This window comes from Vibrio sp. D54, from assembly GCF_021728075.1.
GTDB classification, from domain to species: Bacteria; Pseudomonadota; Gammaproteobacteria; order Enterobacterales; family Vibrionaceae; genus Vibrio; species Vibrio alginolyticus.
Genome location: NZ_JAKKCS010000003.1, coordinates 57,672 through 288,357, shown reverse-complemented (window position 1 = coordinate 288,357; position 230,686 = coordinate 57,672). Strand labels below are relative to the sequence as shown.

Genomic DNA, 230,686 nt, shown 5'->3' with positions numbered 1-230,686 from the left:
AGAGCTGATTGGAGGTGTTCTTTCCACCAGAGTATTCAATATGGAAAAGAATTTAATTTCATTTAAATCAATGTCTTGTGAAAAATATTTAGAAAATATTCAATTGAGTATTGAAAAATATAGAATCCTTAGTTAGTGTGGTTACCAACAAAGCAACTCAAAAAGAGCCTTAAATAAGTATGCGTAATTTTGTAATGAACATTCATCACCATCATCACCCAATCTAGTCTTTCGGGCGATGTACGCATACCCGGGAGGCAGGAAACTCCCGGAGGTAAAATCAAAGTAAAAGCAGATTTTAAACCCTCGGGAGACTTCAATCTCCCGAGGGTTTTTTAGTTTTATTAGTTTGAAAAATACTTAGATATCAAAATCTTGCATAGGGACAAAGCAATGCAAACACAACGTTTAAGAATCGCAATTCAGAAAAAAGGTCGTCTTAGCAAAGAGAGTCAAGCTCTACTAAAACAGTGCGGCGTAAAGTTCAACGTAATGGGCGAGCGTTTAGTTGTCCATTCTGAAAATATGCCAATTGATTTACTCTTGGTTCGTGACGACGACATCCCAGGTTTAATTATGGATGGCGTGGTTGACCTTGGCTTTATTGGCGAAAATGAACTAGAAGAAGTTCGCCTTGACCGCAAAGCATTAGGTGAACCCTGCGAGTTTGTTCAGCTTCGTCGACTTGATTTTGGTGGCTGTCGTTTATCTATCGCAATCGACAAGGACGAAGAGTACAACGGTCCACAAGACTTAGCTGGCAAGCGTATTGCTACAACGTATCCTCAACTTCTAAAAGCGTACATGGATGAAGCCGGCGTTCCATTCTCTACATGTATGCTGACAGGCTCTGTAGAAGTTGCGCCTCGCGCGGGTCTCGCTGATGCTATCGCTGATTTGGTTTCTACAGGTGCAACACTGGAAGCTAACGGCCTTAAAGAAGCTGAAATTATCTTCAAATCAAAAGCGACATTGATTCAACGCACAGGTGAGTTCGACGCAGACAAAGTGGCGCTAATCGAAAAGCTGTTAACTCGCATGCAAGGCGTGCAGCAAGCGAAAGAATCTAAGTACATTATGCTTCACGCCCCAGCAGAGAAGTTAGATCAAATTAAAGCACTACTGCCAGGTGCTGAAGACCCAACTGTTCTTCCTCTTTCTGCAGATAAGCAGAAAATGGCTGTTCACTTAGTGAGTTCTGAAAACCTATTCTGGGAAACAATGGAACAGCTGAAAGAGTTGGGCGCAAGTTCAATTCTTGTTCTACCAATTGAAAAAATGATGGAGTAAGCATCATGAGAACAGTCGTTTGGCAATCATTAAGTGAGAATCAGCAAGACTCTATTTTGGAGCGCCCTGCTATTGCAGAAGGTGCCAATATCACCACTGCTGTGGCCGAAGTTATTGCTAAAGTTCGAGAAGAAGGTGACTCTGCTCTTATTGAGCTGACCGAAAAGTTTGACCGTGTTAAGCCTGAATCCATTCGTGTTTCTTCTCAGGAAATTAAGGCAGCGTCAGAGCGTTTGTCAGAGTCAATGAAGAGCGCACTAGAGCAAGCTTACGCCAATATTTCTAAGTTCCACAAAGCGCAAAAGCCGCAACCGATCAAGGTGGAAACGCAGCCAGGTGTCCTTTGTGAACAAGTAACACGCCCAATTCAAAAAGTGGGTTTGTACATTCCTGGTGGCAGTGCGCCTTTGCCATCGACTGTTTTGATGCTCGGCGTTCCTGCAAAAATTGCAGGTTGTCGTAAAGTCGTTCTTTGTTCTCCACCGCCAATCGCTGATGAGATCCTTTATGTCGCGAAACTGTGTGGCATTGATGAAGTGTACAACGTCGGTGGTGGCCAAGCAGTTGCTGCAATGGCTTATGGCACCGAGACTGTATCGAAAGTAGATAAGATCTTTGGTCCGGGCAACGCTTACGTGACCGAAGCAAAACGACAGGTTAGCAATGATTTCCGCGGTGCTGCGATTGATATGCCAGCAGGGCCATCAGAAGTGCTAGTGATTGCAGATGAAACCGCAGATGCAGACTTTATCGCTGCGGATCTTTTGAGCCAAGCGGAACACGGTCCTGATTCTCAAGTGGTATTGGTGACTCCTTCTCCTGTGATTGCTGATCAAGTGACGGATGCGGTTCAACGTCAGCTTAAGGAGCTATCTCGTGCAGACATCGCAGAAAAGGCTCTGGCATCAAGCTTGATCATTATTTCCGAGTCGATGACGCAGTCAGTTTCTATTTCCAATTACTACGGTCCTGAGCACTTGATTGTTCAGACTAAGAACCCTCGTGAGCTTCTACCTCTGTTAGATAACGCAGGTTCTATCTTCCTTGGGGATTGGTCGCCTGAATCTGCGGGAGATTACGCATCGGGGACTAACCACGTCCTTCCTACTTACGGTTACACACGTACTTATTCAAGCTTAGGTTTGGCGGATTTCTCTAAACGAATGACGGTTCAGGAGCTTTCTGCTGATGGTTTAAAGAACCTTGCACCAACGGTAGTCACGATGGCTGAAGCAGAAGGTCTGGACGCTCACAAACGTGCTGTTACTATCCGCGTAGAAAAATTAGCAAGTAAGAAAGAATAAGAGAGTAATGAGATGGAAAAGCTAGCGCGTAAACAAGTCCAACAACTTACCCCTTATTTATCGGCTCGCCGAATTGGTGGTACCGGTGACGTATGGCTAAATGCCAACGAATCACCATTTAACAATGAATACAAAACAGACTTTGCTCGTCTTAATCGTTACAGCGAATGCCAACCGAAAGAACTGATTTCCGCTTACGCAGCGTATGCGGGTGTGAAACCAGAACAAACGCTGACTTCTCGCGGTGCAGATGAAGGCATTGAACTACTGATTCGTGCTTTCTGTGAGCCGGGTGAAGATGCGATTCTTTACTGTCCACCGACTTACGGTATGTACGCTATCAGTGCCGAAACCATCGGTGTTGAGCGCAAAACCGTACCACTGACGTCAGATTGGCAACTAGACCTTGCAGGCATCGAAGCCAATCTGGATAACGTGAAACTGGTTTTCGTATGTTCGCCAAACAACCCAACAGGTAACTTGGTTAAGCGTGAAGACATTGTGTCTCTGCTTGAGATGACAAAAGACCGAGCAATCGTTGTAATGGATGAAGCGTACATTGATTTTTGTCCAGAAGCGTCAACGGTAGATTTGCTGGCGCAATATCCGAACCTAGCAATTCTGCGTACTCTGTCGAAAGCTTTCGCGCTTGCTGGTCTGCGTTGTGGATTTACGCTTGCGAACGAAGAGTTGATTAATGTGCTTCTTAAAGTTATCGCACCATATCCAGTACCGGTTCCAGTGGCAGAAATTGCTACTCAAGCGCTGTCTGAAGCAGGTCTAGCGCGAGCGAAGTTTCAAGTTCTCGACCTGAATGCAAACCGAGCTTACTTACAAGTTGGTTTGTCAATGATTCCGGGATTGGAAGTCTTTGAAGGATGGGGGAATTACCTATTGGTGAAGTTCCCAGATGGCGATGATCTTTTCAAAGCCGCTTGGGATACGGGCATTATTTTACGTAACTCACCAATCGAGAACTGTGTACGTATCAGTGTGGGTAACCGCGACGAGTGCGAAAAAACACTCGGATTTATCAGAAACTACTACGCATAAATAGAGACAGAATTTATCGCTCTCGCTCAATAGCGGGAGCGCCAAAAGAATAGCAATAAGGAAGTTCGAGTGAGCAAACAACAAAAAATCCTTTTTATTGATCGTGATGGCACCTTAATTGTCGAGCCGCCGATTGATTTTCAAGTAGACCGTTTAGATAAACTAAAACTGGAACCATTTGTTATCCCAAGCCTGTTGTCGTTGCAGGATGCAGGATACCGCCTAGTGATGGTCACGAACCAAGATGGTTTGGGTACCGACAGCTACCCACAAGCTGATTTTGATGCACCGCACAACATGATGATGGAGATCTTTGAATCTCAAGGTGTGAAGTTCGATGACGTACTGATTTGTCCTCACTTTGATGAAGACAACTGCTCTTGCCGTAAGCCTAAATTGGGCTTGGTAAAAGAGTACCTTCAAGGTGGCAAAGTGGATTTCCAAAACTCTGTTGTGATTGGCGATCGTCAAACCGATCTTCAACTTGCAGAAAACATGGCAATTCGTGGTATTCAATACAACCCAGAAACCATGGGCTGGAAACAGATCTTAAAAGATCTGACGGTGAAGGCACGCGTTGCTGAAGTGGTTCGCACCACAAAAGAAACGGACATCAAAGTAATCGTTAATCTTGACGAACAAGGTGGCAATGACATTTCTACAGGTCTTGGTTTCTTCGACCACATGCTGGATCAAATCGCGACGCACGGCGGGTTCCAAATGGTGTGCAAGGTGGAAGGTGACCTACACATTGATGATCACCATACGGTAGAAGACACCGCTCTTGCGTTGGGTCAAGCGCTGAAAGAAGCACTAGGTGACAAGCGTGGTATTGGTCGCTTTGGCTTTAGCCTGCCAATGGATGAGTGTTTGGCACAATGTGCACTAGATCTGTCTGGTCGTCCTTACCTTAAGTTCGACGCGCAATTCAGCCGTGAGCAAGTGGGTGATCTTTCAACAGAGATGGTGGTTCACTTCTTCCGCTCTCTGACTGACACATTAGCATGTACGTTGCACCTTTCTTCTGCGGGCAACAATGATCACCACATCATTGAAAGCCTATTTAAAGCGTTTGGCCGTACTTTGCGCCAAGCAATCAAAGTAGAAGGCACTGAGCTACCAAGTAGTAAAGGCGTGCTTTAAGGCTAACGTTAGCAAGGAGAAAAACAGTGACAGAACAGAAAGTTGTCATTATCGATACTGGCTGTGCCAACGTTTCTTCGGTGAAGTTTGCCATTGAACGCCTAGGATATGACGTAACGATTTCAAAAGATCCGCAAGTCGTATTATCGGCTGACAAGCTATTCCTACCGGGTGTGGGAACCGCCAGCGAAGCGATGAAAAACCTAGAAGAGCGTGACCTGATCAGTTTAGTAAAACAGGTAGAGAAGCCGCTGTTGGGTATCTGTTTAGGCATGCAACTTTTGGGCAAAGTGTCTCAAGAGAAAGGGCAGAAAGCCGACGAGTTAGTTGAGTGTCTTGGACTTTGTGATGGCGAAGTGAAGTTGTTACAAACCGGCGATTTACCGCTGCCGCATATGGGCTGGAATACAGTGTCTGCAAAAGCAGGTAATCCACTTTTCAAAGGTATTGAAGAAGGTGAGTACTTCTACTTTGTACACAGCTTTGCGATGCCAGTTGGGGATTACACGATTGCGGAATGTGAGTACGGCAACCCGTTCACAGCAGCCGTGCAAAACGGTAACTACTACGGCGTGCAATTCCACCCTGAGCGTTCTTCAAAAGCGGGCGCGAAGCTTATTCAAAACTTCTTAGAATTATAAAAGGGATTTAGTGTGATTATTCCAGCTCTTGATTTAATTGAAGGACAGGTGGTTCGCCTTTATCAAGGTGATTACGGCCAAGTAACCGAGTACAAAGTTGACCCAGCAGAGCAGTTCAACTTGTACCACCAAGCGGGTGCTAACTGGTTGCACTTGGTGGATTTAACTGGTGCGAAAGACACGACAGCACGCCAACTTGATTTAATTGCAAAGCTACTAGCAAGCACGCCAGCGAACATCCAAATCGGTGGCGGAGTGCGTACCGAGCAAGACGTGATTGATCTGCTAGAAGCGGGTGCTCAACGCGTTGTGGTTGGCTCTACAGCAGTAAAACAACCAGAGCTTGTGAAAGGTTGGATGGAAAAATACGGCTCGGAGAAAATCGTTCTCGCGCTAGACATCAACATCGACCAAGACGGCACGCGTAAAGTGGCGATCTCTGGTTGGCAAGAAGATTCAGGCGTGACTATCGAAGCTCTGATCAACGATTACCTGACGGTAGGTTTGCAGCACGTGCTTTGTACGGACATTTCTCGTGACGGTACGCTAGAAGGCTCAAACGTAGAGCTTTATGTCGACCTATGTAAACAGTACCCACAAGTGCAGTTCCAATCTTCAGGCGGCATCGGCTCATTAGCGGATATCGAAGCACTAAAAGGCAGCGGTGTGGCTGGCGTGATTGTTGGTCGCGCGCTGTTAGATGGTAAGTTCACAGCAGAGGAGGCATTTGCATGCTGGCAAAGCGAATAATTCCATGTCTTGATGTCCGTGATGGACAAGTGGTAAAGGGCGTTCAGTTCCGCAATCACGAGATCATTGGCGACATCGTTCCTCTGGCACAGCGTTATGCAGAAGAAGGCGCTGACGAACTTGTGTTCTACGATATTACCGCTTCAAGTGATGGTCGTGTCGTCGATAAAAGTTGGGTCGCTCGCGTTGCAGAAGTGATTGATATTCCTTTCTGTGTGGCTGGTGGTATTAAATCAGCGGAAGATGCAGCGCGCATTCTTGAGTTTGGTGCAGACAAAGTGTCTATCAACTCACCTGCATTGGCGAACCCGCAACTGATTACTGACCTTGCTGATAAGTTTGGTGTGCAATGTATCGTGGTGGGCATTGATTCTTACTACGACAAAGAGACCGGCAAGTATCAGGTTTACCAGTTTACTGGTGATGAAGAACGCACCAAAGCAACTCAATGGGAAACGCGTGATTGGGTGCAAGAAGTACAAAAACGCGGCGCTGGTGAAATCGTACTGAACATGATGAACCAAGACGGCGTGCGTAACGGCTACGATATTGAACAACTTAATATGGTGCGTGAAGTGTGTAACGTGCCATTGATTGCATCGGGTGGTGCAGGAGCCATGGAGCACTTCGCAGAAGCCTACCAAAAAGCAAATGTGGATGGCGCGCTTGCCGCATCGGTATTCCACAAGCAAGTCATCAATATTGGTGAACTAAAGCAGTATTTGAAACAACAAGGCATTGAGGTACGACTATGAGTGTGAAAGCCGCCGAAGTAAGTTCGCTAGCTGAGCGAATCAACTGGGAAAAGGTGGATGGTCTGGTACCTGCCATCGTACAAGATTTTCAATCAAGCCAAGTGCTGATGATGGGTTACATGAACCAAGATGCGTTGGCAAAAACGGGCGAAACAGGTCAAGTGACGTTTTTCTCTCGTACCAAGCAACGTCTTTGGACGAAAGGTGAGACCTCTGGCAACGTATTGCAATTGGTGAACATGCAGCTCGATTGCGACAACGATACGCTACTGGTGAAAGTGAATCCCATTGGTCCTACGTGTCACTTGGGTAACACAACTTGCTGGGATGTGGACCCTCAAGAGGAGTCACAAATGGTGTGGCTTCATCAACTTGAGCAGCTATTGGCTGCCCGCAAGAGTGCCGACCCAGATTCCTCTTATACTGCCAGTCTTTATGCCCGTGGCACCAAGCGTATTTCGCAAAAAGTGGGCGAAGAAGGCGTTGAAGTCGCGCTTGCGGCGACGTCGGGCGATAAGGCGGAGTTAGTGTGTGAATCAGCAGACTTGATTTACCACTTAATGGTATTGCTTCAAGACCAAGGCTTATCGATGAATGACGTAGTGAACAAACTGAAAGAGCGTCATAAGTAAGCTTGCTATAGATAAGTGAAAGCCCCTATGCTCTCGAGCCTAGGGGCTTTTTTAATTTAGTGTTCTTGATTCGGGGTAAAAACCGGCAACAGTGCTAGTAGCGATTAGATTCTGAATCACACTCGTTCCTCGCCGTTCAGAATGACGGTATATTTTCTAATGGTGCTTGCAGTAGAGTTATTTACTTCAAACAGGTACATATATTCACGTTATTCCGACGAGCTTAGGTGAGGTCAGGAATCTCATTAAAGCGAACTCAATAAGCTAGGCGTGGATGCCTTTACCCACAACACTTCTTAAACTTCTTACCGCTTCCGCAGATACACGGATCGTTACGACCTAGCTTTAGGCTACTCACTGGCTGGCTCAATCGTGGATCCTGTTCTGGTTCTTCTTCAGGAAATGTGCCGTCAATGTAGTACCAAAGCCCATTTTCTTTTACGAAGCGAGAACGTTCTGTCATACAGTAGCGTTTGCCGTCTTCATCAAAATAAGCGCTAAACTCGACAAAGCCTTCATTGTCATTACTGCCAGCTTCTGTTTTTACAACTTCAAGTTTGCACCAATCGCTGTCGATAGATTGGGCAATGTCTTCACGTTGCTCTTCTGCATTACAGCTTGGGTGGTACGTGTTCACCACGTAATCGACTAGACCTAACACATGCGCACTGTAACGAGAGCGCATTAACTGCTCTGGAGTGGTGACGTCAGCGTGGTTATTGTGGGCAATTTCACAACACTGTTGGTAGGTGCGGTTAGATCCGCAAGGGCAAGAAGAAGCCATAAAATGAAATCTCGATTAATTAAGCGGTAAAAACAAACAACCTCACAATTGCGAGGCTGGAGGTGAGGCATTATAGCGATTTAGGGCGTTTGAGACAGCAGTTCTTGAGCCCATTCCGTCGATTGATTAAAAGCGTCTGCTAATTGAGGTTCGGTTAATTTAAGAACGGTGCAATATCGCTCGGCTAACTCCCAGTCCGCTTGTTCGTAGGCGATCGTCATCGAAAGTAAGTGACCAAGTACGCCTTTTCGACTGGTTAATGCGAGTTTTATATCTTCGTCAACGGGGATATCTTCAATGACATCCGAGAGCGGTTGATCGAGCAAAGATCCGAGTAAAGAAAACATGCCTGTCAAAAAAGCCTGCCCAGGGTCATACCTAGTGTTCATTTGACTAAGTAACAGTTCACACATTCGTGCACGCTGAATCGCTAAAGAGTAAAGAGAGTCAGGTTTATCTTCTTGAACGGACGCAATTGCAACTAAGGAAATAAAGCGTCGTAGTCGCTCTTCACCCAGATAAATAAGCGCCTGTCTGAACGATTTGATCTTAGTCGTTAATGTATATCCTGAATTTACGTAAGTAAGCAGCTTGTATGACAGCGTCACATCAATTGAAAACAGACGTTCAACCTCATTGAAGTCGATGGGCTTATCAGCAATCTCTTTACAAAGTTGGATGACGGTAAGAAACGCGGGGTTCAACCGTTTTTTCTGGATCATCTCAGGTTTGCTAAAAAAATACCCTTGAAAATAGTTAAAACCGGCTTCTAGAGCTTGCTCAAACTCTTCATAGGTCTCTACCTTTTCCGCAAGAAAGTCGATTTTAAATGGGCTCAACGCCTGAATAAAAATGGCAGCTTTCTTGATCGGCACAAGTCTAATATCAAACTTGATCATGGAAACGTATGGAAGAAAACGCTTCCAAGCTTTCGTCGGAACAAAATCATCCAGAGCAATTTTGTACCCGCACTCATGAAGGTGCTTGATGGCTTCTAACAGTTCTTCTGTCGGTTCGCAGTCTTCAAGGACTTCAATGACGAGAGATTCTTTAGGAAACAAAGTTGGGACCAAGTTCACCAAGCTTTGATGCGGAAAGTTAACAAAGCCAAGTTTGTTTCCTAATGTGTTGTAATGCGTCGACAAAAAATGATCGGATAGCAGTCGACTAGTAGCCAGCTCTGGTTCTACTTCAGGGAAGGTATTTTTAGGGCCGTCTCGAAAGAGGAGTTCGTAACCTATGGTTCGTTTTTCTCTATCCAGAATCGGTTGGCGAGCTACGTAAGAATACTTCAATTAGGTACTTCGTTCTGTTTAACTTAGTATTATGATAATAGCGATTTTTTACAAAATATCTACGACTTGAGCGTGAATCTTCTACACGCTCTACATGCTTAACGCAAATTCTGTATGAACGGTCTCGTTTGCAGGTCAAAACTATCAGAATTTACTTTTAAAACTGAGCCTTGCGTATACCAATCCCCTAAAACAATTCGGGTCTTTTTAATGCCATCGACGTCAAAAAAATGTGTGTTCGGGCGATGTGTGTGACCATGAATCATTATGTTGACGCAGTTCTGAGACATCACTTTCTCGACCTCATTTTGGTTAACGTCCATGATATCTAATGACTTGCTCATTTTATCATCACGAATATCGGATTGAACTTTTGAGACAATTTTCTTCTTAATGAACCAAGGAATACGGTTAAACAACCATTGTAGCCATGGCTTGTGAACGGTTTTTCTAAACTCTTGGTATTTCACATCGTCAATGCAGAGCGTATCGCCATGTAGGATTACGGCTTTTTGACCATAAAGATCAATCGTGCAGACATCGTCGAGTAATGTCATACCGGTTTCTTTGCAAAAGCGTTTGCCGAGTAAAAAATCTCGATTGCCTTGGATGAAAAAAGTTGGCACACCCGCATCCGTCAGTGCTTTAAATTCTGCACGGATTTGGTCTGCAAAAGGGGTGTTGTCATCGTCACCAATCCAGAACTCAAACAGATCGCCGAGTACATAAAGTGCATCAGCTTTTGTTGCTTCTGTTCGCATGAACGTCACAAAACATTCCGTGATATCAGGACGTGATGGGGTAAGGTGAAGATCGGAAATAAATAATGTCGTCATAGAAATAAGGGGAAGCTATGCCTCCCCATTAACTTATCTTTTAAAAATAATTCCTAAGAATTACTCTTCAATTGTTGTACCAGTGATTACTACGTCTTCTAGAGGTACGTCTTGGTGCATGCCGTAAGAACCAGTGCTAACGCCTTTGATCTTATTTACGATGTCCATGCCTTCGATTACTTCACCGAACACACAGTAACCCCAACCGTCTAGGCTTTCGCTACGGAAGTCTAGAAACGTGTTGTTGTTTACGTTGATGAAGAACTGAGAGCTTGCTGAATGCGGCTCCATAGTACGTGCCATAGCAAGTGTACCCACTTTGTTGCTTAGGCCGTTGTTTGCTTCGTTCTTGATAGGTGCACGAGTCGCTTTTTCACGTAGACCAGACTCCATACCACCACCTTGGATCATGAAGCCGTCAATAACACGGTGGAAAAGCGTGTTGTCGTAGAAACCGTCGCGGCAGTACTGAAGGAAGTTTGCGCTTGTCTCTGGCGCTTTCTCTTCGTTTAGTTGAATCTTGATGTCACCAAAATTAGTGTGAAGGGTGATCATGCTACTTTCCTTTACTGTGTTGTGTTGAGCCCGAGATTCTAGCCTAAGTTCTAGTGCTTTAAAAACTCAGGAAGAGGAAATTCTTCGTTTTGTGCTTGAAGTTTAGCCGATTATCGTTTTATCGGTTAATTGCTATTACCTAACTAGGTTGGAGTTGATATACTCATCTTCTTTTATTCATTCACAATCATAGATAGAGATCATGTTAAAGATATATAACACACTCACAAGACAGAAAGAGGAATTCAAACCAATTACAGCTGGCAAAGTCGGTATGTATGTCTGTGGAGTTACCATCTACGATCTCTGTCACATTGGTCACGGTCGTACTTTCGTCTCTTTTGACGTTGTATCACGTTACCTTCGCTACTTGGGCTATGATCTGACGTTTGTACGTAACATCACAGATATCGACGATAAGATCATCAAACGTGCCGCAGAAAATGGTGAGTCTTGCGATTCATTGACTGAGCGTTTGATTGGTGAAATGCACGCTGATTTTGATGCGCTGAACATGAAACGTCCGGACGTTGAACCTCGTGCGACACAGTTTATTGCTGAAATCATCGAATTGGTTGAGAAGCTAATCGAGCGCGGTTTTGCATACGTTGCAGATAACGGTGACGTAATGTTTGAAGTGGGTAAGTTCAACGAATACGGCAAGCTTTCTAAGCAAGACCTTGATCAGCTTCAAGCTGGCGCGCGCGTTGATATCGAAACAGCAAAACGCAGCCCTCTAGACTTTGTACTTTGGAAGATGTCTAAGCCGGGTGAACCAACGTGGGAGTCACCATGGGGTCCTGGTCGTCCAGGTTGGCACATTGAGTGTTCAGCAATGAACTCTTCAATCCTAGGTAACCACTTCGACATTCACGGCGGTGGTTCTGACCTTCAGTTCCCACACCATGAAAATGAAATCGCACAATCATGCTGTGCACACGATACACAATACGTGAACACATGGATGCACAGCGGCATGGTAATGGTAGACCGTGAGAAGATGTCTAAATCTCTAGGTAACTTCTTTACTATCCGTGACGTTCTTGGTCACTACGATGCTGAAACAGTGCGTTACTTCCTAATGTCTGGTCATTACCGTAGCCAGTTAAACTACAGCGAAGATAACCTAAACCAAGCACGTGCTTCGCTTGAGCGCCTGTACACATCTCTACGTGGTTTAGACCTAAACGCGGCGCCTGCTGGTGGTGAAGAGTACGTATCTCGCTTCACTGCAGCGATGAACGATGACTTCAACACACCAGAAGCGTACTCAGTTCTGTTCGACATGGCGCGAGAAGTTAACCGTCTGAAAACAGAAAACCTAGAGAAAGCGAGCGAACTCGGTGCGCTAATGCGTGAACTAGCTGACGTGATCGGTATTCTTCACCAAGATCCTGAAGCCTTCCTAAAAGGTGATGCGGGTAACGATGATGAAGTGGCTGAAATCGAAGCTCTGATCAAGCTGCGTAACGACTCTCGTGCTTCGAAAGATTGGGCGAATGCAGATATGGCTCGTGACAAGCTGACCGAAATGGGCATTGTTCTGGAAGATGGTCCAGAAGGCACAACGTGGCGTCGTAAGTAATTGAATTTTCATTTTTAAAGGGCTGATAATTCAGCCCTTTTATTTTCCATTTCCATAAATTAAAACTTTAACTTTAGGTAATGCTCTGTGGCTCAGATGTATTTCTATTACTCAGCAATGAATGCGGGTAAATCAACAACGCTTCTTCAATCCTCTTTCAACTATCAAGAACGCGGCATGACGCCAGTTATTTTTACGGCTGCGCTAGATGATCGTTTTGGTGTCGGTAAAGTGAGCTCTCGTATTGGTCTTCAATCTGACGCACATTTATTTCGTCAGGATACCAATTTGTATCAGGAGATCGCAGCTCTGAATGAGGTTGAAAAACGTCACTGTATTCTTGTTGATGAGTGTCAGTTCTTGTCGAAAGAACAAGTTTATCAACTTACTGAAGTCGTTGATAAGTTGCATATTCCAGTATTGTGTTACGGCCTTCGCACCGATTTTCTAGGCGAACTTTTTGAAGGCAGTAAGTATCTATTATCTTGGGCAGACAAGCTGGTTGAGCTCAAAACAATCTGCCATTGTGGCCGCAAAGCGAATATGGTTATTCGTACCGATGAACACGGCGTGGCAATTAAAGAAGGCGATCAAGTTGCGATCGGCGGTAACGATAAGTATGTCTCCGTATGCCGCCAACATTACAAAGAAGCGCTCGGTAAATAAGCCGTATTGATATAGAAAAGCCACCGTACTTGGTGGCTTTTTGTTTGTCGGTTAGAAAAAGCTAGACTAAGTCAAAACCAAATCGCTCGAGTAAAGCCTGGTAAGAAGATTCGACTTGCTGAGGGATGTTCTGCTCGGTTTGAAATCCTTTCTCTGGATAGCTTTTTACGCGAGAGAAATCTTCCATTAGTGCTTCTAGCACCATCATTAATGGCATGTCTTCATTAATGTACTCAAAAAATGGAAGAGCCGCAGAGCTTACTTGGAGCTGAGTGTAGGGTGACTGCCACTGTTTTTCAAATGTCGCGATTGCTCTACGCTCCATAAACGGTTTTTGTACCAGAATAAACGAGGAACACTGTTTTCCTTCCTCTTTTAATCGTTGCTCAGTAAAGCGAACATTTTCTCCACTGTTTGAGGATTCAGTCTCGAGCAAAATTGCTTCACTTGGAACGCCCGACAACTTTGCAATCTCGGCAAAGGTTTCTGCCTCGCTTTTTTCAAACAGTCCATCTGTGAAGCGACCTTCACCCCCTGAAAATACAATCAAAGGTGCCAACTTTTGGTGGTAGAGCTTGGCAGCGTGCTCCGCTACACGCACATCATTACTGCACATTACAAACAAACAGTCCGCAGGCTTCAGTTCATGTTTGAGTTGCATGTAATCCCAAAGCGTTTCTATATGTCTATAGAGTCTCATAGCGCATCCAAAGTTGAATTGAAGTGAAATCGATAACCAAGTGAGAGTAGTTTGTCAGCAAGAATACGCTTGTCAGCTTGCTCTGTGACGGGGGGAAGAGGTATCTCACTTCCGATTTTGTTTATGGCAGCTTGGTAGAACTCAGCCTTGCTGACAGTATGAGGTGTCGTAACGTTAATGACTTGGTTGCTTAAATTGCCTAAGGCAAATTTCGCAGCCGAGACAGCATCATCTTGATGAAGCATATTAGCTGGTGCTTTACGACTAACTTGTTGAAGCCTTGCTGCAAAGCGAGATGGGTGTCTATCTGGCCCGATTAATCCGCTACAACGTAGAATAACAAAGCTAATATTCGAGTCGATAACATGCTGCTCTGCTTGAAGCATAATACGTGCATTGTCAGAGAAATAAGGGCTTTCGGCTGCTAAAGAGAGTGACGCGTCAGCTTCTTCCATATCGGAAGCAAGGTTAGGGTAAACCGTTGTAGAGCTGATCATGAGAAGTTTTTCAACGTTGTTTTGCTTAGCTGCGTTGGCAAGTATTTGCCATTGCTGTGCATATTCTTGACCGCGTCCTTTACGAAATCCTGGAGGAAAAGCACCGATAACGTGCGTAATTTGATGCTGTTTGAGCAGCTCATCTAGCCGTGCTGTGGCGTTCAATTGATTGAAATCGAACAATGCGGAGTGAGTTAATGAGGTGGGTAACTCTTTTAATCGAGTTTGGCTACGACGAGTGACGACAACATAGTGTCCATCTTTCATCAATGTTTCTGCTAGCGGAGTTCCGAGCCAGCCTGCACCTACGATCAATGTATTTGCCATTTGGGTCTTCCTACTTACTTATGTCTGCCCGAATAGGTTGAGCAGTTCTGCTTTAGCTTGTTGATGGAGGGGATCTGAATGCCATTTCTGGTGCTGAATAAGGTCAACATTGACTTGCCAAGCCAGTTTTGTGAAATCATCCCCAACTTTTTTTAATGTATTAGGTGAATACGCGACTAAATGCTGTGGTAGAAAGCACCAACCAAACCCTTTATTCGCCAATTCCAACAAAATATAGTAGTTATCAGCGTACCAGATATCTGGGCTAAATGCTTGATTGAGGCCACATGGCTCTGCACTTTTGGATCGTATGACCAATTGACGATGTTGTTTTAGTTGATCAATGTGAGTGATTTGCTGCTTTGCTAAAGGATGTGTTGAAGAGACATAGACATCAAATGCAATATTGCCAAGATTGGTGAAATCGATGTGTCTTGGCATTTGTAAATCACTCAAAATAATCCCAGTCGTGGCGCGTTCCGACTTAACCAATTCAATGATATCAGGGCTTGATGCCGTTAAGCATTCAACTTGTAAGTGTGGAAAGCGTTGCTCTAACTTCTTTAGCACATCCGGCAAGCGAGTCAGAGGAATCCCTTCATCAATAGCTAAGACTAATTTGTTCGTTGGCGTGGAAAAGAGCTGTGATGCCCTATTGTTTAGGCGGTCGAGTTGGCTGATTGTTGCTTGTGCATAAGGTACGAGCGCGAGGCCATTCTCTGTTAATTTAGGGTACCTGCCTGATCGATCGAAAAGCTCAACACCACAGTCGATCTCCATATTCATGATGTGCTGGCTCACTACAGATTGAGCTCGCCCCAGTTTTCTAGCTGCTCCTGAAAATGATCCTGCTTCTGATGTAGCAATGAAAGCTTGCAGTTGTTCGATGGTAAACATATCGCTTAAACCGATGGTATCTAACTTTTGGTTATCTAAATAATAGATAAAGTTCTAAGCATTGAGTAGAACTATTTGGATAGAGAAATATGACTCGTAACGAACGAATTTTTCATGCAGTACTTTTTGAGTTAATCGCACTCGCGATTATTGTACCAGCGGCTTCATTGATCACTGGAAAGGGCTCTAGTGATCTCGCGTTAGTTGGGGTCGGGTTGAGTATGTATACCGTGATATGGAACTACATCTACAACTTGTACTTTGATAAGTGGTTTGGTGGCAATCGAGCTGAGCGAAGTTTAGCGATGCGGCTTGGACACACTATTGGTTTCGAGGGAGGATTGATCTTTATCTCTCTACCTGTGATTGCCTGGTTCTTAGAAATTACGCTTCTTCAAGCTCTAATGCTGGAAGCCGGCTTCCTCGTTTTCTTCCTATTTTATGCCACTGGTTTTAACTGGTTGTATGACAAGGTTCAACCATTTAGCAAAATGAAAAAGCGATTATTGCCACAGGCATCGACAGGAAAAATATAGGACTAAAAAACGCCACCGAGTTCGGTGGCGTTTTTTGTTCAAATTACACAGACAAAACTCTTAAAATCTTATCTGCATGTTCTGCAACTTCAATGCCTTCGTCTGTTAGATAACCACCGTCAGGCTGTGTACAAAGTTGCTTCTTATATAGACGAGCAACGGCTGCCTGCATTTCTTCTGACGCGTCTGTATGAACTTTAATACCAGTTGCAGCACTACTTAGGTCGAACTGAAGAAGTAGATTCAATTCGGCGATATGTTCAGCTGAATATTTCATAAATGATTCCTTTGCGCTTTTTTTACCAAGCTAGTCTGAAAAGTAGCGTTGGGCAACATTCAACGACAAGAAGTGTTAAGTATGGCGCTATCAGGCTGATATAACGCAGGATCTTTGTTCGAAAGGCCGAATACTTGTTAAGTATCAATGATACTTACGGTAGCGAATGATAGGCGCTATTTATTGCTTGATCTCCCAATAACAACGATTTTAGTAAACACGCCAAATAGCACTTGAAAAAATAGGGAAATAGAGCGATTATCCGCGCCTCTTTAAATGTTTCTAAATGTTACACCAGAATGAACTTTAATCAGTTTGACTCACTATTACCGCCACAAGCTGCGGAACGCGCGGCTGAAGTGGGGGTAGGCAAAGCAACTAAAGCTCCAATCAAATCTTTTCTGCTCGCCATTTCTGCGGGGCTTCATATTGGTATTGCTTTCATCTTCTATACCACAGTGACGACAGGCGCAGGCGAGCTGCCTTGGGGCATTACACGACTCATTGGTGGTCTGGCATTTAGCCTTGGTTTGATTTTGGTGGTGGTTACTGGCGGCGAGCTTTTCACTAGCTCTGTGCTGACACTAGTTGCGCGTGCGAGTGGAAAAATCTCTTGGCAAGCACTTATCAAAAACTGGTTGGTGGTTTACTTTGGCAATATGGTTGGGGCCATTTTGCTCGTGGCCTGTATGCTAGTTACCAAGCAATATATGTTTGATCATGGCCAAGTTGGTCTTAACGCGATGGCGATCTCCCAACACAAATTACATCATGGTTTCTTTGCCGCTGTTGCGCTTGGCATCATGTGTAACGTATTAGTTTGTATTGCAGTTTGGATGACGTTTAGTGGGCGAACATTGACAGATAAAATAGCGGTCATGATTTTGCCTGTGGCTATGTTCGTGTCGGCAGGTTTTGAGCACTGTATTGCGAACATGTTCCAAGTACCTATGGCGATTGGTATTAAGTACTTTGCGCCAGAAGCGTTTTGGCAAATGACAGGGGTAGATATTGCAAACTACGCGGACTTAAACATGATGGGGTTCATCGTAAACAACCTAATTCCTGTTACGATAGGAAACATTATTGGTGGTGGCGTATTTGTTGGCATGTGGTATTGGATGATTTATCTACGCGATGAAGATAACCATTTGCGATAAGTTTAGAAGATCACAAGAAAGGCGAACCAGATGGTTCGCCTTTCTTTTTATTTGTCTCTGCAAATGTCAAATAAGTCGAGTCATGCTAAATCAACTCTTCGTTGATACCAAAATCGGTTGGGAGCCAATGAGAAGTTACTTCCTTTGGTTCTTGAACGAGCCAATCCAGAGGTGCATCGGACAGGAGTTCATCGTAATTTTCTTTGATCATTAAGACATCCATGTACGTCTCTCCAAGTTTGTGGTCACTGCCTTTACTCTAAAATTAGAACATGTCAGTCACGTGATCAATGCATGACGATTCGATTGATCACTTATGTTGCTATGTTTCTGGTTGCGTATGGGTTTTGGGGGCTTATCCACATTTTCTGTGGATAACCTGTATCAAAGGTCGTGCGTATCTAAACTTGCAAAGAAAATTTCATAAAATTAGAGGGTTATATCAAAAATAATTCTGCCTGACTTTTCATCTGAAAGCGTCTTGATGAGTGCTCGAAGAATAGTTGAGTTATTCAGTTATAAGTACGTTCGACTTGGCAACATGAGTTGTTTAACGGGCTTTACCCACAAGCGCCAACTAACCGTGAGTTTTGGTCGATTCGGGTTGCTCGATTTTTATCTTGATTCGGCCTTCTTTGGTTTGTACCCAGCGCAATGTCATTTCTAACGTTATGGTTACGGAGGCACTCAACATGACGAAAATAGCCAGCATAATTACTAACTGGTATTTAATCGCAACCATCGGGCTCGCGCCACCTAGAATTTGACCGGTCATCATACCCGGTAAGGTAACCAGCCCTGTAGTGGCCATAGAAGCTAAAGTCGGGGCAAGGGACTTTCTAAGAGCCTCCTGAATGAAGGGGAAGGATGCGTAGCGAGGAGAGGCTCCAAGTGAGATTGCAGCCTCATATTCTGCTTGTCTCTGCTCAAAAGCCGTAAACAAATTCTGAAGAGCGATGATATTACTACTCAAGCTGTTACCCAATAACATACCAGCAAGTGGGATCATGTACTGCGCATTGTAAATAGGGGATGGTTGCACTAAGCCTGCTGTAATTGCTATCAGAAGTGGTATTAGACCACAGGTAAGGCCCGTTAGTAGCGGAAGCATAAGTGGCTTTTTAGGTAAGCGAGCTTTTCCCGCAATTGAGCTGGCACCAATCAGTAGCATGATGGCAAGCCAAAGTATATTGACAAGTAAGCTGTTTAATTGAAAAAGATATTCTAAATACACGCCAATCAATATGAGCTGAAGTGTCATTCGGATAACACTGATTATGGTGTCTTTTGCTATCCCTAATTTGTAGCGGGCATTGATAAAGAAGGGGACCAATAAAATCAAACCAAACAGTGCCAGTTTGACCCAGCTTATATCCACCACGTTATCCATAATCGCTCCTTGAAAATACGCGAATAATTGTATCTAAGCCTCCCCTTTATATGAACCACTATGTGCACTTTTTGCTGTTCTTAAAGTAAACCTTGAGTGCTATTTTAGACATTAATACGCAGCATTCTGTTTACAAGTGGTTATCTTTTTCGGAGTTTTTAAGTCGATTTATGGCATGGTAATTACGATTTAAATGTGAATGATGTTTCTTAAATGTTGGTTATTTAACAACTCCTTAAAAGACTTATTTTGTCACATCTGTTCATGTTTTTTAATAAATAACATCAATCCATCATATCTCTGGATGAGCTCAAAAAAGTGTTGAATTACAAGGTCTGAGGTCGCTTATTTGATTGAACCCTACTATTAGTATGGTCTAACATTTTCCATTAGAGATTGTAAAAAACTTAAGCTTGGTTACGCGGGCTTTTCAATAACACTAGATACAAAATAGGCAAATGTATGAGTGATGTTAATAAAATTGAGAGTGGTGAAAAACGCTCCCTGGAGTGGAAGTCGTTCCTCTTCATTGCAGTTGTTCTCTTCCCAATTCTGAGTGTGGCCTTTGTTGGCGGCTACGGGTTCATCGTTTGGATGTTGCAAGTCTTCTTCTTTGGACCTCCAGGCGCGCACGGCATGTAAGCCAGTGAGCTCATAACCACACTTTTGAAAAGATTTTAAGAGAGCAAATAATGAAATCATTAATCATTAAACTGTGGCGTACCATGACGCGCCCAGCTGTACATATCAGCCTAGGTGTGCTGACTATGGGCGGCTTTATTGCTGGTGTTATCTTTTGGGGTGGCTTTAACACCGCTCTAGAAGCAACCAACACAGAAGAATTCTGTATTAGTTGTCACACAATGCGTGACAACGTGTACGTTGAGCTACAAGAAACGGTGCACTGGAAAAACCACTCTGGTGTTCGTGCTACCTGCCCTGATTGTCACGTTCCACATAACTGGACAGATAAGATCGCTCGTAAGATGCAAGCTTCTAAAGAAGTATTTGCACAAGTATTTGGCAACTACGACGAACCGGGTGTGTTCGAAGAGCGTCGTATCGAACTTGCTAAACACGAATGGGATCGTTTCTCGGCAAACAAATCTCTGGAGTGTAAAAACTGTCACAACTACGAATCGATGGATTTCGAGCAAATGTCTCCTACGGCTCGTATCCAAATGAAGCAAGCCGCTGAGAAAGATCAAAGCTGTGTTGACTGTCACAAGGGTATTGCGCACAACCTACCAGCAGGCATGGACAGCATTGGCGGTATCGTGGGTGATCTAGAGGGTATGACTTCTAACACGGATTACGGCGTTGGTCAGCAACTCGTGAGCGTTCGTCACCTACCAATTTACTTTGATGCGCAAGGCAGTAAAGAAGCTGGTCTTCTTAATCCTGCATCGACCGTTAAAGTTCTTGAAGACAAAGGCGAGTTTGTTGAGATCGAAATTGACGGTTGGCGCAAAGCAAAAGGTTTTGGTCGTGTAATTCAAGAAGACTTCGGTAAGAACATTGCGACTGCGTCTCTGATGAAAGAAGCAGCAACAGACAGCAACATTGTGACGACTGGTGAGAAAAAAGTGGATGAGTTAACAGGCCTTCCTTGGGAAAAAGTAGCGGCGAAAGTATGGATTAAGAAAGAGTCTATGCTGAACGACATCAATCCTGTTTGGGAAAAATCTCGTGAAGCCTACAAGACCAATTGTTCTGTATGTCACACTCAACCTGCGGAAGCGCACTTCGACGCGAACACCTGGCCAGGTATGTTCGACGGTATGTTGGCGTTCGTTAACCTAGATACAGACAGTGAAGCACTGATCTTGAAGTATCTACAGAAACACTCTTCAGATTATGCTGAAGGTCACCACTAATAAGCGTCGGATTGGAGTAATTTTAAATGGCTATTACACGAAGAAGTTTTCTTAAAGGTGTAGCAACCACAAGTGCAGCGTCAGTAATTGGTCCTAGCTTATTGGCGTCCGCCTCTGCAAATGCCGTTGAGACGACAGGTACTTGGAAAGTAACCGGTTCTCACTGGGGCGCGTTCCGCGCCCACATCTACGCGGGTAAAGTTCAAGAGATCAAGCCGCTAGAGCTAGACAAAAACCCAACAGAAATGTTGAACGGCATTAAGGGTATTATCTACAGCCCTTCACGTGTTCGTTACCCAATGGTTCGTCTAGATTGGTTGAAGAAACATAAATACAGCGCGGATACTCGTGGTAACAACCGTTTCATCCGAGTAACTTGGGATGAAGCGCTAGATTTGTTTTATCGCGAACTAGAACGTATTCAAAAAGACTACGGCCCATGGGCGCTGCATGCAGGTCAAACAGGTTGGAACCAAACGGGTTCATTTAACAACTGTACTGCGCACATGCAACGTGCAGTAGGTATGCATGGCAACTTCATCACTAAAGTAGGTGACTACTCGACGGGTGCAGGTCAAACCATTATGCCGTACGTGCTAGGCTCAACCGAAGTTTATGCACAAGGTACGTCTTGGTCTGAGATCCTAGAAAACTCTGACAACATCGTTCTTTGGGCTAACGACCCAGTGAAAAACCTTCAAGTAGGTTGGAACTGTGAAACGCATGAGTCGTTTAAGTACCTTGCACAATTAAAAGAAAAAGTGGCGAAAGGTGAGATCAACGTTCTATCTGTAGACCCAGTGAAGAACAAAACTCAGCGCTACTTAGAGAACGATCACTTGTACATCAACCCGCTGACAGACGTAGCGTTCATGCTCGCTGTGGCACACGTGTTGTACAACGAAAACCTGTACGATAAGAAGTTCATTGATACTTACTGTCTAGGCTTTGAAGAGTTCATTCAATACGTTCAAGGTAAGACAAAAGACAAAGTAGAGAAGACGCCTGAATGGGCAGCAGCGATTTGTGGTGTGAAAGCGGACAAGATCCGTGAATTCGCACGCATGCTAGTCAGCGGTCGTACACAGATCCTGATGGGTTGGTGTATCCAGCGTCAAGAGCACGGTGAGCAGCCATACTGGGCAGCGGCTGTGGTTGCTGCAATGGTTGGTCAAATCGGTCTACCTGGCGGTGGTATCTCTTACGGTCACCATTACTCAAGTATCGGTGTGCCTTCTACTGGTTTCGCGGGCCCTGGTGGTTTCCCTCGTAACCTTGACCAAGGTATGAAACCGAAGTGGGACAACAACGACTTTAACGGCTACAGTCGTACTATCCCAGTTGCACGTTGGATCGACTGTCTGCTAGAACCTGGTAAAGAGATCAACTACAACGGCGGTAAAGTGAAACTGCCAGACTTCAAGATGATGGTTATCTCGGGTTGTAACCCATGGCACCACCATCAAGATCGTAACCGCATGAAGAAAGCGTTCCGCAAACTTCAAACGGTTGTAACGATCGAGTTTGCTTGGACTGCGACATGTCGTTTCTCAGATATCGTTCTACCGGCGTGTACGCAATGGGAACGTAACGACATCGACGTATACGGTTCATACTCGAACAAAGGTCTGATTGCGATGCATCGCCTCGTTGATCCATTGTTCCAATCTAAGCCTGACTTCCAAATCATGAGTGAACTAACTCAGCGTTTTGGTCGCCGCGAAGAATACACTCGTGGTATGAGCGAGATGGAATGGATCGAAAGCCTTTACAACGATTGTAAAAAAGCGAACGAAGGTAAGTTTGAAATGCCAGAATTCAACGAGTTCTGGGAGAAGAGCGTACTAGACTTCGGTGAAGGTAAACCTTGGGTTCGTCATGCGGACTTCCGTAAAGATCCTGAGCTTAATCCACTAGGTACGCCGTCTGGCTTCATCGAGATTACATCACGCAAGATCGGCCGTTACGGTTATGAACACTGTCAAGAGCACCCAATGTGGTTCGAAAAATCAGAGCGTTCACACGGTGGTCCTGGTTCAGATAAATACCCATTCTGGTTGCAGTCTTGCCACCCTGATAAGCGTCTTCACTCTCAAATGTGTGAGTCTGAAGAGTTCCGCGCGACTTACGCGGTACAAGGTCGTGAGCCGGTTTACATCAACCCAGCGGATGCCAAAGCAAAAGGCATCAAAGATGGTGATTTGGTACGTGTATTCAACGGTCGTGGTCAGCTGTTAGCTGGTGCTGTTTTGACTGACAGCTACCCACGTGGCGTTATTCGTATCGAAGAAGGTGCATGGTACGGTCCTCTAAACGAGAAAGAGGGCGCAATCTGTACCTACGGTGATCCTAACACGCTGACGCAAGACATCGGTTCTTCTGAGCTTGCACAGGCGACTTCTGCGAACACATGTATCGTAGACTTCGAGAAGTTCACAGGTAAAGTGCCACCAGTCACTTCATTTGGTGGTCCGATCGAAGTTGCTTAATTAGTGCAGTTTGCATAAATCGAAATACCAGCCTCAGGGCTGGTATTTTTTTATCAAAATTTCAGTGAGCGTTGTCTCAATAGTAACTTCATAACGTTAAACGAGACTGGTATTCGTGATGATGGTAACGAATTGGGTGAGACAAGCAGGAGATAATGCGCCAAGCTAAACAATAATAATTAAGTGAGTAGACCCATTATGGCTCAGAGCATTCAATTAGCAAATCACACTGAGATCACTGTGAATAACAATGACTTCCAAGTTGAAGTCGAGGGTAATCAATTACATTTTTCTTTTGCTGGTCTTCACAATAAAACCTTTACCGACCGTGAAGTGTTATTCGAAATGTCGTTTTTGTACGAGCACGAGGCCAACGTAATTGGGGATGGTTTTCAAATGTTGGCGCAAACGGCGGGAACGATCAATCACCCCGTTGATATTGGTCGCTGCCCAGACAATAATCCTTCTTATCGAATCTACCCTAAAGATGCCCCTAAGCGTTATTACAACTATTTAGTAGTGGAAGGTTCAGCGGGCTACACATTATTTGGCTTCACATCATGTCATCGCTTTGCAGGCTATTTTGATGTTGTGCTGCGTGATGGGCATTGGGTTTTATCAGCCGCAATTGATGGTGAGTTGACTCAAGTGGCGGATTGGGAAAGTAATCAACTTGAATCCGTGGCGGTACTCTGTGGTCAATCGCTGTCCGAGCTTTATCAAACCTATGGCGAGATGATTGCAGAGCATCATCCGGTTCGCCAAGGTGTGACACAAGATGCGCCTGTTGGTTGGTGTTCGTGGTACGCGTACTACGCAGACGTGACAGAGCAAAACATCATGCAGAACGTAGATTGTATGAAAGATAAGCTCGAAGACCTAGAGTGGGTACTTCTGGATGATGGCTATCAAGCCTTTATGGGCGATTGGTTAACCCCATCAGATAAGTTTTCTGGTGGCGTAAAAGAGCTCATTCATAACATCCGTGCAAAAGGAAAAAAGCCGGCAATTTGGATGGCGCCTTTCATTGCACAGCCTGAGTCGGAGATCTTCAAACAGCATCCAGATTGGTTTGTTCGCCACAAGGATGGTGGCTTACTTAAAGCAGAAGATGTCACATACGGTGGTTGGCGATGCACGCCTTGGTACATACTCGATACCTCAAACCCAGAAGTACAAGACCATTTGACGCATGTGGTTTCTGTCATGAGACAAGAGTGGGGCGTTGAGTTGTTCAAGCTAGACGCGAACTATTGGGGCACCTTAAAAGGTGTGCGTAAACAATCTGGTATTACAGGCGTTGAGGCGTATCGCTTAGGAATGGAAGCGATTACTAAAGGCGCTGGTGATGCGTGGCTTTTAGGTTGCAACGCGCCAATGTGGCCATCTCTAGGGCTTGTGGATGCAATGCGTGTTTCTGACGATGTAGAGCGTCATAGTCGTCGATTCGAGCAGATAGCCAGAGAAACCTTTTACCGTAGTTGGCAGCACCGAAAACTGTGGCAAATTGACCCGGATTGCGCGACATTCACTTCATTAGCTAATCAATCTGCATCCAGAGAAGAGTATGAATTTCATCGCACGGTGTTATTAGCGAGTGGTGGTTTGCTGCTGTCTGGCGACCCACTCCCTGAGATTACGCCGTTTGCTAAGAAGACACTGGCTAAGCTCATGTTACGTCAACAACGTAACCAGCAATCTGCAAAGTTTACCGCTTTGAGTTTAAATCACGCGTTTTTAAAACTAACGACGAAGAATGACCTCCATTGTTTGTTTAATTATGCGAGTTACGGAGCGATGGAATTTACGCTGACGTCTGATCAACCGGTGGACTGGTATGATTACTGGACAGGGGAAAAGCTAAACCAAGAACCTTGCCAGTTGTTAATGGTGAGCGTGGATAAAGGGCTCAATGCGAAAGCGATCGTTACAGCATAGCGTGAAGTAAATCGCCCAATACCGAGATCAAGAAAGGAGCCTATTGCGGCTCCTTTCTCGTTTTGATGCTCTGGGCGTTAGAACTCGAATAAAAAGTAATACCCGTATCCAACAATAAACGCAGGAATGGACGAATAAATTGTCGCGACCAAAGCAGCTTTCGGTGCCATTGCAATGGCGGGGAATAGGGCGTCACCATCGTTAGAAATCGCATTGGCCAGTTGCGCAGAAAGTGGCGCTGCACCAGAAATGTATAGGCTAGTGACTAAAATTTGCGGTCCACAACCAGGCAACATACCAATGGCTAGGCCAGCTAATGGCATCCAAATTCCCCAATGAGAAAAGGTTTCTACAAGGTCGAGTCCAGAAAAATAGGTTGTCAGCTCAAACGCCAGAAAAGCAACGATCACCCAAGCACTGACGAAATTCGTATCTTGTGCTGCTTTTTGAATCGGGTGTGAGTCCACGATTTTTTCATCTTCAGAGACCGTTGACTGATAATCGCCAAGTTCTTTTGTCATCGCCCATAATGACATTGTGATCACTGCAAAGATAGCGCCCAGCCATTCAATGGTGTTGGCTTTCAAAGATAGCAACTGATTAATATCTATTTGGAAAGACATTAACACAGCAACGACACTAGCAGGCACAATAAGCCATTTCCAAAATGCGCCTTGTAGATTGATTGCACGTTGTTCAAGAGGCGTGTGTCGGTCTGTCTGGTGTTGGCAACAAGCATGTGTCTGAGGTGCTTCTTTTGGTTCTGGTCGCAGAAAGTTATCAGCATGAAAAGCATTAACGACTAACCCTGAAAGAGTACCCACGATAATGCCTAATCCAACCACGCCTAATCCAACACTTGGTTTGGCGGCCAGAAGTAAAAAGGCAGCGTCACCCATTGTTGAAGTAAGTACCGCGACAATCGCACCAAATCCCACTCGGCCACTAATAAATTGCGTTGTCACAACAATAGCGCCACCACAGCCAGGCAAAGCACCCAACAAAGAAGCAAAGAAAACCTGATGATTACGCGAGCGATGATATAGCTCGGTAATTCGATTGGTTTTCGACATAAAGTTTGAAAGATAATGATAAATAGCCAATGTGGCAGCAACATAGCATGACACCGCCCAGAATGAGTCGGATAGCGTCTGTACGGCTACGTCACGTGTATTTTCATTGCCTAGCAAAATGAGCATGACGATAGGGATCAGCAATCGCTTATAAGCTAAACGAAACTGAGTAGGCTGAAACAACTGTTGTGCAGAGTGTAATAATTGGGTCGCGTTCATCGTTTACTCAAATGCAAATAGGAATAATTATCATTATATGTAAATGAGATTTATTCGCAATAGCATTGTGAACTTTTCTTCGTGTCAAACTCTCTGAAATCAGGTAAAGTATCGGCCTTTGTGAGCAAACACGCCCTAATTAACTGTATTAGGCGGCGTATAAAATTGACTTGAATAGGAAGAAACATGATTCTAGTTGTAGGTCATAAGAACCCAGACAGTGACAGTATTTGTAGTGCACTCGTTGCAACTGAACTTCTAAAAGCGCGTGGCGTTGAAGCTATGCCAATTCGCCAAGGCGAAATCAACCGTGAAACTCAGCACATCCTAGAAGTTGCTGGCGCTGAAGTTCCTGAGCTTCGCACATCAGTTGCGGGTGAGACCGTTTGGCTAGTAGATTACTCAGATCTAGCACAAGCACCAGACGATATCGCAGAAGCTGAAATTGCGGGTATTGTTGACCACCACCGTCTAGGTGACGTGATGACAGTAAACCCAATGGAAGCATGGATCTGGCCTGTTGGTTGTACCAACACTGTTCTGTTCAACATGTTCAAGATTGAAGGTCACGCGATTACTCCACAAATTGCTAAGCTAATGATGTCAGCAATTCTATCTGACACAGTAGGTTTTGCTTCTCCAACTTGTACACAAAAAGACAAAGATGCCGTTGCTGAATTAGCGGCAATCGCAGACGTACAAGATGTGGACGCGTTCACTAAAGATCTTCTAATTGCTAAAACAAACATCGAAGGTCTATCAGCGGCTGAGCTTGTTGAGAAAGACCTTAAAGGTTACCCATTCAACGGTCGTGACGTAGTGGTTGGTCAGGTTGAACTTGCAACTCTTGAGCAAGTTGACGGTATGATCGAAGCACTAGAAGCAGACCTAGAATCTCGTTGTGAGAAAGATAACCTAGCGTTCGCTGCTGTAATGCTAACAGACATCACGACTGCTCAAACTCGTCTTCTATACAAAGGTGAGTGGGCTGAGAAGCTTGTTAAGCACGAAAAAGACGGCATGTTAATGATGGAAAACACGCTAAGCCGTAAGAAGCAAGGTTGGCCTTGGCTTCAAACTGAGCTAGCTTAATTTTCTAGCATATACTTTAAATGCCCGCCTAGCTGCGGGCATTTTTCTATGGGAAATAGGAGACGAATATGTCTGAGCAACTGACCCAAGAGCAGATGGATACCATTAATCGCTACAACGAAGAGCAACGCTTAAAGTACTGCGTAAAAGAGATTGTGGCGAATCGTAAAGTTTGGATTCTGAAAGATGAACATGGCTGTGTCATGTTAAATACAGAAGATGATGATTGTGTACCAGTATGGCCAAACGAAGAGTTTGCTTTGCAATGGGCTAATGGTGATTGGGAAGATTGCGAGCCAGAAGCGATCTCTCTAAACAAGTGGCACAGTCGTTGGACATCTGGTCTGGAAGATGACGAATTATCTGTTGTTGTATTCCCAAATCAAAATGAAGAAGGGGTCGTATTGTTTCCTGACGAGTTTGATTTCGAACTGCGCAAACAAGCGAGCCGCCGCTAATTTTTCGATTCGTGTCCATTTAATAAAGAAGCCTGCTTTAACGCAGGCTTCTTTACATTTGTGCGATGACATCTTTGATAAGCTATTTTGTTTGATGGCTTGGCGCTTTATAAAAGTGGCTTTCGACTAGTCGTTGAGTAATAGGATGCTCGGGATGAGTCAGTACTTGGTTGGTCTCGCCAAACTCGACCACTTCACCTTCATGCATCACCATCACTTGATCAGTAATATGCTTAACAATGCCAATGTGCTGAGACACGTACACAAATGACAATCCCATCTCTTCTTGCAACTCGAGGAATAAGTTAATGATCTGCGAGCGCATTGCCATATCCAAACCGTTTAACGCCTCATCAGCGACAATGATGGAAGGTTGAAGAATAAGTGCACGAGCCAAACACACGCGCTGTTTTTGACCGGCAGCTAGCATTTGTGGATAAAAATAGGCGTGCTCAGGCAGCAATCCTACGCGGAGCAGGGTGTTCTTTACACGCTGCATGCGCGCATCTGGCGGCATGTTGGTATTTCGCTTTAGCGGACCTTCTAAAATACGACCAATCTGGATACGTGGGTTTAACGATGTGTTTGGATCTTGGAAAATCATGCGGATGAGCTTGCAGCGTGTCGCGTAATCTTTGTGCTCCAATCGTTCGCCATTCACACGGATCTCTCCGGAGCTTGGTTCAACAACGCCAGCAAGCATACGAGCTAGTGTGGATTTTCCTGACCCGTTTTGACCAATAAAACCAATAGTTTGTCCTGGCTCTAAAGTAAAGCTTACCGGTTTAACTGCCTCATTAACCTGACGTTTGAACAGACGGGAGCGCGTAACAAATTGCTTCGATAAATTATCGACTTCAAGTAACGCACTCATGACTTTTTCTCCGTGTTCAATGGAAAGTGGCAGTTAAATTTATGATTCTTAATTCGTCTGGTGTGTGGAATTTCTACACATTGTTTCTGCGCATACGGGCAACGTGGTCCGAGGCGACAACCGATAGGCAGATGTTGCAATGGCGGAATCGAGCCCGGTAGGGATTGGAGTTTTTGCTTGTGTGGTACCCAATCATTAAAGTCAGGCATCGCTTTAAGCAAGGCATCGGTGTACGGGTGCTTGGGTGCCGCAATGATTTTACTGGTATCGGCAGACTCCACCGACTGACCACAATACATTACCGTAATACGTCCTGCCCACTGTGTTATGGTCGCTAAGTCGTGGCCGATAAGCAAAATGGTTGTGTTATTAAGTTGGTTCATGCGGCTCAACAGACGCAAAATTTGCGATTGAGTAATCGGGTCTAAGTCGTTGGTTGGCTCATCTGCGATCAGCAACTTTGGTTTGGTCGCTATCGCCATGGCAATCATGACTTTTTGACACTCACCATCAGTCAGTTCATAAGGGTAGCTACCCATTAAACGCTTGTGATCTTTAATACCCACTTTATGCAAAAGCGCGATGGCCTGTTTTTTACGCCATTTAAATCGCTCCCACCATTTCCCTTCAAATGCGCGAGATGGAATGGATTCAATCAATTGACGCCCGACTTCCTCTGAAGGGTCAAGACAAGTTGAAGGTTCTTGGAAAATCATCGCAATATCACGAGCAATGACGCGCCGACGCTCTTTTGGCGTAAGCTGAAGCAAGTCAATATTGCCAAGGCGCATACGGTCAGCGGTGATGCGCCAGTTATCTTTACTCACACCGACAATCGCTTTTGCAACTAAGCTTTTTCCAGAGCCAGACTCACCTACAAGACCACGAATTTCGCCTTCGTTCAAAGTTAGGCTCATTCGGTCAACGGCTTTGACCAACCCTTGAGGTGTTTCGATCTCAATGGTCAAATGTCGAATATCTAACAACGGCATTATTCGATCCCCGCATTAAGCGCTTGACGTACACCTTCACCTACTAAGTTTAGGGTAATAACAGTAAACATGATGGTCAGGCCGGGTAGGGTCACTGTCCAAGGTGCAATATAAATAAGCTCGACAGAGTCACCTAATATTGCTCCCCACTCGGTGCTTGGGGCCTGTGCGCCTAGGCCAAGAAAACCCAGTGCCGTAATATCTAAAATCGCAGCAGAGAGCGCGAGTGTGATTTCAGCGGCAATGACCGTCAGAATGTTAGGAAGAATTGAACTCCACAGTAAGTAGAAATCATTAGCGCCATCAAGGCGTGCTGCCATTATGTAGTCTTTTTCAACTTCGGTGTGGACTGCGATATAAACAGAGCGAATAAAACGCGGAATCAAAGCTAAGCAGATTGCGAGTAAAATATTGAACCCACCAAAGCCGAGAAATGCCACAAAAATGATTGCTAATAAGAGCGACGGGATCGACATGACGGTATCGAGCAAGTGGTTGAGAGTACTCGACAGTAAGCCTTTCGTCATACCTGCCAATACGCCAATTAAACAGCCTACAACGGCAGCAATTGCGGTGATGGCGACAGCAGCGCCAAATGTTAGCTGAGAGCCCATAATCAGGCGCGAAAGAATATCTCTACCTAAGTCATCGGTCCCCAAAAAGTAATCAACCGTTCCTGCTGGGGCCCATGATGGCGGCACAAGCAACTCACCTGACTGTGCTTGGGCGTCAAATGGTGCAAGTAGGGGGGCAAAAATGGTAATAAGGACGATAAACACCAAGCACCACAAGCCAAACATGGCTAGTCCGTTGGCACGGTAGCTTCGCCAAAATCGCTCAAACTGAGTTGGAATGCGTTCTTCCTGATAAACGTTATTTGTTAGCATACCATTCCTTTCGAACTAAAGGGTTAATCATCGCGCCAATCAAATCCGAGAGAATGTTAGCGGTAAGAACCAAAGTCGCAAGTACCATCACGCCAGCTTGGATAGATGCATAGTCTTGGCTTGCTAGCGCATCTAAAAGCCAACGACCAATACCTGGCCAGTTAAAAATAGACTCCGTGATGATAGCTAAGGTAATCATACTCGAAAGTTGAACACCAACTTTGGGAATGATAGGCGGTATCGCATTCCGCAATACATGTTGAGTTACGATTTCGCGGTTAGAAAGACCTTTGATTCTCGCTGCACGGATGTAGTTTTGGCTCATCACTTCCGCTACCGAGGAACGCATTAGTCCGACAACCTGGGTGGTTGGAGCCAAAGCGAGCACCAAACATGGCAGCACCATATGTTCAATAACGCTTTGCAGTGCATGAGCGCGGTATTCGCCTTTCGCCATGAATGCGTCGATAATGGCAAACCCGGTTACATGATCAATTTCGTAAAGTAAATCATACCGTCCCGCAACGGGAAAGAGTTGGTACTCCAATGAAAAGACCATGATAAGTAACAGAGCTACCCAAAAGATTGGGGCGGAATAACCAGACATTGACATGAATGAAATGCTGGTATCGAGCCATTTACCTTGCTTCATCCCAGCAACGGTTCCAAGCGGAATACCGATCAAAAGGGACACCAAAAAGGCAAAAAAGCACAGTTCCAAAGTGGCCGGGAATACAACGGCGAGCTCGTCATAAATCGCGTTGCCGTTTTTACTTATGCCAAAATCAAGCTGAGAAAGGTTGATTAAGTAAGTTTGCCAACCAGACCAAAAATCAACGTTTGCCCAGTGCGAGAGAGGGTCAAGGCGCAGCAGAGAAAAGCCCACTAATGTGAGGATCATCAAAGTGATGAAAAATAGGTTAAAGCGTCGAACGGTATACCAAAACATCAGTGAATTCTCTCAACTCTATCAAACGGTTGGGCATTGAAAGGGCTTGATTTGAAGCCTGTCAGCGATTTGTCGTGCACACGGAACTGCACGCCATGCGCCAGAGGAATAACCGGGAACTCTTGATTCAAAATGTTCTGTGCTTGGCGATATAGGTTCAAACGGTAACGCGGTTCTTGAGTTTCTAACGCCAAATCGAGCAAGAAATCGAAGTCATCGTTACACCACATGGACACGTTAAGGCCAACGCGGTCAGACTCGCAAGATAATAAAGGGCGGAAAAAGTTGTCAGGATCCCCGGTATCACCAATCCAACCTGTTAAAAGTAAATCGATATCGTTGATGTTCTCCAAATCCACACGTTCAAACCTATCATCGGTAAGTAGCGTTAATTTAACCCCAATATCGGCAAAATTCGCTTGGATTAGCTCCGCGGTCTTGCGAGGACTTGGGTTAAAGGCGCGTGGTTCAAGTGGTACCCACATGGTCAGCTCTAGACCGTCTTCATAGCCAGCATCTCGAAGTAGTGCCAATGCATAATTCCGGTCATAACGAATTTTTACACTGTCTTTTTGATAAGCCCATGAATTAGGTGGTAGCAAGGTATAAGCTTGGGAGCCAGTTCCGTAGTAAACCGAATCTAAAATGTTCTGACGGTTAATCGCTAAGTTAAGTGCTTGGCGGACGCGAGCATCACTAAGTGCGGTGGTTTCTGTGTTTATCGCAATAAAGGAAACGTTGTTAGCTGGTGTAGCCGTCAGCTCAAGGTTGTCATTTTCTTGAATGACAGGTATTTGGCTCGAAATAGGTGAAGAGAGTACGTCACACTCGTTTCTTAAAAGTTTAGCTAATGTACCCGTGCCTCTGTGAGATATATCGAATACCACTTGTTCCATTTTTGCTGGTGACTTCCAGTAATTAGAATGACGCTCTAATCGAATCAAGTCGTTCACTTGGTATTCTTTTAATTGATAAGGGCCGGTACCGATAGGAAGTTGGTCGATTTCTTCTTTATGATCTTTTGCAGCCAATTGCTGTCCATACTCCGCAGACAAGATAACCGCATGGCTGGTGGCAATATTGGCCAAGAAAGAAAAGTTTGGCTGAGACAACGTAAACCTTACCGTATGCTCATCTATTGCAACCACGTCTTGGAGTAGGTTTTGAAAATCTAACCCTGCAAACCATGGATAAAAACCACCACCTACTTGGTGAAAAGGATGGTCTACATCGATGATTCGCTTGAAGCTAAATACCACATCTTTTGCATTCAATGGGCGAGTGGGTGCAAACCAAGGCGTGGTTTGGAATTGAACACCACGTTTAAGCTTAAACGTGTATTCCGTCCCTGATTCATTTACTGACCAACTCTCGGCGATGCTTGCCACGGGCTGATGTGATTTAGGATCGAGCGTGAGCAGCGTATCGTACAGCTGCGGGCTCAGAGCCTCTGCGGTAATACCGCTATCAATAAGCTGAGGGTTAAACGTGGTCGGCTTACCTTGTCCGCAAAACACAAAGCCAGCTTTGCGAATATCATTGTGGTCAATTTCATCGCCACAAGCGGTCAGTAGGCTAATCCCAATAAGGCTCAGCGATAATCTTATAAAAGCATTCATAATATGAAATGTTCATTGGATCTTGCTCGTTTCGTTTGATCTTACTCTTTCAAAGCTAACAAGCGAAAATGATCTCGCTAATTTATCACCTTTGTGAACTCGCTCCAAACATAAAATCCATACACTGTAAGGTGTTATGCCATAAATGCATGCGAATTAGAGCGCAGTCACGAGCTCGTGTATTGATTGAGTACTCTCGGTCAAGTTAGCTTTGTCCGACCAAACCATATTTTCTAACCATCCCTCGTAATTGGTGATAGCTCAAGCCAAGTAGCTCGGCTGCTTGTCGTTGATTAAACTTGGCTTCTTCCAATGCACGATTGAGTAAATGGATATCTTGTTCCTCTTGCCATTGTTTATAGTCTAGAGGGAATTGGATGGTGTTGCTTGATGCTTCCTCTTCTTGTTGTTCTGCTTGTTTTGCACTATGGCCAAGCGCGCTGTGCCAAACCGTTTCAAAAGGATTGAAAACCAGTTCATCAATTGGATGAGCATTCAGACCATGTTGGTAAATCGCACGTTCAATCACGTTTTTTAGTTCGCGGACGTTACCGGGCCATTCATATTCAATAAGCGACTGCTGCGCTTTTGGGGTAAAACCGACAAAGTATTCCAGTTGCAGTTCACGACACATTTTCATCGCGTAGTGCTCTGCTAAAGAGAGAATGTCTTCTTTGCGCTCGCGAAGAGGCGGTAACATAATGACATCGAAGGCTAGCCTGTCGAGCAGATCTGCACGAAAATCACCTTGCTCTGCCAATTTTGGTAGGTCGGCATTGGTTGCACAAACAAGTCGAACATCCGCATTGAGAGCGGTATGACCGCCAACTCGCTCATATTCACCATATTCAATGACACGTAATAGCTTTTCTTGAACTAAAAGTGGTGCGGTTGCCAGCTCGTCAAGAAACAAAGTACCGCCCTCGGCACGCTCGAAACGCCCTTTGTGCTTACCTTTAGAGCCCGTGAAGGAGCCGGATTCATGTCCAAACAATTCGGAATCTATTAGCCCTTCGCTTAATGTCGCACAGTTGAGTGATAGTAGTGGTTTATCCCAACGTCTTGATAAATAATGCAAACGCTGAGCGATGAGTTCTTTACCCGTACCTCGTTCACCAATGATGAGGACAGGGCGCTCAATGGGTGCAAGTTGTGATACTTTATCTAGTACAGCGAGAAAAGCAGGTGATTCACCAATCAGGTTTTGCTTCATAAAGTCCTTCTTATTTAACAGCCGAGCCATGATTTAGAGATAGAGTTGGTAAATTTCACCAACAGTTGGTGAAAAACATCATAGCACAATAGTGTGTAACGACAACAAAATGAATAACGCTCTGATTTAAAAGAAAATTATAAGTTGGCACGTTACTTGTTATATATTCAGGGAGACACAAGGTTAATCACCACCTTGTCGAGTTTTAATAGGAAAAAAGAGGAGTTCCGTTATGGGTATTTTTTCTCGATTTGCAGATATCGTTAACTCAAACATCAGTGCATTACTGGACAAGGCGGAAGATCCTGAAAAAATGATCCGTCTTATCATTCAAGAAATGGAAGACACACTTGTTGAAGTGCGTACTAACTCGGCTAAAGCGATTGCAGACAAGAAAGAGTTGGCTCGTAAGGTTGAAACGTTAGAAGAGCAAATTGGCGAATGGGGCCAAAAAGCGAGCTTAGCATTAGTTAAAGAGCGTGAAGATCTAGCTCGTGCAGCGTTAATTGAAAAGCAAAAGCTAGAGCAAGTGATTAAAGGCCTCCACACTGAGCAAACCTTAGTGGAAGAAACGATCGATAAGCTTACTGGCGAGATTGGTAAGTTGGAAAGCAAAATTGCTGAAACGCGCGCAAAACAGCAAGCACTAGCAATTCGTAACCAAACTGCATCTAACCGTCGTGATGTGCAAAAACACCTGCACACTAGCCGTACTAATGAAGCGATGGCGAAATTCGAGCAATACTCACGTAAAGTGGATGAAATGGAAGCGGAAGCAGACCTGTATGCTCAAACCGGTAATGCTAAATCGCTAGAACAAGAGTTTGCAGAGTTGCAGGCACAAGACGAAATTGAAAAAGAGTTGGCAAAACTGAAAGAACAGATGTCATCGAAAGATAAATAAGAAAGGAGCCATTTATGTCGGCATTTTTTATAGCAGGACCAGTGATTGTCTTTTTAATCTTTGTCGCTCCACTATGGCTCTTCTTACACTATCGCAGCAAACGCAAAACAGATAGTGCACTGTCGAGCCAGGATTTAGAGCGCCTTCAGGTACTATCTGAAAAAGCGGAAGCGATGCAGTCCCGAGTTGATACATTGGAGCGCATCTTGGATGCTGAGTCACCAACATGGAGACGAAAGTATGAATAATCGAGAACTGTATCGTGATCCAGTAAATGGCAAAATCTCCGGTGTTTGCGCCGGAATTGCCAACTACTTTGGTGCAGAAGTTTGGTTGATTCGTATTGTAGTGATTTCTGCAGCGCTGTTAGGTGGTACGTTTTTGGTATTGTTAGCGTACATCGCGATGGCGTTTATGTTAGAAAAGCAACCAGTAACGTATTCTGAAAATATCAGAGCGCAGCAAGAGCATACGCTCAAAAGTAAGCCTTGGCAGAAAGGGCAAAGCCCTGATCAACTGCTCAGTGTGTTGGAAAGGGATTTTGACCGTCTTGATGGCAAAATTCGTAACATGGAAGCGTATGTTACGTCTGATACATATAGGGTGAACAGAGAATTCAGTAAGCTCTAACTGTCCCACAACAGTCACTCTATCAATATCGCAAGCCAACTAAATCACGCCATACAAGGCATCACTCCAAATGACCTCTCACGTTGAGGTTGTTTGGTTATACAGACACAAATATCAACAGGACTATTACAGAAAACCATTTTTAACTTTCGTCATTTTTATTCTACTTTAAATTTCAAAAAATATTGCTAATGTAAATGTTTGGATGATTGGTTAATTAACTTTTTATATTAATAATCGTATTTTCTTTAATATAAAGAAAAGGAATTAATGTAATAACTAAAAGTAATCGTGATTTTTTAACTTTTTGATTTTTATGGTTTACTTGTTTTTATTGACGTTTTTCGTTGTTTTTTTTTATGTTTTTATTTGAAGAGAGTCATGTTTATTTTTAAAAGATGGAAGCTGCTACATTTAGAATGTTTTGATGTTTGACTATTTAAATATATTATTTAAACCGGGTCTGTTTTTATTAGACCTTGTTTTTAAAAGTATTTTATAAGTCGGAGTTCCACACAATGAAAGTAAGCAAGGTTCTCAAGCGTAGTGCAGTTTGCACTATTGTTGGCATGAGCTTATCGGTCCAAGCCTACGCAGCAGATAAACCTAATATTCTCGTAATTTTTGGTGATGATATTGGTCAATCAAATATCAGCGCGTACACCATGGGCCTAATGGGGTATAAAACGCCAAACATTGATCGTATTGCCAATGAAGGTATGATTTTTACTGATTATTATGCAGAGCAATCTTGCACTGCGGGACGCTCGACATTTATTACAGGACAATCGGTACTGCGTACAGGTTTGAGTAAGGTTGGTTTGCCTGGTGCTAATATAGGACTTCAAGCTGAAGACCCAACTATTGCTGATCTACTAAAACCAATGGGATATGCAACGGGACAGTTCGGCAAGAACCATTTGGGGGATAAAGATGAGTTCTTACCGACAAGCCACGGTTTTGACGAGTTCTTTGGCAATTTGTATCATTTGAATGCGGAAGAAGAACCAGAGAATGTTGACTACCCGAAAGACCCTGAATTCTTGAAGAAATATGGTCCTCGTGGTGTTATTCACTCTTACGCAGATGGTCGTATTGAAGATACTGGGCCGCTGACGAAAAAACGCATGGAAACTATTGATGAGGAGACTGTATCTGCCGCAATGGACTTTATGGAAAAACAAGTTAGAGCTGATAAACCATTCTTTGTGTGGTGGAATGCAACACGGATGCATCTGCGCACACATGTGAAGCCAGAACTTCAAGGCTCTTCGGATCTGAGCAATTATGCAGATGGGATGATAGAGCATGATAGTCATGTCGGTTTGTTATTGGACAAATTGGATGAGCTTAAAGTGACAGATAACACGATTGTTCTGTACTCAACCGACAATGGCCCGCATAAAAACTCCTGGCCAGATTCAGCTGCTAGCCCATTCCGAAGTGAGAAAAACACCAACTGGGAAGGGGCTTACCGTGTTCCTGCAATGGTGCGTTGGCCTGGACATATCAAACCAGACCAAGTGTCAAACAACATAGTGCATCACATGGACTGGTTACCAACACTTGTTGCCGCAGCTGGTGATGACGACGTTAAGAACGAGTTGTTAAAAGGCCATAAAGTGGGTAACAAAGAGTTCAAAGTGCACTTGGACGGGTATAATATCCTCCCTTACTTGACGGGTAAGACGGACAAAACAGAGCGTCGAGAAATCTTCTACTTTAACGATGACAACCAACTAACGGCATTGCGTTATGACGATTGGAAGATTGTTTTCATGGAACAACGAGCTGAAGGCACACTGAAAGTTTGGCAAGAACCTTTCACAACGCTTCGCTTACCGAAATTGTTTAACTTAAGAATGGATCCGTACGAAGAAGCGGATAGAACATCTAATACCTACCAAGATTGGCGAATTGATCACTTGTACATGTTGGTTCCAGCGCAAACATATGTTGGGAATTTCCTTAAGACATTTGAAGAGTTCCCTCAGCGACAAAAAGCGGCAAGCTTCAACCTTGATGAAGTAATGGAACAAATGTCTAAAGCGCATAGTAATTAAAATAGACGCATAACTATATACTAGAGATCTACGGAAATACTTAATAAAAATTCAATTCCTTTGGGAATGAGAATATTGATTGAGTAATTTAGTACAAGATAGCGAGTATGAAAGCCACTCTTATTATTAAATTGTAGGAGTGGCTTTTTGTGTATGATTACGTATATTGACAAAAAACGGACGTGTAAAGTTAGATGACAGAACAAAAAACGTGTGCGTGGGCGATGAATCACCCATTAGAGCGCGAATATCATGATTCCGAATGGGGCGTGCCAGTATATGACGACCAAGTCCTGTTTGAATTTATTACTTTGGAAGGTGCGCAAGCTGGGCTTAGCTGGATCACCATCCTTAAAAAGCGCGAAGGTTACAGAGAAGCGTTCGAGAATTACGATCTAGATGCGTTGGAACAAAGAAATGAAGAACGCGCTGAATACATCGTGGAAAACTTCGATGTTGTGAGACATCGCGGAAAGATTAACTCGGTATTCAGTAATGCCAAAGCGGCCAAAGCGTTAATTGCTGAGTACGGGAGTTTATCAGACGCGTTGTGGCAGTTCGTGGACGGTGAACCAATCGTCAATCAATGGCAACATATGAGTGACGTACCAGCTTCGACAGAGCAATCCAAAGCCATGAGTAAATTCCTAAAAAAGAAAGGCTTCAAGTTTGTCGGTGAAACCATCTGTTATGCTTTCATGCAAGCCGTCGGCATGGTGGATGACCATATCGTTGGATGTCCTAAAAAGCAGAATAAGTGACGTTTGGCTATTAAGCTAATGTTGTTAGTTCTGGCTATCATGAATACGTTCCAAAGCTTCGATTCGACGCCATTGAGTGGCATCGAAGCTTTGTTTTCTTAAAGCAATGATTTCTGCCTGTTTTTCGTCTTGCCCTAGAAAATCCCTATTCAGAATATTTTGACGCTGCTTTAAGTAAGTGGCGAGTTGAGTTTTAAATGATGCTCTTTGCTCATCAAGCTTTTGCAGCCTCTGCGCTCCGGCATCTCCTACCAGAGCAACACGGGCGATGTACTTGTCTTGTGAATCAAGCTGAGAAGCTTGCTCGAGCTGCTCTGCTAATGCGTTATTGCGTTCACTTTCGCGTATGTAATCCGGTTGTTCTGATAACGCTTGATTGAGAAGGTGTGCTTGACTCTCGATATCCGATGCCTGTGTTTTAATCGTCAGCTTTTCCAATGCAAGTTGGCGAAGTCGGTTTTCTTCGTCAAACAATTGGGTTATCTGCGCCTCGCTAAAGTATTGAAGCTGTAAGTTCAGTATTGCTTCATTCAGCATGGTTAACTGTTCAAGCGTTAGGTGGTTGTGCTCAAAAGGCTCTAATGCAGAGAGTGCTTGCTTGTAGGAAAGGTAGGTTTGAAAAAGTTTGGCATCAATATTCAGAGTTTGCTTTGCTAAAGTGTCATCATTGACTTCCGCTTTGATCGTATCGAGATCTTCTTCGCCCAGCCGGCTAAGAGAATATTCGAAGAAGTCTTTTGGGGAAGAGACATCGGCGGCTATATCTTGCTGAGATTGCGAATGGTTAGAGGTTATCTCTTGTTGTTTGTCGCTTTGCAACAGAGAAAGCGCTCCCACGCCAAATATCGAGAGCAGGATAAAAGTGGTGAGAGCGACTTTCTTCATTGTGATGACCTCTTATAAACCTTGAAGTTTGAGACGATTTGCATGTTGGCGATAAAGCGTGACTGGATCGGTTTCAAAAAGATGATGAATACCGAGTAGGCCGTTAATTTCATCCAAATGATTCATTTGATAATCATCACGTATGACTTTGCCCAAATGTGTGCTGCACGCACCAACTAAGCCATCATTTGGCCCATCAAAGGCTAAGCCAAGTACCATCATGGCAGCGTCGGTCGGATCGAAAACGTTTGTAAAAGTGGATGATCCGGTCCATGAGTAGTAATAAACGCCATTTGAAGCTAGCAAGTCACCATTACCACATTCACTGGTAGGGACTCCCTCCGGGTAGTGTTGGTTAAACGCTAATGATCCTTCCGTGGTTAATGCTGCTAGTGAGGCTAAAGGGTCTTGGTCGAGATCAGAACCACCTGATAGAAGATTAATAAGAGTGGTTAAGCCTTGCGCCAGTTTTACCGCTAGCTGCTCACTACCCGAACCCTCAGATACGGTGCCACGAACTAAATCGGCTACTTTAGACCCTTTATTAACGCCACCTATACTCGTAACTGATGCGACTAGATCAGGACGGACAGAGGCAACATAGCGCGTTGTTGGACCACCATGACTGTGACCAATGAGATTGACTTTCTCTGCGCCTGTTGCTGCAAGTAAGGTTTCTACTTGAGCAAGCAGTTGCTCCCCTCGAACTTCACTACTATTGGTCGCGGATACCTGTGCAACATAAACCGTAGCGCCATCTTTTGTTAAGGAATGTGGTATTCCGAAAAAGTAATCAACGCCTGCCAGGGTATCAAAACCAAACAAACCGTGAACCAGAACAATTGGATACTTGGTTTGGGTATAACCTGTTGCAGCGTATACGGAGGTTATTGGGACGGTAACTAAGGTAAAAAGCATTAGCACTATAAATTTGAGTTTCAAAACTATCTCCTTGTGGTATGACCTCTTATGAATGATAAAAAGTAGGAGAGAAACTCTAAATTTGGAAAGCCTATTTGTGGCACATTATTTCATTCTGTGACTGCTCAATTGAAAAACAACACAAATGATTAACATTAATTAGTGGTTCAGGTGAATGTTAGTAAATTCTAATTAAGTCAGAGAGTTATAAAAACGCCCCGCAATGCAGGGCGATTCAATCATTGTTATAGGGAGGCTTCTTTTTCAAGCATTAAGGCATTATAACGCGCAAAACCAGCCTCTAAATCAGCGATCAAGTCATTTACGTCTTCTAAGCCAATATGAATACGAACCAAAGTACCTTCAAAGTGTGGGTGAGCTATGGTTCTCAGGCTGTTAAAGCTCTTAGGTTCGTTAGCTAGAATGAGGCTTTCATAACCGCCCCAAGAGTAACCCATACTGAAGTGTTTCATGCCATCAAGCAGAGCCGTTGTCGCTTTTGGATAAGACGTTTTGAGAACAAATGAAAACAAGCCGTTTCCACCTGTGAAGTCTCGTTTGAAAAACTCATGGCCAGGGCTTGTTTCTAAAGCTGGATGGCGGACATGATCAACTTCTGGGCGAGAAGCGAGCCACTGAGCGACTTTTAAACTGCTTTCTGCGTGCTGTCTTAGGCGAACATCCAACGTGCGAATACCTCGAAGACCTAGGTATGCGTCGTCAGGAGAAACGCACTGACCCATCAGGTAGCTTTGTTCACGAAGCTGATCCCAATACTTTTCAGAAGCCACAGCAGTACCTAGCATGACATCTGAATGTCCAACGATATACTTAGTTGCCGCTTGAATGGAAATGTCTACGCCATGCTCGAAAGGAGAGAAGTTCACGCCAGCTCCCCATGTATTGTCTAGCATCACGATGATATCTTGCTCATGGGCAATGCGTGCTAATGTAGGTACATCTTGGACTTCCATGGTTATTGAACCAGGAGACTCCAAGAAAAGGACTTTGGTATTCGGCTGAATCAAGTCTCGGATACCTTCACCGATCATTGGGTCATAATAGGTGGTTTCGATGCCCATTTTCTTCATGATGGTGTTACAAAAGTCACGAGTTGGTTCGTAACAAGTGTCCACCATTAGAATGTGATCGCCAGTTTCAACGAAAGAGAGGATGGCATTTGAAATTGCTGCCGTTCCACAAGGGTAAAGCGCGCAACCAGCTCCACCTTCAATCTCAACCATTGCGTCTTGGAAAGCAAAGTGCGTGTTGGTGCCTCGGCGACCATAAAACAACGTTTTGTTTGCACGATTAATGGTGGCTTGGTTCTTTTCTGCAACGGTATTGAATACCACAGTTGAAGCGCGTTGAACGGGTGGGTTTACAACACCATTTGTCCACTTTTTATCGCGGCCAGCGGTAATGAGTTTGGTTTTTTTTCCCTCTGACATAAAAGTTCCCTGTCTTAAATATTGCGGTTTTGAATATTTAAAACATGGACGACGTAGGTTATGCAAGGGAAAAGTCGACTATCAGCCAATAACAGCCAAGATGAACAGGTAATGATGTCGAGAGGTATCGTGTAGATAGGGAGCTAAAAGAACAAACCTCCAGCAGGATGCATGTAGCGCTGGAGGTTTTTTAGTCGGTGTATTTGAGGTATTAGAGGAGTGGGTTGAAGAGATAGAACACTCGCTCTAAGAACCGAGAAAATAGGCTCCTTTTCTCCCACTCTTCCAATACAACAGTGTGAGATTGCTTAATATAGCTATCTTGTAACCAAGACATTTGCTTGGTGAACTCTTCGTCATCAACGGCGAGGGTCACTTCGAAGTTCAGCCACAAGCTGCGCATATCCATGTTTACGGTGCCAACTAAACAGAATTGGTCGTCAATTACGACAGATTTTGTATGCAGCAAACCACCATAAAACTCATAAATCTTGACCCCTGCACTCAAGAGCTCACTATAAAAAGCGCGTGACGCCCATTGCACCATCATAGAGTCATTTTTATGGGGAATAATGAGTTCAACGTCAATGCCTCGTTGTGCTGTCATCTTTAACGTTTCGAGTAAATCAGCATTGGGCACGAAATATGGTGTTGTGATTCGTACCGAGCGATTGGCTTGGTTTATTGCCAATGTTAATACTTGATAGATCAGATATTCCGGCATACCTGGGCCAGAAGGCACAACCTGAATAGGGTGTTGGAATTCACTCTCATCGATCTTGCATTCAGGTAGTCTTGGTAAATGACGTTCGCCAGTTTCGACTTCCCAATCCCAACAGTGGATGGCACTCAATACGTTTACCGTTGGTCCCGTAATGCGAACCATGATGTCCACCCAATGCCCAACGCCACTATTTTGCTTGAAGTAAGCCGGGTCAACCAAGTTCATTGAACCTGTATAAGCAATTTCATCATCAATTACGATGATCTTGCGATGTTGGCGAAGATCAAGACGACGTAAGAAAATACGCCACATCTTCACTTCTAACGCTTGAATAACTTCAATTCCAGCATCCTGCATCATTCGATACCAAGGACTTCTGAAAAAACGCGGGCTACCTGCTGAATCGAGCAATAGTTTGACATCTACGCCGCGTTTAGCCGCTTGGATAAGTGCAGAAGCGACAGAGTCAGCCAAACCACCCGGATGCCAAATGTAGAATACCATTCGAATACTGCTCTGCGCGTTTTCGATGTCTTCAATAATGGAATGCAAAATCTCATTAGGTGACTGTTGCAGCGACAATGTATTACCGCTCAATGCGGGAAGACCAAGGCGGTTGTTACAAAGTTCATCAATTCGGTAGATGTGCCTTCCCATCGTTTCTGGGTTGTGCGCGTTACAGTCGTTAAGCTGACTGAACCACTTCTCGAATGGTGTAAACATCTCTTTTGCGCGTTCGGCCCGTTTTCTGCCTAAGTTCAGTTCACCGAAGAGGAAATAACATGCGACACCCAGAACGGGAAGGATATAAATGATCATTAGCCAAGCTAAAGACACGCTCACTGCACGGCGCTTTAAAACGACACGAATGGTCACACCTGCGACCAATAACCAATATAGCCCGATGCCAGCTAAAGTAAGAAAGTGATAAAACTTGTCCATATACGCTCAGAGTAATATGCCCTTCTAGGATATTAAGCATAAAAGTGGGTTGGGGGAATAGATTTCCCATTTAGACATGGGATTGACCTTATATGAGGAACGAATTTCATAACAGCTGATTCTGTTATTTTAATGTGAAAAATAAGGTCATTCTTTAACTTTTGAACAAAAAAGCAGCATTTAACCTGCGTAACTCGACACTTGTGCGATAAATGTACTTTTTTGGGGTTCCAATTTTAAAGGGGAGCTGCTTTACTTTCTAGACATAGTGCGTCGAACGCTTATTTTATAAGTGTACAATAATTTTTACATAAACTTTTTAGACGCCTATCTCTATGCATACACAACAAACTAATTTTGGAGAAAAAGCGTGGCTACAACTAATACAGCAGCACCACGTGATACGTGGGGGTCTAAACTAGGCTTCGTAATGGCAGCAGCGGGTTCCGCTGTCGGTTTAGGCAATATATGGAAATTCCCTTACACAGCAGGTGAGAGTGGCGGCGGTGCATTCGTTGCTATCTATCTTATCTTTGTAATTTTTATCGGCTTTAGCGTGATGCTGACAGAGTTCGCTATTGGTCGTAAGACAGGTCTTTCTGCCGTAGGTGCATTCAAAACAACTGACCGACGCTGGACGTTCACTGGCGTTATGGGAGTCTTCAGTGGTCTTTTGATCATGGGCTTCTACCCTGTGGTTGGTGGTTGGGCATTGGCCTACATCTTTAAAGTGGGTGGTGGTCTACTCAGCGCGCCAGAAGCAATTGGCGACAGCTTTGGCGGTTTCATCTCAGATCCGATTCAACCTTTAATGTGGATGGGTGTTTACCTGTTCCTTAACGTCATGATCGTGATGAAAGGGATTTCGGGTGGTATTGAGAAAGCCGGTAAGGTTCTGATGCCGCTTCTGTTCTTAATCCTAATCGTTGTTTCTGTTAAAGGCTTGATGCTGCCAGGTGCAATGGCGGGCCTTGAGTTCTTATTCATGCCGGACTTTTCTAAAGTCGACAGCAACGTAGTTCTTGCTGCACTAGGGCAGGCGTTCTTCTCACTTAGCTTAGGTATGGGTTGTATGATGACGTACGGTTCTTACCTGAAGAAGAAAGAGAACCTAGTTCAAACAACCGGTATGGTTACAGCTATGGATACAGGTGTCGCGATTCTTGCTGGTGTTGCTATGTTCCCAGCAATGTTTGCCTTTGGCATGGAGCCTGCAGCAGGCCCTGGTCTTGTATTCGTTGTCGTTCCTCAGCTATTTGCTGAAATGGGCGGTGTGATTGGGTTGCTATTCGCGTTGCTATTTTTCATCGGTTTGACGGTGGCGGCATTAACTTCTTCAGTATCACTATTGGAAGTTGTCGTGTCTTACCTAATCGACGAGAAAGGCATGAAGCGCTCTAACGCTGTTCTGTCTGCAAGTGCAGTTATGGCGGCATTATGTATTTTTGCGTCACTATCGTTAGGTGGAATGGGACCAACGCTTTTCGGTACAGGTGCCTTTGATATTTTCGACTTGCTAACGGACAAAATCTTCCTAGCGGTTGGTGGTATGTTGGTTTGTATCTTTGCTGGATGGCGCCTAAGCCGTGCTGAGCTAGAAAAAGAGATCACTAATGACGGCGAAGTATCCTTCCCGCTATTTGGATTGTGGTACAACCTAGTTAAATACCTGATTCCTGTTGCGATTGCTATCGTTGCCTTCATGGGGATTAAGTCTGGCTTTGACAGTGGCAAAGGTGAAATCATGCTGCTGGGTATCGCAATCATTGGTCTTGCTGGCATTTTCTCGAAGAAGCTTTAGCAAATACCTTGGGGGCAAGCCTCGATAGCTTTGTCCGATAACTTATGTATACTGCTGGCTCCAAACGTGGAGCCAGTTTTTTATGTTCGATATTCTACATACCCATCCCGATTTTCTGATCATCAATAAGCATCCCAACGTCTCTGTTCATAAAGACGATGGCGACACAATGCTGCTGCAAGAAGTGGCTAAGCAGAGTGGTGATGAGCAGCTTTATCTTATCCATCGCTTGGATAAAATGACATCGGGTATTCTGCTCCTCGGACGCAACGCCAAAGCGGCCAGTGCGTTATCGCAAGCCTTCGCTGACCGCCAAGTAGAAAAGTTCTACCTAGCGATTGGCTCTAAAAAGCCGAAAAAGAAACAAGGTTTGGTCGTTGGTGATATGGAGCGTTCGCGCCGTTCATCATGGAAGCTGGTCAACAGCAAAAATAACCCAGCCGTTACCCAGTTTTTCTCTCTTGCGGCAGAGCCCGGAGAGCGCCTATTTTTATGTAAGCCACACACTGGTAAAACGCATCAAATCCGCGTGGCATTAAAATCGGTTGGCTCAGGTATTGTTGGCGACCAGATTTACAATGCAGGCAATGAGGCTGATCGCGGTTATCTGCATGCATTTTCACTTTGCTTCCAATACCGAGATGAGCAATATTGCTTTGTTTGCGATCCACGAGAATACCAAGTGCTTGGTAACAAATGGCACAGTGAAATCGTCTCTCAGGGTTTGGATACTTGGCTTTCCCCCTGGGAACTGAACTGGCCTACGATCAAATAACCGTCACAAAGAAAACTAATAAGAGAACTCGATGCAAGCATCACAACTTCCGCTGTTTTTTCAGCATCTAGAAACCGAGCTCGCGCAAGCTCCGAATGAAATTCGTCGACTGTTTCATGGTCGTGGCCGCCGTTTTGAGGGCTTAGAGCAAATTACCTGTGATTGGTTACAAGGTCAGTTGATCATCAACTTGTTTAAAGAAGTCGACGACGCGTTTCTCGCTGAGCTGAAAAGCGGCCTCAATGCGTTGGCACTATCACCACTGTGGGCAGACAAGCAAGGTCGCACTATGGTTCTTCAGCACCGTTATGCCGATGGTGCGCCTTCAGAAGTGCTTGTCGGTGAATTAGACGCTCGCCCTGTCGTTGAAGAAAGCGGTTTGAAATACCAATTGGATATTGGCCGCAACCAAAACTTCGGTCTGTTTTTGGACATGCGCTACGGTCGTGATTGGGTACGGGAAAATGCCAAGCATAAAAACGTGCTCAACTTGTTTGCTTACACGTGTGGCTTTTCTGTCGCTGCCATTGCGGGTGGCGCAGATAAAGTGGTTAACGTCGACATGGCGAAAGCGTCGCTGTCTAAAGGTCGTGAGAACCACAAGCTAAATGGTCATAACATCAACCAGGTAAGCTTTATGGGGCACGATATCTTTAAATCTTGGGGTAAGATTAAGAAATCTGGTCAGTATGACATGATCATCATCGATCCGCCTTCATTCCAGAAAGGCAGCTTTGCGCTGACTAAAGACTACAAAAAGATTCTACGTCGATTGCCGGATTTGTTGGCAGAAGGCGGTCAAGTGATGGCATGTGTGAACTCACCATCAGTGACCAGTGATTTCTTGATTGAAAGCATGAAAGAAGAAGCGCCAGAGTTGACATTCCGTGAGCGTCTGGATAACCCACCAGAGTTTATGGACGTAGACAGCGAAGCTGCATTGAAAGTGTTGTTATTTAGCTAAAAGACGTTTGTTGCAACAGAAGTAACATCAAAAAAAGCGCCGCGAAACAACTAGACAGACGTATCGCGGCGCTTTTTTGTATTTGGAAAACTAACCAATCTGCACTTCAAGATCCGCTTCGATGGTTGATGAGCAGGCGAGCACATAGCCTTGTTCAATTTCTTCTGGCGTTAATGTTTCTAGGCTGGTGGAAGAGACGTTGCCTTGACGAACCTTGCATTTGCACGAGCCACAAATGCCGCTACGACAAGCGACGATTAATGGTAAACCTGCGCCTTCAAGCACATCGGCCAGTATCTGACCTTTTTGCGCATCGATGGTTTGAGCAAAGTCAGGAACAGAAACACAAACAACTTCATCGGAGACCGATGTTTCTGCGCCAGTCGCAGGCGTAAAACTCTCTTGGTAGAAGTTCGTCATGTCAAAACCAAGGTCATTCAAATAGCCGTGAACATCTTGCATAAACTGGCTTGGACCACACAGGTAAACGGTGCGCTGTTTGAAATCAGGAACAAGCTCTTTAAGCCAGTCGGCATTCAAACGACCTTGTGGGTGTGACGTTCCTTCGCGGTTTTTCAGCAACAGCTTTAAATGGAAGTTGGGATACACAGCGTCGAACGTTTCTAGCTGATCGTAGTAAATCGTCTCTTCTGGGCTGCGTGCGATATGAAGAAATGCGATGTCCACATCGTTGTCGTTTTCATCTTGATTACTCAGCCAGTGTTTTGCCATCGAAAATACGGGCGTGACGCCGCAACCTGCACTGATAAGCAAGGCTTTTGTTTCGCCATCACGTAAAACGGGTGGATGGTCAATGCAGTTAAATTCGCCCGCTGGTGGTAATGCTTGAACGGTATCACCAAGCAGCAGCGAGTCAACGATGTAGTTCGATACTTTACCGCCAGATACTCGTTTGATGGTGAGTTGAAGGTGATCGTCTTCATTGATCGAGCTGATTGAATAGGCACGAAACTCCATTTTTCCATCAACTTCGACGCCCAAGTTAATAAACTGGCCAGGCTTAAACTGAAACAGAAGTGATTCGGTTAGTTCGGCCAATTTGATGCTGACTGTGTCGTGTGTTTCGAAGTATTTGTCGATGCAACGGAGCGTGACGGGTTGGTTACCTTGCCATTCAAAAAACATAACAATCTCTTTGGTTGTGGCTATTTTTAGTTCGAAATAGAGAGCGCCTCCACGTAAGGAGGCGCGAACAAGCAAGTTTATTAAGCTGCTAGGATGGCTTTTAGATCATCCTGAACATTGCCAATACTGCGCATATCGAACTTCTCTTGGATTATGGCGATTAGGTTTGGCGTTAGGAATGCCGGTGCAGTAGGGCCTGTGTAAATGCCTTTCACGCCCAATGCAAATAGTGTTAGCAAGATAACGATCGCTTTTTGCTCGAACCAAGAAAGCACAAGCGTGAGTGGTAGTTCATTGATGTCACAGTCAAACTCTTTCGCCAGTGCAAGTGCAAGCTGGATTGCAGAGTAAGCATCGTTACATTGGCCCACATCCAATAGGCGAGGGATGCCGTTGATATCACCAAACGTATTCTTGTTGAAGCGGAACTTACCACACGCCAACGTCAGGATGAGCGTATCTTCTGGCGCTTCAGCCGTAAAATCGGTGTAGTAGCTACGTTCCGCTTTATCGCCGTCACAGCCGCCGACTAGGAAGAAGTGTTTGATGTTGCCTTGCTTCACTTGGTCGATAACCGCAGGGGCGGCGTTCATCAGTGCATTGCGACCAAAACCAACCGTGATGTGGTGTTCGATTTCATCGTGTTGGAAACCGTCTTGCGCTAGAGCACATTCAATCACTTGGCTAAAATCATCGCCTTCGATGTGAGCCACTCCAGGCCAGCCAACAATACTACGGGTGAATAGACGGTCTGCGTATTGACCCACATTTGGATTCAACAAACAGTTTGACGTCATTACGATTGCGCCTGGGAAGTTGGCGAATTCTTTCTGCTGGTTTTGCCATGCGCTGCCGTAGTTACCGACAAGATGAGAGTATTTCTTCAGCTCAGGGTAGCCGTGTGCAGGCAGCATTTCACCATTGGTGTAAACGTTAATGCCTTTGCCTTCGGTCTGTTGCAGGATTTTTTCTAGGTCATGCAAATCATGGCCAGAGACAAGAATACATTTGCCTTTTACTGGCTTGACGTTCACCGTGGTTGGTTCTGGATGGCCGAAGGTCGTTGTTTCACCTTGGTCGAGCATTTCCATCACTTTGTAGTTCATCAGGCCAATGCGCATTGAGCAATCAAGTAGTTCGCCGAGATCTGCAGGATCGGTGCCCAACCACGCCATGATTTCATGATATTCGGCATAGATATCGTTGCTGGTTTGCTCAAGAACACGTGCGTGCTCCATGTACGCGGCTGCACCTTTAAGTCCGTATAGGCAAAGTAGGCGTAGGCCAATAACATCTTCATGTACTTGGTCCTTACCACGGTTAACCGCGACTTGAGGAGCAAAAGCTAAGATCGCTTCTGCGCTGTTTGGTAGCTCGAAGTTGGCAACGGCAGGAATGTCAGTAAGGTTGGTGTTTGACAAAGTCGCAGCAGACATCACTTGCTCTTTTAGCAATGCTTTGTACGTTGCAGCTTGAGAAGTTAACTCTAGGATGCGTTCAGGGTCGAAGTTGACGTTCGTCAATGTAGAGAAAAATGCCTTGGGTGCCCATTGGTTGATTTCATCGTTAATGATGTTGAATTCAAGTGCTTTTGATGCCCAAAAAGAAACCCCTTGCAGTGTGTAAACCAACACGTCTTGTAGGTCTGATACTTCAGAAGTTTTGCCACACATGCCTTGTGCAAAAGAACAACCTTTGACAGCAGGGGTTTGAATTGTCTGTTCACATTGAATACAGAACATATTGGGTTCTCCAGTGATTGTTTTAATAGTCGTGATGTTGACCACTAGAGAGCAGAATGCGTGCCAATTTTTATATTGTTGATTTTTAATGATTTTGTGTGTTTTTGATAGGGCGGGTGATGTAATTAAGACAACGCGAATGATGTCTTAATCACATCGGCTTCTTGCGGTTGTTTATTTATTGATCCCGAGCTTTTTACCCATTCGATATAAGTTCCCGCGATCCATTTGCAAAAACTCCGCTGCTTTTGCCCAAACGCCACCAGTTTGGCTTAAAGCATGTTCAATTAAATCACGTTGATAGCTTTCTATTAGCTCTCGCATTGGTTGGCTTTCTTTAGGTAGATAATGCGATGTGTTTTTTACATCATCGAGAGCCAATGAGGTGTCGAAATGGTTAAGCATGATCGTGCTTGCGCCTTGTTGAATGGCGTGCAAAGCCGCGCGAGTTAACGTATGTTCGAGCTCGCGCACGTTTCCGTACCAAGGTAAAGATTCCAATTGAGTCAACACTTTAGGATGAACGTGCAGATTGGGTGCATTAAATTGTTGGCGTACTTTTTCCAACAAATATCCTGCTAAAACGGGAATATCCCCGTCACGGGCACGCAGTGGGGGGACTTGGATTGGGAACACGTTCAAACGGTGGAAAAGGTCTGCTCGAAACGTGCCAGCTTCGACCTCTTTTTCTAATTGTCGATTGGTCGCGGCGATGATGCGCACATTGACCATCAAATGCTGATCGCTACCTACACGTTGCAGCTCGCCTTGCTGAATTACGCGCAGCAATTTTGCTTGCAAAATCAAAGGCAGTTCGCCTACTTCATCAAGGAAAATCGTTCCACCGTCTGCCAGTTCAAACTTACCGGCACGGTGGCTATTAGCACCTGTAAATGCGCCTTTGACATGGCCAAACAGTTCACTTTCAGCTAGACCTTCAGGCAGGGCCGCACAGTTGACGTAAATCATCGGCTTATCGCTACGATGAGATTGCGCGTGCACCGAGTGCGCGACCAGTTCTTTACCAGTACCGGTCTCTCCTGTGATAAGTACCGCGTAATCTGATTGAGCAACGGTCGCAATGTTGTTTTGTAACTGGTTGATCTGCGGACTCAAACCCACCATTTCGCCATGTTGAGAACGGGCTTGCTGGATAAGGGTTTGAGTGACGCTTTTTTGCTTCTGGTTTTGCGCTTTGAGTGCTTTTAATTGAGCAATGTTACGCAATGTCGCAGCGGTCAAAGCCGCAAAGGTTTCGATAGCGACAGGGTCAATGTCATCAAATGCGCCAATGGTTAGGGCGTCCATGGTTAACGCGCCAACAAGTTGTCCTTCCACATACAAGCTAAAGCCCATGCAATCGTGAACATCAATGCACTGGTCTTCGGTTAATAGTGTGCCGTCAAAAGGATCAGGCAATGAACAATCGGCATCGAAACGCACCGGCTCACGGCTATGAATAATGGCATCTAAGCGTGGATGTGCTTTGGGGAAATAGCGACGACCTAAGACCGAGCTAGATAAGCCTTTTACCGCGACAGGAGTCAGAAACCCATCCTCATCGAAGATAAACAGGCAGCTCGCATCACATGGGAATACTTGCGCGACCCCATCAATGAGGTTTTGATATTGCTGCTCATGAGAGCGATTAGAGCTGAGGTTTAGCGCGATATTAAGGAGTACGTGGTCAACAGTCGGAGTCATAACAAGCCCAAAGTTATCTGGAATGGGCTCATGCTAGCAACTTGATGTCATTTGAACATCGAAAGGTGTGGGAGATTGATGTTCCATTGACGACGATCAAGTTTGATACGAAAAGAAACGCGCAAGTTAACAAGCCAGTGATGTAAGCTTGCGCGGGTTAGGTGTTTGAATTAAAGCAGGCCAAAGGTTTGGTTCGTCCGAATTAACGAGGAACGACTCTGGCGTCATTACCAGAAACATTGATTTGGACCGCTTGGCCTGGTTGGAAAATCATGTTTGGATTTGCTTCTTGAACAATAGAGATAATCTTTCCGTCCTCTAAACGAATGGTAAGATTCACGCCATTTCTTTTCGCGGTTGCTTCAGCCGCTTTGCTGCCTGCATAGCCACCCAATAGACCACCACCAATGGCAGCGATATCCGAGCCAGAACCGCCCCCAACTTTTGAGCCTAAGATCCCGCCCACGGCAGCACCAGCGATGGTGCCAATGGCATTGGATTGGGTAGAGGCATCAATGGTTACGGGTTCTACTTTTTCTACTGTGCCGTAGTAAACCTGCTGAACTTTGCGAGTGTCGGATGAGCCGTATGCATCTCCGTACGGGTTAGGTGAGCTACAGCCGCCAAGCACGAGCGCACAAGTAATGGTGAGCAACATGCCTAAATTAATCTGTTTTTTCATATAGCCTCCGAATGGTTTCTTCATTCAAAGAGTATATACCCCAATTTAACCTGCGTTTTGGTGCTTTATAAAACAGTGGCTTAGCGGCTTGTCCCTTAAGGAAACGCGATTGTCTAAGCAGTATTAATGATCGTTAAGCGTATGAAATCCTGAATAAATACGTGTAAAAGTAGTAAACCAGCATGCCGCGCCAAAGATATACGCGATGACGGCAAAGTGTTGCGGTAGCAAACAAAATAAAACCAAGCAGCCAATGGTTTCTGTACCTTCGGTTAAGCCGCTCATGTAGTAAAGCGATTTGTTTTTATATACCGGATTATCGATGCCTTGTTTTCCTGCCATGATGGCAAAAGCCAAAAAGCTACTACCAGTGCCGATGAAGGAAAAAATCAAAAATGCGCCTGCAACGGCATTGTGCTCTGGGTTGGCAAGCACAAAGCCAAAAGGAATCAACGAATAGAACAAAAAATCTAAGCTGATATCAAGAAAACCACCCGCATCGGTAATGCCCTGAATCCTTGCCAGTGCCCCGTCTAACCCATCACAGATTCTGTTCAGCAAAATAAACAGCAACGCCAACAAGTACTGTTCGGCGATCAAAGCAGGCAGGGCAAAACAGCCAAGCACAAAACCAAATACTGTCGTCTGATTTGCAGTGATACCACATTTATCGATATATGTCGCACTGAGTGCCAGCGGTTTGCGGATGAGCTTTATACTCAGGCTATCAAGCATGATTTGTCTCCCACGGCCAGTTTATGCAGCGGCTGCCATCAGGAATATCATCTTCATCGTGCGTTACCATCAAAGTAGGGATGTTCGCTTGCTGCAATTGTTCGACCACCCAATTGCGAAATTGCACGCGCAGGTCTTTATCCAGCTTGCTATAGGGCTCATCAAGTAGCGCAACTTTCGGCTTTGCTAGCAGCATACGAGTCAATGAGATACGGGCACGTTGCCCTCCCGAAATTTGGTCAGGAAAGGACTCTGCTAGTTTGGTCAATGAAATGTTCTTCAGTGCTTGCATAGCGTGAGCTTTACGCTCTTCACCTTTGATTGAGTTTGGTAGCGCGAAGGCAAGGTTCTCCCACACCGTTAAATGAGGGAAGAGCAAATCGTCTTGGAATAGAATACCGACCTGACGCTTATGGGCAGGGAGGGCATCCAACTTTTCGTTATCAAGCGTAATGGATCCAGAGTAGTTGAACTCGGCGGATAGGTGCCCGGCAATGGCATCCAACAAAGTGGATTTACCACAACCGCTAGGCCCCATCAGGGTAACGATTTCACCTTTTTCTACGGTCATGTTGAACGCTGAAAAAAGCGCGTCGCCATTGGTTTTACGGATGGCGAGGTTTTCGAGACAAAGACTCATTCAGTAGTAAACCTTTTATAGACAAGCGGCGATACTTCCTGTGCAAGTGGCTAAGCAGTATCGCAAAAGAAAAGAACAAGAATGGCAGCAGAGCTTGCCAAATGGCGTAAATAGCGGTGACACGTCGGTCAAAACCACTGGATAGTGCAACGGCTTCGGTTGTGATGGTGCTAATGCGCCCAGCCCCTAGCACCAATGTCGGTAGGTATTGCGCCAGACTGACACTAATACCGACAGCCCACGCGAATGCAATCGCAGGCAGGAGGATTGGTAGTTTCACTTTTAACCAAGCTTGCATCGGTGATTTACCCAAGCTGAGTGCGACGCGAGTTAAGCCGTTGTCGAAGCTGCGCCACGGACCGTCTAGCGAGAGGTAAATAAATGGGAACGCAAAGAATACATGCGCCCAACATACCCAAAAGAAATACGCATTACTGTTTAAGTACAGCGTCACAACTTGCATACCGAATAGCACCGATAGCTGAGGAATCAGCATCGGGATGGCGATGATGTAACCGGGCACCTGCCAGCGATAACGGAGACGATACTCATGTGCTATTAAAGCAAGAACTAGCGCGACAGTCGCGCTGATTAGGGCGATTGACATACTTTGTTCTAGAGTCCCTAGAATACTGTGCCATTCGTATTCCCAAAAACGCAGGCTGTAACGGCTTGGGAGCAAATCTGGAAAGCGCCAACGTTGGGCAAAACTCCACACCACCATGAGTGGAATCATTAGAAGTGCAAGTAGAGCAATCAGTGAAAATAGGGTTTTACCGGGTAAACGAAACCCGTTTCGACCAGAGTACTGCCAGCGTTTGAAGCCTTTGGTAATACACCATTCCATTAAGCGTGCAAATCCAATCAAAAGGCTAGCGATCGCAAACAGTATTACTGCGCCAGCGGCAGCTCTTGGTAGGAGCGATAAATCTGGATCGTTAAACCATTGCCATACCAAAACCGCAAACGTCGGTGGGTTGGTAGGGCCAATAATCAGGGCGACATCGACAACGGACAAACTGTAAGCCAATACCGCCAGCATTGGGAAACGAAGTTTTGCTAACCATTGCGGAAATACGCATTTCCACCATGCTTGCGCGGAACTGTAGCCCATCGAGTGACTGACTTTTTCAATCTTGTCGACTTTCAATTGCTGAAGGATCGGAATGCTCATCAACAATAAAAACGGCACTTCTTTAATCGCAAGCATGATGACCAAACCGAGTGCATGTGGGTCTTTAATCAGCAATGCTAAGTCATTCACCGTTTGTGCATTCTGGTCGTAACCAAACAGTTGGTTGAGAACACGAACGCCCATACCAGTTGGGGCAAACAAGAACGCAAAGCCAATTGCAAACGCGACGTGCGGCATAGCGAGAAGTGGGGAAAGGCTAACTTCAATTTTTCGCCAAAACTTGCTGCCCCAAGAGGCTTGTAGAATTGCAAACGTGATGAAGCAAGCCAAGTAGCTACTGAAAATGGCGGAGTAGAAAGTAAACCCGATGGATGTCCAAACACCTTCCCAATCAAAGACGGCATTGAAGCCATCAAAAGAAAAGTGGTGTAGACCGATAGGAGGTACATAACCGAGCGCAGAGACCACCACTCCAAGTAGTCCCGGAATGGTAGGCAAAATACAAACTGCGATAATGACTAAATACAGCGCTCTTAACATGGATTCTTACTAATTCCCGTAGCGTTTCAACCATTCTTTTTCCAACGCCGCTTGCCAACTTGGATGTGGCTCAGCGATAGATTTGAATTGTTGAGTGTTTTTGGCCGAACCAGTTAGGTATTGGTTGCTTAGTACCGAAGGGTCGCCCCAGATGTTTAGGTTACCTTTGCGAGACTGTGCTTCAGGGCTCAATAAAAAGTTTATCGCAACTTGTGCACCAGCACTGGCATTTGCGTTCCAAGGAATCGCTAAAAAGTGGATATTTGAGAGTGCTCCTGCGTCCATTGCGTACGCTTTGGTGCTCTCTGCAAGATTACCGCTCGACTGCGCAGAGAAAACCGCGTTCGGGTTAAAGGTAATCGCCAGGTCAGTCTGACCATCATCTAGTAGCTGAAGGGTTTCTGCTGTACCGCCTGGAAACTGCTTACCACCGCGCCAAGCGACTTTATGGAACTCATCTAGATAAGACCACAGCGGTTGAGTGACTTGTTCAAACGTGTCATCGGTAACTGGTTGTTGCAGCTCAGGGGCGTTGTTAGACAGTTCAATGAGTAATGCTTTGATAAAGCTTGTGCCATGAAACTCTGGTGGTCGAGGGTAAGTCAGGCGATTCGGGAACGCTTTTGCATAGCTCAGCATTTCTGCGAATGATTTTGGAGGGTTATGGAGGGTTTGCTCGTCATGGATAAACACTAATTGTCCTACTCCCCAAGGTGCTTCTAGACCTTCTGTTGGCTCGGAGAAGTCCACATCAATTGGTAGAGATTTATCCACATATTGCCAGCTTGGCAAACCTTCGACAAAAGGACCAAATAGCAATTGGTTATCCTTCATTGATTTGAAGTTTTCGCCATTGATCCAAACCATATCAACACTGCCACCGCTGTTTTTGCCTGCCGCTTTTTCTGCGATAAGTCGAGTAGTGGTCTCAGAAATATCAGTTACTTTAACGTGGTTTAGCGTCACGTTATAACGTGATTTTAGCTCTCTACTCGCCCACTGTATGTAGCGATTAATTTCTTGGCTTCCGCCCCAAGCATGAAAGTAGACGGATTGCCCGTCGGCTTGTTGTTCGATTTTTTGCCATTCGCTATTCACTGATGAATCGGCAAAAGAAGGTGTCGCAAAAGTCGTGGCTAAAATGCCAATGCTGCTGAGTAGCTTTTTCATATCTATTCCGTGTTATGTCTTTTGGTGCTTGCTTTCGTTTCTATTGATGTTTTCGCAAGTCGTTCCGCTCTGTTACAAGGATAGTAATTCATCTCTCTCTATTATCAATGCCAATCCCAAACGGAATCACTCATTGATTCAAAGAATTACTCTCAATGTGAAGCAAAACGAAGAAAGGACAAATTTGGTGTCATTTTAGGAGCGGACCGTTTGTTTGAGGATATTCTTTCAAGTAATTGAAAATTATTGTCCCCAGAGATATGAATAGGTTGTTTTACAGAGCAAAATTGATGTCTAAAGCATGGAATTGAGGGCGAAAAGAGAAAGAAAGTTGGCCACTTAAATGATTTTGGCATACACGACTAATGACTCGTCGACATAAAAAAAGCAGCCGTCTGGCTGCTTTCAAAATACTATCTGGTTTACTTAGTTGGGATTAGTTTACCCAGTCACGTAGTGTAAACGTCAATTCGTGATCGGCACTTTTCAGAACAAGACCATCTTTAGTTAGCGTGATATCGCTCCAGTTAGATAGTGTTTGTGTCATTGCGTTTTCGATCTTCATTTGATCTTCCATACACATCTTCATGGTCATGCCCATTTTTTCGATGCGTAGTTGGTTGTTTTTCAGCTCGGCTTGACCGAAGAAGTTGTTACAACCTGCGTTGCCGTTTGCGGTTAGATTTTCACCGATTTCTAGGCGAGCCGCTTTTTGGTGTTCGTCTAGAACGATATTTTTGCCATCAACTTGAACAAGTTCCCAGTTGTGGTGCTGCAAATCTTGAGCCGTTATTTCTTTCACATCATCACCGTTGCTAGCACAAGCAGTCATAAGAACAGGGAGAGAGATTGCTGTAACTAACGTTTTTAGGCTAAGCTTCATTTTATAGACTCCGTTTTTATAAACGCGGTAAGTATAAGTAATAAAACACTGTTTTTGTCAGCATAAGGTTATGGTTTCGTATGTTTTTGACATAACGAAGTATATAACAAGTTTTGTTGCTGACTAATCTTCTCATTATTTAAACTAGGCCAATACGCCCTAATATGGAAAGAGCGGTTTTAGTATGGAGCAACTGGAGTTTTTTACTGTCCCAAGCCCTTGTGTTGGAGTATGTACCTCTGATGAAAAAGGGTATTGCAAGGGGTGTATGAGAAAGAGAGAGGAAAGGTTTAATTGGCTTAACTTAACCCCCGCTCAGCAGTTGCACGTTATTAAGTTGTGTCGTCAAAGGTACAGAAGAAAGATGTTGGCAGGGAAGACGAAGCCAGAACAGCTTCAAGATGAGTCATCGCCTCAACAAGACTTATTCTAGAATTCTTGTTCAGTCTGTGGGGTTACGCCTTCGCTTTCGGTTCTGATTAGGCTTTTACATATTCCCGGTCCGGCAAGGTGTCCTTTAAGAACCGGGAATCTCCTATCCATTTTCCCTATAGAGCGGTAATTGGCGTTATTTCATCGACCAACGGTCGCTAACCCAGCCTCCCGCTTGTTCGTCGAAGTGATTTCCTGAAAATCGATGATTGAATTCAACATCTAATTTACTTGTTGGGCGTTCATCCATCAGTTGATGAATATATCTCGCCATAGGATCCGTACAAGCTTCACGCTCTCTACGGGTAACTACTTCTTTGATCATTTGGAGTCTGTAGCTATTGCTGGCTCGTTTCATTTTTGACCTCCAGAACTCGATGGCAGCAGTTTGAACACATTGACGTCCAGATCGCTGCTCATTAGTGTGCGCGTGGAGGCACATCACCATCGTTTGAAGTCCAAAGACAAATTGTTTGAGAGCAGTGTTTGTAACGCCATTCACATCTTTCTCAGAATCATTGACTGTGCGATTGAAAATGTTTCGCGAAATTTAGCCGATGAACCTGCATATTTAAAAGACCTTATCAAACATAGAAGCCCAACACAGGGGCGTCAATAACACAAATGAACAATTTTTGAACATATTGTGAAGGTGGAGAGTTTTCAGTAATTTATCGAAAATAAAAAACCGAAGCACAAAGCTTCGGTTTTAAGGAAAGCCCTGACGAAATTGCTTGTAAAAGCTCTTAGCGCCAGGGGTAAGGTGTTGAGTATTAGCTACCAGTTGCAGGACAACCTTTTACTGGTTGGCCATTACTGAAGTACTTGACGTTCTCTAAGTTCTTGTTGTAGTTATCCGCAGAGATTTGTGGGTTGTTTACGAAGAACTCGCGCAAAACGTATGCATCGGTTAGCTGTGTAGATTGAACATCGATGATTGGATAGTTATCGCCACCAGCAGCACTGAAGCTGATTACAGAGAATGTGTACGTTTCGTTTAGATCGAAGCCTTTATTGTTAATATCGGTAATGGTTACTGAGCCAGCATCACAGTTTACATCTAAAGTGATGTTATCTAGTTGAGCGTAAGCACCAGACCCTGCAGATTTCGTCGCAACCACGTCTAGGTATTCTTTAACTTCTTTACCTGTCATAGTTGCTTTAGTCACGAAGTTACCAAATGGCTGAACCGTTAGTACGTCACGGTAAGTGATATCACCATCTTGGATTGAATCACGCACGCCGCCAGAGTTCATCACACCAAAGTCAGCATTTACCGTTTTGTAAGTACGGTATGCCTCGCCGAGTAGGTGACCTAGGTTAGTTTGTTGAGAGCGAACTACGTTACGATCACCTTCTAACTTACCCGTCGTATTAGAAATCTTCTCATCTAATAACTCTTGACCTTGTTGTTGGTATGGCAGTAGTAACGCTTTTACTGTTGCATCTTGTTGAATTCGTTCACCGATAACTTCATCGTTTTCGTCTAGAAGGTTTACAGGAATCAGTGCGTAGTTCGCTAAGTGAAGCTTGCCGTCGTAGTATTCGAAGTCTGCACGACCCACATATTTACCCCACTCATGCGCTTGCATAATCCAAGTGCCTTTTTGTTGGTCTGGGGCACAATCATCCCCAGGTTTGAAATCAGCATACTCATTGGTACCTGGTTCCATACATACAGGGTTTTGCGAGTGACCACCGATGATAGCGTTTAGCTGTCCTTCTTCAAGAGAGCGAGCGAGTTTAACGTCACCTGGTGCTTCACTACCGTTTTTGCCATCTTCGTAGTGACCCATGTGCGTCGTTGCAAATACTAGGTCTACCTTTTCGTTCTCTTCGATTTCCTTCAGTACCTTTTTGATTTCTACTTGAGGGTCTTCGAAATGGATGTTTGATACGTTGTCTGGATTGACTAGCTTCGCAGTGTCTTGCGTTGTTAGACCAATAACAGCGATCTTAAGGCCGTTGATAGTAAATACTTTGTAAGGGTCGAAGTAACGCTCGTTTGTATCTTTTTTATAGATATTCGCAGCCAGCATAGGGAAGTCAGCTAGCTCGGCCTGCATATCGAGAATATCTAGTGAGTTATCAAATTCGTGGTTACCGACAGCCATTGCATCGTAACCAAGTAGGTTCATCCCTACGAAGTCTGGAACCGCATCTTGCATGTCTGATTCTGGTACGCCGGTATTAATATCACCGCCAGATAGCAGAATGGTTTCACCGCCTTTTGCTTCGACTTCTGCGCGGATAGATTCGATTAAAGTGTGACGCGCAGCCATGCCGTATTCGCCGTCGCTGTTATGCCAAAAGCGACCATGGTTATCGTTAGTGTGGAGAACGGTGAACTTAGTACAAGAATCTGCAGTCTCGCAGGTTACTGGAGAATTGTCGCTGTCTGAGCCGCATCCTGCTAGCGCAGCGCCTACTGCCACTACCAAAAGAGATTTGGAAAACTTCATAAGGGATCCTTTCTTTGTGATTTTGTTATTGTTACGGCGTGAAATATACGGAATTAATGTGAAACTTTAGTGATCTATCTCTTATTTATACTTCTATCGGAGAAATGAATTAATAAGCCTGCAAACTACGTCTATAAATAAACAGAATTGGTATTTAGTATTTATTTTATATAGCTAGCTCTATTTTTTGTGAGGTAGTTAATTGAATGTGTGTTGTTTGTGTGAATCAATGCGCATTTTTGCGAAGTATTACGCTGATTTTGGTGATTATTTTGCCAAGTTTATGTTTTTCCTAATAGGCATGACACAAATCGTTATAAATTTTCGCTCTAATGATGAGGGGGGGCGGTTTGTATGCATAATGAACAGCACAGAACTTAAACTCATTTGATCATGGCTTTATTCTGCCTAACTCTATCAAAAATTGTATTTATCTCTTTACTATAATTGCGATCGTTTAGAAATCTTATGCTTTAAGCATCGTTTATTTATCCTCATCCGATACCTTATCGTGCTTATTCCGCATTGGACACTCGAGAGTTTAAACAAATAGATTCAACCTAATGAGTCAAAATGAAAAGTAAATAATGGATCGTTCTTCTTCGAATATTATGATGTGAACTATCATTTAATTAATGAAAATGAAATGGATTAATGTAAAGCGTTGCGACTGTAGCTGTTATCTTTGAGCTTTGGTTTAAAGGGTAGGGTTAAAAGAATTTGTAAGTGGTGAACGCTAAGAAAGGATGCTTATGAGATACACAGTAAGGGACGCACTCAAAAAGGAGGTAGCCCAAATCGCCAAGATACACGTTGATTCTTGGCAGGTGGCGTATAAAGGATTAATGCCAAAGAGCTACATAGAGCAGTTTACGATTGAGCGTCGAGAAAGGATGTGGGCGCGAGTGATGACGGAGCAACTGGCCCAATTGATCGTAGTTGAGAGGCAAGGAGAAATTGTTGGCTTTTTAAGTTACGAGTTACCTAACCACACCAGCGAAGATAAAACGGCATTAGTGACATGTTGCTACGTTACGCCGCTACATTATGGGCAAGGAGCAGGAAGTGCACTGTTAGATGAGTTAGAGACACGTTTGCTCTCTACGTCAGTTATGCAGATCAGTTTGAAAGCACTGGATACTAATCAACAGGGGCTTAACTTTTACAAGAAGTGTGGTTTTGTGTGTACTGGAGATGAAGAGTCGGAAGTGATTGAGAGTATGACGCTGACCGATATCACTTTAGTGAAGTATATTGCCCGTTCATAAATCAAATGTTATATGCCAAATATAGTAAAACCCCGGAGGTGGTAAGACTCCGGGGTTTTGAAATTTTTTAGATGTCTCGGTTGGTAAGTCCGATTATCTTTTATGCAAAAGGTTTGGATTTAATCCGATTAATTCCTTGGTAGGGAATTAGATACGGATGAAGTCCATGTGTTCAACTTTTGGCTTGAACGCGTGACGTTGAACGTCTTGTGGCTTAACTTTAACTTCTTTGCCATCGATAACTAGAACGATGCCTTCGTAGAATTCAGGCTTGTCCATTTGGTTTACGATGTCGTCGTGGTTAAGAACGATAGCTACTGCTGCTTCTTCACCGCCGTATACAACTGCAGGGAATTTGCCAGCGTGACGTAGGCGGCGGCTCGCACCTTTACCTAGTTCAGTACGTACTACTGCTTCGAATTTCATAGTATTTACTCTCAAATTAGTAAAAATCAAATGTTCACAATCAACAATGCGACCTTGTTGTTCGTGGTAAAGCTTGAAACAGGAACTGTTCAAGCGAGCGCGAATACTATCATTCCACTTATAAATGGGCAACCCAAATCGTATCCAAATCAACAAAAAGGTATGATTTAGCGGGGTGGAAGGCTATCCCTTTTAACGCTTTGCTTGGATTTTGTTCACATCGACTTCATTTTCATCGGTTTACTGATCATGGTCCGAAAAACAAAGTTTATGTGTTATATGCTTTATGTTCGGCTGAGATGTAAGACTAAAGATGCTTTTAATCCACCTAAAGCGCTTGTATCCAATGTTAATTGACCTCGGTAACTGTGTGCCATTTCACTGACTATGTTTAGACCAAGACCTGAGCCAGGGGTTGTTTCATCCAATCTAACTCCTCTCTTGATTACTTGACTCAGTTTCTCTTTAGGGATGCCTGGCCCATCATCTTCAATAATGATGTGTATATTTTCCTTATCCTGAGAGGAGTGCACACGAATCATGCTGTTGGCCCACTTATAGCCATTTTCTAGCAAGTTACCTAGCATTTCATCGAGATCGGTCTGCTCTACTGCTACATTCAGCTCTGAATCAAGTTCATTAATTAAGGTAATGCTTCGGCTCGCATACACTTTATCAAACGCCATTGAGATAGCATCCACACGATCTGCTGGGTTCGACTTCACTGATAATATGTTCATCGATCCGGCCATACGGGCACGACCCAAATGGTAATCGATATGGTCTTGTATTTGATTGATTGGAGCTCGGAGACGGGATTGTGCCTCAGGTTCTAACGTCTGAACTTCATTTTTTAGAACAGAAAGTGGCGTTTTAAGTGCATGAGATAGGTTACCTGCATGATTGCGAGCTCTCTCTAGTAATTCTTGGTAATGGAACAGCAGAGCGTTGAGGTCGAAGATTAGAGGAGAAATCTCTTTTGGGTAGGTTTCTTCTAGACTCTTTTTATTACCAGACTTCAGCTCGGCTAATTCTTTTTGTAGCTTTGTAAGCGGACTCAATGACCAAGCAATTTGCAGTAAAATGACGGTAAGTACGCCCGCGAATAATAAACCCAAAATAAGCCAAAGTTGGCCGATTAACGTTTGAAGGGTATTTTTAATGGGCTCTTCGTCAATACCAATAATAATGTGAATAGGACCATCGTAATCAGGAAGATACAGCGCTTTTTCTAGCGTAATTAGTTTTTCGCCTCTTGCTCCATACGCATCTTTATCCAAACCTTTGTATTCGATTTTTTTGTCCCACAACGAACGAGAACGTTCGAGGCTTGCCTCTGTAGAGGCACTCCAATACAAACCACTGTAAGGTCGGTTAAATCGAGGGTCTGATAGCTGAGCTGCGAGTGAAAGATGTCCGGTGTTATCGACTTCTAACTGTGCTGCGACTTCATCCATAAAAATGCTGAGCTGTGAGCGAGTGTCATCAACCATATAGTTGTAGACCTGCGTCGGTATCGTCACACCAGCGGCGAGGATCATTGCCGTTAACCAAACGATCGCCGCTAAAACGAGGCGACTTTTGATACTCAGTCGTTTTATTGCGTTCAACGGTAGCCTGTTTCTATTCGGCATTTAATTGGTATCCCAACCCTCGGACAGTTTTGATGATCTTTGGTGCGATTTTTTTGCGAATTCGGCCGATAAAAACTTCGATTGTGTTGGAGTCACGATCAAAGTCTTGTTTGTAAATGTGCTCGACGAGTTCGGTTCGAGAAATCACTTTTTCCGGGTTATGCATAAAGTAAGCGACCACTTTATACTCTAGCGCCGTCAAGCTTACCGCTTGCCCTTGCCACATGACTTTAGAAGTGCGTGTATCCAAGCTCAAGTCGCCAATTTGCATCACAGGAGAGGCATTACCAGAGGCTCTTCGCAGCTGTGCACGAATACGAGCGATAAGCTCAACCATTTCAAATGGTTTAGTTAGGTAATCGTCTGCACCTGCGTTTAAGCCTTCAACTCGCTGCGTTAGGGTGTCGCGAGCGCTTAGAATCACGACAGGAGTATTAATGTTTTCATCTCGGATGCCTTTTAGGACGGTAAGACCATCCAGTTTTGGCAAGCCGAGGTCAAGAACAATGGCGTCCCATTCTTCCGAAGTCGCGCGATACAGAGCGTCTATGCCATCTTGGGACAATTCTGGTACCCAGCCGGTACTTTCTAATGTTTCGATGATTTGCTCGCCTAAACGAGGATCATCTTCAACAACAAGTATTTTCATATTGATGATTCTTATTATGTTTGGATTTTTATCGAAGTAAGCTACGCATCGTGTCTGGATTACGCATTAGACAAGTTTAGTTGTTTTGCGGCTTTAACGCTTTGTTAAAGCTGCGACCTTTGATCTCAAGCATTTCCAGCGTGGCGGCGTCGTACTCAACTTTCAGGACGCTATTGTTGTACAGAATTTTCAATTCATACACCCAAGCATCATCATCTTCTTCAAGCTCGACCTTGATGATGCGGCCGTATAAGTCGTTTTCTACTGCGGCGTAAAGTTCCGAAAATGGTCGTATATATCCTTGTTGAACCGCGCGGTAGACCTCATCTTGATCTTCATCGAATTCGATGCGTGTTCCTGGCTTTTCGACATCTTGCACGATGGCGTGGCCATTTTGTGATGTGTACTCGTTGCCATGCTTGGCAAAACTTGGTGCACACATGAATGTCGTGATAAGGCCGAAAAGTAACGCAGAATGTAGAGAAGTCGTTGCTTTATACATAGTCAAACCTTTTCTGGAGCGTTAGCCGCAGTATATCGGAGATAGATGAACAGAGAGTGAATCAGCTAATTAAGTTTTGCCATGTGTTGTCGATGTTATTTCAACTCATCTTCAAAAATTTTATCTCGCAGCTTCCAAAAGCGACCAGATTTTCTAGCAATAACAAACTGAGGCAAACGGAAACGATGTTGATTAGCGACAACGCGTGTCGGTGAAGCCTCTTCAAAAGGGCGATGCTTGTCTGCTAAGTGGGGACGTACGAACTGATCTTTAAACGTTTGTTTTTGTTTTTTGGTACTCAATGACCAAAACTCATGAACTAACGCATTGCCTTCGCCTTGGTATGGTTCACCAGAATACGTCACTTTTAGCTGAGATTTACCATCACTGGACTTAAATACAGATAGGTCCATTTCTGTGCATTCAAAGATCAATGCATCTTTGAGATTAAGGGCTTCTTTTAGCTTTTTATCTGGGTCTACGAGCGTCGCGTCACACTCATGACAAATTCGTGCAGCGATATCGTTGTCCGCACCACATTCACCGCAGTATTTGGCACGAAAACGGTAGCCACAGTGTTCACGTTCGCCTGTGTCTTCATCTTCAAAGTAACCTTGGCAACGTCTGCCAAAATGTTCAACCAAGAAACCGTTACTATCCAACTTACCCCAGAAGTTGTTATTGAATCCGCAAGCCGGGCAAGGAATCGTGATAATTTCACTGTCAGAGTCTGGTTTGGGATCACCGACTTCAGGTTGGTATAAATCGTAGCTGTTGCCTGCGTAATCAAGCACTAAACATTCTGATTTTCCGTCTGATAAGCGTAATCCTCGTCCTACTATCTGTTGGTACAGACTGACTGATTCTGTTGGTCGCAAAATCGCGATTAAATCGACATGCGGCGCATCAAAACCGGTTGTCAGTACCGAAACATTGACCAAGTATTTTATTTGGCGATTCTTGAACGCTTGGATGATCGCATCGCGCTCCGGCGTAGGTGTATCACCAATGACGATTTCAGTTTCGCCTTCTGGCAATAAACTGTGTATCTCCTGTGCGTGTCGAACAGTTGCAGCGAAGATCATGACACCTTGACGCTCTTTCGCATATTGCATGATTTGCTCAACAATTTGTGGAGTCGCACGTTTGGCTTTATCGATCACCATGTCCATTTCTGCTTCTTTGTAGCGTCCGGTGTTAGCGGGCTTCAGCTGAGAGAAGTCGTAAGACAAAACGGGCGCATCCATCATGCGGGCTGGAGTGAGGAAGTTTTCGTCGAGCAAGTAACGGATCGGCAGTTCGAAAATACAATCGCGGAAGAATCGAGGCTCTTCGGTTCGCACTTGACCTCGGGTGTGATACTGATAAATCCAGCCCATTCCTAAACGATAGGGCGTTGCAGTTAGTCCCAGCACCTTAATGCCAGGGTTCAGTTCTCGTAAGTGAGTAATAACTTTTTGGTAGCTGCTGTTTTTGTCATCTGGCACACGATGGCACTCATCAATAACGAGCAGAGAAAACTGGTTTTTGAACGAATCTAAGTTACGTACGACCGATTGAACCGAAGCAAACACGACTTGCTGGTCAGTTTCTTTTCGTCCCAATCCTGCTGAGAAGATAGAACCTTTTAAACCATAACCTTCATACTTTGCGTGGTTTTGCTCGACCAGTTCTTTTACGTGGGCGAGGACTAACACTCGTCCTTTCGCAAGGCGAGCAAGTTCTGCGATCACCAAGCTTTTCCCGGCACCGGTTGGCAGCACGATCACTGCTGGTGTCGAGTGTTTACGAAAGTAATGAATAACGGCTTTAACCGAGTCGGCTTGATAAGGACGAAGTGTGTACATGAAAATATGTGAAATTGCTCAACTATTCGAACGAGGAACGCTATAATACCTGACTTTTATACCCAAGTGACCTTTAAACCAAGATTTAGAGATCACTTGGGTATAATTCAATGAGGTATTCATGCGTTTAGATAAATATTTGTGTGACGCTCTGGGTGCAACACGCAAACAGGCAACAAAGATCATCAAAAGTGGAGACATCACCGTAGACGGTGAGGTTCAAAAAAGTGGTGCATTTAAAGTACCTAAAGGTGCGGAAGTGATGTGGGAAGACCGTGTTATTGGTGCTCCTGGTCCTCGTTACATTATGTTGTATAAGCCTGCTGACTTTGTTTGTTCACATGAAGATGGCTACAACCAAACTGCATTCGCATTGCTTGATGAGCCTAAAATTGAAAACCTTCACTTTGCGGGCCGATTAGATGTCGACACAACTGGTTTAGTGTTGATTACGGATGATGGTAAGTGGTCTCACCGTATTACCTCACCTAAGCATAAGTGTGAGAAAACGTACCGTGTTTGGCTCGTCGATGCTATTCAGCCAGATTACGCGGAAAAGCTCGAACAAGGCATCATTTTGCGCAATGAATCAGAAGCAACATTGCCCGCTCGTTTGGAAATCGTGAACGAGGCCGAGAATGAAGTATTGTTAACTATCGTGGAAGGTAAGTATCACCAAGTGAAACGTATGTTCGCGGCGTTAGGAAATAAAGTTGAGTACTTACATCGTGAGCGTATTGGTTCTATCGAACTTGATGAGGCACTAGAACCAGGTGATTATCGCTACCTCACGCAAGAAGAAATTGATTCTATTTGGAATTAATTGTCGGCATGGGAAATTCTTTAGTTCCTAATAGGAACTAGTCTTTTGGTAGGAATTGGCTCAAAATAAATTTTCCTACCAAAATTAGTGCCTAGACAATTCCGGTGTGCTTACTCATCTCAGTGATATGCCTTTGCATTTAGCTGATGCATGCATACTCTTATTGCAAAGCCTTCGGCTACGGTGAATGGAATGATGGTGTCAACGCCATCATTTTTACTGCATTGTGTTTGTTTCCCATAAACACATTTCGCTTTCACATGCTTTTCTATGTCGAGTTCGTCAAGGTCACACCTTGGTACATATTTGCCCTTATGATTCTCGAACGTTGGATAGAACAGGTTTTTGGCTTCTACATTCAGCGATATGAGAACTTCCGTTATTTTCACTTTGTTCTGCAAGTATTGACGGTAGGGCTCCAACAAGAGGTAAAAGAATGACAGAAAAAGCTCAAAGTGCTCCGCAATCCCAAATCAGTTTTCTATTGTTTCTGGTACTAGGAGCGATTGGTGCTTTGACGCCTTTGGCGATCGATATGTATTTGCCTGCGATGCCGACAATTGCGAAAGATTTGGGGGTCGCGCCTGGCGCGGTTCAGATTACGTTGACGGCTTATACCGCGGGTTTTGCGATCGGCCAGTTAATTCACGGGCCGCTTGCCGATAGCTTTGGTCGCAGACCTGTGTTGATTTTAGGCGTACTTTTCTTCGGCTTGGCTGCTGTTGTGAGTGCGACAACAAATGGCATTGATGCGCTGACCTATGTACGTACGGCACAAGGTTTTGCTGGCGCGGCAGCGGCGGTCATTATCCAAGCCGTCGTGCGTGACATGTTTGACCGTGAAGACTTTGCACGCGCAATGTCCTTCGTTACTCTGGTCATTACTATTGCGCCGTTGGTGGCACCGATGATCGGTGGCCATCTCGCGATTTGGTTTGGTTGGCGTTCCATTTTTTGGGTATTAGCTATTTTCGCTGTAGTCGTGATTTTTCTCGTACTTTGGAAAATCCCTGAAACGTTACAGCTTGAAAATCGTCAGCCTCTTCGTTTCCGCACGACGCTGAGAAACTACGCCAGATTATGCTCCAATCCTGAAGCGATCGGTTTGATGCTCTCAGGTGCGTTTTCATTTTCCGGAATGTTTGCATTTTTGACGGCGGGTTCGTTTGTTTATATTGATTTATATGGTGTTCGACCAGACCACTTTGGTTACCTATTTGGTTTGAACATTGTGGCGATGATCATCATGACCAGTATTAATGGTCGCTTGGTGAAGAAAGTTGGTTCCCATGCCATGCTTCGTTTTGGGTTGTTCGTGCAACTTTTGGCGGGGATTGGTTTATTCGTAAGTTGGTTAATGGACTTCGGATTATGGGGCATTGTACCTTTTGTTGTGCTGTTTATCGGTACATTGTCGACGATAGGTAGTAACGCGATGGCGCTGCTTTTAAGTGGTTACCCATCAATGGCGGGTACGGCGTCGTCTCTAGCGGGGACATTAAGATTCGGTATCGGTTCATTGGTTGGTGCGCTGGTGGCATCACTGCCCGGGAATGTTGCTTGGCCGATGATCATCGTGATGTTTGCTTGTTCTGTGCTTTCAGCACTGTTTTATTGGACTTTAGGAAGAAAGGCGTAATGTCGAATTACACCAAAGAAATTCAAAACTTGGTTAACTCAGCACTTGAAGAGTTAGATCAAGAGCATCGCTCAGGTAAGTTAGCCAATGCCCCTGTTGCGAATAACCATTATTTAGTGCGTTGGGTAACAAAGGCGCTAAAATCACAACGTTTCGGACGTACGGTAGGCGATGACTTAACGCGTTGGCAAAAAGCAGGTCGCTCAAAGGGGAACGATGCTGGTTTGTTGTTTATCTTTAAACGTATTTCTGCTTTTTATGCGCAATTCTTCCCTGAAGGTGAAGACTCCAAAGTGTTCAAAGATTCAGATATTGAGTCTTTTCTTGATTTGATGGAGCAAGCAGGCTGGGAAGTCTCGACGTCTGAGCAACTGATTGGGTGCGGCAAAGTACAAATCTTCACTGAAGGTCAAAACTCTTTAGCGTTATGTGCAGACCAATGCGAAAGCTGTTTTGATGGCGAGTTGCTCGTAAAGCCAATGAGTTGGTTTGTGCGTGGCAATCATGCTGAGTTTGTTGAGAAAGCAGCGCAAGCGGGCTTTATGGTTCATAAGGTAACAGACTACAAATCGATGGTGAAATACCATGGCGAGTACCTTATTTTTCCAGCAAACGAAGGCAACCAGTTAGCCGAAATTCCACTCTCGTTCAAAGCTGACTAAAGTGACATTTTGAGTGTTTAGAAGCCCCTGTTATTGGGGCTTTTTGTTTTCTAAACGGTTTGCTTCTTTCGCGATGGCTTTGACCATGCCTTTAAATATGAAGAGATGGGCTGGCATCATTGCAAACCAATAAAGCAGCCCAAGAAACCCTTGCGGGTGCCACCAGGCGGTAATATCCAGCTCTCGTTCGTCACCGAGATCTTTGATGGTAATTTCTAAACGCCCAAGGCCTGGGCCTTTCATACCAAAAAACAGTGAAAGAAACTGATTGTTATCGCAGCGAATCACTTTCCAAGAGTCAATAAAATCACCGACTTTGAGCTCTGGTCCAGGAGGAGAAACGCGAATCGGTTTTCCGCCGCCAAAAAAGATATCGAGCCATTCACGTGTACGCCACAAGATGTTGGCAAAGTAATAGCCTTTTTCGCGACTCCCGATCTTTTGCGCCACTTTCCATAATGCCGCAGCGGAGGCATGGGTTTTAATGCTCGCTCCAGCTTGTTTTGGGTAATAGCCATATCCTGGTTGCCATCGACGAAGCGCTGCGGGTTCAAACCCCCAGACATTACTGCGTACAAATGTGCCTTCATCTTGAATGGTATCAGTTACCGCTTGCTCGTAGCTGATCAGCGTTTGAGGAAATCGTTCTTCAATCGCTTTGGAGTCTGCAATGTAGTCGTGCTCTAAGCCCGCAAGTAATGCTTTACCGATACTAGTTGGCACTGAGGTAACTAAACCTAGCCAGTACGATGCCATTTTCGGAGTAAGTAGCGGGGTCGACCACAGTCGATACGGCTTGTTCGTGATTCGGCAAATGACTTTGAACTGTTCGCGGTAGCTAAGTGTATCTGGCCCACCAACTTCATAAATTTGACTTTCTTCTGGAGAGGGGGCTTCTGCTAACTTCAACAAATAGTGGTTGAGATTGGGCAAGGCAATAGGGTTCGCTTTTGAGTCGACCCATTTAGGCGCAATCAAAATAGGTAAGTTGTAGACAAAGTCACGCATGATTTCGAAAGCGGCAGAGCCGGGACCGATGATAACGCCAGCACGCAATTCAGTTACTGGAACACCAGACTGTCGAATTATTTTTCCCGTGGCTTTACGAGCGGCTAAATGGCGAGAGTTTCCGGTTTGAGGTTGAATGGCACTCAAATATACAACATGCTCGACGGAGCTTTGTTCCAACGCATATTTGAAGTTCAAAGCAAGGTTTAGTTCGTACTCAACAAAGTCATCACCTTGAGCCATCCCGTGCACGAGAAAAAATACTAAATCAAAATCGTTCACTACAGCCTTCGTGGTCTCTGCGTCAGCCAAGTCGAGATACCTTAACGTTAAATTAGGGTGAGGCTGAGTTCTTGACTCTAAATAATCAATATGTCGCGCCGCTGCTGTGACGGCGTAACCTTTATCTAAAAGTAACGGAAGAAGTTGAGAGCCAATGTAACCCGAGGCGCCTAGTACCAACACCTTTTTCATTATCTGTCCTTTTATCGTTGGTGGAATAAACACCACAGAGTATAATCATGAGACACTTTCCCCATTCTATCAATAAGTTGTCGTTGGAGCGCTTGTGACTTTTCTTTCTCAACTCTCAATACACGCAGACAAAGCATTCTTACGTCGTTTATTTGCAATCGCGTTACCAATTACACTGCAAAGCATGATGTTTTCTAGCAGAAGCCTCGTCGATGTTCTTATGCTTGGTCAACTTGGTGAAGCTGAAATTGCCGCTGTTGGAGTTGCTGCGCGCGCGACTTTCGTCACCACCATCATGTTAGTTGGGGTGACAACGGGCGGTGCGTTGTTAACCGCTCAATATTGGGGGGCTGGCGATAAAGTTGGGGTGCGTCGCAGTACCGCTTTAACATGGATGATCGCAATGATGTTTGCTGCGATTGCTGTTGCTTTGTTTGTTGTTTTTCCACAGCCCATCATGAGTTTGACTACCGATTCACAAGAAGTGATTGAATTAGGGGCCAGCTATCTCATTATTTCGTCGGTTAGCATGTTTGCTGTTGCATGTGTGGCCAGTATGTCGGTGGGCCTAAGGGCGATGCACCAACCAGGCTTAAGCACTTTTTTTAGTGGTATAGGCATTTTATCTAATGTTTTTCTTAACTGGGTTTTAATTTTTGGTCAATTAGGCGCTCCTGCTTTGGGTATTACGGGAGCAGCGATCGCAACGGTAATCAGTGGCGCGATCGAAGTAGGTTGCTTGTTTGGTTATCTATGGTTGAAAAAACACATAATCGCATTTGGCTGGGATGATATACGCGCAGGATTGGTCTTAGATAAAATTACGCGTTTCTTGAGCCTCTCTTTGCCAACCACATTTAACTTCTTGGCGTGGGCTGGTGGGTTGTTTGCTTATCACGCCATCATGGGGCAAGCAGGCGTGCAAGGTTTGGCGGCGCTTTCCGTAATGACACCTGTTGAGTCGATCGCATTGGCGATGATGATTGGTTTATCTAATGCGGCTGCAGTTCTAGTAGGGAACCAGCTCGGCGCTCGTAATTTTGAACCCGTTTATTATCAAGCATGGGCTACGGTCATTTTGAATGTGCTTATCGCATTTGTGGTCGCCGTCTTGTTGATAGTGTCAAATCAATGGATCCTTAATGCGTTTAGTGCACTGACAACGGACACTCGCGAGCTAGCTGAACAGTTTATGGTGATTCTTGCGTTGGGTGTCGTGCTACGCTCGGTGCCGATGATGGCTATTGTTGGTGTATTACGTGCGGGCGGTGATGTTAAGTTTTGTTTGTATCAAGACATCTTGGCGCAGTGGGTGATCGGGATTCCACTCGCAGCATTTGCAGCGATTTATCTCAATTGGGACCCACAATGGGTTTACTTACTCTTTTTGACAGAAGAAGTTGTGAAGTGGGTGATTTGCTTGCCAAGAATGGTTAGCCGAAAATGGATGAAAAACCTGATTGGCCAGTAAGGAGGAACAGAGTTTATTTTGGCTGCAAAAATCTGCTCAAAACGTCAACAAAATTAGCAACAGAAAGTGAATCGAGTTGCATTTGTACTTCCATAGTGTGATCAAGCATTCAAAATACTTTCTACTAACAGGATTTTAGTGTAGATTCTGATCCCAATTTTTAAACACCATCCGAGCGGCATAATCAATGTTAAAACTGTCAGACCTATGTAAAGGCTATGTAGACGGGGGAGAGTTTCACCCTGTATTACAAGGGGCAGAATTAACATTGCAGCAAGGCGACCAAGTTGCTCTGATGGGAGAAAGTGGTTCGGGTAAAAGTACTCTGCTGAATTTAATCGCCGGATTAGATACTGCTGACTCTGGTGAAGTGCAGTTTCCAAATTTTGCTATGCATGAAGCACCGGAGCATTTAAGAACCCTTTATCGCCGCAACAATATTGGTAATATCTTCCAACAATTCAACCTGCTTCCTACACTTAATATTGCCGACAATATTCGTTTTTGTCGTCAGTTAAAAGGTCTGCCGGAAGATAAAGAGTTGTGGCGTCAAATTCTTTCTGCTTTGGACTTAATGCCATTGCTAGGACGTTATCCGGAAGAGGCGTCTGGTGGTCAGCAACAACGTGCGGCGATTGCTCGTGCACTCTATATGGAGCCAAAAATCCTGCTTGCTGATGAGCCAACTGGTAGCCTAGACGAGCGAAACGCAGAAGCAGTAATGCGCTTACTAACGAGTCTCGCTCGCCAACTGGAGTGTACTTTGCTGTTAGTGACGCACAGTGAAAAAGTGGCCGCCCATATGGAAGGAAAGATTCGACTTCAAGGAGGGCAGCTACATGTTATGGCCCGTAGTTAAGGCACTACTCGGTCATTACCGTCGTTACCCTCTACAAATTATTCTTGTCTGGCTGGGATTAACTTTAGGCGTGTCCCTCCTTGTTGGTGTTACTTCTATCAACCAGCATGCAAAACAAAGTTATGCCACTGGGGAAAAGCTTTTCTCTAATCCTTTGCCATACCGAATCCGAACGAAGCACTCTGCCAATAAAATTCCTCAAGGTTTCTATATTCAGTTACGTCGAGCTGGGTTTAACCAATGTGCACCGTTTGACGTGCTTCATCTAGATGCCAAGACCGATATGAGCCTGATGTTGGTGGGGATAGATCCTGTCGCGATGATCCCACTACAACAAGGAAAATCGCTAGGTGAGATGCCTGTTTTATCACTAATGAAGCCTCCTTATCCTATTCTTGTTAGTCAAGATTTGGCCGCTTACATGAGTTGGCAGGATGGGGACTTCATTGAGATGAATGACGGAAGCCGTCTTGGGCCTATTCAAGTAGATAAGGACAAGATGCTTTCGGGTACTCGGCTGGTTACTGATATATCGTTGTTGCGTATGCTCAAGCGGAGCTCAGGTTTGTCTGCGATTTCTTGTGGCGAAATGCCAGAGGAAAAGCTAATAGCACTGAAAAACATGCTGCCAAACGGAATGACGCTTGTTAGGAATACGCGTACTGAGCTTGAGTCGCTAACTAACGCATTCCATATGAATCTCACCGCGATGGGAATGCTGTCGTTTTTGGTCGGGTTGTTTATTTTTTATCAAGCGATGTCTCTGTCTTTCATCCAGCGACAACGTTTGGTAGGTATTTTGAGACAGACTGGTGTTAACGGAACACAGTTAGCGCAAGCCTTATTGCTAGAGTTGTCTTTGCTCGTCTTTATTGCGTGGGCGTGTGGTAACTTTTTTGGCTTGATCTTAGCAAATGAGCTTATCCCAGCAGTGTCTTCGAGCCTGAGTGATTTGTATGATGCCAACGTAGGCTTAACCATAGGATGGTCATGGCAATCTAGCTTATACAGTCTAATCATGGCAGCGATGGGTGCGTTGATATCGTGTCTGTGGCCATTAATCCGTTTGCTGAAGTCACAACCAATCCGCCTCTCTTCTCGACTGTCGCTAATGCGATTTGCTGGAAGAGAGTTCTCTTGGCAGGCACTTGCGGCGTGTGCGTTTTGTGTCGCTGCAATAGCGGTATATCAGGCCCCGAAAACACAAGAAACCGGCTTTGCTATTATTGCGCTGATGTTGGTTAGTGTGGCGTTGTTTATGCCATTTATTATGTGGCATATGTTCCAAAGTTTTTCTTATACCATGCGTTGGGTTCGTGTCCGTTGGTTTTTTGCTGATGCAGCAGCAAGCATGAGCTATCGCGGTGTGGCTACGATGGCGTTTATGTTAGCGCTGGCGGCAAACATTGGTGTAGAAACAATGGTCGGAAGCTTTCGAGATACAACCGATAAGTGGCTAAATCAGCGATTAGCCGCTGATGTGTACATCTATCCGACCAACAATTCAGCCGCTCGGATGAGCGCATGGCTCCAGAATCAGCCAGAGGTGAACTCGGTTTGGTGGCGTTGGGAAAAAGATATGCCGACCGAGCACGGTGCTCTGCAAGTTGTGAGTACGGGCTCTTCTGAAGGTGAGCTAGACTCACTTACCGTCAAGTTAGGTGTCCCAAATTACTGGTATCAACTGCACGCTACCAAGAGCTTAATGGTCAGCGAGTCGATGGCCTTGAAGTTGGATATCCGCCCTGGCGATTTCATTAACTTGCAGGAACCGCTTGGTGGTGATTGGCAAGTCGTAGGCGTTTACTACGATTATGGAAACCCATATAACCAGGTGATGATGTCGCACCGGAATTGGCTGTATGCATTTGCAGGTACGGGTAATGTTGGTCTTGGCGTAGTATTAAAAGATAACGTCAATGGAGAAGGGCTGAAAAATCGCTTAGAGAATGTATTCCGTCTTCCGCAAGATCGTGTGTTTGATAACGGTAATATTTATAGCCAAGCAATGAGAGTGTTTGATCATACCTTTGCTATAGCAGGAACCTTGGGCAATATCACGCTGATTATTGCCGTGTTTGGTTTATTCTTTGCGACGTTGGCAGGAGAACTTTCACGGCAGCGGCATTTTTCCTTATTAAGGTGCATGGGTGTGTCCGGAAAAGAACTTGTCGTATTAGGTGGTTTGCAGCTATTCGTCTTCGGAGCCATTTCTGCGATTATTGCAGTGCCGCTCGGCTTGGCGCTCGCACATTTGATCGTTGATATTATCATTAAGCAATCATTTGGCTGGTCTCTAGAGCTTCAAACGATTCCATGGGAGTATGCTCAAACCATTGCTTGGGCGATGCTTGCCATCATGGTTGCTGGCGCATTGCCAGTTATTAGAATGATCAAAAGTACACCGATGAAGTCATTAAGGGACGCGTTGTAATGAAAAAAATGGGCTCTAAAAAACGCTTGTTGGTTTCAACGCTCATTGTTGTTACGTTCGCTTTTCTGACTGGGGCTGCTTTTTACTCAACTTTTTGGTTAGAGGCGACAGCAACACGAGAAAGCGAACTTGATTCTATCTTAACGCGTGAAAATCAAACGATTTTCGAGCCTGTACTACCTAACGAGCATGTCTCTTTACCCTCAGACTTTCGCTTTCATCCCGAGTATCAGCATGAATGGTGGCACTACTTTGCGAAATTAAAAGATGAGCAAGGCAAGATCTACAATGTTCAATGGAGCTATTTCAGGGTTGCGACGGACGAGCGAGAAACCAGCGGTTGGCAGAACCCTCAATTGTACATTTCACATGTTGTCGTCAGTCATGGCTCGCATGTATGGAAAGAGCAACGGGTAGCTAGAGGTGGGATAGGCCAAGCTGGTATGATCAATCGTCCTTTCAGGTTATGGATTGATAATTGGACTTGGCGATCACTCGGTGCGACGCCTTTCCCGGGCAACTTGAATGTGAATACTGATACGTTTGGACTTGAGCTCAATACCATGACAAGCGGCCCCTTTGTGGTGAATGGAGACAAAGGCTTCCAAGTTAAACATGCGTTGCAATCTGTTGCTTCTTTCAGCTTCAGTGCTCCATTTTTAAAAGTAAAAGGCAGCTTAAGCTTAAATGGTAAGCGATTCTCAGTGACGGGTTCTGCTTGGGCGCAAAAAGAGTGGGGCAGCGGCTTAATTGGTGAGGGGCAACAAGGCTGGGATTGGTTTGTTTTCAATTTAGATGATGGTCGAGCATTAACTGTTAGCCGTTATCGTCACCATGGGCAAACACCGCACGTGTTTGGCACGTTGTCGACACGCTCAGGTAAAGTCATCAACCTCTCAGACGATGATATCAGTATTAAACCAATGCAAGTGACCAGTTTATCCAATGGAAGAAGGTTACCTTTGCAGTGGATTATCAATATTCCGAAGCATCAAATTAATTTGACTACCCGCATTATCAAGTCAGATATGTGGCTACCCTTTGTAATACCTTACTGGGAAGGGCCTACTTTAGCTTCCGGCTCCAATGAGGCTTGGGGCTTTATGCAGCTGACAGGCTATTGAGTTGTGAAGAAAACCACCCCCTACGGGTGGTTTTTTAGTGCGCGAAGCTTCCTAGCTTTTTCTCAAAAGTACGGGGTTATCATGATGGTACAAGCCGTGTTATGCTGATTTTCTCATCATCTTGATAAATATTTGGTGCGACAAAAACAAATACGATCTCCGATCAAAATTGAGTGTCATGTTGGAAAATACGATGTATAGTAAACTTAACATCGAAAAAACCGAAGTTTATACTCTGAAGAAGCGATTATTCTAAAGTTTTCGACAGCTATACACTCTTATCACTCTTTGTTAATCGTTTATTAAGATAATAAATATAAGGACGAAACCATGAACGATGTCATTCGTGACTTTTTCAAAATGGAATCAGCAGGTGGTATTCTTCTCGTAATTGCAGCGGCAATTGCGATGACCATTGCTAACTCACCGCTGGGCGAAACTTATCAATCTGTACTGCATACTTATGTATTCGGTATGTCAGTTTCTCACTGGATTAATGACGGCCTAATGGCTGTTTTCTTCTTACTTATTGGCCTTGAAGTGAAGCGAGAGCTACTTGAAGGAGCGCTAAAATCAAAAGAAACCGCAATTTTCCCTGCGATTGCAGCGGTTGGTGGTATGTTAGCCCCTGCTCTTATTTACGTTGCGTTTAATGCTAACGACCCAGAGGCGGTTTCTGGCTGGGCCATTCCAGCTGCGACGGATATTGCATTTGCTCTAGGTATCATGGCGCTACTAGGTAAGCGCGTACCAGTAAGCCTTAAAGTGTTTTTGTTAGCTCTCGCTATCATCGACGATTTAGGCGTGGTTGTTATTATTGCACTGTTTTACACAGGTGATCTTTCTAGCATGGCGCTGCTTGTTGGCTTCATCATGACTGGTGTCCTGTTCATGTTGAATGCGAAGGAAGTAACGAAACTGACGCCATACATGATAGTCGGCGCGATCTTATGGTTTGCGGTACTTAAATCTGGTGTTCACGCAACACTTGCAGGCGTAGTGATCGGCTTTGCTATTCCTCTTAAGGGTAAACAGGGCGAACATTCCCCACTTAAGCACATGGAGCACGCACTTCATCCATACGTGGCATTTGGTATCTTACCTCTATTCGCATTTGCAAATGCGGGGATTTCGCTAGCAGGCGTATCGATGTCAGGCCTAACTTCAATGCTGCCATTAGGTATTGCTTTGGGGCTACTGGTTGGTAAGCCTCTAGGTATCTTCACCTTTAGTTGGGCTGCTGTGAAAATGGGTGTAGCTAAGCTACCGGAAGGCATTAACTTCAAGCATATCTTTGCGGTCTCTGTGTTGTGTGGTATCGGTTTTACAATGTCTATATTCATTTCCTCTTTAGCGTTCGGAAATGTAAGCCCTGAGTTTGATACCTATGCTCGACTAGGCATCTTAATGGGCTCGACGACAGCCGCGTTACTTGGCTACGCGTTACTGCACTTTTCTTTGCCTAAGAAAGCGCAAGCGTAAGATACACACTGTTTAGTAAAGCCTCCCATTCGGGAGGCTTTTTTATGTCTGAAGATCGGCACACAACCACTTCAGGGTGGTTACTTTTGTGACCAACTAAGGTCTAGCTTATGGAGTTGGGGCAAATCATCGAAAGAGGCGCTTGGTAAATCTATAGGCGAAAAAAAGCCCAGCCGAAAATTTGACTGGGCGGATACAAACATAGGAGTTAATAAGAAAAAAGCAGCAACGTAACAATTAGATGGAAACAAGTTTGACGGCCAGTGAAACTTCAAATGCCCTAACTGTTACGTATATTCAGACCGAGCCTTTTCCAAACAGTTCCATTTTTTTTCAAAAAATTTCTACTTAATGCTTTCTAGCTTCTTACACATCCGAAAGTAATAGAAAAATCGAGATGGATTACCAACTTGGCGAAGTTACTAACTTCTGTGTTTCTCATTTTATCTCCCCTAGAACCGAAGATGTATTTCATACTCTCGTCGCTCACTCCGAGCCGCCAAGGCTATTGTTAGCGTTTCAATTGCGCTGGACTGAGAAATTTGATCGTTTTCTTCTGGCAAGCTTCACTGGAGTATTCGATTGAATTTCAAAAGATTAGATCACACCTTTTACTGTCTGGTCAGACCAATTGGTTAAAGTGTGATGTTAATCATTTGTTAATCTGAAGTTTCGGGAGTATATTTTCAAACAGTTGTTTAATACGAGTGATTAAAATGGCCCCGAGAACATCAACAAAAGAAAAAATACTCGATGTCGCAGAAGGACTCTTTGCTGAACATGGCTTTAATGATACTTCGCTAAGAACGATAACAGGTAAAGCTAACGTTAACCTAGCATCGGTAAACTATCACTTTGGCGATAAAAAAACGCTGGTTAGAGCGGTTTTAGATAGGTATTTAGAAGCACTAATGCCGAGCATTAAGACTTCATTAATTGAGTTAAACACGCGCGATAGCTACAACATGGACGATGTCTTTGAGTCATTGCGATTACCTTTACGTACATTAAATGATGTACGCCCAAATGGTACTGCGCTGTTTATGTTGTTAATTGGCCGCGGTTATACAGACGTTCAAGGTCATCTACGCTGGTTCATTACCACCAGATACGAAGAGGTACTGAACCTTTTCACTTTCTCGATAATGAAGGCGAACCCGGAACTATGTGAAGAACAGTTGTTTTGGCGATTGCACTTCACGTTAGGAACCTGTGTATTTACGATGGCTTCAAGCCAGGCTCTTTCGGAGCTGGCAGAAAGTAAGTTTGAAAAGGAAGTCGATGTGAAATCTGTCGTCGATTTACTGATTCCATATTTGTCAGCAGGAATGTCAGCAAAGCAGTTGGCATAAGACAAATAAGAAAGTTAAACCAATAATAAGATTATACCCCGAGCGGTTACGTGAACAAAAGGATCTGAACTATGAGCTCTCTACGAAGAAAATGGATTAGTGACCCGGCTTTTAAAGTGTTCAAAAAAGTATTGCCACCTCTGTCTAGCACCGAGAAAGAGGCGATGGAAGCGGGTAGTGTATGGTGGGATGCCGAACTATTCTCAGGCAAGCCAAACTTCACAACATTGCATCATTATCCAACGCCTACACTGACGGCAGAAGAGCAGTCATTTATGGATAATGAGCTTGAAACCCTGCTAGAAATGCTTGATGACCAGAAGATTGTCAAAGAAGACAGGGATTTACCACCTGAAGTATGGGAATACCTACGTAAAGAGCGATTTTTCTCTTTGATCATCTCGAAAGCATATGGTGGTCGTGAATTTTCCGCTTTGGCGAACTCAACCATTGTTTCTCGTATTGCGACTCGAAGTATCAGTACCGCGGTATCGGTAATGGTACCAAACTCTCTTGGCCCTGGTGAGCTGCTATCGCACTATGGTACGCAAGAGCAAAAAGATTACTGGTTGCCTCGTTTAGCTGATGGTACAGACATCCCTTGTTTCGCCCTAACTGGCCCTGAAGCGGGTTCTGATGCTGGTGGCATACCTGATCAAGGCGTGGTTTGTTACGGCACCCATGAAGGCAAAGAAGTGCTTGGCGTGCGAGTTAGTTGGAATAAACGCTACATCACGCTTGCGCCAGTTGCGACAGTGCTCGGGTTAGCATTTAAACTGCAGGATCCTGAAGGGCTACTTGGAGACAAGAAAGAGGTTGGCATTACATGTGCGTTGATTCCCGCTGACCATGAAGGTGTCGAGATAGGCGAGCGCCATGATCCTCTGGGGTCTGCGTTCATGAATGGCCCAACTCGTGGTGAAGATGTCTTCATCCCTATGGACTGGTTGATCGGTGGCGCTGATTACGCAGGTAAAGGTTGGCGTATGCTGGTTGAGTGTCTTTCTGCTGGTCGTGGTATCTCTCTTCCAGCGCTTGGCACAGCGATTGGTCACCTTACTACACGTACAACAGGTGCTTATGCTTACGTGCGTAAACAGTTTGGAATGTCGATCGGTAAGTTTGAAGGTGTTGCAGAAGCAATGGGGCGCATTGGTGGTCTTACTTACCTACTAGAAGCGACGCGTACGCTAACGACGACTTCTCTCGATATGAAAGAAAAACCTGGGATTGTAACCGCGATTGCCAAGTACCACATGACGGAAATCGCGCGTACCATTCTAAATGATTCGTTTGATATCCATGCGGGTCGTGCGATTCAAGATGGCCCAATGAACTATCTTGCTAAACATTACCTTGGTATCCCGGTTGCTATCACCGTTGAAGGCGCGAATATTCTGACTCGTAACCTGATGATTTTTGGTCAAGGTGCGACTCGATGTCACCCATATGTTCTAAAAGAAATGGAAGCAGCGGCGAATCCAGATTCTGAACAAGGTGCGAAAGAATTTGACAACTTACTCTTTAAACACATCAAGCACGCGCTCGGTAATACATTCGGTGCATTTGGTGCAGCACTAACTGGTTCTCGATTTGTTAACGCGCACATGAGTGGCCCAACGCAGCAATACTACAAAGACATTACTCGTCTCAGTCGTGCACTTGCAGTAAGTGCAGACTTTGCGATGTTAACCTTAGGTGGAGACTTGAAGCGTAAAGAAATGATCTCCGCACGTTTGGGTGATGGATTAAGCTATCTATACATGGCATCTGCTGCCTTGAAAAAGTATGAAGATGAAGGCCGTCAACAAGGCGATCTAGACTTCGTTCATTACGCTGTTCAACACTGTTTGTATAACGCTTCTAAGTCATTAAATGAGGCTTACACCAACTTCCCTGTGAAATACGTTGGCGGTGTGCTTAAGGGGCTATTGTTCCCGCTTGGTAATCATTTCAATAAGCCAAGTGATGAGCTGTGTGTGAATTTGGCTGAAGCGATGATGACACCAGGCGCGCAACGTGATCGCCTCACGCATCTGTGCTACATCGGAAAATCAGAGGATGACAGCGTAGGCTTAATGGAGAATGCATTCCTTGCAATGTACGACATTAAACCTTTGGAGCGTAAACTTATGAAGGCTGCGAAGGATGGTAAAGTGGCTCGTAAAGGTTTGCTGCATGACCGTTTGCAGCAAGCATTTGAAGCAGGCGTGTTAACTGAGCAAGAAATTGATCAAATCATGGCTGCAGATAAATTGCGCTACAAGGCGATTCAAGTTGACCACTTTAGTCATGACTTTTCTGAAGTGCGAACTCATAGCCCAAAAAAGTCGCAGTTGAATCCGGCGGCATAATAGACAACTAATGTTAAGAAAAGCACCTCAATGAGGTGCTTTTTTGTATTCTTGGGGAGTGGATGGTGGGATAGTGCTCCAACCACTTGCCTTTTAAGAGCATTTTTACAGAAATTAGATGCGAAATCCCAACGAAACTTTTATCCTAACAAGGTTTTTTAAAGGAAGTTGAATATGATCATCAAACCTAGAATTCGTGGATTTATCTGTACTACAACGCACCCTGTTGGTTGTGAAGCTAACGTAAAAGAACAAATTGCGTACACCAAAGCGCAAGGTCCAATCAAAAACGCACCTAAGCGTGTTCTTGTTGTTGGTGCATCAAGTGGCTACGGTCTATCTTCTCGTATCGCTGCGGCATTTGGTGGCGGTGCATCAACTATCGGTGTTTTCTTCGAAAAAGAAGGTACTGAGAAGAAGCCAGGTACAGCAGGTTTTTACAATGCCGCTGCTTTTGAAAAGCTAGCGCGTGAAGAAGGTCTGTACGCAAAAAGCTTAAACGGCGACGCTTTCTCAAATGAAGCGAAACAGAAAACTATCGAGCTGATCAAAGAAGACTTAGGTCAAATCGATATGGTGGTTTACTCACTGGCATCTCCAGTACGTAAAATGCCAGAAACTGGTGAATTAGTTCGTTCATCTCTTAAACCTATCGGTGAAACTTACACATCAACGGCTGTTGATACCAACAAAGATGTGATCATCGAAGCTAGCGTTGAGCCTGCAACAGAAGAAGAAATCAAAGACACTGTCACTGTAATGGGCGGTGAAGATTGGGAACTTTGGATCAATGCGTTGTCTGATGCTGGTGTTCTTGCTGAAGGTTGTAAGACCGTCGCGTACAGCTACATTGGTACTGAGCTAACTTGGCCAATTTATTGGGATGGTGCACTAGGTAAAGCAAAAATGGACCTAGACCGTGCAGCGAAAGCGCTAAACGACAAGTTAGCAGCAACAGGTGGTAGTGCCAATGTTGCGGTACTTAAATCTGTTGTAACTCAGGCGAGTTCTGCAATTCCTGTTATGCCACTGTACATCGCAATGGTATTCAAGAAAATGCGCGAAGAAGGTGTACACGAAGGCTGTATGGAACAAATCTACCGTATGTTCAGCCAACGTCTATACAAAGAAGACGGTAGCGCGGCAGAAGTTGATGAGATGAACCGCCTACGTCTGGATGACTGGGAACTTCGTGACGACATTCAGCAGCACTGTCGTGAGCTATGGCCTCAAATTACGACTGAGAACCTAAAAGAGCTGACTGACTACGTTGAGTACAAAGAAGAGTTCTTGAAACTATTTGGTTTCGGCGTTGAAGGCGTAGATTACGAAGCGGATGTGAATCCAGCAGTTGAAGCAGACTTCATTCAAATCTAATCGAATCACAGACTAGATAACCAATAAACAAAAGGCGCTCATTGAGCGCCTTTTTGTATTTCATAGTCAAAGTGAGTATTAACTTAGTATTATCAGAATCGTACCAGCTAGCGTCATTAAAATATTCGCAATCGCATAGGTACCCGCATAACCAAGGGCAGGGATGGTGGACTTAGCGTAGTCGTTAACGACATCCATAGCTGGAGCGCAAGTACGGGCGCCAATAATGGCACCGAAGAGCAGGGCACGGTTCATCTTGAGTACGTGTGCGCCAACTAAGTAAGCCAGAACTACAGGCACGACACTGACAATAAATGCCAAACCAATGACTTTTGGACCTACTTGCGTTAGGTGCTCGAACATCTTTCCACCTGCACTTAGACCAATTCCCACCATAAAGAACATTAACCCTAGATCTTTGACCATATTCAGCGCCCCTTGTGGGACATAACCGAAAGTAGGGTGATTTGCTCGTAAAAAACCAAGCGTAATACCGGATAACAGAAGACCCACCGCATTACCCAAACTGAAAGACACCTGACCGAATGTCATTGTGATGAGGCCAAACAGAATACCCAAAATAAAGAAGCTACAAAAAGCGAGCAAATCGGCCATTTGACTGTGGATCGAGATGAAACCGATTTTTTCCGCCAGTCCATGTACTCGGCTTTTCTCGCCGCTCACTTGAAGGACGTCCCCTTTAGCGAGCACAATGTCTAAGTCCATAGGCATTTCAATCTGAGCGCGAACTACGCGGTTTAAGAAACAGCCAAACTCAGACAAATTCAAATCCGATAAACGCTTACCAGCGATAGCGTCACTTTTTACGACGATTTCTTCTTCAACGATGCGCAAATCAAGCAAGTTACGGTCGAATACTTCTTTACCATTACGGAAGCTAGGGTCTAAGCGAGCATGGCTGTCAGGGAAGCCAACCAGTGCAATTTCATCTCCCTCTTGCAAGATAGCATCACCATCTGGGTGGGCGAGAATACCATTGCGACGGATTCGTTCAATGTAACAGCCAGTTTGACGATAAATACCCAGTTCTCGCAAGTTTTTACCATCAGTCCAGTCAATTAGCTCTGGGCCCACTCGGTAAGCTCGAATAATGGGTAAATACACTTTTCTCTGGCTTGAATTTCCAAGGCCACGCTCTTGTGCGATTTGCTGCGCGGAATCAGAAAGGTTTTGTTTTTGCAGTTTTGGCAACAATTTAGCAAACATGATCATGCTAATTAAGCCGACCAGATAAGCCATCGCGTAGCCTACGGATAGATTTTCTAATACCAGAGAAAATTCCATATTGCGCGGTATAGTCGCAAGGCCGGAGTTTAGAGCGTCTTGTGCACCAACCAGTACTGGTGTTGCTGTCAACGCGCCAGCCATCATACCGGCTGACAAGCCAAAATCGAGGCCGAAATAGTGACTCAAGCCATACGTTAAGCTGACCGCAGACACGAGAACAGTCATGCTTAAAATAAAATAATGCTTACCATCTCTGAAGAATATACCAAAAAAGTTTGGTCCAGCTTCAATGCCAACGCAGTAGATAAACAGCATAAAGCCAATGGTTAAAGCTTCTGCATTAAATGAGAAACCAAGGTGGCCCATTACCAAAGAGGTAATAAGAACGCCAATAGAGTTGCCTAATTGTAATTTGCCAAATCGAATTTTTCCGATGGCAAGGCCAATGGCTAATACGACGAAGATTAGAAGGATAGGGTTTTGCTCGAGAAGGTATACGACGTCTATGTTCACTGTGTGGCTCGGTAGAGTGTGTGCCAAAAAAGATTAAGAACTGTGAATTGTAACTAAATATAGCAAAAAGATAAGTGAATTTTTTTAGGTTTTACCATTAGTTGACTTAACGTAATAACCAGCTGAAAAATAATAAAAAAGCCGCATGAAGCGGCTTTTTTGAAAACAGTCTTTATTACTCGTCAAATAGACCTAGGTGCTCTTTCGCGTATGCTTCGAACTCGTCGCAGCCACCGATGTGCTCTTGGTCGATAAAGATCTGAGGAACGGTTTCAACTGGTTTACCAACTGTTTTCTCAAGATCTGCTTTAGAAATACCTTCAGCGTGAATATCAACGTAACGGTAGTTGAAGTCATCACGTTTTGCTTTTAGCGTTTCTGCGTGCTCTTTTGCACGAACACAGAAAGGACATGCAGGGCGACCAAAGATAACAACGAACATAATCTTATTTCTCCTAAATCTATTCTTTTTTGAAAGCGTACAAAACATAGCGGCTGAGTGCGCTTTCTTTTGTTGGAGTAACTATGCCCGATCCAGATACGGAAATAAAGCGGCAATTACCTCTTGGTTCTATAGGTGAAATCTATCGAATAAAAACTAAACGCGTGTTCTTATTTTACGGCTCTGAAGTATGTGAAGTGACGCATAAAAAACATATATTCTAAAGGGTTAATGATGGCAAGGTGGAATTGGTCAATTTTTTTTGTTTAAAAAAATAGCAATCTATTTTGGCTATACGCAAATAACTTCAACTCTAACATAAGTGTTAAATCAGAGGGCGAGAGGTTATTTGGGTATATTCTTTTGGGAGGGTGTGTATGTTTCAGTTTATGACTGCAACAAGGATTATATTTGGTGAAGGTGCACTTCAATCTTCATTATCCGTTATTAATCAATTTGGCTACAGTGTTTTGCTGGTCACTGGGCAGGATACCCAACGAGCCGCCCCCATTATCCAATATCTTAAAGCTCAAAATATGCGTTACCAGCACGTAGCTATCGTTGGTGAACCATACATCACGATGGTAGAAGAGACCGCAGTGCTCGGTAGAAAATTCCAACCTGATATGGTGGTTGCGATAGGTGGTGGCAGCGTCATCGATATGGGCAAAGCCTTAGCTGCCATTATTCCCAATCAAGGCAATGTTTACGATTACGTAGAAGTGGTAGGAAGAAGCGTCCCTTTAAAAGCAAAGCCTCTTCATTTTATTGCGATTCCTACGACAGCAAGCACCGGTTCAGAAGTGACCAGAAATGCTGTGCTGAAATCTGGACAAGATAAAGTGAAAGTGAGTCTTCGAAGCCCTGATATGCTCGCAGACGTTGCCATTGTAGACCCGATACTTACTTACGGGACCGACCAATACACATCTGGACGTGGCGCAATGGATGCGTTCACTCATTTAATGGAAGCGTATGTGTGTGGTGAGCCAAACCCTCTTACTGATATGGTCTGCGAAGAGGGGCTACGTCGTTTAAGCCGTTCAGTGATTGCCGCTTGTAAGCAAGATAATCATAAGGCGCGCTCTGATTTATCGTTCGCTGCATTGCTTGGTGGTATGGCGATTACTAATGCCAAATTAGGTGCCGCTCATGGGTTAGCATCGGCGTTAGGAGGCAAGTTAGACGCCCCCCATAGCGTTATTACGGCTCGCTTAGCTCCGCACGTGATGCAAGAGAACATTAACGCCGCTAAACTCGCGGGTAGGAATGATGTGATAAGTCGTTATCGCAAGCTGGCCCAATTAGTCACCGAGCGAGTAAACGCTAACGAACGCGATGGAATTCTTTGGGTCAATATGGTGCTAGATAAGTTAGCGTTACCGCTACTGGCTCAATTTGGAGTATGCCAAACCTCTTTTGAGCAAGTGGCGAACGATGCGCTTAAGTCAATGGCAATCAAAGGGAATCCTTTACCCCTGAATCAGGAACGTTTGATTTACATATTGCAGCAAGTCTGTGATTGTAGCGGAGAGTGCGCAGCTGAGAGTGCACAACATGTCAGTTCTGTTGAAGTACTGGAATCAAGACCGGACTTATCGAGTGTCAACGACTTAGGGTGATTGCTCCCTTAGCAGCATTAAAACAAAAGGGGAGCCTTGAGCTCCCCTAGATAAATTATTGACTAAGCTTTAGTGCTTAGTACTGGCTTAGTTTGTCATAGCGACTGTCTTTCAACGCATCTTTTACGCGTTTTAGGTTCTCACGGAAACCTGTACCACGGCGAAGAGTGAAGCCAGTTGCTAGCACATCAATCACTGTCATTTGTACAACTCGGCTTGCCATTGGCATGTAAACGTCGGTATCTTCTGGAATATCGAGCGTGATGGCCAGCGAGCTTGCCTTTTCTAGAGGAGAATCCTTCGCTGTAATCGCAATAACCGTTGCGCCATTTTCACGAGCAAGGTTCGCTATTTCTACCTGACTCTTTGTTCGACCGGTATGAGAAATAAGAACCACAACATCATTATCACTGCAGTTGATACAACTCATGCGCTGCATAACAATATCTTCAAAACAAGTAATTGGAATATTAAAGCGAATAAACTTGTTTTGTGCGTCTCGGGCAACAGAAGATGATGCACCAAGGCCAAAGAATGAAATGCGCTTCGCTTGCGTTAGCAAATCGACCGCACGGTTCACTTGCATTGGATCTAGGCTATTTTTCGCGACATCTAAACACGCCATCGTCGATTCGAAAATCTTATGGGTGTACGCGTCTGGGCCATCGTCTTCTTCCACATTACGGTTAACGTAAGGGGTGCCGTTGGCTAGGCTCTGTGCCAAGTGAAGCTTAAAATCTGGAAAGCCCTTGGTGTCCAGACGACGACAGAAGCGGTTTACAGTGGGCTCACTAACGTCGGCCATTTTAGCCAGCGTTGCAATGCTTGAATGAATTGCAGTTTGTGGAGACGCCATAATTACTTCCGCAACTTTGCGCTCTGACTTACTGAAATTCTCCAGGTTTTTTTGAATTTTTTCTAATGTATTCATAGTGTTCACGAGGGTATAGAGAACAACTCGCTGGCTCTGCTAACGAAAGGAAACACGAAGATTCCGGAGTAGAGTGGGGCGTTAACGAAAACAACCAGCGCCATAGAATCAGTATAAACCTGATCTTCAATCAGTCTAAACCAATAACGGGTACTATTTAGTGAGAATTTGACAGGCCTCAAACAAAATGTTGTAAAAACTACAGAATTGGATGTGTAAACGAAGTTTTGTTGCGCTAGTCGCACGATAATGATGTTTGAGTTACATCAAAACGAAAAAAAATTTCAAATTGATGTAACTCGATCTGGCTGTTAAGACGATTGAATATCAACAACCAGCTGTTGAATTCTTTTCATCAAATTTGGTGCTTGCTTGGCGATTTCGCGTTGTTCATCAAGCACTGAGCTCAAAATTTCTTTTGTGGTCAGTGGATTTGCCAAAACCACTCGAAACACTATCGTATTCATGCGTTGCCATTGGTCTGGGTTCAGTCTTGTACGTGAAACGAACGATTTGCCCGTTTCGCGCTGACGCTTTTGAATAAACTGTGTTAACTCATTGATCAGCTCATTCAGTTGTTCTTTTTGTGAGCCTTCTGCTTGTGCTAATGCTTCACGGATGAATGGCGGCAAATAACGGTATGTGAGCAGACAAAGCTCTGGTTCAGAAACTAACTCGAAATCATCTTGCTGTTTGATTAAATCCGCAAAGTATCGAGCTTTTTCAATGCTTTGGTCAATCAGAAGCTCGTAACCTGGGCGACTTATGATGTGCATTGCGGCGTAGACCAACATCGCCATGCCCGAACGTGAGCCTTCTAGTGTATGGCTGCCTAGGTCTTTTGAACCTTTGCGCAATATATATTGAGCGTGATGCTCTATGGATTTCATTGCGTCAGGGTCTTTGAACAGAACCATACCAGCGCCCATCGGGATATAGAGCTGCTTGTGTGCATCAATAGTTACTGAGTCTGCCATTTCCACACCTTTAAGAAGATGACGGTGATGGTTAGACATCAGTGTTGCGCCACCCCATGCGGCATCCACATGGAAGTGACAGCCGTGAGCTTGGCAGACTTCAGCGATTTCAGGCAATGGATCAACATTACCTGTCTCTGTTGTGCCAGCCACACCAATAACAGCAATAGGCTTGATGTTTTGTTTTTCGAGCTCAACAATTTTCGCTTTCAGGTCGTCGATAACAATACGGTTGTTGGTATCGGTTTTAACCGCAACCAAACCCTCTTGGCCTAGCCCTAATACATCGGCTGCTTTCTTAAGGGAGTAGTGACCACGCTCAGACACTAGCACCGCTAAGCCATCATAGCCATAGTGCTTCATGGCTTTAAAAAGGCCTTCCTTTTCCACGCCTTTAAATGAGCCATTGGCTCTTAACGCTTTGTTACGTGCTACCCAAAGCGCAGTGATATTGGCAATGGTGCCGCCGGAACAAAATGCGCCTAATGAGTGGTTTGCACTGTGCATCCACTGATTGTAAAACGTATCATTCTGACCATATATCAAGCGATGCAGCATACCCAAAACTTGACGCTCAAGTGGCGTAAAGGCTTTGGAAGTCTCTATTTTTACCAGGTTTTGGTTTAAGGCGATCATGATCTTTGACAGTGGCATCAAGAAATAAGGCAGTGCCGATGTCATATGACCAATGAAGCTTGGTGAAGATGTGTGAACTGAGTGCGACACCAAAGTGTCGAGTAAGTGCTCTGTATGATCTGACACGAACTCTGGCTGCTCAGGAATCTGAGCAGAAGAAAAGTCTTTTTCGATTTCGCGTAAAGGCTTTTCTTCTGCCACGATGTGTTCACGAAGAAATTGATTTAGATTTCGCGAGAGGCTCTCGTCAATTTTAGTTAACGTTGAGTCCGGACCTTCTGGGACAGTGAAGATCTTTAGCAAGCTCTCAAAGCTAACATCAGCGGTTTTTTGTTCCTTAACCATAGCAAAGAATCTTTGTAGTTATTTTGGTAATGCGAGCGGCACAATCTAAACTAAAACGGGCGCAAAGTCCCGTTTTAATTGTTGAAACCCAAGTTGTAGAAATGAAAATTTTAGGTGAAGGTTACGATATTCACATTAAAAAATTCTAGATTGAGTACGTTAAAACATTCTAGTGTTTTTGAATGCTAATCAACGACTAATGCGAGCAACCTTAGTCACATTTCTGCTTTTCAATCTTTTCTATTGACTGATTGTACTTATTAAGTGCGGTATCAATTTGTTGGGGATGACTAAGCAGATCAGCGAATGCTGAACGAAGCTCGTAGTTTTTTGGGTGGTTAGTTGATTGACGGTCGCTAAATGTCTGTTTTGCAACTTCACCTAACTTATCGCTTCGGGTCGCTAACTGCTTAACGTCATGTTGCTCTAGTTTTAACCATGCTTCGATTGGCTGTTCCGTCGCAACGCGGCTAGGGTCGTTCTCTAGAAAGTAGTGAACCGCTTCGCGGTTTAATTCAAAGTGATGTTTACGTCCATCCAAGAACCATTGACTCACTTCTTTCAGATCTGGATATTGGGTAACCGTCAAATCAACAAGATCTTGATACCACTGTAGTGAGGCATCGACGTAGCCATCGTATTTGCTAGCAAGACATTGTTGATCTGCGGCAAGCGTAAAAGTTGAGCTTGTAGCGAGGAGCGCTGCAACGACAAAGCGTTTCATTCTTCTTCCTTCTGGTTGTTATCCCTTTATTAACGCAATGCACATCAGTTGATGTTTCTCCCTTCTTTCTATTTGGTCGTGACAAATCGTTGGGCTGAATGACGAAAAGAAAGAGGGGTCTTGCCAAAAAATATTGACCACTTTGACGTTAACTGGGTATTTAAATTTTTGCCGTATTGTAATGGATGTTAAAGCGAAAACCTGAGATCTAGCTAGCAAGTGATACAAAGAAAAGCATCATAACTGGTACCAATAAACTCAAAATAAAGCCGCTAACGATAGCAACAGGAACACAACGCACACCACCGGTGGTTTGAATAACGGGTAGGGTGAAGTCCATTGCTGTTGCACCGGCGTAACCAATTGCGGTGCACGGATAGCTACGAATAAAGAGAGGAATGGCAACCAGTGCGACTAGCTCTCTCATCAATTCAATCAAGAACGACGCGCCACCAAATACCGGACCAAAAGCGTCACCCATTAAAATACCTGCGAGTGAATACCAGCCAAAACCTGAAGCCATTGCGAGTGCTTGATAAAGAGGAAGATCCAAAAACACCGCTGCAAGAACGCCACCAAGCATACACGTTGCGATGACCACGGCTGCAATGGCCATTCCTTGTTTATTTAATAGGATTTGACGCAGAGTAAGCCCACTATTGCGCAGCTGAATACCAATAAAAAATAGAAGTAGAAAGAGTATCCATTCGCTTGCTGTATCTACCCAACTTAAATCAATGGGTAACAGCAGGCCAACCACTAACCCGCCGCCAACGACCACGATAAGCTTAACAGACTCTAAAGCCATCGAAGATAACGGTAACTTCTTTTGATTCTGATTGGTCTGGAGTGGAATAATTTTATCAATAATAGGCAGAGCCAACAGGTTGCAGGCACTTAGACACAAAAAAAACGTACTCGCATAGAGGAGAATACTTTGTAAGTTGCTGCTTAAATTATCGAGCGCCGCTAAGCTAAGACCCATCAACGACAAAATGACGTAAATAAGGTAGGACGTTGACTGATTGATCTTCTCCAATAACGAAGATCGAGATATAGGAATTAGATACCCCACCACAAGCGGAGCGAAAATAAATAGCATCCCTGAGAACATAAAGCTCAATGATTCCTTTTTGAGATAACATCAACACGCATAAATCAAATTATCTATCGGTTGAAATTAGAGACATTTCACCACACACAGCTCAGCCTTGAGCGAATCGTTTTATCACGGATAAGGTATTATCAGAAAACGATAAATTACAAACCGCTAGCATTCAGTACAGCACGGATTTGATCATTGAAGTCAGTATCACTCATGTTACTAAGTTCATACAAGACTTCTGCACCAGTTAAGTTGAATTCAACTTCATGTTCGTCAATGCGTTCATCGTGATTGCGGAACATCAATAAATGATGCGCAATTCTAGCGATGTCGAGATAACTCACTTCTGGTCGCGTTAATTCGTATTTTTCGTTTGAGGATACTTCTCTGAAGTCGTTGTCAAACCCCCAACGCTCAAGTACCAGTTTACTTGTGGCAGAACAACGTGTTTGGAAGATCTGCAATGCAATATCTGGGTCTAAGTAATTGCCCCTATCTAAGTACAAGTGGTACTCATTAATTAGGCAAAATAACCCTATATCGGCTAATAGACCGACCAATAACGCCTTTTCTTGCTCTAGATGACCATAAGTGCCTGGCTCGTGGCTACGAAACGATTGAACCAACATCACCATGACGGCACCGAGCTCACGAGATATCGCCGCACTCTTCACCAAGATGGCATTGCATTCTTTAGTGAGATTAACTGAGTGTTTAAGTTGCTCGATCGCTTGTGCGGTAACAATATCACGTACACGAAGTATTCCGAGACGAGATACCGCTGTAGTTAAGTCGTTGCAGGTGATATTTCTGCGATTGAAAATCACAGAGTTAGCGACTCGTAAAACGACCGCTGCTAATCCGGGATCTTCCAATAAACAGTTAGCAACATCGGCAATCGTGGTGTGTTCTTCGACACATAACTGCTGAATTTTAAGCACGACATCAGGAATAGGAGGTAACGAAATCTTACCCGTGGCGATGGACTGTTCTACCAGCTGAGCAAACTCGGATTCCAGTGCGTTTATAAGCTTATCTTTATTATTTGGCAGCCAAAAAAATGATAAATGTTCCATTGTGACGCTGTACTTGAGATCTTTCGTACAGTGTACCCTTACAGCGTATTCTTTATCAATTAAATGCGTATTATGTGCCCGTAATTGCCAGCGAGATCATAATGATGGCGTGTTTTAGGCATGCTATGCGTCAAAAAAATATCACCACACAAACAATAAGTGTGAAACTAATCACGTATGCAGAATTTATACTTTTTTATATGTGACCTATGTCCTAACTTATTTTTCAACGTTAAGTATGATTAAGCAAGTTGGTGAGCACAACTCACAAAAATATCGCCAACAAATCGACATTTATAATTCGCTATAAGCTGCTGTTTATCTGGTGACATCGCTAATCGGGGTAATTTATTCAGATTAAAGAGGTCAATGGACATGACAGACCAAGCTTTTTTTAAATATGTACGCACCTTCAGTGAGTACCAAAAACGTTCTATGTTCGGTGGTATTGGTTTATTCACCGATGATGCTATGTTTGCGCTTGTCAGCAATGATTGCTGCTACTTACGTGGTGGTAATGGGCTAGATGAAGTGTTTACTCAACTGAGCTGTGAGAAGTATAAGCACGTCAAAAAACAGACGACGGCAACCGTAAATTATTATGATGTAACCGATTTATTCGAATCCGGATATGTAGGGCTTGATGAACTGGTACAGAAATCAATTGAATACTCAATTAAGGAACGGAAATATCAAAAGTCCTCTGCCAGTAGACGCTTAAGAGACTTACCCAACATGCAACTAACCCTTGAACGTATGGTCAAGAAAGCCGGTGTTGATGACGTAGAAACCTTTTTAGAACTTGGACCTGTAAAAGTCTTCAACAAAGTTAAAACGGCTTACGGTAATGATGTTGATGTAAAGCTACTGTGGAAATTTGCTGGTGCAACTGATGGCGTACATTGGAAACTGATCCAAGAGCCGCGTAAAAAACAGTTATTGGCACTGTGTGACTAAGCGAAGCTGATCGCACAATGATTGACTCGTTTCGATGGAGTTAGCGGGTCGTAAAGGCAAGTGTGAAAAGCGGAAAAAGGACGTTGAAGTTTTTTACCACTTCATTGAGTTAGTCATTAAATTAGACAAAAAAACCGAGGCAGAGACCTCGGTTTTTGTTTTTTTAATTTGCTCTTTTCTTATAGCACAAATCTTAAAACTTAAAACGCGTAGTGAACATTACCTGATCACCGTAAAAATCGTTGATACGTGCTTCAGCACCCAAAGAGAAAAGCTCTGTTGAGTGGAATCGAGCGTAGGCAGATCCAGTCCAATCGTCATCGTTATCGATAGAAACGTAGCCGACTTTGCCGCCTACTTCTAATTGAGGGCCTAACCATTGGCGAACACCTAAGTTAAGCTCCATACCAACATCTGTGCTGCTCTCATTCGAAGGTTGTACAACGCGCATTAGCATTTCACCAGTAAGATCTGCCCAGTTGTTTAGCGGAGAATGGAAGCCAAAGCCTGCAGCTGAGTCAAAATCACTTTCAAACTCAGAGTCAATACGAGCAATAACATGCGCGTTCGGGTGAATTGATTTGCTGAATCCAGCACCAAATGTCACAGGACTTGCGCCAATACGTGCTTCGAAATAGTCGTAGCTAAAGTTGCTCATAGTTGCTGGCGCATTGCGATCGTTTGCAGCTAGGGCATGGCTTGATGCCACTAGTAAGGCAGCGGCTAATAGTGTTTTACGCATAACTAACGATAAACCTTGTTCATTATTTCCATGGATTCAAGCAACCACTTGAACCGTAATCTGATTTGTCCGACATCATAATAAAAAGGAAGGTCGACGACCAACAAAAATGTGTCGATGTTTTGTCAATTAACTTAATAGTTCCTTGGTTTAAGCAAAAACTACGCCATATACGTAGTGTCCGAGAATTTTACTCGGACAAGTAACGATGTTTTTCTAACCTCATTCGACTATGCGAGGTTAGGTGGTGCAATGAGCATCGTTGAGTTCAAGTTAGAACCAAACACTTTATTACTCGCCAAAGCTTGCTCTTCTTTCTGCCATGGCGTTGAGGATTGCCTCAGAATCAAGGATTTGAGTCCAGGATAGCAGGTTATCATCATTCTCAATCACAAACGCGGTAAGCTGAGACACGATTGCCTTTCTCAATGCTTCGCCTTTCCAAGGTTTGGCAATGTAATAATCGAGACTCGCGTTATTTACGGCTTCTACGGTGTCTTCCAAACCGGCTTGTCCTGTGAGTAAAACTTTGCGCGCTGCTTTTGTGTCACCATTTTGACTGAGTTCGATTAAGAAGCTGATCCCAGTTTGTTCCGGCATAATGTGGTCACATAAAATGAGAGCAAGCTGAACTTCTTCTTCCGCCATCTCCTCAATCACTTGCCGAGCTTCAGTCACCGATTCCGCTCCTTCGACGACAAAGTTCTCCTCGAAGGGAGCAAGATCTTGGAGCACGCTATCCAAGACTTCTCGTTCGTCATCGACACATAAAATTAGATACTTGGTCATGTTTCATCTCCTTCTTCGATGACTGGTAACCAGACGGTCATTCGTGTGAACTGGCCGATCTCTGATTCGACGTCAATCCACCCTCTGTGTGCTGTTACGATTTGCTGGCAGATGGACAGCCCGATGCCTAAGCCAAAATTACCTTCTTTTTTTGTGGTGAAGTTCAGCTCGAAAATGGCGTCTCTTTGCGATTCAGGAATGCCACATCCATTATCTTCAAATGAGATAACGGCATAATGTGTGTGCTCTTTTTCTACAAGGCGTGTTTGTATGTTTAACACACCTTTCTCTGGAAATGCGTCAATGGCGTTAGAGACCAAGTTCGTCCACACCTGTTGGAGTGCGATCGGTTGACAAAGGATGGAAGGCAAGTTTGCATAGTCGGTTGAAACTTGGTGCATTTTTAATTTGTTCTCGAAAATCACCAAGGTGTCTTCAATGCCCTCATGAATATCGGCATAGTGCAGGGTCTCATCATCTGACCGAGCATATCCTTTCAGGCTTTTTACCATATCAGCAATTCGTGCTGCACAGACATTAATTGAGCGAAGTGTAGAACCTGCTTTGTGGTATTGCTCTAGTGTATTGAGAGCATGATAAGACGCTTGCTGCTTTCTCGTTAGTTGGGTAAGTAGCTCTTGATCGGACTCTAATCCAAGGCTCACCACTTTTTTTGCCAATGCTCGGTCTGGAAGAGTATGGCTAAGCGCTTTTACGCGTGATCTGAGCTCGGCGGTTGAAGCGGGTTTTGAGGTTTGCGCTTTGCTCAGTAATTCAATGCCTTTGGTTTGTATATCGGAACTTGGCGCATCGTTAAGTAATCGTTCTAGCGTATGCGTTAAATTCTCTACGCCCCTCAATATCGCGGCTACTGGATTGTTTAGTTCGTGGGCTACTCCCGCAACCAATTGACCAAGCATCGCCATTTTTTCTCTTTCAATGAGCTGCTGGTGGGCTGATTCTAAAGATTCGAGCGTTTTTTGAAGTTGCAGTTTGGTGTTGATGCTTCTTTGCAATCGGCGGTTGAAGTGGCGTAAAAGCAAGTTTGTAAAAAGAGGCAGTAAGTTTGAGTCGCTTTGCATCACTTTATTGAATACGTTGCGATCGAGTTTGATAACTTCTGTTTTGGTTAGTGTTAGAGCTGTCGAGAAAGAACATTCCCCAGTAACAAACGACATGCCTCCGACAATATTCCCTTTGTTATGGCGTACAACCTCTCGCTGCATGCCTTGCTCATCGCGCTTGTACAGAGCCACTTCACCTTCGGTGATAAACCACAAAAAGCAATTTGGCTCGCCTTCCACGGTTAATAAGTGTTCAGGTGAGTATGTACGGCACGCTCTTGTTTCGTCATTATCTTTGAAAAATTGCTGGAGAGCGGAGATCACTTGCTCGGCTAACTCGGCATCAGACATCGAGTGGTAGTCGTGTAAGAATCCGGCTTGATAATGGCTCATCTGGTTATTGATGTGCGCTCGCAACAAGCTGTGATGATCCAATATCTGACTGTAACTTAGCAGGTCTTCTTTGCCATTTCGCAAGATAAATTGGGTCAGCTCTTTTTGCACTGTGTTAAATAAGACGTGATCTGGCAAAGGTTTAGTGAGGCAGTGGTCGAGCCTGCCCTCATTAACGGCAGTGAGAATTGCCTCTATATCAGACGAGCAGCTAATAAGAATTTTTCTTGCTTGCTCGGTATGTGGCATCCGGTCTAAACCAATAAGAAAATCCACGCCGTTAAAATGAGCGTGATGGCTCGCTATAACTAAAGCAACAGTCTGTTCTCTTTCTTCTAGATACTCTAAAGCGCTTTGAGCCTCTTCTATCGATTCGACAGAAAAAATATCAAACTTACTTGAGAAGGCAGACAGCTCCAATCGAAACTGTTCAGCACTGATTGGGTTGTTGTCGAGACACAACACAGCATAACGATTCACAGATGTTTTAGCTCCGGTTAAAACTTCGCCACGCAAACTTTAACAATAAAAGGAGATGATGAGTGGGAGCCAAGTATGATTCCTGATTAATGGACTAGAATAAGCATCAATAGTCTGATTTGTCTCAATGTTTTCTCCGCAGGTGGTTTGGGGTAGACTGACCGAAAATATCTAATAAGTGACGTTATGCAAAATCTTAAAAAAATCGGCGCCATTGGTGGTGCTATCTCATTAGCGCTGTGTTGGCCATTGGCTGTCGGACAAATTGGTCAGTCCATCATTGAAGATGGTATTACCAATATGAATGATGAAATGATTAAAGGCGAAGTGGTCGAGTATCAGCGTGGCTATTTGTCTTCAGTCGTGCTGACTCGTTATTCAGTTGTTGATCCTGAGCTTAAAACGCAGTTAGAGCGTGATGGTATGCCAACGACGTTTGACGTAACCAGTGATGTTAGCCACGGTCTAACAAGCCTAACAGCAGATTCAAAATTGGTGGACAATGACTTTTTGCCTCTCACGATGCATAGCCAGACTCAACTAAATGGCAATACAGCATTTATCCTCGACCTAGACAGTTGGCATTATCGTAACGAAGCGCAAGGTGTTTCTGTTTCTACAAGCCCTGCAAAAGTAACAGGTGATGTGACGGTGTTGGGTGATCTCAATTACCAAGTTTCTGTTCCTTCTGTTCAAGTGGATTTTGAAAACGGTGAAGAGCTTCATCTGAATGCATTGACAGGGCAAGGTAAAGGAAAGCAAGCAAAAGGCTACTGGTTAGGCGAGCAGTCTTTCTCTCTAGAGAAGCTAGATGTGGTTGATGCGAACTTAACGCCTATCTTTTTGATTGAAAATGCGAGCTACCGTGGTAACACTACGATGAGTGAGTCTGGTGATAAGCTGAACAGTCAATTAAACCTAGATGCTAAGAAATTACGTTTAACTGATGGGACGGATGTCGATAACTTTAAGTTGGATTTCTCAATTGCAGATGTGGATAGCCAGTCATTTGACCAAATTATGTCTATCTATCAAAGCTCTCCAATGTTAGACGAGCAGGAAATTGCGAGCTTATTGCCGCATGTTGACACGCTGTTTAGCAAAGGTTTTGATTTATCCGTGAACGAGCTTTCACTCGCGTTCGGTGACGGCAAGTTCCACAACGAGTGGCAACTATCCATCCCTGAAGGTACTGAGCATATTACTCAAGATCCAATGAAGTTGGTGACGGCCACTACTGGTGAACTTAGCACTTACTTCTCTGATGAATTAGTAACGCATTACCCATTTATTCAAGAAGGGATTGATGAGCTCCTTATTATGGAGTTGATCGAAAAAGTAGAGGGCGGTTATCAATTAAAAGCAGAAATTGGTGAAGGCAAATTGAAGTTCGAAAATGGGCATGAGTTCCCATTGGTGGCTCTACTTATGCCTGCTTTGATGCAACAACAGTAATTCGTGTTGTTGCGAATTTGTTCCAATTCAACGCTTAGTCTTTAAAAAGAGGTCGTAAGACCTCTTTTCTTGTTTTTATCACTGCGAAAACGTGATATTAATTTCGTAATATTTACATAGCAGGAGCAATGAGCATCATGGAACAAAATACGGACAACGTATTTAACTTCAGTGCAGGGCCAGCAGGTCTGCCTAAAGCAGTTATGCAGCAAGCACAACAGGAACTAATCGATTGGCAAGGTCTTGGCACTTCGGTCATGGAAATCAGCCACCGAAGCAAAGAGTTCATCAAAGTTGCAGAAGAAGCCGAGCAGGATTTACGTGACCTTCTGAATATTCCGGACAACTATAAAGTTCTGTTCTGCCAAGGTGGTGCTCGTGCTCAGTTTGCTGCTGTTCCTCTAAACTTACTTGGTGATGCCGATACGGCAACTTACATCGATGGTGGTTATTGGGCTGAAAGCGCGGTCGCTGAAGCGAAAAAATACTGTGAACCAGACGTGTTTGATGCAAAAACAGAAATCAACGGGAAAGTCGCGGTTTTACCTGCAAGTGAATGGAAAATTGCTCCAGAAGCGGCTTACGTTCACTTCTGTCCAAATGAGACCATTGATGGTATTGAGATTAACGATCTTCCTATCACCGACAAACCGATTGTTGCTGACATGTCTTCGACAATTCTTTCTCGAGAAATTGATGTGTCGAAATACGGTGTGATTTACGCGGGCGCTCAGAAAAATATTGGTCCTTCCGGCATTGCTATTGCTATCGTGCGCGATGATTTATTAGGTATGGCGAAGCAGGTACTACCAAGTATCTTGGATTACACTGTTTTGGCAGAAAAAGAATCAATGTTCAACACGCCACCAACCTTTGCATGGTACCTGTCTGGTCTTGTTTTCAAATGGCTGAAGGCACAGGGTGGAGTAAAAGCGATTGAGCAAGTGAACCGCGCTAAAGCCGCGCTACTGTATGATTACATCGATCAGTCTGATTTCTACCGTAATGGCGTGCACTCAGCAAACCGTTCTTTGATGAACGTGCCATTTCAACTTGCTAAGCCTGAACTGGATGCAACCTTCCTTGAGCTAGCAGACTCTAAAGGGCTGAAAGCGCTAAAAGGTCACCGAGCAGTTGGTGGTATGCGAGCATCCATTTATAACGCAATGCCGCTAGAAGGTGTTCAAGCGTTAGTAGACTTCATGCAAGAGTTTGAGAAAAACTACGCGTAAGCTCAAACTGATAGTTGTTCTCCAAAGCGTCGCTATTGCGGCGCTTTTGTTTATTTCAACTCACATCATTCCAGGAAGGTAAAATGACCAAGGCAAATATTGAAGTGCTGACTAAGCAGTTCCCACTCTTGGCAGCACTTATTGATCTTGAAGAGGTTTGTTGGTTCAACCCCTATATCACTTCCTTGGAGGAAGGTTTACCTTATGTCGGGTTAGATGAAAAAGATATTCAAGCGGCGAGTGAACGGCTAGCACGATTTGCGCCTTATTTGATGAAAGCGTTTCCCGAAACGGAAACGTCGCGTGGCATTATTGAGTCCCCAGTGGTGGATATTCCCAATATGAAAGTGCGTTTGGAGCAGCAATACGACACGCCAATATTGGGTCGTTTAATGCTCAAAAAAGACAGTCATTTGCCAATTTCTGGTTCGATCAAAGCGAGAGGTGGTATTTATGAAGTGCTCACTCATGCAGAAAAGTTGGCGTTTGAAGCCGGCTTGCTCTGTGAAAGCGATGATTACAGCAAATTGTTCAGCAATGAGTTTCGGCAGTTTTTTAAGCAGTACAGTATTGCGGTTGGCTCAACCGGCAATCTTGGTATGTCCATCGGTATCATGAGTGCGAAGCTGGGTTTTTCAGTTTCAGTCCACATGTCTGCGGATGCGCGGGAATGGAAGAAAAATAAGCTCCGGTCACATGGTGTTAATGTCGTAGAGCACCAGGAAGATTATGGTATTGCTGTCGCGCAAGGTCGTAAAGAGGCAGAAAAAGATCCCAGCTGTTTCTTTATCGATGATGAAAACTCACGGATGCTGTTTCTAGGTTACTCTGTTGCGGGTGAGCGTCTTAAGCAGCAATTTGATGACTTGGGAATCGTTGTTGATGAGCATCATCCATTGTTTGTTTATCTTCCTTGTGGTGTTGGCGGTGGACCTGGTGGGGTGGCATTTGGCTTGAAGGTAGCATTTGGCGAGCATGTTCACTGTATTTTCGCAGAGCCAACGCACTCACCGTGCATGCTGTTGGGCGTGCATACAGGCTTGCATGACGATATTTCGGTGCAAGATTTGGGTATCGATAACATTACCGCCGCTGATGGTTTGGCAGTAGGTCGTGCCTCGGGATTTGTCGGAAGAGCGATGGAAAGGCTACTTGATGGTTTTTACACCATTGATGACGCTCGTATGTATCACCACTTGGGTGAGTTAAGTGAACTGGAAGGTATTAATCTAGAGCCTTCTGCATTAGCCGGTATGATTGGGGCAGTGCACGTCTCGAATAACCATGCTTATCAGTCTCGAATGAAATTTGACGAAGAAAAACTCAAAAACGCAACACATCTTGTTTGGGCAACAGGTGGGGGCATGGTTCCGGAAGATGAAATGGCGGCTTATCTCAAAAAATCTGGTCGGTAAATCAGCACTGTATACGTGCTTAATTAGGTAACTAATAATACAGGAATAACAAAAGGGCTCATCGTTTGATGAGCCCTTCTCGTCACTGAAAATCGAATTATAGAGATTGTAATAGCTGGTAGTAACGACCTTTTTGAGCGAGTAGCGTTGGATGGTCGCCTTGTTCGATGATCTCACCTTGTTCCATCAAACAGATGCTATCCATACTTTCTAACTCTATCAGTCGGTGTGTAATGAATACTACTGTCTTATTAGCAAAGTGTTCATTGAAAAGCGCCATCACTTTTTGTTCCGTACGCTTATCGAGGCCTTCAGTCGGCTCATCTAAGAGTAGGATTGGGGCATCACGTAGCAATGCTCGAGCAATACCGATTCGGCGTTTCTCACCACCAGATAACTGACGACCGCCGTCGCCTAACCAAGCGTCTAAACCCGGCTCTTCAAGAAGTCCGCCAAGCTCGACTTTTTGTAAAATAGTAGACAGTTGCTCATCACTTGCGTCCGGAGCGGCCATGAGTAAGTTGTCACGTAGTGTCCCGTTTAGTACATCTACGCGTTGACTGACCACAGTCATTGCTGCTCGCAGGTCCGACTCGCTCCAATCTTGCAGTTTTGTACCACCGATTCGAACTTCACCTTGGTTTACATCCCAGTAGCGACAAAGAAGCTGAATCAGTGTTGATTTACCTGAACCTGTTTGACCTACAATCGCTGTTTTAGTGCCCAACGGTAGTGAGAGTGACAAGTCTTTCAGCACCTTTTGCTGACCGTCAGGGTAAGTGAAGTCAATGTTGTCGAATTCAATGTCTAACGTTGTGCCTTTATGTTTCGATTGCTCAGGGAAGACAACGTCAGGTTCAGCCAAAATTACTTCATTTAAACGACGAGCAGAAGTCAACGTTTGACCCAGGTACTGGAATGCGCCCGCGATAGGCATCAGAATCTCAAAGCTCGCCATGGTTGCAAACGCGAACAGCGCAATCCAAGGATCAGGAGCACGACCACCTACGCCGTCTGCAGCAAACCAAAGCATCACAACCAGTGTAATGCCGTTCACCAGCATAAGCAGGCCTGAAGCCATGCCCGTTAAATTCGCGTTCACAAATTGGTTAGACAGCAACTGCTTCTGCTTCTCTAGAATGAGATTACGATAACGTTCTTCTGCTCCAAAGATACTCAGTTCACTGTAGCCTTGAAGCCAGTCCAGTGTCGCCACTCGCAATTGCGCTTTATGATGAGTGAGATTCTCGCCATTGTTTTTACCCAGTTTATAGAACAGTACTGGCCATACAAACAACATGACGGTAAGAATCGAGCCAAGCAGTAGGGCGAGATGCCAATCAAAGAAAGCCAGGACAGCCGTTAAACTCAATATGCCAAAAACACCAATCACGACAGGGCTGATAAGTCGAAGGTAAACGTGATCCATCGCATCTACGTCCGCTACTAGGCGGTTGAGCAGATCGGCATCACGCATCGTAGAAACACGACCCGGAATCAGTGGTGCAAGTTGCTTAAAGAAGAAGATACGTAGATCGGTAAGCAGCTTGAACGTTGCATTGTGGCTAACGACACGTTCTCCCCATCGACCTGCGGTTCGAGCCATTGCAGCGCCGCGTACCCCGGCACCTGGTAACATGTAGTTGAAGGTCTCACGAGCAACCGTCAAGCCTGCCACCGCTGCGGCTGAAATAAACCAACCTGATAGCGTTAATAAGCCAATAGATGCCGCTAAGGTCAGAAATGCCAGTAGCATACCTAGCGAAAGACCAAACCAGTGTTTCTTATAGAGTTTTAGATAAGGGAGTAAATCACGCATCTAAGTTCCCCTTGTCTGTTTCACGTTGTGCGAGGTTCGCTTCCAACATGTCTTTAAATAAGCCATATTCTGTCGACAGTGTGGCGTAATCACCACGTTGAACAATCTGGCCGTCCTGCATAACAAGAATTTGCGATACGTTTTGTAAAGGCGCAAGTTGGTGAGTAATCATCAAATTCGTTGTGGCATGCGCATACTTGTTAATGCCTTCCATCACGAGTTTTTCACTGCGAGCATCTAAGCTTGCGGTTGGTTCATCTAATAACCAAAAACGACCATTTTGTAGCATGGCGCGAGCCAGTGCTAAACGCTGCGCTTGGCCGACAGATAAACCACCAGAACGATCAGATATCGGATAATCCAACCCATGCATTTCAACAAATTCAGCAGCGTGAGAGTCATTCAACACAGAATGTACGTCTGCATCCTGAATATTGTGCTTACCTAGTGTGATGTTATCTCGAATGCTACCGTGTAATAGCATCGGGTTTTGACCAATCCAGCTTACTGCCTCTCGCCATGTGGCTAGATCCAGTTGCGACAATTCGCAGCCATTAATTTTTAAGCTACCTTGATAAGGCATGAAACCGAGGATGGTGTTTACCAAGCTTGTTTTACCTGCGCCACTTGGTCCAACTAAAGCCGTACTTTTGTTGGCTTCAAGAGAGAAGGATAGGGGACCTGCGAGCGGCTTACCTTCCGGACTAAAAATGGTTAACTGGTCCGCTTCAATATGGATAGGGCTGTTTTTATCTAACGCTTGGGTACCATCTTTGATTTGATCGACTTCCAAATCCAGAAACTCGACAATGCTTTCTGCTGCCCCAACCGCTTGCTGTTTCGCATGATAGAACGTGCCCAAATCACGTAATGGCTGATAAAACTCTGGAGCAAGAATCAGAATGAACAAACCAGCAAAGAGCGTAACACCTGTGCCGTAGTAGCCGAAGTCCAGCTCCCCGATATAACTAAAGCCAAAGTAGACAGCGGTAATTGCGATAGAAATGGAAGTGAAAAACTCTAACACCGCAGAAGACAGAAACGCGATTTTCAGAACGTCCATGGTACGAGTACGAAAGACTTCTGAAGCACCCTTTAGCGTCTCAGTTTCAGATTTTGTTCTATCGAATAAGCGAATGGTTGTCATTGCTTGCAAGCGGTCATAAAAGTGACCCGACAAACGCTGCATCGCTTTAAAGTTTTTACGGTTTGCTTCTGCGGCTTTCATCCCAACCAGTGCCATGAAAATAGGCACTAGTGGTGCAGTGACCAGGAAGATCAAGCCTGCTGCCCAGTTTACTGGGAATACGACAACCAAAATGATGAAAGGCACTAGTACCGATAATGACATTTGAGGCAAGTAGCGTGAGAAGAAATCTTGCATATCTTCTACCTGCTCTAAGATGAGCGTTGCCCAACTGCCAGCAGGTTTGCCTTTGATGTAAGCTGGCCCAAGTTTATGAACTTTATCTAAAATGAGTTGGCGAATATAAACTCGAATTTGCTCCCCGCAACGGTAACCGGCAAGCTCTCGACCCCAGGTACAAGCAGCTCGACCGATAACCGTGCCACCGAGCCCAACAAAATGCCAAATGAGCTCGGCTTTGTCGACTTGGTCAATGATTAACTGGTGCAGAATGGAGGCGAGCAGGGCTGCTTGAGCCAATAAAAACACGCTTGAAAGTACGCCTAGGCCTATCGCAATCATAAGCCAGCGCTTGGCTAACTTACTTTGTTGCTTCAGCCACTTATTCAAGCTGCTTTGCTTTTTCTTATCCATCGTGAAGGCTTAATGATAATTGTTTTAATGAGGCGGTAGTATACAAAAGAAAACCCAGCGGGAATACCGCTGGGCTTTAAGGATATGACACAAATGTGAAAAGTTATTTGTCACCAAGTGAGTCTAAGAAACGTTCAGCATCTAATGCAGCCATACAACCTGTACCTGCAGAGGTGATCGCTTGACGGTAGTTGTGGTCCATTACGTCGCCAGCTGCAAATACACCTTCGATACTAGTTTGTGTTGCGTTGCCTTCAAGACCTGATTGAACGATGATGTAGCCATCTTTCATGTCTATTTGGCCTTCAAAGATTTGTGTGTTTGGCTGGTGGCCAATTGCGATGAATGCACCCATTACATCGATATCTTCTGTCGCACCGCTGTTCACGTCTTTAATGCGGACGCCCGTTACGCCCATATCGTCTCCCAGTACTTCATCGAGAGTGCGATCGGTATGAAGAACGATATTACCGCTTTCAACTTTATCCATCAGACGTTTCACAAGGATCTTCTCTGCGCGGAATGAATCGCGGCGGTGGATCAGGTGAACTTCTGACGCAATGTTAGATAGGTATAGCGCTTCTTCAACAGCCGTGTTACCACCGCCCACAACTGCAACTTTCTGATTACGGTAGAAGAAACCGTCACAGGTTGCACAAGCAGAAACGCCGCGACCTTTAAATGCTTCTTCAGACTCAAGGCCAAGGTATTTTGCTGATGCGCCGGTAGATATGATTAAGGCATCACAAGTGTACTCACCTGAGTCGCCTTTTAAACGAAATGGGCGTTGTGATAGCTCTACTTCATTGATGTGATCAAATACGATTTCAGTTTCGAAACGCTCGGCGTGTTCTTTCATGCGATCCATCAATGCTGGACCTGTCAGTCCCTCAGCATCGCCTGGCCAGTTTTCAACTTCAGTTGTGGTGGTTAGCTGACCACCTTGTTGCATTCCCGTCACAAGCACAGGGTTTAAGTTTGCACGCGCTGCGTAGACGGCAGCTGTGTATCCTGCAGGACCAGAACCAAGAATTAATAATTTACAGTGTTTTACGTCGCTCATTATGGCTCCAAAAAGGGCGTAACATTTCCCTCGATTGTATGGAAATTCTTAGTGCTTTAAAAGCATAAACAACGATTGTGATCGAATAATTGGTTATAGATTAGAACCCACTAAATATTGATAGAGAACGTTGACTTCTAGCATAAAATTCTATTCGTAGTAGAGAAGTCTAGTTTCAAATATTGTCAAAGCGTAAAACTGAAACATGGCTCTGTTTTTGTTGTTTGATTTGGTTTGTTATGTTGTTTTCGTCGTTTTGTTGAAGCTATCAACGTTAAAAGCTGGTAATTGCAGAATATTTGCGTAACCTAGTGTGTAAATTAAATGTTAATTAATGTGCCTCATTAAAGGAGCAAATGATGTTACATTCACGTGAGAATACTCTACATTTAACACAGCTCAGCATGGCAGCAATTGAGCAGCTTTCCCCATCGTTTGAAGAACTGCCTCGTACCGAACATGCAGATGGTCAGTATCGACTACGACGTTATTCTGTGGTTGGTTTTGATAACGGCAAAGTCATCGACTTAAATAAAAATAGCTTTGTTCAATCCTCTGATATCAACCGATTTCAAGGTGATGTTGTAAGACAATTCGAGCCAATTGAGAAGGATATTCTTACCAGCGATGGATTTCGAGAAATGTGTGAATTGTTTGTCAATGCGAATCATCTGCCAAACGGTCAAGAAATAGAAATTCACCAAATCCGTATCAGGGCACTGGAAGAAGAAACCCAAGTAGCACCTGAAGGTGTGCACCAAGACGGTTTTGATCACATTGCAATGGTTGGTGTGGGACGCCATAACATCATCGGTGGCGACATCATGCTGTACAGCAGCCATAACCAAGCCCCATTTTTCCGTAAAGTGCTAGAAACCGGAGAGGTCGCAATCTTGGCTGATAGCAAGCTGTGGCATAACGCGTGCCCAATCCGCTCTGTTATTGATGACGAAGCGGGCCATATGGATGTATTTGTACTCACGGCTACGGATAAGCGTAATGAACTTCAATCTTAATCAGATCAGAGAGCAATTTCCGGCGTTGGCTCAATACCACAACGACAAGCCCGTGACGTTTTTTGATGGTCCAGGTGGCTCACAAGTGCCTCAATTAGTACTAGACAGCATGGTAGGGTATTTAGGTCGTTTCAACGCTAACTTAGGCGGGCATTATTTTTCTAGCCAAGTGACCGTTGACGTAATGCAAAATGCGCGTGAGTCGGCTCAGGCTCTACTTAATGCCCCTTCATCTGGCAATATTGTCTTCGGTGCCAATATGACCTCACTAACCTTTCAGCTTAGTCGCGCGATTAGTCGAGATTGGCAAGTAGGAGATGAGATCATTGTTTCCGCTTTGGATCACTATTCAAATGTATCCAGCTGGCAGCAAGCGGCAGAAGATAAAGGCGTTACGGTTCATCAAGTTCGTATCAACGAAGAAGATTGTACGCTGGATATGGAGCATTTAAGCCGCCTTCTTTCTGATAAAACGCGCCTTGTCGCTGTGACTTATGCATCGAACACGACGGGCTCTATTGTGGATGTACAGCAAGTAGTCAGCATGGCGCACAATGTTGGGGCACAAGTTTATGTGGATGCCGTCCATTATGCGCCTCATCATTTGGTTGATGTTCAAGCGTTAGGTTGTGACTTTTTAGCTTGCTCAGCTTACAAGTTTTTCGGACCGCACGTTGGTATTGCTTACATAGCCGATCAGTGGCTCCACAGTATTCGCCCTTACAAAGTCGAGCCTGCCACTAATATAGGCCCTGGTCGATTTGAAACAGGAACGCAAAGTTTTGAAGGTCTTGCTGGTGTCGTTTCTGCGGTTGAGTATCTGGCTCAATTTGGTGAAGTCGGTTTACCTCTTCGCCAACGGTTGGAGCAAAGCTACCAACTGTATGAACAACATGAGCAGCGCTTGAGTGAGCGTTTCTTACAGCGTTTGAATGCATTAGATGGTGTCAATCTATTCGGTATCGCAAAGGAAGATAGCCAACTCCGCACGCCAACTTTTGCGCTAACGTTTGACCGATATTCTCCAGAGTTCATCGCGAAAACACTGGGTGAACATAACATTTGTGTATGGAATGGTCACTTTTATGCGTTGGGCTTAGTTCGTCAACTTGGTTTAGAAGAATCGGGTGGTGTAGTGCGAATTGGTTGTATGCATTACAACACAATAGAAGAAGTCGATATGTTATTCGATGTGCTAGAAAGCATCCTTGACGCATAACTAACGATTTCTTCCTAATAGAAAAACAAAAGCTCGAGTCAAACTCGAGCTTTTTTCATTTTTATTTGAATCAACGCGTTCTGCAAGCGATTACTCACTAACTTCAACTTCATAGGAAGTGAATTTTCTTACATTAATAACGCCGGTATCAAAGATGAGGTATTGACCTTTGATGCCTTGCAAAGTGCCAGTAACAACCGGGTTTTTATCGAAGTTATGCGAAGTGATCTTCGTTGGGTGCTGTTGTACCGGGTAGCTAAGGTCGGTAATGCTTTCGTTTAATACTTCAATGGCATCTTCGCCGAATTGCTGTTTTATCTCGGCAATTTTCTCTTCGACTAAAGGCAATAGCTCAGCAAAACGGTCCTGCAATGCCATAGGTTCACCGTCACCTTTAAGCAGTGTGCGCCAATTGGTCTTGTCTGCGATATGTTTCGCCAGTTCAACTTCAATTAAACCGGAGATATGGCGAGTTTTTACTTTAAAAATTGGCAAGCCCTGAGTCGCGCCTTGGTCAATCCAACGAGTCGGGATTTGAGTATGACGAGTGATACCAACTTTTAAGCTGGATGTGTTGGACAGGTAGACAAAGTGATCCACCATGCAATTCTCTTCACCCCATTGTGGTTCGCGACAAGTCCCTTGATCGTAGTGGCAGGTCTCTGGCTTCATGATACACATGTCGCAGCTTGCTAGCTTTTTCATGCATACAAAACAGTGGCCTTGCGAATAACTCTTTTTCGTTTTCTTTCCACATGAGCAACAAAAAATATTGCCAGTGTGAGTCAGTGTGAGCGTTTTACCCAGAAAAGGAGTTAAGTCGATTTCTTCCTCACCGACAGGAAGGCGGTAGTTGACGGCACCGTCCAGAGAAGCACGCATTTTGTTTAGCGTGCCAGTTGCAATTAATGACATGACATTACTCATTATTGTGTTTCTGCACAGTATATACTGAAGTGGAGAAGAGATGCAGGGTTGACAGGAGCTTTAAAGTAAATGTCTTGCACTAAATTATTATGCATCGTGTTTTATTTTCTAAAAGTTATGGCTGTGAAATGCTTCGCAAATAGAAGTTGGGCTGCATTTTTTAGAAATTTTAAAACGTGATAACGGTTCAAAATCCGTTACTATGTGTCGAAACTAAGAATTGAATGAAAAAGTGATTTTATTTCTTGATAAATCACCTTTATTTCATTTTTTGAAATTATTGAACCCCACGTATTGTATAATCTCAGCAGGTCACTTGCCCATGAAGTGGATCCATAACTTTATCTTTGCTCTTTCTATTTGCACTATCAGTTTGGTTGCCCTTTATAGTGTGCTTGGCGATACGCGAAAGCTGACCATTACACCTGAGCATTTCAATATCTATGCAACTAAAGATGCCAGTGAAGGAGGTGTGAGTGAGGCAGATATCACATACGATCGGCAAAGCCTAGTTCTTAGCTGTGAACTAAAGCAGAGCTCGTATGCTTGGCCTTATTGCGGAATCTCGGTTTATACTGATTCAGCAACGCCAACACAGGGTATTGACCTTTCCAACTACCATACGATTCGATTGAAGGTGCGATATGAAGAGGCAGGAATAGGGGCTAACCCTAGCCACGACCTACGTTTGTATCTTCGCAATTATAATTCTGAGTATTCCAAGCCGGACGACGAGTACACCATTAAATATAATGGCATGCAGTTTTCTCCATCGGGTTCGAGCGATATTGTCGAAATTCCGATTAAAAATCTTCAGGTGATGACCTGGTGGTTAGTAGATAACGGAGTCGCGATTGAACACTCTGCACCTGAATTTTCAAACATCACACGTATTGATATTGCAACTGGGTCTGGTGCGGCACTTGGTAAACATAGAATTGTGATTGATAAAATTGAGTTTGAAGGCGCTTACCTTGCGCAAGAAACATTGTTGTATGCATTATTAATCTCTTGGATGGCGCTTGGACTGGCTTTTTCACTGCATGAGTTACGAAAAAATAGAGTGGCTTATGAAAAAGCGCAAAAGCGTCACCGTCATTTGGAAAAGGTGAATGATACTTTGCGAGCTCAAAACTACGAGTTTGCAGAGTTAGCGCATCGAGATGCTTTGACGGGCGCGATGAACCGATATGCTGTGCAACACTGGCTGGAACAACAATCTCGTCAGGTTCGCTGGGGGCATAACACCTTCAGTATTCTCTATTTGGACTTGGATAAGTTTAAAAAGGTGAACGACAAATTTGGGCACCAAATGGGGGATGACATATTGCGCGAATTTGTCATGGTGGTAGCGACTTCTATTTACTCAGACGATCGACTCGTTCGTTGGGGCGGCGAAGAGTTTGTCGTATTTTGCCCTGATACCAATATTGAACAAGCGCTAGAGAAGGCAGAAATGATTCGCAAAAATGTGGAGGATCATTTGTGGGTGCACGGTGAATCATTAACTTGCAGTATTGGCATTGCCCAAATGCAGAGTGAACGCGTCTCAGAAACCATGGCGAGAGCTGACGAAGTGTTGTATCAGGCGAAGCGCAATGGTCGCAACCGAGTGGAAGCTCATTATGGTTTACTTGCTTGCGAAAAGAAGCAAGCCTGATAGCCGTTCACTGAAAGTAAAGAAAAAAGGTGGCCAACTGGCCACCAAGAGGGAAACTGCTGAACACCACTTAGGGGGGAAGTTTGGGTTATCGATACGATTACCGTGAGCAGCAGTGTAGTGCTAATCGAACTTGCTATTTTTACCAGAACAACCAAGCGAAAAGCGTTAGTGCAGCAATACAGGCAATGTTTAACACGAAACCAATTCGCATCATTTCTTTTTGCTTGATATGACCCGTACCGAACACAATCGCGTTTGGAGGTGTTGCAACAGGTAACATAAATGCACAAGATGCAGCGACGGCAATCAGTGCAGAGAGAATAACCGGAGACATGCCTAAGGCTTCTGCAATGGTCGCAAATACAGGGACAAGTAGCGCAGCACTGGCGGTGTTACTCGCAAACTCAGTCAAGAAGACAACAAAAGCAACCACTGCAAGAATCGTTAAGAGAATACCGGCTTGCTCAAGGAAGCCTGACAAGCTATGAGCCAAAAATACGCTTGTTCCGGTTGCTTTTAGGACGTTACTAAGACAGATACCACCACCAAATAGGATTAACACACCCCAGTCGGTTGTTTTCTCAATATCTTTCCACTCGACGGCGCGAGAAGCACCAAGTAGAAGGATGGCGCCAATGGCTACAAGAGTATCGAACTTCGCGAAGCCACCCAGCATAGCGTTAATAGGCTTACTGAATATCCACAAAGTTACGGTCAGTAAGAAAATCGCCAACGTAATCATTTTGCCGTTTGTCCATTCGACTGGTTGATGGTCAAGGTCAAACTTGTGGCTAAGGTCAGGCTTAGTCATCGTGTACAATACGAGGATAGCGATTGGCATTAATACTAGGGAAATAGGTACACCAAACTTCATCCATTCAGTGAAGCTTAGGCCAACTTCAGCGGCTGCAATTGCGTTTGGTGGGCTACCAACCAGTGTTGCAATACCACCAATTGAAGCACTGTAAGCGATACCGAGTAGAACAAACAAAAAGGTGTTGTGGTTTTTCTTGGCGTCTAGCTTTGTCATCACACCCAGCACAAGCGGTAACATCATCGCGGCGGTGGCGGTGTTTGAAATCCACATTGACAGGCCAGCACTCACACCAAATAGCATGAATACAGCGACAGACATTTTTCCTCTTGCCAGCAATAGTACTTTATCTGCAATCGCTTGATCTAACTTTTGTTTATGTAGAGCCGCAGCTAGTGCAAAACCACCCAAAAATAGAAAAATGATGGAGTTGGAAAAGTTATTCAGTGCGGCTTGAGTGTTGAACACACCCAAAAATACCGCAAGTAGTGGTATGAGCAGCGCAGTAATGCTGACGTGAATCGCTTCGGTTAGCCACAGAATAGCAACAAAAACTAAGATGCTCAGGCCGGTTACTACTTGTGGTTCAAAGGGTAAGGTATTAAACAAGATAATGAACAATAGGATATTCGCGTTCAAAATCATGCTGTTGCGAGTGAAGAACCAATTCTTCAATGTCACAGCGAGTGCGGTCATGGGTAGTGCTCCTTTTGCATTGCCTTTTGTCGGTTTTTTTATGGCAAAGTAACTGACTTGTAGTTATTTATTGATGAAATGTTACTTTGAATGCGAAAAAGAGTTTTGCCTGAATCGTAGAGCAAATTAGAAAGTGTGATGTTGAGAATTGGAAATGGGTAGAAAACTACCCATTTGTTTTATAGAAATGTTACTAGGCTTGTGAGCCACGTTATTCCTCTATTCGACGGGGACTTGAAGAGGCTCGTTAGCTGCTTTATTTGGCTCTTTTACTGCAACGATAGGTTCTTGAGGGCCAAGAAACTTAGGCTGCGTATTGATAATGTACAGGTCTAAAAACGCTTTCACACGGGCTAGCAGTTCTCGAACACGCATCGATGTTTTTTGCTTATTGGCCGTCGGCCCTGCTACCGCGAGACACTGTGCATCAATGCTGTAAGCATCAGCGATGAACAGTGCGCGTTCACAGTGAAAGCGCTGAGTCACAATCAGAAATCGCTCCGAAGCAAAAATTTTTTTCGCTCGTACAATCGAATCTAAGGTACGAAAGCCAGCATAATCAAGGTGAATCACTTCTTCAGGCACGCCTGCTTTAAGTAAGTCGCGTTTCATTGTCCACGGTTCGTTGTATGAACGGTGGGCGTTATCACCACTCAATAAAAACTGTTTTACTTTGCCTTGGTTGTAAAGCTCAATCGCCGCATTAATGCGATGAGTGTAGTAAGTGTTGAGGATCTTTCCGATGTATTTACTGGTACCAAGAACTACGGCAACCTCATGTTGAGGGATTTGCTCGTATTCAGTGAAAATGCTCTCTTTGGCTTGTAAAACCACCCACCGGTCGATGGCTATAACAGAAACAAGCAGACTAAGTGCAGAGATCGACAAAATCAAAGCAAATCGCTTCCAGGAAAATTTCAGCTTCCACTTTGATCTTATGCGAGAAAACAACAAAACGTTTTATATCCTTAACTAAAAATGTAGTTCTCATCATATCTGATAGAAACAAAAAGAGAGAAGCCCATTTATGCCAAAATCTGGTTAGGATGATAAAAAAATAAAAGCCCCTACATGGTAGGGGCTAATTATTAAACGAATTGTCTCAAGCTTAGAACGCAGTGCGTTTGTAGCGGCGGTAAACAGGTTGCCAGAACGACTGTTCAATCGCCACGTTCAATGCTTCATCAGTAATTTCTAATGCGACACCTTGTTCAATTGCCTTTTTACCAACGGCAAATGCGATTTTTTTCGATACTAAGTGGATTTCTTCCAGTGGTGGAAGTAGTGCACCACGACCGTTGATTGCTAGAGGAGAACATGTTGCGAGCGCGCGGCTTGATTCCATTAGCATCTCGTCGGTGACACGTTTTGCATTGACAGCAAGTACACCAAGGCCAATGCCTGGGAAGATGTAGCTGTTGTTACATTGTGCGATAGGGTAAGTGCGACCTTCATGAACCACTGGCTCAAATGGGCTACCTGTTGCAACCAGTGCTTCACCATTTGTCCAACGAATGATGTCGTTCGGTGTCGCTTCCACGCGGCTTGTTGGGTTCGACAGTGGGAAGACAATCGGACGCTTACAGTGTTTATGCATTTCTTCGATGACTTCTTGGCTAAATAGGCCAGGCGCACCAGAAACACCAATTAGTACCGTTGGCTTGGCGTTACGCATAACATCGAGTAGTGAGAAGCCATTTCCTTCATTTTCCCACTCTTTCGTATTGGTATGCTTTTGCACCAAGCGTTGTTGGAAATCAAGAAGGTTAGGCATGCCTTCTTGTAACAGACCCCAACGGTCAACCATGTAAACTTGTGAGCGAGCTTGCTCGTCAGAAATTCCTTCCGATACCATTTGTGCGATGATCGCTTCTGCGATACCACAACCAGCAGACCCTGCGCCTAGGAAGGTAATACGTTGTTTAGAAAGCTGAGTTCCTGCTGCTTTACAAGCTGCAAGTAGAGAGCCAACAGTAACAGCAGCAGTACCCTGAATATCATCATTGAAGCAACACACGCGGTCTTTGTAACGCTCAAGAAGAGGCATCGCATTTTTCTGAGCAAAGTCTTCAAACTGGATCAAAGCATCAGGCCAACGGCGCTGTACCGCTTGGATAAACTCTTCTACAAATGCATCGTATTCTGCACCCGTAATACGAGGATGACGCCAACCCATGTACATCGGATCAGCTAAGCGTTGCGGGTTATTGGTACCCACATCAAGCACGATTGGTAGCGTGTAAGCAGGGCTGATACCACCACACGCGGTATATAGTGACAGTTTACCGATAGGAATACCCATGCCGCCGATACCTTGGTCACCCAAGCCAAGGATACGTTCGCCATCTGTCACAACAATCACTTTAACGTTGTGGTTTGCTGCGTTGTTCAGCAAGTCGTCAATACGGTCACGGTTCGGGTATGAAATGAACAGACCACGACCACGACGGTAAATGTTAGAGAAGTTTTCACATGCTGCGCCAACAGTCGGCGTGTAGATGATAGGCATCATCTCAGAAATGTGATTTTGCACGAGGCGGTAATACAATGTTTCGTTGGTGTCTTGGATATTACGCAGATAAATGTGCTTATCCATATCGCTTTCGAAACTTTTGTATTGCTGGTAGGCACGTTCCACCTGCTCTTGGATAGTTTCGGTCGACTCTGGAAGCAGACCTTCTAAGTTGAATGAACTACGTTCTTCAGCAGAGAATGCACTGCCTTTGTTCAAAAGAGGGGTTGCTAAAAGGGCCGGACCCGCATATGGAATATATAGTGGGCGTTTATCGTTGTTCATTGGGTGCCTTATGTAGGGTTGAAGGATGCGCACCAAATTTTAACGGGTTCACTATTTAGTTGTAAACATGCGTTGATGCACATCAATGTAATGTCGCAAAAAAATTCAGATACCGACGAAAATATCGGCAATATTGGTTGTTTAGAGATACCTAAAGCATGATTTTTTTACTTGGGTATAATGTTTTGCATCATCAAATCAAATCCAATTTCTATGTTTCAACTACCTATCGACAGCCTGCAAGCTGAGTTTGACCATCATGTAAGCCTTAACCATCTTGTGGTGGAAGCCGAAACCGGGTCGGGTAAATCTACCCGCTTGCCCATGTGGGCGGCAAAACACGGACGCGTTCTGGTTATTGAACCACGTCGAATTGCTTGTACCTCGCTGGCTGAATTTCTTGCGGAGCAATCTGGAGAGCCAATAGGTCGCAAAGTCGGTTACGCGATCAAGCTTCATGCCTACTTTGATGAAAAAACCGAAGTTGTATTTGTGACTCCGGGGGTTGCACTGCGTTGGTTTTCGGAAAACAAGCTAGCAGACTTTGATATCGTGATAGTGGACGAATTTCACGAGCGACGCTGGGATATTGATCTATTAACCGCCATTTTGAAGCAAGAAAATCAACATCGATTGATCGTCACTTCCGCTACCTTAGAAGGCGAAAAGCTTGCTCGCTACCTGAATGCTAAGCGTCTGCGATCTGAAGGGCGTTGCTTTCCGGTCACGGTGACACATCGTTCCACAGACAGCCGCTATTTACCGAACAAAAAGGGATGCGAACAAGAGGTTGTCAGAGCGGTAAAAGAGGCACTGGAAGATGAAGATGGCGATATTCTTGTTTTTCTCCCAGGACGCAAAGAGATCACCCAATGTGCTCAGATGCTACAAAGTTGCGGCGATGTCATGGTGGTTAAACTTCATGCCTCGGTCAGTGATGAAGAACGACATCGTGCGCTGACGGTACAAAAGCAACGGAAAGTCGTATTGGCAACCAACGTCGCGGAAACCTCTCTGACCATTCCTAACATCCGTGTGGTAATCGATAGTGGTTTAGAGCGCAGAACTGTACAACGAAATGGACGTACAGCACTGACATTAACCAACATTTCTAAGGCCAGTGCCGCGCAGCGAATGGGGCGAGCAGGTCGCGTTACCGAAGGGGCTTGTATTCGTCTATATGGTGAGCACGCGCCTTTAGAATTAGTGACGCCTCCAGAATTACACAGAGAAGAGCTCGTCGAGCCCATGCTGGCAGCGGCTTGTTGTGGGTACCGTCTCTCAACACTCGATTTTCTCGACTCAATTCCCCCAAAGTCGCTAGAGGCATCTCATTCGACGTTGTTATCCATGGAAGCGATTGATGAGGATGGCAATGTCACGCAGCACGGGAGAAAAGTATATCCACTACCCATTGATGCACTGTTTGCCGATCTCGTTACCAGAATTCAAGCGAAGCCAGAGAAGGAAGCAATGATTGATTTGGCTGCCGCCTTATCTGTGCCTGCGCAGCTCTATCAGCGACAAAGTGGTGAAGTTGCTGAGCTTCTATCTCAAGAGGAGCCATACGGATGTGATGCCTCTTTGTTGATCCGTTTGGTTCGGGGGGAGCGACTTCCGGGCATTGTCATTGATGCCAGCGCACTCGAAGAGGCACAAGGTTTAGCGAAACAAATGCGAGAAGTATTTGAATTACCGGAACTTGACGTTGCCTCTCGATATAAACGTGAAGCGCTCTTTTTCTCCATCGCCTCATTGCACCCTGAGCTTGTGTTTGTCCGACGAGCTCGTCGAAGGGATGCTCTAGGAAATGGCGTAGTCGAGATGCTGGTTGGGCGTAACAGCCGCTTTCCTGACAAAGAAGAAGCGGCAATCGTGCTAGACAGCCATAGCGTGCCAGGACGAGGCGTTAAGCAAACACTGAACCTCGCATCGGTTATGATGCCTATCCCGCTGACATTATTACGCGAACTTGAATTTGGGGAGTGGCAACAAGGTGAGACGAATTATGAAGAAGAGACGCCAAGAGCAACAATGCACTTGGTCTACGCCGGGCGAACAATCTGTACTGAACATCAAGCGTTAAAAGGTGATGTTGCTGTTCATTCTATTGTCGAAATGATAGAAGACGAGACACTGTTACCAGGTTTTGCTTCTCAAAGAAAACAGCAAATCCAACACTGGAAACTCTACAACGCATTGGGCCTTAATGTCGAAGGAGAAGAGGTTAACGACTTGGCCTCATTGACATTTTCTAGCTGGTTAAAGGATCAGTTGGAAACATTAGGCGTTGAAAACATCGATGATATGGCGTTGTTTGAACCAGAAGACTTAACATTTAACGGTGTTCCAGAATGGGAATACGACGATTTCACGGAGCAGTACCCTTTAGAACTTTCGCTGCCAGAACTCCAACTAGATGTCGAGTATTACGCGTCTCGCAAGCTGGTACAGGTCGTTTATCGAGAGGGAAACCGTAAGGGAGACCCGAAGCGTTGGGAGCTGCCACGTTGGGCGGGTTGGAAGATACAGTATAAAAAGGCCAGTCGAGTGATTGATGTAAAGTAGGTCGGCGGATGACGTTGTGACAAGAATTGATATTTTCTTGGTGAATCTATAATAATTTCATATTGATAGCGTTACTTGCGTGTTGTTTTTAGTTTCTTAATTGAAATATTAATCAATTGAATGCTTATATATGGCGAAGCTGTACATCAGTTGTTACAAAGCTGGTTTTAATATTTCCTTTTGTATGTAAATTAGGGCATAAAAGACGAATGTTTTATATCCCATTGCTATATCAAAACAGTTGAACGATATTTGGTATATCTCATTTTCGAGTGTCGGGGGCATAGAATGGATCAACAAGGAAAGACGTGCATTGAATTCGACTACACTAGCTTTTTAGGAGCGACAGGTAGTAAGAAATGGACCTTTTTAGAGGCATTTGCCACCATCGCGCCTATTTTCGGTTTGATGTGGAAACAGAACATTGCGGAATTGAGCAAGCCTGAAGATCGGTTGTGGGATGCCGCATTAAAATCGATGTCTTCTCGTAAAAGTGATGAATCCAATTTGGTCCGCTTAACCCAGCTAGCTAAACATGAAGGGATCAATGAATTGCGAGTCGTTATGCCATATTCGCTCGATGTTCAGCAAATCGAGTACATAGAATCTCGCAGTCAGTTGAAGGTGGATACGTCAGAACAAGATGTCCTTAACATCAAGTTTTAGGCTGAGTATTTCCACTTCATCGATGTACTACTTAACAATAGTGCAATGAAAAGCGACCTCAAAGTAGGTCGCTTTTTTATTTTGAGGTTTTTGTCACAGGTCTTAGGAAGTGTGATGAATATAGAGTATTTGCACTTAAGTTAACAAAAATGTAACGTTTGGAAATGCAATTGTCATAACTAGCTTCTAACTTTGTGTTTTTAGGACAAATTACCGACTAAGTGGTTGGTACTGTAAGTTCGAATTAACGTCCCTTATTGGCACACAAGGATGATTGAGTCACCACGTCATTTGGGCATAAAAACAAACACAATAAGAAAGGAAGTCAATATGTCTTTGTCTCGTCGAGACTTTATGAAAGCTGCCTCTTCAACGGCGATTGTTACCGGGCTGGTGGGCTGTGGTAGCGATGCTAGTGAATCTGTTGCGGTTACCTTTGAGCACGGAGTGGCGAGTGGAGATCCTACTCAAACACAAGTAATCATTTGGACTCGTGTTACAACCTCAGCGAGCTACGCAGATGTAAGCTGGCAAGTTTCATCTAACGAAAATTTTACTGATATCGTGCAAAGTGGCACTTTTGCCACAGACACGAGCCGAGATTTCACGGTAAAAGTTGATGTTCAAAACCTCAACGCAAATTCTCGCTACTACTATCGATTCATGGTTGGAGATGTCACTAGCGAAGTCGGGCAAACTCAAACATTACCAGAGGGTGGTGTAGAAAAGGCATCCATGGCCGTTGTTTCTTGCGCAAACTATCCTGCTGGTTATTTCCATGTGTATCGAGAGATCTTAAATCAACATGAGCAAGAACCGTTTGATGTGGTACTTCATCTCGGTGATTACATTTATGAGTATGGGGCTGGTGGCTACGCTAGTGAAGATGCTGAGGCACTAGGGCGAGAGCCAAGCAAAGGCACTGAATGCATTACCTTAGATGATTACCGAAAACGGTATGCGCAATATCGCCAAGATGCTGATCTGCAAGCGTTACATGCGAGCCTACCAATGATTGCAGTCTGGGATGACCATGAGCTTGCAAATGATACTTGGAAAAATGGTGCGGAAAACCATCAAGAAGAGGAAGGCAGTTTTAATGATCGTCGTGCAGCTGCGGCTGCCGCGTGGACAGAATGGTTGCCCGTTCGTGAAAACACTTTCTCAAACATGCTGATTTACCGTCAGTTTTCGTTTGGAAGTTTAGTCAATTTGATGATGCTCGACACGCGACTTGTGGGGCGTGATAAACCGTTGGATTATTTCTCGCTCAGCTCACCAACGATGGAAGCTATTGGTGGTTTAGTTGCTCAGTCGCGCAGTGAAGACCGAGAGCTCTTAGGCGGTGACCAACTCGCTTGGCTGATGGATGCGTTCAGTACGCACGACGCAACTTGGAATGTGCTAGGGCAACAAGTGTTAATGTCTCGTATGGAGTTGCCAAGTTCGGTTATGATCGCGATGTTTCAATTGTTTACTGCCACTGAAGAACAAAAAACAGAGGCGTTATTAGCGGTAAACTCTGCGATTACGGGTTATCTCTCTGACCCAAGTTTAGATACCATTGCTTTACCATATAACCTAGATGCATGGGATGGTTACTACGTTGAGCGAGAAAACGTTTATCAACTGGCCAAAGCCAACAGTGGTAAATTTGTCTGCTTGGCAGGAGATACGCACAACGCATGGGCAAGTGAGCTTAAAGACGTATCTAAGCATCCTATCGGGATAGAGTTTGCAACTAGCTCGGTGAGTTCCCCTGGGCTAGAGGCCTACCTAGCGTTAGATCCTGTTGCGATCGCTCAAATGGAATACACGTTGCCGCACTTAGTGTCAGAATTACAGTGGGCAGATATCAAGCAGCGTGGCTTTATGCGCGTTACTTTTACGCCCGACAAAGCGGAGTCGACCTGGTATTTCGTATCAACGATTAAAGACAAAACATATCAGGTGACGACCAAGTCAGCCTCCACAACTGATGGTACTACGTTAAATATCGGCTAAACTGAGCCTAATACGAAAAAAGTCCGCAAGCTAGTGCGGACTTTTTATTGGAAAGCGTTTAGCAATCTAGCGACAGTGCTAGTCAATCAATCCGTATTCTTTGCTCAGAACCTCGATGATTTCCGCTTTCGGATTCTCACTCAAATGAATCGGCTTGCCTGTAATCTTCTCGGCAATACCAATGTAAGTGCTCGAAATCGCCATCAAAGATTCGACGGGCAAAGCATTATCACGAGCGAGAGCTTCGCGCTCAGGCATACGTTCTTTGTTTAGCAAGATATCTGGGTCAGGGAAGTGGTTAAGTAGGAACTGGCGGAAACCTTCTTTTGAGTTCTCTACGATGTGACCTGCTTGGTACTCTTTAGCATCCCATATACGAGACGAGTCTGGTGTACCCACTTCATCCATGTAAATCAGCTTTTCATTGCCAGCAGCATCATGAACATAACCAAATTCGAATTTGGTATCGACAAAGATTTGGTCGATTTCTTCTAACGCTTGGCTGATAACGTTAAAGCCTTCTTTCAGCAATTTTTCGTAGAGTGCGATATCGTCAGCGCTTGAGAAGTTAAATGCTTCGTAGTTGTCTACGATGTTTTGACGAGTAATATTTACGTCATCCGCTTCTGGCACACCGGGAATGCCTTTTAGAATGCCTTTTGTGGATGGGGTCATTAGCAACTCTGGCAGTGCTTTGTCTTTTCCTAACCCTTCAGGAAGTTGGATTCCACAAAACTCGCGCTCGCCATTTGCGTAAGCGCGCCACATCGAACCCGTGATGTATTTGCGGCAGATGGCTTCGATTTTTACCGGTTTGGCTTTTTGTACAATCCAAACAAATGGGTGAGGAATGTCTAGAATATGGCTATCTGCTAAGCCATTTTCTTTGAACAGTTTGAACCAGTGATTAGAAATCGCATTAAGCGCAGCCCCTTTACCCGGGACACCATTAAGACCACCTTCAGCATGCCAAATACAATCGAACGCAGAGATTCGGTCGCTAATCACCATGATAGCCAAAGGCGCATCTGGCGCGACATTGTATCCTTTTTCTTTGATCAGTCGGGCGCTGTCTTCATCAGTTAACCAGTAAACTGAACGAACTTTTCCACTATGAACGGGTTTATGGGTGCGAATTGGCAGGTCGTCATTGACGGCAAGTACTTGATTAGCAAGGCTCATTGCGACATTCCTATCATCTTAATCAAACGTCAGAAAGAGAAGATATTCAGCAAAATGTGGGCGCTGAATAAATCGAATGTGGGCATCATACCAGAACTATTTTAACTCGCCAGAGAAAAAGCAAACGTTTGCCTGTTTTCTTTAATACAAAAAAATGCCCCCTTAAAAAGGAGGCGAGATGCAGGATGGATAACGTCGAACTTATTAGTGGTACTTATTAACTCTGCCTTCGACGAAAAAGACTTCACACTGATAGCGCTGCGCCATGTCGCGCAACATAGATTGATTCATAAGTGCAATTTTATTGGATGCGACAACAGCACTGGCATTGCCTGATCGGATGGCTTTTATCACGATCTCGACTTCTGAAAGCTGTTGAGAGGGCTTCATTTGAATAACGTTTTTACAGCAAATATTAGAAGCAGTGAGTTGTTCAAAGTCTGGACGAGGGCAGTCTGCTGTAAACAAAATCCATTGTTTCTGCTGCGATAAAACAGCCAGCTTAGATAGAAGCTGATCCGAAACGGCCATGGGCTTAGTTGCTTGTGCCAATACGTTGTAACGAGAGTATGTATGAGATTGACTTTGTAACTGCATCTTACTGTTCCTTTATACATGCTGTATGTGTATACAGTAGTTTGTTTTGGTGACCTGATCAACCAGTTTCTCAAAAGTTATTTGCGGTTTTTTGAGAAGGAAATAAAAGGATTTGATTCTAAGTAATTGAATTTATGTGGTTGTTTTTCATTTTTGATATGTCTAACATCAATTTAAAAATGTGAGGTGAGTAGAAAGTTGGACGAGAGACATACAGGGGTTTATTACTGTATATACAGGTGTTTTTCACGGACAGTGGTTTGTATACAGTGGAAGAGGGCTGATAACCGATGCGACATGCTATGTAGGATAGGAGGGAATACGAGATAGAGATTGGAAATAGGCTTGGGCGATCAAAAAAGCGCCTTATAAAAGGCGCTTTTGAAAATCAGTTCCATTGATTCCGTCTTGCTTAGCTCGCTCGTTGCAAACGTTCGCGCATTTGCAATTCGCCTTGGTTAAATAGGCGCACGTCGATTTTCGCCATATCGTAACAAGCTTTACATGAGTAGTGGTGCTTGCCATCTAAATAATCGTGACGAGTTACAAGACTAGGTTTTTTACACCAATCACAGGTGCCTTCTTCAGTGAACATTGATTTTCTCCCCACCTAGATTAATTTGAGTCGTTAGGTGTTATTTTGCGCCGGGCATTATGGCATAAAAGCGCGACTTAAGTTAAATGTCTGTTAATTTCTTTGAGAGGGAGATCGATTGCGGTGCTTGATTATATGGGAATAAAAGCATGGCAGCCAAAGTATCCTGACCTATTTTTACTGTTTTGTAACATTTTGTGAGACGAGCTTAAAGGCATGATTGAGTCGCTTCATTTCTTCTTCACTGCCCCTTGTGTCAGGATGATAAAGCTTTGATAACTGTCTATAGCGTAGCTTGATTGCCTGTAAATCAGGGATGGTTTGTGGTGTGTAGCCAAGCATGGCGCATGCGACGCTTAGCTTATGGTTTTCTGCCTGAGTTTTGGATTTCTTAAACTCTCTGAATACTTTCTCTAACTGACGCTTCAGTTGCTTGTTCGTAAACTCTAGCTCTTTTATTTTTTCCGCCATTCGTTGATTTTGGCTTTCCTCTTTGGCTTCACGCGCTTTTCTATTCTGCTTGAGTTTTTTGATCACGAGGAAACTTAAGCCGCAGATGATGAGTATCGCCGCTAGCCAAATCAGCCATAGAAACGGCGAGTGTTCTACTTTGGGGTTTGCAACTGTGCTTTTCTCTTCTAGTGTTTGCTCCGCCTTTTTATCGAGCGACTTTATTTGCGAGACTTGCTTAGCTCGCAGTTGGTTGAAGCGCTGCTCTAACAGTTGATTATAAGCTTGTTCTGCTGCTGGATTATGCTGAGAAGCCATTTGATACAAGGCTTCAGTCAATTGAGAAGTTGTGACCTTATCTGGATTGCGCTGAATAAAATCGGCGAGAAGAAATCCACGATCGGTTGGGTCATTGAGTGCGATAGAGGTTAGCCAATATAACGCTTGTGTTTCATTTTTTTCGCCATTTATCCCTTTAGCAAAGTCGTTCGCGAGCTGTTTTTGTGCAGGGAGGTAACCTTGGTTGGCGGATTGCTCTAGCCAGTAGCGCGTTTCTGGTGAGGCTTCAGCTTCGTTTGATGCCAATAATTGTTGTGCGTACTCGTATTGTTCGATGGGGTCATTTGGAGCTTGAGAGGCAAGTGAGTAGCCAGAAAAGCTGAGGCTAAATAAGCAGAGTAGGGCAGACGTTTTGACAGACATTAATATGTCAGGCCTAACGATAATGGTTAGGCCTGCTCCGGTAATTTTTTATTATTACCGTATGGTGCAACCAAATTACTTCAGTGGCAAGATCTGGATTTCAACACGACGGTTGCACGCACGACCTTCAGAAGTTTGGTTTGAGCAAATTGGGTTACGTTCGCCGTAGCCGCGTGCAATTGCACGACCAGGTGCAACGTTTTGAGATACTAGGAATTGACGTACGGACTCTGCACGGCGCTCTGACAACGTTTGGTTGTATGACTCACTACCTGTGCTATCCGTGTAACCGTCAATAACGAGACTGGTATCTGGGTACTCAACTAGGATGCGAGCAACACCGCGTAGAGTATTATGGATACTAGCATCAAGCTGGTAAGAGCTTGAAGAGAAGCCGATACCGTTTTCCATACGCAGTAAAAGCTGATTTTCACCAACACGCTGAACTTGTACGCCAGAGTTTAGCAAAGCGCGACGTAATTCCGCTTCTTGTTGGTCAAAGTAGTAACCAACGCCAGCGCCAGTCGCTCCGCCTGCGGCTGCACCAATGAGTGCATGCTGACGACGTTCTTTAGCATCATCACCCGTTGCTAGGCCGATTGCTGCGCCAGCGATCGCACCAATAAGCGCGCCTTGCGTGGTTGAGTTAGTTTCGTATTCACCCGTTGTTGCATTTTGGCGTTGAGTGGCTTGACAGCCAGTAAGAGCTAGCACTAGAGCTAGTGCAATAGGCATCTTTTTCAAGGGAAAATCTCCGTATAAAACTGAGGCGAAACCATGCCTCATAATGGGATGCGAATTATGAATAAACAAGCATTAATATTTGTTATGAGAAAGTAAGATTGATAAGAGTTTCTGTAAGAAAATTCCTATCAATACTGCCAAAGCTCTCAAAGTAAGCCCTATAGACATCGAAGTCATTGCTGCTTATGTGAATCCTTTACTATCCTGGCTATTTCGATGAATCGCCCAACATTTTGCGTGCTTGTTCGCCGCCCACTCCACGGTTAACTGAAACCTTTCTACCTTTCTTTAAGCCCACTTCGTAGTCTTCAGTTAGGTTTTTCATCGCTTCTTTCAATTGCTTCTTGAACGTTTCGCGGTCAATGTTTTGGAATTCTTTATCAATATAGTCATTAATTTTATTGGCCGACTCTTCATCTGGAGAAATAATTGGCAATTTTTCAATCGCGCCTTCCACCCAGCCAGATACAAATGAGTTCACACGGCGAGTCACTTCCTGAGAAGAGGTGCCGGTGCCAGCAAAGCTGTTTCGGAATTGTCCGGTACTTTCGTTCATCTCGCGATAAACAATATCGAAAGCAAATGCAGCAAAAATAGCGCGATCTGCTTCACCGATAAATTCGACACGTTTGAGCCCTTTGTGATTCAACAATACTGCTTCGACACCGAATTTTGTGTTAATGCCGCGAATCACTCGCAATATGGTAGAACTGATGTTCGCTGGTAGCAGATGAGAAGATTGTGTTTTTCCCATTCTGATGAACTCAATATCGTCTTTATCGAGACCATATTTAAGCATGAGGCGATGTGCCATTTTGATAGCATTGGCAGCCTCATTAACATTAGCGGAATTGCCCAGTTCTAAGCACTTGGCGATTTTTTTCAGAGCTTTTTGTTTATCCATCGACAACCAGTAACGAAAGCAGAAAATTTATGAAGTCAGACATATTACCTTTTTTGACATAAAAACGAAATACAAGGTGGGACTGAAGATAATTTCTGCACATAAAAAGAAGCCTCGCATTAAGCGAGGCTGGCGTTTTAGTTCGTCGTAATCAGTATGAAGTCGTACTTGTGTCTAAGAAGCCATTCTTCATTAAGATTCGTTAGAATTACAACCCGAGCTGGTTGAGCAAGTCATCGGCATCATCGTTTGATCCCGACGATTTAGATTCTTTCTCAGCCAACTGTTTACGTGTTGCCTCTAAAATGTCGTCTGGGTTTTCGTCTTCAGCAACTTCAAACTCTTCCAGTTGGATGAACTCAGTTTTATCCATTGCTAGTTCGAGATAGAAAATATTGTTGTTTTCGGTGGAGAACGTCACTCTGCGCGCTTGAGGGCGGTCAAGGTTGGTATCAACTTGTAAGATAACTTGCTTATTCAGCGCCAGCATTTTTGGTTGGTTTTGTGTGATGTTCGTTTGCAGGTCTTTACGAATTTTATTAGTGAAGTCTCCGACCAGTTGATTCATGAGTTCACCCAGAACATCGCCTACCTCGTCAGAAGTATGAGATATTGCCAGTTCTTCTTCTGGCATGCCCATATTACGCATGTAGTTGGTGTAGATCTCCAGTGCGGCTTTTGCCGTAAAATTAATCACAACTAGCCCGGTAAATCCGCCATCAAACAGAACAAAACAGCCAAAATCTGGTTTGAGGCTAGTCTTGTGGATTTTTTGCACCATTGCTGAATAATTTACTTGAGAAGATGTCGCCGAAGTAAGTACGCCAGAAACAGACTGGCAAAGTTTGAGAAGGATATCTTCAGTGGTCACAATTTTATTTTTTTTCATTCTGAAAACTCATCTAGAAACGCGATTCGTTCCCCAATGTAAGGCATCAAGCGTGAAAAAATAAAGCATAAGTTTAATTATTGTATCGAGATTCTGATTTGCTCGTCTTTTTAAATGTTGTAAAGTGACGAAATTCAAAGAATATTACTTCACTAACTCTTTTGTGGTGTTTTTTTTCGCTTAGCGCCAATTTGTATGAGAAGTGAGCAAATAATTACACAACCCGCAGCTGATCGGATCAGCGTCGTAGGGGCAGGAAGCAAATGTTACCAAGATTACACTCGCAAACTGATGTCGATCCTCTTGTTCTTAGTTTTCTGAAAGAGCTTGAGCACGCCGGATTCACTGGTGATATCGAAAGCCAATATTCAAGTCGACTAGCGGTTGCCACTGACAACAGTGTTTACCAGCAACTTCCTCAGTCTGTCGTTCATCCCAAAACGACAGAAGATGTTTCTCTCCTCGGGAAACTGAGCAATAAAGAAAAGTACGAACGAATTACCTTTTCACCTCGTGGTGGCGGCACGGGGACCAATGGTCAGTCGCTAACCAAAGGTATTGTGGTGGATATGTCTCGCCACATGAACAAAGTGCTTGAGATTAATGAGAAAGAAGGCTGGGTTCGTGTACAAACTGGTGTAGTGAAAGACCAGTTAAATGACGCAGTTCGCCCTTATGGCTACTTCTTCTCTCCAGACTTATCTACCAGTAACCGTGCAACGATTGGCGGCATGGTCAACACCGATGCTTCTGGTCAAGGTTCTCTGAAATACGGGAAAACATCCGATCATGTTTTGTCGCTACGAGCGGTGTTTGCTGATGGCTCAGTTTTAGAATCAGATCTGTCCAGCGGCTACCCAAAAGAAGGCGAGTTTGCTGCCAAGGCGCTACGAGTAACGGAATCCGTATGTCGTGAAAAACGCCAGCAGATCGTAGATAAGTTTCCTCCCCTTAACCGATTTTTAACGGGCTACGATTTAAAAAATGCCTTGAATGAAGACGACGACCGTTTCGATATCACACGAGTACTGTGCGGCGCGGAAGGTTCATTGGCATTTATTACCGAAGCAAAGCTTAACCTGACGCCAATTCCGAAAGCGCGTACTTTGGTTAACGTTAAATACAACAGCTTTGATTCTGCACTGCGTAATGCACCGTTTATGGTAGAAGCGAAGGCGCTGTCTGTAGAAACCGTTGACTCAAAAGTGCTTAATCTCGCGAAGCAAGATATCGTTTGGCACACCGTGAGCGATTTACTTACCGATGTTCCAAATAAAGAGATGCTTGGCATCAATATGGTGGAATACGCAGGTCAGGACGAAGAGGAAGTTGCTGCTCAGGTTGCAGCATTGACCGCCAAGCTCGATACCATGTTGGAAACAGAAGAAGCGGGCATTATCGGCTACCAAGTTTGTAACGATGTAGCGAGCATTGGGCGTATTTACAACATGCGTAAAAAAGCGGTGGGTTTGTTAGGCGCAGCAAAAGGTCGTGCTAAACCGGTCGCATTCGCTGAAGATACCTGTGTGCCACCAGAAAACCTGGCGGACTTTATTGTAGAGTTTCGAGAACTGTTAGACAGCAAGTCTCTGAATTACGGCATGTTTGGTCACGTCGATGCTGGGGTGCTTCACGTACGTCCTGCGTTGGATTTGTGTGACCCGCACCAAGAAGCATTGATGCACGAAGTGTCTGATGAAGTGGTCAAGCTGGTGGCGAAATACGGCGGTTTGATGTGGGGTGAACACGGCAAAGGTTTCCGTTCAGAATATGGCCCTGAGTTTTTCGGCGACGAGTTGTTTACTGAACTGAGACGTGTGAAAGCGGCATTCGATCCACACAACAAAATGAACCCGGGCAAAATCTGTACACCGCTGGATAGTGATGCAGAGCTTGTCAAAGTTACCGATACCAAACGTGGTTACTATGACCGTCAGATTGACGTTCAAGTACGTGACAGCTTTAAACAAGCGATGGAATGTAACGGTAACGGTTTGTGTTTTAACTACGATACTAGCTCGCCAATGTGTCCATCGATGAAAGTAACAGCCGATCGTCGTCATTCACCAAAAGGTCGTGCGGGTTTGGTTCGCGAGTGGTTGCGTCAGCTCACTGAACAAGGCATTGATATCCTTGACTTAGAAAAGCAAACGCTAGAAAACAGAACATCAATCAAAACCATGATTGACCGTGTACGTCATTCTATCAATCGTCGTCACGAATACGATTTCTCCCACGAAGTGTATGAAGCGATGAATGGTTGTTTGGCGTGTAAAGCATGTGCGAGCCAGTGTCCGATTAAAGTCGATGTTCCGAGTTTTCGCTCACGCTTTTTAAACATCTATCACTCTCGTTACCAACGTCCTGCAAAAGACTATCTGGTTGCCAACATTGAGACTATGCTGCCGATGATGGCGAAAGCGCCAGGTGTCGTAAATGGTGTTTTGAAGCAGTCGTGGGTGAAAAGTTTAACGGCATCTACGGTCGGGTATGTCGATGCGCCGTTGTTATCAGTACCCACCTTGAAACAACGAGTAGAGTCGCTGACAACGCCTTATGATCTGCAAGCGCTCAGTGGTTTGTCTTCGTCTGAAAAGAGCAAGCATGTTTTAATTGTTCAAGACCCATTCACTAGTTACTACGACGCTGATGTCGTTGAAGACTTCGTTAAGTTATTGAAAAAGCTGGGTATGAATCCGGTGCTTCTGCCGTTTAAGCCGAATGGTAAAGCACAACACATTAAAGGGTTTTTACGTCAGTTTAAGGACACAGCAGCCGACACAGCGAAGTTCTTGGCGATGGTAGCGGATTTGGATATCCCATTAGTTGGCGTCGATCCTGCTTTGGTGCTGTGTTATCGAGATGAATACGCTGAAGTGCTTGGCAGTAAGCGAGGTAATTTCGATGTACTAACAGCCCACGAATGGCTTTACCCAAGACTAGAAGCGTTTGAAAGCGGAGAGCATAAGGCGCAGGAACCTTGGTATCTGTTTGCTCACTGTACTGAGAAAACCAAAATGCCAAATGCGGAAAAAGAGTGGGGCGCTATTTTTGCTCACTTTGGTGCAGTTTTGAATACGGTACCTGTTGGTTGTTGTGGTATGGCGGGTACGTTTGGTCATGAGGTTGATAAGTTGTCGATGTCGAAAGATATTTACAATTTAAGCTGGAAGCCAAGCTTAGATAAGTTGGATAACGAGAGATGTTTGATTACAGGCTATTCTTGCCGCAGCCAAGTTAAACGCTTTGAAGGAACGAAGCCCAAGCATCCCGTTCAGGCATTGTTAACTTTGTTGTAATCGGACTAAATCAAGCCCAGTTTTACTGGGCTTTTTAGAAACCGTATTTAGACCCTTTCAAAGGATATGAATCTTGAGAAAACTTGAACTCAAAGTCCCACCTGTTGTGGTGTTTTTGCTAGTCATACTTTTGATGTACGGACTTAAAGTTTTGACGCCGAGCATGAACATTCGAGTACCCTTTGTTGAATTTGTAGTAGGTGTATTAACTTTGTTGTCTGGCTACATGGGCATTGCTGGCGTGTATGAATTTCGCAAAGTAAAAACCACAGTGAACCCAGTAAAACCTGAAGCGGCATCTTCTGTTGTAAGAACTGGTGTGTTTGCCTTTTCACGCAACCCTATGTATACGGCATTATTGCTTCTAATCATAGCAACTGGTTTGTGGTGGCAGCACTTGAGTGTGGTGCTTTGTGGCGTGATATTTGTCAGTTATATGAATCGGTTCCAAATCAAGCCTGAGGAACGCGTTTTAGAGCGATTGTTTGGTGAAGAGTATGTGGATTATAAAAACCATGTTCGTCGTTGGCTCTAAGCATTGCGTTTAGTTTTGTTTGGATGAGACATAAAAAGAAAGCCCAACGGTCGACGTTGGGCTTTCTTTTAGTAAACACGTTTTTTGTGCGCTTCTGATAGGGCAGTCGACTAGGCTGCCTTAACGAACTTTGCTAGGAATGCATCCTTACGTTCATTAAAGCGGCGTACAAGGTCGTCAACCGCTTCTTGGTCATATGGCTTCAAGCCACTTGCAACCATGCGCTTAATACCTTTACCAACGACTTCACCGTCTTCTTTGAACGCAAAGTTTAAGGTGACTACACCTCGTTTTCCTTCTACGTCGAATGTTGCGCCAGTGAAATCAACCTCTGGATGCGTAAGGTCTAAGCGTGAAAATTCGACTTCCATGCTTTCATAAATAACTAATGGACGCTGGCAGTTAATCATCATTTGCTTCTCTTCCATAAGAGGAACCATGATGTGAGGGAAGTTCATACCAGAAAATTGCACGTAATTTGTCACTACATGCTCAATAAATTCCGGATCGTGGTTAGTTTCACCTTCACGGGACATGTGTAAGTATTCTTTACCTGCCTCGTCAACAACAGCGCTTTCTTTGTCACACTTATTTTCAATATGAAGTGCTACACCATCGTTTACCATGCCAGAGAAGTTAAAACGCATCTTTTGGCTAACGCCTTCTTTACTAAGAAGCACAGCGAAAAGTAAATCTCCAGGGACACAAAAGCGTTTGTTGTCTTCATCATGAATTGGGTTGTAGTCACCTGCGACACGTTTTGCAAAGTGGCTTGCTTGTTCGCGAGTGAACTGAAACTGGTGATTAGTGTTTGAAAAATAAGGTGTTAGAAACATAATTTTTACGTAGTAACCAAAACTGTGTGGGATTATATGCGAATATCTGCGTAGCAATGGTCCATCCAGTGAAAACTTCACCGTATCCTAACAATAAGACACTATTTCGGCGGATAAACCGTCAAAAACGCATACTTTAGCAACGCTTTTATTTGTGAAAACAATAAACAACGACCTTTTCGCTCGCCTATCTTTTAAAGTATAGCCATCAAAGTAGGCAGGCGTTCATAAATAGTGCCATCAACATGTTTAATCGTATGTAAAAAGGCTCCACGCAGAACGTAGAGCCTTCAAGTCATCATCTTTTTATTCGGTGAAATGCCAGTTATGCTTAATTATTGAACACTGGGTAACAAGCTCTCTGGCATGAGCGTGTTGTGGATAGCCAGCTTAAGCAGAGTATTGGCCTGTTCAATGTCTGGAGCAAAGTAGCGATCTTTATCGTAGAACGATACTTTTTCACGCAACATTTGTTTCGCAATCTCAATACGCTCAGAGGACTTGTTTGGTGCTCTAAAGTCTAGGCCTTGTGCTGCTGAGAGGTATTCTACCGCCAGAATACCGCGAGTGTTTTCGCCCATTTCTTTCAATCTGCGAGCCGCGAATGTTGCCATTGAGACGTGATCTTCTTGGTTTGCAGATGTTGGCAAGCTGTCTACTGACGCTGGGTGAGCGAGTGTTTTGTTTTCACTTGCTAACGCAGCAGAAGTCACCTGAGCAATCATGAAACCAGAGTTCACACCACCATTGTCGACTAAGAACGGTGGTAGTTTTGATAGCGCGCTATCGATAAGTAATGCCATACGACGTTCAGACAAGCTGCCGATCTCGGCAATCGCAAGTGCTAGGTTGTCGGCTGCCATTGCAACAGGCTCCGCGTGGAAGTTACCACCAGAGATGATGTCACCATCTTCAGCAAACACCAACGGATTATCTGATACGGAGTTCGCTTCTACTTGCAATACTTCCGCCGCATTGCGGATTTGCTGTAAACACGCACCCATCACTTGAGGCTGACAGCGCAAAGAATACGGGTCTTGTACTTTTTCACAGTTAGTGTGCGAATCACCTATTTCACTCGATGTGTCCAACAAATGACGGTATGCGAGTGCTGCGTCCATTTGGCTGCGATGACCACGTACACGGTGAATGCGCGGATCGAATGGACGTCGGCTGCCGAGAGCGGCTTCAACAGACATTGCACCACAAACGGTTGCTGACGCGAAAAGGTCTTCCGCGATAAACAGGCCTTCCAATGCGAACGCTGTGGATGCCTGAGTCCCATTTAGTAGCGCTAAGCCTTCTTTTGGCGCCAGAGTGATAGGCTCTAGACCTGCGATTTTTAATGCTTCTTGCCCGGAAATGATATTACCGTTGTGGCGAGCTTGTCCTTCTCCCAGTAATACTGTGCTCATATGGGCTAGAGGAGCTAAGTCACCTGATGCGCCAACAGAGCCCTTTTTAGGTACGCAAGGGTAAACTTGTGCGTTGACTAGGTCGGTCAGCATATTAATGACTTTTAGGCGAATCCCAGAAAAGCCACGAGACAGACTATTGATTTTTAATACCATCATCAGACGAACCGTTTCATCTGACATAAACTCACCGATACCTGCCGCATGAGAAAGAACGATACTGCGTTGAAGTGTTTCTAAATCTTCTGGTGCTATTCGTGTGTTAGCCAATAGCCCAAAACCAGTGTTAATTCCGTAAACCGTTCGATCTTCCGCGATGACTCGGTCTACGACCTGTGTGCTTTCTTCAATGGCCGGAATGGCTTCAGGATCCAAAGTAAGGTTGACTGGTGAACGGCTCACTTGGCGTAGTTCGTTTAAGCTAATATGACCTGGCTTTAGCGTTAAATTTAACATCTCTTTCATCCTTACTTGAGCTTCTTCAGTTCTTCGTTGAGCATTGGCAAATCTAGCCCTTGCTCTGCTGCACATTGTTTAGCGATATCGTATCCCGCATCAGCATGACGCATCACGCCTGTTGCTGGGTCGTTATGCAGCACGCGGGCAATACGTTGTGAGGCATCTTCACTGCCGTCACAGCAGATAACCATACCTGAGTGTTGCGAGAAGCCCATACCTACGCCACCGCCGTGGTGCAGTGAAACCCAAGTTGCGCCGCCCGCCGTGTTGAGTAGCGCGTTTAATAATGGCCAGTCTGATACGGCGTCAGAACCGTCCATCATACCTTCGGTTTCACGGTTCGGGCTTGCTACAGAGCCAGAGTCTAAGTGATCTCGACCAATGACAATGGGCGCTTTAAGTTCGCCATTTTTCACCATTTCGTTGAATGCTTGACCAAGACGCTCACGATCTTTAAGACCAACCCAGCAAATACGCGCAGGTAAACCTTGGAACTGAATGCGCTCGCGAGCCATATCTAGCCAGTTATGTAAGTGCGGATTATCTGGAATTAGCTCTTTTACTTTTTGGTCGGTTTTATAAATGTCCTCAGGATCGCCAGAGAGAGCAGCCCAACGGAAAGGACCGATACCTTCACAGAATAGAGGACGAATGTAGGCTGGAACGAAGCCAGGAAAATCGAATGCGTTTTCTACGCCTTCTTCCAGGGCCATCTGGCGGATGTTGTTACCGTAGTCGAGTGTTGCGGCGCCGCGATTTTGCAGCTCTAACATCGCTTGAACTTGCACAGCCATGGATTTTTTCGCTGCTTTTACGACCATTGCTTCATCTTGCAAACGCATTTCTGCTGCGTGAGACATGCTCCAGCCTTGTGGTAAATAGCCATTGAGCGGGTCGTGTGCAGACGTTTGGTCTGTTACTACATCAGGCGTGATATTACGTTCTACCAGCTCAGAGAAAACGTCTGCTGCATTACCTAGTAGACCAACCGATACTGGTGTGTCTGACTCTTTAATGATAGCTAGCGCTTCATCTAAAGAAGTCGCTTTCTTATCGACATAGCCTGTACGTAGGCGGTAATCGATACGTGATTCATCACACTCTACTGCAATCATGGAGAAGCCCGCCATTGTACCAGCGAGAGGTTGAGCACCACCCATGCCACCAAGACCACCCGTTAGAATCCAACGGCCATTTGCGTCACCGTCAAAGTGTTTTTTTGCAACAGATACGAACGTTTCGTATGTGCCTTGTACGATACCTTGCGAGCCAATGTATATCCAGCTGCCAGCGGTCATTTGGCCGTACATCATCAAGCCTTGTTTATCTAGCTCGTTGAAGTGTTCCCAGTTTGCCCAATGCGGAACAAGGTTTGAGTTTGCGATAAGCACGCGTGGGGCATTTTTATGAGTAGGGAAAACACCAACAGGCTTGCCTGATTGAACTAAAAGCGTTTGGTCATCTTCGAGTCTTTCAAGTACTTCAACAATCTTGTCGTAACATTCCCAGTTTCGCGCTGCTCGGCCAATGCCGCCATATACAACCAGTGAATGTGGATGTTCTGCAACATCAGGATCAAGGTTGTTCATCAGCATACGAAGAGGGGCTTCGGTTAGCCAAGATTTTGCGCGCAGTTTATCTCCGTGAGGTGCACGAATTGTTCTGCTTGTATCAAGTCGTGGATCTTGTCCCTGGCGCTGTGTCATTTCAGACTCCTTTAGTTTCTCGTGATGACCAAGTACTTGCTTGGTCGTAATAATCAGTGGCATCTGGGATGCATTATGGTTTGTGCTGTTTTTCCGCCATTGCGTTGGCGATATCCCAACACAAACGGGCAGCTAATCGTGCAGTTTGACTATCGACGTCATAATTTGGGTTGTATTCGGCGATATCAGCCAGCATTAGCTTATTTTTGTAATGAAGAATTCGCTCTAAAAAGGGTGCAATAGTGTCGTAACTCACTCCCCGAGCTGCTGGTGCGCTGACTCCAGGTGCGGTTGCGGCAGGAAATACATCTAGATCAATGGTCAAATAGAGGTAGTCACAGTCGTCAATAAAATGCTGAAGCTGAGTTAAGTGATAACTGTGGTTTAAGTAGCAGAGCTGATTGTCCTCTACATACCAAACATTTAACGCATCTGCTTTTTCAAATAGCGCTTTAGTGTTGCTACTACGGCTTACACCAATACAAGCGTAATGAAAGTCCCAATCGTTACGTTGACAAAAATGATGAATTTGGTTGAAGGGTGTACCAGAGCTCGGTCTTATGTCGGTGAGGTTGCTCTCAAATGCGCGCAAATCGAAATGCGCATCGAAATTAATAATGCCGATTTTAGGCTTCTTCTCTGGATGGTGCGCTTTAAAATATTCCGCTAAGCCGGAAAACGAGGCCCACGCAATCTCATGCCCACCACCTAGCACGATGACTGGCGTATGGGGCAGTGCGCTTGAAATGGTTGCTGCACATAGAGCTTGGCTCTCTTCCAGTAAGTCGTCTTCACACACCACAGTACCTAAGTCATATAGTGGGGCGTCTTGGTGCCATGCTAAATTAGCGAGTGCTCGTCGGATTAAGTCTGGCGCTTTTTTCGCGCCAATGCGTCCTTTGTTTCTCGCAACGCCAGCGTCTGTAGCAAAACCGAGTAATGAGACGCCATGCGCAACGGCACTCAACTCATCTGCTTTTTGGCGTTGAACAACGTGATGAATTCGCTGACCAAGCTTGCCGTCCTCGGCATCATGACGGCCTTGCCAATGAAATAGGGGAGAGTGTAGGTCGAATTGAGACATATTATTGGCCTCCGTGTGAAATGTATTCACCATTTACTATACGACCTACCAGACGTTTTGCTCCGACTTGATAGCTTAAATCCGCAGGGCTTTCGATATCCCAGATAGAGAAGTCCGCATCAAACCCTACTTTGATTTCGCCACGTGAGTTTTGATAACCCAGAGCTTTGGCTGCATGTTGCGTTACACCACGCAGTGCTTCTTGCGGTGTAAGGCGAAATAGTGTGCACGCCATATTCAGCATGAGTGTGAGATCAGAAAATGGTGATGTACCTGGGTTGACGTCCGTAGCAATTGCCATCGGCACGTTATGCTCTCTCAACAACTCAATCGGTGGTAACTGAGTTTCTCTTAGAAAATAAAAAGCGCCAGGCAATAGAGTGGCGACAGTGTTTGATCGAGCAAGTGCTTTAACACCTTGCTCATCTAAAAACTCGATGTGATCCGCTGACAGACCGTTGTATTGCGCAGTGAGGGCTGTACCACCGAGATTAGAAAGTTGCTCAGTATGCCCTTTAACCTTTAAGCCGTGGCGTTTTGCAGCTACAAACACTTTTTCTGTTTGTTCAAGATTGAAACCAATCGATTCACAAAAAACATCGACACTCGTAGCTAATTCTTCCTTTGCGACAACAGGGATTATGTCCTGACAAATGTGCTCAATATAATCATCTGCACGACCTTGGAACTCTGGCGGAATGGCGTGAGCGGCGAGAAGTGTAGTGGTGATTTTAACTTTGCGCTCTTGTTCAAGCATTTTGGCTGCACGGAGCATTTTTATTTCATCATTCAGTGTCAATCCGTAGCCTGATTTCACTTCGACAGAAGTGACGCCGCTCGCGAGTAGCCCGTCTAAACGTGGCAACGCTAACTCAACTAATTGCGCTTCGGTTGCTGAACGCGTCGCATGCACCGTTGAAAGTATCCCACCGCCTTGTTTGGAAATTTCTTGATATGGCACGCCGTTTAAGCGCATTTCAAATTCGTTGGCACGATTGCCCGCGTAAATAAGATGAGTGTGGCAGTCGATCAAACCTGGCAGAACTAACTTGCCTTGAAGATCGATACTCTGAGGGTAATGTTGGGCAGACAACAGGGACTCGGTTTGTGGCGCGTCTTCACCAATGGCACAAGTACTGATCGCAACGATTTTTCCAGATTGAATACCAATGCGCGCTGGAGGCGTTGGAAGGTATCCGCACTCTCCCGATTGCATGGTAACTAGACGTGCGTTTTCAATCAGCAAATCCATGTTTGTGTCCCTGTGTTTATTTGTATCATTAAATGTATATACAAATAAATAGAGCAAAATAAGAATACTGACAAGATTGATGTTGCTAAAATGTGATCAAAACGTAGATCTAGAGGACAAATCTTGTCCTTAAATGAGCACTTTTGAGCTCAGCTTATATTTGTTACCAGGGTGATAAAGTAGGGCGGTACTGACTAACTTATCTTGGCTCCACGTTCTGCGATTCAAGAGAAGGCAAGGTTCATTGGCTTGCATTTTTAAGTCTTGCTTAATACGGCTTTCAGGCACAATTGCCTCTACAGTATGTTCTATCGCGCTGAGTGGGCAATTATCTGACAGATATTGATTTGGAGTGATTTGTGTGAAGTCTTGATTTAAATAACTCGGGGCATATTGGCTATTCACCCAGCGGAGCTCCAATTGAATCGGCGTTTGGTCTTCATAGTGAATAATTTCACTGTAAAACACTGTCGTACCTAGCATAACGCCGAGTTTTGTCGCAATGTTGTCATCTGCTTTTATGGCAATCTGTTTGAGCACTTTACTGCCATACTTTCGCCCTCTACCGCTGACTTCTTCGGCAATGTTTCGAATGTCTAGCAGGGGAGATTCTGACTTTTCACCAGGATCACACACGAACGTGCCTAAGCGTGGGCGACGTTGTAATCGGCCCTCATTTACTAAATCCCGAATTGCTTTGTTCACTGTCATTCTACTGACACCAAATTGCTCGGTAAGCTCAATCTCGGTGGCGATGCGATGACCAACTACCCACTCTCCAGCATCAATTTTATCCAGGATAAATTGTTTAATTTGAATGTAGAGTGGTGCAGACATAATGATCTCCCTTTATTTGACTATACAAATACTGCTTAATTTAGGTACAAATTGCAAACATTTCTCGACGAATGTACCGCTTAGTGACCGAGCAATCCTATTGAAGAGATGAATGACTCTTGCCGCTGAGCATTATTTGGATTGATGATTGAATTCAAACATTTTCTCGTGGTCTATTGCTTGCACAGCAGAAAACAATTGTGTAAACAAACGATTATTAGAAGAAAAATCGCTAAAAAAGGAAAAGTATGTTTAAAAAATTGAAAGCATCACTGGGGATCGGCTCTGCAAAAGTAGATACCATTTTGGACGAAATGAGCGTGTTTCAAGGAGCGACGCTGAAAGGGCATGTTCATATCAAAGGCGGAGATGTCGAACAACAAATTGATGCTATTACGATTAAATTGAACACGGAAATGAAAGTCGAAGTGGATGATAGCGTAAGTTACCAAACCTTCACTATTGATCAATTGAAAGCAGTTGACCCTTTTGTGATTCAACCTGATGAAGAAAAGCAGGTTCCGTTTGAGCTAAAACTGCATGATGAAACGCCAATTACTGCGGTTAGCGCACTTAAGAATCAATGTCATGTTTGGGTCGAGACGACGTTAGATATTGATTTTGCGATTGACCCGCGTGACCGTGACTATATTGAAGTGAAACCACTACCAGTAGCATCTCGGGTTATTCAAGCGATCGAGCAAGCTGGCTTCACTATGGTTAAAGCCGATGTTGAAAAAGGCTTTTTGCGCGGTGGCTCGTTTGCCTCTCGCTCTGGTATTTATCAAGAGCTAGAGTTCCGTAACAGCGGCTTTATCTCATCAAAAGAAATTGAGCTCTCTTTTATTCTGGAAGGGCAGGTCATGCATTGTTTGGCAGAGATTGACCGTTCGCTCAGCTTGGCTGGTGACCAATATCGCTCGTTTACGTTGCCGATCAATGCAACCGATGCTCAAGTCGCTGCCGCAGTTGCACCAACGCTAAATCTATAGCTCTCATCAACTTGATGAAAATATGTACCGATATCCTATTGTGAAAGCGATATCGGTACTGTTATCCATGTTTCTTGCGTTCTCTACGGCTAAAAACTCAAGCGCTGAATTTTCCATTAGATATCGATAGCCCAATACCAGTTCATTAGAGGCATCAGCAAACTCTGTGGGCCCTTCTGTTGAGCCTTGATACCAATGATATTCCAACATCAGGTGATGGTTATCTTCTAAGGCATAACGGTACCCACCCGCAATGGCAATCGTATTATGTCGATAGGGCAGATCGAGCAAGGCACGGTCATCCGAGCGAAAAGTCATGCCAATCATCGAATAAAATGCATGAGCATCACTTAAGTAGCTGTAGTTTAATTGGAAGCCTTGCTCGAAACTGCTACCTTGAAAAGTGCCGTGAGCCACATCGTTAAAATACAAACTGCCGCCAATCGATAGGCCGTGATGTTCATTTTGGAATACTTGATACTGTAAGTAAGTAGATAGGTTATTGGCCAGTGTTTGTCCTTCGAAATCATCTTCAAGCACATCATATTGCGGCATTGAAATGTAAAAACGATCTCTGTCTACTTTATCCCGCCCATTTTGTCCGATACCGAAAAGTTTATGGAAGCTTTTCGTCAGTCCATCAAAATGGTTGTCAGCGGCAAAGACCCATCGATAGTTGAGCTCCCACTGCCAACGGTTGCTGACTTGCCATTTGCTGCCTAATTCGATTTGATTGTGGTAATAATCCAGTGCGTATTCATCAGTATGAGCCCAAACACTTGCCACGGTTCCCGAACCATAGGCTTCGACAAAACCAGAGGGCAGACTGTGTCCTGAACGTAGTATGTTGGTGTGACTAACCACTTGCATTGGGGATTGTGCGTAAGAACGCAGCGGGCCATATAAGTCATTTGATGCGAAGGCTTGCAAAGAACATATCGAGGTGCTTAGAAGCACCATAAAGCGCGATTTGAAATAGACCATGATGACTACCTACATACAAACTACTCTATAAAACAACTATATACCTAAATCGCACGTTGAGCTCTCGCCCAGCGTGTTAGGCTTTGTATCGCTTCACACGTAATAGGGGATATTGTAATTTGTTGTGTAAGTTCATTGAGGGGCAATTCCATTCATCAGCTATGCGGTCTCTTAAAAAAGCATGATCAGATTGTCGTGACGGGTCTGCGGTTAAGTTCTTATGACAAAACAAAATCGCGCTTTGCATTCTAAATGTGAGCTAGGTACAATCCCATTTTCGATAACGGTCCGGTATTCGTGTTACCGAGAGGCCTTTATTGACTCTCAACTATTTTCAACAAATAGCTTCTAATTTGAATAACATGTGTTGCTTGGTGTGCAACACCACTGTAAAGGACATAGCATGCCTATTATTACTCTTCCTGACGGCAGTCAGCGTCAATTTGACAACCCAGTTTCTACTATGGAAGTTGCGCAATCGATCGGTCCTGGTCTTGCAAAAGCAACTATCGCTGGTCGTGTAAACGGTAACCGCGTTGATGCGTGTGATCTAATTGAAGAAGACGCAAGCCTTGAAATCATCACAGTTAAAGATGAAGTAGACGGTCTAGAAATCGTTCGTCACTCTTGTGCTCACCTTCTTGGTCACGCTCTTAAGCAGCTTTACCCTCAAGCTAAAATGGCGATCGGTCCAACCATCGACAATGGCTTCTACTACGATATCGACTTAGACGAATCTTTAACGCAAGAAGATCTTGAAAAGATTGAAAAGCGTATGAAAGAGCTAGCGAAAACCAAGTACGAAGTGGTTAAGAAAAAAGTAAGCTGGCAGGAAGCGCGTGATACGTTTGAATCACGTGGCGAACCATACAAAGTGGAAATCCTAGACGAAAACGTATCTCGTGATGATCGTCCAGGCCTTTACCACCATGAAGAATACATCGACATGTGTCGTGGTCCTCACGTTCCTAACATGAGCTTCTGTCAACACTTCACTTTGCTGAATGTTGCAGGTGCTTACTGGCGTGGTAACAGCGACAACAAAATGCTTCAACGTATCTACGGTACGGCTTTCCACGACAAGAAAGCACTGAAAGCGCACCTAACTCGCCTAGAAGAAGCGGCGAAGCGTGATCACCGTAAGATTGGTAAGCAACTAGACCTATTCCACATGCAGCAAGAAGCACCGGGTATGGTGTTCTGGCATCACAATGGTTGGTCTATCTTCCGTGATCTAGAAGTATTCATCCGCGCTAAGCTAGATGAGTACGGTTACCAAGAAGTGAAAGGTCCACTTATGATGGACCGTGTTCTTTGGGAACGCTCTGGGCACTGGGACAAATACGCTGATGCAATGTTCACAACTTCTTCTGAGAACCGTGAATACGCGATTAAGCCAATGAACTGTCCAGGTCACGTACAGATCTTCAACCAAGGTCTAAAATCGTACCGCGACCTACCGCTACGTATGGCTGAGTTTGGCTCATGTCACCGTAACGAACCATCTGGTGCACTACACGGTATTATGCGTGTACGTGGCTTTACTCAGGATGACGCTCACATTTTCTGTACTGAGAGCCAAATTCAAGAAGAAGTAACAAACTGTATCAAGATGGTGTACGATACGTACCAAACATTTGGTTTCGACAACATCGTAGTGAAACTGTCTACTCGTCCAGAGAAACGTGTAGGTTCAGATGAAATCTGGGATCAATCTGAAGAAGCATTGAAGCAGTCTCTTGAATCGATGGATATCCCATACGAAATTCAAGAAGGCGAGGGTGCGTTCTACGGTCCTAAGATTGAATTCACACTATACGATTGTCTAGACCGTGCGTGGCAGTGTGGTACTGTCCAGCTAGACTTCAACCTACCAGGTCGCTTAGGTGCAACTTATGTAGGTGAAAACAATGAACGTCTTGTACCGGTAATGATTCACCGTGCGATTCTAGGTTCACTAGAGCGCTTCATCGGTATCCTTATCGAAGAATATGCTGGTTTCTTCCCAACTTGGTTGGCGCCAGAACAAGCAGTTCTTATGAACATTACTGATAAACAGTCAGGTTATGTTCAAGAAATAGTACAAAAACTACAAAAAAGTGGAATTAGAGCTAAAGCGGACTTGAGAAATGAGAAGATTGGCTTTAAAATCCGCGAACATACTTTGAAGCGTGTACCGTATATGCTTGTTGTTGGTGACCAAGAAATGGAAGCTGGCGAAATTGCAGTGCGTACTCGTAAAGGTAAAGATCTTGGTAAATTTAAAGTGGATGATTTTATTGCATACATCCAAGACGAGATCTCTAGCCGTAAGCTCAATCTGGAGGAATAAGCTATTAAAGGCGGAAGACGTGGCCAACAGCCGGTAAAACAAAACCCGCACCGTATCAACGGTGAAATTCGTGGTATTCGTGAAGTTCGACTAACAGGCGCTGACGGTGAATCAGTTGGTGTTGTATCGATTCAAGAAGCCATTGCAGCTGCTGAAGAAGCTGGTATGGATCTCGTTGAGATCAGTCCTAACGCCGAGCCACCTGTTTGTCGTGTGATGGACTATGGTAAGTTCCTCTTCGAGAAGAGCAAAACTGCTAAAGAGCAGAAGAAGAAGCAAAAGCAGGTCCAGATCAAGGAAGTAAAATTCCGTCCTGGAACTGATATTGGAGACTATCAGGTAAAACTACGCAACCTGACGCGTTTCCTTGAAGAAGGCAACAAAGTGAAAGTAACAATTCGCTTCCGTGGCCGAGAGATGGCACACCAAGACATCGGTGTTGACGTTCTAAATCGTCTTAAGGAAGATACTGCAGAAATTGCTGTAGTTGAATCTTTCCCTAAGAAGATTGAAGGTCGCCAGATGATCATGGTGCTAGCCCCTAAAAAGAAGTAATTAACGGCTCATCAAGTAATTAAAACCTAGCCGCTTTCCTTTATATAAAGGCATATGGCTGGGTTTTGTTCGCCCTAATTACGTTGTTTATTAAACCTACTCAATGCGGAGTTATTCATCATGCCTAAGATGAAAACCAACAAAGGTGCTGCTAAGCGTTTTAAGAAAACTGCTGGTGGTATTAAGTACAAGCACGCTACAAAACGTCACATCCTGACTAAGCGTACTACTAAGAACAAGCGTCAACTACGTCCGAATGCAATCCTTCCAAAATGTGAAGTGGCTGCAGTAATCCGTATGTTGCCATACGCTTAATTCTTTTTAGTTATCAATCGTTTAGTTTAGGAGAAGCATAATGCCTCGCGTAAAACGTGGTGTACAAGCTCGTGCACGTCATAAGAAAGTTCTAAAACAAGCTAAAGGTTACTACGGTGCGCGTTCACGTGTTTACCGCGTAGCTTTCCAAGCAGTTACTAAAGCTGGTCAATACGCTTACCGTGACCGTCGCGCTAAGAAACGTCAATTCCGTCAACTATGGATTGCACGTATCAATGCGGCATCTCGTCAAAATGGTCTATCTTACAGCCGTTTCATCAACGGTCTTAAGAAAGCATCTATCGAGATCGACCGTAAGATCCTTGCGGACATCGCAGTATTCGACAAAGCTGCATTTGCAGTTCTAGTTGAAAAAGCGAAAGCTGCTCTTTAATTAGCAGTTTAGGATTAAGAGAAGGAGAGCATTAGCTCTCCTTTTTTATTGCTAAAATTTATACCCAAATGACTTTTAGCTTGGCTATTTAGAGTATTGTTTATCAGTCTTCTCAATTTATTGGTTAGCATCTTATGTTAGTTATAAGGTAGCTTGGGTATAAATTTTTACGTTTATAAGGGATTAAAAATGATCTACACAACGACCGAAAGCATTCCTGGCAAGCAGATCTCTGAAATCAGAGGGGTTGTAACTGGTAATGTTGTTCAATCAAAACATATTGGCCGTGACCTCATGGCGGGTATCAAGAGCATTGTTGGCGGCGAAATTCGTGGTTACACGGAAATGATGACCGACGCGCGTGATATTGCTATACAGCGCATGGTGGCGGACGCTGAGTCTAAAGGTGCCGATGCAATTGTAGGGATTCGATTTACCACAAGCTCAATCGTAGATGGTTCTTCGGAAATTTTGGCATTTGGTACTGCGGTGAAATTAGCGAACTAGTCTACTTGAATAGCATTGCAAAAATGCCAATAGAGAGCGGTGAATTATTATGCATTTACCGTTCTGTTCCTTTTAGGTTAATTATTCTAGATTTTTGTAGAGCGAATAGGTTTATATTCTCAACTTTACGTTACTATTAAAATTAATCACGACAATTTAGAGTGATTGCTTTACTTTTATTTTGCATATTATTTTATATCTATAATGAAATTGAATTCATATTGAATTTTTCATTTGTTGTGTGAATTCTCCTTTCAGTATATTAATTCATGTTTTTCTTATAAAAATATGAACTTATACCTTGCCAAGCGGTTCTAAATTGTTACAAATACTATACAGCTGTAACATTGCCAAAAGGAATTGTAGATGAGAGATCTGACTCCCGAATACTTGCTAGCCGCATTACGCCAAGCGATTAAAACCAAAGGGCTAACATATCGAGAGCTATCTGAGAAAATGGGTATGCCACTGTCTACCTTTAAGAGACATCTTACAAGCACGAATCTCGCTTTAGATAAGTTGCTGGAATATTGTAGAGCGGTTGATTGCACGTTAGATGAACTACAAAAGCTCGCAAATCAATTGCAAGGTGAAGACGAGGATTACTTTAGTCGTACGCAGGATGAGGTATTCTTTCAATTCCCTCACCTTTACGACTTTTATCGTGAATTGAGAATGCTTCGAGGTAAAGACGGTTATTCTATTTTAAAGAAAAAGTATGACTTGTCTGAGCAGAGCATGTCTGATTACTTAAAAGCATTAGAGTTGTTGGATCTCGTTTACGTTGATGAAGATAAAAATATAACGCTGCACGGGCCTTTATATTATAGCTATGCAGAGAACTCCAAGCTCAACGACAAATATACCGAAATCATAAAAGAGCAGACGACTACCCACGATAAGTGTGTTCGCGTTGCTTTGGCGCGTATGAAAATTACTGAAGAACAGCTTTTGTTACTGGAAGATCAAGTTGCAAAGACCGTCATTGATTTTCATTCCAAAAATGTTGTAGCAGAGAACTTTAATGTCTCTGATTTTACTAATATTGTTCTACTTGCTGGGCCACATCAGCCAGTCACATTCTCTGACGGCATTATTGAGACAGAGGGGCGATTTATTGATGATATTCGTTATGCCATCGCAGCTGCAGGTGATAAGCCAAGCCTATCTATATAGATTTTGAGCCTTTTTTGAAGAGAGTTTCTGAAAGGGCGTTGCAAAAGAAAAAGCCTAAGACAGCAAATACTTTGTAAGTAGGGCATTCAGCGGTGTTTGCTCTTAATTCAGACTTAAAGTGTGTTGGGCTTATTTCGAATAATACCTGTTCAGCATCTACTTTCGTTATTTTTAACATGCTGATTTCCTTCGTTGTTCCTCCCAAAGCCTCTCTCGCTTCCTCTACAAAGAAACCATTCTCGTTGAACCAAGCATCCTGTAGCTACTTGGGTATGCATAATTGGTAGCTATTTATCTTCTAATTATAAATTCATACTTGAAATGTTTGTTTTTTGATCTATTATGACGAAGTGTCATTTATGACGGTTCGTCAACTTTAGTTGCGTTCCTGTATTAAAGAATCGTGTTACAATTATTGGGAGTGTGTTGGTATACGGATCAAAGGATTATGTTTAACTTTCGCTGTAAAAAATATAGCAAGCAAGACGGATGTCGTGTGTCTTCAGGGCTAACAAAAAAGCAACAGGCGATTGCTGATCGTGAGATAGAGCTTATTCAATTGGCTAAGTCTTTAGTTCAAGAGCAAGGCTTTGCCAACTTAACGATGGACAAGCTTACAGCGTCAAGCCCTTATTCTAAAGGGACGATCTACAATCATTTTTGCAGCAAAGAAGATGTGATTCTTGCGCTTTGTATTCATTCGCTGAAAAGCGAAGCAATATTTTTCGAACGTACCGCCAAATTTAATGGCAATACCAGAGAAAAAATCATTGCGATGCATGTAGGTTATCGTATTTACGCTCGTATGGAGCCAGTACTATCAACTTGTGCGATTGTTGCAAAGACGCCTTGGGTTTTAGAGAAGGCTTCGCCTAAACGTGTGAATGAACTGAATAACTTGGAAGAACAAGTAATAGATGGTGCTGATGCGCTGGTGAACAATGCGGTAGAATGTGGTGATCTTAAGTTTTCTCCCGCAATTGGTTCTGATGCTATTGTATTCGCCAACTGGTCTATTGCATTCGGTTCAAACGCTTTGGCGCAAAATGCATCGAACAGTCGATGTATTCAGCGAATTCAAGACCCATTCTCAGTACTGCACAACGCGAATATGTTACTTGATGGTTTAGGTTGGTCGCCTTTATCTACAGAATGGGACTACCGTAAAACCTGGCGTCGAGTGGAGCAGGAGTTATTTAGTGAAGAGCTTGCTTATTTAGAGTCAGTGAATCGCTAATAAACTGGAAAGGCCAATCTGACGTTATGGTTGGCTTTTTTATCGCACTATTGTGACGAATCGTCATTAAATCTCGAGGGTTGGCGTTCAGCCAATGATCACGAGAAGCATAGGAAGTTACTAAAAACTGACTTATGTAGCCAAATTCATTCGATCTAAAGTTTGCATGTCGAGTTTGTCTGGTTATTTACAGCATTTGCTGTTTTTTTAGTTTTTAAATTTGACGAAACGTCACAAAAGGAGAGTGTGATGCCACATCACAACGTTCAACAATACGCCCGTTCAGGGTGGGGTAAGCTACCAACGAATTACAGTGTATTGGTGATGCTTGCTACCGTTTTATTGATTGTCATAGCAACCATTGGAGGAAAAAATCTTTACTTTAGAGGAGATTACGACATCTTCTTTGATGGAACAAATGAGCAGTTACTTGCGTTTGATGAAATTCAAACCACCTTTGCAAAATCTGACAGTCTTGCTTTGGTTATAGCGCCAAAGAGCGGCACTGTTTTTACTCCTAGCACATTATCTCTTATTCAGCAGATCACTGACGAGGCGTGGCAAGTTCCATACTCGACCCGCGTTGATTCCCTCGCCAACTACCAGCATACCGAAGCGTTTGAAGACGATCTTCTTGTCGAAGATTTACTGTATAGCGAATATGAATTGACACCTCAACGAATAGAGAAAGTCAAAAGTATTGCGTTGAGTGAGCCGGTTTTGAAAAGTTCACTGATTTCTGAAAAAGGAGATGTCACGGTCGTAAACATTACGGTCCAACTCCCTGAAATAGATAAAACTGCTGAAGTACAAGAGGTGGTTGCTTACATAAACGGAATGATTGAGCGTTATCAGCAAGTGTACCCAGACACGGAATTCCATAAGGCTGGAATTATTGCAATGAACTACGCGTTTATGACCGCAGCCCAAGATGATAGCGCAACATTAGTGCCTACTATGTTACTAGTGATATTGGTGTTTCTGACCATCATGTTGCGCTCATTGCTTAGCGTCATCGCGACGCTCATCGTTATTATCGGCTCGGTTATGGTTACAATGGGCTTGTCAGGATGGGCTGGTATGTTCTTAAGCACGGCGACTGTTAATGTGCCTACCTTGGTGATGACGCTTGCCGTCGCAGACTGTGTACACATCATCGCGACAATGCGTCAGTCTATGCAAAACGGCTTTAGTAAAGCCCACTCTATTGAGCGAAGTATTGCGCTCAATTTCATGCCTATCTTGATTACCTCCATTACCACCGCGATCGGCTTTTTAATGATGAATATGTCGGATTCTCCAATCCTGAGAGATTTCGGCAACCTATCAGCCCTTGGCGTCATGGTTGCTTGTTTCCTTTCCATCACGTTACTTCCCGCCTTGCTTAATATCCTTCCGGTTACGGTGAAGTCGGATACTTCTGATGAAAGAAAGCACTTTATGGATCATTTAGGAGATTTCGTGGTGTCAAAGCGACATGCGTTATTGCCGTTGTCGGTGCTTGTTATTGTCGTGAGTGCGAGCTTGATTCCGCTGAACAAAGTCAATGATGAATCCGTCGAGTACTTTGGCCATAGCAATGAATTTCGCCGAGCGGCTGATTTTATGGAAGAGCGAATCAGTGGCATGGCGAACATCAGTATCGCGATAAAAACCAACGAATCGCAGGGCATTGCCGATCCTAATTTTCTCAATTCCGTGGGTAAATTTACTGACTGGCTAAGGTTGCAGCCAGAAACGGACCATGTTGCGACCTTGAGCGATGTTTATAAGCGCCTAAACAAGAACATGCATGGAGATGATCAGGCTTATTACTCGCTCCCTCAAGACAGAGAATTAGCGGCTCAATATCTGCTGCTTTATGAAATGTCACTACCGTATGGTTTAGATTTGAACAACCAAATCAATGTAGATAAGTCGTCGATCAAGATGGTTCTCACCGTGGAGAACTTGGGCAGCGTCGAGCTTGTTGATTTGGAAAATCGCATTTACCAATGGTTTAACGAAAACGCGCCTCAATATGATGTTGTTGCGTCTAGTCCTTCATTGATGTTTGCGCATATTGGTGAAACGAATATGGCCAGCATGCTGTCAACCTTGCCCATTACTCTTGTCCTAATCTCTGCATTACTGATCTTTGCCTTGCGTTCGTTCAAGCTTGGCTTAATTAGTCTTGTCCCGAATATTGCTCCTGCGCTTATTGGTTTTGGTATTTGGGCGCTGGTTTCTGGCGAGATTAACTTGGGATTGTCTGTCGTTGTGACATTAACGCTTGGTGTTGTTGTCGATGACGCCGTTCACTTTCTTTCTAAATATCAACACGCTCGTAAAGATGGCCACAGTGCGGAGCAAGCGGTTCGCTACGCCTTTCGTACCGTGGGGCGCGCACTTTGGATTACGACGGTCGTGCTTGTTGCTGGTTTCTCTGTTCTGGCGATGTCGAGCTTCCGTTTAAATGCCGATATGGGACAGCTGAGTGCCATTGTCATCTTTATTGCCCTTGTTGTGGATTTCATCTTCCTACCGACTCTACTGATGTTGTTTGACAAAGGCGTTTACGACGAGGTAGAGCGCCGAAATAAGCTTAAATCAACTGGCTCTCAAACCAAGACTGTTACTCAGTCATAACGAATTAAAGGATCGAACATGAATTTAGTAAAAAATGCCTTAAAAGTATCAGTACTTTCTGTCTCGCTTATTATGAGTCATGCGGTGTTGGCGGATGAAGCCAAAGGACTAGACATTGCCCAAGAGCGCAAAGCCCGTGATGAAGGGTGGGGGGATTCTGTTGCTACGATGCAAATGATTCTGCGAAACGCGCAAGGAGAAAGCAGCACACGTTTAATGCGCTTACAATCACTCGAAGTTGATGGCGATGGTGACAAAGGGCTCACGATATTTGATGAACCGAGAGATGTAAAAGGCACGGCGTTTCTCAACCATTCTCATACGGTGGGTGCCGATGACCAATGGCTTTACCTTCCTGCACTGAAACGTGTGAAACGTATTTCGTCGCGTAACAAATCAGGTCCTTTTATGGGCAGTGAATTCGCGTATGAGGATCTCAGTTCCTTTGAGATTGAAAAATACCGTTTCAACTACCTAAAAGATGACAGCATAAACGGGCAAGATGTTTTCGTCGTAGAGCAAATTCCGACCGATAAGAACTCAGGTTATACCAAGCAAACGGTGTGGTTAGATAAAGCGCATTATCGTCCACTTAAAGTTGAGTTTTACGACCGCAAAGGCTCTTTGTTAAAAACGCTTTCTTTTTCCGATTACAAGCAATATCTCAACCAATATTGGCGAGCGCACACTATGGCGATGACAAACCATCAAACAGGAAAAAGTACTGAGCTAACGACTAGCGAAATGCGTTTTAACACTGGATTACAAGACAATGACTTTCATAAGAATGTGTTGAAGCGAGTGAGGTAGTGGAGGAAAAATGAAGCGATTAAATGCTGGGTTGTTGCTTAGTGCAGCAGCCTTTTTTTACTCGATGCCTCTGACTGCCGTCGAGCTCGCAGGACAAGTCAATATTGAGCATCGTCAGTTTTTTAAAACGGGCTCTCAGGGTCAGAGCAAAGCGCAAACGTCATTGGTTTTGCAGCCAGAATTTTACTGGGAGATGCAAAATGGTGATGCAAACTTTACTTTCACACCTTTCTATCGTCTGGATGGTCTAGACGATGAGCGAAGTCATGGCGACATACGAGAGGCACTTTATCTGACTTATTGGGATGATTATGAGCTTCGAGTTGGGATTAGTAAGGTCTTTTGGGGAGTGACTGAATCAGCCCATTTAGTTGATGTAGTAAACCAAACAGATGCCATTGAAGCCGTCGATGGTGAAGATAAACTCGGTCAGCCGATGTTACATTTTACCTCTTTCAAAGACTGGGGCACCGTCCACGCAATGTTGTTACCTTACTTTAGGGAACGAACGTTTGCGGGTACAGAAGGCCGCTTGCGAACCGAACCCGTTGTCTCTGATGATGCTATCTATGAATCAAGCAGAGAAGAGAAGCACGTAGATGTGGCTTTTCGATATTCGAAAATGCTTGGCGATTGGGACGTAGGCCTAAGCTATTTATATGGAACAAACCGGGATCCTTACTTTCGTTTAGAGTACGGAGAATTAAAGCCTTACTACGCTCTGATGAGTCATGTCGGTCTGGATGTGCAAGGAATTGTTGGCGATTGGTTATGGAAACTAGAAAGTGTTTATCGAGATAGCGCTGATAATCATGTCGGTCTTGTGACGGGTTTTGAGTATACCTTCGTCGGTGCATTTGACACGGTTTGGGATGTGGGAGTTATTGGTGAGTACCTCTATGACAGTCGTGGGAACAACGCACAAACTATCGGTCAAAATGATGTGTTTGCAGGTATTCGTTGGGCGCTCAATGATGAGGACGGAACGGAAGTATTGATGGGAATCACGAAGGATTTAGATAACGCTAATGTTTACAATGCTAAGTTAGAAGCATCGAGCCGAATATCGAATCACGTTAAGTGGCAAATTGATGCTTGGTTGTTTAAAAATGAAACACCAAATGATTTGCTCTACTTCGCTAGAGATGACGATTTTATCGAGCTATCTATTCAATACTATTTCTAAAACAAAAGGGCACAACTAAACGGCAGATTAACTAAAGATGACATTTTTGACGTTTTTGTGCTCTTTTTATTCAATAACCTCTTCTTTTCGTAATTCAATTTGGCATTGGTGCCCGGTTTGGCTACTATGTACAGCTATCAAAAAACCAATCACTCCCTTATGGACACTACCTACAGGTAGATGAGGAAACGATGCAACATCTAGAAGAGATCATTGCTAGCGCGAGCACTGCAATTGAAGCTGCCGAATCGCTAGTCGCACTTGATGAAGTGCGTGTTCAGTATCTGGGTAAAAAAGGTGAGCTAACTGCTCAACTTCAAAGCCTAGGCAAACTACCACCAGAAGAACGCCGTGAAGCTGGTCAAGAGATCAACAAAGCGAAAGGCGTCGTTCAGCAAGCTATCGCAGCTCGTAAAGATGCACTACAACGTGCTGAGCTTGAAGCGAAACTAGCAGCAGAAACAATCGACGTAACACTACCAGGTCGTCGTATTGAAAACGGTGGTTTACACCCAGTAACTCGTACTGTAGAGCGTATTGAGAAGTTCTTTGGCGAACTTGGTTTTAACACCGAGGCTGGCCCAGAGATCGAAGATGCATTCCACAACTTCGATGCGCTAAACATCGCCGCTGATCACCCAGCTCGTACTGACCACGATACTTTCTTCTTCAACCCAGACTTGATGCTTCGTACTCATACGTCAGGCGTACAGATCCGTACGATGGAAAATGGTAAACCACCATTCCGTTTCATTGCACCAGGCCGTGTATACCGTAACGACTACGACCAAACGCACACGCCAATGTTCCACCAAGTGGAAGGCATGCTGGTTGATGAGAACGTAAACTTTGCTCAGCTGAAAGGCATCCTGCACGATTTCCTATGTAACTTCTTCGAAGAAGAAGTAGAAGTACGTTTCCGTCCATCTTACTTCCCATTCACTGAGCCTTCAGCTGAAGTAGACGTGAAAGGCAAAAACGGTAAATGGTTAGAAGTACTAGGCTGCGGTATGGTTCACCCGAACGTGCTACGTAGCGTAGGTATCGATCCTGAAAAATACTCTGGTTTCGCATTCGGTATGGGTGTTGAGCGTCTAACAATGCTTCGTTACGGCGTGAACGATCTACGTGCGTTCTTCGAGAACGATCTTCGTTTCCTAAAACAGTTCAAGTAATCCAGAGGGTTCATCAACATGAAATTCAGCGAATCATGGCTTCGTGAGTGGGTAAACCCTGCGGTTACTACTGACGAGCTAACTCACCAAATTACAATGGCCGGCCTAGAGGTAGACGACGTTCTTCCTGTAGCTGGTTCTTTTACTGGCGTTAAAGTCGGTCACGTTGTTGAATGTGGCCAACACCCAGATGCAGACAAACTGCGCGTAACTAAAGTTGACGTGGGTGAAGAAGAGCTTCTAGACATTGTTTGTGGCGCACCTAACTGTCGCCAAGGTCTGAAAGTAGCAGTCGCAACAGTTGGTGCTGTTCTTCCAGGTGATTTTAAAATCAAAAAAGCGAAACTACGTGGCCAGCCATCTCACGGCATGCTTTGTTCGTTCACTGAACTAGGTATCGACGTTGAGTCAGACGGCATCATGGAACTAGCAGAAGACGCAGTAATCGGTACTGATTTCCGTGAATTCCTAGGTCTAGACGACGTAACGGTAGACGTAGACCTAACAGCAAACCGCGCTGACTGTTTCAGCATTCGTGGTCTAGCTCGTGAAGTTGGCGTACTAAACCGTGCTGACGTGACTGAGCCATCAGTAGAAGCAGTTGCCCCTTCAATCGACGATAAAGTGTCTATCGAAGTGAAAGCTCCTGCTGCGTGTCCTCGTTACCTAGGTCGTGTTATTAAGAACGTAAACGTTCAAGCTGAAACACCACTATGGATGCAAGAGAAACTGCGTCGTTGTGGTATTCGCTCTATCGACCCTGTAGTAGACATCACTAACTACGTTCTTCTAGAGCAAGGCCAACCAATGCACGCATTCGATCTAGCGAAGATCGAAGGTGGCATCGTAGTTCGTATGGCTGAGCAAGGTGAGAAGCTAACGCTTCTTGACGGCAACGAAGCAGAACTAAACGCAGATACACTAGTAGTTGCTGACCATAACAAAGCACTTGCAATCGCAGGTATCTTTGGTGGTGAAGAGTCTGGTGTAACAACTGAGACTAAAGACGTTCTACTAGAGTGTGCATTCTTTGCACCTGACCACATCCGTGGTCGCGCACGCAGCTACGGTCTGCACACTGACTCTTCAATGCGTTTTGAGCGTGGTGTGGATTACGCACTGCAAGTAAGCGCAATGGAGCGTGCAACACAGCTTCTTGTTGAAATTTGTGGCGGTGAAGTAGCACCTGTTGTTGCAGTAGAGTCTGAAGCAGACTTACCTAAGCCAAACAAAGTTGCTCTACGTCGTACTAAGCTAGACAACCTGCTAGGTCACCACATTGCAGATAGCGACGTAGTAGAAATCCTAGAGCGTCTAGGTTTGACTGTTGAAGCTTCAGAAGAAGGTTGGATGGCAGTAGCGCCAACATGGCGTTTCGATATCGCTATCGAGCAAGACCTGATTGAAGAAGTTGGCCGTATCTACGGTTATGACAACATTCCTAACCAACACCCAGCAGCAGCACTTAAGATGCACAACCACGTTGAAGCGGATCTTCCACTGAAACGCGTTCGTGATCTTCTTGTTGATCGTGGTTACCACGAAGCAATTACATACAGCTTCGTTGAGCCTGAGCAACAAAAGCTAGTTGTACCTGGTGTTGAGCCTCTAGTGCTTCCAAACCCAATTTCTGCAGACATGTCAGCAATGCGTCTTGGTCTTATCCAAGGTCTGCTGAACACGGTTGTTCACAACCAGAAGCGTCAACAGCCACGCGTTCGTCTATTCGAATATGGCCTACGTTTCATCCCATGTGAATCTGCAGAAAACGGCATGCGTCAAGAGCCTATGCTTGCAGGTGTTATTGCTGGTACTCGCGGTGAAGAACATTGGGATATCGAAACTAACACGGTTGATTTCTTCGACCTTAAGGGCGATCTAGAAGCGATTCTAGAGCTATCTGCGAACGAAAAAGCGTACTCTTTCGCTGCACTGTCACCTGAAAGCAAAAAAGCTAACCCAGCTCTTCACCCAGGTCAATCTGCGGCAATCATCGTAGACGGCAAAGAAGTAGGCGTGATCGGTACCGTTCACCCTGAGCTTGAGCGTAAGTTCGGCCTAAATGGTCGCACTATCGTATTCGAAATCGAATGGTCTGCAATCAACAGCAAAGTGATCCCAGAAGCGGTAGCACTTTCTAAATTCCCTTCAAACCGTCGTGATATCGCGGTAGTAGTGGATGAAGCTGTTGCATCTGGTGACATCGTTAACGCTTGTCTAGAGCAAGGTGGCGAGTTCCTTAAAGATGCGAAACTGTTCGACGTTTACGTAGGTAAAGGCGTTGAAGAAGGTAAGAAGAGCCTAGCAATTGCTCTGACTCTACAGTCACTTGAGCGTACGCTTGAAGATGCAGATATCGCTGGTGCGGTTGACGCTATCGTTGCTCACGTTTCTGAGATGTTTGGTGCGTCTCTGCGTGACTAATCTCGCGTAACGTATCTTCTTAAGAAATGAAAACCCTGCCAGTTTGGCAGGGTTTTTTATTTTTAGGATTACCTTATCGTTGTTCAAGTTCCATACTGCTCGCACCACCCCTCATGACTTTAAAATACTAGACCAAACTAGGGATGGCCCTTACCCGAGATTAGGAACGTATTGTTTTTCAGCTAATACACGCTAACGATAGCTTGTTGGCGGTTAGGCAGCGAGTGAGAGGGTATAGCTAAGCAGAAGAGGTAGCGTAAGAATGCTGAAAAAGTTGCCAAATAGTACCATTGACGCCACTTTCATGGGTTCTATATTCAGCCTTTCCGCAAATAGGTAATTCATGACGGCTGGCGGCAGCATTGTGAAGAGCACCATCATTTGCAATTGCATCGTTGGAAGGGGAATTAACCAATAAATAAGTGCAAAAGCGACAGCACCAGTTGCCAGTGACTGCACGGTACACAACACACCAATCTTTAAACCGTCCAACCTTAAATGACACATTTGTGCCCCCAGAGATAAAAGCATCACGGGTACGGCCGCTTGCCCAAGTAGAGCCGTGCCTTCGTATAAAGGCGCCCATGCACCCACATTTGACACGTTGAGAAACAGAGCCAACGACGCTGCTAAAAAGATTGGCATCTTGACTATTTGCTTAAAAGGGTTGCCATGACTAAGCAGCATTACGCCTAAGCTGATATGCAAGCATGCTGATACGACAAATAAAAGCACTGCTGACGACAGCGCAATTTCTCCAAACGTATAGGTAAACAAAGGAATAGCTAGATTTCCGCTATTGCGAAACATATGTGGTGGCGCCCAGGTTTTAAACGAGAGTGACGTCCATCGACATACCGGGATCATGAGTAGTGCGGGAATTAAAACCGCGACAATTGCCGCCAAAAGAAGCGGCCCCTGATTTGAATCGAGCGGCATACTAACGAGTGACGAAAATACCAGTGCTGGCGTAAATACCTCAATATTAATGCGGTTTATTGGGCGAAAGTCAGGCTTGATGTAACGACCGACCAAATAGCCAACTCCGACAAGAGCAAAAACAGGGAAAAGAATATTTATGATTTGATTAATCATGGTCGCCTAGAAGCAGTGTAAGAAGCTAATGAGGAAATACACGAACTTCCACATTATCAATCTTTATATATGGCGTCATCGTTAAACAGCGAGAAGCGTGGGTTTAATCAAGCTTTCTAAGCACAGTTGCAAAGTACAGGTGGTCATACCTTTTAATCTAATTGTTACGTATCGAGTTACATACAAATCACTGAATTTACGACAAGTTCTATGTCAAGTGTCTGTTAAATAACCAATATCTGATATTTTTATTAAATAGTGTTTAATGTTGATATTTAAACTACTTTTAGTTTTATAATCTGGATGTTTTTCCTGATAAAGATGAAACAAAAACAAAAATATCAAATTTCTGGCGTTTAACAATAATTTACGTAGTGCTATTCCTTTTGTTCGCCAAGAAAAAAGTTGGCGAAAATCATAAGCTTGTCATACACTTCCTGATGTAACCCCGATATGTTGTTGAATTGGTAGGGTAAAACTGCTCTGGCGCTACACTAACGTAGCATTGTTTAACATAGCTTTGAGGAAAGTTTTATGGCGCTCACAAAAGCCGAACTGGCAGAAAACCTGTTTGATAAATTAGGATTTAGTAAGCGGGACGCCAAGGAAACGGTGGAAGTGTTCTTTGAAGAGATTCGTAAGGCACTGGAAAGTGGCGAACAGGTAAAACTGTCAGGTTTTGGTAACTTTGATCTTCGTGACAAGAATGAACGACCTGGTCGTAACCCGAAAACTGGTGAAGATATTCCAATTACTGCTCGACGTGTAGTGACTTTTCGCCCGGGTCAGAAGTTAAAAGCTCGTGTAGAAAACCTGAAGAAAGTACAGTAAGCCGAATAAATGGATCACGCTAAGGCGTGGTCTTTTTTTTGCGTAAAATTCGTGTGCATACAAATGAAAACCACCGCAATGCGGTGGTTTTTCTGTTTATGAGAGACGCTTAATGATATCGGTTACGCCGCTTCTAGATGCGTTGTTAAGTATGGTTGCCATGCTTGTTGGTACAAGTTCTTAGACTGTGTACGCATGTTGCGAATAGAGGCAAGCTCTATTTCGCTTAGCTCACGTTTTTCCAACATCGCTTGACGTTCTAGTTTCTGGATTTTTTCGTATAGGTCGTGTTCGGGACCGCTTTTTACATCTGCGATTGCTTTCAAGTGCAGTTGAACTTCGGCTACTAGGTTTGTTTTTGGTAAACGAACGAGCAAGTTCAAGTCTCTATATCCTGAAGGGCCAGGTTTTTTGAATCGATTTTTTACTTTCACAATAGTTGTTTCACGCTCTAAAGTTTCATAAATGGAGACTAAGCTCGCGACGTCTTCAGCTACAATCGTTGCACGTGCTAGGTCAGTAATACGTTCAACTTTCCCACCTAATTCTAAAGCTATCTTTTCTTCTGCTCGTTGTTTGGATTTCACGCCTGCGAAGTATGGCTGAGCGTCATTAAGAAGTGCGGTACTCTTACAGATAGTTTCAAGTTCAAATTGTGCTTGGTGAGCTTTGCTGTAAAGGATGTCGAAGTCAGAATATGGCTGAGTTGGTGTGGTGTCGATTGACTGAATGCCATATAAACCGCTAAGGCTGTGTTTAAAAAGTTTCGAACAAACTTCGTTTTGGCTGGTTGAACGATTTTGTTCGCCACTAGGCGCAGGGGTAATTGGAAGTGCGGCAAACGCCGGTGCACGGCTAAGTACCAAAAGCATCAATGCTGTAGTACGAAGAAATAAGCTCATTCACTCTCCTTAACTTGCTTGTACTTAGAAAATAGGGAACATAAAGGTCGCTAAGTTCGGCAAATCAGGTACTAACTTATAAATGGGGCCATTACGAAAGATTCCAAGGTTTCAGTTTTATCTTGAAGTAGAATCGTGCGTTAGATCACCATTTCTCTTTTCTTTATTCTGATTATCAGATAAAGGCGCGTCTCCTATGAGACCGATTACATCCTATCACCGCAGTATTAACCAAAGATGAACGGCATAGACAAATTGAAAAAAAACGTTAGTCTTACCTCTCAAAATGAAAACAGCCGACAAGTAGAAAGTAAAATGAGAGACCAAGAATTTTGGCATAACAAATGGGCCAGCAATCAAATCGGATTTCACTTGGAAGATGTAAACCCGCTATTACCAGTATATTGGAAACACACAAATCCAAAGCGTGAAGATAAAGTGTTAGTTCCTTTATGTGGAAAGTCAGAAGACTTGATTTGGCTAGCGATGAAGCATGATTCGGTTGAAGGTGTTGAGCTAAGCCATATTGCTGTGCGTGCCTTTTTTGCTGAACATTTTTACACGCCAACGGTAACGCCTCTTAATGGCATGCACGAGCTTTATCAATTTGATGAGCTCTCTATTTATACTGGGGACTTTTTCACTGCACCAGTATCTCAAGCCGATATCATTTATGATCGCGCCGCGTTGGTTGCTTTACCGCAAGATATGCGACAGGAGTATGTAGAGCGTCTCAAGCAACTTTTGAATCCAGGCGGTCGTATTTTGCTTGTTACACTCAACTATCCTCAAGAAGAGATGGCGGGGCCTCCATTTAGCGTGCCGGTCGAAGAGATTGAGCAGTTATTTTCAGGTTACAAAGTTACTTGTTTGAACGTAGATGAAGCTGACGAGAATCATCCTAAAATTGCGAAAAAAGGCTTAAGTCGCTTCTCTGAAGAAGTGTACTTAATCGAGAGTGAATAGGCTCTCTTCGGTTTGGAACACGAAATAGCGCAGCAATTTGAGCTGCGCTATTTTTGTATGAGTGGTTCGTATTTAATAAATGATATTCACTTTTGAAGCACTTTCAACAGCATCTTGAACGGCTTCTTCGGTGGTTTTTCGTCGCGTAAGGACAACACCTAAACGGCGGCGACCATCGATTTCTGGCTTACCGAATAGACGAACTTGTGTTTGAGGTTGAGCTAAAGCTTTGCTTAGGTTTTCAAAGCGAATGTTTGTGGAAGTCCCTTGTCCAAGAATAACAGCAGACGCAGATGGGCCATATTGCACAATATTATTAATTGGCATTCCGGTAAACGCGCGCACGTGGAGAGCAAACTCAGACATTTCCTGTGAAATCATTGTAACCATACCCGTATCGTGAGGGCGAGGAGAGACCTCATTGAAAATGACTTTATCGCCTTTAACAAATAGCTCTACACCAAAGATGCCGTAGCCACCGAGCGCGTTTACCACTTTCTCAGCCGTGTATTCAGCTGCTTTTACTGCGTTTTCTGACATAGTTTGCGGTTGCCATGATTCGCGGTAGTCGCCATCTTCCTGACGATGACCAATTGGAGCACAGAAATGCACACCGTCAACGGCTCTGATGGTCAATAAAGTGATTTCGTAATCGAAGTCGATAAAACCTTCCACGATAACGCGACCTGCACCCGTACGCCCGCCTTCCTGAGCGTAATCCCATGCTTTTGTAACGTCGTCTTCGGTCTTGATAACACTTTGCCCTTTACCTGAAGAGCTCATCACAGGCTTCACCACGCACGGAATACCCACATGCTCAACCGCGGCTTTGAAGTCTTCAAAGTTATCTGCAAAACGATAAGGTGAAGTCGTCAATTCCAGTTCTTCTGCTGCCAAACGTCGGATACCTTCACGATTCATTGTTAGCCTGGTTGCCTTAGCGGTTGGAACAACATTCAGTCCTTTCTCTTCAAGCTCTACCAGTTTGCCGGTTGCGATGGCTTCAATTTCTGGTACGACGTAAGTAGGTTGTTCCTTCGTAATAACTTCTTCTAAGGCGTTCCCATCTAACATGTCGATAACATAACTACGGTGAGCGACTTGCATCGCTGGAGCATTGGCATAGCGATCACAAGCAATCACTTCTAAACCAAGTCTCTGGCATTCAATGGCGACTTCTTTACCGAGTTCGCCAGAGCCTAAAAGTAATACACGGGTAGCATTTGCGCTAGTTGCAGTGCCAAACATAGTGTTCCCTTACAAAATAGAGTGATGAGACAGAAATTGCAGGAGATCATACTGAAGTTTCATGACAAAGCAAACGTTTGTTTTTGGTTTTTAGGTAGTAAAAAAGCTCTACAACATGTAGAGCTTTTTGTTGAATTTGTCGTTTATACGTTGACAAAACTAAGCGGAATATCTGGATTCAACGCTTCCAACGTTGATTGCGTATCGGCTAAATGACTGATCTTACCTTCTGAGTTCTCTACCAATGCAGCGGCTTTGATGTTGTCAAAGGTTTCACCCGCAAGTAAAACTTGGATTAGCGCAACTTGTAACGGCGGCAAGCTAGGATTGAACGCTGCATTTTCTGCATAAGCGCCTTGGAATACACGGCCGCTAGTCATCTCTAATGCTAAACCACTCAAGTTGTTGGTGTATGGAGAGTGGCTCATGTTCATCGCTTCAACTGCACTTTGGATGAGTGCATCTTCATCATCACATGAGAACTGGTGTTGAACTTCTGCCATTAAGCCGGACTCGATACCGAGATCGTTTGGTCCAAAGGCTTCAGGCAGGTATTCATGAAGTGACTTTTCTTCGCGTTCTGGGAGATGGATTTTAAGCTCGTTTGCGGTAGATAACTCATTCATGAACTGGCGGCAGTGACCACATGGGCTGAAGTTGATAGTGATATCCTTAACACCACGTTCGCCTTTCATCCAAGCATGGCTAATCGCAGACTGCTCTGCGTGAACCGTTTGACCCAACTGTACACCAAAGAATTCCATGTTGGCACCGAAGTAAAGGCGACCTGAAAGACCACGAACGATAGCGCCGACATAAAAGTCAGAAAGGGGAGCATAGGAGTACGCTGCGGCAAAAGGAAGTAGCGCAACACGAAGCTCTTTGTCTGATAGACCGGTAGCTGAAAGCAACTGCTCAAATTGTTGAACTGAAAGCGTAGCATCAAAATCATCAGCTTGGATGATAGGAGCAAGTTGTTTGGAAAGTGCTTCTGGAGCGCCTGCTAGCGCCTGTTCAATGCGACTTTTCATGTTGAATCCTTGTTATTGCATGGACAGTTATTCTATGTGAAAGATAGAAATGTTCCGTGCGTTAGATCACGATAAATAATGCAATTGATAATTCTGTTACATAATTAGAGTGAGCTCACACATGTATTCGATTGCACAGGTGTGAAGCGTTATCTCCGTCTCACAATTAACCATATCAGTATATATTCATATGACCAAGGAGCAGGAGTATGTTACCAACGCGACTTTTACCGCTATGCTACTTTATACTTACGTAATCTAGAGCGAGTGGTAGCAGCTAGAATGCTAATGCTATGAATGTATATCTCGATCAAGTCCCTTCACGGTATTACTGGGTGAGGTTGCTAGATAAGATAGGATTTTGAAAGGGATAAGTAAGAAATGGAAAGGCTACGGCCTGCCGGAAGGAGGGCAGACCGAGAGCGCTTAACTATTGATATAGCCAGACCGCCAAAGCAAAAAAACTTGGAGCCAAAATAGAAGTTATGATCCCACATAAAACCAATGCGAGTGATGAGAACGCGGCATCTATGGGCTGTTTCTCTGCACAAGTAGCGGTGCCTAAGGCATGAGAGACTGTACCCATTGTCAGACCACGTGCAATCGGGTGTTTAATTCCAATCAAATTGTAAATTGGGTATGCCAAAATTGCGCCCAATAAACCGACAATCAGAACCAAGATCGCCGCAACGGCAGCTTCACCACCGAGGTGACTCGAAATTTCCATTGCTATTGGCGTAGTGACGGATTTACCCACTAGACTTGCGATTAAACTGATATCCGCTTTGAAAGCGACTGCGATCAAGGTGGTTGTCATCATCGACATCACACTGCCTACTGTGCAAGCAAAAGTGATGATTCGCCAGTTTGCTTTAATTTGTGGTAGTTGTTCATATAACGGGTAAGCCAGAGCAACTACGGCTGGTTGAAGTAAAAAACTGATCCCTTCGTTATCCGCATAATACGTTTCAAACGGTACATTTAAGTAAGTAAGCAAAGGAATGAGCACTGCAATACTGATCAGCAAAGGATTTGCTAGAGGATTATTCACTTTGATTGCGATTTGGCGCGCGACAAGAAAAACCGCAATGGTAACAACTAACCACATATCAGTGCTTCTCCTTTAGCAAGTAGTCCAGCAGCCAAGCGAGGCTGACTAGTACAATGAGTGAGCCTCCAACTGCGCTAGCGATGATAGGGAGCGCATTGGCGAGTAGTAAATCGAAATGCTGCATTAATCCGACGCTGATAGGAACGAACAATAAGATCATATAGCGTATAAATAGCGTGGCGCCCGGTTTGACCCAGTCGACTTTTACAAGCCCAAGAGTCATGGAGAAAAACAGTACGAGCATACCGATGACACTTCCTGGAACGGAAACGCCAGTGAACTTTTGAATGGTAATTCCGATGCCAAGTGCTCCCATGATGAGGAAGATTGAAATGAGCAGTTGGATCAGTTGTAAGAATCGTTCTTTAATCATTTTGACAGTATATAAACAACAAGCACACCATAAGGTGCGCTTGTATTAGGAGGAGTTAGGAAGCTAAGCTCTCTACATAACGGTACACGGATTTTAATATCGCAATCTTCTTTTCGTCACTTTCATGTTCGTGAACTAAGTTTTCTAAATTCAGCATGTACTCTTCAATTCGGCTTTCAAACACTTCTCGACAGTGTAGTGCCCAGCGTCTTTGTTCTTGCTCGTCTAATGTGCCTGGGAAGTTACGCGCACGATAGCGGAACAATAGAGGTTTAATACGCTTGTCATCAAATTCAATGTCTAATGCAGCAAGATTATTCGGGTCGGTTTCTCGAATGATATCCATAGCTGCGCGATCAGCCGGAGAAAAGAACCCGTCGTAAAGCTGTGTATCGACGTCATCACTTTTATCGAATTTACGCTCGACTGAAAAGAGGCTAATCAGCTTTTCTCTAATTTCAGGATGTTGGCGCAACAAAGCGAGATTAGCGAGACATTGCTGGCGATCAATGCCAATAGACTCCGCATTTTCAGCCGTTAACGTTTTTGCAGGGGCGAGAATAGGGCATTTGTTCAAATGAACTAGTTTAACTGGCACTGGTAGCAATTCACCAAGATCTTCGCGCTTAGTGTAGAGTCTTTCGTGCAGCTCTTCTGCGGATAGCTCAAGAATAGGTTGAGGGTCTTTCGCTAAATCGATGGTGATAACGGCGTTATTATTGGTTGGATGCCAAGCAACAGGTACAATCCAGCTAGTGTACTGACATTCGCGCCCTAGCATGCCTGAAACGTGCATCAACGGTGTCATGTTGACGATGTCGACTAAATCATTGAGCTTGCGCTTTTGGCGCATAGAAAAAAAGTAATCAAACAATTTTGGTTGCGCTGCTTTTACTTTCTTTGCCATTTCGATAGTCGCAACCACATCTGCCATGGCATCGTGCGCGTTACTATGTTCTATGCCGTTAGCCACAGACAAGTGTTCTAATTTAAAGCTAGTGAAGCCATCTTCGTTTTCTGGCCATTCTACGCCTTCTGGGCGAAGGGCATGGCACGCGCGTAGTACATCGAGTAAATCCCAACGTGAGTTACCGTTTTGCCAACTCCATGCGTATGGATCGATAAAGTTGCGATAACAAGTATAACGGGTCACTTCGTCATCAAAGCGAATGCTGTTGTAGCCTAAACTGGTGGTATTTGGTTTCGCGAGTTCAGCGTGAATCTTAGCGATAAACTCAGGCTCAGAAAGGCCTTCTTGAACCGTTTTTTGCGGAGTAATACCAGTAATAAGCGCAGCTTCAGGAGACGGAAGATAATCAGCAGGTGGCTGGCAGTACATGACTAAAGGCTCGCCGATGATATTAAAGTTTTCATCTGTACGAACACCAGCAAACTGGCTTGGGCGATCTTTCGCGGGGTTAGTTCCCCATGTCTCATAATCAAAGAAGAAAAAAGTGGGCTGATTATCTTGGTGCATTCTGCTTACCGTTTACAAAACCGATGACAGTATTAGACCATTCAACGCCTTGACTAGCAACGAAAGATGCAAGTTGAATTTTTGAAAATGAAAAAAGCCGATGGCGAACCATCGGCTTGATATTTTATGTTTTATCGCTTTGGAAGGAATTTGAGTTCTATGCTCGTGTTTCTTCCAATGTTGCTTCACTTTCTGGTGACTTCAGCACTCGGCTAGCAATTGTACCCGCAGTCATTGAGCCTGAAACGTTTAGTGCGGTACGTGCCATGTCAATCAGTGGTTCAATAGAGATAAGCAGTGCCGCGATGGTCACAGGTAAGCCCATTGCAGGAAGAACAATCAAGGCTGCAAACGTCGCACCGCCGCCGACACCTGCAATACCAAATGAGCTGATGGTGATAATCGCAATCAATGACAGGATAAAGTGTAGATCAAGTGGGTTGATGCCCATTGTCGGAGCTACCATCACTGCAAGCATTGCAGGATAGATACCTGCACATCCGTTTTGGCCGATAGTGGCACCAAACGATGCTGATAGGTTTGCAATCGCTGGTGGAACGTTAAGCTTCGTGATTTGCGCTTCTACGTTTAGTGGAATTGTTGCTGCTGAGCTACGAGATGTAAACGCGAAGGTCAGTACAGGCCAGATTTTCTTAAAGTATTCCGCAGGGCTAACGCCGACAAAAGAGACTAATACGCCATGAACAACAAACATCAGTGCGATAGCAACATAAGATGCCACAATAAAGCCAAGTAGGTTTAGGATGTCGCCTGCGCTTGATGTCGCTACCACTTTTGCCATCAGTGCTGCGATGCCGTATGGCGTTAGCGCCATGATCATCTTCACTAATCGCATAACGATTGACTGAGCTGCTTCTACGAAAGTACGAATCGGTGATTCCAACTCTGCTTTTTCCATCATCACTTTACGAGCGGCGATACCAGTTAACACGCCGAAAATCACAACAGCGATAATTGATGTAGAGCGAGCACCTGTTAGATCAGCAAATGGGTTGGTTGGAATGAAGCTAACTAGCATTTGAGGAATAGTTAGGTCACTTACTGTACCGGCACGGCTTTCTAAAACGGCGATACGAGCGGTTTCACGCGCGCCTTCAGTTAAACCTTCTGCTGAAAGGCCAAATGTGGTTGTCACCAAGATACCGATAAGTGCAGCAATTGCAGTCGTTACTAGAAGAACAGAGATGGTCAGGCCAGAAATTTTACCTAAAGAGCCACCTTTCTCCAATTTAACAACTGCAGAGATCATCGATACCAACACTAGTGGCATGATGACCATTTTCAGTAGACCAACGTAGCCACTGCCTACAATGCCTACCCATTCAAGTGTTTGAGCAATTGCGCTGTTGCCTTCACCGTGAATGAGTTGCAAAGCAAGACCAAAAAGAGAACCGGTAACAAGACCGATCAAAACGAGACGTGAAAGAGTGTGTTTCTTTTGTTGTTGATTAAATAGAAAGAACAATATGCCAACAAAGACGGCTAGAGAGGCTATCACTGCAAAATTCATAATTTGACCTTATCAACCAGCCGAAGTGGCGGTTGTTTTTTATACGGGGTTTTATACGGATTTATTTATGGAGCGTAAGATAACGCTCGTGATATAACTTTAAAAATGACAAACGGGTATTAGCTAGATCTAAAATGAATATAAAAACGAGATCTAAGTCGCGTGAGAGTGTGAATTAGCACGTTAATTGTACAAAATGGTTATTCGTAGTGATGCAGTAAGTCACGCATTTCTTTCCTTTGTAAGTAAACCACCGAGTCTTCTTGATAACTGAAAAGTTGATAAATCATCGCTTTGGCGACATCTTCTGCTCGAATAGGTAAAAAGTTGGACAGTTTGCCAAGCATAAGTGGGCGAATTACCTTAAACAGAGTTTGTACTAACTTCTCGTCCATTCTTGGGTTTTGACGTTGACCAACAAGCGGGCCTGGGCGAACAAATACGATTTCCTCAAAATCCATAGCTTCGATTCGTTGTTCCATTTGTCCTTTACAAGCTAAGTAATGGGATGGCGATTTACTATTTGCACCGAGGCTAGAAACAACCGCAAGGCGTTTGACTCCGATTGTTTTCATTTGTTGGGCGACTTTGCACACCAGATCAACATCTACTCTACGCAAATTATCCTTACTGCCTGCTTGCTTAAGGGTCGTGCCTAAACAGATAAAGCCGATGGTTGGTGTTGGTTGGTTCTCATCCCATTGGTGGATAGAAAGGTCTGCATCAATGAGAGGAATAAGCTTGTTGTCCACATCTAGGACGCCATCGAGTGGGCGGCGAGAAAGATAATATAATGTTCCAACACCTGATTGATTTATGAGGTTTGCAATGACTTTTGAGCCTACTAAGCCAGTTGCACCGGCGATGATTGCGCAGGTGTTGTTATCCATATCTTTTCTCCTATATGGGAACATAGTCTAAGCTATTGTAGCGGATTTCAACGAGTTACTTATAATCTCGTGCAAGAAAGGTGAGACGCTCTGCGAACTCGGCAGACTATCCTGAGATAAACTTGATTAGCGCTGCCCCAATTGGATGCAAGTGTATACAATAGTGGGCGCGCAAAAACTGTCGCTGAACAAGACCTCTTGAACAACAGAACACCTCTCACCCAGACAACATCAAAGGAACGTAAAAAATGGATGACTCTTTTGCTGCGGAGATACAAGCACGCATAGATAACAAAACCAAACCCGTCGGTTCTTTAGGCTTATTGGAAAAGGTGGCACTGCAGTTAGCTCTTATTCAAAGTCAGAATAAACCTCAGCCAGTTGATTCCATCGCTATCTGCAAACCAAGCATGCTGGTATTTGCTGGAGATCACGGCGTTGCAGAGGAGGGTGTGAGCATTGCGCCAAGCGAAGTCACTCAGCAAATGGTGGCTAACTTTCTCGCTGGCGGCGCAGCCATCAACTGTTTTTGCGACATCAATGGCATTCAACTCAAAGTAATAGATTGCGGCATGTTGGCTCCTATTGATGTGCTTGTTCCAGAATTTAAATCCCATCCCAACTTGGTTGAACAACGGTTGGGTAACGGTACGGCTAATTTTTCTAAACAATCCGCGATGTCCCCAGAACAAGTGGCGTTAGGTTTAGAATATGGTGCGAAGATTGCTGAGCATACCATTTTGCATGGTTCAAACCTCTTAATGTTCGGCGAGATGGGCATCGGTAATACCAGTTCGGCCTCAGCACTGTTATCGGCGCTGAGCTCATTAGATATTGATTATTGTGTTGGCGTTGGCACCGGAATCAATCAACAGCAGTTGAGCCGCAAATATAAACTGGTAGCACAGGGGGTAAACCGATGTCGAGGTCTTGATACCAAAGCGATTCTCGCACAGGTTGGAGGTTTTGAAATCGTACAAATGGTGGGCGCTTTTTTAGAAGCCAAGCGGCTTAAAACTCCAGTTTTAGTGGATGGGTTTATCGTATCGGTAGCGGCTTATATTGCGACGTTGCTAGATGAAGAAACGCGTGAATACATGTTGTTTGCCCATCGCTCTGAAGAAAATGGACATAAATTTGTATTGGAACATCTAAAAGCGGAACCTCTGCTCGACCTTGGTTTACGGCTAGGGGAGGGAACAGGAGCCGCTCTTGCCTTACCCTTGTTAAAAGCTGCCGCCCAGTTTTACAACAAAATGGCGAGCTTCGAGAGTGCAGGAGTTACAGTTTAGTGTCAGTCCCTGATAATTCTGAGAAAGTCACGCCGTCATCGTTAAGATACCAGTGGGAGTTATTTCTATTAGCTACCAGTTTTTTTAGCCGCTTACCCGTGCCCCAAGCGTTGCCTTACAGTGAAGAACGCATGAATCAGGCAGGCCGTTACTTCGCGTTAGTTGGTCTCGTGCTTGGAGCGCTTTGCGCTTTGGTATTTTCGCTCACCTCAATTCTTTTCCCAGAGTCGGTTGCCATAGTATTAACGATGGTGTTTAGCTTATTGTTAACTGGGGCTTTTCACGAAGACGGCTTGACCGATATGGCGGATGGCATTGGCGGTGGCATGACCGTAGAGCGACGCCTCTCTATTATGAAAGACAGTCGTATTGGCACTTATGGTGCCGCCACTCTCATTATGGCGTTATTGGCTAAGTATGTTTTTTGGAGTGAACTGGCTAACTTGCCGCACTTTTGGTTGGTCATTGTCGTCGCTTACACCGCAAGCCGAGCACTAGCAGCGACGCTTATTTATGACATGCCTTATGTCAGTGACAGTGATACGTCGAAAAGTAAACCGCTGGCAAGCCGCCAGTCTTCTCTGGAAGTCTCCATTTTGTTGTTTACTGGTGGCATAACATTGCTTGTGCTTGGGATCACGTATGCGATCTTGATATCGCTTGTTCTCGTTGTATTTCGTTTGATGTTCAAACGTTGGTTAACCAAGCGAATTGGCGGCTTTACGGGGGATTGCCTTGGCGCAGCACAGCAGCTATCGGAACTGCTTGTTTATCTCACTATGATTGGGTTGTATCACTCCTCATGAAGCAATTGATACTCGGTGGCGCGCGCTCTGGGAAGTCGCATTTGGCAGAAAAAACAGCTAAGCAATTATCGGTCGCTTCTCAGCGAGCATTACACTATGTTGCAACCGCGCTGCCATTTGACCAAGAAATGCGAGAGCGAATAGCGCATCATCAAAAGCAACGCGGGGGCGAGTGGCAAGAGCATGAATGCCACCTTCATTTATCTGAGTTACTGACAAATTTCGCTACCACCGATGTTGTATTGATCGACTGTTTAACCTTGTGGCTCAACAATTGGATATTTGAGTTAGGTGATGAATGTTCCAATGAGAAGCTAGAAGCAGAAATTGAAAAGCTTATACAGGTGGTACATGGCTCAGATGCGACGTTAATATTCGTCTCTAACGAGGTTGGAATGGGCATTGTACCTCTGGGGGCGGTTAGTCGTTATTTTGTGGATAATGCAGGACGGATGAATCAAAAACTAGCCAGTGTTTGCCATCGTGTTACCTTTGTTGCTGCTGGTTTGCCGTTGGTTCTTAAAGAGTAGAATGGAACAAAATGAAAACACTCAATATCTATCTTGTGCGTCATGGAAAAGTAGACGCTCTACCAGGACTCCATGGCCAAACAGATGTAAAAGTTACGCCTGCTGATCAAGAGAGTATTGCTCGGGCTTGGGCTGAGAGTGGACGAGGTGTGGGTGGAATAATTTCTTCTCCGCTTTCACGCTGTCAAGAACTGGCAAACATCATTGCTGAACAGCAATTATTACCAGTAATGACGGATGAATCTTTACAAGAGATGGCATTTGGTGATTTTGATGGTATGCCTTTTGATATGCTCACTGAGCAGTGGAAAAAGCTAGATGCTTTTTGGCAATCGCCAGCACAACATACGTTGCCGAATGCTGAGAGCTTAAGCACATTTTCTGAGCGCATATGTCGCGTTTGGTCTCAAATCATCAACGATATCAATGACAATCTACTTATCGTCACGCATGGTGGCGTCATTCGTATGATTCTTGCTCATGTATTGGAGTTAGATTGGCGTAACCCCAAGTGGTATTCGACGTTGTCGATAGGAAACGCTTCTGTCACGCATGTAACAATTACCATAGATGAGCAAATTTACGCCTCGGTGCGTTCGATTGGCGTACCTCTTTTAACTCGTTAACTTATAAATATTAAAATGCCTAGAACGATATTGCTTACGGGCATAGTCACGGAAGATGTCAGTGGAAGCCCATCTGCTAGGTGCAGGAAGCGAAAATTGACTCAGTTACATAAAAAGGAAATATAGAAATGACAACGCCGAGTTGGGATTTGTCCATCGTTTATAACGACCTTTCTGACCCACGAATTCAAGACGATATTGCTCTTGTGGAACAATGTATTGATCTTTTGAATAAACAATCAGCAGATTGTGGCAACGTAGAGATCATGCAAAATGCGATTTTAACCAATGAAGCCGCGAGTCGTTTAGCGGGCACAGTTGCAAATTTTGCGAGTTGTTATGCTTCTGTTGATGCAACAAACGCCGAAGCGAAATCGTTACTTGGTAAAATGACCCGCATCTTTTCGGAGCTTTCCCAAGCGTTCAGTCCCTTTGATTTGACATTAACTCATGCCGACGAAGAGTTTATCTTGCGCGTGTTAGACCATGAGAATCCTGATATCAGTGGGCAAGCTTTTTCTATCTTGAATTCTAGAAAGTTGGCGGATACTCGTCTTAGCAACGCAGAAGAACAGTTACTGGCTGCGATGAGTGTGGATGGCAAATCGGCTTGGGGTAACCTATACGATAACCTGACTGGCTCATTGAAAGTGAAGCTTAAGTATGTAGATGGTAAGAGTGAAGAGCTTGGGTTTTCTCAAGCGGCAAGCATTCTTTATGGTTCTGAATTCGAGCGTCAAGAAGCCGCGTGGCGAGGCGTACAAGATGCAATGCAAACGCATCAAGAATCATTCGCTGCGATTTTGAATGCGTTAGCAGGATGGCGCTTAACTGAAAACAAAAAGCGTTCTACGAAGCGTGAAGTTCACTTCCTAGAGCCGAGTTTGCATGGTAGCCGAATCCAAGCTGAAACTTTAAATGCGATGATGACCGTAGCCAAAGACAGTCGAGCTATTGGTCAGAAAGCAGGTTTATTGATGGCGCAAGTACATGGTCTGGATGAGATGAAACCTTGGAATCATCTGGCGGCTATGCCTGCTTTGAGCGGTGAAGCGAAGGTTTACGATTTTGATGAAGCGATTGATGTTATTTGTGAAGCATTTGAAACAGTAAACCCTGAGATGTCGGAGTTTGTCCGTTTGATGGTACAAAATGGTTGGATTGATGCCGCGCCAAATGCTAACAAGCGTCTTGGCGCATACTGCACCAAACTGCCAGCAACGCGAACACCACTTGTGTTTATGACTTGGAGTGGCAGCCGTTCAGACCTTATGACTCTGGCACATGAACTTGGCCATGCGTTCCATAACTGGGTTATTCGTGATTTGCCACTTTGCCAAACTTACTACCCAATGACGTTAGCAGAAACCGCCTCTATCTTTGCAGAAAACATCGTTCGTGATCATTTGATTTCGAAAGCTGAGAGCGTTGATGAAAAGCTCGAGATGTTGTGGGAAGAGTTGTCATCTGCGCTAGCTTTAATGATCAACATTCCGGTTCGCTACGAGTTTGAAAAATCGTTTTATGAACGCCGCCAGGATGGAGAGTTAACCGCAGATGAATTCTGTGAGTTGATGTCAGAAACTTGGAAAGAATGGTATGGCGACGTAATGAGCGAACCGGATCCGTACTTCTGGGCAAGCAAGCTGCACTTTTCTATTGATAGCGTGAGCTTTTATAACTACCCATACCTATTTGGTTTCTTGTTTAGCAAGGGTATCTATGCACAGCGAGAAACCAAAGGCGAAGCGTTTTACACCGATTACATCAATTTGCTGCGCGATACAGGCTGCATGATGGCGGAAGATGTCGTCGAAAAGCATCTGTCGATGGATTTAACCCAGCCAACGTTTTGGCAGCAGAGTGTTGAGCTAGTGCGTGAAAAAGTCGATGAGTTTGAGCGTTTGCTCGCACAGCGCGGCTAAGTTTTTCGCAGTGTTGATGCATAATCTGCTTTATAGCTACAAAAATTTGATCAAATCATAATGATCTTAATCAGGGCTGTGGTAAAGTTCACAGCCCTAACACTTTGTAATTGTTTGAAAATTAAACGCCTCAATGCTTGATTTGAGTGCCTGGCGCGAAAAGGCATCGGATTTTCGAGGGAAATAGTGATTTCTACTCATAAGTGAGATCGCAGCAACAAAAATCCTTTGTACAATTTATTAACATATCCGCCGTGCTATTAAGGAGTAACGCATGACGAAGTCTCTCTTTCGCCAATCGTTTTTAACTGACACGTTAGATGTTCATATTGATGTTGCACCAGCGGAGCAGGTGCTTTCTAACGGTGTAAAACTTAAACTCTATCAGCGTGGTGTATTAGAAGTAATCCCTGCGAATTATACTCAGGATACGAAGAACATCATCATCTCTTGTGGGGTTCACGGAGATGAAACCGCACCGATGGAGCTGGTGGATTCCATTATTCAAGACATAGAATCTGGGTTCCAGACGGTCGATACCCGTTGTCTGTTCATTATCGCTCACCCAGAGTCCACTCTGGCGCACACGCGATTCCTTGAAGAAAACCTCAACCGTTTGTTTGACGAAAAAGAACACAAACAGACAAAAGAGCTTGTTATCGCAGATACGCTTAAGCTGCTTGTTCGAGATTTTTATCAGGATACCGACCCGACAACACGCTGGCACCTTGATTTACACTGCGCGATTAGAGGCTCGAAGCACTATACGTTTGCAGTAAGTCCTAAGACTCGTCATCCTGTGCGCAGCAAGGCATTGATCGATTTCTTGGACAGTGCACACATTGAAGCAGTGCTCCTGTCAAACTCACCATCGAGCACGTTTAGCTGGTACAGTGCCGAGAATTTTGGTGCGCAGGCTCTCACGATGGAGCTTGGACGTGTGGCTCGTATTGGTGAAAATGACCTCGATAAACTGACCGCGTTTGATTTGTCTTTACGTAATTTGATTGCGGAAACGAAGCCAGAACACCTACCAAAACCATGCATTAAGTATCGCGTAAGTCGCACAATCGTTCGTTTGAACGAAGACTTTGACTTTATGTTCGACGACAATGTTGAAAACTTCACCTCATTTGTACACGGCGAAGTGTTTGGTCATGATGGCGACAAACCATTAATGGCGAAGAATGAAAACGAAGCGATTGTCTTCCCGAACCGCCACGTCGCAATAGGTCAACGTGCAGCTCTGATGGTTTGTGAAGTGAAAACCCGTTTTGAAGAGGGTGAGTTGGTTTACGATTAATCCAACATTGCTTTGAGAAGTTAATTGCAATTTACCGAGGCTTAACTGTAAGGTTAAGCCTCGTTTGTTTTTATCGGCCGCTATGGATTTTCAACAACTTATCCTGAACAAGGAACGACGCTGGCAACGTAACCTGATGGTTATGTCGATCGTGCTCGCTGTACTCTCTGCCATTCACTTGATGGTCGGAGAAATTTTCCTTTCTCCTTATCAATCCTTATCTGCATTTGAACAGAAGTTATTGGTGGACTTGCGTTTACCGAGGCTAGTGTCTGCGGCAATTATTGGTGCTGCGTTAGCGGTATCTGGCGCGACGTTACAAGTGTTGCTTGGGAACGTGTTGGCTGAACCTGGCGTGCTTGGTATATCTGGTGGTGCAAGCTTAGCAATGGTCTTAATCATGTTCGCGTCACCTGTTCTTCCTACCCCGATTGTTTTTATGTTGGCAGCGATTGCAGGCTCGATGGTATTCACGTTTGTTTTGGTGGCGATAGCAAGGGCAATGCACCTGACGACGGCTCGATTGCTTTTGGTTGGGGTCGCATTGGGTATTTTATCGAGCGCGATTGTGACGTGGGCATTTTACTTTAGTGATGATCTCAGTTTACGCCAACTGATGTATTGGTTAATGGGCAGTATTGGCGGTGCAAGTTGGTATCACCATACCGTTACCTTGGTGATGTTACCGGTGCTCATCTGGTTATGTTGTAAAGGCAAATCGCTTGATAAATTGATGCTGGGTGAGATTCATGCGACCCAATTGGGTGTCGATGTGCATCAAATGCGTTGGAAATTGATCCTCGCCATTTCTATTTTGGTGGGTAGTTCAGTCGCTTTGGGTGGCATCATCAGTTTTGTTGGTTTGGTGGTCCCGCACTTGTTGCGTTTGGCTTTTGGTACGGAAAACCGTTATTTATTGCCACTTTCTGCAATATCTGGTGCTGCGTTGCTTGTATTTGCTGACATCGGCGCAAGACTGTTATTGGACTCCGCAGAGTTACCTTTAGGTGTCATGACAACATCGATTGGCGCACCTATTTTCATCTGGATGCTGGTGAAGAGTCATGATGCACGTTAAACATATGTCGGTTGGTAGTCGATTATTGCCTCTTTCTTTTGAATGCAAAGCTGGCGAAATCGTACATATCGTTGGGCCTAATGGTTCCGGTAAGAGTACTTTATTGGCTGCGATTTCTGGTACGTTAAGCTACCGAGAGGGTATGAGTGGTGAAGTGTACGTTGGCAACAAAAACTTGCTTACTTTACCGTTGTCAGAGCAAGCTCATGTTCGAGGTTATTTGTGTCAGCAATCGCGCCCAGCGTTTAATGTTGATGTGTTTCAGTATCTAGCCCTATCTCTGCCGAGTGGCGCTGAGATTGCGGATATCAAAGTGCGTGATGCCGTCAATATGGTGGTGGAGCTGGTACAACTGCAAGATAAGCTTCATCGCAGTATTCAAACATTATCCGGTGGTGAGTGGCAGCGTGTCCGATTAGCAGGTGTATGTTTGCAGGTGTGGCGTACCATTAATCCTTTTTCGCAGTTTTTAATTTTGGATGAGCCAGCAGCACCGTTAGATATTGCGCAAGAGGGTCTGCTCTATCAATTGATTAACGCTATGGCGGCGCAGGGAATTGGAGTATTGGTTGCTAATCACGATCTCAATCGCACATTAAAGCACGCAGATAAAGTATTGCTGCTTAACAACGGTGTGCTGCACTCATCAGGAAGTGCCGATACTGTGCTAACGGAAGAAGCGCTCGGGGAAGTGTTCAATACTCAAGTCAAAAAGGTCATCGTAGATGAGCAACCTTATTTAATCTTTGATTAGTATTTAGGGACAATAAAAAAACGACCTACTTGAGGTCGTTTTTTTAATCGAGAAAGCCAAACTCAACGCTTACTGAGTTAGCGGTTTTAGATCTGCTGGGCGGTAGTAAACAGATTTGAGTACTTTGCCTTTACGAATGGTTTTACCTTCCGATACGAAATCTTCGGCGCATTTCGCGATGATGTATTCACCTTTCTGCACCGCCATCAACTTGATGCCTTGTTCTGCGTAGAATGCTTCTGTTTCTGAGTACTCTTGCTCGTTACGGCATACTTTGCTCATGTTGCTTGAATGTACTTCATCCCAGCAAGGAATAAACTCGATACCACGGTTTACCGCAACGTTTAATAGAAGATCAATTAAGTAGCTGATCGCCAGATTGTCTTCTACTTTGCTGTGGCCAAGATGAACGAGACGGCCCATTAATACATACACGCTGTCTACGATGGCATCTGCTTGCTCAGTTTTACAATCTGCTTCTGCTAGCTCTGTTAGCTCTTCGATCGCCAAAGAGGTGTGTAGTGTGTCTGCTTGCGTATCAAGGCTTGCAGCGTCTGCGACTGGTAAGTCGAACGTACTACGGAACTCGGTGATATCACGGTATAAGTGATCAAAAATCTCTTGGGTTAGCTTTGACAGTTGCATTCTAATTTCCATTGAATCGATTGAAGCGGCAATGATACCAAACCGCACTTTGAACCCCAAGGGCATTGCATCTAACTGGTGATAAATCTGCCTTTGGGGAATAGTGGTGCTTAACGAAATAGGTAAGGGAACAGCTTTTTACGTTCTTCCTCTGAAAGGGAGGAAACACGAGCGATGTTCGTATCGGGAATGGATTCAGGATCAGGATAGTGTTTTAGTACCTTTTCCATACTCTCTTCGCGAATCAAATGGAAGATCGGGTAAGGAGAACGATTGGTCAGGTTTTCGTCGTCTTCAGGCCTTGCGCCACCAAAACAGTAATCAGGATGGAAAGTCGCTACTTGGAAAATACCTTCCCAGTTTTGCTGCTTAATTAATCCTTCAACCCAATCTATGCAAAAGTTGTAGTCCCAGAAATCTTGTAGCATGTTGGGAACCACAACCAACGTGGTCTCAAGCTGTTCGGGCTCTGTGTTACTCAGCTCAATCAGTTGCAATAAAATATCTTCAAGAAGCGTTTCTTCTTGAGTCGCTTCACTAACAAAGATTTTGATTTGTTTATTACGTTGCGGCTTGGCAGCAAACGGACAAAGGTTGAGCCCGATTACCACATCGTTGAGCCATTGGTTGACCTGTTGAGTGATCGCTTCGATATCTGTGTTTTGTGTTGAACGCGTTGACATACGACTTTCTGGTTTTATTAAAGTAGCGCAAGCATAGCAGAGTTGGTTATCCAAGTAACCAGAGAGGTATTACGTAAATGAGCGTACCTTAGCTACTCTTTAAACTCGCAGTGTCAGGTGTTTGGTCAGTATGCTTTCTTTCGGCAATGTGTTTCAAATACGCAATTGCAGCAAACATTGCTAGGTAGACGGCGCTTCCCCCCATAAGAACACTCGACCAACCTCCATGCTGCCAACAATAAAGAAGTAAGAATCCTCCTAAGCTACCGCCTACGTAGTAGTGTACTAAGTAGAGCGCTGTCGCGGTGGCTTTGGCACGAGTGGCGTTCTGACCGACCCAACCGTAGGCGAGGGTATGAGTAAAGAAGGCACCAAAACTTATCAGCAACAACCCAAATAGCATTGCAGTCAAGCTTTCAACCGCCGCAATCCACATCCCCGCCATGCTCACTATCGCGCCTAAGAACATACCGAGGATTGATGAATAACGTTTACTCCAGTGGCCTGCGCAACGAGAGGAGAAAGTCCCTCCCAAGTAACAAATAAAGATCAGTGAGGCCAACCCGACGGGCACATTGTGAGGTTCACTCACCAGACGGAAACCCATGACGGAGTAAAGGTTGACGAACAAAGCAAAGTTGAGTCCTCCTATCAGCATCGCGAACCACACGCGTTGGTTTTTAAAATGACCAATAAGCGCACGATTTTGATGGCGCAAGCTGCTTGATGACGGGGTGAAGTTGCGCTGTGTTGGCAATAAATAGTGAACGCCAATGACACCAAGAAGAGTGAACACCATCATAACCTCAATGGCGACATCAACACTGAAATTGTCCGCCAATAAGCCGCCGCTAATACGCCCTGCAATACCGCCCAATGAGTTAGCCGCAATGTACGTTCCAATTGCCATCGAGAAAGCGTGCTTGTCGAGCTCTTCTGCCATGTAAGCCACGGCGACCGCAGCAAAAGCGGCGAGCGCGACACCGATCAGTGCTCGACATACCACCAAAAACAGGAATGAGTCACCAAATAGCATCAAAGCGGAAAGGGTAGGAATCGAAAACAGACCAGCCATCATGACTGGCTTTCTTCCCACTGATTCTGACAACACAGCCATTGGAACGAGGCTAAAAGAGAGAGCGAGTGTTGAGGCCGCAAATAACCAGTTCACTTGCGTTTCTGAGATCGTGAAAATTTGGGCAAAAGTGGGCAGCATTGGCTGTAGTAGGTATAAATTTGAAAAAACCAAGAAGGAACCAAGCGCTAGCGAGAGCGTAATGCGTTTGTATTCCGGTGTGCCAAAACTGACCATGAATCCTGCCTAATGTGAGCAAATGGAGAGACTGTGATCAATCTATCAGTTCGTTGTAAATTAAAAAAATATATTAAAAATATGGACACCATATATTTTTGATCTAATGGAATCGAAACAACTTAAACATTTTCTGGCGGTCGCTGAACATGGAAACATTACCCATGCGGCGAAAGCCCTGCATATTGCCCAGCCCGCATTAAGCATTTCTATCAAAAAGTTTGAGCAGTCTTTGGGCGTTACCCTATTTCGCCGTGATGATAAAAAAATCAGCTTAACGAAAGAGGGCGAAACGTTACTTGTACATGCTAAGCGGGTGATTCAACAGTTGCACGACGCGCAGCTCGCGATTGATGAGTTGAAAGGCTTAGCGAAAGGCGAAGTAAGACTAGGAACGCCATCAATGATGGGCAGTTATTTCTTTCCACGAATTGTGATGGCGTTTAAAAGCCAGTTCCCGGAGTTAAAATTGACCTTGGTCGAAGCTGGGACTCAATCGATTCGTCGTATGCTGCTCAATGGTCAACTCGATATCGGTGTGATCAGTTGTGATAACGTGCCTGATGACCTAGAAACTGACCATTTGTTTACTAGCCAAATGGTCGCAGTTGTTTCACCTGAGCATGAGTTAGCCCAGCGACACGCTCTTACTTTTGATGAGTTCTTTGAACACGATTTGGTTATGTTTCAGCATGGCTATTTTCACCGCGAATTTTTGGATCAGGTGAGTGAGGAGCATGGGTTTACCATGAAGTCATCATTCGAGACCAACTTACTGCCTTTGATTTTGAGTATTGTAAAACAAGAGTTTGCGATTACCGCGTTACTGGAATTGGTGACTCAACATGAGTCGGGCGTTGTTGGCTTACCGTTTGAACCACCAGTGACGCTGGATCTGGCACTTGCTTGGCGCAAGCAGGGGTACCTATCAATAGCAGATCGAACGTTTATCGACTTTATCAAGCGCTACGTTTAAACGCAGCGCAGATTCATCGTCCGAGCACTAGTCGCTTTTGTACATCTTCTCGAAGTTCTTTGGGTTCCAGCCAATCATTACCCGATCACCAATTTTTAAAACAGGCACTGAACGAGCACCAAGCGCATCAAGTTCTTTGCGACCGCGTTGCATCTTAGCATTGCACAAACGATAGTTAATATTTTTCGAATCCAGATAACGTTGAGCATCTTTGCAGTGAGGGCATTTATCTTTGACGTAAAGAACGACACGTTTCATTGAATTTCTCTCCATTATCATTGGGAGGCGAAGTTTAACGGCCTTTCGTCATAAATGAAAGGCGAAAGCTAAGGTGAAACTGTCCTTTATCTCAGGTATATTGAGCGCCTTTATTTTGTCATAACAGACGTTAACTCTATGCATCCGTCACTTCGATACATTCAAGGCTACCCACAAAACATCGTAGAGCAGGTGAGCTCATTGATAGCGAGTGGCAAGTTTGTTCCTTGGTTCGAAAAACGTTATCCCGATAGGCACCAAATCAAAAGCGAAAGGGCGCTCTATGAGTACGCCATGGCAATCAAAAACCGCTACATGAAGAAAGCCGCGCCAATCAGTAAAGTTGTCTACGATAAGAAAATTCACGCGGTAAACAACGCGCTTGGTTTGCACAGTGTTATCAGTAGAAACCATGGCGGCAAGCTGAAGTCGAAAAACGAGATTCGCATTGCCAATGTATTTAAGGATGCGCCCGAGCCACTATTAAGAATGCTGGTGGTACATGAGTTGGCGCATACTCGTGAGAAAAACCACGACAAGGCGTTCTATCAGCTATGTTGCTATATGGAGCCTGAGTATCACCAACTCGAATTTGATGCTCGTTTGTTTATGATTTACCTCGATTTAAAAGCGAATTTGAATGAAGAACAATAATCACAACGCGAAGCAAGCAAAGCCAAAGACTTCAATGGCGGGTCAGAATAAAGACGCGAATAAAGCCAAGCCGAAGCGTGTTAAAGACAAAGTTGCGCGCAAATCCTCGCAGCCTGCAGGAAAGAGCGAAGTCGAGTTCATAAAAATAGCGAAGAATGGTTTGCATGAGCGTAATGTTCATCGAGGTCGTTACGATTTTAAAAAACTCGTGGAAAGTGAACCACAGTTAAAGCCATTCGTTATCAAAAATCCGAAAGGGGAAGACTCCATAAACTTCTCTGATCCTAATGCTGTTAAAATGCTCAATAAAGCATTGCTTGCTGCGTATTATGGTGTCGAGTTCTGGGACATTCCCGACACCTACCTTTGCCCACCGATTCCGGGCCGCGCTGATTACATTCACCGAGTGGCAGAACTACTTGATAGTGAAGTAAAAGGTCAGTACGCGCACCAAAAAGTGAAAGCGTTGGACATTGGCGTGGGAGCAAACTGTATTTATCCGATTGTTGGTGTAACAAAATACGGTTGGCACTATACGGGCAGCGATGTCGATCCAAAATCCATCCAATCGGCTCAAACGATCGTAGAGCACAATCGTGTTTTGACGGGAAAAATTGCACTGATACAGCAACACAATGATGCCAATATTTATCGAGGTATCATTCAACCGAATGATCGTTATGATGTGACGACATGTAATCCGCCATTCCACCGTTCGGCGGAAGATGCCGCTATGGGCAGCCAGCGTAAAATCGATAATCTAAAAGCAAACCAGCGTAAGAAAGGGCTAAAACCTCAAACCGCACAAGTAAAGACAAGTAAGCCCGCGTTGAATTTTGGCGGTCAAAGCGCTGAGTTGTGGTGTGAAGGTGGAGAAGCGGCGTTTATCCGAAAAATGGCGAATGAAAGCCAAGCTTTTGCTGCGCAGGTCTTGTGGTTTACAACACTTATATCCAAAAAAGACAACGTTCGCCCGATGCGCAAGCAGCTTGAAAAATTGGGTGTGAAAGCCATTCGTGTGGTTGAAATGAGTCAAGGACAGAAAGTGAGCCGGTTTGTAGCTTGGTCATACATGGATAAACAACAGCGTAAAGCATGGATTGAATTAAAGTAACATTGACCGTTTCACGCTGAGCAATAAAGTAGAAAGCCCGCTGATATCAGCGGGCTTCTATTTTGGGAGATCTAAAACTTAATGATGGGCTCACAATCTAGTGAACTGAGAGAGACAAAAGTATCTGTTTTGGCATAGTACAAGCCACAGGTTTCACCTCTTATCTGCAACGTATATTGGTCTGGAAGATCCGTATAGCTGCCATCCAACAGTTGATTGTTTTTCCCTTTTACTCGTCCTTTTTCAATCAACACATGCGGTGAGGATTCAAATACGTTATTTGCGATTCTAGGTGCTGGTGTCCCTTGGATTTCTGCGATCGCGTTTTGAATCTCTATGACTGTTTCCGGAGAGTTCTTTTTACTCAATGCTTCAACGGGTTCTTGTGACATAGCTTGGCATCCTATCAAAGAAATCGAAGTGCCTAAGAAAAGCGCAACCCGAATCAGCATTCGTAAAAAGTTAGTTGATCTCAACATGAATTGCCTCTGTTCGTAGCGGAGAGCGAAGATCGCTTAACTCCGGAGATGAAATGTTACGCGGCATGGCGTTGAAACTTGAAGGGGATACTGGCGGACAGGTTCCTGTTTCCATGTAGTTTAGCGCCGCAGAAAGCATACCTTCAGACGGATCGCCTAATGGTTTTGTTAGGTCATCATTGACCCAGCAACCTTCCACTCTATTGTTTAAGCCTAGCTCGGTATTGATTTGGCTCTTTGGAGTAGGAATAAAACCATCAGCGAAGTCGCCAAATTTTTTCTCGTTCGCCGACTTGAACTGAATAGTGTAGTACATAGTGCCGCAGTTTTGTTCTGGTGAGAACCCATACGGTTTACCTGTGGTTGTTGAGCCTATTTGGATAACCTCCACATCAATGCCGCGCAAAGCGTTGATTAACAGTTCACTTGAGGAAGCCGTGCCTCCTGAAGTCAGTACATATACGCGCTTTTTGTTCAGTGTCGGAAGCACTTGGTCCGAATATTTCTGTGCTGCCCAGTCTATTGCTAGATTTGTAAAGCGATAGATGTTATCCCCATCTTTAATGGTACGCATCACTTTGTCATTGTGAATCAACTCACTGAAGACTCGGTTCTGACCAGCACCGCTTAGCATGTAGCCTACTTGCGAGGACTGAAGGACTAAGCCACCGCCGTTGTAACGTAAATCAACGACGATCTCGTCAATATTCTCTGCTGAGAGCGTACTGAACGCCTCAATAAGCGGGGCTTGAGCGCTTGGTTCAAAGGAGTTGTATTGCAGATAGCCGATCCGCATACCATTGTGTGTAATCATTTTGGCATTTTTAACTGGAGAGGTCATGACATCAGAGGCGGTAAGCGTCACGGTTTTCTCTAGACCGTCAACACTCTCAAATGTGAAGGTGTAATCTTGATTGATGTCAGGGTTAAAGAGCGTTTTGTTAATAAAATCAATGTCGGACTGACTACTGGTGTTAACCACATCAATATTATTGATTTTCAGAAGCTTATCACCACGAGCAATGCCGCTTCTATCAGCTGGCGAGGCTTCTTCAGTGTAGGAAATACGAACGTCTCGAGGTTGTACGCCACGTAGGAATGCCCAGTTAAAACCAAATCCAGCAACTAAACCGGATTGCGATGATTTCATATCATCTTCATAAGGGACGGTAAAATGGAAGCGATCTTTTGGTTTACCCGTCGCGGTAGTAGCAGAGGTGACCAGCGTATTGAAGTAATCAGTAACAGTTTTGTAGTTTGCTGGATTATTATCAGGAACCTCGTCATACCATAGATACGTTTCGTTAGTAAAAGCTCTTAAAAAGAGTTTTTCGTGTAATGCAGAGCCCAATTTATCTGGATAGGCGGCATAGTTGTCATATGGGTCCAGTCCGACGCGGGGCGTTTCACATTGGCTGATAAACGTTTTCGACGGTTGGCTAAAATCACCGGCTTTCCATGTTGGACCGTTTGCACTGCTAGTGGACGGAGTAGGTGATGAACCATCACCGCCGCCACCGCCACAGCCTTGTAATAATGCGAGAGTGACTGCCGTTGCTAAAGAATACTTAAATTTCACTTTTCTATGTCCTTATAAATAATAGAATTATAATTATGTGTTTTGCTTTTGTTTTTATTAGCTAGGTGAATGTATTAATTTAATTTGTTCGTCTGCAAATTTATAGTTAAATAGTGTGAGGTAAATAACGTAAAAAAGTTGTCTTTTATCCTTAAGCTAAATTAGTCATTACTTAAGTTTTCTGTCTATTTCAAAAGAGCTAACAAGACAATTAATAAGTGTGAAATTAAGACAAGTTCTTAGTTGACTAAGCGATGCTTGCTAAATAAAAATCAGAATTAGATTCAGGAAACGCTTTGAATCAATAGTTTGGTAGGGGTATATGATGTTATCTGGAATTTGTTTGATTTATTTTCTGATGCTTTAACTTAATTTAGTGAGTTGAGCGACGTGCTTTAATAGGCTTCCGTCAATGTTAGGTAAATCATCAGCGAAAAATATCTGAGCACCGGGAGTGCAGCGCATTAATATATTTGTTAGTTCACCTTCATTGTTGGAAGTGTTAACTGCGTTAAGTTTCGCTAATTTATTACAAAGCTCGTCCTCTATTTGCACTTTCTGCTCTTCGGTGAGCCTAATGCGACCTATACATACGCCTGGGTTGATATCATGAGAAAGCGAATCTTGTTGAAATCGCTCTTTGAATAAGGTGTCTAATGCCGTACCTTCTTCCATAATAAATCGACGACCAGAACGGTAAAACAAGCCGTCTCCGAAGTTTTCGACATATCCTAGAAGTTCCGCGATACGCAAATAGAATCGTAAGCTTGTATCAGAAAGTCCGTAAGTTTGGGCTATCTCTTGCGGTTTAATATCACGAGAAGTCAGCATATAAATAAAATCAAGTAAATAAGGATGCTCAACGAAAAGGGCGCTCTCTTCATCTGTTAGCATTTGCTCGTTTTGGTGCTGAAGCTCGTTGGCTAAGGTTGCGAGTTCGATGAGATCGGTATTCAGGTAGTTCAGATAAATAAGTACTTTATCCAAACCTAAAGCTGGATTATGTAGGTGGCGTTTAATACTAGATAAAGGGATGCCACTTTTCTCTGACAAGGAATTGTAGCAAAGCCCTTCTTCTTTAATCTTTTGTCGTAGCGCTGCGAGTAAAAACTTTGGTCCAACATTCATCCTTGAATATCACCTTATTCGTTATTCCGTTTACTGGCTGATATTTTGCCTTTCAAGCAGCAGGTTTCGAATCGCTGTGCCCGCTTCTAGAATGTGTTTTTTCAGCAGGTACTTGGCGCCTTCGATATCGCGATTTTGGCACATTTCAAACAAGTTTAAGTGCTCTTCTTCTGCCTTTTTAATGCCTGTAGTAAACAATAGCTGCATGCGTATGTATCGGTCACACTTTGTGTTCAGGTTGTAAATGACGTCCATAGTTTCAGGCATGTTGGCTGGCGCATATAGGGCTTTGTGGAACTCGTAGTTGTAGTTGCTCCATTCTTCTACTTCGTCGCCACTGTTCACTACTGACTCGAAACGTTCGCGAACTTCGCGCGCGCGTTCAAGGTCAGCGTCTGTCATATTTTGAATCGCGCGCTCTAAAATGTGGCATTCCACGACAGCGCGCAGTTCAAATAGCTCATTGATTTTCTCTGGAGATAGCTCAGTGACCGTCGCACCTTTGTGAGGTTCAAAGCTAACGAGTCCTTGTGCTTCCAATTGAACTAACGCTTCACGCACAGGAATTCGGCTAACATTAAACTCTTTTGCTAACGCATCTTGACGTAAAGGTTGACCAGTTTTTAACTCGCCCTTCAAGATCTGAGTTCGAATTGCTTCCTCAACGAGCTGAGTGCGCGTTTTAAAAACAGGTTTCTGTGACATTGAAGTCTCCCGTGAAATTAATATTGTATCCAATCCATTTTACTTTAGTAGTTTATTGTTTTTCTGGCACAAACCAACTAGGAAAGAAGGTTTTGAGAAGTAGAGTGAAATAAAAGGCATCAGTTGATGCCTTTTTGAGCCATTTGGTGAGCTTATTGGGAAACTTTGCCATCTATGGCGCGTTGAATACCAAGTGGGTTCGACGCTTTTAATGAATCCGGCAATAAAGATTCTGGTAAAGCTTGATAAGCGACGGGACGCAACCAACGATGAATAGCCTCTGCCCCGACAGATGTTGAGGCAGAATTGGTTGAAGCCGGATATGGTCCACCATGAACCATAGCGTAACCAACCTCGACGCCAGTTGGCCAACCGTTGAATACAAGGCGTCCGGCGATTTCTTCCAAACTTGGAAGCAGTTGCTTGGCTTGTTCTTCGTCTTCAGCGGTAGCGTGAAGGGTTGCGGTGAGCGAGCCAGTCAGTGAATCACTCAGTTTCAACATGTCATCGAAATCTTCACAGATTACGATCAACGATTGAGGACCGAATATTTCTTCTTCCCATTGCGGGTTTTTACGCCAGTTTTTACTGTCCGTCACGAACAGTGCTGGTGCGACATTGGTCACTTCTGCTTGTTCAGAACGAGTGACGTTAATGCCTGTTTCGGAAGCTCGCTTATCCACTTCGGATTCATACGTTTCTCGGATTCCTTGCGTTAGCAAAGTGGCCGTTGATTGTTGTCGAATTAACCCTTGAGCGATTTCGATAAAGGCTTGCGTTTCTGGGCTATTCAAGACAAATACAACGCCTGGTTTTGTACAAAATTGTCCACAGCCCAAAGTCATAGAAGCCACAAACTCTTCAGCCAATGAGGCGTTTGCTCGTATGGCTGAAGGGAGAATAAATGTTGGATTAATCGCCCCTAGTTCACCATAGAAGGGGATTGGCTCTGGTCTTTGCTGAGCTAGATTGAACAGCGCACGGCCACCACCGACGGAACCTGTAAACCCAACCCCTTTAATTTTTGGATGGGTAACGAGTGCTTGGCCAAGTGCGCGTTTGTTGCCTTGCAATAGCGTGAAGATGGCTTGCGGTAAGCACTCTTTCTCCAGTGCAGCCTCAATACACTCTGCAACAAGTTGACTGGTGCCAGGGTGGGCGGTATGGCCTTTTACAATCACAGGACAGCCAGCAGCCAGTGCCGAAGCCGTATCACCACCTGCAGTAGAAAATGCGAGCGGAAAATTAGACGCACCAAACACGGCGACAGGGCCAATTGCGATTTGTTGACGGCGAATATCTGGTTTTGGCAGTGGTTGACGGTTTGGGTTTGGCGTATCGAAAATTGCTTGATGGTGATTACCCGCTCTCACAACCTCGGCAAATAGTCTTAATTGGTTCGCGGTACGTCCTATTTCACCGCTTAAACGTGCTTCGGGAAGGGCAGTTTCTAAATGAGCACGAGCAACGATTTCTTCACTCTTCACTTCCAATTCAGAGGCGATAGAGCAAAGTAAGCTCGCTCGCTTTGCATTACTTAGTTGGCGAAACTCACGCGCAACGTTTTGGGCGGCTGAGGCGGCTTGATTAACTTCTTGCTCTCCATGTACCGGAAACGCAATAGGTAGAGGCTCACCAGTAAAGGCGTTGACTGCGTAAAAAGTGGTTGGTTCTTGTGGGGTCATCATTCTTCCTTACTATCCTTATTACTTCACTTCAAATCCGTACGCATATGGGTCTTCATCGTCTACCCATATCGTGTTGTGACCGTATACTTGTGCCCATCCTTCAATACTTGGCAAAATAGCGGCTTTGCCATTCACTTCGGTAATGCCTTCTATACGTCCTTGAAATAGGCTGCCGATGATACTTTCGTGAACAAAGTCTTCCCCTTGAATGAGTTTGCCTCTTGCATGCCATTGCGCCATACGTGCACTTGTTCCCGTACCACATGGCGAACGATCCAATGCTTTGTCGCCGTAAAACACAGCATTTCGGGCGGTGGCGTTTTCTTGAGTGGGCTCTCCGGTCCATAGCACGTGAGAAACACCGCATACTGTTGGATCTTCTGGATGTACGCACTCAACCGCTCGAGATACCGCTTCGCGAACTTTTGGTGAAAGCATCAAAATTTCATCTGGAGAGTAGTGTTCAAGTCCGGCATAGTTTTCTTGAGGATCGACGATTACGTAATAGTTTCCGCCATAAGCAACATCGACAGTGAGCTCACCTAAGCCCTCTATGTCCACGGTTACGTCTTGGTGGGCAAGGTAAGCTGGTACGTTAAATATCCTCACTGACGTGACCTTGTCACCTTTTGTTTGGTAGTGCACTTCGATTTGTCCTGCTGGGACATCAAGTATCAAACGGCCTTCTTTTTTGGGAGTGATAAGGCGATTCTCGATAGCGGTAGTGACGGTTCCAATGGTGCCGTGGCCACACATTGGTAAGCAGCCACTGGTTTCAATAAACAGAATTGAAGCGTCTGCGTTATCGCTGCAAGGAGGCAAGACAACTGACCCCGACATCATTGAGTGTCCGCGAGGCTCAAACATGAGTGCCTGACGAATCCAATCATAATGCTCAAGAAAGTATTGGCGCTTTTCGCTCATGGTATTGCCTTCGAGTGGAGGCACACCGCCTGCTACCAGCCTAACTGGGTTGCCGCAGGTGTGGGCATCAATACAGAAAAAAGTTCCTTGTCTCATTTTTCGCTCCTTGCTGAAAAAATGGTTGAATTAAACAATAGTGATGTTAACGTAATGTAAAATATATTGTATACAATCTACGTTTTCAAGTGTGACTCGGAGCATATTTATGTTGGTCAAGGATGAAACTAAAAAGGAAAGGATCGCTGTGATAGGTGCGGGGATTATTGGCTTATCAATTGGCTTGAAATTGCAGCAGCAAGGTTATCAAGTCACGATTTTTGATCCCAATGGCGTGGGGAATGGATGCTCTAAGGGAAATGCAGGTCATATCGCGACTGAGCAAATCTTCCCTCTTGCAACGCCAGCGCTGCTTCCACAATTACCTAAAATGCTGCTAGATTCCAAAAGTCCGGTTTCGATCCGTTGGCAAGATATTCCAAACACAATCGGGTGGATGATTCGTTTCCTATTACAAACAAAGCCATCAGCTGCGGAGCAGGCAAAAAACGCGATTAAGAGTCTTAACGAGCGGTCAGTGGCAAGTTGGCGTGGCGTGCTTGATTCAATCGGAAAAGCGCATCTAATAAAAATGAATGGTTCATTGCTCACTTTTGAAAACGAGAAACTGTTTCAGAATTATCAAAGTACGCTTAACTCACTGGCTAAAAACGGCGTGACGCATCAAGTTTGGACACAAGAGGCGATTCGAGAGCGGATACCTGATCTCAGCCATAAGGTTCGTATCGGAGTCTTTTTTCCCGAAACCGGTCATACGCTAGACCCTTATCAGCTCTGTGCTGAGCTAAGTGAAGCTTTTGAAGTTCTTGGCGGTAAGGTTTTACAAAAAGGTGTATCTGCGTTGGCGAAAAATGGCGATGTGCTGGTTGAGTCTCAAACACATTCATTTGACCGAATCATTGTTGCTGCTGGTGTACATTCTAAGCCTTTGATACGGCAGCTAACCGGAGTCAAAGTGCCTATTCAAGCCGAGCGTGGTTATCACCTAATGGTGGATGACAAGCGTGATGTACTGCCATTTCCTATTAGCTCTGCAGATAGAAAATTCATCATGACTCCGATGTCTGGCGGGCTACGCTTGGCAGGCACTGTTGAGTATGCCGATGTAGAATCACCACCCAATATGAAACGTTCAGAAATGCTTTTTCAGTTAGGTGATGAGATGTTTGAATCGGAGTTAAATCCACTCAAGCAAGGAGAAAAGTGGATGGGTAATCGGCCTTCAACAGTCGACTCGTTACCGGTTATTGATAGCATTTGGGATGGAAATGTATTACTGGCATTTGGCCACCAACACCTTGGATTAACTCAAGCGGCGATTACGGCAGATCTCCTTTTAGAGCTTATCGAAGGAAAGCCGACATCGATTGATCTTTCACCTTTTTCACTACAACGATTCGCCTGAAAAATTTAATATTAAATATTGTATAAAATATATTAAATGCTAATGTTAACTTAATTTTAACAAAGATGGTGTCCAACAGCCGTATTCGGATGCCTCCAGAAAACAACCAAAAGGAGTAAAACATGTCACGAATGACCAAAGCACCATTGGCGCTGTTGATTTCAGGAATGCTGTTGGGGACCTCTGCTTATGCTGAAGACAAATTGACGGTCGTATCTTGGGGTGGTGCATTCACCAAGAGCCAAGTGGAGGCATATCACAAGCCTTTCATTAAAAAAACAGGTGTCGAGATCGTATCCGAGGATTTCAGCGGCGGATTAGCCGAAATTAAAGCGCAGGTGGAAGCGAACAACGTGCGCTGGGATTTGGTTTCTCTCGACAAGCCAGACATTGTTCGTGGTTGCGCCGAAGGGTTACTAGAACCAGTGAGCCCAAGTATTTTGCCTCCGGGTGCAGATGGAACACCAGCACAAGAGGATTTCATTGATGGTGCGATTCACGAATGCGCAATCAATACCATCGTTGTGTCCACAGTATTAGCGGTGAACGAAGACGCATTTAAAGGTAAGGCTTCGCCTAGCAAGTTGACCGATCTTTTTGACCTAAAAACTTTTCCAGGTCGACGTGCATTGCAAAAACAACCTCAGGGCAATCTTGAGTGGGCACTATTGGCTGATGGTGTAAAGCCAGAAGAGGTCTACAGCCTGCTCGAAACCGAAGCGGGGCGTGAGCGTGCTTTTGCTAAGTTGGATACGATCAAATCAGAAGTACTGTGGTGGACAACAGGTGCCCAGCCACCTCAAATGCTTGCAGACAAAGAAGTGGTGATCGCCTCGGCGTTTAACGGCCGAATCCACAATGCCCGTAAAGATGAAGGTCAACCATTTCGGATTATATGGGACCGTCAAATGGGTTACATGAATGGATGGGCGATACCTAAAGGGAGTGAGAACACAAAGCTTGCATTGGACTTTATTGCTTTTTCTTCAGGAACAAAACCATTAGCTGATCAAGCTAAGTACGTTGCCTATGGGCCTACGCGTAAGTCGTCTTCGGCGGAGGTGAACCCAGACATTTTAGCGAACCTTCCTACCGCACCTCAAAACTTCCAAACCGCCTTCCTGATTAACGATGAATGGTGGTCAGACTACGCGGATGAACTCAATGAAGAGTTCAACACCTGGCTGCTTAACTAGGCGTTAGTTTTTGTATGGGGCCGAGTTTTCATCCATAAGCGAGGTTCCGTACTTTTCCTCAACCGTATTTATGTTTTCGGAGAAATAATGAAAGTCATCGAAGCACAGCAAGTCGCGCAATGTTTAACAATGGAGTCTCTTATTGAAACGATGCGTGAAATGTACTCGCGGCCAGCAACAATACCTCAACGCCGAGTCATGCCCTTAGAAGAGGGAGAATACGAGGCGTTTGCGCTACTTCCAGCTTGGAACCAGGAGTTGATTGCGGTGAAAGCCTTTACGTATTTCCCGCATAATCCCGAGCAAGGCAAAGATACGCTTGCATCTAAGCTGCTTGTTTTCAGACGAAACGATGGTGAGCCGCTCGCACTCGTGGACGGTAAAGTTTTAACGTTTTGGCGCACCGCCGCAGCTTCTGCGTTGGCAGCGGACTATTTAGCGCGTCCCGATGCTGATCGTCTGTTGATCTTCGGAACGGGCAATCTTGCGCCTTATTTTGCGTGGGCATACGCTGCGGTTCGCCCACTTAAGCAGGTTTATATTTGGGGGCGTAACTCAGACAAAGCCGAGGCGACGGTAGATGCCATTGTGTCATCTTCAGAGTATCAATCGCTTCCTGATGAGCGTCGGTTCCGTGTTTCAGTCGTAGAAAAAGTGGACCACGTTATCAAACACGTTGACATCATCAGCTGTATTACCGCATCAGCAGAGCCTTTGTTTAATGGCGCAGACGTGCAGCCGGGCACCCATATTGATTTGGTCGGTAATCATGATTTGGACAAGCGTGAATGCGACTCTAAAGCAGTGCAACGAGCACAGGTGTATGTTGATAGCCGTATTAATGTATTAGCCGAAGCGGGCGATCTTCTCATTCCAATTCAAGAGGGCGTGTTCACGTCAGACGATATCAAAGGGGAATTACCGCAGCTTTGCGCCCAACAAATCTCAGGACGTCAAAACGATGAGGTCATTACTTTATACAAATCAGTTGGCAGTGCTTTGGCTGATTTGGCCGCTGTAAAGGCGGTGTTGTTAGAAAATGGCATAGATAGCCATGCCTGAGCATTTTCGCTCGTTCATTTAAATTGCATACAATATACATATAAGGAAAGTAGTTCATGAAAATTGATTGGAAAGGTGTTTATCCGGCGGTCAGTACGCAATTTCGTCAAGATCAGTCAATTGACTTAGACGCAACGCAAACCGTTATAGACAACCAGATTAAAGATGGTGTGAATGGCATTATCTGCTTGGGTACTGTCGGTGAGAACTGCGCGTTGTACCCGGAGGAGAAACGCCAGGTTTTGCAAGCGGCAAAAGAAGTCGTAAATGGCCGTGTGCCTTTGATTGCTGGTACAGCAGAGTCTATTACCACAGCAGCTGTTGATTACATGCAGGATGCGTACAAAATTGGTATCGATGGTTGTATGGTGATGCCTGCCATGGTTTACCGCACGTCTGAGAGCGAAACGTTCGAATATTACCGCACGCTAGCAGAAGCAACGCCAGAAATGCCAATCATGATTTACAACAACCCGGTTGCTTATGGTGTCGATGTAAACCTCGATATCATGGCGAAACTGGCTGAGTTTGAAAGTATTGTAGCTATCAAAGAGTCGACCACTGATACTCGTCGTATCACCGAGCTTTACAATAAATTTGATGACCGCTTTACCGTGTTCAGTGGTGTTGATGACATCGCTCTTGAGTCATTGATGCTAGGTGCGACCGGCTGGATTTCTGGTTTAACCAACGCATTCCCAGAAGAGTCCGTTGCGATTTATAAACTGGCAAGCCAAGGTCGTTATGCTGAAGCGTTAGAGATCTACCGTTGGTTCTTACCCCTACTGCGTTTAGACACCATTCCTACGCTGGTTCAGTGCATAAAATTGGCCGAGCAAGTCTGCGGACGTGGCTCTGAACAAGTTCGTGCGCCACGCCAACTCTTACAAGGTGAAGAGCGTCAACAAGTCATTCAAATGGTTGAACATGCGTTAGAAACCCGCTTAGACCTATCCAAATACAATCTGTAATTGTGCTGTTTAGTAGAGCGTTAACTGACGCTCTACTCATTCGTAATATTCAAAAAATGAGAAGAGGGAAGTCATGAGCACGGAAAACAAGGACTATGTCAGCTTTCAACACGTTAAGAAAACCTACGATGGCACGAATTTGGTGGTGAAAGACTTCAACTTAGATATTACTCCTGGAGAGTTCGTTACTATGTTGGGGCCGTCAGGATCGGGCAAGACCACTTGCTTGATGATGCTAGCAGGCTTTGAAACTGCGACCGGTGGAGACATTTATATCGATGGCGTTCCTGTCAATCATCTCGCGCCGCACAAGCGCGATATTGGTATGGTGTTTCAAAACTATGCGTTGTTTCCACATATGACCATTGCTGAGAATCTTGCGTTTCCTTTAAAGGTGCGAAAACTCGACAGTGACACGATTCAAAGCAAAGTTCAGAGTGTATTAGAAATGGTCGAGCTTGAGCATGTTGCGACTCGATACCCGAAGCAGTTATCAGGTGGTCAACAACAGCGTGTTGCGTTAGCGCGAGCATTAGTGTTTGAGCCTAAACTCGTGTTGATGGATGAACCACTAGGCGCGTTAGATAAGCAGCTGCGTGAGCAAATGCAGATGGAAATTAAACATTTGCATGAAAAGCTTGGCATTACCATTTTGTATGTGACGCACGATCAAGACGAAGCTCTCACTATGTCCGACCGTATTGCGGTTTTTAATCACGGCGAAGTGCAACAACTCGCGACACCAACCGAGCTTTATGAATCTCCGAGTAATACGTTTGTTGCGCAGTTTATCGGAGAAAACAACCAACTCTCAGGTTTAGTCAAAGAGTGGAACGGAAAGTATTGCCAAGTGCTCGTTGGGAAAGAGTTATTTACTGCGAAACCTGTCAGAGTCTCTGAGCAAGGGCAGAGAACAACACTTTCCATTCGACCAGAAAAGATTGTTATTCAACCAGAGAAAGCGTCTTGTGAGAACCAAGTCTCGGGCGTCCTACGAGAATTGATTTATCACGGTGATCATTATCGTCTGGTCGTCGAAGTAGAGAGCGTTGGTCACTTCATCGTTAAAGTACCTAACGATAATCGTAAACACTTGCAGTTAACGCCTGGCTCAATTTGTCGTATTGGTTGGCAAAGTGACGATTGCCATGCTCTTGATGGGACACAAACTCAAAGTAGCGAGGTAGCAGCATGAGTCGAGAGCTAACCGCATTAGATTCTGTATTGGAAATCGAACGCCAAGTTCATGAGCAAGAAACCAATTTGAAAGCGCAGTTGCAAAAGGCCGAGCGCCGAAAAAAGCTTCGCTCCATTATGCTCACAACGCCATTGGTGTGTTTTATTCTGCTTACGTTTGCTTTTCCTATCCTCGACATGCTTTATCGAAGCGTGGATAACCGAGAAATATCCCTGTCACTACCACAAACTATTCAAGCCTTAGAAAGTTGGGATTATCAAGGTCAGCCTCATCAAGAAGTCATTGAGGCATTCTCTGTTGAAGTACTTGCGCTTTATCAAAGCAAAGAGCTGCCGAAAATAGCCAACCGGATGAATATTGAAGAGTCTGGTATGCGCAGTTTACTCATGAAAACCGGCAGAAAGTTGTCTCGTTTGACGTCGCTGCCGAGCTCGGTGACACAGTTGGCTAAGCTGGATAAGCGATGGACTAATCCTAAATATTGGGCGGCGTTTAAGAATCTTAGTGGCGCATTAACATTCAGTCACTATCTTGCAGCGCTAGACTTGCAAGTGAATGAGTTTGGAGACATTGAGCCCCAACCAGAAAAACGCCAAATATACGTCGACCTTTTCTTTAAAACTTTTTGGATGTCTATTTCAATCACCTTAATTTGTTTGGTGATGGCGTACCCCGTTGCTTACCTGCTTGCCAATTTACCTGATAAGCGCGCGAACTTACTTTTAATTATTGTGCTGCTGCCATTTTGGACATCATTGTTAGTCAGAACCACGTCTTGGATTGTTCTGCTGCAAAACCAAGGGGTCATTAATGATCTCCTTATTTGGTCGGGTTTTACTTCTGAGCGAATTCAGATGATTCACAATACCTTCGGAACGGTGGTGTCTATGGTGCACATTCTGTTGCCTTTTATGATCCTGCCTCTGTATAGCGTAATGAAAGGAATTAGCCCAACTTATTTCCGTGCCGCTCGTTCTCTAGGCGCGACGCCTTTCATTGCGTTCATCAAAGTTTATATGCCGCTTACGTTACCGGGGATAGGTGCGGGGGCCTTGCTTACTTTCATTCTTTCTATTGGCTTCTACATTACGCCCGCTTTGGTTGGTGGAAGAAGCGGACAGATGATCTCCAATATGATTGCCTATCATATGCAGACATCACTGAACTGGGGGATGGCTGGCGCATTGGGTGGACTGCTTTTGTTCGTTGTACTGGTTCTGTTTTATATATTCAACCGTGTGGTTGGTATTAATAACCTTAAGGTAGGAGGATAACCATGGCATTACCAAACTATGCATCAAAAGTAGAGCGAGTTGCTTACGCAGGTTACTTAGCTTTTTGTGGGTTGGTGCTGTTCTTTTTAATCGCTCCAATTCTGACCATCATCCCGTTATCGTTTAATGCAACGCCTTACTTTACTTTTACCGAGGGGATGTTAAACCTTGATTCGGAAGCGTATTCTACTCGCTGGTATCAAGAAATGTTTACTAGTGATCAGTGGCTGTTGGCGCTGAAAAATAGCACGTTCATTGCTTTTATGGCGACACTCGTTGCAACAGGGCTGGGAACTCTGGCGGCGTTGGGTTTAGCAAGTAGTAACTTGCCTTTTCGCAATACGATTATGGCGCTGTTGATCTCGCCCATGATCGTACCAGTCATTATCTCTGCTGCTGCGATGTACTTTTTCTACACACGCCTTGGCTTATCACAAACTTATTTAGGCGTCATTTTGGCACACGCTGCGTTAGGTACGCCTTTTGTCGTCATTACCGTTACTGCGACGTTAAGCGGCTTTGACCATAGCTTGGTAAAAGCGGCGGCTAGCTTAGGAGCAAGCCCTGTTTATACTTTCAGACACATTACCTTTCCGCTGATTCGTCCGGGGATGATATCTGGCGGCTTGTTTGCTTTTGGCACTTCGTTCGACGAGGTTGTGGTGGCGTTATTCCTGACTGGGGCAGAACAAAAAACCGTTCCGAGGCAGATGTGGTCAGGAATTCGAGAGCAAATTAGTCCGACCATATTGGCGGTCGCTACGTTGTTGATTTTTATGTCGGTGTGTTTGCTCGTGACATTAGAAGTTTTACGTAGACGTAATGTACGCATTCGAGGCATTCAAGAATAACCAAACTTTTGCTTTGTTGGTCACTTTGCACTTTTGTTTAGGGGCACCTCAATTTTTGATCAAATGCGCCTCATTGTAGGCGCTTGTCTTTTGTGTTTATCTTCAGCGATGACTGACATATCACTCTGGTAGCTTAATGCCAGCTTGCTCGAAACGTGCCAAAGGCGACTTGTTCGATTGCTGATACCAACTAGCTGGCATGTTTGATTTAAGTTGCGCTTTTTCTTCCTTGCTAATCACAACATAGTGCAAAAACGTATTAAGTGTGGTTACCATCACGTCAAACGTCATTTCCCCATCTTTGCTGATGGTTTTCAATAACCCAACGACGGTTTCCTCAGAGACTAACGGTTCAACCACCGCGTTTTTTCGCTCTTTTATTGATGTTGAAGCGCGCAGTTTTGCACGTGCCGTCTCCCAGCAAACTTTGTTGGTTTTACTGACAAGGTTGTGCTTGTAGCAGTAGTAACTGAATAAAAAGCGTGGCAGGTTTTGCCAGCGTTCGGCTTGGACTTCTAACCAAAGGTGTTGTAGCTCAATATCAGCGTCGGTCATAAATATTATGGAAGATTATTAAAGTAGTGGCATTCTAACGTTTCATCAGCGATGCCGTCTATTATTCGGTTACTTCCCATCTTTATGTTGACACTTTGATTTTCAATGAAACAGTGACTTCTTATTACTGTAAATAGTGAGTGATTTGTCCAGTTTCTGACATTAGTGTTTGACTTGGGTAGTAGAGTGTGGGCGTTTTTTGTTTTGAAGCGTCAATATACATCATCACATACTCACGTCTTACTCTTTCTGAAATAAATACTTTTATCAAAGTAACTGTGTGATTTTCATTCAAATAGTATGTGTTTCATGGTGATGAAAATTTTGTTTATTGCGCTACAATCGAGTGTCGTTCGTAGAATGTAGCCTAATGACGAAAACCTTGCGTCTTCTATCTGGCTTTTTGTGTGCTACTTTTTAATAAGTATCTTTTGGGTGGGTTTTTATGTTTGGAGTTAAAAGAAATGCTGCTATCTCTGGCTTGTACCAAGCGAGTGAACTTAAAGCAAAGCTGTTCTCCAAGGATTTGGAAATCTTAAGACTTAGAGCTGAAACTGAGTTTAATAAAGTGCTTGATGAGCTACTAAGAATTAAAGATAACAATTCAAGGCTTCGTGAAAGTGGGCTTATTGATAAGCTTGAGCAAGAGAAGTCTAAATGGAACAGTGATCAGCTCAAAGACATCGAGCAACGTATAAGTAATGTCGAGTTCTGTATTAAGGATTGTGCTTTATATGTCAGCAACATTGAGTCCCAATTCGCTGAGGATAGCGGTTTAGGATATGGTGAACTGAGCAGTCGTTCCCTTGAAGACGAGTTGGAAACACTATCTTTTAGTAAGATCCTTAACGCATCTGCACATGAGTACTTTTATAACTCTAAAGAGTATGAAATGTACCTTGAAAACACACCAAATACCGAATTTTTGCACGCGTTAAAAGAGCAAATTACCGCACTCTTCGACCACAAAGCAGCCTAGAACCTACAAAGTATTCGCCCATTGCCCGATTCCTTCTGAAGGGGCTTTGATTCGCGAATTTTTACCGACCCGCTTTGGAGTATACCTAGCCATTTAACGTGCTGGGTATACCCGTTTAACTACACGTTTCTTCTCTAGCTCATCTCTATTTTTTAACAAATACGAATTTTAGAAGCTCACTCCGTGTTCCTTCTAGTACCAAAAACTGACACCGCTACGTTTAGTTGTTAACAAAATGTTTCATCTTGTCTTGCGAGTAGATTATATGGAGATGCTCTTGCAGTAATAAGGGCAGTGGCGATGCAAAAGACGTAATGCATTTAAGGAAAACTCAATATAGAAGAAATTAGATGGAACTGAAGATTTTGAGTGTCGCGATTGCGACAACATTAACCAGTACTGGCGTATTTGCGTTAAGCGAGCCAGTTTCTCAAGTTACAGAGCAACATGCACATTCGGCTCATACACACGGTGTTGAATCCAATCGAGTTGAATACCAACCAACCGCAACTCTCCCTATTCAGCCCTCCAAGGCAACTCGAGTACAGTCACTTGAAAGCCTTGATGAGTCGAGCACTGCTTGTGATTTGGAAGCATTGGTTACCGAAAGCAGTAACCAATTGATCGGCGAAATTTTAAGTCAGGGCGCGACGTGTGTGAACCAGCTATTCTCTGCTGAAAGTCGGATTCAAGAGTCGGTATTTAGCTCCGATCATATGTACAACATTGCGAAGCGTACTACGACATTGGCGAAGGGGTATACAGGTGGCGGGAGCGATGAACTAGAAACGTTGTTCTTATACTTACGCGCAGGTTATTACGCCGAGTTTTACAATGACAACATCTCATTTATTGAATGGGTCACCCCAGCGGTGAAAGAATCCGTGGATGCGTTTGTTAACAACGCAAATTTCTACGAGAACAGCGACCGTCACGGCAAAGTGCTTAGTGAAGTCATCATCACTATGGATAGTGCGGGCTTGCAGCACGCGTACTTACCGCAAGTGACCCAGTGGCTTACTCGTTGGAATGATCAATACGCCCAGCACTGGTATATGCGCAATGCGGTTAACGGTGTTTTTACTATTTTGTTTGGTGGGCAGTGGAACGAGCAATTTGTGCAAATAATTGGCAACCAAACGGACCTTGCCAAAGCTTTAGGCGATTTCGCTCTAAGGGCGTCATCAATCGGTGCTGAAGATGAGTTTATGGCCGCGAATGCGGGGCGAGAGCTCGGGCGTTTGACCAAGTATGCGGGTAACGCGAGTTCTGTGGTGAAGAGTCAGCTAAGTCGAATCTTTGAACAGTATGAAATGTATGGTCGGGGTGACGCGGTTTGGCTTGCGGCGGCGGACACCGCCTCATATTACGCAGATTGTAGTGAGTTCGGAATTTGTAATTTCGAAACTGAGCTAAAAGGCTTGGTGCTATCGCAAACTTATACTTGTAGCCCGACAATCCGAATTTTGTCTCAGAATATGACGCAAGAGCAACACGCGGCCGCATGTTCTAAAATGGGCTACGAAGAGGGTTACTTTCATCAGTCTTTAGAAACTGGTGAACAACCAGTAAAAGATGACCACAACACTCAGCTCCAAGTCAATATCTTCGATTCAAGCACTGATTATGGTAAGTACGCAGGGCCAATTTTCGATATTAGTACTGACAATGGCGGTATGTACTTGGAGGGCGACCCTTCCCAGCCGGGGAATATTCCCAACTTTATTGCTTATGAAGCCTCTTATGCGAACGCGGATCACTTTGTCTGGAACCTAGAGCACGAATACGTGCATTACTTAGATGGTCGATTTGATCTCTATGGAGGGTTTAGTCATCCAACTGAAAAAATAGTGTGGTGGAGTGAAGGCATTGCAGAGTATGTCGCTCAAGAAAATGACAACCAAGCAGCACTTGAGACGATTTTAGACGGCTCGACATATACCTTAAGTGAGATTTTCGAGACTACTTATGATGGGTTTGATGTCGATCGAATTTATCGTTGGGGGTACTTAGCTGTACGTTTTATGTTTGAAAATCATAAAGATGACGTAAACCAAATGCTGGTGGAAACACGCCAAGGGAATTGGAGCAATTACAAGGCCACGATCACCCAATGGGCGAATTTATATCAAAGTGAGTTTGAGCAGTGGCAGCAAGCCCTTGTCTCAAATGGTGCACCTAATGCAGTCATAACCGCAAACAACAAGGGGAAAGTCGGTGAAAGCATTACATTTAGCAGTGAAAACAGTACAGACCCAAACGGGAAGATCGTCAGCGTCTTATGGGACTTCGGTGATGGCTCGACAAGTACACAAACCAAGCCGACGCACCAATATGGGAGTGAAGGGAAGTATTCGGTCAGCCTAAGTGTGACAGACAGTGAAGGCTTGACGGCAACCGCCACTCATATTGTTGTTATCTCAGCGTTGGGCGGTAATGACACATTGCCACAAGACTGCGCGGTGCAAAGTAAAGTAAGCGGTGGGCGCTTAACAGCAGGAGAACCAGTTTGCTTGGCAAATCAACAAACCATTTGGCTGAGCGTACCAGCGGTGAATGAGAGCTCAAACCTGGCGATAACGACGGGGAATGGTACGGGCAACCTAAAGCTTGAATACAGTAACTCTGGTTGGCCGGATGATACTAATCTTCACGGGTGGTCAGATAATATTGGTAATGGAGAGTGTATTACGTTGTCAAATCAGAGCAACTACTGGGGCTACGTTAAAGTATCTGGTGACTTTGAGAATGCCGCCATCGTGGTTGATTTTGATGTTCAGAAGTGTCGTCAGTAGGGCAGTTTAACTGCATCATTTTAATTTAATGGATCGCCTCGCTAACATCGCGGGGCGTTTTTGTTTTTTACGCCGTTATCTCTATAAAAAAACCAGCCCGAAGGCTGGCAAACAAGGAGTTTGAGATGAAAATGAAAACGTTATAAAACTTGCTGATATCCTATTTCTCAATAAGTTGGGTTGTGCTTTGAAGCCAGTTTTTATCTTGCGCATCAAGAAAAGGGCTAAGCGCTTGATAGACTCGTGAATGGTAATGATTGAGCCAGTCTAGCTCTGCTTGATCTAGCATTGATAAATCAAGGGCGTTGGTCGCAATTGGAGCAAGAGTGATGGTCTCAAAACCGTAAAACGTGCCGAACTCATTTTGTTCTACTTCTACAACTTTAAGAATGTTCTCTATTCTTACCCCGTACTCACCTTCGCGATAAACGCCTGGTTCATTAGTAATGACCATACCCGGTTTTAGCTCAACCTCATGGTGGCTTTGCGAGAAATTTTGTGGGCCTTCGTGAACATTCAAGCAAATGCCCACGCCGTGTCCAGTGCCGCACTTGTAATCAATACCATGTTGCCATAAGACGCCACGCGCCATGATATCAAGATTGGCACCCGTAGAGCCTTTCATGAATCGAGTCTGAGTCAGTCGGATGACCGCTTTGAGCACCAAGGTATAATCTTTGCGCTGCTTAATGGTCGGTGACCCGAAGTGGAAAGTACGGGTGATGTCTGTTGTCCCGCCAAGGTATTGGCCACCAGAATCGACGAGAAAGAAGTTGCTTTCATTGACTGCCGCATTGCTTTCTTCATCGGCGGCATAATGCATTTTTGCCCCGTGAGCTGCGAAGCCTGCGATAGTGCGGAAACTGTCACTCACATAATGTCGGGTTTGACGGCGATAGTGATTCAGTTGTGCCTCAGCAGACAATTCTGTAACGAGTCCGCTTGGAACTTGCTCTTCGAGCCAGTTCATAAACCTTACGATTGCCACACCATCATCTGTTAATGCCTGTTCTAGGCTAGTTAGCTCGGTCGCATTTTTTATGGCCTTCATTGCCGTTACAGGGCAAGCCATTGGCTTTAGATTCACATTCCCTTCAATCGAACTCACCAATAAGCTGTCTGTGTGGGTCGGGTTAAAAGCGAGCGATAATCCCTCACATTGCTGATTCAAATACTGACTTACGTAGTTGTAATGGCGAATGTGTACACTCTGCTCGGTCAGCGCTCTTTCAACGTCTTGAGGCAGTTTGGCTTTATCAATAAACAGTGTCGCAAGTGATTGCTCTACGACTAGATAGGCTTCAGAAACTGGGCAGTAATTCGTATCACCACCTCGAATATTCATTGTCCACATGACATCATCTAGCGTTGACACTAATAAGCTATCTACTTGGTTCTCGGTTAACCAAGAACGGATTCTCGCTAACTTATTTTCAGTGTCAACGCCAGCAAAAGCGGTGGGGTGCTCGAATACGGGTGCACTTGGGCGAGGTGGTCTTTCAAGCCAAATCGGTGTGAGTAAATCCAGGTCGAGAATGATCTTAATGTTTTTCGCTTCAAAGGCTTGTTTGAGGCCTTGATAAAAAGCGTAACTGATGGCGCGCCCGTCAACCGCGACAATACTGTTTTCTGGGAGCGTGGTAGCCAGCCATTTGGTAATTGTCGGCGTTTCTGGTTGTTTGGCTTTAAACAGTTCCAGCCCTGTGCCGTGTAACTGTTCTTCAGCTTGAATATAGTAACGACCATCAGTCCACAGGCCACCACCTTGTTGGGTAATGACGACATCGCCTGCTGAGCCGGTAAAACCTGAAATCCAGCTTCGCGCTAACCAATGATCCGCTGAGTATTCACTGTTATGTGGGTCATTGTTGGTCACGATATATGCAGACACGTTGTGAAAGGACATTGCCTCACGCAATAACGTAAGGCGTTGGTTTACTGAGTTAGTATTGTTCATTAAATGGTTCCTAAAGTCATATTTGAGCAATAGATATGATGCTGCTCCGAGCCTGTTTTTATTGGGTTCTGTTGCCCGCATACTTCTGTTGCTTCTGGGCATCGAGTACGAAAAACGCAACCGCTCGGTGGATTAAGTGGAGAAGGAAGGTCGCCGGGCAATAGTTGTATTTCACGGTCACGTGCTAATTGCGGATTAGCTATCGGGACAGCAGATAACAGTGCTTTGGTGTAGGGGTGTTGTGCATCATCAAATACTTTATCGTAACGTCCTACTTCCATAGGTTTACCAAGATACATCACCATAACGCGGTCGCTGATGTGGCGCACCACGCTTAAGTCGTGCGCAATCATTACCAGTGTTAACCCCATTTCTTGTTTAAGATCATCTAGAAGATTGATGACCTGAGCTTGTATGGAGACATCTAGCGCACTAACGGGTTCATCACACACGACCAAATCTGGATTGAGAATTAATGCTCTGGCAATGCCCACACGCTGGCATTGACCTCCGGAAAATTCATGTGGATAGCGGTTTCGCTGGCTCGCCAAGAGACCCACTTTATCCATCATAGCGATGACACGCTTTTCTACCTCTGCCCGTTTAAGTTGTGGCTCGTGGGTGAGCAGTGGTTCGGCGATGCATTCTGAGATAGTTAATCTCGGATTCAAACAAGCGGATGGGTCTTGAAACACCATCTGAAATTCTCTACGTCGAGAGGAAAGCTCTTTTTTACTAAACCCGAGCATGTCTTGACCTTTCCAAGTCAACTCGCCATGTGTGGGTTCAATTAAGCGAAGTAACGCGCGTGCAAGCGTTGATTTTCCGCATCCTGATTCCCCCACAATGCCAAGTGTTTCACCTCGATAAACATCTAAGTCGATACCATTGACCGCTTTCACGATTTTACGTTGACTTGGAATAAGGTGACGCGAAACAGGAAAGTGGACGTTTAAATCACGAGCAGACATGAGGACTTCTTTTTTATTCATAACGCCTCCTTAAGCTTTTATTTGAATAGGAGTGATAACACTGGGTGCGTTAACGTGACAGGCAATGGACTGGCTCGTGTTTAATGGAGAAAACCGTGGGGTTTCGTATTGGCAACGCGTCTCTCGATGCTCGCACCGCTCTCTAAACGGACACCCTTGATGGTTAATCAACGCACTTGGTGGGTTACCAGGGATGGTTGGTAAACGTGGCATATCTTCAGTGATAGAAGGAATAGCCTTTAGCAGGCCTTGAGTATAGGGGTGAGCAGGTTGAGCGAACAATGTCTCGGTATCGGATTGCTCCATTTTTTGACCACCATACATGACCAATACGCGATCACACATCTCGGCGACGACGCCCATATCGTGAGTGATCAGTAAAATTGCGGTGTTGAACTCTTGTTGTAAGTCTCGTAATAGCGTCAAAATTTGAGCCTGAACGGTTACATCTAATGCGGTGGTTGGTTCGTCTGCAATTAACAACTCGGGCTTACACAACAAGGCCATCGCTATCATGATTCGCTGACGCATTCCGCCAGATAGCTCGTGAGGGTATTGATTCATCCGAGTTCCGGGAGAGGGAATACGCACCGCATCTAACATGTGAATCGATTCAATTTTTGCTTGTTTTCGGCTCATTCCTTTATGAATCATGAGAACTTCACAAAGCTGTTTGCCAATTTTCATGAATGGATTGAGTGACGTCATCGGATCTTGAAAGATCATTCCGATTTTCTCTGCACGGATGCGGTTGAGCTGCTTTTTAGACATCGCGAGTAAATCATCACCGTGGAACATCGCGCTGCCAGACACGGCGCCGTTGTCCGCGGTTAACCCCATTAATGCGAAAACAGATTGGCTTTTTCCCGAACCTGATTCCCCAACAATCCCAAGAGTTTCGCCCGCTTTAATCGAGTAGGAGAGATTACTGACCGCTTGCACTTGCCCATCTGGCGTATCGAAGCGCACGTTCATGTTTTCAATAGATAGCATGGGTTTGTCCTTATCGGTCTTTCGGGTCAAGAGCATCACGCAAGCCATCGCCGATGAAGTTAAAACAAAAGAGGGTGGCAACTAAAAACAGAGAGGGAAAAAGCAGCATCCACAATGCAACGTCAATCGTTTTTGCGCCTTCGGAGATTAGGATTCCCCAGCTCGTGTCGGGTGGTTGAACACCAAGCCCTAAGAAGCTCAAAAACGATTCGAACATAATGAACCCTGGTACCATTAAGGAGGAATAAACCATCACGATCCCAAGCACATTAGGCAGAACATGGCGTCGGACAATTGTCAATTTAGAAACCCCAATAGAGTGTGCGGCTTCGATGAACTCTCGCTTTTTTAGACCGAAGGTGACACCACGTACAACACGGGCAATGCCCAGCCAAGATACCATTCCGATCACGATAAAAATCAGGTAGATGTTGTTGCCAAAAAGGGTAACAAACAGGATAACCATAAACATAAATGGCACCGAATCGAGCACCTCAATAATGCGCATCATTACGCTATCGACAACGCCGCCAAGATAGCCGGAAATACTTCCCCAAATCGTACCAATAACAACGGCGACTAAGGCCCCGACAAAACCCACCAAAATAGAGAGCCTGCCGCCTTGCATCGTGCGAGCAAAGACATCTTGCCCGAGATCATCGGTACCAAAGTAATGGCCACTGCTCAGTGAAGGTTTCCCTAGTTCGTATGGATCGATGAGCACTTCCCAGTCAATTTCATCATGGCCAAAAGCGGCAAGAGAGGGGCCGAAGGTGATGCATAAGGTAATGAACGCCAAAACATACACTGATGTCATCGCGGCTCTGTTTTTACGAAATCGAGTCCATGCATCCTGCCAAAGACTGCGACCTTCGACGGCTTCAATATTGTCGACGACTTGATCTTGAAGAGCTTGTGTATCCAGTTTTTTGATCGTTAACATGCCGGACTCCTAAACGCGTATACGAGGGTCGATAATCGTATATAGCAAGTCGACCACAAGGTTAAAGAAGATAGTGAGTGAAGCGACAATCAGAGTAATGCCCATTACTAGGCCGTAGTCGCGGTTGAGAGCCCCAGACACAAAGTGTTGTCCCATGCCACCTGTACCAAAGAAAATGTCGATAATTACCGAGCCTGTCACGACAGACACAAACGCAGGGCCGAGCATCGCAACGACGGGAATCAGGGATGGTCGCAAAGCGTGATGGAATAAAATGTAGGTTGTGGACAAACCTTTGGCCTTTACCGTTCGAATGTATGGTTGGTTGAGTGTTTCAATCATTGCGCCACGCATGACGCGTGCAATACTCGCAATGGAGCCAATCGCCAGGCTGAGCACGGGAAGAACAAGGAAAGCCAGTTTTCCCCCTTCCCAACCACCAGCAGGGAACCAGCCGAGCTGAATAGCGAAGATCATAACTAAAACTGGAGCAAGCACGAAAGCCGGAACCACAACTCCAGTCATCGAAAGTGTCATCAGGCCGTAATCTAGGCGGCTATTTCGGTTCAATGCCGCAATGGTGCCAAGTAGCATGCCAAGTGGAACGGAGATACAAAAAGAGAGTACGCCTAATACTGCTGAAACAGGCCATGATTGTGCGACGAGCTGTGTAACACTGAAGTCTTGATAAACGAAGCTAGGACCGAGATCTCCTTGTATGAAATTACCAATGTAAATCCAAAACTGAGTAAGGAAGGGCTGGTCCAAATGGAATTTTGCTTCGATATTCGCACGTACCACCTCTGGCATAGGCCGTTCCATATCAAATGGCCCCCCTGGTGCAATGTGCATCAGCCAAAATGATACGAGTGCGATGAATAGAAGCGTGGGGATAGCGATAGCTAATCGCTTAACAATGTACCAAATCATGATCCATCATCCTTTGGTCATCCGAAATCACTTCGAACGGTTATGAATAAAAAAATGGTCTGAGCTCAGGTTGCCTTCTCCACCGAGAGATATGAGGAACGGCAAGTAAACATTGAACTTGCCGACTCAGACCGAAAACATGCTTTTAGTGGGCTTTTACATAGACATTCTTGCGGTAGTACGACGACTCAGGGTTTGTCAGTTCGTAGCCGCCCACGTAAGGCTTGATGAGGTATTGATCGTTACCCGGACGATAAATAGGAATAATGGCCATGTCTTCAATCAGCATGCTTTCTGCTTGTAGATACAGTTCTGATGGGTTGCTCATGGTCTTTGAGCGAGCCATTAACTCGTCGTATTGCGGGTTGTTATAACGAGAATCGTTGTACTCGCCATTAGAAACAAAGATATCTAACCACGTAGAGGCTTCATTGTAGTCGGCTGTCCAGCCGCCGCGAGTAATGTCGGTCGGCTCTTTAAGTGCGTAGAACACTTTCGGTTCTAGCTGTTTTATCGTGACTTGCGCACCCAGTCGGCTTTTCCACATGCCTGCCATGGTGGTTGCCATTTTTACGTCCATCGAGAAAGTTGGTACGGTAAACGTTAACTTAAGCGGATTGCTTTTATCGTATCCAGCTTCTGACAGTAATTGCTGCGCTTTTTCGATACGTTTATGGCGGTTCCAAGTTGCGAACTCAGGAGTGTGAGATTTAAAACCATCTGTTTGAGGTGGCACAAGGGTATACATTGGAACCCCACCGTTTCTCAAAATAGCACTCGTTAACAGTTGACGGTCAATGGCATATGAGAGGGCTTTACGAACCCGCACGTCTTTTGTTGGTCCTTGTTGAGTGTTGAGGTAATAGAATGTGGAGCCAAGAGAAGCACTGGTGCTTGCCACTTCTTGTGGGCGTTGTTGAATTAACTTTTTCTTCTGGGCGGCAGGAATGGAAACCGCTTGGTCTATCTCACCAGCTAGGTAGCGGTTTAGCACTACGTTTGCATCACCAATTGGTAGCCAAGTGACTTTTTCCAGCACTACATTGCTTGCGTCCCAATAATGTGGATTTTTAACCATCACCAGTTTTTCGTTAACTTTCCATTCAGAGACAGTAAACGCACCATTTGTAACTATATGCTCAGGCTGGGTCCAACGGTTGCCATGTTTTTCAACGGTCGCTTTATGAACGGGTGCAAGTACGGGATGACTTAATAGTTTCGTAAAGAAGGGAATAGGCTCTTCGAGTGTAACCTGGAATGTTTTTTCATCCAGCGCCTTCACGCCCAAAGACTCAGGCTCGGCTTCGCCCTTCATAATGGCTTGCGAGTTTTCGATATTTGGAATGGCCGCAAACCAAGCGTACGGTGAAGCAGTGCTTGGATTCAGTAAGCGTTGCCAGCTGTAGACAAAATCTTGTGCAGTGACCGTTTCGCCATTTGACCATTTTGCATCACGTAAGTGGAAGGTATAAACCGTATTGTTGTCATTGACTGACCAAGACTCAGCAACACCAGGAATGGTTTTACCTTGCTTATCTTGAATGACCAGACCTTCAAACAGGTCTCGACCGAGATTAAAAGCGGGCTCTGCGGCTTGCTTGGCTGGATCAATAGAAGTAACTTCAGCTCCATTGTTTAGCGTAATTTCTTGTGTCTCATCGAGGGTCACTCCTGCGGGATACGGCGCGGCATAGCTTGATGTCGCCAGTATTGGACTCATCATCGACGCTAATAAAAGCAACTTAGGTAATTTCATCCTTGTCTCACTCTTTTCATCCTGAAAGATGCCAAAAATGTATATTGTATAAATTGTCTGCACAATCGAGTTTTAACATTACTGTAACAGGGTGTCGGGTGTTGAGCTGTCTGGTCTCAAAAAGTGAGCTAGGGGAATTTCTTTGAAGATCTGATATCAAGTTGGCATGACGGGAAGTAATTTTGCTTCGATACAAATTAAAATCCCCTTCAAGCACAGGCTAGAAGGGGAAGATAGTCAGTCTGCTCTTCAAAAGGCACGACGTTAACTGACTAGGAAATGTTTCACGAACTCAGTGATTTTGACCATATCACTTACCGCGATAAACTCTTCTGTCGTGTGTACTTTTGCCATGCCAGTTGAAAGGTTGACCGTTGTGAGACCTTTCTTGTTAAAGTTGTTGGCATCGCTACCGCCGCCAGTGCCTTTTGTGAAGGCGTCAATGCCCAACTCTGAAAACGCTGCTTTTATAGCGTTTACGTGTGGGTGGTTTTCTTCAATAACAAAAGCGTCGTAGGCTCGGCTAGATTCAATTTCGACTTCTGCACCGTGTTTTTTACAGACAGACTCTAATGTTGAGATCATATGATTGACCTGAGCATCTAGTTTATCGCCATTCAGGGAGCGTGCTTCTGCCACGATTTTTAATTCAGGCATAACAATGTTTGTGGCCTGACCGCCGTTAACCATACCGATGTTGGCTGTCGTTTCTTCGTCGATGCGCAGCAGCTTCATTTGGTTGATAGCATCAGCCGCCACCATGATCGCACTGATGCCTTCTTCTGGCGCAAGCCCTGCGTGTGCTGGTCGACCTTTGATTTTTGCCATGATTTTTTGCTGGCCTGGGGCTGCGGTCACAATGGTGCCAATAGGGCCACCCGTATCTAACACGATTGCTTCCGTTGAAGTGACGTGTGACATATCGAAGTATTGTGAACCGAATAAACCGCCTTCTTCATACACGGTGAAAGCAAGTTCTAACGTTTTGTGCTCACGGTTTTCCGCTTGAATACAACGAACGGCTTCCATGATGGCAGCAATACCAGATTTATCATCGCCACCAAGAATCGTATTGCCTTTTGAACGGATAACGCCGTCTTCGATGAGTGGCTCAATGCCAATACCTGGAGTGACCGTATCCATATGACAGCTCATTAGAATAGAGCCGTCTTTTTTGCCGTCTAAACGGGCGTACACGTTAAAACCGTTAGAAATGTGCTCAGGTACTGGAAGTTTGCGTACGGTAAAGCCTAGCTCGCCTAGCTGTTCTGCCAGTGTTTCTGCAATTTGTTTTTCGTTTGTTGATTCGCTGTCGATACGTACTAGTTGGCAAAAGTGTTCAACTAAGCGTTCTTGATTGATGTGTGTCATTAGATGTCTCTTTTTCTAATCGAGCGTGAAGCCTTGTGGCTCGGCTCGATAGGGAACAGAGCACCACTTATGGCACAGCTACTTTTGAATAAAACTGAGGTGAATCAATAAAGGGGTATCCATGACACGATTCTGACCGATGAGCCTTTCGAACTGTATGAAGCGTCACGAAACATTACTTTTGATGTTTTGCAGGATCAAATGAATAAATCGGATAGAGATAGGGTGCAATAGACTTTCCATCCCCTTTTGCTTTTTGAGCTACGTTGCCAAGATAAAATGCCAAAGTAACAACTTGTTTACATTTTATGTGGTGGCGTAAAGCCGAAAATATCAATCTAATATATTGAAAATAAGCAGTTCGTTTGATGTTTACGAAAGTGGGTTCGATGCGTTCTCTGTGTGTAACATATATTTTACAATTATGCGTAAAAATCGCCAAGATAAAGATTTCTCCCCACGTATTCCAATTTCTCAAGACCTGCGCCAAGTTAGAAAAATAAGTCCAAACAAAAGCTACTGAGACAAGGAGAAAGTCATGGTTGATGCATATAACCCACTAGGAACAGACGGATTTGAGTTTGTTGAATATACCGCTGCTGACAACAAAGGCATTCAACAGCTTAAAGATCTGTTTATATCGTTAGGTTTTGCGGAGATTGCAAAGCATCGCTCAAAAGAAGCGTGGTTATATCGACAAGGTGACATTAGCTTTATTGTGAATGCGCAGCCGCATAGCCAAGCTGAGGGATTCGCCAAAGTTCACGGTCCGTCGGTTTGTGGCATGGCCTTTCGTGTGAAAGACGCCACCGTTGCTCTGGCGCATGCGTTAGAGAATGGCGGTAAAGAATATAAAACGGAAATTGGGCCGATGGAGCTAAGCATTCCTGCTATTTATGGCATCGGTGAAAGCTTGCTTTATTTTGTCGACCGTTATGGAAAGCAGAGTATTTATGATGTCGATTTTCGTTTTTATGATGATGCTGATGAGCGTTTATCAAAAGCGAATGTTGGTCTTTACGAAATCGACCACTTAACGCACAACGTTAAGCAGGGCAACATGGATGTCTGGTCAGGTTTCTATGAGCGCATTGGTAACTTCCGCGAAATTCGTTATTTCGATATCGAAGGTAAGCTGACTGGTCTTGTCAGCCGTGCGATGACCGCACCTTGCGGCAAAATCCGCATTCCTATCAATGAGTCGTCAGATGATAAATCACAGATTGAAGAGTTTATCCGTGAATACAATGGCGAAGGTATTCAACACATCGCATTGACCACAGACGACATCTACGAAACGGTCAAAACATTGCGTGAGCGCGGCATGGACTTTATGCCAACGCCAGATACTTACTACGAGAAAGTCGATCAGCGTGTTGAAGGCCATGGTGAAGATGTAAGCAAGCTTCGTGATTTGCAGATTCTTATTGATGGTGCGCCAACGAAAGATGGCATCTTGCTACAAATCTTTACTCAAACCGTTATCGGCCCTGTGTTCTTCGAAATCATCCAACGTAAAGGCAATGAAGGCTTTGGCGAGGGTAACTTCAAAGCGTTGTTTGAATCGATAGAAGAAGACCAAATTCGCCGAGGAGTATTGAGCGATGCATAAATGGATCACATTCCCTCACCGGGAGGGAGTGTGCTCTAAACAAGCGCATGCTGACTTCCCGGAAGAGGCAATTTATGAACGTGAGGCAGGTCGAAGTGGTTTTTTTGGCCCCGCAACACATTTTCATCATCAACATGCCCCAACGGGATGGTCTGAGTGGGAGGGCGAGCTACGTCCACGAGCGTTCGATTTTAATCTAGTCGAGAAAGCCAGCCATATTACCCCTTGGGCAGTCCCGCATCTATTACACAACGCGAATTGTAAAGTTCGTGTTTGGCGTATGGATGAAAAAATGGACTTCTTGGTGAGAAACGCTGATGGCGACGAACTGCTGTTCATCCACCAAGGAACGGCAGATCTGTATTGTGATTATGGTCATTTAAAAGTGAGTGAAGGGGATTATGTCATGATCCCGCGCTCAACGAGCTGGCGTTTAGAGCCAAGCGAGCCGATGTTCATTCTGATGATCGAAAACACCGATGCGGCTTATACATTGCCCGAAAAAGGCATGGTTGGAAACCACGCGGTGTTTGATCCGGCGGTTTTAGAAACGCCGTCGATCAACGATCAGTTCCGTGCTCAATATTCTGAGAATCAAACACAGGTTCAGGTGAAACGCCACGATAAAGTCAGTGTTATCACTTACCCATTCAACCCGCTGGATGCGATTGGCTGGCATGGTGATTTGGCGGTAGTAAAAGTAAACTGGCGTGATATTCGTCCACTCATGTCACATCGTTATCACTTACCGCCTTCTGCACATACTACATTTGTAGGAGCAGGATTTGTGGTGTGTACCTTCGTTCCTCGTCCAATTGAAAGTGATCCCGGAGCGCTCAAAGTACCGTTCTATCACAACAATGACGATTATGACGAAGTCTTGTTCTACCATGCAGGTGATTTTTTCAGCCGTGACAACATTGAAGCGGGTATGGTGACATTCCATCCAGCAGGATTTACGCATGGTCCTCACCCGAAAGCATTCAAAGCAGGGCGAGAGCACAAGAAGACTTTCACCGACGAAGTTGCGGTCATGATTGATACGCGTCACGCACTTCAGTTTTCGGATGAGCTGGAAAAAGTAGAAAACAAAGAATACGTCTATAGCTGGCAAGAGAAGTAAGAGGCAAGGATGAAATTAGCAACCAAGAAAAATGGCACTCGTGACGGTTTGTTGATGGTCGTGAGCAAAGACTTAACGCGCTGCGTACCTGCGACAGAAATTTTCCACCCCATGAACTTAGCTCCGACGATGCAGGTGGCGCTTGATAACTGGGATACGCTAGCACCGCAACTGGAAGAGCTATACGTTGCACTGAACAATGGCACGGTTGCAGGGTATGAAGAGTTTGAAGCGCACTACTGTGAGTCGCCGCTTCCTCGCGCTTATCAGTGGGCTGATGGCAGTGCTTACGTAAACCACGTTGAGTTGGTTCGAAAAGCTCGCGGCGCTGAAATGCCAGAGAGTTTTTGGACGGACCCGCTGATGTACCAAGGAGGCTCTGATGCCTTTATTGGACCTTGTGACAACATCGAGTTTGCGAGTGATGAATGGGGTATTGATTTCGAAGGTGAAGTGGCTGTGGTAACTGGTGACGTACCAATGGGCGCGAGTGTTGCAGAGGCTCAGGAGTCGATTCGTTTGATCATGCTGGTGAATGATGTCTCACTGCGCGGTCTAATTCCGGCAGAGTTAGCTAAAGGGTTTGGTTTTTTCCAATCTAAACCTTCTTCTGCGTTTTCTCCTGTGGCAGTAACACCTGACGAACTAGGCGATGCGTGGTACGAAAACAAAGTGCATTTACCACTGGTCTCGACATACAACCACAAGCCGTTTGGTCGCCCAAATGCGGGTATCGATATGACGTTTGATTTCGCAGACTTAATTGTTCACGCGACTAAAACGCGCCCGCTATCTGCTGGGGCGATTATAGGCTCAGGTACGGTATCCAACAAGCAGGGAACGGAACATGGCACTTCTATTGAAGAAGGTGGCGTTGGCTATTCATGTATCGCGGAAGTTCGCATGATTGAAACCATTCGTGATGGTAAGCCGTCGACTAACTTCATGTCGTTTGGAGATTCAATTAGATTGGAAATGTTCGATGCGGATGGCAACAACATATTCGGCTCGATTGACCAACAAGTTAGCCAATATCTCAAGCACTAACAATGCTGGTTGGGAGACGATATGAGCGATAGCATGATTTTATACGGATACTGGCGATCATCGGCGGCGTATCGTGTGCGTATTTGCTTGAATCTTAAAGAGTTATCGTATGATTCAAAATCGGTACACTTGGTGCGCAATGGTGGCGAACAACACAGTGACGAGTACCATGAGTTAAACGCTTCTGAACTGGTTCCTTTGCTGGTGGATGGGGAGGTTCAGTTAACCCAGTCACTGGCGATCATTCAATACTTAGAAGAACACTACCCGGATGTCACTGTGATCCCCGAGCAAACGCCGCTTCGATATCAAGCACTAGCTTTGGCTCAGGATATTGCAATGGAAATTCATCCCCTGAATAACTTGAGAGTTCTACAGTATTTAGAGGGGGAGTTAGCTTGCGAGTCAGAGCGCAAAGTCGCTTGGATTCATCACTGGATCCACAAAGGTTTTACAGCATTAGAAGAGAAACTTCAGAAGCATCGTAAACTAAATGGTGATTGCAAGTTTAGCCTGACAAGCTCGCCATCTATTGTCGATATTTGTCTGGTACCACAATTTTATAACGCACAACGCTTTGGTGTAGATACCTCTCTTTATCCAACCATTAACGCTGTTGTGCAGTCATGCAATCAACTGCCAGCTTTTATTGATGCGATGCCAGAGAATCAGCCAGACGCTAATAGTTGATTCTTAGCATACATAATGTATTAACAAAATTTAAACGAGCCAATCCAAGTGTGTGATTGGCTCGTTTTTATGGTGAGCAAAATTTTCTGTTTCTCGCTATCGTCGTGGAGCCTCAAAATTGCGAGGTTTTGTTGCTCTGCATAACATTTCCATTTACGCTTTGAGCAACGAGTTGTTTTGGATGCACTTTATTTATGACCAACATTTTTATCATTGTTGTTCTTCTGGTTTTATTCTTCTTTGTTATTCAAAAGTACGTGATTAAGCACGATGACACGCGTGATTATCCTTATCGCTCGAAAGGCCCCCTGCTCAGAGGTCAAGAGGGTGCGTTCTATAATGCGTTAAGAGCGGCGGTAGGGGAGCATGCCGTAGTATTCGCGAAAGTAAACATGTCCAGTTTGGTTACGCCAAAAGAAATCAAAAATAAGAAGCAGTTTTTTGTCGCGAACAATCGTATATCTCGAAGCTATTTTGATTACGTTATTTGTGACCCAAGGACACTAGAGCCGCGCGTTATCGTTGAATTGGATAATGGGCAGGAGCTAAACAAGGGTAAGATAGAAAGACAAAAGTTATTGATTCATGTTTGTAAGACGGCCAACCTGCCTTTAATTGGCGCCTCGATAAAGCACAGTTATCAAGTTGGGCGATTACGTCGTTTGCTTGCGGCACACATTGATTTGATTGAGCCCGATAAAGAAGTGCGTTTTTGTAAAAAATGCGGCAGTCCGATGATCATTAAAACCGCAAGCCAAGGTGAGTTCAAAGGGAGACGTTTCTTTACTTGTAGCCGTCAGCCGAATTGTACATACACCGAAAATTATAACGTTGTGTTTGAGGCGGACGACTAAACACGACAATTAACCAGCAGAAACAAGGGGCTTTGATTAGAGATGATCAAAGCCTTTTTTGTATCAGTCATCAAGGCAGGGCCTATACTTTGAAAAAGAGGGCAGAATAGGGCAGCCATATGCGATACGGATGGATTTTATCGGCGTTGTTCATCGCATCGAATGCTAGTGCGATACCTAATTTGAAACCACTGGAGTGTGAATTGACAGAGACACCCCAAGATCATTTCTTGTTTTACCGAGAGCAAATGGTTTACCACAGTGAGCAGTTTGTCATATTTCAAAACTTCAAAGGCAGGGTGAGCACTCAAGTAGACGTCAAAACAGGAGAGTTGATCCGTACAACCTATATCGGCGAACCATTTAAACCTAAATATCAGATTTTGTTCGGCACTTGCCCTAAGGTATCGCAAACCTTACAGATTTGGATGCTCAGTGAAGTGCCTTACGACAATTAAGTGAGATAATAAAAGTTATATAGATCACACTTTTAAACCCTGCAGGCTCAGTCCTTGTCGATAAAATCATCTGAAAACGCGTGTTGAGTTTACATTTTCGCCAAACGGTTCAAAGTTGGTAAATTTGTGCTTGCACCGTCGTTCGCTTATAGCTAATATCCTCGTCGTTCCAGAGAAATGCGTCCGTAGCTCAGCTGGTTAGAGTATCGCCTTGACATGGCGGGGGTCGGTGGTTCGAGTCCACTCGGACGCACCATTCTGAATTGAATGGTTAGGAACATAAAAATTTGGGTCCGTAGCTCAGTTGGTTAGAGTACTACCTTGACATGGTAGGGGTCGGCGATTCGAGTTCGCCCGGACCCACCAAATTTTAAAAAAGCCCACCTTTTGGTGGGCTTTTTTGTGTCTGTAATTCATTGATACTCAAGTAAAACTACTTCTTTTCTTGTCCCTTGTTTTTGCTCTGCGTTAGCCCCTTGTTAAAGATAAAAGCGCACTACCTGATCCGCAACACAACCTCAAAACCCTAAATGCAATGCATAAGGTGCATACACTTCAAACCCACTAGAGCCGTCTATAAGTCATGTTGCGTGCCACTAGCCGTGGCATTAGAGACACTGACTATTAATCTAAATTATCTGGCGTGTGAAGATTGGTGCCGCATATTGTACATTTGTAGTCACCAGTCGCTTCGCCTTCCATTAATGAGCTAATTATTGCTGCAAATAGACCTGAGAAGAAACCTTTAGCTTTTTTCTCGGTCTTTTCCTGCGCTTTAGAGAAGCTTTCGTACCGATGTAGCGTTACTTCTTTACAATTACAGCAAAACGCTCTTGTCTCTTCAGAACCGTACATTTTTACCAATTGATTTACTCCCTGTAAGTTAATTTCCCCAAGTGGCGTTATGTTCAAGGGTAAGTCGCACAAGACTGATGTGTGACTTACCCTAAACACTAAAACTAACGTAATGTAAAACACCACATGTTATGAATGATTATTTAACGCCTTGTTATCCGAGCTTGCTAACTCTGCTGATTGAATAGTTGTGGCAATCAGTTCTTCAAACAGCTCTAATTGCCCAGCAGGTATCAATTGATTTTGTATAGCTTTTCGTTTGTTTGAGTCAAATAGCCGCTCTGTTAACCAACCAATTAGATACATCAGTGAAAGGCAGCCACCGGCCGTCGCTACATTACCGTCTATCACGAGAGGCAGATCCTGAACATCTCCTCCCATACTTTGTAGAACATCCTTTGCATCTGGGTTTGTTGTTAATCGCTTGCCTTTTAGTAAACCGAGTTCATGGAGGATGAATGATCCCGCACAAATCGAACCTATTAGCTGCCTATTTGGATCAAGATTCAACGCTGACATAAATTCAGCATCTTTTAAAGCGGCTGGAATACCCCGTTTGCCGCTTGTAATAAGAACGACATCTTGATTCGTCACCTCAGAAAGGTGTCCGTCTGTTTTAACTTTCATACTGAGGTGGGAATGATGTTCAGATTTAGTTCCAAGTATACTTACTGTCCAACTGTCGGTTGTGCGCCCTAGCAAGTCATACATAAGAAAGAAATCGACATCCGTGAAATCATCAAATAAAACAACGCCGATTTTATACATAACATTTATCCTTTTGGACTTACTCGTAAGTCGCAAAATGTGTAGTAGGAGGGGGGGGGCATTCGATACACAAGCTTCTGCTAAGCACCGTAAACACCAAACGCGGTGCAAACTAACAATGCCATGTGTACCAAATCCCTATTATAAAACTTTGTTATGTTTGTTTTATGAGCCCGCCCAGAAAAACTCAACCCTAATACCACTTGGGTCGTAACACATTAAATGTTTTGCGGGTCCTGTCTTAACAAGCTCGGGACCAAACTCAATTTCGATTCCCGACGCCATAAATTGATCATGCAACTCATAGAGTTGCTTCTCAGTCTCTACGAGTAAAGCTAAGTGATGCAAACCAATATTCGTTTTTCTGTCAAAAGGAGTGGCGGCATCAGCCTTAGCCGCCCATAGTGTAAGCATGATATGCCCATCACTCACAAATATTGCCGGGTAGTCTGGATTTCTTTTTACTTCACTCCAACCTAATTGTTCAGTGAAAAACTTCGCGCTTGCTTCTAGGTTAGATACGGTTAAACCTACGTGGTGTATGCCTTTTGTTAACACAGTCACTTTGTTTCCTTACTCGTTTTAATGGCTATCAAACAAAGATAACTCGATAAAAAGTAAGCATCAATACACATATATTGATTAACTTCGTCAATCTATTCGAATACGGTAATCCAACTGGAAACATAACATTGTAAACAAGAAACCCAATCTTGAACTAAAAATTAAACTTAGAGTTCATTCTTAAGTACTGTATTAATCAAATACATTAATAGCCATAATATTTAAGCCAGCCTATAGGGCATATCATTCCATTAAAGGTTTGAATGTTCTTATTCAAGCTAACGTCTTCCAATTTGTAACAGTGAACAACATTACTAGTCGAAGTAGATGCTGGTGTTGAATACGTTACAGGTTTAGAAGCGTTTGCTTTATGTATTTCATGTGCTCGCTGCTGGTCTATCGCCACTTGATTCTTATGATTGTTAACTTCTCGCAATCCAGATTCTAGGGGTAGGTGCCAATCCTTACATGTTGTTCCTAAACCATCATTCTGAGACTGATATTCTGATAACGCTACACGAGCTTCATTTACAGACTGATCGATATCGGACTGATCGACTAGCCAAGTAGAAAAAGAATAGTTAATGGCCTCTCGATAGTTTACGGATTGCTCTAAGCTATAAGCATCGGAGTGAAAACAGGCCTCTACCACTGCCCATTGAGTCGATAGGTTTGATAATACGTTTTCAGGTATAAGCTGAAGCTGGCTTTGCGTAGACTGGCAACCGGTTAGAAGAAAAGGGACAGAGAGTAGTTTTAGAAAAAATTTTTGGTTCATTTTAATTTTAAAATTAGTGCAATCTTTTTCATTATCATAATACAGGACGATTGAAGAAAGTAGCATTTCTATCAGTAAGGGAATGTGGCTAACGCACTGATAAGGTGTGAGTAAAGCGATATCAAAGCCCTCAACACACCTTAACTACGAATACTACCGCATAACAAAGATGCTATGCGGTAACGGTAGTATTCAGGCTTGAACAGTTTGTCGCACGTTGCTCTCGCCTGACAGCACGGAAATTCTCTCAAAATCTCGACTCGGGAAGTCAGGATCTACGTACACAAACATACGACTTATCATTTTTCCTTCAAACTCAAATACACTACAAAAACGCCCTGTGGAAACTTTGTTGTCCGGCCAAGAGGTACCATCACTCATTACGCCGCCTTCCTGTCCTTCAACAATGACCTTGTTTCCAGCAGTCGTTATTTGAAAGCCGTCTATGTCGTGCCAGATACTAATCAACGAGCTACTAATCCTATTGCCAAACTCCACTAAGGCACTCTTTCCTTTCGCTTGCCCAAATTTAGGAAAGAAAAAGTCAACATCCTCTGAGAATAGATCCAGATAGCTAGGATCACCGGCATCTATTTTCTCGAAATACTTAACTACTAGCCCAACTAAATCGTCTTTTTCCATAATTATTTCACACCCATATAAGCTTTACGCACAACCTGAACGCTTGCATCTTAAACACCGAGTACATTTAAACTGAAATTGCCAAGAGTTGCGAATCTTATTGAAGTGCTTTGTTAGATGTAATCCGTTTAGCCTACGTATACTCCATTGAAGTACTCGACGCGTTCTAACGTCATTCTTAACTTACACTCTTCAATCTGGACACCTTGCCAGGGTGAGGGTGTGGAAGACAGGCCCGTAAATTCACATTCGGCGTCTCTGTATTTTAGCCAAGCTCTTTGGGCCTTTCGAAATGGCTCTACCAGTTCGGTTTGAGACCATGTTTCCCTTAGTGCTTTTTCTTCCTCACCTATTCTAGCGATTGCTTCCTTGTAACTTTCGTTAAGCTCTTTATCTGCAGATTCCATTTTCTTTTCTACACACTGATAACCAGCCATAACGCCACCGCCTTTTACTTTGCAGGGATCTTCAACATCATCAGAGGCCAAGCAAGGTAAAGAAACCAACGCAAATATCATTAGTAATTTGTTCAAAATTGCCTCCAAGCTCCGAGTGCTTGTTAAACCGTTATCCGCTATTTTTCCTTTTTAATCATGCAGCTTTTTATCTGTGCCTTCAAAGATAAAATAGAAGGTTAGTGATTCTAGTGCCTAAATAGAAGGTAAAAGAAGATTGATACACGGGTTAAATGACGCCTTAATCTGAGTTATTTTTAGTGGGCGTTTGGTGTTAATCTTTTCTGTGGAATCATTAGCTTGATGGCGTCTGAGGATGTTAATATGACTCCCATTGAATTTATTATCGCCCTGAAACACCTAGGTTGAATTAAGTGGTGACTATTCCCCTCCAATCATGGAGTTGATTCAAAGGTAGGGCGATAAATGTTGCGATTAGTAATAAAAATTTATGCCAAGTGCAGTTCGCTATCGCGGCTTATATTGAGTTGGGCAATAACCTCTAATGATGTCTGAGTTTCGTAGCTTGTTGTGTTTTGTATTGCGCCCCGAAACCCTTTTACGCCACAATTTAAAGCTACTTGATTTGAGCCGGCTACGCATAAACTGAATCACGTCGGATTCATTCAAACCAAATTGGAATTCGATAGCCTCAAATGGGGTGCGGTCTTCCCATGCCATTTCTATTATTCTTGACTCAGTTTCCGAGGTCAGTTTCATTTCAAATAACCTATTTTAGAAAAGAGATTTCTACGACGGAAATTGAGTCTTGGTTCAAATGTTCTTATATGCGTGCTTAGTGTTTAGCGACTTAACACCTACAAAAACTTCTCAATGAGGACTTCGTCTACGTATTTCCCACGAACTTTTGCATGCTTCTTCGCGGTCCCTACGGTTTCGAAGCCTTGTTTGAGATAGGCTGATAACGCTCGCTCATTATCGCTGCGAACGTACGCAAATAGTTTTTCGTAACCCTTTTGTTTGGCTACTTCGAATGTCGATTTGAAAAGCTGTTTAGACACACCTTGGCCACGAGCACCGTCACTAACAAACGTACCAATTATGCCAACATGGTCAAAAGCTTTTGTATATTGTGCAAAGGGCTCGATATTTTGGAAACCAATGACTTGTGAGCTATTTTCGGATAAAGCGACTGTAAACACGCCCCGTTCTGGGAAATGAGTAATGAACTCTTTTTCTTCTTCAGGTGTGAAAGGCGTATCTAATACAGTGTATAAACCTTCAATAATGATGGGATTGAGGACGTTTGTAATGCCTTCAGCATCACCTAAAGTTACCTGACGTACAATTAAATTCATGCCACTTAGCTCCTATTAAAATTAGGGCTGTTTTGTACATGAGTTGGAGACTTGCGGCAACAAGTAACGTCATTAAGTCGTAAAGAATATACCTATTACACTTAAACGGCGGTTAATAGTGCTGATTGTTACTTTAGTATTTCTGATATATCACTTTTTAAGTGACGGCTTAACTTCTACAGAATATTTCCACATCACGATCCCGTTTTCTACAAGATCATAACTCGCGCTTTGACCCTCGGAGTTGAGTACAAATACCGGCATTTCCATCCTTGACGTAGCGCCATCTCGGTTGCATGACATGGTAGCTTCAAGCTGTATGCTATTTTTGCTCGGTTCTGAAAGGGTTCCTAAGTACGTGCAGCCGTCGACAAAACTGGTTTTGCTTTTTCCTTTAGAGGATATTTCAAAAGTCGGAAAAATGAATGTTGATTGAGGCTCTGTTACTACCACATTGACTTGATAGTTCGTCGCTGAAAAAGCATTGAAATGAGCTCCAAGCATAAGTAAGAACAAGATTTTTGATTTCATAAACTCTTCTTTATTTCGATATTACTAGTTTGGTTACGGCGCTATTAACGTGACCACTTAATCTAAAACTTTACTGCGGAAGCATTAGAAAGGATACAAAGGTAGAGTAGTTGAATATGGTTAATCGGCCGTAAATAGTTTTATTAAGCGATTTTACATACCTAAAAGAGGTAAGTTCTTTCGCTTTTGATAGGTTAATGCTAATTCTAAACAGGTCTTGATTGAAGCTTCTGGCAAAGGTGCTGATAAAGATAGAATTATTGCTCGATTACCCTGAAACTCAAGTGAGTCACTATACAGTTCGCGGAATGTGTCGACGAGCTTAGTTTGGCAATTAAAGAACAGATAATAACGACTAGGCGTTTTCTGTTTCCAATCCATCCTTACCGGGCTACCTGTTTTCACACTGTAGCTTGGCTCTCCCCATTTTAGAGATTCTTCAACTTCCCCCAGTTTTAATTCAGAAGCGATAGTTAAGACGATATTTCGTAGCTCTTCTATCCGAATACGCACATGTTTTGGATACTCATCAAATCTTGCGTTCACTGCATGGTTCATTGGTATCTCCTATAAATAGCGCTGTTTTGGGGTGAAGCCCAAGCATACTTTGGCTATGTAGCAATTACGTCATAATGTTATTAATCAATAAATCTAGCACATAGCCAAAATACTAAGCGTAAGGGTTTCCCTCGGTTACGTTTAGGATGCTCTGGGTGAAAACATGATGATTGACATGCCAAGCATAGCGACAGAAACCCCCACTATGTCCCAGAGCGTTGGTCGAACGCCGTCGATACACCACAACCATAGAATTGCGACAAAAATATAGACACCACCGTAAGCGGCATAAACTCTGCCAGTTGCGGTAGGATGTAAAGATAGAAGCCAAGCAAACATAGCAAGGCATAGCGCTGCTGGTACCAAAAGCCAAACTGACTTATCTTCCTTTAACCAGAGATAAGGTAAGTAGCAGCCTAATATTTCTGCAATGGCGGTTATAAAGAAAAGCCCAATGGTTTTGACTTCAGTCACTTAAACATTCCTATCTTTCTCTACAAATATATGAGGCTTGTTAAATGGGCAATTGTTCGACTCATTACATTTCGCCCAGCTTAATCTTGGATTGAGCCTCACTCACGGTTTGTTTACCGAATAACAAATCCATCATCGAAATGATTCGTTTGTTGTCTTTACCCCATTTATCTGGATTCGCGCTGTTTGGTGCTTTAAATTCAACTTGTCCTACTTTTTCGTTATTTTTGTAGGCTTTGATCTGAGCATCAGCGATAAATGTTCTAAAATCCCAGCTCCAGCGTGATACGTAAGTAAGTGTCAGCTCAGAGCTAACAGGAGGCGTGCCGTCGCTTACGACTGTGCATTTATGGGCGGTATCCAAACACCAGTCTTGCATCGAATCTAAGAAAACATCTCGCGTGGCGTTGTCTTTTACGATGGTGATTTCCTTGCTCTGATTTTCTTTCGAGATTGTTTCTACCGTATACTTTGGTGCCGCACATGCGGCTAATAGAATAGGCAAGCTTAGAATGATGAGTTTTTTGTGCATCTTATGTCTCTTTTTTAAATTCATATATTCAAACAACTTCAAGATACTGAGTTCAACGAGAATAACTAACAAGCATGGCAACTATTATTAACAAAACCTTTAGAGTAGAAGGGTTTGTTTCGGGAGTATGCCAATGTCTCGAAGTAAATTATTAGTAAGAGATTGCTATAGCGTTATGTTAACTCTTGAACTTATGTCCGTATCAATGTCCAGAATTCTTCGCATTGAAGTTTTTGAAGTGCAATTCTAACGGAATTTTAAATTGCTGCATAATGCTCAATTAAGAGGAACAGGGGATCTTATCGTTAAACATAACGTGTAGTTCTGTAAATTCCCCCTAAGACTAAGCTAAAAGGGCCTAATGTGTTAAAATAGCTTCTTGTCTATTCTGTTGTGTGAGTTTTCAATGTTGTCTCATACTAGCCACTTAAAAGAGCGCTGTAAGAACTCGTCTGCATTATCAAGGACGATTTCACCGTGAGCCATAACCAATATATTAGGTTTCCAAGACAGCAGTTTATTTAAGTGTTTTCGAGCCTCTTGTTTGCTAAACATAAAACTTAGGCGCCAATCCAAAGGCATTTTTCCATTCGGAGCAAGAATACCGGCCCCTTTAGCCACAAACCGCTGCCAGTAGTTAAATTCCTGGCCAGAAAAATTCTCGACGAGGTCAGTAACAATTAAGGTCTTTGAAAGTCGATGATAAAACACACACTCTTCCATTAATGGGGAGCCAGAAAATAATTCTTGTTCAATCTCAGAGTTCCAAGCATTACCGCCTTGGTTAAGTGAAGCGTGAAAGTGTACATCACGGCACTTCTTAATGACTTCATCCGTGCCATAAACTTCTGCGCTAGGATAGGCAGATACCCATTCAGATAAGAACAAGTGGTGTAAATGATTAGGAGCGATTAAGTATTTCACTTGGCCTAGATTGTTGATTTGCTCTCTAATCGAATTTGATAACTGAATTGGACTATGAACCCAAAGGCCACCATCAGAAAGCCTAACAATAGTCATACGAGTGGTGTATGGGAGTCCTAAGAATTGGACGGGATCTCCGTCAAATATCCATATCTCATGGGCTAACTTTTTCATGTCTCTCCGACCGTTAACACTGTATTAAGGCGGCATTTTAGTTACTCAAAAGCTGCCTTGCTGCACAATAAACGCTTCGCTAAGCGTGAACCAAAAATATTAGGTTTACCAAACCCTTATTGAGTGCAGTTGTATATCTTTGAGTATTTTTATACTGAACGGGCGTAAAGTCGTTTTAAGAGGATCATTTGACTTGATAGAACAAAACCCCGCTATTTTTGAGCAGGGTTTTGCAATTAGATAAAGGGGCTAACCGATGATGAAGAAGAAAATCGCGGTTGCAACAATACCAATCAACGCATAAGGAAACTGTGTGGTTGCGTGTTGCATTGCTGTACAGCCTGAACCTTGTGCAGATAACACGGTTGAGTCACTAAAGAAACAAGAGTGGCTCCCTGCCGCTGATGCTGAAAGCAGCGCTGCAACGGTTAAGTGTAGAGGCACACCAAGCTGTTCGCCCAAAGGTAGAACAATTGGCATCGCTACTGCAAACGTTCCCCAAGACGATGCCGTTGCAAATACCAACGCGCCCGTAATCATAAAGATAATCGCAGGGAAGTAAGACGCTGACAGGTAAGGGCTGACGGTCTCAATGACATACTGCGTGACGCCCAATGAGTCGTTGACCGATTTCAACATGAAACCACCAATAACGGTCGCAAGCGGCAGTAGCATAACCTTAATGCCATCATAAACAGCTTCGAACATGTCGTTCATCGAGATCAGTTTTTGTGCGCCGTAAAAGCTAATAGTAAAGATTAGCGCGACGAAAACACCAGCAAGTAGATCGATACCAAAGTACCAACTTGCGGCAACGAGTACGATCATCGGCAACAAGAAGTTGACAAGGCCCATGGTTGGGTTGGTATGTGCAGATACATCGGGACCAAAGTCGACATCTGTTGCACCGTCTGGACGAACTTGACCATTCTTCGCACGCTTTTCTGCCTTTTTCATCGCACCTAGATCTGGGATCTTTTCCATTGCAACCAGCAAAACAATCACCAGCGTTACCCAGCCGTAAGCCATGTATGGAATAGCTTCAATGTATGCTTTGATACCATCTCCCGCTTCTGCTACTCCGTTTGCTTCTAGCAACGAACTGAAGAAAATTGCCCAAGTGGAAATCGGTACGAGGATACAGATAGGCGCGGCGGTTGAATCCACAAGATATGAGAGTTTTTCACGCGAGATTTGGTAACCGTCCGTAACTTTTTTCATTGAGGAAGAAATTGCAATCGCATTCAAATAATCGTCGATAAAGATCAGAATACCTAACGCAAAGGTCATCAGCATCGATTGCTTACGGCTTTTTACTTTCGTGACCAACATGTCGGAGAAGCTTAAGATACTGCCGCCTTTCTCCAAAATAGCAATTAGGCCGCCCATCAAACCACAAACGAGGATGATCCAGGCAATAGTTTCATCCATCATTACACTCATGGAAATATCAACAATCTGTTCTACCGCTTCAGTTGGGTTAAGCAGAAGAACACCGGCAATAGCGCCGCTAAAGAGGGCTTCCACAGTTCGGTGTGTTGTCAGCGCAAAGACCAATACCAACGCCGTTGGTAAAAGGCTCATCCATCCGTAGGCTTCGCCTTCCTCATGGTTCAAACCGATTGTGGTAAAAAAGACAAACGTCGCAACCGAGATTAAAGAAACAATAATGTGTTGAGAGTTGATTTTAAGAGGCGCATCCAGCGCCTTGGTCTGCGTAGTCATAAAGTTCATTTCCTTTGTTTATGCCGAGTGCAACATCCAGTCGATTTCCAATGGAGTAATCGCTCGCTCAAATTCTGCGAGTTCACTCTGTTTGCAAGCTAGATACAAATCGATAAAGTCTCTTGAGATGTATTGAGCCAGCTCACTGTGCTCCAGTCGCTCTAGAGCTTCTGACATACGCAGAGGTAACTCAATTGCATCATCACTGAGAGTCGGTGGACATTGATCTTTGGTGTAGCTTTCACTCGCTAATACTGCGGAAAGTACTACTGCAGCGAGAATGTATGGGTTAACGTCAGCGCCTGCTATACGATGCTCTATACGGCGATTTTTGCTATCGCTGATAGGCACACGCAACGCAACACCGCGGTGGTTTTCTCCCCAATCGGCTTTGGTTGGGACGTAAGCGCCAGGAACAAAGCGACGGTAAGAGTTAACGTTAGGACAGATTAGAGCCATGGCATCGGATGTTTGTGACAGCATCGCTGCCATGGTTTGATAGAAGAAGGCGCTCGCTTGACCGTCTGATTGGCTAAAGTGGTTGTTACCATCTGTATCAACCAAGCTGAGATGAATGTGCATGCCATTACCCGCTTGCTCACTAAAAGGTTTCGCCATAAATGTGGCGTCAAATCCGTGCTGATGAGCGACCTGGCGAATCAAGCGTTTTGCGATGATGATTTCATCACATGCTCGAAGTACATCTTTAGAATGGTTGAAGTTGATTTCGAACTGCCCTGGTGCCGATTCAGATAGGGCTCCGGAAGTGTTTAAACCTTGTTCTAATGCAATTCGATTAAGGTCGGCCAAGAAATCAGCGTAGTCATCTAGTCCATCAAGGTCGTAAACCTCGGTATCTTTTTCTCGAGTTTTTTTCGTGGGGTTAATTGCCGTTAATGGTTCGCCATTTTCGCCGCGGGTTTTGTCTATTAAATAGAACTCCAGCTCGAGCGCGACACAAGGATATTGGTCTTTAGCATGCAGTGTTTGCAATATAGAAGCGAGAATGTTTCGGATGAACAGTGGGTTAGGGTGCTGCCCGGTTTCATCCATCATACTAAGCAGTAGCTGACCAACTTGTTCTTTTGCCGTCGGCATTAAGGTGCCGCTGATTGGATAGCAGAGATTATCTGGTTCTCCGAGATCTTCTCCCAACCCGGCCGTTTCAACGACGTTACCTTTGGTATCTAGGGTGATGGTCGAAAGGGGGAGGGCAACACCTTTATTCAGTTTTTCTAGAGCATCTATCGGGATGCGTTTTCCTCTTGGGGTGGCATTTATATCGGTAAAGATGAGATCGATAAATTCAATATCGGGCCATTTTTGTTTAAAATTTTGTACTTCCTGTAGATACGATTCCATTTTCTTCTCCAAATAGCCTGACGAGTAGAAATTAGAAATAACCAAATTAACAAATAAATTACAGCACTCTGAACGAGTTGTTTGTTTTTCAGGTTATTTTTAATTTAAACATGCACTTACACTGTGCTTTTGATGTTTAACGGCTGGTTTTTATGTCTTTCTGTTAACTATTTTGTAACAGTTGATTTTGTTCTGTTCAATATAATGAGCATAAATATTCAGTTTTGAAGCCTAAAAAGTGCGTCAGATCACGTTGTGACGATAATAATGGTCATCTGTGTTGATAATTTTGTACATGGTTTGTAGGGTTTGTGTTAAATAAATTGAACACGGACATATCATGGCAGATACACACAAACCCATCATTGGTGTGGTTAGCTGCGCTAAAGAGTTGGGTGGCTATCAGATACAAGCGGTCAACGACTTTTACCTTCGCGCCATAAAGGATTTTGGAGGACTACCGATTATGTTGGCTCCCGACATGTCGGGCGATGACGTAACCACCATCCTAGACATATGTGATGGTTTTCTTTTTCCTGGCAGCCACTCTAACGTTGCGCCACATCGATACAATGCAACGCACGAAGAGAGCTACAAAGATGAAGCTCGTGATGAGCTCTCATTCACGTTAATTCGTCATGCGGTTGACCAAAACATTCCGTGCCTTGGTATTTGCCGCGGCTTTCAAGAGATGAATGTCGCACTCGGTGGCTCGTTAAACCCAGCCGTTCATGACTCCGGCTTCAATGACCATCGTGAAGCGCCTGTTGAAGATTTCGAACAAAAATACGCGCCAGCACACGCTGTGCTAGTTCAAAAACAGAGCTTATTTGAACAATGGCTGGTGCAAAATCATTGGGAAAACACCACCTTCTTTGAAGTGAACACACTACACAACCAAGGCGTCGATCAGCTTGCTCCCCTATTACAAGTAGAAGCTAAAGCCCCGGATGGCTTGGTAGAAGCATTTAGTCTTCCTAATCAAAAATTTTTCGTTGGCGTGCAGTGGCACCCAGAATGGGAAGCAAAAACCAATCATTTCTCTCAAATTTTGTTCAATGAATTTATGATGGCTACCTCTCGTTAAACGTTTGGAGCTGTATGAATGGACAATCAAGAGATTGGTAAAAATATTGTTCAGTTACGAAAAAAACATGGATTGTCACAAAGGGAACTAGCCGAGCGCGCTGGTATTACCCACAGTGCGATCTCATCCATTGAAAATGGCAAAGTGAGCCCGTCGGTCAGCTCACTACAAAAAATCGTTAATGTATTTTCTTTATCGTTATCAGAGTTTTTCACTTTTGAACAACCTTCGAACGATGAAGTGAAAGTAGTCATCAAGCCGTCAGATCTTGTGGAAATCGGGAGCGAGACGGTGTCCATGAAACTGGTAACGAATGGCGACAAAGATCAAGTCATCGGATTCTTGATCGAGGAATACGCACCTTATGGAACCACTGGTGCGGCAGAAATCAAACACGAAGGCGAAGAGATTGGCACCGTATTAGAGGGTGAAATCACTCTGGAATATAAAGGGCAATCTCATGTCATAACAGCGGGCGAGTCGTACATTATTGATACGACGAAGCCCCATCGATTTACTAATCACACAGACAAGGCTTGTCGAATGATAAGTGCGCATACGCCAACCACATTTTAGTGGGGGCTTGCCTTGTGTGATCACAAGGAGAGCGTATGAAAACCCAAGAGCAATGGATTGAACTAAAAAACAATCTAAACATCGAAAACAGGGCGTACATTAACGGTGAATACAGTGCCGCTTTAACAGGGCAAACCATCCCGGTAGTTAACCCAGCAACAGATGAGATATTCACCGAAATCGCCCGTTGCCAAAATGAAGATGTTGATCTCGCGGTTTCATACGCTCGCCAAGCATTTCAATCCGGTCAGTGGAGCGAGAGCAGCCCAGCTCATCGCAAAGCAGTGCTTAAACAGTTTGCTGACTTGATTGATCAAAACCAAGAAGAATTGGCTCTGCTAGAAACGCTTGATACCGGTAAGCCTATCTCTCACAGCTTCTCTACCGATATCCCTGGTGCGGCGAGTGCATTACGTTGGTACGCAGAAGCAATCGACAAAGTATACGGCGAAGTTGCCCCAACCGAAAAAGATGTACACGCTTTTATTTCTCATCAACCAATTGGTGTGGTTGCTGCGGTTGTACCGTGGAACTTCCCCCTTTGGCTTGCGTGCTGGAAGCTTGGTCCTGCTTTAGCCGCTGGTAACAGCGTGATTCTAAAACCGTCAGAAAAATCTTCTCTCACCGCGATATTTCTAGGTCAACTTGCTTCTCAAGCGGGCTTACCAACAGGCGTTTTCCAAGTCGTTACGGGTTTTGGTCATGAAGCTGGCGACGCGCTGGCGAAACACCAAGACGTAGACTGCATCGCCTTCACAGGCTCGACGCGCATTGCAGGCCAACTGATGGTCAGATCGGGTGAGAGCAACCTAAAGCGCGTGTTTGCAGAAGCGGGCGGCAAGAACGCGAACATCGTGTTTGAAGATTGTGATGATTTAGACCGCGCAGCAGCAGAAACCGCCGCAGGGTGTTTCTACAACCAAGGTGAGGTGTGCGTCGCGGCAACCCGCCTGCTTGTTCACGAAAGCATCAAAGATCAGTTCTTAGAAAAAGTTATTCAAGCGTCGAAAGCGTTCACGCCAAAAGACCCAATGGACCCAAGTTCATCCATGGGAGCGCTCATCGACCAAGATCATAAATCAAAAGTGTTGGAATACATCTCGTTAGGTGAATCAGAAGGTGCAAACGTACGTTGTGGCGGCGATGTCGATGGGCAAGGTGCATTTGTTTCCCCAACCATTTTAGACAACGTCGACAACAAGATGCGTCTCGCTCAAGAGGAAATTTTTGGTCCGGTGCTGTGTGTCATTCCATTCAAAGACGAAGCGCAAGCAATTGAGATCGCTAACGATTCGAAGTACGGCTTAGGTGCTGCACTTTGGAGTAGCAATATCAACCGCGTTCATCGCGTAGCAAAACGACTGCAAGCCGGCTCGGTTTGGGTCAACAACTATAACGAAGGTGACATGACGGTTCCATTTGGTGGATTCAAAATGAGCGGAAACGGTCGAGACAAGTCTCTCCACGCGATTGAAAAATTCACCGAAACCAAAACCACTTGGATTCGCCTCCATCCTTAAGCCTGCTGACGATTACGATAAATAAAGGAATAGTTCTATGAACAAGCATACGGATTCGTTCTACGCGCACTCTGTGCCAAACATGCCGGAATACCCACAGTTGCAAAACGACATCGAGTGCGATGTGTGTGTAGTCGGTGCGGGATTTTCTGGTCTTTCTTCTGCACTGCACCTAGCGGAAAAAGGTTTTAAAGTTGTTGTGCTAGAAAGCGCAAAAGTGGGCTTTGGGGCAACTGGTCGTAACGGCGGCCAAATCGTTAATAGCTACAGCCGAGATGTTGACGTGATTGAAAGCCGTTACGACCAAAACCAAGCCAAAGCTCTGTGCGATATGATTTTTGAAGGCGGCGATATCATCCGTGGTCTGATCGACAAATACGACATCAACTGTGATTACAAGCAAGGTGGTTTGTTCACGGCACTGAATAGTAAACAACTCAAAGGGCTAGAAGAGCATAAGAAGAACTGGGAGCGTTACGGCAACGACCAACTGACACTGCTTGACGCAGGAGAAGTAGAACAAGCGGTAGGGACCAAAGTGTACACTGGTGGCTTGTTGGATATGCGCGGTGGTCACATTCACCCGCTTAAACTCGCGTTAGGTGAAGCCGCTGCGTTTATTTCTCTGGGTGGCCAAATCTTTGAGCAGTCGGCGGTCGTGTCGATTGACAAAGGGATTAACCCAGTAGTCAAAACGGCGCAAGGTAGCGTGAAGAGCAAGTACGTGGTTTTGGCAGGTAACGCGTATCTTGGTGGGTTGGCACCAAACATCAGCAACAAAGCGATTCCGTGTGGCACACAAGTGGTGGCGACTCAGCCTTTGAGTGATGAGCAGCTAAAACAAGTGCTGACCAGTGACTACTGCGTTGAAGACTGTAACTACTTGCTGGACTACTTCCGCTTAACCGCCGACAAGCGTTTGTTATTCGGAGGTGGTGTGGTTTACGGCGCACGTGACCCAGAAAACATTGAAGCATTGATTCGTCCGAAGATGGAGAAAGTCTTCCCACAGTTGAAAGGCATCAAGATTGATTATACCTGGACGGGTAACTTCTTGCTGACTTACTCACGCATGCCGCAATTTGGCTCGTTTGCAGACAACATTTACTACCTACAAGGCTACAGCGGTCACGGTGTAACGTGTACTCACCTCGCAGGCAAGTTGCTGGCAGAAGCATTGACCGGACACGCTGAACGTTTCGATGCGTTTGCTGCACTGAAACATTACTCCTTCCCAGGTGGCCGCCACT

At 44.4% G+C, this 230,686-nt stretch carries 209 protein-coding genes, 2 tRNA genes and 1 other annotated feature (1 of these 212 running past the window's edge); of the genes, 99 read left to right on the top strand and 112 right to left on the bottom strand.

Annotation, left to right across the window (positions count from 1 at the left end):
* Positions 1-202 precede the first annotated feature (202 nt).
* Positions 203-340: a sequence feature (His leader region), on the top strand.
* 53 nt (positions 341-393) lie between these two features.
* From hisG to hisIE, 8 genes are all read left to right on the top strand, one after another.
* The gene (gene hisG / locus L3V37_RS05890; protein WP_005378180.1) at positions 394-1,290 is read left to right on the top strand and encodes an ATP phosphoribosyltransferase; all 897 of its coding nucleotides are present in this window, start codon (positions 394-396) and stop codon (positions 1,288-1,290) included.
* Positions 1,291-1,295: 5 nt separating this feature from the next.
* Entirely contained in the window at positions 1,296-2,594 is a 1,299-nt protein-coding gene (gene hisD / locus L3V37_RS05885) for a histidinol dehydrogenase (protein ID WP_054575132.1), read from the top strand.
* A 12-nt stretch (positions 2,595-2,606) separates the two neighbouring features.
* Positions 2,607-3,647 (top strand): histidinol-phosphate transaminase, encoded by a 1,041-nt coding sequence (hisC, locus tag L3V37_RS05880; protein WP_050910462.1) that lies wholly within the window; start codon positions 2,607-2,609, stop codon positions 3,645-3,647.
* A 69-nt stretch (positions 3,648-3,716) separates the two neighbouring features.
* A complete protein-coding gene (gene hisB / locus L3V37_RS05875) occupies positions 3,717-4,790 on the top strand; it encodes a bifunctional histidinol-phosphatase/imidazoleglycerol-phosphate dehydratase HisB (protein ID WP_237305986.1) in 1,074 nt (357 codons plus the stop codon).
* A 26-nt stretch (positions 4,791-4,816) separates the two neighbouring features.
* The gene (gene hisH / locus L3V37_RS05870) at positions 4,817-5,431 is read left to right on the top strand and encodes an imidazole glycerol phosphate synthase subunit HisH (protein ID WP_171344582.1); all 615 of its coding nucleotides are present in this window, start codon (positions 4,817-4,819) and stop codon (positions 5,429-5,431) included.
* 12 nt (positions 5,432-5,443) lie between these two features.
* Entirely contained in the window at positions 5,444-6,181 is a 738-nt protein-coding gene (hisA, locus tag L3V37_RS05865) for a 1-(5-phosphoribosyl)-5-[(5-phosphoribosylamino)methylideneamino]imidazole-4-carboxamide isomerase (RefSeq protein ID WP_182016147.1), read from the top strand.
* Positions 6,163-6,936: an imidazole glycerol phosphate synthase subunit HisF gene (hisF, locus tag L3V37_RS05860; RefSeq protein WP_004749837.1), complete on the top strand. Its 774-nt coding sequence runs from the start codon at positions 6,163-6,165 to the stop codon at positions 6,934-6,936. Before hisA ends, hisF begins: the two co-directional genes overlap by 19 nt.
* Entirely contained in the window at positions 6,933-7,568 is a 636-nt protein-coding gene (gene hisIE, locus L3V37_RS05855) for a bifunctional phosphoribosyl-AMP cyclohydrolase/phosphoribosyl-ATP diphosphatase HisIE (protein ID WP_005533681.1), read from the top strand. Before hisF ends, hisIE begins: the two co-directional genes overlap by 4 nt.
* Positions 7,569-7,848: 280 nt before the next feature.
* Here hisIE and L3V37_RS05850 read toward each other — a convergent pair whose 3' ends face one another.
* The 4 genes from L3V37_RS05850 to L3V37_RS05835 form a co-directional block, all read right to left on the bottom strand.
* A complete protein-coding gene (locus tag L3V37_RS05850; RefSeq protein ID WP_237305985.1) occupies positions 7,849-8,352 on the bottom strand; it encodes a YchJ family protein in 504 nt (167 codons plus the stop codon).
* Between the two features lie 80 nt (positions 8,353-8,432).
* The gene (locus L3V37_RS05845) at positions 8,433-9,647 is read right to left on the bottom strand and encodes an EAL and HDOD domain-containing protein (RefSeq protein ID WP_005378158.1); all 1,215 of its coding nucleotides are present in this window, start codon (positions 9,645-9,647) and stop codon (positions 8,433-8,435) included.
* Between the two features lie 98 nt (positions 9,648-9,745).
* On the bottom strand, positions 9,746-10,483 hold the full coding sequence (gene lpxH / locus L3V37_RS05840) for a UDP-2,3-diacylglucosamine diphosphatase (protein WP_005378157.1): 738 nt from the start codon (positions 10,481-10,483) through the stop codon (positions 9,746-9,748).
* A 60-nt stretch (positions 10,484-10,543) separates the two neighbouring features.
* Complete coding sequence (locus L3V37_RS05835) at positions 10,544-11,038, bottom strand: peptidylprolyl isomerase (protein WP_005378156.1); 495 nt, start codon at positions 11,036-11,038, stop codon at positions 10,544-10,546.
* Between the two features lie 202 nt (positions 11,039-11,240).
* Between L3V37_RS05835 and cysS the strand changes: the two genes are divergently transcribed.
* Entirely contained in the window at positions 11,241-12,623 is a 1,383-nt protein-coding gene (gene cysS, locus L3V37_RS05830) for a cysteine--tRNA ligase (protein WP_033905095.1), read from the top strand.
* An 87-nt stretch (positions 12,624-12,710) separates the two neighbouring features.
* Entirely contained in the window at positions 12,711-13,289 is a 579-nt protein-coding gene (locus L3V37_RS05825; protein WP_005378154.1) for a thymidine kinase, read from the top strand.
* 61 nt (positions 13,290-13,350) lie between these two features.
* Here L3V37_RS05825 and L3V37_RS05820 read toward each other — a convergent pair whose 3' ends face one another.
* Genes L3V37_RS05820 through L3V37_RS05810 form a run of 3 tightly spaced genes read right to left on the bottom strand, consistent with a single transcriptional unit; the run spans position 13,351 to position 15,710 of the window.
* Positions 13,351-13,989 (bottom strand): YdcF family protein, encoded by a 639-nt coding sequence (locus L3V37_RS05820; protein ID WP_237305984.1) that lies wholly within the window; start codon positions 13,987-13,989, stop codon positions 13,351-13,353.
* Positions 13,986-14,813, bottom strand: coding sequence for an NAD-dependent epimerase/dehydratase family protein (locus L3V37_RS05815; protein WP_064353801.1), 828 nt, complete (start codon positions 14,811-14,813; stop codon positions 13,986-13,988). The genes L3V37_RS05820 and L3V37_RS05815 overlap by 4 nt, the downstream gene beginning before the upstream one ends.
* Positions 14,814-14,831: 18 nt before the next feature.
* Positions 14,832-15,710: a LysR family transcriptional regulator gene (locus L3V37_RS05810; RefSeq protein WP_005378151.1), complete on the bottom strand. Its 879-nt coding sequence runs from the start codon at positions 15,708-15,710 to the stop codon at positions 14,832-14,834.
* A gap of 89 nt (positions 15,711-15,799) precedes the next feature.
* Here L3V37_RS05810 and L3V37_RS05805 point away from each other — a divergent pair, with 89 nt between their 5' ends.
* A complete protein-coding gene (locus L3V37_RS05805) occupies positions 15,800-16,246 on the top strand; it encodes a PACE efflux transporter (RefSeq protein WP_237305983.1) in 447 nt (148 codons plus the stop codon).
* A gap of 43 nt (positions 16,247-16,289) precedes the next feature.
* Here L3V37_RS05805 and L3V37_RS05800 read toward each other — a convergent pair whose 3' ends face one another.
* A complete protein-coding gene (locus L3V37_RS05800; protein WP_005387662.1) occupies positions 16,290-16,523 on the bottom strand; it encodes a TIGR02647 family protein in 234 nt (77 codons plus the stop codon).
* Positions 16,524-16,822: 299 nt separating this feature from the next.
* Here L3V37_RS05800 and focA point away from each other — a divergent pair, with 299 nt between their 5' ends.
* On the top strand, positions 16,823-17,683 hold the full coding sequence (focA, locus tag L3V37_RS05795; RefSeq protein WP_054577945.1) for a formate transporter FocA: 861 nt from the start codon (positions 16,823-16,825) through the stop codon (positions 17,681-17,683).
* An 85-nt stretch (positions 17,684-17,768) separates the two neighbouring features.
* On the opposite strand, the gene L3V37_RS24165 is transcribed toward focA, so the two are convergent.
* Both L3V37_RS24165 and L3V37_RS05790 read right to left on the bottom strand, forming a co-directional pair.
* Entirely contained in the window at positions 17,769-17,894 is a 126-nt protein-coding gene (locus L3V37_RS24165; protein ID WP_254903806.1) for a hypothetical protein, read from the bottom strand.
* Positions 17,895-18,260: 366 nt separating this feature from the next.
* Entirely contained in the window at positions 18,261-19,073 is an 813-nt protein-coding gene (locus L3V37_RS05790) for an ABC transporter permease (protein WP_047100766.1), read from the bottom strand.
* 462 nt (positions 19,074-19,535) lie between these two features.
* On the opposite strand from L3V37_RS05790, the gene torE reads away from it, so the two are divergent.
* From torE to L3V37_RS05770, 4 genes are all read left to right on the top strand, one after another.
* Positions 19,536-19,715, top strand: coding sequence for a trimethylamine N-oxide reductase system protein TorE (gene torE, locus L3V37_RS05785; protein ID WP_005378141.1), 180 nt, complete (start codon positions 19,536-19,538; stop codon positions 19,713-19,715).
* 50 nt (positions 19,716-19,765) lie between these two features.
* Positions 19,766-20,950, top strand: a complete 1,185-nt coding sequence (gene torC, locus L3V37_RS05780) for a pentaheme c-type cytochrome TorC (RefSeq protein WP_005378139.1) — start codon at positions 19,766-19,768, stop codon at positions 20,948-20,950.
* Positions 20,951-20,976: 26 nt separating this feature from the next.
* Positions 20,977-23,439 (top strand): trimethylamine-N-oxide reductase TorA, encoded by a 2,463-nt coding sequence (gene torA / locus L3V37_RS05775; protein WP_005378138.1) that lies wholly within the window; start codon positions 20,977-20,979, stop codon positions 23,437-23,439.
* Positions 23,440-23,637: 198 nt separating this feature from the next.
* Positions 23,638-25,377: a glycoside hydrolase family 36 protein gene (locus L3V37_RS05770; protein ID WP_237305982.1), complete on the top strand. Its 1,740-nt coding sequence runs from the start codon at positions 23,638-23,640 to the stop codon at positions 25,375-25,377.
* 77 nt (positions 25,378-25,454) lie between these two features.
* On the opposite strand, the gene L3V37_RS05765 is transcribed toward L3V37_RS05770, so the two are convergent.
* A complete protein-coding gene (locus tag L3V37_RS05765) occupies positions 25,455-26,669 on the bottom strand; it encodes a putative manganese transporter (protein WP_005378133.1) in 1,215 nt (404 codons plus the stop codon).
* A 186-nt stretch (positions 26,670-26,855) separates the two neighbouring features.
* Between L3V37_RS05765 and L3V37_RS05760 the strand changes: the two genes are divergently transcribed.
* Both L3V37_RS05760 and L3V37_RS05755 read left to right on the top strand, forming a co-directional pair.
* Positions 26,856-27,761: a manganese-dependent inorganic pyrophosphatase gene (locus L3V37_RS05760; RefSeq protein WP_017634678.1), complete on the top strand. Its 906-nt coding sequence runs from the start codon at positions 26,856-26,858 to the stop codon at positions 27,759-27,761.
* Positions 27,762-27,829: 68 nt separating this feature from the next.
* The gene (locus L3V37_RS05755) at positions 27,830-28,219 is read left to right on the top strand and encodes a DUF2750 domain-containing protein (protein ID WP_012841946.1); all 390 of its coding nucleotides are present in this window, start codon (positions 27,830-27,832) and stop codon (positions 28,217-28,219) included.
* 82 nt (positions 28,220-28,301) lie between these two features.
* Here L3V37_RS05755 and L3V37_RS05750 read toward each other — a convergent pair whose 3' ends face one another.
* The 6 genes from L3V37_RS05750 to pspF form a co-directional block, all read right to left on the bottom strand.
* Positions 28,302-29,093, bottom strand: coding sequence for an ATP-binding cassette domain-containing protein (locus L3V37_RS05750; RefSeq protein WP_237305981.1), 792 nt, complete (start codon positions 29,091-29,093; stop codon positions 28,302-28,304).
* Positions 29,090-30,085: an oligopeptide/dipeptide ABC transporter ATP-binding protein gene (locus L3V37_RS05745; RefSeq protein WP_005378126.1), complete on the bottom strand. Its 996-nt coding sequence runs from the start codon at positions 30,083-30,085 to the stop codon at positions 29,090-29,092. Before L3V37_RS05745 ends, L3V37_RS05750 begins: the two co-directional genes overlap by 4 nt.
* Positions 30,085-30,972 carry an ABC transporter permease subunit gene (locus L3V37_RS05740; RefSeq protein ID WP_005378123.1) on the bottom strand — a complete coding sequence of 296 codons (888 nt, stop codon included), beginning with the start codon at positions 30,970-30,972 and terminating at the stop codon, positions 30,085-30,087. The genes L3V37_RS05745 and L3V37_RS05740 overlap by 1 nt, the downstream gene beginning before the upstream one ends.
* Positions 30,959-31,921 (bottom strand): ABC transporter permease subunit, encoded by a 963-nt coding sequence (locus tag L3V37_RS05735; protein ID WP_237305980.1) that lies wholly within the window; start codon positions 31,919-31,921, stop codon positions 30,959-30,961. Before L3V37_RS05735 ends, L3V37_RS05740 begins: the two co-directional genes overlap by 14 nt.
* Positions 31,921-33,540 carry an ABC transporter substrate-binding protein SapA gene (sapA, locus tag L3V37_RS05730; RefSeq protein ID WP_005378121.1) on the bottom strand — a complete coding sequence of 540 codons (1,620 nt, stop codon included), beginning with the start codon at positions 33,538-33,540 and terminating at the stop codon, positions 31,921-31,923. The genes L3V37_RS05735 and sapA overlap by 1 nt, the downstream gene beginning before the upstream one ends.
* Positions 33,541-33,745: 205 nt before the next feature.
* Positions 33,746-34,753 (bottom strand): phage shock protein operon transcriptional activator, encoded by a 1,008-nt coding sequence (pspF, locus tag L3V37_RS05725; protein ID WP_017820869.1) that lies wholly within the window; start codon positions 34,751-34,753, stop codon positions 33,746-33,748.
* Between the two features lie 232 nt (positions 34,754-34,985).
* Here pspF and pspA point away from each other — a divergent pair, with 232 nt between their 5' ends.
* The 5 genes from pspA (at position 34,986) to L3V37_RS05700 (ending at position 39,111) form a co-directional block, all read left to right on the top strand.
* A complete protein-coding gene (pspA, locus tag L3V37_RS05720) occupies positions 34,986-35,657 on the top strand; it encodes a phage shock protein PspA (protein WP_005378119.1) in 672 nt (223 codons plus the stop codon).
* A gap of 14 nt (positions 35,658-35,671) precedes the next feature.
* Complete coding sequence (gene pspB / locus L3V37_RS05715) at positions 35,672-35,905, top strand: envelope stress response membrane protein PspB (protein ID WP_005378117.1); 234 nt, start codon at positions 35,672-35,674, stop codon at positions 35,903-35,905.
* A complete protein-coding gene (gene pspC, locus L3V37_RS05710; protein WP_025766867.1) occupies positions 35,898-36,287 on the top strand; it encodes an envelope stress response membrane protein PspC in 390 nt (129 codons plus the stop codon). The genes pspB and pspC overlap by 8 nt, the downstream gene beginning before the upstream one ends.
* Before the next feature lie 569 nt (positions 36,288-36,856).
* Positions 36,857-38,350 carry an arylsulfatase gene (locus L3V37_RS05705; RefSeq protein WP_237306022.1) on the top strand — a complete coding sequence of 498 codons (1,494 nt, stop codon included), beginning with the start codon at positions 36,857-36,859 and terminating at the stop codon, positions 38,348-38,350.
* A gap of 194 nt (positions 38,351-38,544) precedes the next feature.
* Positions 38,545-39,111 (top strand): DNA-3-methyladenine glycosylase I, encoded by a 567-nt coding sequence (locus L3V37_RS05700; RefSeq protein ID WP_005378109.1) that lies wholly within the window; start codon positions 38,545-38,547, stop codon positions 39,109-39,111.
* A 24-nt stretch (positions 39,112-39,135) separates the two neighbouring features.
* On the opposite strand, the gene L3V37_RS05695 is transcribed toward L3V37_RS05700, so the two are convergent.
* From L3V37_RS05695 to cls, 4 genes are all read right to left on the bottom strand, one after another.
* On the bottom strand, positions 39,136-39,996 hold the full coding sequence (locus L3V37_RS05695; protein WP_237305979.1) for a lipase secretion chaperone: 861 nt from the start codon (positions 39,994-39,996) through the stop codon (positions 39,136-39,138).
* Between the two features lie 12 nt (positions 39,997-40,008).
* Positions 40,009-40,938 (bottom strand): triacylglycerol lipase, encoded by a 930-nt coding sequence (locus L3V37_RS05690; protein ID WP_275949307.1) that lies wholly within the window; start codon positions 40,936-40,938, stop codon positions 40,009-40,011.
* Positions 40,939-41,162: 224 nt separating this feature from the next.
* Positions 41,163-42,368, bottom strand: coding sequence for a cystathionine beta-lyase (locus L3V37_RS05685; RefSeq protein ID WP_064353812.1), 1,206 nt, complete (start codon positions 42,366-42,368; stop codon positions 41,163-41,165).
* A 211-nt stretch (positions 42,369-42,579) separates the two neighbouring features.
* Positions 42,580-44,034: a cardiolipin synthase gene (gene cls / locus L3V37_RS05680; RefSeq protein WP_005378105.1), complete on the bottom strand. Its 1,455-nt coding sequence runs from the start codon at positions 44,032-44,034 to the stop codon at positions 42,580-42,582.
* 430 nt (positions 44,035-44,464) lie between these two features.
* Between cls and L3V37_RS05675 the strand changes: the two genes are divergently transcribed.
* The 3 genes from L3V37_RS05675 (at position 44,465) to L3V37_RS05665 (ending at position 47,574) form a co-directional block, all read left to right on the top strand.
* Entirely contained in the window at positions 44,465-45,835 is a 1,371-nt protein-coding gene (locus L3V37_RS05675) for a sodium-dependent transporter (RefSeq protein ID WP_042522154.1), read from the top strand.
* An 82-nt stretch (positions 45,836-45,917) separates the two neighbouring features.
* On the top strand, positions 45,918-46,610 hold the full coding sequence (locus tag L3V37_RS05670) for a TIGR01621 family pseudouridine synthase (protein WP_130546667.1): 693 nt from the start codon (positions 45,918-45,920) through the stop codon (positions 46,608-46,610).
* Between the two features lie 31 nt (positions 46,611-46,641).
* On the top strand, positions 46,642-47,574 hold the full coding sequence (locus tag L3V37_RS05665) for a class I SAM-dependent methyltransferase (RefSeq protein WP_237305978.1): 933 nt from the start codon (positions 46,642-46,644) through the stop codon (positions 47,572-47,574).
* Between the two features lie 90 nt (positions 47,575-47,664).
* On the opposite strand, the gene L3V37_RS05660 is transcribed toward L3V37_RS05665, so the two are convergent.
* From L3V37_RS05660 to L3V37_RS05620, 9 genes are all read right to left on the bottom strand, one after another.
* Positions 47,665-48,720 (bottom strand): hybrid-cluster NAD(P)-dependent oxidoreductase, encoded by a 1,056-nt coding sequence (locus L3V37_RS05660; RefSeq protein ID WP_237305977.1) that lies wholly within the window; start codon positions 48,718-48,720, stop codon positions 47,665-47,667.
* An 80-nt stretch (positions 48,721-48,800) separates the two neighbouring features.
* Positions 48,801-50,462 carry a hydroxylamine reductase gene (gene hcp, locus L3V37_RS05655; RefSeq protein ID WP_237305976.1) on the bottom strand — a complete coding sequence of 554 codons (1,662 nt, stop codon included), beginning with the start codon at positions 50,460-50,462 and terminating at the stop codon, positions 48,801-48,803.
* Positions 50,463-50,636: 174 nt separating this feature from the next.
* Positions 50,637-52,166 carry a nitric oxide reductase transcriptional regulator NorR gene (gene norR, locus L3V37_RS05650; protein WP_047123468.1) on the bottom strand — a complete coding sequence of 510 codons (1,530 nt, stop codon included), beginning with the start codon at positions 52,164-52,166 and terminating at the stop codon, positions 50,637-50,639.
* A 202-nt stretch (positions 52,167-52,368) separates the two neighbouring features.
* Positions 52,369-52,848, bottom strand: coding sequence for a glycine zipper 2TM domain-containing protein (locus L3V37_RS05645; protein WP_005386695.1), 480 nt, complete (start codon positions 52,846-52,848; stop codon positions 52,369-52,371).
* Between the two features lie 123 nt (positions 52,849-52,971).
* Positions 52,972-53,583: a CDP-alcohol phosphatidyltransferase family protein gene (locus tag L3V37_RS05640; RefSeq protein ID WP_005386693.1), complete on the bottom strand. Its 612-nt coding sequence runs from the start codon at positions 53,581-53,583 to the stop codon at positions 52,972-52,974.
* Positions 53,576-54,223, bottom strand: coding sequence for an ATP-binding cassette domain-containing protein (locus tag L3V37_RS05635; protein WP_130546672.1), 648 nt, complete (start codon positions 54,221-54,223; stop codon positions 53,576-53,578). The genes L3V37_RS05640 and L3V37_RS05635 overlap by 8 nt, the downstream gene beginning before the upstream one ends.
* Positions 54,189-55,898: an ABC transporter permease gene (locus L3V37_RS05630; RefSeq protein ID WP_237305975.1), complete on the bottom strand. Its 1,710-nt coding sequence runs from the start codon at positions 55,896-55,898 to the stop codon at positions 54,189-54,191. The genes L3V37_RS05635 and L3V37_RS05630 overlap by 35 nt, the downstream gene beginning before the upstream one ends.
* 9 nt (positions 55,899-55,907) lie before the next feature.
* Positions 55,908-57,068, bottom strand: a complete 1,161-nt coding sequence (locus L3V37_RS05625) for an ABC transporter substrate-binding protein (protein WP_042522009.1) — start codon at positions 57,066-57,068, stop codon at positions 55,908-55,910.
* Positions 57,069-57,504: 436 nt separating this feature from the next.
* On the bottom strand, positions 57,505-57,951 hold the full coding sequence (locus tag L3V37_RS05620) for an META domain-containing protein (protein ID WP_005378077.1): 447 nt from the start codon (positions 57,949-57,951) through the stop codon (positions 57,505-57,507).
* 184 nt (positions 57,952-58,135) lie between these two features.
* On the opposite strand from L3V37_RS05620, the gene L3V37_RS05615 reads away from it, so the two are divergent.
* Positions 58,136-58,384, top strand: a complete 249-nt coding sequence (locus L3V37_RS05615; protein ID WP_005378062.1) for a DUF1289 domain-containing protein — start codon at positions 58,136-58,138, stop codon at positions 58,382-58,384.
* Between the two features lie 135 nt (positions 58,385-58,519).
* Here L3V37_RS05615 and L3V37_RS05610 read toward each other — a convergent pair whose 3' ends face one another.
* Together L3V37_RS05610 and ushA are read right to left on the bottom strand one after the other, a co-directional pair.
* Complete coding sequence (locus L3V37_RS05610) at positions 58,520-58,741, bottom strand: hypothetical protein (RefSeq protein ID WP_005386686.1); 222 nt, start codon at positions 58,739-58,741, stop codon at positions 58,520-58,522.
* A 415-nt stretch (positions 58,742-59,156) separates the two neighbouring features.
* On the bottom strand, positions 59,157-60,845 hold the full coding sequence (gene ushA, locus L3V37_RS05605; RefSeq protein ID WP_017820852.1) for a bifunctional UDP-sugar hydrolase/5'-nucleotidase UshA: 1,689 nt from the start codon (positions 60,843-60,845) through the stop codon (positions 59,157-59,159).
* A 752-nt stretch (positions 60,846-61,597) separates the two neighbouring features.
* Here ushA and L3V37_RS05600 point away from each other — a divergent pair.
* Positions 61,598-62,113 (top strand): GNAT family N-acetyltransferase, encoded by a 516-nt coding sequence (locus L3V37_RS05600; protein WP_237305974.1) that lies wholly within the window; start codon positions 61,598-61,600, stop codon positions 62,111-62,113.
* A 147-nt stretch (positions 62,114-62,260) separates the two neighbouring features.
* Here L3V37_RS05600 and rplY read toward each other — a convergent pair whose 3' ends face one another.
* The 5 genes from rplY to L3V37_RS05575 form a co-directional block, all read right to left on the bottom strand.
* Positions 62,261-62,539 (bottom strand): 50S ribosomal protein L25, encoded by a 279-nt coding sequence (rplY, locus tag L3V37_RS05595; RefSeq protein WP_005378066.1) that lies wholly within the window; start codon positions 62,537-62,539, stop codon positions 62,261-62,263.
* Between the two features lie 284 nt (positions 62,540-62,823).
* Positions 62,824-64,173, bottom strand: a complete 1,350-nt coding sequence (locus L3V37_RS05590; RefSeq protein WP_005378071.1) for an ATP-binding protein — start codon at positions 64,171-64,173, stop codon at positions 62,824-62,826.
* Positions 64,163-64,822 (bottom strand): response regulator transcription factor, encoded by a 660-nt coding sequence (locus L3V37_RS05585; RefSeq protein WP_005378073.1) that lies wholly within the window; start codon positions 64,820-64,822, stop codon positions 64,163-64,165. The genes L3V37_RS05590 and L3V37_RS05585 overlap by 11 nt, the downstream gene beginning before the upstream one ends.
* Positions 64,823-64,898: 76 nt before the next feature.
* Positions 64,899-65,324 (bottom strand): PepSY domain-containing protein, encoded by a 426-nt coding sequence (locus tag L3V37_RS05580; RefSeq protein WP_005378075.1) that lies wholly within the window; start codon positions 65,322-65,324, stop codon positions 64,899-64,901.
* Positions 65,325-65,419: 95 nt separating this feature from the next.
* Positions 65,420-67,171 (bottom strand): DEAD/DEAH box helicase, encoded by a 1,752-nt coding sequence (locus tag L3V37_RS05575; protein WP_021707635.1) that lies wholly within the window; start codon positions 67,169-67,171, stop codon positions 65,420-65,422.
* 121 nt (positions 67,172-67,292) lie between these two features.
* On the opposite strand from L3V37_RS05575, the gene rsuA reads away from it, so the two are divergent.
* The 3 genes from rsuA (at position 67,293) to L3V37_RS05560 (ending at position 70,295) form a co-directional block, all read left to right on the top strand.
* A complete protein-coding gene (gene rsuA / locus L3V37_RS05570) occupies positions 67,293-67,994 on the top strand; it encodes a 16S rRNA pseudouridine(516) synthase RsuA (RefSeq protein WP_005388670.1) in 702 nt (233 codons plus the stop codon).
* A gap of 436 nt (positions 67,995-68,430) precedes the next feature.
* Positions 68,431-69,633 carry a Bcr/CflA family multidrug efflux MFS transporter gene (locus L3V37_RS05565; RefSeq protein ID WP_005378055.1) on the top strand — a complete coding sequence of 401 codons (1,203 nt, stop codon included), beginning with the start codon at positions 68,431-68,433 and terminating at the stop codon, positions 69,631-69,633.
* Positions 69,633-70,295, top strand: a complete 663-nt coding sequence (locus L3V37_RS05560) for a DUF2913 family protein (protein WP_005378053.1) — start codon at positions 69,633-69,635, stop codon at positions 70,293-70,295. Before L3V37_RS05565 ends, L3V37_RS05560 begins: the two co-directional genes overlap by 1 nt.
* Positions 70,296-70,325: 30 nt before the next feature.
* Here L3V37_RS05560 and L3V37_RS05555 read toward each other — a convergent pair whose 3' ends face one another.
* Positions 70,326-71,777, bottom strand: a complete 1,452-nt coding sequence (locus L3V37_RS05555) for a DUF2867 domain-containing protein (protein WP_237305973.1) — start codon at positions 71,775-71,777, stop codon at positions 70,326-70,328.
* A 94-nt stretch (positions 71,778-71,871) separates the two neighbouring features.
* Here L3V37_RS05555 and L3V37_RS05550 point away from each other — a divergent pair, with 94 nt between their 5' ends.
* From L3V37_RS05550 to fabV, 8 genes are all read left to right on the top strand, one after another.
* Positions 71,872-73,248 (top strand): MATE family efflux transporter, encoded by a 1,377-nt coding sequence (locus L3V37_RS05550; RefSeq protein ID WP_149191902.1) that lies wholly within the window; start codon positions 71,872-71,874, stop codon positions 73,246-73,248.
* 187 nt (positions 73,249-73,435) lie between these two features.
* Positions 73,436-74,107, top strand: a complete 672-nt coding sequence (locus L3V37_RS05545; protein WP_005378040.1) for an ABC transporter ATP-binding protein — start codon at positions 73,436-73,438, stop codon at positions 74,105-74,107.
* Positions 74,088-76,541, top strand: a complete 2,454-nt coding sequence (locus L3V37_RS05540; protein ID WP_005378038.1) for an ABC transporter permease — start codon at positions 74,088-74,090, stop codon at positions 76,539-76,541. The genes L3V37_RS05545 and L3V37_RS05540 overlap by 20 nt, the downstream gene beginning before the upstream one ends.
* Positions 76,541-77,665: a lipocalin-like domain-containing protein gene (locus L3V37_RS05535; protein ID WP_042521997.1), complete on the top strand. Its 1,125-nt coding sequence runs from the start codon at positions 76,541-76,543 to the stop codon at positions 77,663-77,665. The genes L3V37_RS05540 and L3V37_RS05535 overlap by 1 nt, the downstream gene beginning before the upstream one ends.
* A 330-nt stretch (positions 77,666-77,995) precedes the next feature.
* Entirely contained in the window at positions 77,996-79,147 is a 1,152-nt protein-coding gene (gene nhaA / locus L3V37_RS05530) for a Na+/H+ antiporter NhaA (protein ID WP_237305972.1), read from the top strand.
* Between the two features lie 716 nt (positions 79,148-79,863).
* Positions 79,864-80,499 (top strand): TetR/AcrR family transcriptional regulator, encoded by a 636-nt coding sequence (locus tag L3V37_RS05525; RefSeq protein ID WP_005378033.1) that lies wholly within the window; start codon positions 79,864-79,866, stop codon positions 80,497-80,499.
* 71 nt (positions 80,500-80,570) lie between these two features.
* Positions 80,571-82,853, top strand: a complete 2,283-nt coding sequence (locus L3V37_RS05520) for an acyl-CoA dehydrogenase (RefSeq protein ID WP_017634878.1) — start codon at positions 80,571-80,573, stop codon at positions 82,851-82,853.
* Between the two features lie 174 nt (positions 82,854-83,027).
* On the top strand, positions 83,028-84,230 hold the full coding sequence (gene fabV, locus L3V37_RS05515; protein ID WP_005388648.1) for an enoyl-ACP reductase FabV: 1,203 nt from the start codon (positions 83,028-83,030) through the stop codon (positions 84,228-84,230).
* A gap of 78 nt (positions 84,231-84,308) precedes the next feature.
* On the opposite strand, the gene L3V37_RS05510 is transcribed toward fabV, so the two are convergent.
* The gene (locus tag L3V37_RS05510; protein WP_005378028.1) at positions 84,309-85,991 is read right to left on the bottom strand and encodes an aspartate:alanine antiporter; all 1,683 of its coding nucleotides are present in this window, start codon (positions 85,989-85,991) and stop codon (positions 84,309-84,311) included.
* Positions 85,992-86,166: 175 nt separating this feature from the next.
* Positions 86,167-86,433 (bottom strand): GrxA family glutaredoxin, encoded by a 267-nt coding sequence (locus L3V37_RS05505; protein ID WP_005378026.1) that lies wholly within the window; start codon positions 86,431-86,433, stop codon positions 86,167-86,169.
* Between the two features lie 377 nt (positions 86,434-86,810).
* Between L3V37_RS05505 and L3V37_RS05500 the strand changes: the two genes are divergently transcribed.
* On the top strand, positions 86,811-88,055 hold the full coding sequence (locus L3V37_RS05500; protein WP_237305971.1) for an iron-containing alcohol dehydrogenase: 1,245 nt from the start codon (positions 86,811-86,813) through the stop codon (positions 88,053-88,055).
* 76 nt (positions 88,056-88,131) lie between these two features.
* Here the strand turns inward: L3V37_RS05500 and L3V37_RS05495 are convergent, their stop codons facing one another.
* The 5 genes from L3V37_RS05495 to L3V37_RS05475 form a co-directional block, all read right to left on the bottom strand.
* Entirely contained in the window at positions 88,132-88,986 is an 855-nt protein-coding gene (locus L3V37_RS05495) for a MurR/RpiR family transcriptional regulator (RefSeq protein ID WP_005378021.1), read from the bottom strand.
* A 311-nt stretch (positions 88,987-89,297) separates the two neighbouring features.
* Positions 89,298-90,944 carry a pyridoxal-dependent aspartate 1-decarboxylase PanP gene (panP, locus tag L3V37_RS05490; RefSeq protein ID WP_104975246.1) on the bottom strand — a complete coding sequence of 549 codons (1,647 nt, stop codon included), beginning with the start codon at positions 90,942-90,944 and terminating at the stop codon, positions 89,298-89,300.
* 211 nt (positions 90,945-91,155) lie between these two features.
* On the bottom strand, positions 91,156-91,668 hold the full coding sequence (locus L3V37_RS05485; RefSeq protein WP_017634875.1) for a hypothetical protein: 513 nt from the start codon (positions 91,666-91,668) through the stop codon (positions 91,156-91,158).
* A 208-nt stretch (positions 91,669-91,876) separates the two neighbouring features.
* Entirely contained in the window at positions 91,877-92,782 is a 906-nt protein-coding gene (locus tag L3V37_RS05480) for a lysine exporter LysO family protein (protein ID WP_025766847.1), read from the bottom strand.
* A 146-nt stretch (positions 92,783-92,928) separates the two neighbouring features.
* Positions 92,929-93,849: an HDOD domain-containing protein gene (locus L3V37_RS05475; RefSeq protein ID WP_005378009.1), complete on the bottom strand. Its 921-nt coding sequence runs from the start codon at positions 93,847-93,849 to the stop codon at positions 92,929-92,931.
* 369 nt (positions 93,850-94,218) lie between these two features.
* Between L3V37_RS05475 and L3V37_RS05470 the strand changes: the two genes are divergently transcribed.
* Positions 94,219-94,806 (top strand): TfoX/Sxy family DNA transformation protein, encoded by a 588-nt coding sequence (locus L3V37_RS05470; protein ID WP_005378007.1) that lies wholly within the window; start codon positions 94,219-94,221, stop codon positions 94,804-94,806.
* 193 nt (positions 94,807-94,999) lie between these two features.
* On the opposite strand, the gene L3V37_RS05465 is transcribed toward L3V37_RS05470, so the two are convergent.
* The 3 genes from L3V37_RS05465 to L3V37_RS05455 form a co-directional block, all read right to left on the bottom strand.
* Positions 95,000-95,548 (bottom strand): hypothetical protein, encoded by a 549-nt coding sequence (locus tag L3V37_RS05465; RefSeq protein WP_005378006.1) that lies wholly within the window; start codon positions 95,546-95,548, stop codon positions 95,000-95,002.
* Positions 95,549-95,839: 291 nt separating this feature from the next.
* Positions 95,840-96,337, bottom strand: a complete 498-nt coding sequence (locus L3V37_RS05460; RefSeq protein WP_005378005.1) for a response regulator — start codon at positions 96,335-96,337, stop codon at positions 95,840-95,842.
* Complete coding sequence (locus L3V37_RS05455) at positions 96,334-98,274, bottom strand: ATP-binding protein (protein ID WP_047100898.1); 1,941 nt, start codon at positions 98,272-98,274, stop codon at positions 96,334-96,336. The genes L3V37_RS05460 and L3V37_RS05455 overlap by 4 nt, the downstream gene beginning before the upstream one ends.
* 186 nt (positions 98,275-98,460) lie before the next feature.
* Between L3V37_RS05455 and L3V37_RS05450 the strand changes: the two genes are divergently transcribed.
* From L3V37_RS05450 to L3V37_RS05440, 3 genes are all read left to right on the top strand, one after another.
* Positions 98,461-99,729, top strand: a complete 1,269-nt coding sequence (locus tag L3V37_RS05450) for a DUF945 family protein (protein WP_237305970.1) — start codon at positions 98,461-98,463, stop codon at positions 99,727-99,729.
* A 137-nt stretch (positions 99,730-99,866) separates the two neighbouring features.
* Positions 99,867-100,961, top strand: coding sequence for a 3-phosphoserine/phosphohydroxythreonine transaminase (gene serC, locus L3V37_RS05445; protein ID WP_005378000.1), 1,095 nt, complete (start codon positions 99,867-99,869; stop codon positions 100,959-100,961).
* Positions 100,962-101,044: 83 nt separating this feature from the next.
* On the top strand, positions 101,045-102,376 hold the full coding sequence (locus tag L3V37_RS05440) for a D-serine ammonia-lyase (RefSeq protein ID WP_237305969.1): 1,332 nt from the start codon (positions 101,045-101,047) through the stop codon (positions 102,374-102,376).
* A 97-nt stretch (positions 102,377-102,473) separates the two neighbouring features.
* Here the strand turns inward: L3V37_RS05440 and cydC are convergent, their stop codons facing one another.
* The 3 genes from cydC to trxB all read right to left on the bottom strand — a co-directional run bounded on the left by cydC (position 102,474) and on the right by trxB (position 107,038).
* Positions 102,474-104,195, bottom strand: coding sequence for a cysteine/glutathione ABC transporter ATP-binding protein/permease CydC (cydC, locus tag L3V37_RS05435; RefSeq protein WP_237305968.1), 1,722 nt, complete (start codon positions 104,193-104,195; stop codon positions 102,474-102,476).
* Positions 104,188-105,975 carry a cysteine/glutathione ABC transporter permease/ATP-binding protein CydD gene (cydD, locus tag L3V37_RS05430; protein WP_237305967.1) on the bottom strand — a complete coding sequence of 596 codons (1,788 nt, stop codon included), beginning with the start codon at positions 105,973-105,975 and terminating at the stop codon, positions 104,188-104,190. Before cydD ends, cydC begins: the two co-directional genes overlap by 8 nt.
* Positions 105,976-106,078: 103 nt before the next feature.
* Positions 106,079-107,038, bottom strand: a complete 960-nt coding sequence (gene trxB, locus L3V37_RS05425) for a thioredoxin-disulfide reductase (protein WP_237305966.1) — start codon at positions 107,036-107,038, stop codon at positions 106,079-106,081.
* Positions 107,039-107,397: 359 nt separating this feature from the next.
* Between trxB and L3V37_RS05420 the strand changes: the two genes are divergently transcribed.
* Complete coding sequence (locus tag L3V37_RS05420; RefSeq protein ID WP_005377989.1) at positions 107,398-108,054, top strand: 2OG-Fe dioxygenase family protein; 657 nt, start codon at positions 107,398-107,400, stop codon at positions 108,052-108,054.
* Positions 108,038-109,273, top strand: a complete 1,236-nt coding sequence (locus tag L3V37_RS05415; RefSeq protein WP_065274399.1) for a cysteine desulfurase-like protein — start codon at positions 108,038-108,040, stop codon at positions 109,271-109,273. Before L3V37_RS05420 ends, L3V37_RS05415 begins: the two co-directional genes overlap by 17 nt.
* 90 nt (positions 109,274-109,363) lie before the next feature.
* Here the strand turns inward: L3V37_RS05415 and L3V37_RS05410 are convergent, their stop codons facing one another.
* A complete protein-coding gene (locus L3V37_RS05410) occupies positions 109,364-110,188 on the bottom strand; it encodes a DUF2797 domain-containing protein (protein WP_005377984.1) in 825 nt (274 codons plus the stop codon).
* 334 nt (positions 110,189-110,522) lie between these two features.
* Between L3V37_RS05410 and L3V37_RS05405 the strand changes: the two genes are divergently transcribed.
* The gene (locus L3V37_RS05405) at positions 110,523-111,860 is read left to right on the top strand and encodes a GGDEF domain-containing protein (RefSeq protein ID WP_237305965.1); all 1,338 of its coding nucleotides are present in this window, start codon (positions 110,523-110,525) and stop codon (positions 111,858-111,860) included.
* 142 nt (positions 111,861-112,002) lie between these two features.
* Here L3V37_RS05405 and L3V37_RS05400 read toward each other — a convergent pair whose 3' ends face one another.
* From L3V37_RS05400 to L3V37_RS05390, 3 genes are all read right to left on the bottom strand, one after another.
* The gene (locus L3V37_RS05400; protein ID WP_017634863.1) at positions 112,003-113,373 is read right to left on the bottom strand and encodes a DASS family sodium-coupled anion symporter; all 1,371 of its coding nucleotides are present in this window, start codon (positions 113,371-113,373) and stop codon (positions 112,003-112,005) included.
* A gap of 219 nt (positions 113,374-113,592) precedes the next feature.
* The gene (locus L3V37_RS05395) at positions 113,593-114,327 is read right to left on the bottom strand and encodes a vancomycin high temperature exclusion protein (protein ID WP_005388862.1); all 735 of its coding nucleotides are present in this window, start codon (positions 114,325-114,327) and stop codon (positions 113,593-113,595) included.
* A 154-nt stretch (positions 114,328-114,481) separates the two neighbouring features.
* Entirely contained in the window at positions 114,482-116,170 is a 1,689-nt protein-coding gene (locus L3V37_RS05390) for an NAD-dependent malic enzyme (RefSeq protein WP_005377977.1), read from the bottom strand.
* Between the two features lie 213 nt (positions 116,171-116,383).
* On the opposite strand from L3V37_RS05390, the gene L3V37_RS05385 reads away from it, so the two are divergent.
* The 3 genes from L3V37_RS05385 (at position 116,384) to L3V37_RS05375 (ending at position 121,408) form a co-directional block, all read left to right on the top strand.
* Positions 116,384-118,738 (top strand): helicase-related protein, encoded by a 2,355-nt coding sequence (locus L3V37_RS05385; RefSeq protein WP_237305964.1) that lies wholly within the window; start codon positions 116,384-116,386, stop codon positions 118,736-118,738.
* A 288-nt stretch (positions 118,739-119,026) separates the two neighbouring features.
* Complete coding sequence (locus L3V37_RS05380; protein WP_005377965.1) at positions 119,027-119,404, top strand: hypothetical protein; 378 nt, start codon at positions 119,027-119,029, stop codon at positions 119,402-119,404.
* 330 nt (positions 119,405-119,734) lie between these two features.
* Positions 119,735-121,408 (top strand): alkaline phosphatase, encoded by a 1,674-nt coding sequence (locus L3V37_RS05375; protein WP_237305963.1) that lies wholly within the window; start codon positions 119,735-119,737, stop codon positions 121,406-121,408.
* A 78-nt stretch (positions 121,409-121,486) separates the two neighbouring features.
* Here the strand turns inward: L3V37_RS05375 and L3V37_RS05370 are convergent, their stop codons facing one another.
* The 7 genes from L3V37_RS05370 to L3V37_RS05340 form a co-directional block, all read right to left on the bottom strand.
* On the bottom strand, positions 121,487-122,590 hold the full coding sequence (locus tag L3V37_RS05370) for a phosphoribosylaminoimidazolesuccinocarboxamide synthase (protein WP_237305962.1): 1,104 nt from the start codon (positions 122,588-122,590) through the stop codon (positions 121,487-121,489).
* Between the two features lie 204 nt (positions 122,591-122,794).
* A complete protein-coding gene (locus L3V37_RS05365) occupies positions 122,795-123,187 on the bottom strand; it encodes a SulA-like leucine-rich domain-containing protein (RefSeq protein ID WP_005377962.1) in 393 nt (130 codons plus the stop codon).
* A gap of 412 nt (positions 123,188-123,599) precedes the next feature.
* Positions 123,600-123,782, bottom strand: a complete 183-nt coding sequence (locus tag L3V37_RS05360; RefSeq protein ID WP_005377960.1) for a hypothetical protein — start codon at positions 123,780-123,782, stop codon at positions 123,600-123,602.
* Between the two features lie 177 nt (positions 123,783-123,959).
* Positions 123,960-124,934: a J domain-containing protein gene (locus tag L3V37_RS05355; RefSeq protein ID WP_213907859.1), complete on the bottom strand. Its 975-nt coding sequence runs from the start codon at positions 124,932-124,934 to the stop codon at positions 123,960-123,962.
* A 75-nt stretch (positions 124,935-125,009) separates the two neighbouring features.
* Complete coding sequence (locus L3V37_RS05350) at positions 125,010-125,669, bottom strand: OmpA family protein (protein WP_005377956.1); 660 nt, start codon at positions 125,667-125,669, stop codon at positions 125,010-125,012.
* 217 nt (positions 125,670-125,886) lie between these two features.
* Positions 125,887-126,582 (bottom strand): DUF2786 domain-containing protein, encoded by a 696-nt coding sequence (locus L3V37_RS05345; protein ID WP_005377954.1) that lies wholly within the window; start codon positions 126,580-126,582, stop codon positions 125,887-125,889.
* Positions 126,583-126,790: 208 nt separating this feature from the next.
* Positions 126,791-127,471 carry a DUF3334 family protein gene (locus tag L3V37_RS05340; RefSeq protein WP_005388843.1) on the bottom strand — a complete coding sequence of 227 codons (681 nt, stop codon included), beginning with the start codon at positions 127,469-127,471 and terminating at the stop codon, positions 126,791-126,793.
* Positions 127,472-127,734: 263 nt separating this feature from the next.
* On the opposite strand from L3V37_RS05340, the gene L3V37_RS05335 reads away from it, so the two are divergent.
* On the top strand, positions 127,735-130,770 hold the full coding sequence (locus L3V37_RS05335; RefSeq protein WP_237305961.1) for an FAD-binding and (Fe-S)-binding domain-containing protein: 3,036 nt from the start codon (positions 127,735-127,737) through the stop codon (positions 130,768-130,770).
* 73 nt (positions 130,771-130,843) lie between these two features.
* Positions 130,844-131,305, top strand: a complete 462-nt coding sequence (locus L3V37_RS05330; RefSeq protein ID WP_005377951.1) for an isoprenylcysteine carboxylmethyltransferase family protein — start codon at positions 130,844-130,846, stop codon at positions 131,303-131,305.
* 110 nt (positions 131,306-131,415) lie between these two features.
* Here the strand turns inward: L3V37_RS05330 and L3V37_RS05325 are convergent, their stop codons facing one another.
* The 6 genes from L3V37_RS05325 to hutC form a co-directional block, all read right to left on the bottom strand.
* Entirely contained in the window at positions 131,416-132,141 is a 726-nt protein-coding gene (locus tag L3V37_RS05325) for a DUF3581 domain-containing protein (RefSeq protein ID WP_047100718.1), read from the bottom strand.
* A gap of 335 nt (positions 132,142-132,476) precedes the next feature.
* The gene (gene hutH / locus L3V37_RS05320; protein WP_017634855.1) at positions 132,477-134,012 is read right to left on the bottom strand and encodes a histidine ammonia-lyase; all 1,536 of its coding nucleotides are present in this window, start codon (positions 134,010-134,012) and stop codon (positions 132,477-132,479) included.
* Positions 134,013-134,023: 11 nt separating this feature from the next.
* The gene (gene hutU, locus L3V37_RS05315) at positions 134,024-135,721 is read right to left on the bottom strand and encodes a urocanate hydratase (protein WP_237305960.1); all 1,698 of its coding nucleotides are present in this window, start codon (positions 135,719-135,721) and stop codon (positions 134,024-134,026) included.
* A 73-nt stretch (positions 135,722-135,794) separates the two neighbouring features.
* Entirely contained in the window at positions 135,795-136,805 is a 1,011-nt protein-coding gene (hutG, locus tag L3V37_RS05310; protein ID WP_047100717.1) for a formimidoylglutamase, read from the bottom strand.
* Position 136,806: 1 nt separating this feature from the next.
* Positions 136,807-138,057 carry an imidazolonepropionase gene (gene hutI / locus L3V37_RS05305; RefSeq protein ID WP_169628417.1) on the bottom strand — a complete coding sequence of 417 codons (1,251 nt, stop codon included), beginning with the start codon at positions 138,055-138,057 and terminating at the stop codon, positions 136,807-136,809.
* 129 nt (positions 138,058-138,186) lie between these two features.
* On the bottom strand, positions 138,187-138,894 hold the full coding sequence (gene hutC, locus L3V37_RS05300) for a histidine utilization repressor (RefSeq protein ID WP_237305959.1): 708 nt from the start codon (positions 138,892-138,894) through the stop codon (positions 138,187-138,189).
* A 248-nt stretch (positions 138,895-139,142) separates the two neighbouring features.
* On the opposite strand from hutC, the gene L3V37_RS05295 reads away from it, so the two are divergent.
* The gene (locus L3V37_RS05295) at positions 139,143-139,886 is read left to right on the top strand and encodes a sporulation protein (protein WP_130546015.1); all 744 of its coding nucleotides are present in this window, start codon (positions 139,143-139,145) and stop codon (positions 139,884-139,886) included.
* 6 nt (positions 139,887-139,892) lie between these two features.
* Here L3V37_RS05295 and L3V37_RS05290 read toward each other — a convergent pair whose 3' ends face one another.
* Positions 139,893-140,870 (bottom strand): DUF3187 family protein, encoded by a 978-nt coding sequence (locus L3V37_RS05290; protein WP_237305958.1) that lies wholly within the window; start codon positions 140,868-140,870, stop codon positions 139,893-139,895.
* Positions 140,871-141,273: 403 nt separating this feature from the next.
* On the opposite strand from L3V37_RS05290, the gene thrS reads away from it, so the two are divergent.
* The 6 genes from thrS (at position 141,274) to L3V37_RS05260 (ending at position 146,149) form a co-directional block, all read left to right on the top strand.
* Entirely contained in the window at positions 141,274-143,202 is a 1,929-nt protein-coding gene (gene thrS, locus L3V37_RS05285) for a threonine--tRNA ligase (protein WP_005395892.1), read from the top strand.
* Positions 143,203-143,205: 3 nt separating this feature from the next.
* Positions 143,206-143,757 carry a translation initiation factor IF-3 gene (gene infC, locus L3V37_RS05280; protein WP_080276913.1) on the top strand — a complete coding sequence of 184 codons (552 nt, stop codon included), beginning with the start codon at positions 143,206-143,208 and terminating at the stop codon, positions 143,755-143,757.
* 120 nt (positions 143,758-143,877) lie between these two features.
* Complete coding sequence (gene rpmI, locus L3V37_RS05275) at positions 143,878-144,072, top strand: 50S ribosomal protein L35 (protein WP_005377932.1); 195 nt, start codon at positions 143,878-143,880, stop codon at positions 144,070-144,072.
* 40 nt (positions 144,073-144,112) lie between these two features.
* On the top strand, positions 144,113-144,466 hold the full coding sequence (rplT, locus tag L3V37_RS05270; protein ID WP_004727974.1) for a 50S ribosomal protein L20: 354 nt from the start codon (positions 144,113-144,115) through the stop codon (positions 144,464-144,466).
* A 189-nt stretch (positions 144,467-144,655) separates the two neighbouring features.
* Entirely contained in the window at positions 144,656-144,973 is a 318-nt protein-coding gene (locus L3V37_RS05265) for a heavy metal-binding domain-containing protein (RefSeq protein WP_130546017.1), read from the top strand.
* Between the two features lie 366 nt (positions 144,974-145,339).
* Positions 145,340-146,149 (top strand): helix-turn-helix domain-containing protein, encoded by an 810-nt coding sequence (locus tag L3V37_RS05260; RefSeq protein WP_005385480.1) that lies wholly within the window; start codon positions 145,340-145,342, stop codon positions 146,147-146,149.
* Here the strand turns inward: L3V37_RS05260 and L3V37_RS05255 are convergent.
* A complete protein-coding gene (locus L3V37_RS05255; RefSeq protein WP_031780965.1) occupies positions 146,142-146,327 on the bottom strand; it encodes a hypothetical protein in 186 nt (61 codons plus the stop codon). The two genes, L3V37_RS05260 and L3V37_RS05255, sit on opposite strands and share 8 nt — an antisense overlap.
* A gap of 270 nt (positions 146,328-146,597) precedes the next feature.
* Here L3V37_RS05255 and L3V37_RS05250 point away from each other — a divergent pair, with 270 nt between their 5' ends.
* The 6 genes from L3V37_RS05250 (at position 146,598) to pheT (ending at position 155,609) form a co-directional block, all read left to right on the top strand.
* Entirely contained in the window at positions 146,598-147,386 is a 789-nt protein-coding gene (locus L3V37_RS05250) for a TetR/AcrR family transcriptional regulator (RefSeq protein WP_005377913.1), read from the top strand.
* Between the two features lie 249 nt (positions 147,387-147,635).
* Positions 147,636-150,014: an RND family transporter gene (locus L3V37_RS05245; protein WP_237305957.1), complete on the top strand. Its 2,379-nt coding sequence runs from the start codon at positions 147,636-147,638 to the stop codon at positions 150,012-150,014.
* 18 nt (positions 150,015-150,032) lie between these two features.
* On the top strand, positions 150,033-150,824 hold the full coding sequence (locus tag L3V37_RS05240; RefSeq protein ID WP_130546019.1) for an outer membrane lipoprotein-sorting protein: 792 nt from the start codon (positions 150,033-150,035) through the stop codon (positions 150,822-150,824).
* 64 nt (positions 150,825-150,888) lie between these two features.
* Positions 150,889-152,010: a hypothetical protein gene (locus tag L3V37_RS05235; RefSeq protein ID WP_231972719.1), complete on the top strand. Its 1,122-nt coding sequence runs from the start codon at positions 150,889-150,891 to the stop codon at positions 152,008-152,010.
* Between the two features lie 191 nt (positions 152,011-152,201).
* On the top strand, positions 152,202-153,185 hold the full coding sequence (pheS, locus tag L3V37_RS05230; protein ID WP_005385470.1) for a phenylalanine--tRNA ligase subunit alpha: 984 nt from the start codon (positions 152,202-152,204) through the stop codon (positions 153,183-153,185).
* A gap of 18 nt (positions 153,186-153,203) precedes the next feature.
* On the top strand, positions 153,204-155,609 hold the full coding sequence (gene pheT, locus L3V37_RS05225; RefSeq protein WP_237305956.1) for a phenylalanine--tRNA ligase subunit beta: 2,406 nt from the start codon (positions 153,204-153,206) through the stop codon (positions 155,607-155,609).
* A 213-nt stretch (positions 155,610-155,822) separates the two neighbouring features.
* Here the strand turns inward: pheT and L3V37_RS05220 are convergent, their stop codons facing one another.
* On the bottom strand, positions 155,823-156,704 hold the full coding sequence (locus L3V37_RS05220; protein ID WP_237305955.1) for an AEC family transporter: 882 nt from the start codon (positions 156,702-156,704) through the stop codon (positions 155,823-155,825).
* A 534-nt stretch (positions 156,705-157,238) separates the two neighbouring features.
* Between L3V37_RS05220 and ihfA the strand changes: the two genes are divergently transcribed.
* Positions 157,239-157,535, top strand: coding sequence for an integration host factor subunit alpha (gene ihfA / locus L3V37_RS05215; protein ID WP_005377899.1), 297 nt, complete (start codon positions 157,239-157,241; stop codon positions 157,533-157,535).
* A 122-nt stretch (positions 157,536-157,657) separates the two neighbouring features.
* On the opposite strand, the gene L3V37_RS05210 is transcribed toward ihfA, so the two are convergent.
* Positions 157,658-158,437, bottom strand: a complete 780-nt coding sequence (locus L3V37_RS05210) for a phosphoribosylglycinamide formyltransferase (protein ID WP_017821825.1) — start codon at positions 158,435-158,437, stop codon at positions 157,658-157,660.
* Between the two features lie 315 nt (positions 158,438-158,752).
* Here L3V37_RS05210 and L3V37_RS05205 point away from each other — a divergent pair, with 315 nt between their 5' ends.
* Positions 158,753-159,403, top strand: coding sequence for a thiopurine S-methyltransferase (locus L3V37_RS05205; protein WP_137281901.1), 651 nt, complete (start codon positions 158,753-158,755; stop codon positions 159,401-159,403).
* A gap of 72 nt (positions 159,404-159,475) precedes the next feature.
* Here L3V37_RS05205 and purT read toward each other — a convergent pair whose 3' ends face one another.
* The 7 genes from purT to L3V37_RS05170 all read right to left on the bottom strand — a co-directional run bounded on the left by purT (position 159,476) and on the right by L3V37_RS05170 (position 167,064).
* On the bottom strand, positions 159,476-160,651 hold the full coding sequence (gene purT, locus L3V37_RS05200; protein ID WP_017633939.1) for a formate-dependent phosphoribosylglycinamide formyltransferase: 1,176 nt from the start codon (positions 160,649-160,651) through the stop codon (positions 159,476-159,478).
* Positions 160,652-160,794: 143 nt separating this feature from the next.
* Positions 160,795-161,682, bottom strand: coding sequence for a cytidine deaminase (gene cdd / locus L3V37_RS05195; protein WP_237305954.1), 888 nt, complete (start codon positions 161,680-161,682; stop codon positions 160,795-160,797).
* Positions 161,683-162,112: 430 nt separating this feature from the next.
* Entirely contained in the window at positions 162,113-162,790 is a 678-nt protein-coding gene (locus tag L3V37_RS05190; RefSeq protein ID WP_005377888.1) for an LrgB family protein, read from the bottom strand.
* A gap of 1 nt (position 162,791) precedes the next feature.
* Entirely contained in the window at positions 162,792-163,166 is a 375-nt protein-coding gene (locus tag L3V37_RS05185; protein WP_213903530.1) for a CidA/LrgA family protein, read from the bottom strand.
* Between the two features lie 55 nt (positions 163,167-163,221).
* A complete protein-coding gene (gene sbcB, locus L3V37_RS05180; protein WP_237305953.1) occupies positions 163,222-164,643 on the bottom strand; it encodes an exodeoxyribonuclease I in 1,422 nt (473 codons plus the stop codon).
* A gap of 157 nt (positions 164,644-164,800) precedes the next feature.
* A complete protein-coding gene (locus L3V37_RS05175) occupies positions 164,801-166,174 on the bottom strand; it encodes an L-cystine transporter (protein ID WP_005377885.1) in 1,374 nt (457 codons plus the stop codon).
* A gap of 200 nt (positions 166,175-166,374) precedes the next feature.
* A complete protein-coding gene (locus tag L3V37_RS05170; protein ID WP_053350419.1) occupies positions 166,375-167,064 on the bottom strand; it encodes an NAD(P)H-binding protein in 690 nt (229 codons plus the stop codon).
* 248 nt (positions 167,065-167,312) lie between these two features.
* On the opposite strand from L3V37_RS05170, the gene cobT reads away from it, so the two are divergent.
* The 8 genes from cobT to btuD all read left to right on the top strand — a co-directional run bounded on the left by cobT (position 167,313) and on the right by btuD (position 175,378).
* A complete protein-coding gene (gene cobT / locus L3V37_RS05165; protein WP_005377883.1) occupies positions 167,313-168,356 on the top strand; it encodes a nicotinate-nucleotide--dimethylbenzimidazole phosphoribosyltransferase in 1,044 nt (347 codons plus the stop codon).
* Positions 168,356-169,162, top strand: a complete 807-nt coding sequence (locus L3V37_RS05160; protein ID WP_237305952.1) for an adenosylcobinamide-GDP ribazoletransferase — start codon at positions 168,356-168,358, stop codon at positions 169,160-169,162. The genes cobT and L3V37_RS05160 overlap by 1 nt, the downstream gene beginning before the upstream one ends.
* Positions 169,159-169,692 (top strand): bifunctional adenosylcobinamide kinase/adenosylcobinamide-phosphate guanylyltransferase, encoded by a 534-nt coding sequence (cobU, locus tag L3V37_RS05155; protein ID WP_237305951.1) that lies wholly within the window; start codon positions 169,159-169,161, stop codon positions 169,690-169,692. Before L3V37_RS05160 ends, cobU begins: the two co-directional genes overlap by 4 nt.
* 11 nt (positions 169,693-169,703) lie before the next feature.
* Positions 169,704-170,318 (top strand): alpha-ribazole phosphatase family protein, encoded by a 615-nt coding sequence (cobC, locus tag L3V37_RS05150; protein WP_154204658.1) that lies wholly within the window; start codon positions 169,704-169,706, stop codon positions 170,316-170,318.
* Between the two features lie 128 nt (positions 170,319-170,446).
* Positions 170,447-172,243, top strand: coding sequence for a M3 family oligoendopeptidase (locus L3V37_RS05145; RefSeq protein WP_237305950.1), 1,797 nt, complete (start codon positions 170,447-170,449; stop codon positions 172,241-172,243).
* A gap of 274 nt (positions 172,244-172,517) precedes the next feature.
* Positions 172,518-173,546: a succinylglutamate desuccinylase gene (locus L3V37_RS05140; RefSeq protein WP_005377878.1), complete on the top strand. Its 1,029-nt coding sequence runs from the start codon at positions 172,518-172,520 to the stop codon at positions 173,544-173,546.
* 82 nt (positions 173,547-173,628) lie between these two features.
* On the top strand, positions 173,629-174,624 hold the full coding sequence (btuC, locus tag L3V37_RS05135; RefSeq protein ID WP_237305949.1) for a vitamin B12 ABC transporter permease BtuC: 996 nt from the start codon (positions 173,629-173,631) through the stop codon (positions 174,622-174,624).
* A complete protein-coding gene (gene btuD, locus L3V37_RS05130; protein ID WP_237305948.1) occupies positions 174,611-175,378 on the top strand; it encodes a vitamin B12 ABC transporter ATP-binding protein BtuD in 768 nt (255 codons plus the stop codon). The genes btuC and btuD overlap by 14 nt, the downstream gene beginning before the upstream one ends.
* Positions 175,379-175,447: 69 nt before the next feature.
* Here btuD and L3V37_RS05125 read toward each other — a convergent pair whose 3' ends face one another.
* The 3 genes from L3V37_RS05125 to L3V37_RS05115 form a co-directional block, all read right to left on the bottom strand.
* Positions 175,448-176,023 carry a nucleoside triphosphate pyrophosphohydrolase family protein gene (locus L3V37_RS05125; RefSeq protein ID WP_005377875.1) on the bottom strand — a complete coding sequence of 192 codons (576 nt, stop codon included), beginning with the start codon at positions 176,021-176,023 and terminating at the stop codon, positions 175,448-175,450.
* A 110-nt stretch (positions 176,024-176,133) separates the two neighbouring features.
* On the bottom strand, positions 176,134-176,706 hold the full coding sequence (locus L3V37_RS05120) for a DUF1415 domain-containing protein (RefSeq protein WP_130546033.1): 573 nt from the start codon (positions 176,704-176,706) through the stop codon (positions 176,134-176,136).
* Between the two features lie 88 nt (positions 176,707-176,794).
* Positions 176,795-178,018 (bottom strand): MFS transporter, encoded by a 1,224-nt coding sequence (locus L3V37_RS05115; RefSeq protein ID WP_130546034.1) that lies wholly within the window; start codon positions 178,016-178,018, stop codon positions 176,795-176,797.
* A gap of 106 nt (positions 178,019-178,124) precedes the next feature.
* On the opposite strand from L3V37_RS05115, the gene L3V37_RS05110 reads away from it, so the two are divergent.
* Positions 178,125-178,994, top strand: coding sequence for a LysR family transcriptional regulator (locus L3V37_RS05110; protein WP_109168432.1), 870 nt, complete (start codon positions 178,125-178,127; stop codon positions 178,992-178,994).
* A gap of 27 nt (positions 178,995-179,021) precedes the next feature.
* On the opposite strand, the gene L3V37_RS05105 is transcribed toward L3V37_RS05110, so the two are convergent.
* Entirely contained in the window at positions 179,022-179,252 is a 231-nt protein-coding gene (locus L3V37_RS05105) for a glutaredoxin family protein (RefSeq protein WP_213903527.1), read from the bottom strand.
* A 138-nt stretch (positions 179,253-179,390) separates the two neighbouring features.
* Between L3V37_RS05105 and L3V37_RS05100 the strand changes: the two genes are divergently transcribed.
* Both L3V37_RS05100 and rlmF read left to right on the top strand, forming a co-directional pair.
* Positions 179,391-179,906 carry a M48 family metallopeptidase gene (locus L3V37_RS05100; RefSeq protein ID WP_005377870.1) on the top strand — a complete coding sequence of 172 codons (516 nt, stop codon included), beginning with the start codon at positions 179,391-179,393 and terminating at the stop codon, positions 179,904-179,906.
* Positions 179,893-181,020, top strand: a complete 1,128-nt coding sequence (rlmF, locus tag L3V37_RS05095) for a 23S rRNA (adenine(1618)-N(6))-methyltransferase RlmF (RefSeq protein WP_237305947.1) — start codon at positions 179,893-179,895, stop codon at positions 181,018-181,020. Before L3V37_RS05100 ends, rlmF begins: the two co-directional genes overlap by 14 nt.
* Before the next feature lie 71 nt (positions 181,021-181,091).
* On the opposite strand, the gene L3V37_RS05090 is transcribed toward rlmF, so the two are convergent.
* The 6 genes from L3V37_RS05090 to L3V37_RS05065 form a co-directional block, all read right to left on the bottom strand.
* The gene (locus tag L3V37_RS05090) at positions 181,092-181,412 is read right to left on the bottom strand and encodes a hypothetical protein (RefSeq protein ID WP_025766761.1); all 321 of its coding nucleotides are present in this window, start codon (positions 181,410-181,412) and stop codon (positions 181,092-181,094) included.
* Positions 181,413-181,482: 70 nt separating this feature from the next.
* Positions 181,483-183,078: a S41 family peptidase gene (locus tag L3V37_RS05085; RefSeq protein ID WP_237305946.1), complete on the bottom strand. Its 1,596-nt coding sequence runs from the start codon at positions 183,076-183,078 to the stop codon at positions 181,483-181,485.
* 363 nt (positions 183,079-183,441) lie between these two features.
* Positions 183,442-184,206, bottom strand: coding sequence for a transcriptional regulator (locus tag L3V37_RS05080; RefSeq protein WP_213868419.1), 765 nt, complete (start codon positions 184,204-184,206; stop codon positions 183,442-183,444).
* Between the two features lie 30 nt (positions 184,207-184,236).
* Entirely contained in the window at positions 184,237-184,911 is a 675-nt protein-coding gene (locus L3V37_RS05075) for a GntR family transcriptional regulator (protein ID WP_053303155.1), read from the bottom strand.
* A 152-nt stretch (positions 184,912-185,063) separates the two neighbouring features.
* The gene (locus L3V37_RS05070) at positions 185,064-186,596 is read right to left on the bottom strand and encodes an aldehyde dehydrogenase (NADP(+)) (protein ID WP_237306021.1); all 1,533 of its coding nucleotides are present in this window, start codon (positions 186,594-186,596) and stop codon (positions 185,064-185,066) included.
* A 21-nt stretch (positions 186,597-186,617) separates the two neighbouring features.
* Complete coding sequence (locus L3V37_RS05065; protein ID WP_085569553.1) at positions 186,618-187,619, bottom strand: 4-hydroxyproline epimerase; 1,002 nt, start codon at positions 187,617-187,619, stop codon at positions 186,618-186,620.
* A gap of 109 nt (positions 187,620-187,728) precedes the next feature.
* Between L3V37_RS05065 and L3V37_RS05060 the strand changes: the two genes are divergently transcribed.
* From L3V37_RS05060 to L3V37_RS05030, 7 genes are all read left to right on the top strand, one after another.
* Positions 187,729-188,985, top strand: a complete 1,257-nt coding sequence (locus L3V37_RS05060) for an FAD-binding oxidoreductase (RefSeq protein WP_237305945.1) — start codon at positions 187,729-187,731, stop codon at positions 188,983-188,985.
* Positions 188,986-189,107: 122 nt separating this feature from the next.
* Positions 189,108-190,181 (top strand): polyamine ABC transporter substrate-binding protein, encoded by a 1,074-nt coding sequence (locus tag L3V37_RS05055; protein WP_237305944.1) that lies wholly within the window; start codon positions 189,108-189,110, stop codon positions 190,179-190,181.
* An 87-nt stretch (positions 190,182-190,268) separates the two neighbouring features.
* Positions 190,269-191,243, top strand: a complete 975-nt coding sequence (locus L3V37_RS05050) for an ornithine cyclodeaminase family protein (RefSeq protein ID WP_237305943.1) — start codon at positions 190,269-190,271, stop codon at positions 191,241-191,243.
* Between the two features lie 56 nt (positions 191,244-191,299).
* On the top strand, positions 191,300-192,214 hold the full coding sequence (locus L3V37_RS05045) for a dihydrodipicolinate synthase family protein (protein WP_005377851.1): 915 nt from the start codon (positions 191,300-191,302) through the stop codon (positions 192,212-192,214).
* Positions 192,215-192,287: 73 nt separating this feature from the next.
* Complete coding sequence (locus L3V37_RS05040; RefSeq protein WP_005377849.1) at positions 192,288-193,409, top strand: ABC transporter ATP-binding protein; 1,122 nt, start codon at positions 192,288-192,290, stop codon at positions 193,407-193,409.
* Positions 193,406-194,686, top strand: coding sequence for an ABC transporter permease (locus L3V37_RS05035; RefSeq protein WP_053350407.1), 1,281 nt, complete (start codon positions 193,406-193,408; stop codon positions 194,684-194,686). The genes L3V37_RS05040 and L3V37_RS05035 overlap by 4 nt, the downstream gene beginning before the upstream one ends.
* A gap of 2 nt (positions 194,687-194,688) precedes the next feature.
* Positions 194,689-195,537: an ABC transporter permease gene (locus tag L3V37_RS05030; protein ID WP_237305942.1), complete on the top strand. Its 849-nt coding sequence runs from the start codon at positions 194,689-194,691 to the stop codon at positions 195,535-195,537.
* Positions 195,538-195,657: 120 nt separating this feature from the next.
* Here L3V37_RS05030 and L3V37_RS05025 read toward each other — a convergent pair whose 3' ends face one another.
* A complete protein-coding gene (locus L3V37_RS05025; RefSeq protein ID WP_237305941.1) occupies positions 195,658-196,092 on the bottom strand; it encodes a hypothetical protein in 435 nt (144 codons plus the stop codon).
* Between the two features lie 445 nt (positions 196,093-196,537).
* Between L3V37_RS05025 and L3V37_RS05020 the strand changes: the two genes are divergently transcribed.
* Both L3V37_RS05020 and L3V37_RS05015 read left to right on the top strand, forming a co-directional pair.
* Complete coding sequence (locus tag L3V37_RS05020) at positions 196,538-197,071, top strand: hypothetical protein (protein WP_054574080.1); 534 nt, start codon at positions 196,538-196,540, stop codon at positions 197,069-197,071.
* A gap of 350 nt (positions 197,072-197,421) precedes the next feature.
* Positions 197,422-199,866, top strand: coding sequence for a collagenase (locus tag L3V37_RS05015; protein WP_237305940.1), 2,445 nt, complete (start codon positions 197,422-197,424; stop codon positions 199,864-199,866).
* A gap of 160 nt (positions 199,867-200,026) precedes the next feature.
* Here L3V37_RS05015 and L3V37_RS05010 read toward each other — a convergent pair whose 3' ends face one another.
* The 7 genes from L3V37_RS05010 to L3V37_RS04980 form a co-directional block, all read right to left on the bottom strand.
* Positions 200,027-201,823, bottom strand: a complete 1,797-nt coding sequence (locus tag L3V37_RS05010) for an aminopeptidase P family protein (RefSeq protein WP_237305939.1) — start codon at positions 201,821-201,823, stop codon at positions 200,027-200,029.
* Positions 201,823-202,815, bottom strand: a complete 993-nt coding sequence (locus L3V37_RS05005; RefSeq protein ID WP_170891373.1) for an ABC transporter ATP-binding protein — start codon at positions 202,813-202,815, stop codon at positions 201,823-201,825. The genes L3V37_RS05010 and L3V37_RS05005 overlap by 1 nt, the downstream gene beginning before the upstream one ends.
* A 9-nt stretch (positions 202,816-202,824) precedes the next feature.
* Complete coding sequence (locus tag L3V37_RS05000) at positions 202,825-203,808, bottom strand: ABC transporter ATP-binding protein (protein WP_237305938.1); 984 nt, start codon at positions 203,806-203,808, stop codon at positions 202,825-202,827.
* A gap of 10 nt (positions 203,809-203,818) precedes the next feature.
* The gene (locus tag L3V37_RS04995; RefSeq protein ID WP_005377839.1) at positions 203,819-204,751 is read right to left on the bottom strand and encodes an ABC transporter permease subunit; all 933 of its coding nucleotides are present in this window, start codon (positions 204,749-204,751) and stop codon (positions 203,819-203,821) included.
* Positions 204,752-204,760: 9 nt separating this feature from the next.
* Entirely contained in the window at positions 204,761-205,681 is a 921-nt protein-coding gene (gene oppB, locus L3V37_RS04990) for an oligopeptide ABC transporter permease OppB (RefSeq protein WP_130546048.1), read from the bottom strand.
* Positions 205,682-205,826: 145 nt separating this feature from the next.
* The gene (locus L3V37_RS04985; protein ID WP_237305937.1) at positions 205,827-207,437 is read right to left on the bottom strand and encodes a peptide ABC transporter substrate-binding protein; all 1,611 of its coding nucleotides are present in this window, start codon (positions 207,435-207,437) and stop codon (positions 205,827-205,829) included.
* A 264-nt stretch (positions 207,438-207,701) separates the two neighbouring features.
* Positions 207,702-208,808, bottom strand: coding sequence for a M20/M25/M40 family metallo-hydrolase (locus L3V37_RS04980; protein ID WP_005377836.1), 1,107 nt, complete (start codon positions 208,806-208,808; stop codon positions 207,702-207,704).
* A 538-nt stretch (positions 208,809-209,346) separates the two neighbouring features.
* Between L3V37_RS04980 and hppD the strand changes: the two genes are divergently transcribed.
* From hppD to L3V37_RS04940, 8 genes are all read left to right on the top strand, one after another.
* Positions 209,347-210,420, top strand: a complete 1,074-nt coding sequence (gene hppD / locus L3V37_RS04975) for a 4-hydroxyphenylpyruvate dioxygenase (RefSeq protein ID WP_005377835.1) — start codon at positions 209,347-209,349, stop codon at positions 210,418-210,420.
* The gene (locus L3V37_RS04970; protein WP_005388948.1) at positions 210,413-211,543 is read left to right on the top strand and encodes a homogentisate 1,2-dioxygenase; all 1,131 of its coding nucleotides are present in this window, start codon (positions 210,413-210,415) and stop codon (positions 211,541-211,543) included. Before hppD ends, L3V37_RS04970 begins: the two co-directional genes overlap by 8 nt.
* Positions 211,544-211,552: 9 nt before the next feature.
* Entirely contained in the window at positions 211,553-212,590 is a 1,038-nt protein-coding gene (locus tag L3V37_RS04965; RefSeq protein ID WP_025766743.1) for a fumarylacetoacetate hydrolase family protein, read from the top strand.
* 21 nt (positions 212,591-212,611) lie between these two features.
* The gene (gene maiA, locus L3V37_RS04960; protein ID WP_167415165.1) at positions 212,612-213,280 is read left to right on the top strand and encodes a maleylacetoacetate isomerase; all 669 of its coding nucleotides are present in this window, start codon (positions 212,612-212,614) and stop codon (positions 213,278-213,280) included.
* A 194-nt stretch (positions 213,281-213,474) separates the two neighbouring features.
* On the top strand, positions 213,475-214,134 hold the full coding sequence (locus L3V37_RS04955) for a DUF2726 domain-containing protein (RefSeq protein WP_005377831.1): 660 nt from the start codon (positions 213,475-213,477) through the stop codon (positions 214,132-214,134).
* Positions 214,135-214,253: 119 nt separating this feature from the next.
* The gene (locus L3V37_RS04950) at positions 214,254-214,592 is read left to right on the top strand and encodes a hypothetical protein (protein WP_053303140.1); all 339 of its coding nucleotides are present in this window, start codon (positions 214,254-214,256) and stop codon (positions 214,590-214,592) included.
* A 179-nt stretch (positions 214,593-214,771) separates the two neighbouring features.
* Positions 214,772-214,848: transfer RNA gene (locus tag L3V37_RS04945), tRNA-Val, on the top strand.
* Positions 214,849-214,881: 33 nt separating this feature from the next.
* A tRNA-Val gene (locus tag L3V37_RS04940) sits at positions 214,882-214,958 on the top strand.
* A gap of 258 nt (positions 214,959-215,216) precedes the next feature.
* Here the strand turns inward: L3V37_RS04940 and L3V37_RS04935 are convergent.
* The 15 genes from L3V37_RS04935 to L3V37_RS04865 form a co-directional block, all read right to left on the bottom strand.
* A complete protein-coding gene (locus L3V37_RS04935; RefSeq protein WP_017820907.1) occupies positions 215,217-215,447 on the bottom strand; it encodes a hypothetical protein in 231 nt (76 codons plus the stop codon).
* A 129-nt stretch (positions 215,448-215,576) separates the two neighbouring features.
* Complete coding sequence (locus L3V37_RS04930; RefSeq protein ID WP_237305936.1) at positions 215,577-216,215, bottom strand: DJ-1/PfpI family protein; 639 nt, start codon at positions 216,213-216,215, stop codon at positions 215,577-215,579.
* A 165-nt stretch (positions 216,216-216,380) separates the two neighbouring features.
* Complete coding sequence (locus tag L3V37_RS04925) at positions 216,381-216,779, bottom strand: VOC family protein (RefSeq protein WP_237305935.1); 399 nt, start codon at positions 216,777-216,779, stop codon at positions 216,381-216,383.
* A 205-nt stretch (positions 216,780-216,984) separates the two neighbouring features.
* Complete coding sequence (locus L3V37_RS04920; protein WP_237305934.1) at positions 216,985-217,557, bottom strand: hypothetical protein; 573 nt, start codon at positions 217,555-217,557, stop codon at positions 216,985-216,987.
* 192 nt (positions 217,558-217,749) lie between these two features.
* A complete protein-coding gene (locus tag L3V37_RS04915) occupies positions 217,750-218,199 on the bottom strand; it encodes a nuclear transport factor 2 family protein (RefSeq protein ID WP_182016189.1) in 450 nt (149 codons plus the stop codon).
* A 128-nt stretch (positions 218,200-218,327) separates the two neighbouring features.
* Entirely contained in the window at positions 218,328-218,732 is a 405-nt protein-coding gene (locus L3V37_RS04910; protein WP_021033854.1) for a lysozyme inhibitor LprI family protein, read from the bottom strand.
* A gap of 390 nt (positions 218,733-219,122) precedes the next feature.
* Positions 219,123-219,374: a TIGR03643 family protein gene (locus L3V37_RS04905; protein WP_005377824.1), complete on the bottom strand. Its 252-nt coding sequence runs from the start codon at positions 219,372-219,374 to the stop codon at positions 219,123-219,125.
* Between the two features lie 98 nt (positions 219,375-219,472).
* A complete protein-coding gene (locus L3V37_RS04900) occupies positions 219,473-219,973 on the bottom strand; it encodes a GNAT family N-acetyltransferase (RefSeq protein WP_237305933.1) in 501 nt (166 codons plus the stop codon).
* Positions 219,974-220,123: 150 nt separating this feature from the next.
* On the bottom strand, positions 220,124-220,504 hold the full coding sequence (locus L3V37_RS04895) for a hypothetical protein (RefSeq protein ID WP_033905190.1): 381 nt from the start codon (positions 220,502-220,504) through the stop codon (positions 220,124-220,126).
* 153 nt (positions 220,505-220,657) lie between these two features.
* On the bottom strand, positions 220,658-221,062 hold the full coding sequence (locus tag L3V37_RS04890; RefSeq protein ID WP_237305932.1) for a DUF1801 domain-containing protein: 405 nt from the start codon (positions 221,060-221,062) through the stop codon (positions 220,658-220,660).
* 141 nt (positions 221,063-221,203) lie between these two features.
* Entirely contained in the window at positions 221,204-221,536 is a 333-nt protein-coding gene (locus L3V37_RS04885) for a YnfA family protein (RefSeq protein ID WP_005377819.1), read from the bottom strand.
* A 64-nt stretch (positions 221,537-221,600) separates the two neighbouring features.
* Complete coding sequence (locus L3V37_RS04880) at positions 221,601-222,068, bottom strand: Sbal_3080 family lipoprotein (protein WP_005385757.1); 468 nt, start codon at positions 222,066-222,068, stop codon at positions 221,601-221,603.
* A 414-nt stretch (positions 222,069-222,482) separates the two neighbouring features.
* Entirely contained in the window at positions 222,483-223,166 is a 684-nt protein-coding gene (locus L3V37_RS04875; protein WP_237305931.1) for a DUF4336 domain-containing protein, read from the bottom strand.
* A gap of 249 nt (positions 223,167-223,415) precedes the next feature.
* Positions 223,416-224,891 (bottom strand): Na+/H+ antiporter NhaC family protein, encoded by a 1,476-nt coding sequence (locus L3V37_RS04870; protein ID WP_005377816.1) that lies wholly within the window; start codon positions 224,889-224,891, stop codon positions 223,416-223,418.
* An 18-nt stretch (positions 224,892-224,909) separates the two neighbouring features.
* Entirely contained in the window at positions 224,910-226,253 is a 1,344-nt protein-coding gene (locus L3V37_RS04865; RefSeq protein ID WP_005377815.1) for a glutamine synthetase family protein, read from the bottom strand.
* A 340-nt stretch (positions 226,254-226,593) separates the two neighbouring features.
* Here L3V37_RS04865 and L3V37_RS04860 point away from each other — a divergent pair, with 340 nt between their 5' ends.
* The 4 genes in view from L3V37_RS04860 to L3V37_RS04845 are tightly spaced (at most 37 nt apart) and all read left to right on the top strand, a layout consistent with a single transcriptional unit that may run on beyond the window.
* Positions 226,594-227,340 (top strand): gamma-glutamyl-gamma-aminobutyrate hydrolase family protein, encoded by a 747-nt coding sequence (locus L3V37_RS04860; protein WP_005377814.1) that lies wholly within the window; start codon positions 226,594-226,596, stop codon positions 227,338-227,340.
* A gap of 18 nt (positions 227,341-227,358) precedes the next feature.
* On the top strand, positions 227,359-227,916 hold the full coding sequence (puuR, locus tag L3V37_RS04855) for an HTH-type transcriptional regulator PuuR (protein WP_005377813.1): 558 nt from the start codon (positions 227,359-227,361) through the stop codon (positions 227,914-227,916).
* Between the two features lie 35 nt (positions 227,917-227,951).
* On the top strand, positions 227,952-229,436 hold the full coding sequence (locus L3V37_RS04850) for an aldehyde dehydrogenase (protein ID WP_237305930.1): 1,485 nt from the start codon (positions 227,952-227,954) through the stop codon (positions 229,434-229,436).
* 37 nt (positions 229,437-229,473) lie between these two features.
* On the top strand, positions 229,474-230,686 hold the 5' portion of the coding sequence (locus tag L3V37_RS04845) for an FAD-binding oxidoreductase (protein WP_054574096.1). Its footprint extends 65 nt past the window's final position; only the first 1,213 of its 1,278 coding nucleotides appear in the window; its start codon is at positions 229,474-229,476; its stop codon lies off the right edge, out of view.

Coding starts and splice junctions, on each gene's coding strand:
- hisG (WP_005378180.1), top strand. CDS start 394: ATGCAAACACAACGTTTAAGAATCGCAATTCAGAAAAAAGGTCGTCTT.
- hisD (WP_054575132.1), top strand. CDS start 1,296: ATGAGAACAGTCGTTTGGCAATCATTAAGTGAGAATCAGCAAGACTCT.
- hisC (WP_050910462.1), top strand. CDS start 2,607: ATGGAAAAGCTAGCGCGTAAACAAGTCCAACAACTTACCCCTTATTTA.
- hisF (WP_004749837.1), top strand. CDS start 6,163: ATGCTGGCAAAGCGAATAATTCCATGTCTTGATGTCCGTGATGGACAA.
- hisIE (WP_005533681.1), top strand. CDS start 6,933: ATGAGTGTGAAAGCCGCCGAAGTAAGTTCGCTAGCTGAGCGAATCAAC.
- L3V37_RS05850 (WP_237305985.1), bottom strand. CDS start 8,352: ATGGCTTCTTCTTGCCCTTGCGGATCTAACCGCACCTACCAACAGTGT.
- lpxH (WP_005378157.1), bottom strand. CDS start 10,483: ATGACGACATTATTTATTTCCGATCTTCACCTTACCCCATCACGTCCT.
- L3V37_RS05835 (WP_005378156.1), bottom strand. CDS start 11,038: ATGATCACCCTTCACACTAATTTTGGTGACATCAAGATTCAACTAAAC.
- cysS (WP_033905095.1), top strand. CDS start 11,241: ATGTTAAAGATATATAACACACTCACAAGACAGAAAGAGGAATTCAAA.
- L3V37_RS05820 (WP_237305984.1), bottom strand. CDS start 13,989: ATGAGACTCTATAGACATATAGAAACGCTTTGGGATTACATGCAACTC.
- L3V37_RS05815 (WP_064353801.1), bottom strand. CDS start 14,813: ATGGCAAATACATTGATCGTAGGTGCAGGCTGGCTCGGAACTCCGCTA.
- L3V37_RS05810 (WP_005378151.1), bottom strand. CDS start 15,710: ATGTTTACCATCGAACAACTGCAAGCTTTCATTGCTACATCAGAAGCA.
- L3V37_RS05805 (WP_237305983.1), top strand. CDS start 15,800: ATGACTCGTAACGAACGAATTTTTCATGCAGTACTTTTTGAGTTAATC.
- L3V37_RS05800 (WP_005387662.1), bottom strand. CDS start 16,523: ATGAAATATTCAGCTGAACATATCGCCGAATTGAATCTACTTCTTCAG.
- focA (WP_054577945.1), top strand. CDS start 16,823: ATGAACTTTAATCAGTTTGACTCACTATTACCGCCACAAGCTGCGGAA.
- L3V37_RS24165 (WP_254903806.1), bottom strand. CDS start 17,894: ATGATCAAAGAAAATTACGATGAACTCCTGTCCGATGCACCTCTGGAT.
- L3V37_RS05790 (WP_047100766.1), bottom strand. CDS start 19,073: ATGGATAACGTGGTGGATATAAGCTGGGTCAAACTGGCACTGTTTGGT.
- torE (WP_005378141.1), top strand. CDS start 19,536: ATGAGTGATGTTAATAAAATTGAGAGTGGTGAAAAACGCTCCCTGGAG.
- torC (WP_005378139.1), top strand. CDS start 19,766: ATGAAATCATTAATCATTAAACTGTGGCGTACCATGACGCGCCCAGCT.
- torA (WP_005378138.1), top strand. CDS start 20,977: ATGGCTATTACACGAAGAAGTTTTCTTAAAGGTGTAGCAACCACAAGT.
- L3V37_RS05770 (WP_237305982.1), top strand. CDS start 23,638: ATGGCTCAGAGCATTCAATTAGCAAATCACACTGAGATCACTGTGAAT.
- L3V37_RS05765 (WP_005378133.1), bottom strand. CDS start 26,669: ATGAACGCGACCCAATTATTACACTCTGCACAACAGTTGTTTCAGCCT.
- L3V37_RS05760 (WP_017634678.1), top strand. CDS start 26,856: ATGATTCTAGTTGTAGGTCATAAGAACCCAGACAGTGACAGTATTTGT.
- L3V37_RS05755 (WP_012841946.1), top strand. CDS start 27,830: ATGTCTGAGCAACTGACCCAAGAGCAGATGGATACCATTAATCGCTAC.
- L3V37_RS05750 (WP_237305981.1), bottom strand. CDS start 29,093: ATGAGTGCGTTACTTGAAGTCGATAATTTATCGAAGCAATTTGTTACG.
- L3V37_RS05745 (WP_005378126.1), bottom strand. CDS start 30,085: ATGCCGTTGTTAGATATTCGACATTTGACCATTGAGATCGAAACACCT.
- L3V37_RS05740 (WP_005378123.1), bottom strand. CDS start 30,972: ATGCTAACAAATAACGTTTATCAGGAAGAACGCATTCCAACTCAGTTT.
- L3V37_RS05735 (WP_237305980.1), bottom strand. CDS start 31,921: ATGTTTTGGTATACCGTTCGACGCTTTAACCTATTTTTCATCACTTTG.
- sapA (WP_005378121.1), bottom strand. CDS start 33,540: ATGAATGCTTTTATAAGATTATCGCTGAGCCTTATTGGGATTAGCCTA.
- pspF (WP_017820869.1), bottom strand. CDS start 34,753: ATGAAGCAAAACCTGATTGGTGAATCACCTGCTTTTCTCGCTGTACTA.
- pspA (WP_005378119.1), top strand. CDS start 34,986: ATGGGTATTTTTTCTCGATTTGCAGATATCGTTAACTCAAACATCAGT.
- pspB (WP_005378117.1), top strand. CDS start 35,672: ATGTCGGCATTTTTTATAGCAGGACCAGTGATTGTCTTTTTAATCTTT.
- pspC (WP_025766867.1), top strand. CDS start 35,898: ATGAATAATCGAGAACTGTATCGTGATCCAGTAAATGGCAAAATCTCC.
- L3V37_RS05705 (WP_237306022.1), top strand. CDS start 36,857: ATGAGCTTATCGGTCCAAGCCTACGCAGCAGATAAACCTAATATTCTC.
- L3V37_RS05700 (WP_005378109.1), top strand. CDS start 38,545: ATGACAGAACAAAAAACGTGTGCGTGGGCGATGAATCACCCATTAGAG.
- L3V37_RS05695 (WP_237305979.1), bottom strand. CDS start 39,996: ATGAAGAAAGTCGCTCTCACCACTTTTATCCTGCTCTCGATATTTGGC.
- L3V37_RS05685 (WP_064353812.1), bottom strand. CDS start 42,368: ATGTCAGAGGGAAAAAAAACCAAACTCATTACCGCTGGCCGCGATAAA.
- cls (WP_005378105.1), bottom strand. CDS start 44,034: ATGGACAAGTTTTATCACTTTCTTACTTTAGCTGGCATCGGGCTATAT.
- L3V37_RS05675 (WP_042522154.1), top strand. CDS start 44,465: ATGGCAGCAGCGGGTTCCGCTGTCGGTTTAGGCAATATATGGAAATTC.
- L3V37_RS05670 (WP_130546667.1), top strand. CDS start 45,918: ATGTTCGATATTCTACATACCCATCCCGATTTTCTGATCATCAATAAG.
- L3V37_RS05665 (WP_237305978.1), top strand. CDS start 46,642: ATGCAAGCATCACAACTTCCGCTGTTTTTTCAGCATCTAGAAACCGAG.
- L3V37_RS05660 (WP_237305977.1), bottom strand. CDS start 48,720: ATGTTTTTTGAATGGCAAGGTAACCAACCCGTCACGCTCCGTTGCATC.
- hcp (WP_237305976.1), bottom strand. CDS start 50,462: ATGTTCTGTATTCAATGTGAACAGACAATTCAAACCCCTGCTGTCAAA.
- norR (WP_047123468.1), bottom strand. CDS start 52,166: ATGACTCCGACTGTTGACCACGTACTCCTTAATATCGCGCTAAACCTC.
- L3V37_RS05645 (WP_005386695.1), bottom strand. CDS start 52,848: ATGAAAAAACAGATTAATTTAGGCATGTTGCTCACCATTACTTGTGCG.
- L3V37_RS05640 (WP_005386693.1), bottom strand. CDS start 53,583: ATGCTTGATAGCCTGAGTATAAAGCTCATCCGCAAACCGCTGGCACTC.
- L3V37_RS05635 (WP_130546672.1), bottom strand. CDS start 54,223: ATGAGTCTTTGTCTCGAAAACCTCGCCATCCGTAAAACCAATGGCGAC.
- L3V37_RS05630 (WP_237305975.1), bottom strand. CDS start 55,898: ATGTTAAGAGCGCTGTATTTAGTCATTATCGCAGTTTGTATTTTGCCT.
- L3V37_RS05625 (WP_042522009.1), bottom strand. CDS start 57,068: ATGAAAAAGCTACTCAGCAGCATTGGCATTTTAGCCACGACTTTTGCG.
- L3V37_RS05620 (WP_005378077.1), bottom strand. CDS start 57,951: ATGAAGCTTAGCCTAAAAACGTTAGTTACAGCAATCTCTCTCCCTGTT.
- L3V37_RS05615 (WP_005378062.1), top strand. CDS start 58,136: ATGGAGCAACTGGAGTTTTTTACTGTCCCAAGCCCTTGTGTTGGAGTA.
- L3V37_RS05610 (WP_005386686.1), bottom strand. CDS start 58,741: ATGAAACGAGCCAGCAATAGCTACAGACTCCAAATGATCAAAGAAGTA.
- ushA (WP_017820852.1), bottom strand. CDS start 60,845: ATGAAGTTTTCCAAATCTCTTTTGGTAGTGGCAGTAGGCGCTGCGCTA.
- L3V37_RS05600 (WP_237305974.1), top strand. CDS start 61,598: ATGAGATACACAGTAAGGGACGCACTCAAAAAGGAGGTAGCCCAAATC.
- rplY (WP_005378066.1), bottom strand. CDS start 62,539: ATGAAATTCGAAGCAGTAGTACGTACTGAACTAGGTAAAGGTGCGAGC.
- L3V37_RS05590 (WP_005378071.1), bottom strand. CDS start 64,173: ATGCCGAATAGAAACAGGCTACCGTTGAACGCAATAAAACGACTGAGT.
- L3V37_RS05585 (WP_005378073.1), bottom strand. CDS start 64,822: ATGAAAATACTTGTTGTTGAAGATGATCCTCGTTTAGGCGAGCAAATC.
- L3V37_RS05580 (WP_005378075.1), bottom strand. CDS start 65,324: ATGTATAAAGCAACGACTTCTCTACATTCTGCGTTACTTTTCGGCCTT.
- L3V37_RS05575 (WP_021707635.1), bottom strand. CDS start 67,171: ATGTACACACTTCGTCCTTATCAAGCCGACTCGGTTAAAGCCGTTATT.
- rsuA (WP_005388670.1), top strand. CDS start 67,293: ATGCGTTTAGATAAATATTTGTGTGACGCTCTGGGTGCAACACGCAAA.
- L3V37_RS05565 (WP_005378055.1), top strand. CDS start 68,431: ATGACAGAAAAAGCTCAAAGTGCTCCGCAATCCCAAATCAGTTTTCTA.
- L3V37_RS05560 (WP_005378053.1), top strand. CDS start 69,633: ATGTCGAATTACACCAAAGAAATTCAAAACTTGGTTAACTCAGCACTT.
- L3V37_RS05555 (WP_237305973.1), bottom strand. CDS start 71,777: ATGAAAAAGGTGTTGGTACTAGGCGCCTCGGGTTACATTGGCTCTCAA.
- L3V37_RS05545 (WP_005378040.1), top strand. CDS start 73,436: ATGTTAAAACTGTCAGACCTATGTAAAGGCTATGTAGACGGGGGAGAG.
- L3V37_RS05540 (WP_005378038.1), top strand. CDS start 74,088: ATGTTATGGCCCGTAGTTAAGGCACTACTCGGTCATTACCGTCGTTAC.
- L3V37_RS05535 (WP_042521997.1), top strand. CDS start 76,541: ATGAAAAAAATGGGCTCTAAAAAACGCTTGTTGGTTTCAACGCTCATT.
- nhaA (WP_237305972.1), top strand. CDS start 77,996: ATGAACGATGTCATTCGTGACTTTTTCAAAATGGAATCAGCAGGTGGT.
- L3V37_RS05525 (WP_005378033.1), top strand. CDS start 79,864: ATGGCCCCGAGAACATCAACAAAAGAAAAAATACTCGATGTCGCAGAA.
- L3V37_RS05520 (WP_017634878.1), top strand. CDS start 80,571: ATGAGCTCTCTACGAAGAAAATGGATTAGTGACCCGGCTTTTAAAGTG.
- fabV (WP_005388648.1), top strand. CDS start 83,028: ATGATCATCAAACCTAGAATTCGTGGATTTATCTGTACTACAACGCAC.
- L3V37_RS05505 (WP_005378026.1), bottom strand. CDS start 86,433: ATGTTCGTTGTTATCTTTGGTCGCCCTGCATGTCCTTTCTGTGTTCGT.
- L3V37_RS05500 (WP_237305971.1), top strand. CDS start 86,811: ATGTTTCAGTTTATGACTGCAACAAGGATTATATTTGGTGAAGGTGCA.
- L3V37_RS05495 (WP_005378021.1), bottom strand. CDS start 88,986: ATGAATACATTAGAAAAAATTCAAAAAAACCTGGAGAATTTCAGTAAG.
- panP (WP_104975246.1), bottom strand. CDS start 90,944: ATGGTTAAGGAACAAAAAACCGCTGATGTTAGCTTTGAGAGCTTGCTA.
- L3V37_RS05485 (WP_017634875.1), bottom strand. CDS start 91,668: ATGAAACGCTTTGTCGTTGCAGCGCTCCTCGCTACAAGCTCAACTTTT.
- L3V37_RS05480 (WP_025766847.1), bottom strand. CDS start 92,782: ATGTTCTCAGGGATGCTATTTATTTTCGCTCCGCTTGTGGTGGGGTAT.
- L3V37_RS05475 (WP_005378009.1), bottom strand. CDS start 93,849: ATGGAACATTTATCATTTTTTTGGCTGCCAAATAATAAAGATAAGCTT.
- L3V37_RS05470 (WP_005378007.1), top strand. CDS start 94,219: ATGGACATGACAGACCAAGCTTTTTTTAAATATGTACGCACCTTCAGT.
- L3V37_RS05465 (WP_005378006.1), bottom strand. CDS start 95,548: ATGCGTAAAACACTATTAGCCGCTGCCTTACTAGTGGCATCAAGCCAT.
- L3V37_RS05460 (WP_005378005.1), bottom strand. CDS start 96,337: ATGACCAAGTATCTAATTTTATGTGTCGATGACGAACGAGAAGTCTTG.
- L3V37_RS05450 (WP_237305970.1), top strand. CDS start 98,461: ATGCAAAATCTTAAAAAAATCGGCGCCATTGGTGGTGCTATCTCATTA.
- serC (WP_005378000.1), top strand. CDS start 99,867: ATGGAACAAAATACGGACAACGTATTTAACTTCAGTGCAGGGCCAGCA.
- L3V37_RS05440 (WP_237305969.1), top strand. CDS start 101,045: ATGACCAAGGCAAATATTGAAGTGCTGACTAAGCAGTTCCCACTCTTG.
- cydC (WP_237305968.1), bottom strand. CDS start 104,195: ATGCGTGATTTACTCCCTTATCTAAAACTCTATAAGAAACACTGGTTT.
- cydD (WP_237305967.1), bottom strand. CDS start 105,975: ATGGATAAGAAAAAGCAAAGCAGCTTGAATAAGTGGCTGAAGCAACAA.
- trxB (WP_237305966.1), bottom strand. CDS start 107,038: ATGAGCGACGTAAAACACTGTAAATTATTAATTCTTGGTTCTGGTCCT.
- L3V37_RS05420 (WP_005377989.1), top strand. CDS start 107,398: ATGTTACATTCACGTGAGAATACTCTACATTTAACACAGCTCAGCATG.
- L3V37_RS05415 (WP_065274399.1), top strand. CDS start 108,038: ATGAACTTCAATCTTAATCAGATCAGAGAGCAATTTCCGGCGTTGGCT.
- L3V37_RS05410 (WP_005377984.1), bottom strand. CDS start 110,188: ATGTCATTAATTGCAACTGGCACGCTAAACAAAATGCGTGCTTCTCTG.
- L3V37_RS05405 (WP_237305965.1), top strand. CDS start 110,523: ATGAAGTGGATCCATAACTTTATCTTTGCTCTTTCTATTTGCACTATC.
- L3V37_RS05400 (WP_017634863.1), bottom strand. CDS start 113,373: ATGACCGCACTCGCTGTGACATTGAAGAATTGGTTCTTCACTCGCAAC.
- L3V37_RS05390 (WP_005377977.1), bottom strand. CDS start 116,170: ATGAACAACGATAAACGCCCACTATATATTCCATATGCGGGTCCGGCC.
- L3V37_RS05385 (WP_237305964.1), top strand. CDS start 116,384: ATGTTTCAACTACCTATCGACAGCCTGCAAGCTGAGTTTGACCATCAT.
- L3V37_RS05380 (WP_005377965.1), top strand. CDS start 119,027: ATGGATCAACAAGGAAAGACGTGCATTGAATTCGACTACACTAGCTTT.
- L3V37_RS05375 (WP_237305963.1), top strand. CDS start 119,735: ATGTCTTTGTCTCGTCGAGACTTTATGAAAGCTGCCTCTTCAACGGCG.
- L3V37_RS05370 (WP_237305962.1), bottom strand. CDS start 122,590: ATGAGCCTTGCTAATCAAGTACTTGCCGTCAATGACGACCTGCCAATT.
- L3V37_RS05365 (WP_005377962.1), bottom strand. CDS start 123,187: ATGCAGTTACAAAGTCAATCTCATACATACTCTCGTTACAACGTATTG.
- L3V37_RS05360 (WP_005377960.1), bottom strand. CDS start 123,782: ATGTTCACTGAAGAAGGCACCTGTGATTGGTGTAAAAAACCTAGTCTT.
- L3V37_RS05355 (WP_213907859.1), bottom strand. CDS start 124,934: ATGTCTGTCAAAACGTCTGCCCTACTCTGCTTATTTAGCCTCAGCTTT.
- L3V37_RS05350 (WP_005377956.1), bottom strand. CDS start 125,669: ATGCCTATTGCACTAGCTCTAGTGCTAGCTCTTACTGGCTGTCAAGCC.
- L3V37_RS05345 (WP_005377954.1), bottom strand. CDS start 126,582: ATGGATAAACAAAAAGCTCTGAAAAAAATCGCCAAGTGCTTAGAACTG.
- L3V37_RS05340 (WP_005388843.1), bottom strand. CDS start 127,471: ATGAAAAAAAATAAAATTGTGACCACTGAAGATATCCTTCTCAAACTT.
- L3V37_RS05335 (WP_237305961.1), top strand. CDS start 127,735: ATGTTACCAAGATTACACTCGCAAACTGATGTCGATCCTCTTGTTCTT.
- L3V37_RS05325 (WP_047100718.1), bottom strand. CDS start 132,141: ATGTTTCTAACACCTTATTTTTCAAACACTAATCACCAGTTTCAGTTC.
- hutH (WP_017634855.1), bottom strand. CDS start 134,012: ATGTTAAATTTAACGCTAAAGCCAGGTCATATTAGCTTAAACGAACTA.
- hutU (WP_237305960.1), bottom strand. CDS start 135,721: ATGACACAGCGCCAGGGACAAGATCCACGACTTGATACAAGCAGAACA.
- hutG (WP_047100717.1), bottom strand. CDS start 136,805: ATGTCTCAATTCGACCTACACTCTCCCCTATTTCATTGGCAAGGCCGT.
- hutI (WP_169628417.1), bottom strand. CDS start 138,057: ATGGATTTGCTGATTGAAAACGCACGTCTAGTTACCATGCAATCGGGA.
- hutC (WP_237305959.1), bottom strand. CDS start 138,894: ATGTCTGCACCACTCTACATTCAAATTAAACAATTTATCCTGGATAAA.
- L3V37_RS05295 (WP_130546015.1), top strand. CDS start 139,143: ATGTTTAAAAAATTGAAAGCATCACTGGGGATCGGCTCTGCAAAAGTA.
- L3V37_RS05290 (WP_237305958.1), bottom strand. CDS start 140,870: ATGGTCTATTTCAAATCGCGCTTTATGGTGCTTCTAAGCACCTCGATA.
- thrS (WP_005395892.1), top strand. CDS start 141,274: ATGCCTATTATTACTCTTCCTGACGGCAGTCAGCGTCAATTTGACAAC.
- rpmI (WP_005377932.1), top strand. CDS start 143,878: ATGCCTAAGATGAAAACCAACAAAGGTGCTGCTAAGCGTTTTAAGAAA.
- rplT (WP_004727974.1), top strand. CDS start 144,113: ATGCCTCGCGTAAAACGTGGTGTACAAGCTCGTGCACGTCATAAGAAA.
- L3V37_RS05265 (WP_130546017.1), top strand. CDS start 144,656: ATGATCTACACAACGACCGAAAGCATTCCTGGCAAGCAGATCTCTGAA.
- L3V37_RS05260 (WP_005385480.1), top strand. CDS start 145,340: ATGAGAGATCTGACTCCCGAATACTTGCTAGCCGCATTACGCCAAGCG.
- L3V37_RS05255 (WP_031780965.1), bottom strand. CDS start 146,327: ATGTTAAAAATAACGAAAGTAGATGCTGAACAGGTATTATTCGAAATA.
- L3V37_RS05250 (WP_005377913.1), top strand. CDS start 146,598: ATGTTTAACTTTCGCTGTAAAAAATATAGCAAGCAAGACGGATGTCGT.
- L3V37_RS05245 (WP_237305957.1), top strand. CDS start 147,636: ATGCCACATCACAACGTTCAACAATACGCCCGTTCAGGGTGGGGTAAG.
- L3V37_RS05240 (WP_130546019.1), top strand. CDS start 150,033: ATGAATTTAGTAAAAAATGCCTTAAAAGTATCAGTACTTTCTGTCTCG.
- L3V37_RS05235 (WP_231972719.1), top strand. CDS start 150,889: ATGCCTCTGACTGCCGTCGAGCTCGCAGGACAAGTCAATATTGAGCAT.
- pheS (WP_005385470.1), top strand. CDS start 152,202: ATGCAACATCTAGAAGAGATCATTGCTAGCGCGAGCACTGCAATTGAA.
- pheT (WP_237305956.1), top strand. CDS start 153,204: ATGAAATTCAGCGAATCATGGCTTCGTGAGTGGGTAAACCCTGCGGTT.
- L3V37_RS05220 (WP_237305955.1), bottom strand. CDS start 156,704: ATGATTAATCAAATCATAAATATTCTTTTCCCTGTTTTTGCTCTTGTC.
- ihfA (WP_005377899.1), top strand. CDS start 157,239: ATGGCGCTCACAAAAGCCGAACTGGCAGAAAACCTGTTTGATAAATTA.
- L3V37_RS05210 (WP_017821825.1), bottom strand. CDS start 158,437: ATGAGCTTATTTCTTCGTACTACAGCATTGATGCTTTTGGTACTTAGC.
- L3V37_RS05205 (WP_137281901.1), top strand. CDS start 158,753: ATGAGAGACCAAGAATTTTGGCATAACAAATGGGCCAGCAATCAAATC.
- purT (WP_017633939.1), bottom strand. CDS start 160,651: ATGTTTGGCACTGCAACTAGCGCAAATGCTACCCGTGTATTACTTTTA.
- cdd (WP_237305954.1), bottom strand. CDS start 161,682: ATGAAAAGTCGCATTGAACAGGCGCTAGCAGGCGCTCCAGAAGCACTT.
- L3V37_RS05190 (WP_005377888.1), bottom strand. CDS start 162,790: ATGTGGTTAGTTGTTACCATTGCGGTTTTTCTTGTCGCGCGCCAAATC.
- L3V37_RS05185 (WP_213903530.1), bottom strand. CDS start 163,166: ATGATTAAAGAACGATTCTTACAACTGATCCAACTGCTCATTTCAATC.
- sbcB (WP_237305953.1), bottom strand. CDS start 164,643: ATGCACCAAGATAATCAGCCCACTTTTTTCTTCTTTGATTATGAGACA.
- L3V37_RS05175 (WP_005377885.1), bottom strand. CDS start 166,174: ATGAATTTTGCAGTGATAGCCTCTCTAGCCGTCTTTGTTGGCATATTG.
- L3V37_RS05170 (WP_053350419.1), bottom strand. CDS start 167,064: ATGGATAACAACACCTGCGCAATCATCGCCGGTGCAACTGGCTTAGTA.
- cobT (WP_005377883.1), top strand. CDS start 167,313: ATGGATGACTCTTTTGCTGCGGAGATACAAGCACGCATAGATAACAAA.
- cobU (WP_237305951.1), top strand. CDS start 169,159: ATGAAGCAATTGATACTCGGTGGCGCGCGCTCTGGGAAGTCGCATTTG.
- cobC (WP_154204658.1), top strand. CDS start 169,704: ATGAAAACACTCAATATCTATCTTGTGCGTCATGGAAAAGTAGACGCT.
- L3V37_RS05145 (WP_237305950.1), top strand. CDS start 170,447: ATGACAACGCCGAGTTGGGATTTGTCCATCGTTTATAACGACCTTTCT.
- L3V37_RS05140 (WP_005377878.1), top strand. CDS start 172,518: ATGACGAAGTCTCTCTTTCGCCAATCGTTTTTAACTGACACGTTAGAT.
- btuC (WP_237305949.1), top strand. CDS start 173,629: ATGGATTTTCAACAACTTATCCTGAACAAGGAACGACGCTGGCAACGT.
- btuD (WP_237305948.1), top strand. CDS start 174,611: ATGATGCACGTTAAACATATGTCGGTTGGTAGTCGATTATTGCCTCTT.
- L3V37_RS05125 (WP_005377875.1), bottom strand. CDS start 176,023: ATGCAACTGTCAAAGCTAACCCAAGAGATTTTTGATCACTTATACCGT.
- L3V37_RS05120 (WP_130546033.1), bottom strand. CDS start 176,706: ATGTCAACGCGTTCAACACAAAACACAGATATCGAAGCGATCACTCAA.
- L3V37_RS05115 (WP_130546034.1), bottom strand. CDS start 178,018: ATGGTCAGTTTTGGCACACCGGAATACAAACGCATTACGCTCTCGCTA.
- L3V37_RS05110 (WP_109168432.1), top strand. CDS start 178,125: ATGGAATCGAAACAACTTAAACATTTTCTGGCGGTCGCTGAACATGGA.
- L3V37_RS05105 (WP_213903527.1), bottom strand. CDS start 179,252: ATGAAACGTGTCGTTCTTTACGTCAAAGATAAATGCCCTCACTGCAAA.
- L3V37_RS05100 (WP_005377870.1), top strand. CDS start 179,391: ATGCATCCGTCACTTCGATACATTCAAGGCTACCCACAAAACATCGTA.
- rlmF (WP_237305947.1), top strand. CDS start 179,893: ATGAAGAACAATAATCACAACGCGAAGCAAGCAAAGCCAAAGACTTCA.
- L3V37_RS05090 (WP_025766761.1), bottom strand. CDS start 181,412: ATGTCACAAGAACCCGTTGAAGCATTGAGTAAAAAGAACTCTCCGGAA.
- L3V37_RS05080 (WP_213868419.1), bottom strand. CDS start 184,206: ATGAATGTTGGACCAAAGTTTTTACTCGCAGCGCTACGACAAAAGATT.
- L3V37_RS05075 (WP_053303155.1), bottom strand. CDS start 184,911: ATGTCACAGAAACCTGTTTTTAAAACGCGCACTCAGCTCGTTGAGGAA.
- L3V37_RS05070 (WP_237306021.1), bottom strand. CDS start 186,596: ATGACCCCACAAGAACCAACCACTTTTTACGCAGTCAACGCCTTTACT.
- L3V37_RS05065 (WP_085569553.1), bottom strand. CDS start 187,619: ATGAGACAAGGAACTTTTTTCTGTATTGATGCCCACACCTGCGGCAAC.
- L3V37_RS05060 (WP_237305945.1), top strand. CDS start 187,729: ATGTTGGTCAAGGATGAAACTAAAAAGGAAAGGATCGCTGTGATAGGT.
- L3V37_RS05055 (WP_237305944.1), top strand. CDS start 189,108: ATGTCACGAATGACCAAAGCACCATTGGCGCTGTTGATTTCAGGAATG.
- L3V37_RS05050 (WP_237305943.1), top strand. CDS start 190,269: ATGAAAGTCATCGAAGCACAGCAAGTCGCGCAATGTTTAACAATGGAG.
- L3V37_RS05045 (WP_005377851.1), top strand. CDS start 191,300: ATGAAAATTGATTGGAAAGGTGTTTATCCGGCGGTCAGTACGCAATTT.
- L3V37_RS05040 (WP_005377849.1), top strand. CDS start 192,288: ATGAGCACGGAAAACAAGGACTATGTCAGCTTTCAACACGTTAAGAAA.
- L3V37_RS05035 (WP_053350407.1), top strand. CDS start 193,406: ATGAGTCGAGAGCTAACCGCATTAGATTCTGTATTGGAAATCGAACGC.
- L3V37_RS05030 (WP_237305942.1), top strand. CDS start 194,689: ATGGCATTACCAAACTATGCATCAAAAGTAGAGCGAGTTGCTTACGCA.
- L3V37_RS05025 (WP_237305941.1), bottom strand. CDS start 196,092: ATGACCGACGCTGATATTGAGCTACAACACCTTTGGTTAGAAGTCCAA.
- L3V37_RS05020 (WP_054574080.1), top strand. CDS start 196,538: ATGTTTGGAGTTAAAAGAAATGCTGCTATCTCTGGCTTGTACCAAGCG.
- L3V37_RS05015 (WP_237305940.1), top strand. CDS start 197,422: ATGGAACTGAAGATTTTGAGTGTCGCGATTGCGACAACATTAACCAGT.
- L3V37_RS05010 (WP_237305939.1), bottom strand. CDS start 201,823: ATGAACAATACTAACTCAGTAAACCAACGCCTTACGTTATTGCGTGAG.
- L3V37_RS05005 (WP_170891373.1), bottom strand. CDS start 202,815: ATGAATAAAAAAGAAGTCCTCATGTCTGCTCGTGATTTAAACGTCCAC.
- L3V37_RS05000 (WP_237305938.1), bottom strand. CDS start 203,808: ATGCTATCTATTGAAAACATGAACGTGCGCTTCGATACGCCAGATGGG.
- L3V37_RS04995 (WP_005377839.1), bottom strand. CDS start 204,751: ATGTTAACGATCAAAAAACTGGATACACAAGCTCTTCAAGATCAAGTC.
- oppB (WP_130546048.1), bottom strand. CDS start 205,681: ATGATTTGGTACATTGTTAAGCGATTAGCTATCGCTATCCCCACGCTT.
- L3V37_RS04985 (WP_237305937.1), bottom strand. CDS start 207,437: ATGAAATTACCTAAGTTGCTTTTATTAGCGTCGATGATGAGTCCAATA.
- L3V37_RS04980 (WP_005377836.1), bottom strand. CDS start 208,808: ATGACACACATCAATCAAGAACGCTTAGTTGAACACTTTTGCCAACTA.
- hppD (WP_005377835.1), top strand. CDS start 209,347: ATGGTTGATGCATATAACCCACTAGGAACAGACGGATTTGAGTTTGTT.
- L3V37_RS04970 (WP_005388948.1), top strand. CDS start 210,413: ATGCATAAATGGATCACATTCCCTCACCGGGAGGGAGTGTGCTCTAAA.
- L3V37_RS04965 (WP_025766743.1), top strand. CDS start 211,553: ATGAAATTAGCAACCAAGAAAAATGGCACTCGTGACGGTTTGTTGATG.
- maiA (WP_167415165.1), top strand. CDS start 212,612: ATGAGCGATAGCATGATTTTATACGGATACTGGCGATCATCGGCGGCG.
- L3V37_RS04955 (WP_005377831.1), top strand. CDS start 213,475: ATGACCAACATTTTTATCATTGTTGTTCTTCTGGTTTTATTCTTCTTT.
- L3V37_RS04950 (WP_053303140.1), top strand. CDS start 214,254: ATGCGATACGGATGGATTTTATCGGCGTTGTTCATCGCATCGAATGCT.
- L3V37_RS04935 (WP_017820907.1), bottom strand. CDS start 215,447: ATGTACGGTTCTGAAGAGACAAGAGCGTTTTGCTGTAATTGTAAAGAA.
- L3V37_RS04930 (WP_237305936.1), bottom strand. CDS start 216,215: ATGTATAAAATCGGCGTTGTTTTATTTGATGATTTCACGGATGTCGAT.
- L3V37_RS04920 (WP_237305934.1), bottom strand. CDS start 217,557: ATGAACCAAAAATTTTTTCTAAAACTACTCTCTGTCCCTTTTCTTCTA.
- L3V37_RS04915 (WP_182016189.1), bottom strand. CDS start 218,199: ATGGAAAAAGACGATTTAGTTGGGCTAGTAGTTAAGTATTTCGAGAAA.
- L3V37_RS04905 (WP_005377824.1), bottom strand. CDS start 219,374: ATGAAACTGACCTCGGAAACTGAGTCAAGAATAATAGAAATGGCATGG.
- L3V37_RS04900 (WP_237305933.1), bottom strand. CDS start 219,973: ATGAATTTAATTGTACGTCAGGTAACTTTAGGTGATGCTGAAGGCATT.
- L3V37_RS04895 (WP_033905190.1), bottom strand. CDS start 220,504: ATGAAATCAAAAATCTTGTTCTTACTTATGCTTGGAGCTCATTTCAAT.
- L3V37_RS04890 (WP_237305932.1), bottom strand. CDS start 221,062: ATGAACCATGCAGTGAACGCAAGATTTGATGAGTATCCAAAACATGTG.
- L3V37_RS04880 (WP_005385757.1), bottom strand. CDS start 222,068: ATGCACAAAAAACTCATCATTCTAAGCTTGCCTATTCTATTAGCCGCA.
- L3V37_RS04875 (WP_237305931.1), bottom strand. CDS start 223,166: ATGAAAAAGTTAGCCCATGAGATATGGATATTTGACGGAGATCCCGTC.
- L3V37_RS04870 (WP_005377816.1), bottom strand. CDS start 224,891: ATGACTACGCAGACCAAGGCGCTGGATGCGCCTCTTAAAATCAACTCT.
- L3V37_RS04865 (WP_005377815.1), bottom strand. CDS start 226,253: ATGGAATCGTATCTACAGGAAGTACAAAATTTTAAACAAAAATGGCCC.
- L3V37_RS04860 (WP_005377814.1), top strand. CDS start 226,594: ATGGCAGATACACACAAACCCATCATTGGTGTGGTTAGCTGCGCTAAA.
- puuR (WP_005377813.1), top strand. CDS start 227,359: ATGGACAATCAAGAGATTGGTAAAAATATTGTTCAGTTACGAAAAAAA.
- L3V37_RS04850 (WP_237305930.1), top strand. CDS start 227,952: ATGAAAACCCAAGAGCAATGGATTGAACTAAAAAACAATCTAAACATC.